The organism is Shinella sp. HY16, assembly GCF_028534175.1.
In the GTDB taxonomy this organism is placed as follows: Bacteria; Pseudomonadota; Alphaproteobacteria; order Rhizobiales; family Rhizobiaceae; genus Shinella.
Genome location: NZ_JAHYXL010000001.1, coordinates 3,115,872 through 3,335,000, shown reverse-complemented (window position 1 = coordinate 3,335,000; position 219,129 = coordinate 3,115,872). Strand labels below are relative to the sequence as shown.

The 219,129-nt window shown below is 64.4% G+C and carries 204 protein-coding genes, 1 tRNA gene, 2 rRNA genes and 1 riboswitch (2 of these 208 running past the window's edge); of the genes, 113 read left to right on the top strand and 94 right to left on the bottom strand.

Going from position 1 to position 219,129, the window contains the following annotated elements; translation table 11 throughout:
- The 5 genes from K0P03_RS16425 to K0P03_RS16405 all read left to right on the top strand — a co-directional run.
- A 23S ribosomal RNA gene (locus K0P03_RS16425) occupies positions 1–1,467 on the top strand; it begins 1,332 nt to the left of the window's first position.
- A 238-nt stretch (positions 1,468–1,705) separates the two neighbouring features.
- Positions 1,706–1,820: ribosomal RNA gene (rrf, locus tag K0P03_RS16420) — 5S ribosomal RNA — on the top strand.
- A gap of 269 nt (positions 1,821–2,089) precedes the next feature.
- Positions 2,090–2,166: transfer RNA gene (locus K0P03_RS16415), tRNA-Met, on the top strand.
- Between the two features lie 123 nt (positions 2,167–2,289).
- Positions 2,290–2,703, top strand: coding sequence for a DUF2793 domain-containing protein (locus K0P03_RS16410; RefSeq protein ID WP_272790123.1), 414 nt, complete (start codon positions 2,290–2,292; stop codon positions 2,701–2,703).
- A 164-nt stretch (positions 2,704–2,867) separates the two neighbouring features.
- Positions 2,868–3,077, top strand: coding sequence for a hypothetical protein (locus tag K0P03_RS16405; protein WP_023514307.1), 210 nt, complete (start codon positions 2,868–2,870; stop codon positions 3,075–3,077).
- Between the two features lie 220 nt (positions 3,078–3,297).
- Here the strand turns inward: K0P03_RS16405 and K0P03_RS16400 are convergent, their stop codons facing one another.
- The 8 genes from K0P03_RS16400 to K0P03_RS16365 are packed head-to-tail and all read right to left on the bottom strand — an operon-like array spanning position 3,298 to position 12,630.
- Complete coding sequence (locus K0P03_RS16400) at positions 3,298–4,197, bottom strand: ABC transporter ATP-binding protein (protein ID WP_272790122.1); 900 nt, start codon at positions 4,195–4,197, stop codon at positions 3,298–3,300.
- Positions 4,194–4,997, bottom strand: a complete 804-nt coding sequence (locus K0P03_RS16395; protein ID WP_023514309.1) for an ABC transporter ATP-binding protein — start codon at positions 4,995–4,997, stop codon at positions 4,194–4,196. The genes K0P03_RS16400 and K0P03_RS16395 overlap by 4 nt, the downstream gene beginning before the upstream one ends.
- A complete protein-coding gene (locus K0P03_RS16390; protein WP_443020560.1) occupies positions 4,994–5,884 on the bottom strand; it encodes an ABC transporter permease in 891 nt (296 codons plus the stop codon). Before K0P03_RS16390 ends, K0P03_RS16395 begins: the two co-directional genes overlap by 4 nt.
- A 1-nt stretch (position 5,885) precedes the next feature.
- Positions 5,886–6,866 (bottom strand): ABC transporter permease, encoded by a 981-nt coding sequence (locus tag K0P03_RS16385; RefSeq protein WP_050746964.1) that lies wholly within the window; start codon positions 6,864–6,866, stop codon positions 5,886–5,888.
- A 51-nt stretch (positions 6,867–6,917) separates the two neighbouring features.
- Positions 6,918–8,567 (bottom strand): ABC transporter substrate-binding protein, encoded by a 1,650-nt coding sequence (locus K0P03_RS16380; protein WP_272790121.1) that lies wholly within the window; start codon positions 8,565–8,567, stop codon positions 6,918–6,920.
- A gap of 5 nt (positions 8,568–8,572) precedes the next feature.
- A complete protein-coding gene (locus tag K0P03_RS16375; protein ID WP_050746966.1) occupies positions 8,573–9,070 on the bottom strand; it encodes a GNAT family N-acetyltransferase in 498 nt (165 codons plus the stop codon).
- A gap of 15 nt (positions 9,071–9,085) precedes the next feature.
- On the bottom strand, positions 9,086–11,107 hold the full coding sequence (locus tag K0P03_RS16370) for a beta-N-acetylhexosaminidase (RefSeq protein WP_272790120.1): 2,022 nt from the start codon (positions 11,105–11,107) through the stop codon (positions 9,086–9,088).
- Between the two features lie 29 nt (positions 11,108–11,136).
- Entirely contained in the window at positions 11,137–12,630 is a 1,494-nt protein-coding gene (locus K0P03_RS16365) for a M81 family metallopeptidase (RefSeq protein ID WP_272790119.1), read from the bottom strand.
- Positions 12,631–13,372: 742 nt separating this feature from the next.
- Here K0P03_RS16365 and K0P03_RS16360 point away from each other — a divergent pair.
- On the top strand, positions 13,373–13,750 hold the full coding sequence (locus tag K0P03_RS16360) for a hypothetical protein (RefSeq protein ID WP_023516767.1): 378 nt from the start codon (positions 13,373–13,375) through the stop codon (positions 13,748–13,750).
- A gap of 34 nt (positions 13,751–13,784) precedes the next feature.
- On the opposite strand, the gene K0P03_RS16355 is transcribed toward K0P03_RS16360, so the two are convergent.
- Positions 13,785–14,675: a LysR family transcriptional regulator gene (locus tag K0P03_RS16355; RefSeq protein ID WP_272790118.1), complete on the bottom strand. Its 891-nt coding sequence runs from the start codon at positions 14,673–14,675 to the stop codon at positions 13,785–13,787.
- A gap of 96 nt (positions 14,676–14,771) precedes the next feature.
- Between K0P03_RS16355 and K0P03_RS16350 the strand changes: the two genes are divergently transcribed.
- From K0P03_RS16350 to K0P03_RS16335, 4 genes are all read left to right on the top strand, one after another.
- The gene (locus K0P03_RS16350; protein WP_272790117.1) at positions 14,772–15,794 is read left to right on the top strand and encodes an agmatine deiminase family protein; all 1,023 of its coding nucleotides are present in this window, start codon (positions 14,772–14,774) and stop codon (positions 15,792–15,794) included.
- A complete protein-coding gene (locus tag K0P03_RS16345; protein ID WP_272790116.1) occupies positions 15,791–16,885 on the top strand; it encodes an agmatine deiminase family protein in 1,095 nt (364 codons plus the stop codon). Before K0P03_RS16350 ends, K0P03_RS16345 begins: the two co-directional genes overlap by 4 nt.
- Positions 16,886–16,966: 81 nt before the next feature.
- Positions 16,967–18,052 carry an extracellular solute-binding protein gene (locus tag K0P03_RS16340; RefSeq protein ID WP_272790115.1) on the top strand — a complete coding sequence of 362 codons (1,086 nt, stop codon included), beginning with the start codon at positions 16,967–16,969 and terminating at the stop codon, positions 18,050–18,052.
- Positions 18,053–18,216: 164 nt separating this feature from the next.
- Complete coding sequence (locus K0P03_RS16335) at positions 18,217–20,217, top strand: amidase (RefSeq protein ID WP_272790114.1); 2,001 nt, start codon at positions 18,217–18,219, stop codon at positions 20,215–20,217.
- A 24-nt stretch (positions 20,218–20,241) separates the two neighbouring features.
- On the opposite strand, the gene K0P03_RS16330 is transcribed toward K0P03_RS16335, so the two are convergent.
- A complete protein-coding gene (locus tag K0P03_RS16330) occupies positions 20,242–21,294 on the bottom strand; it encodes a DUF1176 domain-containing protein (RefSeq protein ID WP_272790113.1) in 1,053 nt (350 codons plus the stop codon).
- A gap of 252 nt (positions 21,295–21,546) precedes the next feature.
- On the opposite strand from K0P03_RS16330, the gene K0P03_RS16325 reads away from it, so the two are divergent.
- From K0P03_RS16325 to K0P03_RS16310, 4 genes are all read left to right on the top strand, one after another.
- The gene (locus tag K0P03_RS16325; RefSeq protein WP_272790497.1) at positions 21,547–22,218 is read left to right on the top strand and encodes a B3/B4 domain-containing protein; all 672 of its coding nucleotides are present in this window, start codon (positions 21,547–21,549) and stop codon (positions 22,216–22,218) included.
- Between the two features lie 158 nt (positions 22,219–22,376).
- Positions 22,377–24,149 (top strand): patatin-like phospholipase family protein, encoded by a 1,773-nt coding sequence (locus K0P03_RS16320; protein ID WP_272790112.1) that lies wholly within the window; start codon positions 22,377–22,379, stop codon positions 24,147–24,149.
- 18 nt (positions 24,150–24,167) lie between these two features.
- Positions 24,168–26,516 carry an AAA family ATPase gene (locus K0P03_RS16315; RefSeq protein ID WP_272790111.1) on the top strand — a complete coding sequence of 783 codons (2,349 nt, stop codon included), beginning with the start codon at positions 24,168–24,170 and terminating at the stop codon, positions 26,514–26,516.
- On the top strand, positions 26,513–27,577 hold the full coding sequence (locus K0P03_RS16310) for a hypothetical protein (RefSeq protein WP_272790110.1): 1,065 nt from the start codon (positions 26,513–26,515) through the stop codon (positions 27,575–27,577). The genes K0P03_RS16315 and K0P03_RS16310 overlap by 4 nt, the downstream gene beginning before the upstream one ends.
- Before the next feature lie 280 nt (positions 27,578–27,857).
- Here K0P03_RS16310 and K0P03_RS16305 read toward each other — a convergent pair whose 3' ends face one another.
- The 7 genes from K0P03_RS16305 to K0P03_RS16275 form a co-directional block, all read right to left on the bottom strand.
- Positions 27,858–28,919 (bottom strand): ABC transporter ATP-binding protein, encoded by a 1,062-nt coding sequence (locus tag K0P03_RS16305; RefSeq protein WP_050743612.1) that lies wholly within the window; start codon positions 28,917–28,919, stop codon positions 27,858–27,860.
- Positions 28,912–30,447, bottom strand: coding sequence for a sulfatase (locus tag K0P03_RS16300; protein WP_272790109.1), 1,536 nt, complete (start codon positions 30,445–30,447; stop codon positions 28,912–28,914). Before K0P03_RS16300 ends, K0P03_RS16305 begins: the two co-directional genes overlap by 8 nt.
- A gap of 1 nt (position 30,448) precedes the next feature.
- On the bottom strand, positions 30,449–31,276 hold the full coding sequence (locus K0P03_RS16295) for a carbohydrate ABC transporter permease (RefSeq protein WP_130513928.1): 828 nt from the start codon (positions 31,274–31,276) through the stop codon (positions 30,449–30,451).
- Complete coding sequence (locus K0P03_RS16290; protein WP_272790108.1) at positions 31,273–32,208, bottom strand: carbohydrate ABC transporter permease; 936 nt, start codon at positions 32,206–32,208, stop codon at positions 31,273–31,275. Before K0P03_RS16290 ends, K0P03_RS16295 begins: the two co-directional genes overlap by 4 nt.
- A 10-nt stretch (positions 32,209–32,218) precedes the next feature.
- Positions 32,219–33,574 (bottom strand): extracellular solute-binding protein, encoded by a 1,356-nt coding sequence (locus K0P03_RS16285; protein ID WP_272790107.1) that lies wholly within the window; start codon positions 33,572–33,574, stop codon positions 32,219–32,221.
- Between the two features lie 78 nt (positions 33,575–33,652).
- The gene (locus K0P03_RS16280) at positions 33,653–35,203 is read right to left on the bottom strand and encodes a hypothetical protein (protein ID WP_272790106.1); all 1,551 of its coding nucleotides are present in this window, start codon (positions 35,201–35,203) and stop codon (positions 33,653–33,655) included.
- Positions 35,204–35,358: 155 nt separating this feature from the next.
- The gene (locus tag K0P03_RS16275) at positions 35,359–36,462 is read right to left on the bottom strand and encodes a GntR family transcriptional regulator (protein WP_272790105.1); all 1,104 of its coding nucleotides are present in this window, start codon (positions 36,460–36,462) and stop codon (positions 35,359–35,361) included.
- 240 nt (positions 36,463–36,702) lie between these two features.
- On the opposite strand from K0P03_RS16275, the gene K0P03_RS16270 reads away from it, so the two are divergent.
- The 12 genes from K0P03_RS16270 to K0P03_RS16215 all read left to right on the top strand — a co-directional run bounded on the left by K0P03_RS16270 (position 36,703) and on the right by K0P03_RS16215 (position 48,737).
- Positions 36,703–37,518: an ABC transporter ATP-binding protein gene (locus K0P03_RS16270; protein WP_272790104.1), complete on the top strand. Its 816-nt coding sequence runs from the start codon at positions 36,703–36,705 to the stop codon at positions 37,516–37,518.
- On the top strand, positions 37,515–38,306 hold the full coding sequence (locus tag K0P03_RS16265) for an ABC transporter permease (RefSeq protein WP_272790103.1): 792 nt from the start codon (positions 37,515–37,517) through the stop codon (positions 38,304–38,306). The genes K0P03_RS16270 and K0P03_RS16265 overlap by 4 nt, the downstream gene beginning before the upstream one ends.
- Positions 38,303–39,082, top strand: a complete 780-nt coding sequence (locus tag K0P03_RS16260; RefSeq protein ID WP_272790102.1) for an ABC transporter permease — start codon at positions 38,303–38,305, stop codon at positions 39,080–39,082. The genes K0P03_RS16265 and K0P03_RS16260 overlap by 4 nt, the downstream gene beginning before the upstream one ends.
- 37 nt (positions 39,083–39,119) lie before the next feature.
- Complete coding sequence (locus K0P03_RS16255) at positions 39,120–40,163, top strand: ABC transporter substrate-binding protein (RefSeq protein WP_272790101.1); 1,044 nt, start codon at positions 39,120–39,122, stop codon at positions 40,161–40,163.
- Positions 40,164–40,229: 66 nt separating this feature from the next.
- A complete protein-coding gene (locus tag K0P03_RS16250; RefSeq protein WP_272790100.1) occupies positions 40,230–41,372 on the top strand; it encodes a Gfo/Idh/MocA family protein in 1,143 nt (380 codons plus the stop codon).
- Entirely contained in the window at positions 41,288–42,313 is a 1,026-nt protein-coding gene (locus K0P03_RS16245; protein ID WP_272790099.1) for a Gfo/Idh/MocA family protein, read from the top strand. The genes K0P03_RS16250 and K0P03_RS16245 overlap by 85 nt, the downstream gene beginning before the upstream one ends.
- A 10-nt stretch (positions 42,314–42,323) precedes the next feature.
- Positions 42,324–43,289, top strand: a complete 966-nt coding sequence (locus K0P03_RS16240) for a glucokinase (protein ID WP_272790098.1) — start codon at positions 42,324–42,326, stop codon at positions 43,287–43,289.
- A gap of 222 nt (positions 43,290–43,511) precedes the next feature.
- Positions 43,512–45,161 (top strand): ABC transporter substrate-binding protein, encoded by a 1,650-nt coding sequence (locus K0P03_RS16235; protein ID WP_024271297.1) that lies wholly within the window; start codon positions 43,512–43,514, stop codon positions 45,159–45,161.
- A 39-nt stretch (positions 45,162–45,200) separates the two neighbouring features.
- Positions 45,201–46,247, top strand: coding sequence for an ABC transporter permease (locus K0P03_RS16230; RefSeq protein ID WP_272790496.1), 1,047 nt, complete (start codon positions 45,201–45,203; stop codon positions 46,245–46,247).
- Positions 46,244–47,161 carry a nickel transporter permease gene (nikC, locus tag K0P03_RS16225; protein WP_023517214.1) on the top strand — a complete coding sequence of 306 codons (918 nt, stop codon included), beginning with the start codon at positions 46,244–46,246 and terminating at the stop codon, positions 47,159–47,161. The genes K0P03_RS16230 and nikC overlap by 4 nt, the downstream gene beginning before the upstream one ends.
- Positions 47,158–47,991, top strand: a complete 834-nt coding sequence (locus K0P03_RS16220) for an ABC transporter ATP-binding protein (RefSeq protein ID WP_050743624.1) — start codon at positions 47,158–47,160, stop codon at positions 47,989–47,991. The genes nikC and K0P03_RS16220 overlap by 4 nt, the downstream gene beginning before the upstream one ends.
- Positions 47,988–48,737 (top strand): ABC transporter ATP-binding protein, encoded by a 750-nt coding sequence (locus K0P03_RS16215; RefSeq protein WP_272790097.1) that lies wholly within the window; start codon positions 47,988–47,990, stop codon positions 48,735–48,737. The genes K0P03_RS16220 and K0P03_RS16215 overlap by 4 nt, the downstream gene beginning before the upstream one ends.
- 6 nt (positions 48,738–48,743) lie before the next feature.
- On the opposite strand, the gene K0P03_RS16210 is transcribed toward K0P03_RS16215, so the two are convergent.
- Entirely contained in the window at positions 48,744–49,217 is a 474-nt protein-coding gene (locus K0P03_RS16210) for an Lrp/AsnC family transcriptional regulator (RefSeq protein WP_024271299.1), read from the bottom strand.
- 176 nt (positions 49,218–49,393) lie between these two features.
- Here K0P03_RS16210 and putA point away from each other — a divergent pair, with 176 nt between their 5' ends.
- Entirely contained in the window at positions 49,394–53,080 is a 3,687-nt protein-coding gene (gene putA, locus K0P03_RS16205) for a trifunctional transcriptional regulator/proline dehydrogenase/L-glutamate gamma-semialdehyde dehydrogenase (protein WP_272790096.1), read from the top strand.
- 58 nt (positions 53,081–53,138) lie between these two features.
- Here putA and K0P03_RS16200 read toward each other — a convergent pair whose 3' ends face one another.
- On the bottom strand, positions 53,139–53,726 hold the full coding sequence (locus K0P03_RS16200; RefSeq protein ID WP_272790095.1) for a UbiX family flavin prenyltransferase: 588 nt from the start codon (positions 53,724–53,726) through the stop codon (positions 53,139–53,141).
- Positions 53,723–55,234 carry a UbiD family decarboxylase gene (locus tag K0P03_RS16195; RefSeq protein WP_272790094.1) on the bottom strand — a complete coding sequence of 504 codons (1,512 nt, stop codon included), beginning with the start codon at positions 55,232–55,234 and terminating at the stop codon, positions 53,723–53,725. Before K0P03_RS16195 ends, K0P03_RS16200 begins: the two co-directional genes overlap by 4 nt.
- A gap of 104 nt (positions 55,235–55,338) precedes the next feature.
- On the opposite strand from K0P03_RS16195, the gene ubiT reads away from it, so the two are divergent.
- The 3 genes from ubiT to ubiV are packed head-to-tail and all read left to right on the top strand — an operon-like array spanning position 55,339 to position 57,758.
- On the top strand, positions 55,339–55,845 hold the full coding sequence (gene ubiT / locus K0P03_RS16190) for a ubiquinone anaerobic biosynthesis accessory factor UbiT (RefSeq protein ID WP_272790093.1): 507 nt from the start codon (positions 55,339–55,341) through the stop codon (positions 55,843–55,845).
- Complete coding sequence (gene ubiU, locus K0P03_RS16185; protein WP_272790092.1) at positions 55,836–56,813, top strand: ubiquinone anaerobic biosynthesis protein UbiU; 978 nt, start codon at positions 55,836–55,838, stop codon at positions 56,811–56,813. Before ubiT ends, ubiU begins: the two co-directional genes overlap by 10 nt.
- A 9-nt stretch (positions 56,814–56,822) precedes the next feature.
- Positions 56,823–57,758 (top strand): ubiquinone anaerobic biosynthesis protein UbiV, encoded by a 936-nt coding sequence (gene ubiV, locus K0P03_RS16180; protein ID WP_272790495.1) that lies wholly within the window; start codon positions 56,823–56,825, stop codon positions 57,756–57,758.
- Between the two features lie 6 nt (positions 57,759–57,764).
- Here the strand turns inward: ubiV and K0P03_RS16175 are convergent, their stop codons facing one another.
- Positions 57,765–58,226, bottom strand: a complete 462-nt coding sequence (locus tag K0P03_RS16175; protein WP_272790091.1) for a hemerythrin domain-containing protein — start codon at positions 58,224–58,226, stop codon at positions 57,765–57,767.
- A 9-nt stretch (positions 58,227–58,235) separates the two neighbouring features.
- Complete coding sequence (locus tag K0P03_RS16170; protein ID WP_088016419.1) at positions 58,236–58,391, bottom strand: hypothetical protein; 156 nt, start codon at positions 58,389–58,391, stop codon at positions 58,236–58,238.
- Between the two features lie 109 nt (positions 58,392–58,500).
- On the opposite strand from K0P03_RS16170, the gene K0P03_RS16165 reads away from it, so the two are divergent.
- The 6 genes from K0P03_RS16165 (at position 58,501) to K0P03_RS16140 (ending at position 64,102) form a co-directional block, all read left to right on the top strand.
- Positions 58,501–59,052, top strand: coding sequence for a cytochrome c oxidase subunit 3 (locus K0P03_RS16165; protein ID WP_272790494.1), 552 nt, complete (start codon positions 58,501–58,503; stop codon positions 59,050–59,052).
- 7 nt (positions 59,053–59,059) lie between these two features.
- Positions 59,060–59,335 carry a cytochrome C oxidase subunit IV family protein gene (locus tag K0P03_RS16160; RefSeq protein WP_023514991.1) on the top strand — a complete coding sequence of 92 codons (276 nt, stop codon included), beginning with the start codon at positions 59,060–59,062 and terminating at the stop codon, positions 59,333–59,335.
- 155 nt (positions 59,336–59,490) lie between these two features.
- A complete protein-coding gene (locus tag K0P03_RS16155) occupies positions 59,491–59,943 on the top strand; it encodes a c-type cytochrome (RefSeq protein WP_023514992.1) in 453 nt (150 codons plus the stop codon).
- A 26-nt stretch (positions 59,944–59,969) separates the two neighbouring features.
- Positions 59,970–61,316 carry a nitric-oxide reductase large subunit gene (locus K0P03_RS16150; RefSeq protein WP_272790090.1) on the top strand — a complete coding sequence of 449 codons (1,347 nt, stop codon included), beginning with the start codon at positions 59,970–59,972 and terminating at the stop codon, positions 61,314–61,316.
- Between the two features lie 65 nt (positions 61,317–61,381).
- Positions 61,382–62,194 (top strand): CbbQ/NirQ/NorQ/GpvN family protein, encoded by an 813-nt coding sequence (locus K0P03_RS16145; protein ID WP_272790089.1) that lies wholly within the window; start codon positions 61,382–61,384, stop codon positions 62,192–62,194.
- Between the two features lie 9 nt (positions 62,195–62,203).
- Positions 62,204–64,102, top strand: a complete 1,899-nt coding sequence (locus tag K0P03_RS16140; RefSeq protein ID WP_272790088.1) for a nitric oxide reductase activation protein NorD — start codon at positions 62,204–62,206, stop codon at positions 64,100–64,102.
- A 59-nt stretch (positions 64,103–64,161) separates the two neighbouring features.
- On the opposite strand, the gene hemN is transcribed toward K0P03_RS16140, so the two are convergent.
- Entirely contained in the window at positions 64,162–65,514 is a 1,353-nt protein-coding gene (gene hemN, locus K0P03_RS16135; RefSeq protein ID WP_272790087.1) for an oxygen-independent coproporphyrinogen III oxidase, read from the bottom strand.
- A 228-nt stretch (positions 65,515–65,742) separates the two neighbouring features.
- On the opposite strand from hemN, the gene K0P03_RS16130 reads away from it, so the two are divergent.
- The 4 genes from K0P03_RS16130 to K0P03_RS16115 are packed head-to-tail and all read left to right on the top strand — an operon-like array spanning position 65,743 to position 68,251.
- On the top strand, positions 65,743–66,024 hold the full coding sequence (locus K0P03_RS16130; RefSeq protein ID WP_272790086.1) for a DUF2249 domain-containing protein: 282 nt from the start codon (positions 65,743–65,745) through the stop codon (positions 66,022–66,024).
- Between the two features lie 33 nt (positions 66,025–66,057).
- Complete coding sequence (locus K0P03_RS16125; protein WP_272790085.1) at positions 66,058–67,410, top strand: hypothetical protein; 1,353 nt, start codon at positions 66,058–66,060, stop codon at positions 67,408–67,410.
- 3 nt (positions 67,411–67,413) lie between these two features.
- A complete protein-coding gene (locus tag K0P03_RS16120) occupies positions 67,414–67,947 on the top strand; it encodes a DUF2249 domain-containing protein (RefSeq protein WP_272790084.1) in 534 nt (177 codons plus the stop codon).
- A gap of 4 nt (positions 67,948–67,951) precedes the next feature.
- Entirely contained in the window at positions 67,952–68,251 is a 300-nt protein-coding gene (locus tag K0P03_RS16115) for a metal-sulfur cluster assembly factor (RefSeq protein WP_272790083.1), read from the top strand.
- 42 nt (positions 68,252–68,293) lie between these two features.
- On the opposite strand, the gene K0P03_RS16110 is transcribed toward K0P03_RS16115, so the two are convergent.
- Positions 68,294–69,508 carry an NnrS family protein gene (locus tag K0P03_RS16110; protein ID WP_272790082.1) on the bottom strand — a complete coding sequence of 405 codons (1,215 nt, stop codon included), beginning with the start codon at positions 69,506–69,508 and terminating at the stop codon, positions 68,294–68,296.
- 214 nt (positions 69,509–69,722) lie between these two features.
- On the opposite strand from K0P03_RS16110, the gene nirK reads away from it, so the two are divergent.
- The 3 genes from nirK to K0P03_RS16095 all read left to right on the top strand — a co-directional run bounded on the left by nirK (position 69,723) and on the right by K0P03_RS16095 (position 72,683).
- Positions 69,723–70,865, top strand: coding sequence for a copper-containing nitrite reductase (gene nirK, locus K0P03_RS16105; protein ID WP_023512034.1), 1,143 nt, complete (start codon positions 69,723–69,725; stop codon positions 70,863–70,865).
- A 132-nt stretch (positions 70,866–70,997) separates the two neighbouring features.
- Complete coding sequence (locus tag K0P03_RS16100; protein ID WP_272790081.1) at positions 70,998–71,912, top strand: formylglycine-generating enzyme family protein; 915 nt, start codon at positions 70,998–71,000, stop codon at positions 71,910–71,912.
- 75 nt (positions 71,913–71,987) lie between these two features.
- On the top strand, positions 71,988–72,683 hold the full coding sequence (locus K0P03_RS16095; protein ID WP_050743810.1) for a Crp/Fnr family transcriptional regulator: 696 nt from the start codon (positions 71,988–71,990) through the stop codon (positions 72,681–72,683).
- Between the two features lie 44 nt (positions 72,684–72,727).
- On the opposite strand, the gene K0P03_RS16090 is transcribed toward K0P03_RS16095, so the two are convergent.
- Entirely contained in the window at positions 72,728–73,738 is a 1,011-nt protein-coding gene (locus K0P03_RS16090) for an amino acid ABC transporter substrate-binding protein (RefSeq protein WP_272790080.1), read from the bottom strand.
- Between the two features lie 95 nt (positions 73,739–73,833).
- The gene (locus tag K0P03_RS16085; RefSeq protein ID WP_272790493.1) at positions 73,834–76,884 is read right to left on the bottom strand and encodes an aminotransferase class III-fold pyridoxal phosphate-dependent enzyme; all 3,051 of its coding nucleotides are present in this window, start codon (positions 76,882–76,884) and stop codon (positions 73,834–73,836) included.
- Between the two features lie 126 nt (positions 76,885–77,010).
- Between K0P03_RS16085 and K0P03_RS16080 the strand changes: the two genes are divergently transcribed.
- Positions 77,011–77,445, top strand: a complete 435-nt coding sequence (locus tag K0P03_RS16080) for an Lrp/AsnC family transcriptional regulator (RefSeq protein ID WP_064331380.1) — start codon at positions 77,011–77,013, stop codon at positions 77,443–77,445.
- 127 nt (positions 77,446–77,572) lie between these two features.
- Positions 77,573–78,196 (top strand): hypothetical protein, encoded by a 624-nt coding sequence (locus K0P03_RS16075; RefSeq protein ID WP_272790079.1) that lies wholly within the window; start codon positions 77,573–77,575, stop codon positions 78,194–78,196.
- An 87-nt stretch (positions 78,197–78,283) separates the two neighbouring features.
- Here the strand turns inward: K0P03_RS16075 and K0P03_RS16070 are convergent, their stop codons facing one another.
- Positions 78,284–78,991, bottom strand: coding sequence for a GntR family transcriptional regulator (locus K0P03_RS16070; RefSeq protein WP_024271306.1), 708 nt, complete (start codon positions 78,989–78,991; stop codon positions 78,284–78,286).
- 226 nt (positions 78,992–79,217) lie between these two features.
- On the opposite strand from K0P03_RS16070, the gene K0P03_RS16065 reads away from it, so the two are divergent.
- From K0P03_RS16065 to K0P03_RS16040, 6 genes are all read left to right on the top strand, one after another.
- Complete coding sequence (locus K0P03_RS16065) at positions 79,218–80,405, top strand: ABC transporter substrate-binding protein (protein ID WP_024271307.1); 1,188 nt, start codon at positions 79,218–79,220, stop codon at positions 80,403–80,405.
- 96 nt (positions 80,406–80,501) lie between these two features.
- Entirely contained in the window at positions 80,502–81,371 is an 870-nt protein-coding gene (locus K0P03_RS16060; protein WP_050743645.1) for a branched-chain amino acid ABC transporter permease, read from the top strand.
- A 4-nt stretch (positions 81,372–81,375) separates the two neighbouring features.
- Positions 81,376–82,347, top strand: coding sequence for a branched-chain amino acid ABC transporter permease (locus K0P03_RS16055; RefSeq protein WP_272790078.1), 972 nt, complete (start codon positions 81,376–81,378; stop codon positions 82,345–82,347).
- Positions 82,344–83,126 (top strand): ABC transporter ATP-binding protein, encoded by a 783-nt coding sequence (locus K0P03_RS16050; RefSeq protein ID WP_130513960.1) that lies wholly within the window; start codon positions 82,344–82,346, stop codon positions 83,124–83,126. Before K0P03_RS16055 ends, K0P03_RS16050 begins: the two co-directional genes overlap by 4 nt.
- 3 nt (positions 83,127–83,129) lie before the next feature.
- Positions 83,130–83,852: an ABC transporter ATP-binding protein gene (locus tag K0P03_RS16045; RefSeq protein WP_272790077.1), complete on the top strand. Its 723-nt coding sequence runs from the start codon at positions 83,130–83,132 to the stop codon at positions 83,850–83,852.
- Between the two features lies 1 nt (position 83,853).
- Positions 83,854–84,570, top strand: coding sequence for an aspartate/glutamate racemase family protein (locus tag K0P03_RS16040; RefSeq protein WP_023516407.1), 717 nt, complete (start codon positions 83,854–83,856; stop codon positions 84,568–84,570).
- A gap of 53 nt (positions 84,571–84,623) precedes the next feature.
- On the opposite strand, the gene derI is transcribed toward K0P03_RS16040, so the two are convergent.
- The 7 genes from derI to K0P03_RS16005 all read right to left on the bottom strand — a co-directional run bounded on the left by derI (position 84,624) and on the right by K0P03_RS16005 (position 91,750).
- Entirely contained in the window at positions 84,624–85,082 is a 459-nt protein-coding gene (gene derI, locus K0P03_RS16035; protein WP_023516408.1) for a D-erythrulose-4-phosphate isomerase, read from the bottom strand.
- Between the two features lie 14 nt (positions 85,083–85,096).
- Positions 85,097–85,861: a triose-phosphate isomerase gene (locus K0P03_RS16030; RefSeq protein WP_272790076.1), complete on the bottom strand. Its 765-nt coding sequence runs from the start codon at positions 85,859–85,861 to the stop codon at positions 85,097–85,099.
- A complete protein-coding gene (locus tag K0P03_RS16025) occupies positions 85,858–86,631 on the bottom strand; it encodes a DeoR/GlpR family DNA-binding transcription regulator (RefSeq protein WP_272790075.1) in 774 nt (257 codons plus the stop codon). Before K0P03_RS16025 ends, K0P03_RS16030 begins: the two co-directional genes overlap by 4 nt.
- Positions 86,632–86,710: 79 nt before the next feature.
- Positions 86,711–87,655 (bottom strand): sugar-binding transcriptional regulator, encoded by a 945-nt coding sequence (locus K0P03_RS16020; protein ID WP_023516466.1) that lies wholly within the window; start codon positions 87,653–87,655, stop codon positions 86,711–86,713.
- Between the two features lie 73 nt (positions 87,656–87,728).
- Positions 87,729–88,664, bottom strand: a complete 936-nt coding sequence (locus K0P03_RS16015) for a sugar phosphate isomerase/epimerase family protein (protein ID WP_272790074.1) — start codon at positions 88,662–88,664, stop codon at positions 87,729–87,731.
- A gap of 8 nt (positions 88,665–88,672) precedes the next feature.
- On the bottom strand, positions 88,673–90,184 hold the full coding sequence (locus K0P03_RS16010; RefSeq protein ID WP_272790073.1) for a glycerol-3-phosphate dehydrogenase: 1,512 nt from the start codon (positions 90,182–90,184) through the stop codon (positions 88,673–88,675).
- A 15-nt stretch (positions 90,185–90,199) separates the two neighbouring features.
- Entirely contained in the window at positions 90,200–91,750 is a 1,551-nt protein-coding gene (locus K0P03_RS16005) for an FGGY-family carbohydrate kinase (protein ID WP_272790072.1), read from the bottom strand.
- Between the two features lie 771 nt (positions 91,751–92,521).
- Between K0P03_RS16005 and K0P03_RS16000 the strand changes: the two genes are divergently transcribed.
- From K0P03_RS16000 to apnL, 13 genes are all read left to right on the top strand, one after another.
- Positions 92,522–93,172 carry a DUF2291 family protein gene (locus K0P03_RS16000; protein WP_023517504.1) on the top strand — a complete coding sequence of 217 codons (651 nt, stop codon included), beginning with the start codon at positions 92,522–92,524 and terminating at the stop codon, positions 93,170–93,172.
- Positions 93,169–94,710 (top strand): sugar ABC transporter ATP-binding protein, encoded by a 1,542-nt coding sequence (locus K0P03_RS15995; RefSeq protein WP_024271311.1) that lies wholly within the window; start codon positions 93,169–93,171, stop codon positions 94,708–94,710. Before K0P03_RS16000 ends, K0P03_RS15995 begins: the two co-directional genes overlap by 4 nt.
- A gap of 98 nt (positions 94,711–94,808) precedes the next feature.
- Positions 94,809–95,849: an ABC transporter permease gene (locus K0P03_RS15990; RefSeq protein WP_272790071.1), complete on the top strand. Its 1,041-nt coding sequence runs from the start codon at positions 94,809–94,811 to the stop codon at positions 95,847–95,849.
- 117 nt (positions 95,850–95,966) lie between these two features.
- Positions 95,967–96,914: a D-ribose ABC transporter substrate-binding protein gene (locus tag K0P03_RS15985; RefSeq protein WP_024271312.1), complete on the top strand. Its 948-nt coding sequence runs from the start codon at positions 95,967–95,969 to the stop codon at positions 96,912–96,914.
- A 91-nt stretch (positions 96,915–97,005) separates the two neighbouring features.
- A complete protein-coding gene (locus K0P03_RS15980; protein WP_443020559.1) occupies positions 97,006–97,860 on the top strand; it encodes a DeoR/GlpR family DNA-binding transcription regulator in 855 nt (284 codons plus the stop codon).
- Positions 97,861–97,926: 66 nt separating this feature from the next.
- Positions 97,927–99,627: a dihydroxyacetone kinase family protein gene (locus K0P03_RS15975; protein WP_272790069.1), complete on the top strand. Its 1,701-nt coding sequence runs from the start codon at positions 97,927–97,929 to the stop codon at positions 99,625–99,627.
- A gap of 324 nt (positions 99,628–99,951) precedes the next feature.
- The gene (locus K0P03_RS15970; RefSeq protein ID WP_272790068.1) at positions 99,952–100,779 is read left to right on the top strand and encodes a phosphogluconate dehydrogenase C-terminal domain-containing protein; all 828 of its coding nucleotides are present in this window, start codon (positions 99,952–99,954) and stop codon (positions 100,777–100,779) included.
- 104 nt (positions 100,780–100,883) lie between these two features.
- Complete coding sequence (locus K0P03_RS15965) at positions 100,884–101,825, top strand: D-ribose ABC transporter substrate-binding protein (RefSeq protein ID WP_050743658.1); 942 nt, start codon at positions 100,884–100,886, stop codon at positions 101,823–101,825.
- 69 nt (positions 101,826–101,894) lie between these two features.
- Positions 101,895–102,533, top strand: a complete 639-nt coding sequence (locus K0P03_RS15960; RefSeq protein ID WP_272790067.1) for a DUF2291 family protein — start codon at positions 101,895–101,897, stop codon at positions 102,531–102,533.
- A 1-nt stretch (position 102,534) separates the two neighbouring features.
- Positions 102,535–104,079, top strand: a complete 1,545-nt coding sequence (locus K0P03_RS15955) for a sugar ABC transporter ATP-binding protein (RefSeq protein WP_272790066.1) — start codon at positions 102,535–102,537, stop codon at positions 104,077–104,079.
- On the top strand, positions 104,079–105,146 hold the full coding sequence (locus K0P03_RS15950; protein ID WP_130514214.1) for an ABC transporter permease: 1,068 nt from the start codon (positions 104,079–104,081) through the stop codon (positions 105,144–105,146). The genes K0P03_RS15955 and K0P03_RS15950 overlap by 1 nt, the downstream gene beginning before the upstream one ends.
- A 2-nt stretch (positions 105,147–105,148) precedes the next feature.
- On the top strand, positions 105,149–106,183 hold the full coding sequence (locus K0P03_RS15945) for a Gfo/Idh/MocA family protein (protein ID WP_272790065.1): 1,035 nt from the start codon (positions 105,149–105,151) through the stop codon (positions 106,181–106,183).
- A complete protein-coding gene (gene apnL / locus K0P03_RS15940; protein ID WP_272790064.1) occupies positions 106,180–108,048 on the top strand; it encodes a D-apionate lactonase in 1,869 nt (622 codons plus the stop codon). Before K0P03_RS15945 ends, apnL begins: the two co-directional genes overlap by 4 nt.
- Before the next feature lie 3 nt (positions 108,049–108,051).
- On the opposite strand, the gene K0P03_RS15935 is transcribed toward apnL, so the two are convergent.
- Positions 108,052–108,768: a transcriptional regulator NanR gene (locus K0P03_RS15935; RefSeq protein WP_023513982.1), complete on the bottom strand. Its 717-nt coding sequence runs from the start codon at positions 108,766–108,768 to the stop codon at positions 108,052–108,054.
- A gap of 142 nt (positions 108,769–108,910) precedes the next feature.
- On the opposite strand from K0P03_RS15935, the gene oiaX reads away from it, so the two are divergent.
- Positions 108,911–110,167, top strand: a complete 1,257-nt coding sequence (gene oiaX / locus K0P03_RS15930) for a 3-oxo-isoapionate-4-phosphate decarboxylase OiaX (protein WP_130513973.1) — start codon at positions 108,911–108,913, stop codon at positions 110,165–110,167.
- Positions 110,168–110,170: 3 nt separating this feature from the next.
- Complete coding sequence (locus tag K0P03_RS15925; RefSeq protein ID WP_272790063.1) at positions 110,171–111,472, top strand: four-carbon acid sugar kinase family protein; 1,302 nt, start codon at positions 110,171–110,173, stop codon at positions 111,470–111,472.
- Positions 111,473–111,479: 7 nt separating this feature from the next.
- Here K0P03_RS15925 and K0P03_RS15920 read toward each other — a convergent pair whose 3' ends face one another.
- Positions 111,480–112,268, bottom strand: a complete 789-nt coding sequence (locus K0P03_RS15920; protein WP_272790062.1) for an AraC family transcriptional regulator — start codon at positions 112,266–112,268, stop codon at positions 111,480–111,482.
- A 15-nt stretch (positions 112,269–112,283) separates the two neighbouring features.
- On the opposite strand from K0P03_RS15920, the gene K0P03_RS15915 reads away from it, so the two are divergent.
- Positions 112,284–113,078: a TSUP family transporter gene (locus tag K0P03_RS15915; protein WP_272790061.1), complete on the top strand. Its 795-nt coding sequence runs from the start codon at positions 112,284–112,286 to the stop codon at positions 113,076–113,078.
- A gap of 33 nt (positions 113,079–113,111) precedes the next feature.
- On the opposite strand, the gene K0P03_RS15910 is transcribed toward K0P03_RS15915, so the two are convergent.
- Genes K0P03_RS15910 through K0P03_RS15900 form a run of 3 tightly spaced genes read right to left on the bottom strand, consistent with a single transcriptional unit; the run spans position 113,112 to position 114,812 of the window.
- A complete protein-coding gene (locus tag K0P03_RS15910) occupies positions 113,112–113,891 on the bottom strand; it encodes an anti-sigma factor family protein (protein WP_272790060.1) in 780 nt (259 codons plus the stop codon).
- Complete coding sequence (locus K0P03_RS15905) at positions 113,888–114,454, bottom strand: RNA polymerase sigma factor (RefSeq protein ID WP_272790059.1); 567 nt, start codon at positions 114,452–114,454, stop codon at positions 113,888–113,890. Before K0P03_RS15905 ends, K0P03_RS15910 begins: the two co-directional genes overlap by 4 nt.
- Complete coding sequence (locus tag K0P03_RS15900; protein WP_272790058.1) at positions 114,438–114,812, bottom strand: COG4315 family predicted lipoprotein; 375 nt, start codon at positions 114,810–114,812, stop codon at positions 114,438–114,440. Before K0P03_RS15900 ends, K0P03_RS15905 begins: the two co-directional genes overlap by 17 nt.
- A 266-nt stretch (positions 114,813–115,078) precedes the next feature.
- Between K0P03_RS15900 and kdpF the strand changes: the two genes are divergently transcribed.
- The 6 genes from kdpF to K0P03_RS15870 are packed head-to-tail and all read left to right on the top strand — an operon-like array spanning position 115,079 to position 122,931.
- Positions 115,079–115,201: a K(+)-transporting ATPase subunit F gene (gene kdpF, locus K0P03_RS15895; RefSeq protein WP_081870726.1), complete on the top strand. Its 123-nt coding sequence runs from the start codon at positions 115,079–115,081 to the stop codon at positions 115,199–115,201.
- Between the two features lie 18 nt (positions 115,202–115,219).
- On the top strand, positions 115,220–116,929 hold the full coding sequence (kdpA, locus tag K0P03_RS15890; RefSeq protein WP_272790057.1) for a potassium-transporting ATPase subunit KdpA: 1,710 nt from the start codon (positions 115,220–115,222) through the stop codon (positions 116,927–116,929).
- Between the two features lie 11 nt (positions 116,930–116,940).
- Positions 116,941–118,977: a potassium-transporting ATPase subunit KdpB gene (gene kdpB, locus K0P03_RS15885; protein WP_023513924.1), complete on the top strand. Its 2,037-nt coding sequence runs from the start codon at positions 116,941–116,943 to the stop codon at positions 118,975–118,977.
- Between the two features lie 2 nt (positions 118,978–118,979).
- Positions 118,980–119,549, top strand: coding sequence for a potassium-transporting ATPase subunit KdpC (gene kdpC / locus K0P03_RS15880; RefSeq protein WP_272790056.1), 570 nt, complete (start codon positions 118,980–118,982; stop codon positions 119,547–119,549).
- An 8-nt stretch (positions 119,550–119,557) separates the two neighbouring features.
- Positions 119,558–122,242, top strand: coding sequence for a sensor histidine kinase (locus tag K0P03_RS15875; RefSeq protein ID WP_272790055.1), 2,685 nt, complete (start codon positions 119,558–119,560; stop codon positions 122,240–122,242).
- A complete protein-coding gene (locus tag K0P03_RS15870) occupies positions 122,239–122,931 on the top strand; it encodes a response regulator (protein WP_050743669.1) in 693 nt (230 codons plus the stop codon). Before K0P03_RS15875 ends, K0P03_RS15870 begins: the two co-directional genes overlap by 4 nt.
- A gap of 13 nt (positions 122,932–122,944) precedes the next feature.
- On the opposite strand, the gene K0P03_RS15865 is transcribed toward K0P03_RS15870, so the two are convergent.
- On the bottom strand, positions 122,945–123,964 hold the full coding sequence (locus K0P03_RS15865) for a LacI family DNA-binding transcriptional regulator (protein WP_050743670.1): 1,020 nt from the start codon (positions 123,962–123,964) through the stop codon (positions 122,945–122,947).
- A 272-nt stretch (positions 123,965–124,236) separates the two neighbouring features.
- Here K0P03_RS15865 and K0P03_RS15860 point away from each other — a divergent pair, with 272 nt between their 5' ends.
- The 5 genes from K0P03_RS15860 to K0P03_RS15840 all read left to right on the top strand — a co-directional run bounded on the left by K0P03_RS15860 (position 124,237) and on the right by K0P03_RS15840 (position 129,868).
- Positions 124,237–125,283 carry an ABC transporter substrate-binding protein gene (locus tag K0P03_RS15860; protein ID WP_272790054.1) on the top strand — a complete coding sequence of 349 codons (1,047 nt, stop codon included), beginning with the start codon at positions 124,237–124,239 and terminating at the stop codon, positions 125,281–125,283.
- Between the two features lie 79 nt (positions 125,284–125,362).
- Positions 125,363–126,181 (top strand): ATP-binding cassette domain-containing protein, encoded by an 819-nt coding sequence (locus K0P03_RS15855; RefSeq protein WP_023512744.1) that lies wholly within the window; start codon positions 125,363–125,365, stop codon positions 126,179–126,181.
- Complete coding sequence (locus tag K0P03_RS15850) at positions 126,178–127,422, top strand: sugar ABC transporter permease (protein ID WP_023512743.1); 1,245 nt, start codon at positions 126,178–126,180, stop codon at positions 127,420–127,422. The genes K0P03_RS15855 and K0P03_RS15850 overlap by 4 nt, the downstream gene beginning before the upstream one ends.
- Positions 127,423–127,442: 20 nt before the next feature.
- Positions 127,443–128,171 (top strand): SDR family oxidoreductase, encoded by a 729-nt coding sequence (locus tag K0P03_RS15845; protein WP_272790053.1) that lies wholly within the window; start codon positions 127,443–127,445, stop codon positions 128,169–128,171.
- Between the two features lie 65 nt (positions 128,172–128,236).
- Positions 128,237–129,868, top strand: coding sequence for an FGGY-family carbohydrate kinase (locus K0P03_RS15840; RefSeq protein WP_272790052.1), 1,632 nt, complete (start codon positions 128,237–128,239; stop codon positions 129,866–129,868).
- A gap of 138 nt (positions 129,869–130,006) precedes the next feature.
- On the opposite strand, the gene treY is transcribed toward K0P03_RS15840, so the two are convergent.
- Both treY and K0P03_RS15830 read right to left on the bottom strand, forming a co-directional pair.
- Positions 130,007–132,565 carry a malto-oligosyltrehalose synthase gene (gene treY, locus K0P03_RS15835; protein WP_272790051.1) on the bottom strand — a complete coding sequence of 853 codons (2,559 nt, stop codon included), beginning with the start codon at positions 132,563–132,565 and terminating at the stop codon, positions 130,007–130,009.
- Positions 132,566–132,705: 140 nt separating this feature from the next.
- Positions 132,706–133,569 (bottom strand): LysR family transcriptional regulator, encoded by an 864-nt coding sequence (locus K0P03_RS15830; RefSeq protein WP_050743675.1) that lies wholly within the window; start codon positions 133,567–133,569, stop codon positions 132,706–132,708.
- Positions 133,570–133,700: 131 nt separating this feature from the next.
- Between K0P03_RS15830 and K0P03_RS15825 the strand changes: the two genes are divergently transcribed.
- On the top strand, positions 133,701–134,888 hold the full coding sequence (locus K0P03_RS15825; protein WP_272790050.1) for a cyanate transporter: 1,188 nt from the start codon (positions 133,701–133,703) through the stop codon (positions 134,886–134,888).
- 54 nt (positions 134,889–134,942) lie between these two features.
- Here K0P03_RS15825 and K0P03_RS15820 read toward each other — a convergent pair whose 3' ends face one another.
- Together K0P03_RS15820 and K0P03_RS15815 are read right to left on the bottom strand one after the other, a co-directional pair.
- Complete coding sequence (locus K0P03_RS15820; protein ID WP_023514693.1) at positions 134,943–135,779, bottom strand: bifunctional allantoicase/(S)-ureidoglycine aminohydrolase; 837 nt, start codon at positions 135,777–135,779, stop codon at positions 134,943–134,945.
- Positions 135,780–135,836: 57 nt separating this feature from the next.
- Positions 135,837–136,508 (bottom strand): ankyrin repeat domain-containing protein, encoded by a 672-nt coding sequence (locus K0P03_RS15815; RefSeq protein WP_443020558.1) that lies wholly within the window; start codon positions 136,506–136,508, stop codon positions 135,837–135,839.
- A 151-nt stretch (positions 136,509–136,659) separates the two neighbouring features.
- Between K0P03_RS15815 and K0P03_RS15810 the strand changes: the two genes are divergently transcribed.
- On the top strand, positions 136,660–137,586 hold the full coding sequence (locus K0P03_RS15810) for a cation diffusion facilitator family transporter (RefSeq protein WP_272790049.1): 927 nt from the start codon (positions 136,660–136,662) through the stop codon (positions 137,584–137,586).
- A 69-nt stretch (positions 137,587–137,655) separates the two neighbouring features.
- On the opposite strand, the gene K0P03_RS15805 is transcribed toward K0P03_RS15810, so the two are convergent.
- Complete coding sequence (locus K0P03_RS15805; protein WP_088016417.1) at positions 137,656–138,093, bottom strand: pseudoazurin; 438 nt, start codon at positions 138,091–138,093, stop codon at positions 137,656–137,658.
- A 187-nt stretch (positions 138,094–138,280) separates the two neighbouring features.
- Entirely contained in the window at positions 138,281–138,976 is a 696-nt protein-coding gene (locus K0P03_RS15800) for a fumarylacetoacetate hydrolase family protein (protein ID WP_023514697.1), read from the bottom strand.
- A gap of 176 nt (positions 138,977–139,152) precedes the next feature.
- Here K0P03_RS15800 and hpaR point away from each other — a divergent pair, with 176 nt between their 5' ends.
- Positions 139,153–139,632, top strand: coding sequence for a homoprotocatechuate degradation operon regulator HpaR (hpaR, locus tag K0P03_RS15795; RefSeq protein ID WP_023514698.1), 480 nt, complete (start codon positions 139,153–139,155; stop codon positions 139,630–139,632).
- A gap of 12 nt (positions 139,633–139,644) precedes the next feature.
- Here hpaR and hpaI read toward each other — a convergent pair whose 3' ends face one another.
- The 8 genes from hpaI to K0P03_RS15755 all read right to left on the bottom strand — a co-directional run bounded on the left by hpaI (position 139,645) and on the right by K0P03_RS15755 (position 147,296).
- Positions 139,645–140,451 carry a 4-hydroxy-2-oxoheptanedioate aldolase gene (gene hpaI, locus K0P03_RS15790; protein WP_272790048.1) on the bottom strand — a complete coding sequence of 269 codons (807 nt, stop codon included), beginning with the start codon at positions 140,449–140,451 and terminating at the stop codon, positions 139,645–139,647.
- A 9-nt stretch (positions 140,452–140,460) separates the two neighbouring features.
- Positions 140,461–141,264, bottom strand: coding sequence for a 2-oxo-hept-4-ene-1,7-dioate hydratase (gene hpaH / locus K0P03_RS15785; protein ID WP_272790047.1), 804 nt, complete (start codon positions 141,262–141,264; stop codon positions 140,461–140,463).
- Entirely contained in the window at positions 141,261–142,136 is an 876-nt protein-coding gene (locus tag K0P03_RS15780) for a fumarylacetoacetate hydrolase family protein (RefSeq protein ID WP_272790046.1), read from the bottom strand. Before K0P03_RS15780 ends, hpaH begins: the two co-directional genes overlap by 4 nt.
- A gap of 35 nt (positions 142,137–142,171) precedes the next feature.
- Positions 142,172–143,152 carry a 3,4-dihydroxyphenylacetate 2,3-dioxygenase gene (gene hpaD / locus K0P03_RS15775; RefSeq protein WP_023514702.1) on the bottom strand — a complete coding sequence of 327 codons (981 nt, stop codon included), beginning with the start codon at positions 143,150–143,152 and terminating at the stop codon, positions 142,172–142,174.
- A gap of 60 nt (positions 143,153–143,212) precedes the next feature.
- Entirely contained in the window at positions 143,213–144,730 is a 1,518-nt protein-coding gene (gene hpaE, locus K0P03_RS15770; RefSeq protein WP_272790045.1) for a 5-carboxymethyl-2-hydroxymuconate semialdehyde dehydrogenase, read from the bottom strand.
- Positions 144,731–144,752: 22 nt separating this feature from the next.
- A complete protein-coding gene (locus tag K0P03_RS15765; protein ID WP_272790044.1) occupies positions 144,753–145,139 on the bottom strand; it encodes a 5-carboxymethyl-2-hydroxymuconate Delta-isomerase in 387 nt (128 codons plus the stop codon).
- Between the two features lie 74 nt (positions 145,140–145,213).
- Positions 145,214–145,726 (bottom strand): flavin reductase, encoded by a 513-nt coding sequence (locus tag K0P03_RS15760; RefSeq protein WP_023514705.1) that lies wholly within the window; start codon positions 145,724–145,726, stop codon positions 145,214–145,216.
- 10 nt (positions 145,727–145,736) lie between these two features.
- Positions 145,737–147,296, bottom strand: a complete 1,560-nt coding sequence (locus tag K0P03_RS15755) for a 4-hydroxyphenylacetate 3-hydroxylase N-terminal domain-containing protein (protein WP_272790043.1) — start codon at positions 147,294–147,296, stop codon at positions 145,737–145,739.
- Between the two features lie 95 nt (positions 147,297–147,391).
- On the opposite strand from K0P03_RS15755, the gene K0P03_RS15750 reads away from it, so the two are divergent.
- Positions 147,392–148,273, top strand: coding sequence for a helix-turn-helix domain-containing protein (locus tag K0P03_RS15750; protein WP_082342389.1), 882 nt, complete (start codon positions 147,392–147,394; stop codon positions 148,271–148,273).
- A 114-nt stretch (positions 148,274–148,387) separates the two neighbouring features.
- The gene (gene tsaA, locus K0P03_RS15745; RefSeq protein WP_024271317.1) at positions 148,388–148,909 is read left to right on the top strand and encodes a tRNA (N6-threonylcarbamoyladenosine(37)-N6)-methyltransferase TrmO; all 522 of its coding nucleotides are present in this window, start codon (positions 148,388–148,390) and stop codon (positions 148,907–148,909) included.
- Between the two features lie 55 nt (positions 148,910–148,964).
- Here tsaA and K0P03_RS15740 read toward each other — a convergent pair whose 3' ends face one another.
- The gene (locus tag K0P03_RS15740) at positions 148,965–149,174 is read right to left on the bottom strand and encodes a TOBE domain-containing protein (RefSeq protein ID WP_024271318.1); all 210 of its coding nucleotides are present in this window, start codon (positions 149,172–149,174) and stop codon (positions 148,965–148,967) included.
- 164 nt (positions 149,175–149,338) lie between these two features.
- Between K0P03_RS15740 and K0P03_RS15735 the strand changes: the two genes are divergently transcribed.
- Positions 149,339–150,184: an amidohydrolase family protein gene (locus tag K0P03_RS15735; RefSeq protein ID WP_272790042.1), complete on the top strand. Its 846-nt coding sequence runs from the start codon at positions 149,339–149,341 to the stop codon at positions 150,182–150,184.
- A gap of 2 nt (positions 150,185–150,186) precedes the next feature.
- On the opposite strand, the gene K0P03_RS15730 is transcribed toward K0P03_RS15735, so the two are convergent.
- From K0P03_RS15730 to K0P03_RS15610, 25 genes are all read right to left on the bottom strand, one after another.
- Positions 150,187–150,822 carry a thiamine phosphate synthase gene (locus K0P03_RS15730; protein WP_272790041.1) on the bottom strand — a complete coding sequence of 212 codons (636 nt, stop codon included), beginning with the start codon at positions 150,820–150,822 and terminating at the stop codon, positions 150,187–150,189.
- Positions 150,819–151,592, bottom strand: a complete 774-nt coding sequence (locus tag K0P03_RS15725; protein ID WP_023512877.1) for a thiazole synthase — start codon at positions 151,590–151,592, stop codon at positions 150,819–150,821. The genes K0P03_RS15730 and K0P03_RS15725 overlap by 4 nt, the downstream gene beginning before the upstream one ends.
- Position 151,593: 1 nt before the next feature.
- Positions 151,594–151,791, bottom strand: coding sequence for a sulfur carrier protein ThiS (gene thiS / locus K0P03_RS15720; RefSeq protein ID WP_272790040.1), 198 nt, complete (start codon positions 151,789–151,791; stop codon positions 151,594–151,596).
- Positions 151,788–152,768, bottom strand: coding sequence for a glycine oxidase ThiO (thiO, locus tag K0P03_RS15715; RefSeq protein WP_272790039.1), 981 nt, complete (start codon positions 152,766–152,768; stop codon positions 151,788–151,790). Before thiO ends, thiS begins: the two co-directional genes overlap by 4 nt.
- A 2-nt stretch (positions 152,769–152,770) precedes the next feature.
- A complete protein-coding gene (gene thiC / locus K0P03_RS15710) occupies positions 152,771–154,594 on the bottom strand; it encodes a phosphomethylpyrimidine synthase ThiC (protein ID WP_272790038.1) in 1,824 nt (607 codons plus the stop codon).
- A 93-nt stretch (positions 154,595–154,687) separates the two neighbouring features.
- A riboswitch (TPP riboswitch) is annotated at positions 154,688–154,804 on the bottom strand.
- Between the two features lie 134 nt (positions 154,805–154,938).
- Positions 154,939–155,655, bottom strand: coding sequence for a Bax inhibitor-1/YccA family protein (locus tag K0P03_RS15705; protein WP_023514834.1), 717 nt, complete (start codon positions 155,653–155,655; stop codon positions 154,939–154,941).
- Between the two features lie 31 nt (positions 155,656–155,686).
- A complete protein-coding gene (locus K0P03_RS15700) occupies positions 155,687–156,460 on the bottom strand; it encodes an anti-sigma factor family protein (RefSeq protein ID WP_023514835.1) in 774 nt (257 codons plus the stop codon).
- The gene (locus K0P03_RS15695) at positions 156,447–156,992 is read right to left on the bottom strand and encodes a sigma-70 family RNA polymerase sigma factor (RefSeq protein WP_023514836.1); all 546 of its coding nucleotides are present in this window, start codon (positions 156,990–156,992) and stop codon (positions 156,447–156,449) included. Before K0P03_RS15695 ends, K0P03_RS15700 begins: the two co-directional genes overlap by 14 nt.
- A gap of 53 nt (positions 156,993–157,045) precedes the next feature.
- Positions 157,046–157,483, bottom strand: a complete 438-nt coding sequence (locus K0P03_RS15690) for a YqaA family protein (RefSeq protein ID WP_023514837.1) — start codon at positions 157,481–157,483, stop codon at positions 157,046–157,048.
- Between the two features lie 4 nt (positions 157,484–157,487).
- On the bottom strand, positions 157,488–158,318 hold the full coding sequence (locus K0P03_RS15685; protein WP_272790037.1) for an alpha/beta hydrolase: 831 nt from the start codon (positions 158,316–158,318) through the stop codon (positions 157,488–157,490).
- Between the two features lie 14 nt (positions 158,319–158,332).
- Complete coding sequence (locus K0P03_RS15680) at positions 158,333–159,019, bottom strand: ABC transporter ATP-binding protein (RefSeq protein ID WP_050743691.1); 687 nt, start codon at positions 159,017–159,019, stop codon at positions 158,333–158,335.
- A complete protein-coding gene (locus tag K0P03_RS15675; RefSeq protein WP_272790036.1) occupies positions 159,016–159,765 on the bottom strand; it encodes an ABC transporter ATP-binding protein in 750 nt (249 codons plus the stop codon). The genes K0P03_RS15680 and K0P03_RS15675 overlap by 4 nt, the downstream gene beginning before the upstream one ends.
- The gene (locus tag K0P03_RS15670) at positions 159,758–160,732 is read right to left on the bottom strand and encodes a branched-chain amino acid ABC transporter permease (protein ID WP_272790035.1); all 975 of its coding nucleotides are present in this window, start codon (positions 160,730–160,732) and stop codon (positions 159,758–159,760) included. Before K0P03_RS15670 ends, K0P03_RS15675 begins: the two co-directional genes overlap by 8 nt.
- Positions 160,733–160,735: 3 nt before the next feature.
- Positions 160,736–161,656: a branched-chain amino acid ABC transporter permease gene (locus tag K0P03_RS15665; protein WP_023514842.1), complete on the bottom strand. Its 921-nt coding sequence runs from the start codon at positions 161,654–161,656 to the stop codon at positions 160,736–160,738.
- A gap of 61 nt (positions 161,657–161,717) precedes the next feature.
- On the bottom strand, positions 161,718–162,854 hold the full coding sequence (locus tag K0P03_RS15660; RefSeq protein WP_024271320.1) for an ABC transporter substrate-binding protein: 1,137 nt from the start codon (positions 162,852–162,854) through the stop codon (positions 161,718–161,720).
- 220 nt (positions 162,855–163,074) lie between these two features.
- Positions 163,075–163,299, bottom strand: coding sequence for a hypothetical protein (locus K0P03_RS15655; protein ID WP_024271321.1), 225 nt, complete (start codon positions 163,297–163,299; stop codon positions 163,075–163,077).
- 120 nt (positions 163,300–163,419) lie between these two features.
- Positions 163,420–164,133, bottom strand: coding sequence for a TfuA-like protein (locus tag K0P03_RS15650; RefSeq protein WP_272790034.1), 714 nt, complete (start codon positions 164,131–164,133; stop codon positions 163,420–163,422).
- Positions 164,130–165,314 (bottom strand): YcaO-like family protein, encoded by a 1,185-nt coding sequence (locus K0P03_RS15645; RefSeq protein WP_272790033.1) that lies wholly within the window; start codon positions 165,312–165,314, stop codon positions 164,130–164,132. The genes K0P03_RS15650 and K0P03_RS15645 overlap by 4 nt, the downstream gene beginning before the upstream one ends.
- A 17-nt stretch (positions 165,315–165,331) precedes the next feature.
- Positions 165,332–165,529, bottom strand: a complete 198-nt coding sequence (locus K0P03_RS15640; protein ID WP_050743695.1) for a hypothetical protein — start codon at positions 165,527–165,529, stop codon at positions 165,332–165,334.
- A gap of 215 nt (positions 165,530–165,744) precedes the next feature.
- Positions 165,745–165,975: a hypothetical protein gene (locus K0P03_RS15635; protein ID WP_024271324.1), complete on the bottom strand. Its 231-nt coding sequence runs from the start codon at positions 165,973–165,975 to the stop codon at positions 165,745–165,747.
- A gap of 25 nt (positions 165,976–166,000) precedes the next feature.
- Entirely contained in the window at positions 166,001–167,812 is a 1,812-nt protein-coding gene (locus K0P03_RS15630) for a hypothetical protein (RefSeq protein ID WP_272790032.1), read from the bottom strand.
- Between the two features lie 6 nt (positions 167,813–167,818).
- Entirely contained in the window at positions 167,819–168,262 is a 444-nt protein-coding gene (locus tag K0P03_RS15625) for a helix-turn-helix domain-containing protein (protein WP_023517059.1), read from the bottom strand.
- 135 nt (positions 168,263–168,397) lie between these two features.
- Entirely contained in the window at positions 168,398–169,159 is a 762-nt protein-coding gene (locus tag K0P03_RS15620) for an amino acid ABC transporter ATP-binding protein (protein ID WP_023517058.1), read from the bottom strand.
- Entirely contained in the window at positions 169,156–169,836 is a 681-nt protein-coding gene (locus tag K0P03_RS15615) for an amino acid ABC transporter permease (protein ID WP_023517057.1), read from the bottom strand. The genes K0P03_RS15620 and K0P03_RS15615 overlap by 4 nt, the downstream gene beginning before the upstream one ends.
- 106 nt (positions 169,837–169,942) lie before the next feature.
- Complete coding sequence (locus K0P03_RS15610) at positions 169,943–170,716, bottom strand: amino acid ABC transporter substrate-binding protein (RefSeq protein ID WP_023517056.1); 774 nt, start codon at positions 170,714–170,716, stop codon at positions 169,943–169,945.
- A gap of 279 nt (positions 170,717–170,995) precedes the next feature.
- Here K0P03_RS15610 and K0P03_RS15605 point away from each other — a divergent pair, with 279 nt between their 5' ends.
- The 5 genes from K0P03_RS15605 to K0P03_RS15585 all read left to right on the top strand — a co-directional run bounded on the left by K0P03_RS15605 (position 170,996) and on the right by K0P03_RS15585 (position 177,530).
- Positions 170,996–172,591: a peptide ABC transporter substrate-binding protein gene (locus K0P03_RS15605; RefSeq protein WP_050743698.1), complete on the top strand. Its 1,596-nt coding sequence runs from the start codon at positions 170,996–170,998 to the stop codon at positions 172,589–172,591.
- A gap of 60 nt (positions 172,592–172,651) precedes the next feature.
- Positions 172,652–173,575, top strand: a complete 924-nt coding sequence (gene oppB / locus K0P03_RS15600) for an oligopeptide ABC transporter permease OppB (protein WP_023515826.1) — start codon at positions 172,652–172,654, stop codon at positions 173,573–173,575.
- Positions 173,568–174,698 (top strand): ABC transporter permease, encoded by a 1,131-nt coding sequence (locus tag K0P03_RS15595; RefSeq protein ID WP_023515827.1) that lies wholly within the window; start codon positions 173,568–173,570, stop codon positions 174,696–174,698. Before oppB ends, K0P03_RS15595 begins: the two co-directional genes overlap by 8 nt.
- Positions 174,673–176,316 carry an ABC transporter ATP-binding protein gene (locus tag K0P03_RS15590; protein WP_272790031.1) on the top strand — a complete coding sequence of 548 codons (1,644 nt, stop codon included), beginning with the start codon at positions 174,673–174,675 and terminating at the stop codon, positions 176,314–176,316. Before K0P03_RS15595 ends, K0P03_RS15590 begins: the two co-directional genes overlap by 26 nt.
- A 71-nt stretch (positions 176,317–176,387) precedes the next feature.
- On the top strand, positions 176,388–177,530 hold the full coding sequence (locus K0P03_RS15585; RefSeq protein ID WP_050743701.1) for a gluconeogenesis factor YvcK family protein: 1,143 nt from the start codon (positions 176,388–176,390) through the stop codon (positions 177,528–177,530).
- Here K0P03_RS15585 and K0P03_RS15580 read toward each other — a convergent pair.
- A complete protein-coding gene (locus K0P03_RS15580; RefSeq protein WP_272790030.1) occupies positions 177,508–180,183 on the bottom strand; it encodes a bifunctional diguanylate cyclase/phosphodiesterase in 2,676 nt (891 codons plus the stop codon). The genes K0P03_RS15585 and K0P03_RS15580 overlap by 23 nt on opposite strands.
- Before the next feature lie 208 nt (positions 180,184–180,391).
- On the opposite strand from K0P03_RS15580, the gene paaX reads away from it, so the two are divergent.
- From paaX to K0P03_RS15530, 10 genes are all read left to right on the top strand, one after another.
- Positions 180,392–181,300 (top strand): phenylacetic acid degradation operon negative regulatory protein PaaX, encoded by a 909-nt coding sequence (gene paaX, locus K0P03_RS15575; protein ID WP_443020557.1) that lies wholly within the window; start codon positions 180,392–180,394, stop codon positions 181,298–181,300.
- 168 nt (positions 181,301–181,468) lie between these two features.
- Positions 181,469–182,674 (top strand): 3-oxoadipyl-CoA thiolase, encoded by a 1,206-nt coding sequence (gene pcaF / locus K0P03_RS15570; RefSeq protein ID WP_130514014.1) that lies wholly within the window; start codon positions 181,469–181,471, stop codon positions 182,672–182,674.
- 23 nt (positions 182,675–182,697) lie between these two features.
- The gene (gene paaA, locus K0P03_RS15565) at positions 182,698–183,702 is read left to right on the top strand and encodes a 1,2-phenylacetyl-CoA epoxidase subunit PaaA (protein ID WP_130514015.1); all 1,005 of its coding nucleotides are present in this window, start codon (positions 182,698–182,700) and stop codon (positions 183,700–183,702) included.
- Positions 183,703–183,715: 13 nt separating this feature from the next.
- Positions 183,716–184,000 carry a 1,2-phenylacetyl-CoA epoxidase subunit PaaB gene (gene paaB, locus K0P03_RS15560; RefSeq protein WP_272790028.1) on the top strand — a complete coding sequence of 95 codons (285 nt, stop codon included), beginning with the start codon at positions 183,716–183,718 and terminating at the stop codon, positions 183,998–184,000.
- A complete protein-coding gene (paaC, locus tag K0P03_RS15555) occupies positions 184,000–184,755 on the top strand; it encodes a 1,2-phenylacetyl-CoA epoxidase subunit PaaC (RefSeq protein ID WP_272790027.1) in 756 nt (251 codons plus the stop codon). Before paaB ends, paaC begins: the two co-directional genes overlap by 1 nt.
- Before the next feature lie 9 nt (positions 184,756–184,764).
- Positions 184,765–185,289: a 1,2-phenylacetyl-CoA epoxidase subunit PaaD gene (paaD, locus tag K0P03_RS15550; protein WP_272790026.1), complete on the top strand. Its 525-nt coding sequence runs from the start codon at positions 184,765–184,767 to the stop codon at positions 185,287–185,289.
- A gap of 123 nt (positions 185,290–185,412) precedes the next feature.
- Positions 185,413–186,489 (top strand): 1,2-phenylacetyl-CoA epoxidase subunit PaaE, encoded by a 1,077-nt coding sequence (paaE, locus tag K0P03_RS15545; RefSeq protein ID WP_272790025.1) that lies wholly within the window; start codon positions 185,413–185,415, stop codon positions 186,487–186,489.
- Between the two features lie 11 nt (positions 186,490–186,500).
- Positions 186,501–187,256: a Phenylacetic acid catabolic protein gene (locus K0P03_RS15540; RefSeq protein WP_272790024.1), complete on the top strand. Its 756-nt coding sequence runs from the start codon at positions 186,501–186,503 to the stop codon at positions 187,254–187,256.
- Between the two features lie 68 nt (positions 187,257–187,324).
- Positions 187,325–189,382: a phenylacetic acid degradation bifunctional protein PaaZ gene (paaZ, locus tag K0P03_RS15535; RefSeq protein ID WP_272790023.1), complete on the top strand. Its 2,058-nt coding sequence runs from the start codon at positions 187,325–187,327 to the stop codon at positions 189,380–189,382.
- 4 nt (positions 189,383–189,386) lie between these two features.
- Positions 189,387–189,890 carry an acyl-CoA thioesterase gene (locus tag K0P03_RS15530; RefSeq protein ID WP_130514020.1) on the top strand — a complete coding sequence of 168 codons (504 nt, stop codon included), beginning with the start codon at positions 189,387–189,389 and terminating at the stop codon, positions 189,888–189,890.
- A 7-nt stretch (positions 189,891–189,897) separates the two neighbouring features.
- Here K0P03_RS15530 and K0P03_RS15525 read toward each other — a convergent pair whose 3' ends face one another.
- The 4 genes from K0P03_RS15525 to paaG form a co-directional block, all read right to left on the bottom strand.
- Positions 189,898–190,494 (bottom strand): TetR/AcrR family transcriptional regulator, encoded by a 597-nt coding sequence (locus K0P03_RS15525; protein ID WP_024271329.1) that lies wholly within the window; start codon positions 190,492–190,494, stop codon positions 189,898–189,900.
- 193 nt (positions 190,495–190,687) lie between these two features.
- Complete coding sequence (paaK, locus tag K0P03_RS15520; RefSeq protein WP_023512771.1) at positions 190,688–191,998, bottom strand: phenylacetate--CoA ligase PaaK; 1,311 nt, start codon at positions 191,996–191,998, stop codon at positions 190,688–190,690.
- Positions 191,999–192,039: 41 nt separating this feature from the next.
- Positions 192,040–192,480, bottom strand: a complete 441-nt coding sequence (paaI, locus tag K0P03_RS15515; protein ID WP_050743711.1) for a hydroxyphenylacetyl-CoA thioesterase PaaI — start codon at positions 192,478–192,480, stop codon at positions 192,040–192,042.
- On the bottom strand, positions 192,477–193,265 hold the full coding sequence (paaG, locus tag K0P03_RS15510; protein WP_130514023.1) for a 2-(1,2-epoxy-1,2-dihydrophenyl)acetyl-CoA isomerase PaaG: 789 nt from the start codon (positions 193,263–193,265) through the stop codon (positions 192,477–192,479). Before paaG ends, paaI begins: the two co-directional genes overlap by 4 nt.
- 100 nt (positions 193,266–193,365) lie before the next feature.
- Here paaG and paaN point away from each other — a divergent pair, with 100 nt between their 5' ends.
- The 10 genes from paaN (at position 193,366) to K0P03_RS15460 (ending at position 206,265) form a co-directional block, all read left to right on the top strand.
- Positions 193,366–195,027 (top strand): phenylacetic acid degradation protein PaaN, encoded by a 1,662-nt coding sequence (gene paaN, locus K0P03_RS15505; protein WP_272790022.1) that lies wholly within the window; start codon positions 193,366–193,368, stop codon positions 195,025–195,027.
- A gap of 46 nt (positions 195,028–195,073) precedes the next feature.
- Positions 195,074–196,225, top strand: coding sequence for an ABC transporter substrate-binding protein (locus K0P03_RS15500; RefSeq protein WP_023512767.1), 1,152 nt, complete (start codon positions 195,074–195,076; stop codon positions 196,223–196,225).
- Between the two features lie 70 nt (positions 196,226–196,295).
- Positions 196,296–197,168 carry a branched-chain amino acid ABC transporter permease gene (locus K0P03_RS15495; protein ID WP_272790021.1) on the top strand — a complete coding sequence of 291 codons (873 nt, stop codon included), beginning with the start codon at positions 196,296–196,298 and terminating at the stop codon, positions 197,166–197,168.
- Positions 197,169–197,170: 2 nt separating this feature from the next.
- On the top strand, positions 197,171–198,127 hold the full coding sequence (locus tag K0P03_RS15490; RefSeq protein ID WP_023512765.1) for a branched-chain amino acid ABC transporter permease: 957 nt from the start codon (positions 197,171–197,173) through the stop codon (positions 198,125–198,127).
- The gene (locus K0P03_RS15485) at positions 198,124–198,909 is read left to right on the top strand and encodes an ABC transporter ATP-binding protein (RefSeq protein WP_130514027.1); all 786 of its coding nucleotides are present in this window, start codon (positions 198,124–198,126) and stop codon (positions 198,907–198,909) included. Before K0P03_RS15490 ends, K0P03_RS15485 begins: the two co-directional genes overlap by 4 nt.
- On the top strand, positions 198,896–199,597 hold the full coding sequence (locus tag K0P03_RS15480) for an ABC transporter ATP-binding protein (RefSeq protein ID WP_023512763.1): 702 nt from the start codon (positions 198,896–198,898) through the stop codon (positions 199,595–199,597). Before K0P03_RS15485 ends, K0P03_RS15480 begins: the two co-directional genes overlap by 14 nt.
- A 4-nt stretch (positions 199,598–199,601) precedes the next feature.
- Positions 199,602–201,662, top strand: a complete 2,061-nt coding sequence (locus K0P03_RS15475) for a 3-hydroxyacyl-CoA dehydrogenase NAD-binding domain-containing protein (RefSeq protein ID WP_272790020.1) — start codon at positions 199,602–199,604, stop codon at positions 201,660–201,662.
- 154 nt (positions 201,663–201,816) lie between these two features.
- A complete protein-coding gene (locus K0P03_RS15470) occupies positions 201,817–202,734 on the top strand; it encodes a helix-turn-helix domain-containing protein (RefSeq protein WP_130514029.1) in 918 nt (305 codons plus the stop codon).
- 116 nt (positions 202,735–202,850) lie between these two features.
- The gene (locus tag K0P03_RS15465; RefSeq protein WP_272790019.1) at positions 202,851–204,257 is read left to right on the top strand and encodes an aldehyde dehydrogenase family protein; all 1,407 of its coding nucleotides are present in this window, start codon (positions 202,851–202,853) and stop codon (positions 204,255–204,257) included.
- A 28-nt stretch (positions 204,258–204,285) separates the two neighbouring features.
- Positions 204,286–206,265 carry a copper amine oxidase gene (locus tag K0P03_RS15460; RefSeq protein ID WP_024271330.1) on the top strand — a complete coding sequence of 660 codons (1,980 nt, stop codon included), beginning with the start codon at positions 204,286–204,288 and terminating at the stop codon, positions 206,263–206,265.
- Between the two features lie 196 nt (positions 206,266–206,461).
- Here the strand turns inward: K0P03_RS15460 and K0P03_RS15455 are convergent, their stop codons facing one another.
- Both K0P03_RS15455 and K0P03_RS15450 read right to left on the bottom strand, forming a co-directional pair.
- Positions 206,462–207,838, bottom strand: a complete 1,377-nt coding sequence (locus tag K0P03_RS15455; protein WP_272790491.1) for an FAD-containing oxidoreductase — start codon at positions 207,836–207,838, stop codon at positions 206,462–206,464.
- Positions 207,835–208,302, bottom strand: coding sequence for a DUF4126 domain-containing protein (locus K0P03_RS15450; protein ID WP_272790018.1), 468 nt, complete (start codon positions 208,300–208,302; stop codon positions 207,835–207,837). Before K0P03_RS15450 ends, K0P03_RS15455 begins: the two co-directional genes overlap by 4 nt.
- Before the next feature lie 323 nt (positions 208,303–208,625).
- On the opposite strand from K0P03_RS15450, the gene osmF reads away from it, so the two are divergent.
- Genes osmF through K0P03_RS15430 form a run of 4 tightly spaced genes read left to right on the top strand, consistent with a single transcriptional unit; the run spans position 208,626 to position 212,425 of the window.
- Positions 208,626–209,537 carry a glycine betaine ABC transporter substrate-binding protein OsmF gene (gene osmF, locus K0P03_RS15445; RefSeq protein WP_272790017.1) on the top strand — a complete coding sequence of 304 codons (912 nt, stop codon included), beginning with the start codon at positions 208,626–208,628 and terminating at the stop codon, positions 209,535–209,537.
- Positions 209,538–209,589: 52 nt separating this feature from the next.
- A complete protein-coding gene (locus tag K0P03_RS15440) occupies positions 209,590–210,750 on the top strand; it encodes an ABC transporter permease (protein WP_272790016.1) in 1,161 nt (386 codons plus the stop codon).
- Complete coding sequence (locus tag K0P03_RS15435; protein ID WP_050743719.1) at positions 210,747–211,685, top strand: ABC transporter ATP-binding protein; 939 nt, start codon at positions 210,747–210,749, stop codon at positions 211,683–211,685. The genes K0P03_RS15440 and K0P03_RS15435 overlap by 4 nt, the downstream gene beginning before the upstream one ends.
- Entirely contained in the window at positions 211,682–212,425 is a 744-nt protein-coding gene (locus K0P03_RS15430; RefSeq protein ID WP_023514101.1) for an ABC transporter permease, read from the top strand. The genes K0P03_RS15435 and K0P03_RS15430 overlap by 4 nt, the downstream gene beginning before the upstream one ends.
- A 138-nt stretch (positions 212,426–212,563) precedes the next feature.
- Here K0P03_RS15430 and K0P03_RS15425 read toward each other — a convergent pair whose 3' ends face one another.
- From K0P03_RS15425 to K0P03_RS15395, 7 genes are all read right to left on the bottom strand, one after another.
- Complete coding sequence (locus K0P03_RS15425) at positions 212,564–212,884, bottom strand: Dabb family protein (protein ID WP_023514100.1); 321 nt, start codon at positions 212,882–212,884, stop codon at positions 212,564–212,566.
- A gap of 9 nt (positions 212,885–212,893) precedes the next feature.
- Positions 212,894–214,549: a GMC family oxidoreductase gene (locus K0P03_RS15420; RefSeq protein ID WP_272790015.1), complete on the bottom strand. Its 1,656-nt coding sequence runs from the start codon at positions 214,547–214,549 to the stop codon at positions 212,894–212,896.
- Between the two features lie 170 nt (positions 214,550–214,719).
- Complete coding sequence (locus K0P03_RS15415) at positions 214,720–215,499, bottom strand: 3-ketoacyl-ACP reductase (protein ID WP_272790014.1); 780 nt, start codon at positions 215,497–215,499, stop codon at positions 214,720–214,722.
- Positions 215,496–217,004 carry a GMC oxidoreductase gene (locus K0P03_RS15410; RefSeq protein ID WP_272790013.1) on the bottom strand — a complete coding sequence of 503 codons (1,509 nt, stop codon included), beginning with the start codon at positions 217,002–217,004 and terminating at the stop codon, positions 215,496–215,498. The genes K0P03_RS15415 and K0P03_RS15410 overlap by 4 nt, the downstream gene beginning before the upstream one ends.
- A 9-nt stretch (positions 217,005–217,013) precedes the next feature.
- Positions 217,014–218,129 carry an ABC transporter ATP-binding protein gene (locus K0P03_RS15405; protein WP_272790012.1) on the bottom strand — a complete coding sequence of 372 codons (1,116 nt, stop codon included), beginning with the start codon at positions 218,127–218,129 and terminating at the stop codon, positions 217,014–217,016.
- A 4-nt stretch (positions 218,130–218,133) separates the two neighbouring features.
- Positions 218,134–219,015, bottom strand: coding sequence for a carbohydrate ABC transporter permease (locus tag K0P03_RS15400; RefSeq protein ID WP_272790011.1), 882 nt, complete (start codon positions 219,013–219,015; stop codon positions 218,134–218,136).
- Positions 219,012–219,129, bottom strand: partial view of a carbohydrate ABC transporter permease gene (locus K0P03_RS15395; RefSeq protein WP_244762550.1) — the end only. It continues 764 nt past the right edge of the window; the window shows 118 of its 882 coding nt (coding positions 765–882); its start codon lies off the right edge, out of view; it ends in the stop codon at positions 219,012–219,014. The genes K0P03_RS15400 and K0P03_RS15395 overlap by 4 nt, the downstream gene beginning before the upstream one ends.

The following is a 219,129-nucleotide window of genomic DNA, read 5'->3' as shown; positions in this document are numbered from 1 at the left end:
TCTCGCCGAAAGACCAAGGGTTCCTGCTTAAAGTTAATCTGAGCAGGGTTAGCCGGCCCCTAAGACGAGGCGGACACGCGTAGTCGATGGGAACCACGTTAATATTCGTGGGCCTGGTGGTAGTGACGGATTGCGTAACTTGTTCAGACTTATTGGATTGTCTGGGCGGGGAAGCGGTTCCAGGAAATAGCTCCACCGTATAGACCGTACCCGAAACCGACACAGGTGGTCAGGTAGAGCATACCAAGGCGCTTGAGAGAACTCTGCTGAAGGAACTCGGCAAATTGCACGCGTAACTTCGGAAGAAGCGTGACCCCAAGGTACGCAAGTATTTTGGGGTGGCACAGACCAGGGGGTAGCGACTGTTTATCAAAAACACAGGGCTCTGCGAAGTCGCAAGACGACGTATAGGGTCTGACGCCTGCCCGGTGCTGGAAGGTTAAGAGGAGAGGTGCAAGCTTTGAATCGAAGCCCCAGTAAACGGCGGCCGTAACTATAACGGTCCTAAGGTAGCGAAATTCCTTGTCGGGTAAGTTCCGACCTGCACGAATGGCGTAACGACTTCCCCGCTGTCTCCAGCAGAGACTCAGTGAAATTGAATTCCCCGTGAAGATGCGGGGTTCCTGCGGTTAGACGGAAAGACCCCGTGCACCTTTACTATAGCTTTACACTGGCATTCGTGTCGGCATGTGTAGGATAGGTGGTAGGCTTTGAAGCGCGGACGCCAGTTTGCGTGGAGCCATCCTTGAAATACCACCCTTATCGTCATGGATGTCTAACCGCGGCCCGTCATCCGGGTCCGGGACAGTGTATGGTGGGTAGTTTGACTGGGGCGGTCGCCTCCGAAAGAGTAACGGAGGCGCGCGATGGTGGGCTCAGACCGGTCGGAAATCGGTCGTCGAGTGCAATGGCATAAGCCCGCCTGACTGCGAGACTGACAAGTCGAGCAGAGACGAAAGTCGGTCATAGTGATCCGGTGGTCCCGCGTGGAAGGGCCATCGCTCAACGGATAAAAGGTACGCCGGGGATAACAGGCTGATGACCCCCAAGAGTCCATATCGACGGGGTTGTTTGGCACCTCGATGTCGGCTCATCGCATCCTGGGGCTGGAGCAGGTCCCAAGGGTTTGGCTGTTCGCCAATTAAAGCGGTACGTGAGCTGGGTTCAGAACGTCGTGAGACAGTTCGGTCCCTATCTGCCGTGGGTGTAGGAATATTGACAGGATCTGTCCCTAGTACGAGAGGACCGGGATGGACATATCTCTGGTGGACCTGTTGTCCTGCCAAGGGCATAGCAGGGTAGCTATATATGGAATGGATAACCGCTGAAGGCATCTAAGCGGGAAACCAACCTGAAAACGAGTATTCCCTTGAGAGCCGTGGAAGACGACCACGTTGATAGGCCGGGTGTGGAAGCGCAGCAATGTGTGAAGCTTACCGGTACTAATAGCTCGATTGGCTTGATCGTTCTCATTGTTCATGCTCATCGAATAAATTCGATGAGCCATCTCTTCTGTCCTGACGCACGCAGTGCTCCGGACGGGCCGCGCCATACGGTATTTTGCTTTGCAAAAACCGGGGCGCGACGGCCTCTGGTCTTGCGGAGCTACGCTCCGTTGCCCACAGAAGAAAAAGACGTGTTCATAAAATAAGACAAATGAAGGCATCCCCTTCTACCAGCTTCTCATCACATTGCCCTTAGCCGACCTGGTGGTCATGGCGGGGTGGCCGCACCCGTTCCCATTCCGAACACGGCCGTGAAACGCCCCAGCGCCAATGGTACTTCGTCTTAAGACGCGGGAGAGTAGGTCGCTGCCAGGTCTGCTAAAGGCAATGTGAGCAGGTTTTGTCGAAAGACAAATACCGACAGGTTTTTACCGCAAGGTAAAATACCGACAACGATCTTCTCGACACGCATTCGGCCCTGCCGAAACCAAAGGGCCGCTTCAAGCGGCCTTTGTGCTTTCCAGACCTCGGTGCGAGGCCACAGAAATACAACGGTGTTTTGCCTCCGGCAAAAACCGGACCGGGAAAAAGCGTTCAGGACGAGACAATCGTCGCGGTATTTTGCCTCCGGCAAAACCGGGTAACGCGGGGTGGAGCAGCCCGGTAGCTCGTCAGGCTCATAACCTGAAGGCCGCAGGTTCAAATCCTGCCCCCGCAACCAAATCTAAAAGCCCTCCCTTCGCGGAGGGCTTTTTGCGTTTGAAGCCCCAAAACAACCCCCCTTTTCCACCCCGCTAGCCGCAGCCCTATAATGCCAACGAAATCGGCAACGGAGACGGAAACCATGGACGCGTCCGAAAACCTCAATCTCCCCTACATCATCCCCGCACAGGCCCAGAAACATGTGACCCACAACGAGGCCATCAAGACCATCGATGCCCTCCTCCATCTCGCCGTCAAAAGCAGGAGCCTCGCAAGCCCGCCGGCAAACCCTGCCGCCGGCGATCGATACATCGTGCCCGCAGCCGCAACCGGCGCCTGGGCCGGCAGCCAAAACGCCATAGCCGCATGGCAGGACGCCGTCTGGACCTTCTATCAACCCAGAGAAGGCTGGATCGCCTATGCCACAGACGAAAACACCATGCTCGCCTTCCAGCACCGCGCCTGGACCAGCGCAACCGTCAATACAGCCAACCAAAACCGCCTCGGTATCAATACAGCCGCCGATCTAACAAACAGGTTCGCTGTCGCCCTTTGACACGCGCGACCCGCAATCTATGTCTCATTTCGGCACGTCAGCAGCCATTTGTTTACCTGTCGCAGAGTCGATCGCCACATACAATCAAGGGTAGCTAGGCCTCCGTGAATGGCCGGGTAAACGTGGCACCGCTCCATGATGGAGCCGATTCGAGGTGCCATTTCATGCCCATGCAGACCGTTCACCGTCTGACCAATGACCCTACCCCAGCGCAGCGTCTTGCCCGTGCCATCAAGGACATCGACAGCCGACTGGACTGGATCCATCGCCATAACCAGCCCGTTCCCCTGGATGCGTATCGCGCCCGGCGCATCCTGCATGCGGCGCTCGTCCGTTGTCGCGAGCGCAATGCCATTCTCCCGCCAGCTCGCTGACGGGGGACACTGCGCGAGCGGACGCGATGCCCAAGCCGCACCGATCGCGCAGGGACCCGGTCGAGCGATACGAGGCGCTCCCGGGTCTTCTCTTACAATCAGGTTCAAGCATGAAGCAGGGCGCGCAGACAATACCTATTCACAGAGGTGCGTCTGTGTCAGGCTACGCTTACTGAGTGGGCTAGGTGAAGCTAGTCGCCAACAAGCCCGAAGGCCTGCATCAGACGGCCAGGGCGAAGTGATTTTCGCCGACCGTCACCACCTCACTCTGCTCCTTCGCCGCAACGCGGCGAACGGCGTCCACTGCACCGGGATCGATCCGCGATACCGCATCGGAGAAGCGGCGCTCCGGATCGGGCACCGCCGACAGCAGCAGCTTCGTATAGGGATGCTGCGGATTGTCGATGACCGCGCCGCAATCGCCCCATTCGACGATCTGGCCGCTGTACATGACGGCGATGTCTTCCGCGACATAGCGGGCCGTGGCGATATCGTGGGTGATGTAGAGGAGGCCGAGATTGCGGGCCGTCTTCATCTCGTTGAGCAGGTTCAGCACGCCGAGGCGTACCGAGACATCGAGCATGGAGGTGGGCTCGTCGGCAACAAGGACCTGCGGGCGGGCCGAAAGCGCACGGGCAATGTTGACGCGCTGGCGCTGGCCGCCGGAAAGCTCATGCGGATATTTCGGGGCGACGATGGCAGGATCGAGCTTGACGCTGGCAAGCTGCTCGAGGACGGCAGCATCGAGATCGGCGGACCGGATGTCCGGGCGATGTAGGCGCAGCGTTCGCTTCAGATGGTAGGCGATGGTGTGCGCCGGGTTGAGCGAGGCGAAGGGATCCTGGAAGATCATCTGGACGGCCTGCCGGTAGGCGGCAAGGTCGCGGCCATGCCGCCCTGCCGTCGGCTCACCCCTGAACAGCATGCGGCCGCTCGTCGGCAGATATTCCAGCATGGCCATGCGCGCACAGGTCGTCTTGCCACTGCCCGATTCCCCGACGATAGCAAGCGCCCTCCCGCTGTGAAGCGTGAAATTGACCGAGCGTGCGGCGCGCACGCCGCCCGTGGGGCTGCCGAAGGTCTTGCTGACATTGTCAAAGCGCAGAAGCGGGTCGTTCATCCGAGCACACCTCCCTTGAGTGAGGGGAACGAGGCCCAGAGCCTCTTCGTATAATCGTGCTGCGGCGTGCGGAAGATCGCTTCCGAGGGCCCTTGCTCCACCATCCTGCCCGACAGCATGACACCGATGCGGTCGCAGAACTGCACCATGAGGCCGAGATCGTGGGTGATGAACAGCACGGAGAAACCGCGCTGGCGGCGCAGCTCGTCGATCCGCTGGAGGATCTCGCGCTGCACCACCACGTCGAGCGCCGTCGTCGGCTCGTCCATGACGACGAGCTTGGGATCGAGCGCCATGCAGATGGCGATCACGATGCGCTGGCGCATGCCGCCGGAGAACTGGTGTGGATAGTCACGCATGCGCTCCGGCTTGATGTCGACGAGCCGCAGCATCTCGGCGGTGCGGTCGCGTGCCTCGCTGCGCGCACAGCCGGTATGGGTGCGCAACACGTCGTAGAACTGTTCCTCGACGCGCAGCACGGGGTTCAGCGAATTCATCGCACTCTGGAACACCATGGCCACCTCGCGCCAACGGAAATCGGCGAGCGCGCGCTTGTCGAGGCCGAGCACGTCGCGATCGGCGAGGCGGATCTCGCTGCCCTTGCGGATCAGTGCCGGCGGGCCATGCAACCGGCTGACGGCGAAGGCGATGGTGCTCTTGCCGCAGCCCGATTCCCCGGCAAGCCCAAAGACTTCGCCCGGTGCGACATCGAAGGAGACGTCGTCCACCGCGCGGAAATCCGTCTCCGTGCCGATGTAGTCGATCGTGAGATTCTTGACGGAAAGCAGCGCGTCGCTCACAGGCGTCCCTCCCCGGATTTGACGAGGCTCGTCCAGCGGGCGAGGCGCCCGCCGGTGCGTAGCCGTGGGTTGGCGATCTCGTCCACCGCGAAGTTGAGCAGCGACAGGCCGATGCCGAGCAGCGCCAGCGCCAGGCAGGGCGCAAGGATGTCCCACCAGGCGCCCACCGAAAGGGCGGAGGCCTTCTGCGCGTTGTAGAGCATGGTGCCCCAGGAGATGACGTTGGGATCACCGAGCCCAAGGAACTCCAGCGTCGCCTCGGTGATGACGGCGAAGATGACGCTGCCGATGAAATTGATGCCGACGATGGAAAACACGTTCGGCAAGATCTCGAAGGCCATGATGCGCCATTGTGGCTCGCCCATCATCTCGGCGGCCTTCACGAAGTCCCGCTGCTTGACGGAGAGCGTTTCGGCCCTTGTGACGCGCGCGCCCCAGGCCCAGGAGGTGAGGCCGAGGATGAGCGCGATGACCATAGGGCCCGCCTGGCCGACGAAGGAGGCGATGACGAGCAGCAGCGGCAGGTTTGGCACGACCAGCACCATGTTGGTGAAGAAGCTGATCACCTCGTCCGTCTTGCCGCCGCGATAGCCGGCGATGATGCCGAGCGTGGTGCCGATGACGGTGATGAGCAGGCCTGCGGCGAAACCCACGGCAAGCGAGGTCTGTGCGCCGTAGATGAGCCGTGCCCAGACATCCTGTCCGAGGCGGGTCGTGCCGAGAATATGCTCCGCCGAGGGCGACTGGTGCGGCCGACCGGTGCGGCCGGCGGGATTGTATTCCGTTAGCAGCGGTGCTGCGACCGCGACCAGCACGATCAGGAGCACGATGGCAAGGCCGACGAGCGCCTTTCGGTTGCGGCGAAGGCCGATCAAGAGCTGGCCCATGTCAGCCACTCCCCTTCAGACGCGGGTCGAGCAGCACATAGCTGACATCGACGATGAAATTGGACACCAGCATGGCGGCAGTCATGACGAGGAGTTGGCCCTGGATGACCGGGTAGTCGCGGGCGAGGATCGCCTGGTAGAGCGTGTTGCCGAGGCCGGGATAGTTGAACACGACCTCGGTCACCAGCGAGCCGCCGAGCACGGTGCCAAGCGCGATGGCGAGGCTGGAAACCGTGGGCAGCAGCGCATTGCGCGCCGCATACCAGACCATGACGCGCCGGTCGGAAAGCCCCTTGGCGCGGGCCATCACCACATAATCCTGCCCGAGCAGGTTGATCATGTTGTTGCGCATGGTCACGGTGAAGCCGCCGGTCAGGACGAAGCAGAGCGTGATGAGCGGCAGGATGGCGTGGTGAGCGACGCTGGCGAAAAAGGCGAGGCTGAAGGACGGATCGAGCGCCGGGTCATGCGCATAGCCCGTCGGGAACCAGCCCAGCGTGAAGCCGAAGACGAAGAGCGCGACGAGCGAGGTGACGACCGCCGGAATGGAGGTGGCGAAGATCGCCGAGACCGACACCACCACATCGAGCCGGCTGCCGCGCCGCCAGGCGGCGACCATACCGAGGAAACTGCCAAGCACGAAGGAAATCAGCGTCGCCGTGCCGACGAGGCCGACGGTCCACAAGAGCGCCCGCCCGAGCAGGTCCGTCACCGGCAGCGGGAAGTATTTCACCGAAACACCGAGGTCGCCGGTGAAGATGCTGGAGAGATAGGTGAGGTACTGTTCCCAGAGCGGCCCGTCGACGAAGCCGAAGGTCAGCTTCAATGCCTCCAGGCTTTCCGGGGGCAGTTCCGAGGCCGCGGAGGAAAACATCAGCGCCACCGGATCGCCCGGCATCAGGCGTGGTAGGAAGAAGTTGATCGTCGCTGCGGCAATGAAAGCAGCGAGATAGAACAGGATTCGGCGAAGCAGGAAAGGCATGGCCTGGAACCGGCGGGGCCTGTTACGGTCCCCGCCTCCTCTATGGACGGATCACGGAACCGGCTGGAGAGCCAGGAGGTTCAGAAGACGCGCGCGGTTGTTCTTGGTGATCGACGGGTTGGCGAAGGGGGTCTCCTTCGTCGACCAGCCGGTGAACCGGCTCGTGTTGTACTGGTACCAGTTCGGGTTGTTGAACACCGGCATCAGCGGCAGGTTCTCCGCCACGATGCGCTGGGCCTTGTTCATGATCGCCTTCTGCTTTTCGAGATCGGCCGTATGGGTGAACTCCCCGATAAGCTTTTCGACATCCGCATTGAACCAGCGCTGCGAGGTAAACCGCGTCTTGCCCTTGTCGGCCTCGGTGAAGGCACGCTTGTAGGGGTAGTAGGGCGAGGCGGCGGCCGGCAGGCTGTTGATGGCGGCGTCGAACTTGCCCGAGATCAGGTTCTGGCTCCAGACGGCTTCTTCCGGCGTCTCGATCTTGGCATCGATACCGACCGCCTTCATATTGTCGATGGCGATGTTGACGGTGTCGATCCAGTCGGTCCAGCTGGCCGGGACGATGATCGAGAAGGCGATCTTCGTCCCGTCGGGGTTGTCGCGCATGCCGTCGCCATCCTTGTCGACATAGCCGGCCTCGTCGAGAAGCGCCGCGGCCGCCGCCTCGTCATAGGTTGCGAACTTGCCGAAATCGGCCGTGACGGACGGATCGGCCCAAGCCTTGTAGAGTTCGCCCATCAGGCCCGGATCCTGGTTGAGCGTCGGATAGCCGTAGCCGGCGATATCGACCATGCCCTGCCGGTCGAGCGCCATGGAAACGGCCTGGCGGAACTTCAGGTCGGAAAAGGCCTTGCGATTGTCCGCATTGGCGCTTTCCTGGTTGAAGACGAAGGCCACCATGCTGCTCGGCGAATACCAGTAGTGGAAATGCTCCGGGTTTTTGCCGACATAGACCTTCTCGATATCGGGGATGAAGGAGACGCCCCAGTCGAGCGTACCGTCCACCGTCGCGGTCAGGATCTGGTTGTTGTCGGCAAGCTGCGGGAAGCGCATGCAGTCGACCTTGAGGTGCTCGGCGTCCCAATAGTTCGGGTTGCGGCACTGGTCGTAGGTCTGGCCGGTGAAGCGGGCAATCTCCGTCATCGGGCCGCTGCCGACCGGCGTCTCGTTGGAGAAGGTGACGGGATCGGCGACGTCCTTCCAGGCATGCTGCGGCACGATCGGGATCTGCACCAGCGTTTCGGCGGCAAGCGAGGTCGGCGCCTTCATGGTGAAGCGCACGGTCTGGGCATCCGCCACCTCGACGCCGTCGATCTGCGTCCAGATGCTGACGAAATCCAGCGCCGGGAATGCCTTCACGAGATCGAAGCTGAACTTGACGTCCTCGGCGGTCAGCGGCTGGCCGTCGGACCATTTCAGACCGGCGCGCAGTTTGAACTCGATGCTCTTCAGGTCGTCGGAAAGCGTGAAGCTTTCGGCAAGGCGATAGACCGGCTTGTTGCTGTCGAACTGATTGAAGATGACCAGCGGTTCATAGATGAAATCGAGCGTGCTCTGGCGCGCGGACGTCTGGTTGAAGGGGTTGAAGTTACGCACCCACGTCGTCGCGGGCTCGATGTTCACGGTCAGCACGGTCTGGGCAACCGCAGGCGCGGCGCCGAGCATCAAGGCCGCAACGGCCGTCAGGGTATGGAACTTCATGTCGCTCACTCCTCTCTAGAACTGTCGGGTTTCGGGCGGCGCAGCATGCCCTCGTAGACGCCCTTGTCTTCCGCGGGGATCGGCATCGCGCCGACCGTGCCCGCATAAAAATCCACCGGCCCGGCATCGCCGATCACCGCATAGGCATAGCCGTCGGCCTTGAGCGCCGAGAGCGCGCCGGCAAGCAGCGCCACACCCACACCCCTCCCGCGCGCATCGGGATGTACGCCGGTTGGCCCAAAGAAGCCGCGCGCCACGATGTCGTAGCAGGCAAAGCCGAGAAGCCGCCCCTCCGACACCGCAACGAGGCAGGCGACAGGCCGGCGCGAAAAGGCGACCGTCACTTCGCTCGCCCAGTTGTCGGAAAAGTGCGCACGCACCCAATCGACGACCAACGCCATTTCCGGCGCCAGCGCCGGACGGATCGCGACGCCCTCCACCGGCGGCCGGGCGGCGAGCGCCGCGAACTTTTGCGAATGGAGATTGACCAGGAGGTCGGGCATCGGTTCCGCTCTCCGTCAGGCCCAGTGGCCATAGAGGTTGGGCATCAGCGCCGCGTTGACGATGAAGCGGTCCCAGTCCTTCTGCCCCCAGGGTGTCCAGGCCGTTTCGGCAATGGCCGACAGGCGCGGGAAGACGAGACGATCGAAGATCGCGCGGTCGGCCATGGATTCGTTCCAGATGCAGGCCTGAATGCCCTTGAAGCGGGTCAACTGCTCTACGGTCCAGCCTTCGACGGGGTCGAAATCATAGGTGTCGCGCGGGGACGGGGAGCCTGCCCAGCCGGCACCGGGCTCGTTCCAGTCGGTGGATTGGCCCATGTCGAGATAGTAGGCTTGGCCCGGTGCCACGACGATGTCGTAGCCTTCTCCCGCAAGACGCGCACTGACCGGCACATCGCGCCAGCCGATGAGATAGGACGAGGCCTTGTCGAGCACGTCGCCATGCGCTGCCTCCTGCCAGCCGCCGGTGACGCAGCCGAGCGCCTTGACGCTCGCATGCACCTGCCGCAGGAAGGCGGCCTGCAGCACGGCGGTCGTCGCGCCCTCGATATCGTCGGCGCCGTCATGGTTGGTCTCGACATTGTTGTGTCGCGCATGGGAACGGGCCGCATCCCCGCCGGCAAGATCGGCAAGCATGGCGAGCGCCATTGGCGAGCCGGACCAGGCCCCGAGCGGTACCTCGTCCGCCCCGACATGCAGGATGCCGGCAGGAAAGAGGCCGGCAAGCTCGCGCATCACCGTTTCCATGAAGGCGATGGCTTTCGGCTGGGCGGGGTTGAGGCAATTGTTCGGCATGCCCTGCACGGAGGCATATTCGCCGGTCTCGTCCGGATCACGCAGTTCCGGCAGCGCCTGCAGCAGGGCGAAGCTGTGACCGGGCACGTCGATTTCCGGAATGACGTCAATGCCATAGCGGCAGGCATGCGCCACGATCTCGCGCACCTCGTCCTGGGTGTAGTAGCCGCCCGTCGCGAAGGGGCCAGAGCCGAAGAGCGGCGGCACGGAGAGGGCATGGCCCCGCCAGGCGGCCTTTTCCGTCAGCTGCGGGTAGGCGGTGATCTCGATGCGCCAGGCCTCGTCGTCGGTGAGATGCCAGTGGAAGCGGTTGAGTTTGTTCCAGGCGAGGATCGCAAGGAACTGCTTGACCTCCGCGCCGGCATAGAACTGCCGCGCCACGTCGAGATGGCAGCCGCGGAAGCCCATGCGCGGCGAATCCTCGATGCTGCCCGCCACCGGAAACAGAAAGGTGGCCGGGTGGCGCCGGGCACCACGGAAAATCTGGCCGAGCGTGATCAGTCCGTAGAGGAAACCTGCAGGCGCAGCCGCCGTGACGAGCACACCATCGGCGGCGAAATCCAGGCGGTAGGCCTCCGCTTCGCCCGCCCGTTCGGCAAAACGTACCGGAAGGCCGCCCTGGTGGCTGTCCCGCACCAGCCCTTCACCCGGGAAAAGCCGTGCTGTGATATCGCGGAAGGCATCGCCCGCTTCGGCAGCCGCGGCCGAGCCCCTCGCAAGGGCGAGCCCGTGCGGCACCTGTCCGCCGGCAATGCCGGTGACCTCCTTCGGCCAGGGAACGATCGACAGCGGCTGCGGCGCGTTCAGCGGAACCGGCGCGCGGGCCGTGCCGCGGCGCGGCGCATTGTCTGCGACGTTGGAGACGGTGGGCAGCACGCGCGCCGGCAGGATCGTTCCCTCGGCCCCAACGACATAGGCGTTGCGCGCGCCGTCGCTCCAGTGGCGCAGCGGATAGGAAAGCTGGCGGCTGCTCGCCTCCCAGGTCGCACCCGGGGCCAGCACGAAGCCGTCGGGCGGTGCGATGGTGCTGTGGTTGGAAAAGCGCCGCACCAGCCGGCCGTTCTCGATCGCCGCGCCTGCCTGCAGCCGGGCCGGGCCGCTGAAGCACAGCACGAAGCCGGTCAGCGGCGTCGCGCCGAGATTGGTGAGGCGTATCGTATAGATGGGCGCTTCCGTGCCGGCCGCCGGCGTCCAGAGCGTTTCGAAGAGCAGGGAATGGGTGGGATCGACGGGGCCGGTCATCAGAAAAATCCTTGGTTATGAAAAGGGGATCAGGCCGCGGCGCCTGGCTCAAGCCCGAGCGGATCGTTGACGCGTGGCCAGATATTTAGGCTGGCTTTTTTGTAGGGTGTCGTTGCGGGATCGGTCGGGTAGGAGGTGGGTGCGGCGACATAGACGATCTGGGAGGAGACCGGCTGGAAGCCTGCGTGGAAATGGTTGGTGGACTTGACCAGGAGGAAGGCTTTCTGGGTGAAGTCGATGCCCTGGTTGGCGAAGATGTCGGGCTCGTAGGTCTGGGTGCGGCTGGTGATCAGCACGATGTCGATCGTCGAGCCGCGCGGGCGCACGACGGCGGCAGGGCCGAGCGTCACCCGGCTGTTGCGAAAGCTCTGCCAGCCGGCGTCGAACACGGCCTGGACGGTGACGGTGAGGTCGAGCGGCTCGCCGCCCTCCGGCCCCGACTTGCCGCCGAGGCGCAGCGCAAGCTCGGCGCCTTCCCCCGCCGCATGGCAGAAGGAGACGGCGATGGGATCCCAGATCGTCGCCACGGCGACATTGTCCAAGCCCCGCGCCATCATGCGGCGCAGGATATAGGTGGCATCGCCCGCCACCCCGCCGCCCGGATTGTCCCAGACGTCGGCGATGACGACGGGCACGTCCGGCCGTTCGGCGCGCACGGCAAGCGCCCGGTCGAGCCCGGCCTCCGTGTCGAACATCGGCATCGCCGTCTTGTGGCGCAGGCCGTAGAGTTCGTGGCCGAGGCTTTGCGCCAGCGCCGCGCCCTTCGCCCTGTCGCCGTCGGTGACGACGACGATGCGCGTGCCCATGTCCGGCACGTCGCCGGCCATGAAGCCATGGATGACGGAGATGGAGAGGATGCCGTCCTTGCCCTCCATCGCCTTCAAGCGGTCGACGAAGGAGCGCATCGGCTCGCGGCTCGTCGGATAGATGGTGATCATGCGGCAGTCGAAGGTGGAGATGACGGGGCGGATCTCGCCGCGCAGCGTGCGCAGGGCGAGCTCGACGACATGTTCGCCGCGCTCCTCGAAGTCGGTGTGCGGGAATTCGAGGAAGGTCGCCATCAGGTCGAGATGAGCGACGCGCCGGGCGGTGAGATGGCTGTGCGGGTCGAACTCGGCGGCAACCAGCACGTCGGGCCCGACGATCGCGCGGACCCGCTCGAGCAGGTCGCCCTCCGGGTCGTCGTAGCCCTGGGCGACCATGGCGCCATGCAGGCCGAGCACGACGGCATCGACCGGCAGGGCGGCCTGCAACTCGCCGAGGATCCGGTCGCGCAGGGTCTCGAAGGTGCGGCGCTGGATGAGGCCGGCGGGCTCGGCCCAGCAGGCGGTGCCCTCGATGACGGTAAAGCCTTCGGCCCGGCCGCGCCGGCGCAGGATCGGCACGACGGAGGAGCAGAGCGTGGGCGTGTCGGGATGCTCGCCCGGACCGGCATAGAAGGCGGCCTTGAAGGCGTTCATGTCCGTGGGGACGGGGGAGAAGGTGTTGGTCTCGGTGGCAAGCGAGGCCGTGAAGATGCGCATGGGCGTCCGTTCCGCAGGCGTCCAGGCCGGCCGATGCCCGGCCGTCATCGCCCGGCGCGTGCCGCGCCGGTGTGCCTGGCCGAACGGCAGGAAGCCGTGTTCTGGATCGCAAAGTTCCCGTCAGTGATCATCGCAGAGGCGATGTAATTTGTTTTCTCGATAATGCGGCAATTTCTTCGGAAGTCAATGGATTCACCCAGTTGACTCCGCAATCGTGTAATCTGTTTTCTTTTTGCCGTGCGGGCGGGAAAAATTTCACGGCGGCAATCGCAGCAGAAAATTTGCAAGGACCTTCGCGGCATTCGAATCCCGCTTGAATATCAAGCCATTCCCGGACGCCTGCCGAAGTTGCAACCGATCGGAGCCGTCGGGAGGTGTCTGATGAAGGGTGAAAATCGGTGCCGGAAAAGGCCTGCGGGTTTCATCGCAATGCAAGGGTTGTCGTCGTAATACGGGAAAAGGACGTGAAAGGGCGTGAAATTTTTTTCTGAAATATCCATGCGGCGGGACAGGGTTTTTGTCAGACTGCCCATCGCCACGCCCCCAGCAAAAACAGCGTTACCACCCTCGTCGCTATGGATCGGCGGATACGCCTCGGGTCGGCAAGATTTGGCTTGGCGGCCCTCCCTGTCCCGGTCTTTCCACGGTATTGTCGCCCCGCCGCTGTTGAAGTCCGACCCCGTTTCTGAGGTTTCCCGACCGGGCCGGATCGGTTAGAAGGGGCTCGAAGAAGGAGAGACGGATGGCGGACGTACCCGACATGACGAAACATCGCGGCTTCCCGTCCGGCATGCCGGGCACGGGGGTCCAGTTCACCATCAGGCGCGCCAATCCACGAGGCGTGACGCCGATCAAGGCCCTTCCTCGTCGAGCGCGGCCGGGCACGGCCGAGCACCGCATCGACGCGGCCTTCCTCCATGCCCTCTGGCATCATTTCGGTGCGGAGCCCTTCGAGCGCGGCAATCTCGATGCTGCGCGCCTCAACCTTCTCTTCGGCCGCGAAGTCCTGCCTGCCGAAAAGGACTTCGATCCGCTCTCCTATGAGGCCCTGCTCGTCATCAACGAGAAGACCGCCCGCCAGACTTTCCCGGAATCCTTCGACGACGTTTTCGAAGTCTGAGGGCCGTCGCCCGAACGTCCAGGCCAGCGAGGCCTCATCGGGGATCGGCGGCGACCTGCGTCGATAACCACCGCCAGGCATCCCGTACGTCGTCGTCCGCCAGCTTCCGGGGGATGGAAAGGGCGTACCAGGAAAGGCCGGAAGAGACGGTCTCGCCAAAGGGACGCGCCAGCGCACCGGATGAGAGTGCGGTGTCAGCAAGAAGCAGGCTGGCAAGGGCGACCCCCTGGCCGAGTTCGGCTGCGGCAAGGGCAATGTCGCGATCACTGAAATTCGTGCCCTTCCAGGCGGACCCCGCATCGATGCCCACATGACCGAGCCAGTCGGGCCAACCCACAGGGCCCTCTTCGTGAATGAGCGGCGCCGACAGGAGATCGGCAGGTTTTCGAAGTTCCCGGGCAAGGGCGGGTAGAGCGGTGGGCGACAGATGGTCGTGCCCGATCAGAAGGCTTTCGCAGCCGGCCGGTGGCTCGGGCGCGTGGATGATGGCGATGTCCGCCTCCATCGTCTCGAAATCGACGGCCGCGCCGCTGCTGTCGAGCCACGGCTCGCAGGCCGGCGCGGCCGCCTTCAGCGATGGAAGACGCGGCAGGAGCCAGCGCCGCGTGAAATCCCGCGGTGCATAGATGACGACGCTGCCGGGCTTGCGGTAGGGCTCCAGGCGCCGGTAACCTTCCTCCATCATCTCCAGGCTGCGTCGCACCGTGCGGTGATAATCCCGACCCGCGTCCGTGAGGCGCACCTCCCGGCCGATACGCAGGAACAGCGGCTGGCCGATCTGGGCTTCAAGCAGGCGCATCTGGTGGCTGATGGCCGATTGCGTCAGGCCGACCTCCTCGGCGGCCCGGCTGAAGCTCTCAAGCCGCGCCGCGGCCTCGAACCCCTTCAGGAACTGCGTCGGGGGAATGTGTCGGAATTTGATCATACATGAAATCCATTCATCATAAGCAGGAATGCTTCTCGTTTGTATCGGCACTCCATTGGGCAGATAATGAGCGCCATACATGAATAGGAGTCAATCATGGACACGACGATACGGCCGCAACCGCAGGTGAAGCTGCGCCGTCCGGGCGAATTCGAGCCCCATGCCAAGACATGGATGGCCTGGCCGCATCGGCAGGACCTCTACGGCACGCGCCTGGCGGACATGCAGCGTGCCTATGCCGACGTCGCAAAAGCCATCGCCCAGTTCGAGCCGGTCAGCATGGTGGCCCATCCTGAGCACACGAAAAGTGCGCGCACGCTCCTTGGTGACGGTATCGAGATCGTGGCGCTGCCGATCGACGACTGCTGGATCCGTGATTCCGGTCCGACCTTCCTGAAGCGGGCCGATGGTGGGCTTGCCGGGGTTTCCTGGCGGTTCAATGCCTGGGGCCGCAAACATGAACCCTTCGACGCTGACGATGCGCTGGCCGGCCGCGTGCTTGCCTATGAAGAGGCGGAGATGTTCCGCTCGTTCCTCCACTGCGAAGGCGGTTCGCTGGCTTGCGACGGTGACGGGACCTTGATCGTCACCGAGACGAGCCTGCTCCATCCCAACCGAAATCCGGGCCTCTCGAAGGCCTGGGTGGAACTGGAACTCCTGCGCATGCTTAATGTCGAAAAGGTCGTCTGGCTGCCCGGTGATCCGCTCGATCTCGAAACGGACGGCCATGTCGACGGCATGTGTTGCTTCGTGCGCCCGGGTGTCGTCATGTTCGAATACAATCCCGATCCGGCCGACCTGCACGGTCGCATCCTCGCCGACAATCTGGCGACGCTCAAAAGCCAGACGGATGCGCGCGGCCGCAGCTTCGAGGTCATCCCCATCCCGGAAGCCTATGACGTGGAGGCGGCCAGCGAGGTCTTCGCGCGCTCCTACATCAACTTCGCGCTCGCCAATGGCGGCGTCGTGATGCCGACCTTCGGCCGCCCCTCGGGCGAGGAAGCCAAGGCTGCCGTTGCCAAGGCCTTCCCCGACCGGCGTATCGTGACCGTCGATGTCGGCGCCGTCGTTCCCGCCGGCGGGGCGATCCATTGCATTACGCAGGAGCAGCCGCTGTGACCGCCTGGACACGCCGCCGCTTCGTTCAGGCAAGCGCCGGCCTGGCGCTGCTGCCGGCAATGCCGAGCCGTGCCCAAGAGGAGAAGACCTGGATGCCGACCGTTCCCGCCGAAGCCGAACCGCATGCAAGAACCTGGATGGCCTGGCCGAGCACGCCGGCTTTCTACGGTGGCCCCGGCGCCTATTTCGAGAGCGTGCAGGAAACGCTCGGCCGGCTGGCCGCGGCGATTGCCGAAAACGAACCTGTCACCATGGCGGCCCCGGCGAAGCAACACGCGCTGGCCGCGCGCCTTTGCGGCCCCCGGGTCGAGCTCGTCGACATCCCGACCGACGACATGTGGGCGCGCGACAGTGCCCCGGTCTTCGTGCACACGGGCGACGGGCGTGTCGCCGCCGTCGATTTCGGCTTCAACGCGTGGGGCGGCAAGCAGGCGCACGCCAGCGACAGCAAGCTTGCCGCGAAGATCGCGGCCTTGGCCGGCGTCGAACACCACGATGCCGCACTTTGCGGCGAGGGTGGCGGCTTCGAGTATGACGGAGACGGCACGCTTCTCCTCACCGAGAGCTGCTGGGTAAACGACAACCGCAATCCCGGACTGGACCGAGCCGAGATCGAGCGGCGCCTCAAGGCCGCGCTCGGCGTCGAAACCGTGCTGTGGGTGCTTGGCGTGCGCGGGCTCGATATCACCGACGGGCATATCGACGGTTCGTTCCGCTTCGTGGAGCCCGGCCTTGTCATTGCCAGCAGCTATCCCGGCGACAGGTCGGAATGGGGGCGTGCCCACAAGGAGGCCCTCGCTATCCTCGCCAAGGCCCGCGATGCGCGCGGCCGTGCGCTTGAAGTCGTCTCCATTCCCGCGGCGACCGAGGTTCGCTCGGAAAGCGAGGATTTCCTGAGCAGCTATGCGAACTACTATGTCGGCAACGGTGCGCTCTACACGCCGCAATTCGGCGACCGAAAGGCCGATACGCTGGCCAAGGATGTTCTCGGCCGGCTGCATCCGGGTCGCCGCATCGTCCAGCTCGACGTTGACCGCATCTATGAAAACGGCGGCGGCATCCACTGCGTCACGCAGCAGCAGCCCGAATAGAGCATGTCCCGCTGCAGCGGCGCGCTTCGGCGTTGGACAATGCGGTGGAAATTGAACCGACACCAGAAACGGAGAATGACCATGAAACGCTGGCTCACGCTTGCGACGGCATGCCTTTTCACGACTGCGGCACAGGCGGAAGAGAAGGTTCTCTACCTCTACTCCTGGGAATCCTACTTCAGCGCCCAATCGATCGCCGCCTTCGAGAAGGAGACGGGCATCAAGGTGTCCTACGACCTGTTCGATTCCAACGACATTGTCGAGACCAAGATGCTGACGGGAAAGTCGGGTTACGACCTCGTTACCGTCAACCTCTCCCCGCATTTCCTGCGCCAGCTTCCCGTCGGCATATGGGCGCCGCTGGATCGCGCGCGCCTAGCCAATCTCGGCAATCTCGATCCTGCTGTCCTTGCACGTGGGGCAAGCGTCGACGCGGACAACGCCCACAACGTTCCCTGGATGTGGGGCACGACCGGTGTCGGGTACAATGTGGAGAAGATCAAGGCGATCATGCCTGACGCGCCGGTCGATTCCCTGCGCATGGTCTTCGATCCCGCCGTCGTCGAGAAGTTCGCCTCGTGCGGCGTCGGCATGCTCGATGATGCCGAGCAGGTGCTGGGCCTTGCCCTCATCTATCTCGGGCTGAACCCCGACACGACCGACAAGGAGGAGCTGGAGAAAGCGGTGGAAGTGGTCGCCAAGGTCCGCCCCTATGTGCGCAAGTTCCACAGCTCCAGTTATGTCAACGATCTCGCCGACGGCGGCCTTTGCCTTGCCATCGGCTTTTCCGGCGACATGCTGATCGCCAGCAGCCGGGCGAAGGAGGCGGGCAAGCCGTTTACCGTCACCTATCGTCTTGCAAAGGAAGGTAATCTTGTCTGGGCCGATGTGCTTGCCATACCTGCCGATGCGGCCCATCCGGATGCGGCTCACACCTTCATCGATTTCTTTCTGCGCCCGGAAATCGCTGCAGTCGCAGCCACCGAGACGGGCTTTTCCACTGCCAACAAGGCCGCGCTCGCGCTTCTCGATGAAACGCTCAGGACGAACCCCGATCTCTACCCTTCCGAAGCGGATCAGAAGCGCCTGCACCTGCCGAAGGCATTGAGCCAGAAGGCTCTAAAAATATGGTCGCAGGCCTGGGATCGGGCGAAAGGCTTGCGGTAGCCGACCCGGGCGGCGCCGCGCCGGTGGGAGATTGCCCGGACGATATGCGAGGGCTAGAAACGTCTAGCAACATCTGCCGGAGATCTGTGTCGCCGGCCTTGCGGATAAAAACAGGCGGTGGGGACACCATCAGCCGGGAACCAGACATCAAGGGGAGGGCATCGATGAAGGTCGTCGAAGCTTCGATTGGTACATTGCGCGAAGCGCTTCAGGCGGGTGAGACAACCAGCGTCGGGCTGGTCGCGGCCTATCTCAACCGCATCGCCTGTTACGATCGGCACGGCATCAGCCTCAATGCGGTGCCGGTGCTCAATCCCGAGATGTTTACCGAGGCGCGGGCTTCGGACCTTCGGCGCGCCCGCGGCGAAAGCCTCGGTCCGCTTGACGGAATCCCATACACCGCCAAGGACAGCTACAAGGTGAAGGGGTTGAGCGTCGCATCCGGTTCGCCGGCCTTCGCCGACCTGATCGCGACGGAGGATGCTTTTGCGATCTCCCGCCTGCGGGCCGCCGGGGCCGTGCTGATCGGGCTTACCAACATGCCGCCGATGGCCAATGGTGGCATGCAGCGCGGTGTCTACGGGCGTGCGGAATCGCCCTACAATGCCGACTGGTTGACGGCCGCCTTCGGCTCGGGCTCCTCGAACGGGTCCGGCACCGCGACCGCTGCGAGCTTCGCCGCCTTCGGGCTTGGCGAGGAAACCTGGTCGAGCGGCCGCGCGCCTGCGGCCAACAACGGGCTCTGTGCCTATACGCCGAGCCGCGGCGTCATCTCCGTACGCGGCAACTGGCCGCTTGTGCCGACCATGGATGTCGTGGTGCCGCACTGCCGTTCGATGGCGGATCTGCTGGATCTCCTCGACATCATCGTCGCTGACGATCCGGACACCCGTGGTGACCTCTGGCGTCGCCAGACCTGGGTGGACATTCCGAAAGCCTCCGATGTCCGCCCTGCCTCCTATGCGGCAGTCGCCCGGACCGCGAGCCTTGCAGGCAAGCGTTTCGGTCTGCCGGCAATGTATATCAACGCCGATGCCGAGGCGGGAACCGGCGGCAAGGTCGGGATCGGCGGCGCCACCGGTCAGCGCATCGAAACCCGCGCTTCGATGATCGCGCTGTGCGCGGCGGCGCGCGCCGCCCTCGAAGCGGCCGGTGCCGAGGTCGTGGTCACCGATTTCCCGGTCGTCAGCAACTATGAGGGAGACCGGCCAGGCGCGCCGACCATTGCGACGCGCGGCCTCGTCAGCCCGGACTATCTTCATCACGAGATTGTCGACCTGTCCGCTTGGGCCTGGCATGACTTTCTGGCAGCCAATGCCGATCCAGCCCTGCGGCGGCTGGGTGATATCGACGGTGCGCGTATCTTTCCCGCACCGCAAGGCAGCTTGCCGGACCGTTACCATGGGTTCGATGACCATATCGCCGACTATCCCGCCCATATGCGTGCGCATCCCATCGCCTCCCTTGACGAGATACCGGGCCTTGCCGAGGGGTTCCGCGGACTGGAAGAGACCCGGCGCATCGATCTCGAAGTCTGGATGGACCGGCTGGGGCTCGACGCGGTGATCTTCCCGGCCGTTGCCGATATCGGCCCGGCCGATGCCGACGTGAATCCCGCCTCGGCCGACCTTGCCTGGCGCAACGGCACCTGGGTCGCCAATGGCAACCTCGCGATCCGCCATCTCGGCATTCCGACGGTGACCGTACCGATGGGCATGCTGGCCGATATCGGCATGCCGGCAGGCCTGACCTTCGCCGGCCGGGCTTTCGACGATACCGCACTGCTCACTTACGCCGCGGCCTTCGAAAAGACCGGCGACTACCGTATGGCACCGCCGCGAACGCCCGAGCTTGCGGAGCTGCCGGGTCCTGGCGGTATCGGGCTGCCTGAAGCGGAGGAGCTGCGACTGACCGTTTCGATTGCACCCGACGGTCACGGGCTCCAGCGTCTGTCGATCGAGGTGCAAAGCCAGGCCCCCTTGCTCTGGCTGACGGTGAACGGCCAGTCCGTTGCCTTCCACCAGGATGGTCTGCGGGCAAGCGCCGTTCTCGACCTCAGCGAGAACAGCCATGTCCACAGCGAATGGCGCGCGCCCTATGGTCATACCGTGATCGCAGGCACACAGGGCGCGGCCGCCTACGTCATCGTCGGTGGCACGGCCTGATCAGAGCGCGGCCTGTCGGAGCGCCTACTTTGCCGTGCTGCGATAGAGCGCAATCCAGTCGTCCGGGGCAATGCCCCGGCACTCGCCCATCATGCTGAAATGGGTTCGAACAAAGCCGTCCCGGGTCCAGGCATAGCCGCCAATGGCCCCGCAATCGCCGATGCCGCGCCCACGGGAGAAGAAATCGAGCCGTCCGGTTTTCGGGTCGAATTGCGCGTTGACCAGCATGTTCTCCATCATCTCCCCTGCGCCGGAGGGGAAGAGGGCGGGTTGTGCCGTCGCGGCATCGTCGCCCTCCACCGTCCAGAAGCCCGTGGTGACATTGTAGGCGCCGCGTGAACATGCCAAGCCGACAAGGCGGCGTGTACCATCGAGCAGCCACGCCTCGTCGAGGGCGGCAAGCGTCTCCTCGTCCTCGCACAGATCAGAATCGCGCCGCAGCATCTCCTGGCGCACCGCCTCGGCGAGCGCCTTGCCGGCATCGTCTGCAAGCACGCCATCCGGCACCTTGGCGGTGATGACCGGCAAAGCGAGAGCCGCAGGAACATGGCTGCCGCTCCCCTTGCGAATCAGGGCCGATGGGGTGTCGAGCCGACCCTGCTGCTCGTCGATCCACAGCATGGCGGCGACGGATCCGGAAAGCGAAACGTGCGCTGTCATGTCGGGAGTGCTGATCGAAAGCTGTGTTGCCTTGCGGGCCGCCGCGACAAAGGCCGACGCTTCGGCAGGCTGGAAGGTCAGTGAGATGGTGCCGCTATCGGTTCCGACCTGCGCCGCCTCGGCGGTAGCCGGAAAAGCGGTACCATCAAGTGTGAGCCGGAGGGGCACTGATACCGTTTTCCAGTCGCCGAGCACGCGGAGGACGAGCCGAACCGGCGCATCCGCCCCAGCAGCCCGATCGAGACGCAGATAGGCAATCGCATTGTCCTCGTCGTCGGGCAGAGACAGCGCCGTGCAGTGCCCGACATTGTCGCAGCCGGCCCTCCAGTCCCGAAACTCCCGTATCTCCGGCCCGCTCGCCATCGTTGCCGTCGACAGAAGGGAAAAACCTGCCGCCAGCGCGAATGGCACGAACACACCTGGCATCCCATTTCCAGTTCCGCACCGCATCGGCATCTCCCTTTCGCGGGGGCGACGCGAGAGGGCCTTTCGCCCGCGTGCCCGATTTCAGTGTCGCGGTTTCCGGCGACAAGATCAGCACGCGCGGCGACGACCGTCTATTCGGCACAAGAAAAGGATTTAGCGGCAGACCTGCCGCAATTTCGTTCAAGACCGAAGTGGATTCGAGTTGCGATCTGCAAGGTCAGCTCAATGAAAGGAATGCCTTTGATCACCTTCGGTTACTCCGCCGCCCTCAGACAGCAGTTCGGCGACCTTTCCTCACAGGTCATGCTTTTCACCGGTGTCACGGCCGTGGCCGATGTGTCCCGGCCGCAGCAGATGTTCACCCGCATCGCACAGCAACGCCTCGCCGAAGGACCCGAAGGCGAGTTCCCCGAGATTCAGGCATGGCGGCGGACCTTCGCGAAGATGGGCCTGAAGCCGACACAATACAGGTGCGCTTCGGAAGCCCTGCTTCGCCGGCTGCGAAAGGAAGAGGGGCTTCCATCCATCCATCCCCTCGTCGATCTCTGCAACGCGGTTTCCGTCGCCTTCGCCATCCCCATTGCGCTCTTCGACACCGAGAAGGTTCAAGGGCATCTCGAAGTGCGGCATGCCGTGGGAACAGAAATCTACGAGACCTTCTCTGGTGCCATCGAGACGCCGGATGCGGGGGAGGTGATTTTTGCGGACCGTACCGGACATGCCCATGCACGCCGTTGGTCCAACCGTCAGAGCGGCCGTTCCGTCATAAGGCCGCAAACGCGGTCCGTCCTTGTCGTCGCCGAAGCCTTTCACGATACTGCCGACGATGACCTCGCACGCTTGAAGGTGGCTCTCAGGCAAGCCTTGTCCGAAGCCTGGCCTCTCGGTGATCTCGTCGAGATATCCATGGCATGAATTTCGATTTCCACCGTTCTGCCCGTTGCAGGCACGCCCCGCTTTCGGGGGAGCGGAACGAAGGCTCTGTACGATGGGCGGCAACTGGGTTAGCAATCTTGAATTGATCTCTTTCAGTCCGAGCACACCGAAGCGGGTTTGCATTGAACGGAGGCGTCATGCGCGAATGCGACCTGGTCATGAAAGGCGGGATCACGTCAGGGGTGGTCTACCCGCACGCGATCGTGGAAATCGCCCGTGCCTACCGGCTGCGCAGCATCGGCGGGACTTCGGCCGGTGCCATCGCCGCAGCGGTGGCCGCCGCTGCGGAGTACCGCCGCGAGCGCTCGGCCGGCAAGAATGATTTTACCGGCTATGACGGCATTGTCGCCATTGCCGACGAGATCGGCCGTGACATGGCCTCGCTGTTCCAGCCCGCGCCGAAGTTGAAGCCCCTGTTCGACATCCTGATGGCCGCATCGGCCGCCGGCATTGCCGGCAAACCGATGGCAGTGATGAAGGCGATGCTTGCAGCCTATCGCGGCCGGGCGTTGACCGCAGCGGTCCTCGGCCTTGTCGTGGTGGTGGTTGGCATCTGCCGTTCGGACGTATCTCTTGCTGTCCTGGGGATCGTTGCCGGGATCGTCCTGCTGGTGACCGCCATGGGCTTGGCCCTGTGGCGTGCAGTCAAGGCCGACCTGCCGGCGCACGATTTCGGGATCTGCCCCGGCCTGACCCAGAAGGGCAATGGCAAGCCCGCGCTGACCGACTGGCTTGCGGACCGCATCGACAGGGTGGCCGGCAATCTCGACCCTGACGGCATTGCTGGCGACCCGCTTACTATCGGCCAGCTTGCCGATCACGGCATCGAGGTCGCAACCATGACGACCGACCTGTCGTCGGGCCGGCCCTACCAGCTGCCGCTGAAAAGCGACCACCACTATTTCTCCCGGCGCGAATTCGAGGCGCTTTTTCCAAAGCGCGTGGTTGATTATCTGGTCCGCGGCAGGGCGCCGCTGGCTGATGTCGGCCCGCAGCTCCCAGCCGATCTCTATCTGCTTGCCAGTGGCAGGGATTTCCCGGTCCTGCTGGTCGCGCGCATGAGCCTGAGCTTCCCGGGGCTGATCAGTGCGGTGCCGCTTTACCGTTTCGACGACCTGCTTCCCGAAGGGCCGGGCCGGTCAAAGGTGCGGCGCTGCCTGTTCTCGGATGGCGGCATCTCCAGCAACTTCCCCATCCATTTCTTCGATTCCTTCCTGCCGTCGCGGCCGACATTCGGCATTACGCTTTCCGCTTGGGAGGAGGCCCGTCACGGCGACGTGCGCGTCGAGCTCCCCAGTCATCCGCGCCAGAGCACGCACCTTCCTGTTCGGACCATCACCGGGATCGGTAATGCCTTGAGCTCGATCCTCAACACTGCGAAGGACTGGCAGGACACGCTGCAGTCGCTGCTGCCCGGCTACGCGGACCGTATCGTCGAGATCCGCCTCGACGAAAGCCGGGAGGGCGGCATGAACCTTGCGATGGACGAGAGCACCATCCGCCAGCTCGGTGACTATGGTCGTCAGGCGGGACGGGCCTTGGTCGAACGCTTCGATTTTGACGAACATCGCTGGCTGCGTGCGGTGTCGCTGATGCCCAAGCTGGAAGGCGCGCTGGACGGCATGGCGACCGCCTATCGCGCCCCACCTGCCGGTGGCGGGCCGATCTACGAAACGCTGCTGACCGACCACACCCCCCGCGCCTACAGGAATACCCAGAAATGGCGCGAGGAGGTGCTGGTGCCGTTTGTCACCGCTTTGGCCGGGATCGGCGAAAAGGCAGCCGACGCCCAGGCTGCGGACGGGGCTGGCTCTGTGCGCAAGGGTGCGGTGCCGAGCGCCGACAGCAATCTGCGCCTTGTCGCCGGTGCCGACCGTGCGCCGGTGCGCAAGACGTCGTCCTCCAACTAGGCGAAGGAGGAGCGGACGGTGTTCTTCTTCGATCATGGGAGCCGGGACCGGGTATTCCCCGGCAGCCTGCAAGGGCGAGACAGCGGGCTGCACGACATGACCGCCTATTATGCGCTCGATCGGAGGGAGCGCCTGCAGACCGATGTGCCCTGGGTCTGGAAGTCTCCGCTCGGGCGCGACGTTCTCGACGCGTTGGCAGCGCTTTCCTACGGCAAGTGCCCCTTCTGTGAGCAGGCCGATCGGCGGCTGCAGCCATACCGGTTTCGCCCGCCGGCCTATGCGACCCCGATGAAGCGGCCGGAAGACAGGGAATGTTACCTGTGGCTCGCCTTTCAATGGGAAAACCTTTTCCCGATCTGCGAGGGATGCCTGCCGCAAGACAAGGCCTATTTCCCCGTCGATGGCCCGCGCGCCGCGCCTCCTCCTTCCTCCCTGGCACCCTTCGGCACGGTGGGGCTGCAGATCGACGAGACGCCGCGCCTCTACTTTCCCGGTGAAGTCACGAAACCGGCCGCCGCCTTCAACATGAAGCTTGATGGTTTTCTGCTCGGCAAGAACCGCCGTGCCGAACCGACGATCGTCCAGTTCAATCTCAACCGTGCCGATCTCGTCCGCCGCCGCGCGGCAGCCTTGACGGGGTGGATCGGCGAGATACGCCGCGCTCCGCTCGCGTTCTTCGACCTTGCACGGTGGATGGAAGAGAACCGCTCCTACAAGGAAGTCGAATTCGGCGGAGCGCTCTACCTGCTTCTGCGCCGGATTGCGGACAAATTTTCCGGACGCTTCCAAGCATCCGGTCCGTTGTCCACCGAACGCATCGGCGCGACCCTCAGCAGCTGGTCTCGGCGGAGTGATTTTGCGGCGGCGGTGCGCGAAACCCTTCGCGAATTGCGCCGTGAAGACAAGGACATGGCACGGGGGCTGCAAGACACCAACGAACAGAAGGCAGTTTCCCAACCGCGCTCGGCACGCTCGCAACTCCGCGCCGCAACCATCAAGAACTACAAATCGTTGGAGGCGATCTCCTTCGCCTTGCCGGACCCGCCGCATGACCCGGCCATGGGCAGCAACCCCGACGAACTGCCGCCGACCCCATGCCTGCTCATCCTTGGAGAAAACTCGACCGGCAAGAGCTCGATCCTCGAAGCGATCGTGCTTGCCGCAATCCCGGAAGACATGCGTGACGAACTCGATCTGAACGGCCGCAACATGATGCTCAATCCGGAATACATGGGCGAAACCGGAACGAGCGCCACGCGTGACTGCCGTATCGAACTGGAGTTTCGCGACGGTGGCGGCACGAGCCTGACGATCGGTGCGAAGGATGGCCGCATGCGTACCCGATCGAAGCTGAAGAGCCTGCGGCCGCCGATCTTCGCCTATGGCGCACACCGGCTTTTCGGCAGGGCACGGCAGAAAAGCCATGCCCGCCGAATCGAGACGCTGTTCCGAAACGACCGCCAGATCTCCAACCCCGAGCCATGGCTTGCCGGATTGGCAAAGCGGCGGCCGGAGGCACTCGGCGAGGTGGTCAGCGCGCTGCGCCATATCATCCGCATCGACGGTGATTTCCGTGACATCGAGGTGAAGCCGGGCAAGGAAAGCGAAACCGGCCGTTGCATCATCAATGTGCGCAAGAAGAAGCAGGATGGCAGCGACTATATCGTGCCGCAGCGGCTCGACATCGTCTCGTCCGGTTATCGGGCCGTTCTGGCGCTGGTCTGCGACGTGCTCGAAGGGCTGATGGATGCCGCGCCGCATCTTTCCCCGCGTGACGCGCGCCATGGCGAGGCGATCGTGCTTGTCGACGAGATCGAAGCGCATCTGCATCCGCGCTGGAAATTGCAGATCGTTGCGGGCCTGCGCAAGGCGCTGCCGCGCGTTACCTTCATCTTCACGTCGCATGATCCGCTCTGTGTCAGGGGCATGCGCGACGGTGAGGTGATGATGCTGCACCGTTACCAGAACACCGGTGACGGCCCGAGTTCGATGCCCGAAGTGGTCGAGCGCGTTGCCGATTTCGATCATATCGAAACGATGACCGTCGAGCAGCTTCTGACCTCGGACATGTTCCAGCTCTTCTCGGCCGACGACCGGCGGACCGATCATACCTTTGCCGCGGTGGCCGACCTTCTGGCCCGCGACAGGAGCATCCTCGACGAAAGGGAGCGGGCCGTTCTGGCCGATTTCAACGCCGCCATCGCCGACGGATTGCTCTATGGCCGCACCGAGGTGACGCGCGTCGTTCAAGAGGCGGTCGCCGAGTACCTTGCGATGCGGCGCACCGCCGCCAGCACGCGCGTCAGTGCGGCCCGCGAGGCTGCGAAGACGGAAGTCAAAAAATTCCTTCAAGGATTGCTGGAATGAGGCGCGCCAACCGCTCGCTGGCAACGGAACCGGCGATCCTGCGCAAGCCGCGCCCGTCGGACGGCAAGTCCGAACTTCAGCTCGTCACGGAGCATATGGAAAGGATCGCGGCCGGGGAGAAACTGGAGGCGTTCGATTTCGCCCGATACAAGGAAGCGTCCGTCAAGACCGCCCTCGAGACGCTGTTCCATGGCAAATGTGCCTACTGCGAGAGCGTTTATGCCGGCCTCCAGCCGGTGGATGTCGAACACTACCGGCCCAAAGGCGAGGTCGAGGGCGCTCCCGGCCATCCCGGCTACTGGTGGCTGGCGATGGAGTGGAGCAACCTCCTGCCGAGCTGCATCGACTGCAACCGGCGCCGCAGTCAGAAGACGCCGAAGCCGGGCGAGGACCGGCTGGTCGCCTTGCGTGCCGAAGGTGATTTCGACCGCTCCCGCAGCATCCTGACCGGAAAGCAGAGCGCGTTCCCGCTCGAGGAGGGGAGTGTGCATGTAGCCCGCCCCGGCGACGACATCGAGGCCGAGAAGCGTCTCCTGCTCGACCCAACGCGTGACGACCCTGACCTGCACCTCGCCTTCCACGTTGATCGCGTGCACCTGATCAGCCTCATCCATCCAAAATCCCTCGATCCCGGCGGAGCCGCAGGTCTCCCCGATGCCTTGGCCGATCCTGCCGCGATCGCGAGCGCAGCCGTTGCGTCAAGGGTCAGCGCTGCGGGCGCGGTGTCGATCCAGGTCTACGGGCTGAACCGGCTTGGCTTGGTGCAGGCGCGCACGCGCGTGCTGCGCGACCTCGAGTTCCTTCTGGCAATGAGCCTGAACCTCCATGAGATCGCTGCGGACCTGGCCGAAAGGGTGGCAGCCCGATCGACCGAACTTGCCACCCTGCATGGCGCAGCAAGAGAGCGCCTTTCCGACGATATCGCCATGGATGAGCGAATTGCCGGCAAGATCGGCCGCTACGCGGAGGAGGCGCAGGCACGTATCCGCGAGATGGCCCAGCCGCAGGCCCCTTATTCAAGCCTGGTCCGCGCCTGGATAAGGGCCTACCTGGCGGAATAGGAAAGCCGAGGTCTGCCGGTTCTCTTTTCGGAAGAGAAACAACAGAAGCTATGCGGTGCTGTGACCCAAGGCTTTAAGTGGTCTGGCGGCTTTCAGAGACCAGGACAAGGCATTTCGACGGCTGGAGTGGGTCCGTTGCCGACGCTTCGGTGAACAGGAGCGAGGCACCGTTTCGAATACAAATCCTGAACCCAGGCATGTTGCGTAAACGGCAATACCTCCCCGGGATCGGGGAGGTGTACGCCTCCGGACGTCGTTGCGGCAGCCGTGTGCGGGATGCTCACGTCGCCGAAGTGGCGCCCAATCGATGGCCGCCTTGCGGGTCGAAGAGATGCAAGTGCGCGCTGTCGGGTAGGATGTGCACGGTTTCGCCGGGCCGGATATGCAGGCGGTCGCGGCCGAGATAGGTGAGCTTCTGCCCGGCCATGTCGAGTAGGAGCAGGGTTTCCGAACCGGTCTGCTCGACCACCACGACGGTTGCCGCCGTGCCCGCGGGATCGAGCGTCAGGTGCTCGGGTCGGATGCCGAGTACGGCCCGGGCGGTGTCTACAGCGGTGCCGGTTGGAGCCGACAGGCCGCAGCCGGCGACGAAATGCCCCCTTTCGATGCGCCCCTCGACGAAATTCATCGCCGGTGAGCCGATGAAGCCGGCGACGAACATGTTGGCGGGGCTGTCGTAGAGCTCGAGCGGCGATCCCACCTGCTCGACGATGCCCGCCCGCATGACGACGATCTTGTCTGCCATGGTCATCGCCTCGACCTGGTCATGGGTGACATAGACCGTCGTGGTGCCGAGGCGCTGGTGCAGCGCTTTGATTTCCGCACGCATCTGCACGCGCAGCTTGGCGTCGAGATTAGACAGGGGCTCGTCGAACAGGAAGACGCGCGGATCGCGCACGATGGCGCGGCCCATTGCGACACGCTGGCGCTGCCCGCCGGAGAGCTGGCGCGGCAGGCGGTCGAGCAGGGCCGAGAGGTCGAGGATCTCGGCGGCCGCCGCCACACGCCTCTCGATCTCCTCCTTCGGCTTGCCGGCAAGTTTCAGCGAGAAGCCCATGTTCTTCGCGACGGTCATGTGCGGATAGAGCGCGTAGTTCTGGAACACCATGGCGACGTCGCGCTGTTTCGGCGGGATGTCGTTGACGACACGCGCACCGATGCGGATCTCGCCGCCGGAAATGCCCTCCAGCCCGGCGATCATGCGCAAGAGGGTGGACTTGCCGCAGCCGGACGGGCCGACCAGCGCAACGAATTCGCCGTCCCTGACCTCGACATCGACGCCGCGCAGGACTTCTACGGCGCCATAGGACTTGCGGGCATCCCGGATCTGGACTTCAGCCACGGTCGCCTCCCGAGACGGTGTTGAATGCGAGGCGCGAAAAGGCTTCGGGCGGTGCCCCGTTTGCCTGCATCAGGCGGGTCATCAGGTCGGTGAGGCGCTTTTCTTCGTCGGGATCGGCGAGCGGCTTTTCCTGGCCGGGATCGCTCGCAAGGTCGTAGAGGCGCGTTTCGGATTCGAGCAGTGCCCCGGGGCCGTAATTGTTGTACATCGGCGAGCGCTCGATCACCGGCACCTTCAGCAGCGTCGCGCCCTTGGTGAAATCGAGCGGCGGCGAGAGTTCGACATTGGCCAGCTCGTCCGGTGAGAACGGCGAGAAGATATGTGTCGGCATCAGCGTGTACTGGTAGAGCTCCTGCTGTGACAGATCCTCCGGGAAGCGGTGATAGGTGTAGCGGCCGTCGGCGACATTCACCGCACCGCCGAAATAGCCGAACAGGGCGCCCTGGCGCGGCGATGTGCCGTCGGCCATTGCGCACAGGGAGAAGCCTTCGTTCTCGGCCGGTGGCGTGGCGCCGAAAAGGTCGAGGAAGGTGGCTGCCAGGTCGATCGACTGGCTGAGCGCCTCCGTGCGGCTTCCGGCGCGCTCGGCATGGCGGGGGTCGTGCAGGAAGAGCGGGATATGCGCCACTTCCTCATAGAGGTTCATGCGGTTCTTCGCCCAGAAATCGTGCTCGCCGAGCAGGAAGCCATGGTCGGTGGTGACGACGAGGGCGGTGTCCTTCCACAGGTCGTGACGGTCGAAGTAGTCGAGCAGTTCGCCAAGCAGGTGATCGCACATGGCCACCACCGCATAGTAGTTGGCGCGCAGCTCCTCGCATTCCTCGGGCAGCTCGTCGACACGGCCGTAGCGCGGCCAGTCGCGGATCGGGCCTTCCCAGCCGGTGTCGAACTGCGCCTTGAAGCGCTCCGGTGCCGTGAAGGGCTCGTGCGGATCGAAGGTCTCGATCTGCAGCATCCAGTTGTCGGCATCCCGGTTGCGGTCGAGGAAGTCGAAACCCTCGGCAAAGCAGCGCACGGACGGGAAATCCTTCTCTTCCTTGATGAACTCGCGGTTGATGATGTTCTGGCCGAAATAGGAGCGCCGCTGGTCGCTGAACTGGCGGGCATGGTATTTCTCGCGCAGGCGCTCCCAGTGCGGCTGCACCATCGCCTTCCAGCGATCGCCTTCCTGGCCGCGCACGAATTCATAGGAATCGTAGCGGTTGTGATAGGTCGCGCCGCCATCCTCCCAATAGTGGAAGTGGTCGGTCACCAGATGGCTGTAGGTACCGCATTCCCGATGCAGGATTTCGGGAAAGGCATTGTCGAAGGGCTCCAGCGGTCCCCAGCTCCGGTGCAGGAAGGTGAGGCGGCCGGTCAGCATGTCGCGCCTTGCCGGCATGCAGGGCAGGCTGCCGACATAGTGCTTGTCGTAGGTCACGCTGCGGGCGGCGAGCCGATCGAAATTCGGCGTGGGGATACGTGTTCCGCCATAGGGCCCCAGCAGGTGCCGGTTGAGGGAATCGAACAGGACAAAAACCGCCTTCATGCTATTTCACCGCTCCTTGCGTGAGGCCCTTGACGATGTAGCGCTGCGCAACGAGCAGCACGAGAATGGCCGGAACCATTGCCAGCGCGGCGCTGGCCGCCATCTGGGTGTATTGAATCTCGAAATCCTGGGCGAACTTGGCGATGGCGACTGGTACGGTGGCCGTCTGTTTCATCGTCAGCGTCAGGGCGACGGCGAATTCGTTCCAGGAGAAGATGAAGGTGAGGATCGACGTGGCCGCGAGGCCCGGCGTGATCAGCGGCAGGATGACATGCCACAGGATATGCGGCGTATCGGCTCCATCCATGATCGCGGCTTCCTCCAGCTCCTTCGGCACGTCGCGCACGAAGACAGCCATCAGCCAGATCGCCATCGGCAGGTTGAGCGTTGCATGGGCAAGGATCAGGCCGGTGAAGGTGTTTTCCAGCCCCACCGCTCGCGCCATGGAGAACCAGGCGCTTGCCAGCGCCACCGGCGGGATCATGTGGAAGATCATCGTCCAGGCGAGGAAGAGATGCACAGTCCAGGTCGGCCAGCGCATCCGGTTCAGCGAGAAGGCGGCAAGCGTGGCGACGACAACGCAAAGGACGGTGCTGACGACCCCGACGATGATCGAGTTGCGATAGTTGAGCAGGAAGTCGGAGGTCTTCGACCAGAGCACCTCGGCAAAGTTGCTGCCGATCGGTGTGAAGAGCACGTCCCCCATCAGAAGCGAGATCTGCGTGCGGAAACCGGCGGCGACGGTCCAGAAGATCGGCACGAGGACGAGGGCGGCGGTGACCGCCAGCACGATATGGACGGGAAGGGCGGAGTTGGTGCGCCGGCTCATGAGGCGGCTCCCGTGCGGCGGCGTGCCGAAAGGGCGACGACGAGAAGCAACGAGACGAGGAAGATGACGGCGACCGACATCGCCGAGCCGTAGCCCGCCTTGTCCTCGGTGAAGAAGCGCTGGTAGAGCGTGAAGCTGATCACCTCCGTCGAGGTGCCGGGGCCGCCGCTGGTGAGCAGGTAGACCTCGTCGAAGACCTTGAAGGCGAGCACGAGGCGGAAGGCGAAGGTGACGATGATCGTCGGGATCATCAATGGCAGCGTGACGTAGACCAGCTCCTGCCAGGCGCCTGCACCGTCCATCTTGGCGGCTTCGAAGACATCCTGCGGCAGGGATTCGAGCCCTGCGAGAAACAGGAGGAAGCAGAACGGCGTCCAGTGCCAGATATCGACGGCGATGACCGAGAGCAGCGCAGTCTCGGGACTGCCCAGCCAGTCGTGCGGCAAGATGCCAAGGAGGCCGAAGGCCTTGTTGACGAGGCCGAAATCGAAATTGAGCATCAGCTTCCAGATGGCGCCGATGACGATGCCGGGGATGAGGATCGGCAGGATGAAGATCGCCCTGTAAAGCACGCGGCCGCGCACGATCTTGGTGCAGAGCAGAGCCATGGCGAAGCCGAGGATCATCTGGCCAGCGACGGCGCCGAAGGCGAAGATCAGCGTATTGGAAATGCCGGCGCCGAAAAGGCTGTCGGAGAACAGCGCCTGGTAATGGGTAAGGCCCACCCAGCTGCGCACCTGCTGCCCGTCCGCCCAGGTGATGTTCTGGAAGCTGGTGAGGAACAGGTTCGCGATGGGAAGGACACTGAGGGCGAGCATCATAACGAGGGCAGGCCCGAAGGTCAGCCAGCGCCAGAGACGCTGGCCGCGGTCTTCGGAGACCTTTGCCGGCCGCCGCGGGGACGATGGTATCTGTGCTTGCGCGGCGGCCATGGTCCGGTCCTTACTTCAGCGGATCGAGCTTGCCGGTCTTGTAGGAATGGCCGGCCATGATCTTCTCGATCTCGTCAGACATGCCGTTCAGGGCGTCGATGGTCGTGATTTCGCCGGCGACGGCCCGGTTGAGCCCGAGCTCCAGCACCGAGATGACCTCGCTTGCCTCCGGGAACTGGTAGATGCCGACTGCATGCGGCAGGGCTTCGGCGAGCGGCTTCATCCAGCGATAGCGGCGCTCGTCGGCGATCGGTTCCTTGTAAACCGCCGCATTGACGGGAATGCCGCCGGCCTTGGCCGTCTCGAGCTGCGCGGCCTTTGTCTGGAACCAGCGCAGGAACTCCACGGCGGCGCGCTTGCGGTCGTCGGGCACGTTCCTGGAAATGCCGGCCAGCCAGTGGCCGAGGCCCGGCGAGGTGGGGATGCCTTCCACGGAAGGCGTCGGCGCCCACTCGACCTTGTCGACGATGGCCGACTTGTTCGGGTCGTCCATCTGAGACCAGGCGGCGATGACCATCATGATATGGGCGGAATGGCCGGTGACCATGGCCTGGATGACCTCGGCCTGGTCGGCGGCCGCCGTCTTCGGATGACCGGCCTCCTTGGCGAGTCGCACATAGTAGTCGAGCGCTTCGCGGCCGTGATCGGAGTTCAGCGTGACGGAGTAGTCGCCCGCCGACTGGTCCTTGAAGATGCCGCCGCCGAAACCGTAGAGATAGGGGTAGAAGTCGTAGGCGACGGTATGTGGCCCGCGCGCGCCGCGCTGCACGATGCCGTACATGCCCGGCGGGTTGTGGAACTTCTTCGCGTTGGCTTCAAGTTCCGCAAAGGTCTTCGGTGCCGAAAGGCCGGCCTCCTGATAGAGGTCGCCGCGATAGTAGAGCATCGGGATCAACGGCGAGACCGGCATCGACATCAGCTTGCCGACCTTGGTCATCGTCTTGTTGGCGGCGTCGTAATAGATCGTGTCGCCGAGTGTGTAAACGTCAGGGTCGAGCTTGAAGCCGGGGTCGATATCGGTGATGGCCTCCACGAAGCCGCCGGCATACATTTCGGCGAACCAGCCGGAATTCATGATCAGGATGTCGTACTGGCCCTCGCTTGCGCGCACGGAGTTGCGCTGCTTTTCAAGCGAGCCAGCGAAAGGGTTGACGTCAAGTTCCACCTTGTTGCCGGTCTCGGCCTCATAGGCCTCCACCGTCTTGCGGAAGCTTTCGAACCAGGGCGACTGGTTGATCACGATGGTGATCGGCGCGACGCTGGCGGCGTAGAGCGGTCGGAATGCGCTCGGCACAAGGCTGGCGCCTGCGGCCAGCCCCATGCCCTTGAGGACGTTGCGTCTTGGAATGCGGGTCGTAGAGGTCATCGATGAGTCTCCCATTGCCTCATGAATGTTCACTGCTTGCTTTCAACGTCGCGGAAAACGGAGGGCTTCTCCGCCTTCCTATTCGCAAAAGATCGGACTTGCCCAGTTCCACTGGCCATTGGCCTGGCGCATGCGGGCGTAGATCCAGTCGCCCTTGCGCAAGGGGTCGATGGCGAGCTTTCCGCGCCACTGCCATTGATGCGGGCGCGGCAGCGGATGCAGGCGGAAGGCGGGGCTGTCGATCGGGCCGAGATTGCCCGAAAGCGCGCCCTGGAGCAGACGCTCGGCGCTTACCTCGAAATTCTGGCCGTCGAGCACCAGTCGGACCTTCGCATCCGGTGTGATGCGGATGCGCGCCGCGATCGCCTGCATCGAGGCTGTGGTGTTGTTGGGGTTGGCGATCGAGCGGATCGCAAAGTCGATGCGGTTGCCGGAAAGGCGGATATCGTTTTCGTCCTTCGCGTCGCCGTCGCCCTCGAGCGGCGAGACCACTTCGGAACCGCGCAGGCGCGGCTCGACGGAGAGGATGTCGCCGCCGGCAAGTTCCAAAGAACCTTGCCAGTCGTGGAATTTTCCGCGCGCGCCCCAGCCGAGTTCCAGCACGAGCAGGGTTTCCATGCCGCTCCCGGCATTGTCGATCGGGTTTTGCTGCAGGTCCGGGGTCACCCGGCCGATGACATCGCCGTTGCGGATGAGGTCGATATAGTCGATGGCGCCGCCTGCGACCGCTTCGAGTTCAAGCGCAGCTTGGCCGCCGGCCGCAACGCTGCCGCCCTGCATGGTGTCGCCGATCGCAAAGAAGAGGTGGCTCGCATCGCCGGTAAGGGCATTGGTGCGGCGCCGGTGGATGCCGTTCCAGAGGGCCGTGCGGGAATTCTCCGGTGCATAGACGGCCGAGCGGCCATGGCCGTAGGAGCCGGGATAGCCGCTGTGATGGTCGGTATTGCCGAGAAAGCCGAAGCGTATGCCACGGTTGAGGCCATGGCGGGCGGTAGACTGGCCGTCGCTCGGGCCCATGGAGTGCAGGAACGGCCGGTCCATGACCGATGTCTCGGAACAGCCGTGCATGGAGATGATCTCCATGACCGGGGACAGGTCTTCGACGACCGTGTCCCAGTTCACGCCGCGCGCGCCAAGGCGGTAGCCGATATGGTGCGGAAAGGCGAAAACGCCGTCGCCATAGGTGGCGCGCAGCTTGGCATGCAGCTCGGCCGGCGTATCGGCCTTGATGACCTCCTGGCGGGCGATGTCGCGATAGACGATCGTGTAGTCGCCATGGGCGAAGGAATGGATTTCGTAACCTGGAAAGACGGTGAAGGCGCCGGGTTCGTCGGCTGCCGCCAGTGTATCGAAATGGGCATCCCACAGCTTTTCGAGCTTGGCGAAACCCTTGACGTGGAAATCGACGATATGGGCGACACGCGGGTCGTCGACCGGCATGTCGGGCCAGTAGGCGTGCCCCGTGACGGAGACGAAATCCAGCTGGCGGCGGGCGCGGCGCAAAGCCTGCTCGAGGCTGCCGTGGCCATAGGAAATGTCGCAGTGATTGTGGATGTCGCCATAGAACGGCCGGACGCCAAAGCGCGAGGCAAGTGGCTGTAGCCGTTCCGGCAGACGCTCACCCAACATATCGCACTCCTCCCCATTGCGAATGGCCAGGAAGCGTCGTGCTCCAGGCAAATTCGGCTGATACAATATGTATTGTACCGTAGCAGATGCATTTCTTGATGCAAGCGTGTTTTTGGGCTGATGATGCGTGTCGTCGTCCGGCTGGCGTGTGTCTGTCAGCGGGACGGTGCGCCGGTGCTTTCGCGGAACTCGGCAACGCAGTCGAGATAGACGATCTGGGGCGCCTCGCGCGGCGCTTCGATACGGTTGTGGATGACCTCGATCAGGCTCCTTGCGGCCGCCAGATACGAACTGCCGGCCATGCTCATGAAGCCGAAATGTTCGGTCGGAACGTCGTGGTGGCCGAGTACGACGAGGCTGAGGTCCTGCGGGCAGGAGATACCCATTTCGGTGAGGCATTGCCGGATGCCGAGCGAGTCGGAAATGCCGAGCGTTGCCATCGCCGTGAAAGGAAGCCGGCCGTGCCGGTCGACAAGTGCGCCGAGCGCTGTTTTCAAGGCGTCACCGACCCGCTGCGTGGGGTGCAGCACACCGCCGAGCGCGATGCTTTCGGTGTGCTCCCAGCCCGTCTTGTGGCGGCGGGCAATACGGTCGAAGGCGCGCCGCACGGAGAGGATCGGCTGCGCCATTGAATCCAGCGAAACCAGGGCGATGGAGCGGTGTCCCAGCTCCGAAAGATGCTCGAGCGCCAGGTCCAGCGCCTCCTCCCAGTCGGTGCCGACCCGGTCGATATCGACGCCTGCGACGGAGTTGCCGTCGACGACGAGGGCGCGCGTCTTGCCCTGGAGCAGATTGAGCAGCCGGATCGGGATGTTCTCGTAGTGGGACTGGAGGATCGCGGCGTCGAAATCCGGAACCGATGTCAGGATGTCCAGCAGATGGCCCGTATTGTGATAGGAGATCTGCACCACCTTGCTGCCGGTGCGCGACAGGTGCCCGACGATGTGGTTCTGCACCAGCACGCAGCGCTCGTTGAGGCTGGCATTCGACAGGATCAGAAGGCTGTCGAGGTGTCTGGCGGGGCCGGCGCCATCCGGCGTGGCCGCGTCGCCGTCCTTGACAACATAGGTTCCGCGGCCGACCTGCGAGGTGAGAAGCCCTTCTTCGCGCAGACGCGTCAGCGCCTCCTGCACGGTCGCCTGGCTGACCTGATGGCTGCGCATCAGCTCACGCACCGTCGGCAGCCGCGCGCCGTCGTCGAGTCGGGCAATCTGGTCCCTGAGGGACGCAAGGACCGCATGTGAAGAGGCTGCGCGCAAGGGTCTGCCCCGTTCGTCGATTCGTGTGTGTTTCTTGTTGCTTCTAACCGGATACATTTTGAATCCCGCCCCGGCAATCCCGCCGTTCCCGCGGATGGTCGGGGGAGGTGGGCCTCCTGTTCGTGTTTGATTGTATTATAGCGGATACAAATTGCACTTTACAATTTGATTTTCACGTATACGCTTGGCTTCCGGATCGGCAAAGACCGTCCGTCGCAGCGATCGGAAGGGGAGTCCGTCGTGTCGCAAAGCCAAGTCATCGAACGACGCAGCCCGGTCGGCCGGGCGGAAGGCCAGAATCCTGCCGGAACGGACTTCATCCGCATCGACAGTGCGCGCAAGGTGTTCACGCAGCGCAGCGGCGGCGCCGTTCCGGTGCTCGACAGCATCGATCTTTCCATCGCAGAGAACGAATTCGTTTCGTTCATCGGCCGCAGCGGCTGCGGCAAGACGACCCTCCTCAACATGATCGCCGGACTTGAGGACGTTTCGGCCGGCCGGATCACCATTGCCGGCAAGGTCGTCACCGGGCCGGGGCAGGGGCAGGGCGTCGTCTTCCAGCAGCATGCGCTGTTTCCCTGGCTGACGGCGATGGACAATGTCGCCTTCGGTTTCCGTAAATCCGGCCTTGCCAAGGCCGAGCGCCGGCGGCGCGCCCTGGAACTCCTGGCGCTCGTCGGCCTTGAAGCGGCGGCGGGGCGCTATCCGCGGGAAATGTCGGGCGGCATGCAGCAGCGCGTCTCCATTGCCCGCGCGCTGGCGCTCGATCCGCAGATCCTCCTGATGGACGAGCCCTTCGGTGCGCTCGACGAGCTGACGCGCATCGAACTGCAGCAGGAGCTGCTGCGTATCTGGGAGGCGCGGCGCAAAACGATCGTCTTCGTCACCCATTCGATCAGCGAGGCCTTGATGCTGTCGGACCGGATCGTGCTTCTGGCGCCCAATCCGGGACGTATCAAGCGCATCTTCCCTGTCGACCTGCCGCGTCCGCGCCTGCGCACCGATCCGACCTTCAATGCGCTCTATCAGGCCATCTGGAACGAGCTTTCGACATGACGCGCAAACTCGTCCGGACACTTCCGCCGCTTGCCGCCTTTGCGGCGCTCCTCCTCCTCTGGGAGGCTGGCGTGCGCTACGGTGTCCTCAAGCCCTACCAGTTCCCGCCCGTCAGCCGTATCGCGCAGGGTTTCGTCGAGTTGTCGACGACGGGCTTTCCGACCGGCGTCTCGATCTGGTCGCATGCACTGACCACCATCCTGCGTGTGCTGCAGGGCTACGGCGCGGCGCTGGTCCTTGCGATCCCGCTCGGTCTCGTCGTCGGCGCCCTGCCCGTCGTGGACAAGCTGACGGCACCGCTGATCGTCTTCTGCCGCTCGGTCGCGACGCTCAGCCTCCTGCCGCTGGTCATCGTCTGGTTCGGCGCGGGCGAGCTGACCAAGGTTTTTCTCATCGGCTACGGCTGCTTCTGGGTCATGCTGTCCAACGTGATTGCCGGCGTGCGCTATGTCGATCCGATGCTTGTCCGCGCGGCGCGTACTTTCGGGCTGAAGGGGCTGGAGCTCTATCGCAGCGTCGTGCTGCCCGCCGCCCTGCCGCGCGTCTTCGCCGGCGCGCGCATGGCGCTCGGCGTCGGCTTCATGGTCATCGTCGGGGCCGAGATGATCGGCACCATCGAGGGGCTCGGTGCGCTGATCATGGAGGCCCGTACCTTCTACCGCAGCGAGATCACCATCATCGGCATGCTGGTCATCGGCCTCATCGGCTTTGTCATCTCCGCCGGCCTGATGGCGCTGGAGCGCGCCATGCTGCCCTGGGCGGCTGAGCTCGAACGGGTGCGCCGATGAAGTCGTTTTCCTGCCTTTCCGCAGCAAGCGACCTGACCCTCGGCGTCATCGGCGCGGTCCTTGCCGTCGCCGCCTGGGAAATCAGCGCCCGCACCGGGCTGATCGATCCGGCGATCTTCCCGAGCCCGTCGCTCGCGATCCGCGCCGCGGCCGAGCGCCTGACGGCTGAAACTGTCGCCGACAACCTGTTCTGGAGCCTGCTGCGCGTCTTTTCCGGCTTCCTGCTCGGTGCGCTGGCGGGTGCGGCAGTCGGCATCGCGGCGGGCTGGTATCGTGGCTTCGGCGCCATCGCGCGGCCGCTGATCGAGCTGCTGCGCCCGATCCCGCCGCTCGCCTGGATCCCGCTTGCGATCATCTGGTTCGGTCTCGGCGAGCCATCGAAGTTCTTCATCATCTTCCTCGGCGCCTTCTTCCCGGTCGTCACGGCCGCTTATCAGGGTATGCGCAGCATCGATCCTATGCTGCTGAAGGCGGCGCAGACCTTCGGTCTCAGCGGCGTGCCGCTTCTCCTGCGTGTCGCCGTACCGGCCGCCGCGCCCGATCTGGCAACGGGCGTGCGTATCGGCTGGGGGCTGAGCTTCGGGGTGCTGGTCGCCGCCGAGCTGATCGCCGCCGACCGGGGGCTTGGCTACATGATCATCAACGAGCGCAACACCGGTGGTTCCGTTGGCGTCATCGTCGTCGGCATCCTGCTCATCGGCGCGCTCAACCTTATCACCGATGCGGCGATCGGCGCTGCGATCAAACGCTGGATCGGGCGCTGGCGCGGCGCCTGAACGCAGACCTCATTCACACAACAAGAGGGAGAACCACATGCGCATCGTCTTGAAATCCCTGATATCCGCCGCCATGGCCGGCCTGCTCCTTGCAGCCGGCCCGTCCGCCGCCGCGGGGGTTGAAACTGACACGCTGTCCATCAGCATCGGTCCAGACCTGCCGTTCCTCGTCCATATCGTTGCCAAGGAGAAAGGCTGGTTTGACGAGGCCGGCTTCAAGACCGTCGAGTTCAAGACCTTCGCGTCCGGCAATCTCGCCGGTGAGGCGCTGCTCGCCGACGAGATCCAGCTCTGGACGCCCGGCAACCTGCCGCCGGTCTCGATGGCGCACAATGGCGTACCCGTCGTGATCCTCGGCACGAATGCCGTCAGCCACGGGTTGGAAAAGATCGTGGTCCGCAAGGATGCCGGCGTCGAGAATCCGGAGGACCTCGCAAAGGTGAAGTTCGGCCTGCTGGTCTCCTCCACCTCGGGCGCCCTGCTTGCCAATGTCGCCAAGCACTACGGCCTCGATGCCGCAAAGCTCCAGACAGTGAACCTTGCGCCGCCGGAGGCCATGGCCGCCATGGCCAACAACGAGATCCAGGGCATCATCTTCTGGGAGCCCTTCCCTTATCGTGCGGTGCAGGAGCAGGGCGCCAAGATCGTGCATACGGGCACGAAGAGCTTCTTTGCCAAGAACAGCGGCGAGGATGTCGCCGTCTCCAACAACCGAACCGTCTGGGTCGCCTCGCAGGATTGGGTGCGCGCCCATCCCGTCGCGACGGAGGCGCTGGTGAAGGTTCTCACCAAGGCACAAGCCTATGTCGCCAACCCCGCCAACAAGGACGAGGTCCTGAAGATCTTCTCCGACTTCCAGAAGCAGCCGGTCGAGATGAACACTACGCTTCTCGGCGACTACACCTTCAAGCCGGATATCGATACGTCCTATGTCGAGGACATGGCGGCAATTGCCGACTACCTCAAGGCGACGAACCGTATTCCAGGCGAGGCGAAGGACGTGCTCACGTACACCTACACCGCCCCACTGAAGGCGGCGAACGCCGCAGCTGTGTCGGTTGAGGGCCAATGGGCGCCCTGACCTCCTGAAGAAACCGGGCGCCTGCCATGGCGGGCGTTCCCTTGTCACCCAAGCGGATTGATCATCATGTCCCGTTCGGCTGCCGATCGGATCGCCGTCGCTGTCATCGGCGCGGGTTTCATCGCCGACTACCACATCAACGGTCTTCGTGCCGCCGGCGGGGCCGATATCGCCGTTCTTGCCGGAAGGCGAGCGGAGGCAACAGAGGCGAAGGCTGCGGCGCTCGGCATCGGCCGGGCCGAGACCGATTATCGCCGCGTGCTGGACGACGGCGCAATTGACGCCGTCGTCATCGCGACGCCCGACGACACGCATGAGCGTATCGCGATCGATGCGCTGGGGGCTGGCAAGCGGGTGCTCCTGCAGAAGCCGATGGCGCTCTCCAGCGAACAATGCCGTGCCATCCTCGCCGCAGATGAGCGGGCGGGACGGCACCTTACCGTCAGTTTCATGCATCGTTATTTTCCCGAGGTGCGCTGGCTGCGCAGCCAGATCGAGGCCGGTATGCTTGGCGCCATCCACTCCGTGCGCCTTCGCAACGCCACGCCGGGAGCGGACTGGAACGACTGGTTCTTCAAGCCCGGCAACGTTTCGGGCGGCGTCGTCATGCAGCTCGGGGTGCATGGCATCGACCTCACGCAACATCTCCTCGGCCCGATTGAGTCTGTTGCCGCCGACATGATGACGGCGCGGCCTGAGCGCCGGCTGGCCGACGGGAGAACGGTGCGGACGGAGCTCGAAGACAATGTACTCGCTACCTACAGGGTAGCCGGCGGCACACGGGTGAGCCATGAGATGAGCTACACCGAACTTGCCGGATGTGACCGTTTCCGCCTGGAGCTCTATGCCGAGCATGGCACGGTCTGGCTGCGCACCGAGCGTGGCGGAGCAGCCATCAACGCGCCATCCGTTACCGGCATGGCGGGCTGGTCGGGGCCCGACCTGCCGGATGAGCCGCTTGGTGCGGCCCATCATCGCCACTGGTTGTCGACTGTGCGTGGCGAGGCGCCGGCCGACGACACGGCCGCCGCCGGGCTGCGCTCGATCGAGGTGGCGGAAACACTTTATGCAGCAGCGCAGGCCGGCACGCGAATGCCGGTCGGCGGGGAAGGGGAGAAGGCCGGATGCGCCTTAAGATCGCGATACTCGGCGTCGAGCACTACCACGCCAACTTCTGGACCCGTGCCTTTCTGGAGCGGCCCGAGGTGAAGGTCGTCGGCGTCTGGGATGCGTCCGAAACGGCGGCTGCGGACTTTGCCGCCCGTCACGGCCTTGAGGTTGCACACGATCTTGCGACCCTCATCCGCAAGAGCCACGCGGTCGCCATCTGCTCGGCGACGGATGCGCATTTGCCACTGGTGGAGGCCGCCGCCGCGGCCGGCCGGCCGGTGCTTTGCGAAAAGCCGCTCGGCATCGATCAGGCGCAGTGCGATGCCATCGCCGACGTGGTGGCGCGCACGGGCATCCGCTTCATGCAGAGTTTCCCGAAGCGCTTCGATCCCGCCAACCATGAGATCGCGCGCCTCCTGAAAGAGAAGACGCTTGGCCGGATAACGCTGTGCCGTGTGCGACACGGCCACAGTCACGGCCTGACGGAGAACTTCCGCTCTGCCTGGTTCGTCGATCCGGCGCGCTCGGGCGGCGGCACGCTGCTCGACGAAGGCGTGCACGCTGCTGATTTCCTGCGCTGGATGTTCGGCGAGCCGGAAACCGCCTATGCCACCCTCTCCTCCACGCTCGGCCTGCTGGTGGAGGATACGGCAGTCGCCACCTTCCGCTATGCGGATGGCATGATTGCCGAGGTGACGACGAGCTGGTGTTTTGCCGGCGCCGATACATCGATCGAGATCTACGGCACGGAAGGATCGATCCTGCTTTCCGGCGTGGACATTGCCTCGCGTCCGACACGCGAGACCGATTTTTTGCGTGTTTTCCGGCGCGGCGAGGAGGGGGGATGGTCGGCCTCGCCGATCGTGCCTTCGTTCAAGACGGGCGTGTTTCACGAGCATGTCGCCTGGGCTTTCGTCGATGCCCTGAAGCACGGTGGTCCGATGCCCGTCACCGTGGAAGACGGTCGCAGGGCCTTCGCGATGATCGATGCGGCCTATCGGGCCGCTGCCGCTGGCACGGCCCAGCCGATTGCACGATAGGCGGATCCCCATGCTTGCACTTGCCTGCGATATCGGCGGAACCAATACCCGCCTTGGCCTCGTTCGTGACGGCGTCCTGCTCTCCGAGAGCACGGGCAGTTATGCCAATGATGATTTCGAGGACTTTTATGCCGTGGCGGCGGCGTTCCTGCGCGAGCGCGGGGAAAGCCGCGTCGACCGTGTCTGCATCGCACTTGCGGCCGTGGCGACGGCCGAAGGGGCCACGCTGACGAACCGGGACTGGACCATCAGACGAGATCGCGTGGCGTTGACCTCCGGTGCTGACCGGGTCGATTTCATCAACGATTTCGAGGCGCTCGGCTACGCGATGGGTCAGGTGGAAAGGCTGGAGACGCAATGCCTGACGCCGGGCAGGGCATCCGGGCAGCCGGGGCCACGGCTGGTGCTCGGTGCCGGTACGGGCTTCAATGCTTCGGCCTGGTGCCCCTCCCGTTTTGGTGGAGCGCCCCATGTCGTGGCGGCGGAATGCGGGCACATGACGCTGCCGCTCGCCGGCGAAGTGGAGTTTTCGCTGCAGGGCGCGCTTTCGGTGGGGCGCGGGCGGGCGTCGGTGGAGCGTGCCCTGTCGGGCCGCGGCCTCTTCGAGATCTATCAATGGCAATGCGCCCAAGCCAGGCGCGGGCCCCTTGCAACGACTGCGGTTGAGGTGTCGCGGCTTGCGGTCGCGAAGGCGGACAGGGACTGTGAAGAGGCAGGTCATGTGTTCATGCGCCTGCTCGGGCGGGTCTGCGGTGATCTTGCGCTCGCCTATCTGCCCTTTTCGGGCGTCTATCTCTCGGGCGGCGTCTCCCGCGCCTTTGCCGGGCCTCTCGCGCAAGATCAGACGTTCCTCGAAGCCTTCCTGGCGAAGGGCCGTCAGGCGGATTTCATGGAAAGCTTCCCCGTTCACCTGCTTCTTGACGACCGCACGGCACTTCAGGGTTGCGCGGAATGGTTGCGTCTTTCGGCCGTGTGATGCGAGCGGTGCCGCACCGCTTTCGTTAGCAAAGGCTTTCATATTGCTTGGCAATCGTCATTCCTGTCGTTCCCGCAGGAGTGGCGCCGGGTGATTTCCCCTGTATCGTCCTGAAGGGGGATTGTCTTTGCCGTCGATATCGTGATTGAATTTTAAAAATGGCATCGGGTGCACGCGCGTGCATGGGCGCCAAGGGAAAATCGTGTGAAACGGGGAACTGGAATGATCAGGGAAAACATCACCGTACGCGTTCGTCCGCTGCTTGCCGGCGTAGCCTTTTCGTTGTTGTTAGCGTCCGGCGGCGTGGCGCCGGCCTTTGCCGAGACGCCGGCCGATACGCTGGTGCAGGCCTGGGCGATCGATGACACGATCACGCTCGACCCGGCCGAATCCTTCGAGCTGAGCCCTGCCGAATTCCTCGGCAACGGTTATGACATGCTGGTGCGCCTTGATGTTGCGGATACGACCAAGGTCAAGGGTGGCATCGCCGAGAGCTGGGAGGTCTCCGAGGACGGCCTGACCTATACGTTCAAGCTGAAGCCCGGCATCAAATTCGCGTCCGGCAACCCGGTCACCGCCGAGGACGTCGCCTGGTCGTTCGAGCGTGTCGTCAAGCTCGACAAAAGCCCGGCCTTCATCCTCACCCAGTTCGGCCTGACCGGCGACAATGTCGCCGAAAAAGCCAAGGCAGTGGACGCGGGCACATTCGTCTTCACCGTCGACAAGGCCTATGCGCCGAGCTTCGTGCTCAACTGCCTCACCGCGACGGTGGGCGCGGTGCTCGACAAGAAGCTTGTCATGGAGCATGCCGAAGCCAAGACGCCGAGCGACGAATACAAGTACGATACCGATTTCGGCTATGCATGGCTGAAGACCAACTATGCCGGCTCCGGCCCGTTCAAGATTCGCGACTGGCGCGCCAACGAAATCCTCGTGATGGAGCGCAACGACAACTACTACGGTGACAAGCCGGCGCTCACCCGCGTCATTTACCGCCACGTCAAGGAAAGCGCGACCCAGCGCCTGATGCTCGAGGCCGGCGATATTGACGTCGCGCGTAACCTCGAGCCGGGCGATTTCGAGGCCGTTTCCAAGAATGCCGATCTTGCCACCACCAGCGCGGCAAAGGGCACGGTCTACTATATCAGCCTCAACCAGAAGAACGAGAACCTCTCCAAGCCGGAAGTGCGCGAGGCGCTCAAATATCTCGTCGATTATGATGCGATCGGTGCCACGCTGATCAAGGGTATCGGCGAGATTCGCCAGACCTATCAGGCCAAGGGCGTGCTCGGTGCGCTCGATGCGAGCCCTTACAAGTTCGACGTTGCCAAGGCGAAGGAGCTTCTGGAAAAGGCGGGCCTGAAGGACGGCTTCTCCGTCACCTTCGACGTGCGCAACACGCAGCCCGTGACCGGCATTGCCGAATCCTTCCAGCAGACCGCCGGCCAGGCCGGTGTGAAGGTCGAGATTATTCCTGGAGATGGTAAGCAGACGCTGACCAAGTACCGCGCCCGCAACCACGATATGTATATCGGCCAGTGGGGCATGGATTACTGGGATCCGAACTCGAACGCGGAAGCCTTCACGTCGAACCCCGACAATGGCGACGAGGCCTCGGTCAAGACGCTGGCCTGGCGTAACGCATGGGATATCCCTGAGCTGACCGCAGAGGCGAAAGCTGCGCTTCTGGAGCGCGACAACGACAAGCGCGCCGAGATGTACAAGAAGCTGCAGCAGCAGGCGCTGGATACAAGCCCCTTCGTCATGATCTTCCAGCAGACCGAAGTGGCCGGTGTGCGCGGCGCGGTGAAGAACTACAAGCTCGGCCCGACCATGGACACGAACTTCCTCGCCACCGTGTCCAAGGAATGACCCGGAAGGATCGGTTCCTTGAGCACTGCTGAAAGACAAATGCCGGCAAGGCGCGCCAACCGGCGCGCCTTTGCGACCCTCAAGTCGATCGCCGGCTTCGTCGTGGTCGTCGCCACCACCTATCTCGGCCTTCTCGCCGTCACCTTCTTCATCGGCCGTGTCGTGCCGATCGATCCGGTGTTGGCGATCGTCGGTGACCGGGCGCCCGCCCATGTCGTTGAACGCGTGCGGCAGGAAATGGGCTTTAACCTGCCCTACTACCAGCAGTTCTTCCTCTATGTGAAAGGCGTGCTGCAGGGCGACTTCGGCACCTCGGTGCTTACCACCAATCCGGTGATGACCGATATTCGCCGCGTTTTCCCGGCGACCATGGAACTTGCCACCGTCGGTACGCTCATCGGGGCGTTCTTCGGCATTCCGCTCGGAGTGCTCGCGGCCGTCCGGCGCGGCAGTCTTGCCGACCAGATCGTGCGCATCGTCGGCCTCGTTGGCTACTCGGTGCCGATCTTCTGGCTCGGCCTCCTTGCCCTCCTGGTGTTCTATGCCCGTCTTGGCTGGACGTCCGGTCCCGGCCGCATCGATGTGGTGTTCGAATATACCTTCACGCCGATCACCGGCTTTTTCCTGCTCGACGCGATCCTCAACCGCGACTGGGCGGCTTTCCGCGACATCGTCTCGCATATCGTGCTGCCGGGGTCGCTGCTCGGCTATTTCTCGCTTGCCTATATCAGCCGCATGACGCGGTCCTTCATGCTGAATGAACTCGGCCAGGAGTACATCGTCGCGGCGCGCGCCAAGGGCCTGTCGGAAACCCGCATTATCTGGGGCCATGCGCTGCGCAACGCGGCCGTGCCGCTCGTTACGGTGATCGCGCTCTCCTATGCCGGCCTGCTGGAGGGCTCGGTGCTGACGGAGACCGTCTTCGCCTGGCCGGGCCTCGGCCTCTACATCACCAATTCGCTGCAGAATGCCGACATGAACGCGGTTCTCGGCGGTACCATCGTCATCGGTTCCGTCTTCATCGCCATCAACCTGTTATCCGACGTGCTCTACCGCATGCTCGATCCGCGGACGAGGACACGATGAACGAGACTGCCATGACCCGCCGCGAATGGCTTTTGACCGACCGGCCGCAATCGCGCCTGCAGGCCCGGCTCGGCCGCGCCTATGTCACCTGGCGGCGGTTTGCCGCCAACCGGCTTGCCGTTATCGGCTTACTGATTATCCTCGCACTGATCGTGCTTGCGGTTTTCGCGCCGCTGCTTGCGCCGCATTCGCCCTATGTCGGGGATCTTGCCAAGTCTCGCCTGCTGTCGCCGGACGCCACCCATTGGCTCGGCACGGACGACCAGGGCCGCGATATCCTTTCGCGCCTCATCTACGGCTCGCGCCTGACGCTTCAGGTCGTGCTGCTGGTTGCCATCATCGCCGCGCCGCTCGGCCTTCTGGTCGGCACCGTCGCCGGTTATGCCGGCGGCTGGGTGGATGCCGTGCTGATGCGCATCACCGACATCTTCCTCGCCTTCCCGAAGCTCGTGCTGGCGCTCGCCTTCGTCGCGGCGCTCGGGCCCGGCATCGGCAATGCCATCATCGCCATTGCCATCACCTCCTGGCCGCCCTATGCGCGCATTGCCCGCGCCGAGACGCTGACGGTGCGAAACTCCGACTATATCTCGGCCGTGCGGCTGATGGGCGCCTCGCCCTGGCGCATCGTGCTGCGCCACATCATGCCGCTCTGCATCTCCTCGCTTATCGTGCGCGTGACGCTCGACATGGCGGGCATCATCCTGACGGCGGCAGGCCTCGGCTTCCTCGGTCTCGGCGCGCAGCCGCCGCTGCCGGAATGGGGCGCGATGATCGCCTCTGGCCGCCGCTTCATCCTCGACCAGTGGTGGGTGGCCGCCATGCCGGGTTTTGCCATCCTCGTCGTCAGCCTCGGCTTCAACCTCTTGGGCGATGGCCTGCGCGATGCGCTGGATCCCCGCGGGAGCAGCCAATGAGCGCGCTTCTCGACGTCAAGGAGCTGCGCGTCACGTTCCCCACCCGCACCGGCGTAGTCGAGGCGGTGCGTGGCGTGTCCTTCACGCTCGGCCGAGAACGGCTCGGCATTGTCGGCGAAAGCGGCTCGGGCAAGTCGCAGACCGGCCGCGCCATCATGGGGCTGACGCCGGAGCACGGCCGGATCTCGGCGGAAAAGCTGGATTTCAACGGCATCGATCTCACCGCGGCCTCGAAGGCGGAGCGGCGCGCCCTGCGCGGCAAACGCATCGCCATGATCCTGCAGGATCCGAAATATTCGCTCAATCCGGTCATGAGCATCGGCCGCCAGATCATCGAGACGCTGCGCACACACGAGCCGGTCGGCAAGGCGGAAGCGCGCAGGCGAGCGCTCGACATGCTGGCCGCCGTGCAGATTCGCGACCCCGAACGTGTCTTCGACCTTTATCCGCACGAGGTCTCCGGCGGTATGGGCCAGCGCGCGATGATCGCCATGATGCTGGTGGCGGGACCGGAGCTTTTGATCGCCGACGAACCGACCTCGGCGCTCGACGTGACCGTCCAGCTCGAAGTACTCGGCATCCTCCACCGGCTGGTCGCCGATCGCGGTATGGGGCTGATCTTCATCTCGCACGATCTCAGGCTGGTGTCGTCTTTCTGCGACCGGGTCATCGTCATGTATGCCGGGCGCATCGTCGAGGAATTGCCGGCCTCCCGGCTTTCCGAGGCCGAGCACCCCTATACGCGGGGCCTGCTCAACTGCATGCCGAAGATCGGTGTCGACCGGCATCCCTTGCCGGTTCTCGACCGCAAGCCGGAGTGGGCGCTATGACCGCGGCTCTTGCCATCGACGGCCTCAGCGTCGTCTTCGACGATTTCGTCGCCCTTGAGAATGTCAGCCTCGTGGTGGCGCCGGGCGAATCTTTCGGGCTGGTCGGCGAATCCGGCTCCGGCAAGTCGACGCTGCTGCGGGCGGTTGCCGGGCTCGCGCCGGTTTCCGGTGGCACGATCAGCGTCGACGGCAAGGTGCTTGGCGACAAGCGCGACAAAGCTTTTTATCGACAGGTGCAGATGGTGTTTCAGGATCCCTATGGATCGCTGCACCCGCGCCAGACGGTCGACCGGCTGTTGCTGGAACCGCTCGCCATCCACGGCTTCGACAATTCTGAAAGCCGCATCGTGCGGGCGCTGGACGAGGTGGGGCTCGGCGCGAGCTTCCGCTTCCGCTATTCGCACCAGCTTTCCGGCGGCCAGCGCCAGCGCGTGGCGATCGCCCGGGCCCTGATCCTCGAACCGTCCATCCTGCTGCTCGACGAGCCGACCTCCGCACTCGATGCCTCGGTGCAGGCCGAGGTGCTGAACCTGCTCGAACAGGTGCGCGCGGCGCGCAAGCTCACTTTCGTCATGGTCAGCCACGACCTTGCCGTCGTCACCCATATGTGCGACCGGCTGATGGTCATGCAGCACGGGCAGGCGGTGGAACAACTCGCCTCCACGGACCTTGCGGCGCACCGGGTGACGAAGGACTATACGCGCAGCCTGCTCACGGCCAGCGAAGGCTTCCGCCGCAACGGCTGACCGGGTTCATCGCCCGCCTTCCTTGATGGATTCCATGGCGACGGAGGTCGAGGTGCTGGCGACATTCGGCAGGCTCGAGATCTTCTCGCCCAGCACCTCCCGGTAGCGGCGGATATCGGCGGTGCGGATCTTGATTAGATAGTCGAAGCGGCCGGCGATCATGTGGCACTCCTCGACCTCCTTGATCTTGCGCACCGCGCTGTTGAAGGCGTTGAGCGCCGCTTCCTTGGTGTCCGAAAGCTTCACCTCGGCGAAGGCGACATGGTCGAGCCCGAGTTTCTTCGGGTTGAGCACGGCGCGGAAGCCGTCGATATAGCCGTCATTGATCAGGCGTTGCAGACGCAGCGTGCAGGGTGTCTTCGAAAGCCCGACGATTTCGGACATTTCTGTGATGGAAATCCGTGCATTTTCAACGAGAAGATCGAGGATCTTGCGGTCGATTGCGTCTATTTCACTATGTATAGGCTTTATCTTGGACATTAATCTCACTTCTGGCGCGAATATATGGAGATAGATCCTGTCTATGCTCCTATAATGGTGAGAAAGTCGCAAGGCAATCGACTATCTTCCGCGCCAGTGCCATGAGGCTGGAATGCATCGGCAAGCGGTGTATCCTCTCCTCGCATCCAGTGGCCGAACCCGAGATGGTGATGGAAATGGTCCAGTCTGCAAACGAACAACAAATCTCCGCTTTCGCTGATTTTGCGCCGCCGATCCGGCCGCAGAGCGAGCTGCGCCAGCGCATCACCGCCGCCTATCGTACGCCGGAAGAGGACGCGGTTCGCCCTCTGCTCGAAAAGGCCACCCTTCCGGCAGATGCTGTCGCGCGCATCCGGGAGACCGCCCGCACACTGATCGTCGCGCTGCGTGCCAAGCACAAGGGCACCGGCGTCGAGGGGCTGGTGCACGAATATTCGCTCTCCAGCCAGGAGGGCGTCGCGCTGATGTGCCTTGCCGAGGCGCTGCTGCGCATTCCCGACAACGCGACCCGCGACGCGCTGATCCGCGACAAGATTTCGGAAGGCGACTGGAAGTCGCATATGGGGGGCGGTCGTTCGCTCTTCGTCAATGCCGCCACCTGGGGCCTCGTGGTTACGGGTAAGCTCACCTCCACCGTCAATGATCGCGGCCTTTCCGCTGCCCTCACGCGCCTCATCGCCCGCTGCGGCGAGCCTGTCATCCGCCGCGGTGTCGATATGGCCATGCGCATGATGGGCGAGCAGTTCGTCACTGGCGAGACGATCGACGAGGCGCTGCGCAATTCGCGTGCCATGGAGCGCAAGGGCTTCCGCTATTCCTACGACATGCTCGGCGAGGCGGCGACGACGGCCGCGGATGCGGAGCGCTATTATCGCGACTACGAAAACGCCATCCACGCCATCGGCAAGGCCTCGGCCGGCCGCGGCATCTATGAAGGCCCCGGCATCTCGATCAAGCTGTCTGCTCTGCATCCGCGCTATGTACGCGCCCAGGCAGAGCGGGTGATGGGCGAGCTGTTGCCCAAGGTGAAGGCGCTGGCCGCCATCGCGAAGTCCTACAATATCGGCCTCAACATCGATGCCGAGGAGGCCGACCGGCTGGAGCTTTCGCTCGATCTGCTGGAGGAACTTTGCCACGATCCGGCCCTCGCAGGCTGGGATGGCGTCGGCTTCGTGGTGCAGGCCTATGGCAAGCGCTGCCCCTTCGTGCTCGATTTCATCATCGATCTTGCCCGACGTTCCAACCGGCGCATCATGGTGCGCCTCGTCAAGGGCGCCTATTGGGACGCCGAGATCAAGCGCGCGCAGCTCGACGGGCTGGAAGAGTTCCCCGTATTCACGCGGAAAATCCACACGGACATCTCCTACATCGCCTGCGCCCAGAAGCTGCTGGCGGCGAAGGACGTGGTCTTCCCGCAGTTTGCCACGCACAACGCCCAGTCGCTCGCCACGATCTACCAGCTTGCCGGTCCGGAGTTCCGCGTCGGCGACTACGAGTTCCAGTGCCTGCACGGCATGGGCGAACCGCTCTATGACGAGGTCGTCGGCCAGGAGAAGCTGAACCGCCCGTGCCGTATCTATGCACCTGTCGGCACGCATGAGACGCTGCTCGCCTATCTCGTCCGCCGCCTGCTGGAAAACGGTGCGAATTCCTCCTTCGTCAACCGCATTGCCGATCCGGCCATCTCGGTCGACGAGCTCATCGCCGATCCGGCGGCCGTGGTGCGCGCCATGCCAGTGCCGGGCGGCAAGCATGACAAGATCGCGCTTCCCGCAGACCTCTACGGCAAGGGCCGCCTGAATTCCGCCGGCCTCGATCTTTCCAACGAGACTGTGCTGGCGAGGCTGGCGCAGGACCTTGCGAAGACGGCTGCCGTCGAATGGCAGGCCGTGCCTGTCATCGCCGACGGTTCCAGCGAGGGCGAGCGGCGGGCGGTGCTCAATCCGGCCGATCACAGGGACATGGTCGGTACCATCATCGAGACCACGGATGCAGGCGTCGCGAAGGCCGCGAGGCTTGCACTGGAAGCGGCCCCGGCCTGGGCGGCGGTGCCGCCGCGCGAGCGCGGCGACCGGCTCGATCGCGCCGCCGACCTGATGCAGGCGGAGATCGCGACCCTGATCGGCCTTGCCATCCGCGAGGCGGGCAAGTCCGCCGCCAATGCCATTGCCGAAGTGCGCGAGGCGATCGACTTCCTGCGCTACTATGCCGAACAGGCGCGGCGCACGCTGGGTGCCGGCCATCCGCCGCTCGGCCCCATTGTCTGCATCAGCCCGTGGAACTTCCCGCTGGCGATCTTCTCCGGTCAGATCGCGGCCGCGCTCGTCGCCGGCAACCCGGTGCTGGCAAAGCCGGCGGAGGAAACGCCGCTGATCGCCGCCGAGGCCGTGCGCATTCTGCATGAAGCCGGCATTCCGGTCGGTGCGCTGCAACTGCTGCCGGGCGACGGCCGCGTCGGCGCCGCGCTTGTCGGTGCGCCGGAAACGGCAGGCGTGATGTTCACCGGCTCGACGGAAGTCGCCCGCCTCATCCAGAAGGAACTCTCCGGCCGCCTGTCGGCTGTGGGCAAGCCGATTCCGCTGATCGCCGAGACCGGCGGACAGAATGCGATGATCGTCGATTCCTCGGCGCTCGCCGAACAGGTGGTGTTCGACGTCATCGCCTCGGCCTTCGACAGTGCCGGCCAGCGCTGCTCGGCGCTACGCGTGCTGTGCCTGCAGGAGGACGTCGCCGATCGTACGCTCACCATGTTGAAGGGCGCGCTTGCCGAACTGAAGATCGGCCGCACAGACAAGCTCAGTGTCGACACCGGCCCGGTCATCACCGCGGAGGCCAAGCAGACGATCGAGGCGCATATCGAGAAAATGCGTGCGCGCGGTCGCAAGATCGAGCAGGTGGCGCTTCCCGCGGAGGCCGCCCTTGGCACCTTCGTTTCGCCCACCATCATCGAGCTGCAGTCGCTTGCCGATCTGGAGCGCGAAGTGTTCGGCCCGGTCCTGCATGTCATCCGCTACAAGCGCGAAGACGTCGACCGCCTGATCGACGACATCAATGCGACGGGTTACGGCCTGACTTTCGGCCTGCACACGCGCCTCGACGAGACGATTGCCCATGTCACCGGCCGTGTGAAGGCTGGCAATATCTACGTCAACCGCAACATCATCGGCGCCATTGTCGGCGTGCAGCCGTTCGGCGGCCGGGGGCTCTCGGGCACCGGGCCCAAGGCCGGCGGCCCTCTCTATATCGGCCGTCTCGTGCAGGTCCCGCCGGTTCCCCCGCAACACAGCTCCGTCCATATCCAGCCGGCAGTGCTCGATTTTGCGCAGTGGCTGCGCGGAAATGGTAAGTCGGAACTTTCGGATCGAGTGCGGGATCTCGGCAGCAATTCGGCGCTCGGACTGGACCTTGAACTTCCCGGTCCCGTCGGCGAGAAGAACCTTTACGCGCTCCATCCGCGCGGCCGGATCCTTCTCGCGCCGATGACGGAAGAAGGGTTGCTCGCCCAGCTCGGCGCGGTGTTCGCCACGGGCAACAGGGCGGTGATCGATGCCGCTTCCGGGCTCCAGTCCACACTTGCCGGCCTTCCGGCGAGCCTTGCGGCCCTGATTTCCTGGTCGACCGATTGGGCGGCGGATGGTCCCTATGCGGGTGCGCTCATCGAAGGGGACGGGGAGAGGGTGGTCGAGGCCGCCCGCCGCATCGCGGCGCTGCCCGGCCCGCTTGTCCTGACGCAGGCCGCCACCACGGCGGAAATCCGGGCGGGCGCGGAAGCCTATTGCCTCAACTGGCTGCTCGAGGAGGTCTCGACCTCCATCAACACGGCCGCCGCCGGTGGCAATGCGAGCCTGATGAGCATCGGCTAAGGCCTCAAAAACCGGGCTACTCCTTCGAGCGGCCCGGTTTCATACCTTGCCTTTTCCGTTATCCCGCGCCCTCGGCTCCCTCCCAGGGGCGCGTAAGAGACGGGTGCGGCATAGCCAGAAGATCGATGGCGCGGGCGGCGAGGTGGTCGATGATATCGGCCACGGATTGCGGGCAATGGTAGAAGGCCGGCACCGGGGGCATGACGATGGCACCCATCTCCGTCACGGCGCACATGTTGCGCAGATGGCCGAGATGCAACGGCGTCTCGCGCGCGAGAAGAACGAGCCGGCGGCGTTCCTTCAGTTGCACATCGGCAGCACGGCCGATCAGCGTGTCCGTCCGGCCGGTGGCGATGGCCGAGAGCGTCTGCATGGAGCAGGGCGCGACGATCATGCCGCGGACGGGGAACGAGCCGCTGGCAATCGACGCGCCGATATCGTTTGTCGGATGGTGGCGATGGACGAGCGGCAGCAGGCGTTCCAGCGCGTCCGTGCCGCATTCGAGATCCAGCGTGCGGTGCGCGGCATCGGAGACCACGAGATGGATCTCGACGTCGCCGAGCGCGGCGAGCTGCTCGACGATGCGCACGGCAAGTCCTGCACCGGAGGCGCCGGTTACGCCGACGATCACCCGTTCGAAGCTCATGCAGACGGCTCCGAAAGGCCGAGAGAGGCCCAGAGGTGGTCTACCCTCGCGATGACGTCGGGTGTCATAGTGAGGACCCGCCCCCATTCCCGCTCGCTCTCCGTGCCGATCTTCCGCGTCGCATCCAGCCCGAGCTTGCCGCCGAGACCGGATTTGGGGGAGGCGAAGTCGAGATAGTCGATCGGCGTGTTTTCCACGAGCATCAGGTCGCGGCCGGCATCGAAGCGGGTGGAGAGCGCCCAGATCACGTCCGGCCAGCTTTTCACGTCGATATCGCCGTCGACGGCGATGATCAGCTTGGTGTAGTTGAATTGCGGCAGCATGGACCAGAGGCCCATCATCACCCGCCGAGCCTGGCCGGGATAGCGCTTGTCGATGGAAACCACCATGGCACGGTAGGAGCAGGCCTCGGGCGGTAGCCACAGGTCGAGGATTTCCGGGAACTGGCGTTTGACCAGCGGCACGAAGAGTTCGTTCATCGCCTCGCCGAGTCTTGACGGCTCGTCCGGCGGCCGGCCGGTATAGGTGGAAAGATAGAGCGGGTCCTTGCGCAGGGTGATCGCCGAAAGCGTCATGACCGGGAAGGGCTCGACGGCATTGTAGTAGCCGGTGTGGTCGCCATAGGGGCCTTCCTCCGCCGTCTCGTCGGCCGAGACCGTGCCTTCGAGCACGATCTCCGCGCTGGCGGGAATGGGCAGCGGCACGGTAAGGCCGCAGGCCGTCTCCTGTCGGCGGCCGCTGAGCGCGCCGGCAAAGCTGAGCTCGCTCATGCCGTCGGGCAGCGGCATGACGGCGGAGAGGATCGTCGCCGGGTCGGCGCCGATGACGACCGCAACCGGCATGTCGCGCCCTGCCGCCTGCCAGAGGCGATGGTGACGCGCGCCGCCGCGATGGGCGAGCCAGCGCAGGATGAGCCGGTTCTTGCCGAGCTTCTGCATGCGGTAGATGCCGACATTGATGTCTGCCGGATCGTCCGGTGCCTGCGTGATGACGAGCGGCCAGCTGACGAGGGGGGCGGGTTCGCCCGGCCAGCAGGTCTGGATCGGCAGGCGGTCGAGATCGGCGTCTTGGCCTTGCCAGACGGTCGCCTGACAGGGGGCGCGACGGACCGTGCGCGGGTTCATCGACAGGGCGGCCTTCAGATGCGGCAACTTCTGCCAGGCATCGCGCAGGGAGCGTGGCGGCCTGGGGTCGCGCAGGTCGGCGAGGAAGGCGGCAAGGTGCGGCAGGTCGCCGGCCTCAAGGCCGAAACCCCATTCGATGCGTTCGCGTGTACCGAAGAGATTGGCGAGAAGCGGAATGGGCTGAATGCGGCCCGCGGCATCCACCGGCCGCTCGAAGAGCAGCGCCGGCCCGCCCTCGGCCAAAACGCGGCGATGGATTTCTGTCACCTCGTGGACGAGCGAGACCGGCTCGCGGATGCGCGTCAACCGCGTCCGCCGCTCCAGGAGGGCGACGAAATCCTGAAGACTGTCGAAACGGCGCGGAACGGGTGAATCGGCTTTCATGGTGCTCCCTTGCCGGGGAAAAACGTCACGGTCTTTGTGCTGGCGCAAACTCTTGGCGCCCGAGGCTGCCTAGGGTCCGGCCGTTCGTTTCTGGAAAGTCCTGCATGCCATCGCTTCCGCCTCTTCTCGTCAAACCGGTCGATCTTGCGCCTCTCTGGCTCGTAGAACGGGTGGCGCGCCACCTGTTTTCCGGTGTGCTGAAGGCCCATCCCGATCTCTTCGAGCGACTTGGTGAGTATCGCCAGACCCGCTACGGATTCTCGCCGGTCGATCTGCCGCTGCATTTCACCGTCGTGCCTGCCATGAAGGCGCTGGCCGTCTCGCGCGGCGCGGCTCCGCTGGTCGATGCGCGCATCGAGGGGCCGCTGGTGCTGCTTCTCGGCCTGCTCGAAGGCCGCTGCGATGCCGATGCGCTGTTCTTCTCGCGCGACCTTTCGGTCACCGGAGACATGGAGGCGATGCTGGCGATGCGCAACGCACTCGACGACAGCGCCATCGACCTGCCGCGCGAACTCGGTGCGCTGGCCGGCCCACTGTCGCCGCTCATTGCCGGCACGGCGCGCTACATTCGCAGCAAGGCGCTCGAAGGAAGGGACGCGACATGGAACTGATCTGCCCCGCCGGCACCCCCGCCGCCTTCCGTGAGGCGGTGGAGGCCGGTGCCGATGCCGTCTATTGCGGCTTTCGCGACGAGACCAATGCCCGCAACTTCCCGGGCCTCAATTTCAGCCGCGAGGAGTTGCGCCAGTCGATCACGCTCGCCCGCCGCAAGCATGTTGAGACCTTCGTCGCGCTCAACACCTTCATGCGCGCGGGTGACGAGGCGCTGTGGTACTCGGCCGCCGATGACGCGGTGGCGATGGGAGCCGATGCGCTGATCCTCGCCGATTTCGGTCTGATGGCCTATGTGGCGGAAAAATATCCGAACCAGCGGCTGCACGTTTCCGTACAGGCCTCCGCCTCGAACCCGGAGGCGATCCGCTTTCTTGTCGAGGCCTTCGGGGCAAAGCGTGTCGTGCTGCCGCGCGTTTTGACCGTGCAGGACATCGCTCGGCTGACGCGCCAGATCGACTGCGAGGTCGAGGTCTTCGCCTTCGGTGGGCTCTGCGTCATGGCGGAGGGGCGCTGCTCGCTTTCCTCCTATGCGACGGGAAAATCACCCAACATGAACGGCGTCTGCTCGCCGGCGAGCCATGTGCGCTACCGGCAGGACGGCGCGGACCTCGTCTCCGAGCTCGGCGCCTACACAATCAACCGCTTCGGCCCCGACGAAGCGTCGGGCTATCCGACGCTCTGCAAGGGGCGCTTCGAGATCGGTGACGTCGAGGGCTACGCCTTCGAAGATCCTGTCTCGCTCGATGTCATCGACGAGATCGACGCGCTGCGGGAGGCCGGCGTCTCGGCGCTGAAGATCGAGGGGCGCCAGCGCGGCAAGGCCTATGTCGCCGAGGTGGTGTCGTCGCTCAAGAAGGCGCTCGGTGCATCGTCCGGCGAGCGCGCTGTGCTTGTTGCCCGGCTGCGTGCGATGAGCGAGGGCCAGCGCACGACGACGGGCGCTTATGACAAACGCTGGCGATAGGAGACGATGATGGCGACGACAGGCAAACCGGCGCTGAGCCTAGGGCCGGTCTATTTCCTCTGGGACGGGCCGAAATGGCGGGATTTCTACCTCCGCATCGCCGACGAGGCGGCGGTGGAACATGTCACGCTCGGCGAGACGGTCTGTTCCAAGCGCCAGCATTTCAGCGAGCCGCATGTCGCCGAGGTCGTCGAGCGGCTGGAGGCGGCGGGCAAGCGCGTGACGCTCTCGACGCTCGCCATGGTGACGCTGCCGCGTGAAAGCCGGCATGTGCGCGACCTGATCGCTGATAGCCTGCATCCGGTGGAGGCGAACGACCTTTCCGCGCTCGGCCTTCTCAAGGACCGGCCGCATTCGATCGGCCCGCTGGTCAATGTCTACAATGCGGCGACGGCCCGCACGCTTGCCGCCCGCGGTGCGCAGAACATCTGTCTGCCGCCGGAGCTGCCCGCCGGCTCCATCCGGCAGATGCTGGAGGCCATGCCGGATTTCTCCTTCGAGGTCTTCGCCTTCGGCCGCATGCCGCTTGCCATTTCCGCACGCTGCGCCCATGCCCGCTCCAAGGGGTTGACCAAGGACAACTGCCAGTTCGTCTGCGGCGAGGAGCCCGACGGCCTGCCGCTGCGCACGCTCGATCGTCAGTCCTTCCTTGTGCTGAACGGTGTGCAGACCCTGTCGAACAGCTGTGTCGTGCTTGTCGACGATATTGCGCCGCTCGTCGAGGCGGGCCTGTCGCGCGTGCGGCTCTCGCCGCAGGATTGCGACATGGTGAAGGTTGCGAGCCTTTACCGCGCGGTACTCGACGGCAGGCTCGATGGCGAGGAGGCGATTGCAGACCTGGCAAAAATCTATCCCGGCGTGCGCTTTTCGAACGGTTTCCTGCACCGGCAGGAGGGCGCGGCCTGGGTGTCGCGCGGGCGCAACGCGGCGATGGGGCGGGACTGACGGCCGTCAGGCGAAGACGTCGCGTGCTTCCGCCTTGGCGGCGAGGAGCGTTTCGAGGATCATCTGTTCGGAGAAGACATGTCTGCGCAGGCTTTCCTGGAAGCCGCCTATCATGCGCGACACGGTCTCGGGCGACAGTCCGCAACGACCGTTGGCCACGGCCTTCAGCGTCAGCGCAAGTTCCTCGGCCGCAAGCCGGTCGCAGCGGTGCTCCGCCTTCAGGCGCTCGATCGCCATGGCGGCGAAGCAGGACCCGGCATGGCGATCGAAATCCGGAAAGAGCAGGCGCTCCTCCAGCTCGTGCACGGCCTTGAGCGCGGGTGGAATGGCTTCGGCGAGCGCCTGAAGTTCACTGGCGGTGCCCGGCTCGCTTGCGGCCTCTTCAAGGCGCAGGCAGATACCGAGCAGGGCCTGATGAAGCGTTTCCAGCCGGCCGATGTCGGCGGCGTTGAGCGTCGGTTCGTCCATCGCCGCCTCCTACTGGCCGAAGAAGAGCACGGCTGCGATGACCACTGAGGCGCTGACGGCAGAGAGCGTTCCCGCGCCCTGCAGCACGCCCATGCGGTAGAGCATCAGGGCGAAGCCGGCGATAATCGGAGCGGCGATGAGGAGACCGAACTGTGCATCCGTCATGGGAAGGTCCTTTCTGTTGCCGCCATCATGCGGCGCCCGGCATCGCCGCTCTTTGCGCCGGCGCAAAGAAGCCCGCGGCTTCATGAGCTAGGGCTGGCTCATGGCGACAATGGACGATATGCGCACGGCGATTGCGGAGACGGAGAGCGGGGAGGGCGATTGCCTTCTTCTCTGGATCCTGGTGTGGAGCGAACTTGCGGCCTTCGGCGCGCTGCTCGTCGCTTTCATGGTGCTGACGCTGGTGGATGTCGGAAATGCGTCACTCCTGCGGGCGCATCTCCATCCCGGCCTTGCCGCGCTCAACACGGTTCTCCTCGTCCTCAGCGGCTGGCAGGCGGCGCTGGCAGTGCGCGGCGGCGCGGACCTTTCGGGCGTTCGCCGCTCTCTCGTCCTTGCAGGCCTCCTTGGCCTCGTCTTCGCGGCGGTGAAACTCACTGAATATGGGATCGAGGTCCGCTCCGGCATCGGCGCGGCCGGCACGCTGGCCGAACTCTATTTCCTCGTCACCGGCTTCCACCTGCTGCATGTCGTCTTCGGCGCGGCCATCCTCTTCCTCGTCGCCTGGCGCCCGTCGCGCGGCAATGTCGTGATGATCGCGACGCTGTGGCATGCGATCGACCTGGTCTGGCTCGTGATGTTCCCGATCGTCTACCTGACCTGAGACAACCATGACCCGACAGGCCCGCGAACAGTTCATCGCCACCCTTGCCATGCTGCTGACGCTCGCCGTCGGTGGCGCCCTTGTGGGCGGCCTCAGCGGCGGCCTTCTCGTGCCGATTGCCGCTGTGCTGGTCATGGCCTATGCCAAGGGCCGTTTCGTCATCCTCGATTTCATGGAATTGCGCACCAGCCGCAGCGCCCTGCGGCCGGCCCTCCTCGCCTGGCCGGCGCTGCTGTTGTCGCTGGCGCTCGCCCGTTCCATCTTCGTCGCGTTTATCGGCTGACGAACCGCCTGGCTCTTTGCCAATGCGCAAAGAAGGCTTTTTTCCTCCCGCTAGAACGAAGACGTCCCGCAGTGTCGGCGAGGGGATCGCCGGCAGAAAGTCGGCGGGGGTTTTCGCCGGGGCCATGGGGTTTCCGGCAAGGAAAGGACCATGGGATGGCAGAGCGCCTTACCAAGACCGGGGCCCGCAACGTCTTCTATGGCGGGTCCATCTTCTTCTTCGCGATCTTCGTGGGGCTGACGGCCCACTCGCACTATTTCATACGAACGACCTCCACCGACGAGACGACGCTGACCGACAGCGTGGCGCGCGGCAAGCACGTCTGGGAGAAGAACGCCTGTATCAACTGCCACACGCTGCTGGGTGAAGGCGCCTATTTCGCGCCCGAACTCGGCAATGTGTGGAAACGCTACGGCGGCGTCGACGACCCTGAAGGTGCGCGTGAAGCGCTGAAAGCCTGGATGGCCGCGCAGCCGAGCGGGGCGGAAGGCCGGCGGCAGATGCCGCAGTTCAACCTCACCGAACAGGAACTCAACGATCTGGCCGACTTCCTCGAATGGACGAGCCGCATCTTGACCCAGAACTGGCCGCCGAACGACGCCGGTTGAGCGACACGCGTTTCAGGAGAAAAAAGATGAAATATCAAACGCAAAAGGTCGCGATGCTGTACTTCTACGGCGCGCTTGGCCTCTTCCTCGCCCAGGTTCTCTTCGGCGTCGTGGCCGGCACGATCTACGTGCTGCCGAACGTGCTGTCCGAGCTTCTGCCCTTCAACATCGTGCGCATGATCCACACCAATGCGCTTGTCGTCTGGTTGCTCATGGGCTTCATGGGTGCGACCTACTACATGATCCCGGAGGAGACCGAGACGGAGCTTTACAGCCCCAAACTCGCCGTCCTCCAGTTCTGGATGTTCTTCGTGGCGGCAGGGCTGACGGTCGTCGGCTACATGTTCCGCATCCATGAGGGCCGCGAATTCCTCGAGCAGACCTTCATCGCCAAGGTCGGTATCGTCGTCGTCGTGCTGATGTTCCTCTTCAATATCACCATGACGGCGCTGAAGGGGCGCAAGACCACGGTCATCAACATTCTGCTGTTCGGCCTATGGGGCCTTGCCCTCTTCTTCCTCTTCGCTTTCTACAACCCGATCAACCTCGCGCTCGACAAGATGTACTGGTGGTACGTCATCCACCTGTGGGTCGAGGGTGTCTGGGAGCTGATCATGGCCTCCGTGCTCGCCTTTCTGATGATCAAGCTCAACGGCATCGACCGCGAGGTCGTGGAAAAGTGGCTCTATGTCATCGTCGGCCTCGCCCTCTTCTCGGGTATTCTCGGCACGGGTCACCACTACTACTGGATCGGCGCGCCAGGCTACTGGCAGTGGATCGGCTCGCTGTTCTCGACGCTGGAAGTGGCGCCCTTCTTCACCATGGTCATCTTCACCTTCGTGATGACCTGGAAGGCCGGCCGCAACCATCCGAACAAGGCGGCGCTGCTGTGGTCGATCGGCTGCTCGGTCATGGCCTTCTTCGGCGCGGGTGTCTGGGGCTTCCTGCACACGCTGTCGTCGGTGAACTACTACACCCACGGCACGCAGGTCACCGCCGCACACGGGCACCTCGCCTTCTTCGGTGCCTATGTCATGCTGAACCTTTCCATGATGGCCTATGCGATCCCGGAAATCCGCGGCCGGGCGCCGTTCAACCAGTGGCTCTCGATCGCCAGCTTCTGGATCATGTGCACGGCCATGTCGGTGATGACCTTCGCGCTCACCTTCGCCGGCGTCGTGCAGGTACACCTGCAGCGCGTGCTCGGCGAGGGCTTCATGGACGTCCAGGACCAGCTTGCGCTGTTCTACTGGGTCCGCCTCGGCTCGGGCGTCGTCGTGCTCGTCTCTGCGCTGATGTTCATCTGGGCGGTGCTCGTGCCCGGCCGGGAGCGTAGCGACAGCCTCACCCGCATGGTCCAACCGGCCGAGTGAGTGCTGGCCGGTCCCGTCATCCCACGGGGCCGGCACCTTTTCCCGACAGTTTCTTGGAGATCAGAATGAACGTCCTGCTCAAGGATACGCCCCGTCCCGTTTCGGAGATCCCGGCCTACAGCCCCTCCGGCAATGAATGCGCCCTGTTCGAGATGGCCTGGACGCGTCAGCTTCCGCTGCTCCTGAAGGGGCCGACCGGCTGCGGCAAGACCCGCTTCGTCAGCCATATGGCGGCAAGGCTTGGCCTGCCGCTCTCCACCGTCTCCTGCCATGACGACCTTTCGGCCGCCGACCTCACTGGCCGCTACCTGCTGAAGGGTGGCGATACGGTCTGGGTGGATGGGCCCCTGACCCGGGCGGTGCGCCAGGGTGGCGTGTGTTATCTCGACGAGATCGTCGAGGCGCGCAAGGACGTTGCCGTCGTGCTGCATCCGCTTACCGACGACCGGCGCATCCTGCCGCTGGAGCGCACCGGCGAGGTGCTGGAGGCGCTGTCCGGCTTCATGCTCGTCGTCTCCTACAATCCCGGCTACCAGAATCTCCTGAAGGCGCTGAAGCCCTCCACGCGCCAGCGCTTCGTCGCCATCGAGTTCGATTTCCTGCCGAAGCCCCAGGAAATCGCCGTCGTCGCCACGGAAAGCGGGCTGGACGAAGCGCAGGTCGCGCCGCTCGTCGAACTGGCGCATCGGCTGCGGGCTCTCAAGGGTCACGACCTGGAAGAGGGCGTTTCCACCCGTCTCCTCGTCTACTGCGCCTGCCTCATCGACAGCGGCATGACCATGCGCGAGGCGGTGCGAGCGGCGATGGTCGAGCCGCTGACCGACGATCCGGATGTCCGCGCCGCCCTTCTTGAAATCGCCGATGCGATGATCCGCTGAGGAACTGCCATGCTGGATTTCCTGGAGCTTGAGGAAACGGTCGGCCGGGCCTGGCACCGGCTCGTCGGCAAGACCGGCACCTGGCCGCGCTATCCGGAGCATGCCGTGCAGCTGGAGGATGTCCGGCCGGTGCTCGCCGTCTGCTTCCGCGGTTTCGGCGGCGAGGGGGCGGTGCAGATCGCGCCCGCCCGGGGGCGCACCTCGGCGCATCGCCTCCGGTTGCGCCAGCGCATGGGGCTCGGCGAGGAAAAGCTGGTGCAGCCCGGCCGCGACCATGCGGCCTTGATGCTGCCCGGCGCGATCGACCTCTTCGCCGATCGGGGCCTCAACCGGGACCTCTATGTCTGGCTCGCTGCGGCGATGGCGGTGATGCCGCTGGATCCGGTCACGGAGAGTGATCCGCTCCAGCGCGACCTTGCTGTTCTCCAGCGAGCGGATGCGACGGTGAAGGCGGTGCTCTTGGCCTTTCCGGGTCTTGCGCGGCGCTACCGGCGGCTTTCGGCCGCCGTGCTGGACGCGCGTCGCAGCCGGCCGCTACCCTCCATCGAGCGGCATGTGGAGAGCCGCATCCTCAGTCTCCTGAGGAAGGGCGCCGGTCTTGCGGACGATACGCTGCCGGTCATCTTCCCGCACCGCGCGCCGGCCGGCTACCTGCCGATGCTGCCGGTTCCGCTGTGGCCGGATGCGCTTCTGCGCGAAGAGGGCGAGGGGCGTGGCGAGGAGGATCAGCCGGCGACGGGCGGCACGCCCGAGACGCCGGAGACCGGTCGCCATGTCGCGCTGCGCGAAAAGGCCGAGAACCGCAAGAACGAGCGCAGCCCCTTCATCCTCAACCGCTTCGAGAAGATCCTCGCCATGGCGGAGATGGTCAATGTCGACCGTCCCGGCGACGACAGCGACGACCACGATTCGAGTGCTGCCGACGAGCTGGACGACATGACGCTCGGCGAGCGCAAGGGCCGACCTTCCGCCCGCTTCCATTTCGATCTCGATCTGCCGCCGGAAGCGCTCGACCGTACGCGCCTGACCGGCGAACACACCTATCCCGAATGGGATTTCCGCACGGGCACCTATCTGCCGGATCATTGCCGTGTGGTCGCCTCTCCGGCGCCGGATATGGCCGTCGTGCCCGAGGCCGATGCGGACACGAAGAGCCTGATCCGCCGCGTGCGCCGGCAGTTCGAGGTGCTGCGGCCGCGCCATGAAATGCTGCGCGCGCAGCTCGACGGGGTGGAACTCGACCTTGACGCCGTGGTGCGCGCCCGGTGCGACCTTGCCGCCGGCGGACAGGGCAGCGACCGCATCCACCTGATGAGCCGGCCGCAGGCGCATGATCTTGCCGTCACCATCCTCGTCGATGTCTCGCTTTCGACGGACGCCTGGTTCGACAACCGCCGGGTGCTCGACGTGGAGAAGGAGGCGCTGCTGGTTCTCGCACATGGTCTTGCGGCCTGTGGCGACAGCCATTCGATCCTCACCTTCACCTCGCGCCGCCGCTCCTGGGTGCGGGTCGAGACGGTCAAGGATTTCGGCGAGACGATGAACCACGCCGTGGAGGCGCGCATCGCGGCGCTGAAGCCGGGCTTCTATACCCGGATCGGCCCGGCGATCCGCCATGCGGCGGCAAAGCTGCGCGAGCAGCCGAACCGCCGAAAGCTCCTCCTGCTGCTCACCGACGGCAAGCCGAACGACGTCGATCACTATGAGGGCCGCTTCGCGCTGGAGGACAGCCGCCGGGCGGTGAACGAGGCGCGACGCACCGGCGTCAGCGTGTTCGGGGTGACGGTCGACCGGGAGGCACAGGCCTATGTGCCGGCGATCTTCGGCCGCAACGGCTATGCCATCGTCAGCAATATCGCCCGGCTGCCTGCGGCGCTGCCGGCGATTTATCGCGGTCTTGTCGGATAGAGGCGCAAGATCGGCGAGGAAGGGCCCGGCATGCCGCACCATGCCGGGCCCTTTTTGTCTCAAGCTGCTTTGCTGTGCGTGCGGGCCGACTGGTCGATATAGGCGTCGAAGGCGGCGGCGACCGCGCGGACGATGAAGCGGTGGTCCTGTCGCACGGTGACGGTGCCGCCGCGGATATCGATCGCGCCATCCTCCTTCAGCGCCGCCAGCCGGGCATTGCCGTCGAGAAGCGGGGCTGCGTCGAAACCGTGCCGCGCGGCGATGCCCGTCACGTCGACGCGGAAATCGCACATCAGGCGCTCGATGATCTCGGCGCGCAGCCGGTCCTCCGCCGTCAGCCGGTACCCCTTGGCGGTGGCGAGGCGGCCGGAGGCGATGCGCTGGGCATAGAGGCCGGGCGGCACCTCGTTCTGCACATAACCGTCCGCCGTGCGACCGATCGACGAGGCGCCGAAGCCGATGAGGGTGGTGCAGGCATCCGTCGTATAGCCCTGGAAATTGCGGCGTAGCCGGCCGCGCTTGGCGGCAAGGGCGAGGCTGTCGTCCGGCAGGGCATAGTGGTCGAGGCCGATTCGGACATAACCGGCGCCGGCAAGCGTTTCGGCGATCGCCTCGGCCTGCTCGCTGCGCATGGCGGCGTCGGGCAGTGCCCGTTCGTCGATCAGCCGCTGGTGTTTCTTGAAGGAGGGGATATGGGCATAGCCGAAGACGGCGAAACGCTCCGGCCGCATACGGATCGCCGCTTGGGCCGTCTCGATGCAGGAAGCGACCGTCTGGTGCGGCAGGCCGTAGATGAGGTCGAAATTGATGCCGGTAATGCCGGCCTTGCGCAGCCTTGTCGCGGCTTCGGCCGTCTGCGCCTCGCTCTGGATGCGGTTGATCGCCTTCTGCACGACGGGGTCGAAGCTCTGCACGCCGAGGCTCGCACGGGTGACGCCCGCCTCGCCGAGCGCCGTCGCCATCTCGGCGGTGAGGGTGCGCGGGTCGATCTCGACGGCGATTTCCGCGCCGGCGGCGAAGGCGAAGCGGGCGCGCAGAAGGCCGATCAGGTCGCGGAATTCCTCCGGCTGCATGATGGTGGGCGTGCCGCCGCCGAAATGGACGTGGCGGATGTTCGGCCGGCCACCGACCGTCCTGGAGACGAGGTCGATCTCCTTGCGGAGCATGTCGATGTAGTCGAGAATCGGTTCGTCGCGCTGGGTGATCGTCGTGTGACAGCCGCAGTACCAGCACATGGAACGGCAGAACGGGATGTGCAGGTAGAGCGAGGCATCGGTGCCGGGCTTGATGGCGGCAAGCCAGTCGCTGTGGGTGCCGGCACCGACCGTAGGCGAAAAGCCCGGAGCCGTCGGATAGCTCGTATAGCGCGGTAGCCGCGCTTCGCCGTATTTTTCGATCAGGGCCTGTTGCATGGCACTTTCCTTTGTCCGGAATGGATGGTGGCAGGAGCCTAGGGGCCGGACGGGAGTGCTTCTTTGCGAAAAGCCAAGCAGCAGGGCATCGCGGTCGCGTATTTCCGGAATTGTTTGCGCAACGTCAAAGTGGTGGGCCGGCCGCGGGGTTAGCGTCGGCTGGTTCCGGTCGGTCGAGCCGTGCCTTCCGGAACGGGATTCGGAACGGCCGGGACGGAACAGAAAACCATGTCAGACGACGACCAGGCCAAGCCCTCCATCGATGTCCGCACCATTGCCCCGCGCGAGCGTCATCCGCGGATCTTTGGCATGCTCGGTGCGCTGCTTCCGGGCAAATCGATGTTGATCACCAGCGATCATGACCCGCGGCCGCTGCACTACCAGTTGGAGACGAGTTTTCCGGGGCAGTTCGGCTGGGACTATCTCGAACAGGGGCCGGAGGTCTGGCGCGTCGAGATCGACCGGATTGAGGACCGTGGCTGCGATTGCTGCTGCGGCTCGGACCACTAGGCGGCAGACGGTGTACGGCGAAAGGGAAACCACATGCAGGGTGCAACGCTCTCCCGCTGGACCATGTCCTATTTCGCCCTGGCCTGCCTGATGCTCGTTGCGGGACAGGGCCTGATGCTGGCGGGCTACGGTTATCCGGGCGCTGCCGTCAGTGCGCCGGAAACCCTGGTGCTCGTGCATGTCCTCGCCATCGGCTGGCTGAGCCTTCTGATGGCGGGGGCGCTCCTGCAATTCGTGCCGGTGCTGATCGCCCGTCCGCTGGTCGGCGGGCGGTTTGCGGCGCCCGCTCTGCTGCTGCTTGTCGCCGGGCTCTGCGCGCTGGTTGGCGGTTTCGTGGCGCTGTCCGGCGCCATCGACCTGCCGCTTGCCCTCCTGCCGCTGGGGGGCGGATTGCTGCTGGCCGGTTTCGTCCTTTTCGCCGCCATCCTGGCCGCCACGCTTCTTGCGGCGCGGCCCTTGCCGCTACCTGCGCGCTTTGTCGCCGTCGCGCTGGCGGCGCTCATTGGGGCGGCGCTTGCCGGCTTCGCCTTCACATTGGCTCTTTCCGGCACCAGTGACAATCTCTTGCTTGTCCGGCTCGTCGCCGATGGCGTGGATCTGCATGCGGCGCTTGGCCTTGGCGGCTGGCTGAGCGTTACCGCGGTCGGCGTCAGCTACCGACTGCTTGCCATGTTCCTTTTGGCGCCAGAGACGGAACGGCCGACGAGCCGCATCGTCTGGTGGGCGGCAAGCCTTGCCATCGGGCTTGTCGCGGCCGGCATTCCCGTCGCCCTTGTTGTCGCCCCCGGCGCGACGGTGCTCTTTGCCGTCGCCCTCCTCCTGACGCTTGCCGCGGTGCTGCTCTATGGCGGCGATGTCGTGCATCTCTACCGGACGCGCAAGCGCAGGCAGGCGGAGCTGAACATCCGGGCGACGTTCGCGGCCTTTGGTGCACTTGTGCTGTCCGTCGCCCTCATCAACCTGCCGGCCGTCCGGGCGGGCGGGGGGCTTGCAGCGGCCGTCTACCTCTTCGTCTTCGGCTGGCTGACGGGGCTGGGGCTTGCCCAGCTCTACAAGATCGTCGCCTTCCTGACATGGTTGGAGGCCTATGGGCCGGTGCTGGGGCGTGCCCCGGTGCCGCGCGTGCAGGATCTTGTCGATGAACGGCGCGGGCGTGTCCTGTTCTGGTTCTACTACGGCGCGGTTGCAGCGGCCACGCTCGCACTTTTCGCGGAGGCTTCCGGTGCTTTCCGATGGGCGGTCCTCGTGCAACTGGCAGCGACGCTGGGGCTGATCGGAGAATTCATTCGCGCGCGCCGGCTTTGTGTCGTGCCGCAGGCGCTGCGAGCGCCGGCCGGCATGGTGCGCCCCCATCTCTTCCTGCCTTTACCTGTTTCAAGGAGATAACCGATGTCCGACGTTTCAAACGCCACTGCCCCCAAGACCCTCGATGTGCGGCCGATCCTGGAAAGCGGCGGGGAGCCGTTCCAGGCGATCATGGAGGCGGTGCAGTCGCTCGGCCCCGGGCAGGGGCTCCGGCTCTTCGCCACCTTCCGCCCGCAACCGCTGTTCCGCGTCATGGCAAGCCGCGGTTTCGACCACGAGGCCCATGAGATCGAGGGTGGCGATTGGGAAGTCCTCTTTACGCCGCAACAGGTGGCAGCGCCCGTCGAAACCTCCGGCGATGCGGACCGCCCGGAAGCCTGGCCCGATCCCTCCCTCCATCTCGACCTCAGCGACCTCGACCCGCCCGAGCCCATGGTTCGCATCCTTGCGGCGGCCGAGACGCTGGAGCCGGGGGAGGTTCTCTTCGCGCTCCTGTCCCGCGAGCCGCTGTTCCTGTTCCCCGAACTGACGAAGCGTGGCCACCAGTGGGCCGGCAATTTCGACGAGACGGGTTCGGCCTACCGCATTCTCGTGCGGACCGGCCGGGCGAGGGGGTGATCCGATGGACGAGGACGAGAAGGCCGCATTGACCGAGGCCATCCGCAATGCCCTGCGCATGATCATCGACCCGGAGATCGGCCGCAACATCGTCGATCTCGGCCTGATCTACGAGATTGCGGTGGAAGAGGGTGGCATTGCGCGCATCGCCATGACGACGACGACACGCGGTTGCCCGGCGAGCGATTACCTCAAGGATGCAGTGGGCAATTGCGTGTGGTACGTGCCGGGTGTCGAATATGCCGAGGTGCGGCTGACCTATGAGCCGCCCTGGACGCCGGAGATGGTGGCGGCGGAACTCTAGGTAAGGAAAACGGCCCGGAAATGCTTCCGGGCCGCTTCGCGTTCAAAGCGGTGCGCGGCGCTTGCAGGCAAGGATCGGCGCATATTCCAGGCAGAAGAGCCCGAAGGCTGCGATCCAGAGAAGTCCTGAGCCGGCGTAGACGAGGTGGCTCGCTTCCGGGAAAACCTCGCCGAGCGGGCGGATGAGCGCGCAGAGGATAAGCGCGCCATAGGCTGCGACGGTGAGACGCGAGGCCCGCAGCGGCCGGCCGGTATGGCCGAGGCTCGCCCGCGTCATGACGGCAAGCATCATGCTGGCGATGGCACCGACCGAGAGGAGATGCAGGACGGAGCGCTCCTCCAGGAAACCGAGTGCGCTGAGGGCGATGGAGGCGAAGCCGATCGGCACGAAGGCATAGGCAATGTGCAGGACGACGAGCAGCTTTTCCGGCCGCGTCGTCCAGCCCCGCCAGCGGTGAAGACGGATGCACTGCAGCACGGCTGCACCCAGGCCGAGGCCGGCGGTGCCGGGGTGTTCGGGCACGAGCGTCCAGGCGGCAAGCGCGCCGACGCCGGAAAGGATCGCGACCATGTCGAAGCGGTTGTAAGGCACGGGAAAATCCGTGCGGCCGGACTTGTTGAGCCAGTTGCGGGTGAAGCTCGGCAGGATGCGGCCGCCGACGATCATCACCAGCACGACATAGGCGGCGACGGCCAGGCGGATCGCCATGCGGTCATGTTCGCCGTCGATCGCCGCCACATGGAAGATGCCGTTGGCGATCGACAAGGCGAGGAGGCCGCCGAGCACCTTCAGGTCTTTCCACTTGCGCCCTGCCACGACCTCGCGCGTGCAGATGGCAAGCAGCACCGGCAGGAAGAGCGCGTCGATAATAGCGGCCGTGGTCACGCCGACCGCATCCGGCACGAGCAGCACGGCGCGTCCGGCGCACCAGAGCGCAAAGAGCGCGAAGAGCGGCCAGCCGGAGACGGGCAGGCGGCCCGTCCAGTTCGGCACCGCGGTCAGCAGGAAACCGGCGAGCACGGCGGAGGCAAAGCCGAACAGCATTTCATGCGCGTGCCAGTTGGGCGCGCCATAGCCGCCGCCGATTTCGACATGCCCGGTGATCGCCGCGATCCACAAGGACATCGCCGCGATGGCCCAGAGGCCGGCGCCGAGGAAGAATGGCCGGAAGCCGTAGGAGAACAGCACCGGGCCGGTGCGGGAAAGGCCGCGGGGAACGGCGCGGCTGACGCGCGCTGCGGGTTGGCTTGCGCTCATTTTGGGTCTGCTCCTTTGCATTTGTCAGCTCTTTCTAGGGCAGCCGGGCAGGGGCTTCTTTGCGAGATGGCAAAGAGCAAATCAGCACCTGCCAAAATGCCGCAGCGGCCGGAAAGGCCTGTTTGTCCCATCTCAAAGAGGTTGGCGCGAATGCTCCTAGAACAGAGAGGACCGGGCGATACACCGCTCCGTCCTTTCAAAAAGGAGAGACACAATGACCGAGCAGCTTCAGATGACACGCCGCACCATTCTGGGCGGAGCCGCCTTTGCCGGCGTCCTGACGCCGATCATTGCGGCGTCGATGGCGCGAGCGGAAGGCGGCGCCATCGAGACAAATGCAGCCGCGACGGCGGCCGACATCGCCAAGCTGGAACGCGTGAAGGTCGAGCTGGTCAAGCCGCCCTTCGTTCACGCCCACACCCAGAAGGCCGAAGGCGGACCGAAAGTCTACGAATTCACCATGACGATCGAGGAAAAGAAGATGATCCTCGACGACAAGGGCACGGAGGTCCATGCGATGACCTTCGACGGCTCGGTCCCGGGCCCGCTGATGGTGGTGCACCAGAACGACTATGTCGAACTGACGCTGATCAACCCCGAAACCAACGAGTTGCAGCACAATATCGACTTCCACTCGGCGACGGGTGCGCTTGGCGGCGGCGCGCTGACCGTGGTCAACCCGGGTGAACGCACGGTGCTGCGCTTCAAGGCCACCAAGGCCGGCGTCTTCGTCTACCATTGCGCACCTCCCGGAATGGTGCCCTGGCACGTCACCTCGGGCATGAACGGCGCCATCATGGTGCTGCCGCGCGAAGGCCTGACGGACGGGCACGGCAAGGAGCTGACCTATGACCGCGTCTACTATGTCGGCGAGCAGGACTTCTACGTGCCGAAGGATGCGGCAGGGAACTACAAGAAGTATCCGAGCGTCGGGGAATCGTATGCCGATACGCTCGAAGTCATGCGCACGCTGACCCCGAGCCACATCGTCTTCAACGGTGCCGTCGGCGCGCTGACCGGCGACAGCGCCCTGCAGGCGAAGGTGGGCGAGAAGGTGCTGATCGTGCATTCGCAGGCCAACCGCGATACCCGGCCGCACCTCATCGGCGGGCATGGCGACTATGTCTGGGCGACCGGCAAGTTCCGCAACGTGCCTGATGTCGATCAGGAGACCTGGTTCATTCCGGGCGGCACGGCGGGCGCGGCCTTCTACACCTTCGAGCAGCCCGGCATCTACGCCTATGTCAACCACAACCTGATCGAGGCCTTCGAGCTGGGTGCGGCAGCCCACTTCACGGTCACCGGCGAGTGGAACGACGACCTGATGACCTCGGTCATGCCGCCAAGCGGCGCCTGACACCCCTGCTGCCGGCAGGCCTGCCCCTGGAGGTGGGCCTGCCAATGCGGGCCGCCACCGGCGGCCCGATCCGAATGTGGCGCCCGTCCCGGACGTCGAAGGATCGTCCGGGCGATGCGCAAGGAGGCCGTCATGGCTGCATTGATTTCGAAGCCCGCCATTTCCTGGACATCGCTCGCCCTTCCCGCGCTGCTCCTCGCCGCGCTAGCCGGCGGGATCGCGGTGAAGGCCGATCTCATCGGTGCAGCGCCCGCCGGTCCCGTGCTGGACGAGCCAATCACCGTGGAAATCGCACCGCGCCGCTTCGAATACCGTGAGAGCGGGGAATTCTTCCGCAACGGCTTTGCCGTCGACGGGCCGGTCAAGACCGTTACCGTTCGAAGCCCGCTCACCATCATGAAATACCAGGTCACCGCGGCCGACTACCGGCGCTGCGTTGCGGATGGCGTTTGCGCGCGGGCCGAGCCCGGCTTCGTGCCGGCCGAACCGGCCGAGACGCCGGTGACGGGTGTCAGCTATGACGATGCGATGGCCTATGCCGGCTGGCTGGGCGCCCGCACCGGCGAGATCTGGACCCTGCCGAGCGACGAGGAACTCGCCTTCGCCGCCGGCACGCGCTTTCCCGACGACGCGCTCGGTGTCGACATCAACAGCACCAATCCGGCCGAGCGCTGGCTTGCGGACTATCGCCGCGAAGCGGCGCGCAAGGCCTCGCGCGATCCCGTTCCCCAGCCGCTCGGACGCTTCGGCGAAAACGAATTCGGCCTTGCCGATTTCGCCGGCAACGTCTGGGAGTGGACCGCGACCTGCCACCGCCGCGTCAATCTCGACAAGGCTGGCAAGGTGCTGAACGACGTGTCGTCGTGCGGCATCTACATTGCCAGCGGCAAGCACCGGGCGGCGATGAGCTCGTTCGTGCGCAACCCGAAGGGCGGCGGCTGTGCCGTCGGCGTGCCGCCGGACAATGTCGGCTTCCGCCTCGTCAAGGACACGCGCTGGTATGCGCCCCTGCTCGTGGTCTTGAAGGAAAAGGGGGTTTCTTTCTGACGGGGATGTTCAAACTTTCAGGTGACGGGATGGCGTGATAGAAGCCGGTAGCTTTCACGCGAGAGGGATTTGGCTGTGAAGATCGACCGGACCGTCGTCCGATCGCTCGCCCTGTTCGACAGGATGAGCGACGAGGACCTCGACAGGCTGCTGACCCATGCGACGGCGCGTCGCGTGGCGCAGGGCGATGCCGTTTTCGAGCAGGGCCAGCAGGCGGCGAGCTTCTTTCTTCTGCTGCATGGCCGGCTGAAAGTGACGCAGGTGACGGAAGACGGCCAGCAGATCATCGTTCGGGTCGTGCATCCGGGCGATCTCTTCGGCTTCGCCAAGGCGCTGCAGCGCACGGACTATCCGGGCACCGCGCGGGCGGCGACGGAAAGCGTCATCCTCGGCTGGCCGACGGATCTCTGGCCGCATTTCGTCGAGCAGAATCCTCGCCTTGCCGTCACGGCCATGCAGACGATCGGCCAGCGGCTGGAGGAGGCTCATACCCGCATCCGGGAGATGTCGACGCAGGAGGTCGAGCGCCGGGTGGCGCATGCCGTGCTTCGCCTGTCCCAGCAGGCTGGGCGGAAGGAAGAGGCCGGCATCCGTATCGATTTCCCCATTTCGCGGCAGGATATTGCGGAGATGACCGGCACGACGCTGCACACGGTCTCGCGCATTCTCAGCGCTTGGGAGGCGCGCGGCCTCGTCGAGGGCGGGCGGCAGAAGCTTTTGATCCGCGACATGGCGGGGCTCTCGGCGCTTGCCGACGGCGCGCGCGAATAGAATGCGGAACGCCGCAGGAGCGATCCTGCGGCGTTCCCTGATTTTTAGCGGGCGGGCGGGGCGTACATCAGGCCGCCGTCGCTCCACAGCCGGTTGAGGCCGCGGTCGATTTTCAGCGGGCTGTCCTTGCCGAGGTGGCGCTCGAAGATCTCGCCGTAGTTACCGACAGCGGAGACGGCCTGATAGGCCCATTTCGGATCGAGGCCCATCGCCTTGCCGGCCTCGTTCTCGATGCCGAGAAAGCGCTTCTGCGCGATGGTGCCGCTTTCGACGAGTGTCGCCGCGTTGTCCTTGCCGATGCCCATCTCTTCTGCTTCGATCAGCGCGTACAGCGTCCAGCGCACGATCTTGAACCACTGGTCGTCGCCCTGGCGCACGGCCGGGCCGAGCGGCTCCTTGGAGATGACTTCCGGCAGCACCTCGAAGCGTTGGGGGTCGTTGAGCGTCAGGCGCTGGGCGTAGAGCGCGGAGGCGTCGGTCGAATAGACGTCGCAGCGGCCGGTGTTGAAAGCCTGCACCGTCTGGTCCGGTTTTTCGAAGGCGATGACCTGGTATTCGATCTTGTTGGCGCTGAAGTAGTCGGCCATGTTCTGCTCGGTCGTCGTGCCGGTTTCCGTGCAGACGGACGCGCCGGAGATGTCCTTGACGCTCTTCACGCCGATCTCCTTGCTGACCATGAAGGCCTGGCCGTCATAGTAGTTGACGCCGACGAAGCTCATGCCGAGGTCGGTGTCGCGCGACAGGGTCCAGGTCGTCTGGCGCGAGAGCAGGTCCACTTCACCGGATTGCAGCGCCGTGAAACGGTCCTTCGTGGAGAGCGGCACATAGGCCACCTTGTCCGGATTGTCGAGCGTGGCGGCGGCGACGGCGCGGCAGAAATCGACGTCAAAGCCGCCCCAGACGCCGTTCTTGTCCGGCACGGAAAAGCCGAGCACGCCCTGGCTGACGCCGCAGCGCACCTCGCCGCGTTGTTTGATGATATCGAGTGTGCCCGCATGGGCGGGCGTGCCGGCGGCGAGCGTGGCGGCTGCCATGGCCAAAGTTGCGATCTTCATTGGTTCTCCTCCTTGTTGATTTTGGGCATGCGTCATCCTGGCCGGGAAAGCGATCCTTCCCGGCGGCAAGTTGTTGCGTGGTGGTGGCGTTTGCCTTAGCCGAGCGTCTTGGCGACGTCGGCGAAGGTTTCCTCGAGCAAGGCGATCAGGTGGTCGGCGTCCCGCTTCGAGAAGATCATCGGCGGGCGCATCTTCAGGACATTGTCATGCGGCCCTTCCGTTCCCATCAGAACGCCGCGGCGGCGGGCACCGTTGGAGACGGCACGGGCGAACTCGGTGGCGGGTGCCTTCGTCCTGCGGTCGGTGACGAGCTCGATGCCGAGGAAGAGGCCGAGGCCGCGCACGTCGCCGATCACGTCGTAGCGTGTCTGCATGGCGCGGAAGGCGTCCATCAGATAGTTGCCGATGGTCAGTGCATTGCCGCGCAGGTCCTGGCTTTCGATGACGTCGAGCACGGCAAGGCCGACGGCGCAGGAAACCGGGTTTCCGCCGAAGGTGTTGAAATATTCCATGCCGTTGTTGAAGCTGTCGGTCACCTCGCGGGTCGTCACCACGGCGGCCATGGGGTGGCCGTCGCCGATCGGCTTGCCCATGGTGACGATATCGGGCACGACACCCTGCGTCTCGAAGGCCCACCAATGGCTGCCGACGCGGCCGAAGCCGACCTGCACCTCGTCGGCGATGCACACGCCGCCTGCCTCGCGCACCAGCCGGTAGACCTCCTTCAGGTAGCCTTCCGGCAGGAAGACCTGGCCGGCGACGCTCGGAATGGATTCGGCGATGAAGAAGCCCGGACCTTCGCCCTTCGCCTGCATGCCGGCGATCAGTTCCGCGACGCTTTCGGCAAAGCGCTTGCCGTGCTCTTCGACCGGCCAGTTATCGGGCGCGCGATAGCTGTCGGGTACGGTCGCGACATGGACATGGGGCTTCGGTCCCTTGCCGCCCTTGCGGCGGAACTTGTAGGGGCTGATGTCGATCAGCTCCTGTGTCGTGCCGTGATAGGACCAGTCGAGCGTGATGGCATTCTCGCGGCCGGTATGCGCCCGCATCAGTCTCAGCGCCAGGCTGTTGGCCTCCGAGCCGCTGTTGACGAAGCCGGCGACCGTCAGCTCCTTCGGCAGCGTTGCCGTCAGACGCTCGGCATAGGCGACGATGTTGTCATGCAGGTAGCGGGTGTTGGTGTTGAGCGTTTCCGCCTGCTTCGCCATCGCCTCCACCACGACCGGATGGGTATGGCCGATGTGGCAGACATTGTTGAAGCAGTCGAGATAGGCCCGGCCGCTGTCGTCGATCAGGAAGACGCCTTCGCCGCGTACGAACTTGATCGGCTTGTCATAGGAGATGGACAGGTTCGGCAGCAGCAATTCGCGCCTGAGCTTGACGATCTCCTCATGCGAGCGGCCGTGGCGTTCGTAGAATTCCCCGGCGATGCCGGCAAAGGTGCTGGCATCGGGGAAAAGCTCCGCCCAAACGTCGAGATAGCGCGGCTCGCCGACGCCGAGGATTTCGGTGGCGGAGAGGTTGGTGTCGGCGGAGAGCTGGAGATGGAGATGCGGCGCCCAGCCGCCGTTTTCCGTCGGTGCGCCCATTTCGCCGACGAGCGCGCCGGCTTCCAGCCGCTCCCCTGCCTTGAGCCGCCCCAGGGCTTCATGTGCGAGGTGACCCCAGAGGCTGACGAAGGGCGGGCAATCCTCCGGCTCGTGACGAAGCGCGATCAGGCAGCCGTAACCGAGCGGGTCCTTCTCGATCTCGACGCTGACGACAGTCGCCGGCAGGGGTGTGTAGAGCTTCGTGCCGGCGGCCATGAAGAGGTCAAGGCCGAGATGGCGGGTGCGACGCGTCTTTTCGATGAAGCGCGAGACGAACATATCGCCGGCATAGACGGTGCGCTCCTCGCCGAACGGGCCGATGCCGAGCTCGATGCCGTTCTCGCGGCAATGCGCTTCCCAGATCGCTTGCGCCTCGTCCGGCTGCTCGGCGGCGGACTTGACGGTCATCGGGTGGGCTGGGTCGCCGTAGGGGACAAGGGCTGCCGGATAGGTCGCGGCCGGGCGCTCCAGCAGGGGGGCGAACGTCTTGCAGTTCTTCGCGATCCAGCCGGCGACGGTGCGGGCGCCCGGTGCGGCCTCGAAACCACAGGCCTTGCGCAGGATGGCGGTGGCGAAACGCGGGTTCATACGGTCGAGCTTGCGCAGCAGCGTCCAGGCAGGACGCTCGCTGATCGCGAGATAGGGGTTGTCCTCCGCATGGCTGCGGCGGGAGGCGGAGATGGTCACCGAGGTGACGAGGCGGATGGCGATGAGGTCGTAGAGCAAATCGACCTCTTCTTCCTGCAGCGGATATTCGGCATGAAAACCGCTGACAATGGCGGCAGCCGCGCCGATCGGGTCGCCGTGGTCGAGGCCGGCATAGGCGGCTGCGATGGCAACTTCGGCGATGACGGGTGCATGCAGCGCATCGCCGAAATCGATCAGGCCGGAAATGCGGTCGGCATCGGCTGCGTCGACGAGCACGTTCCAGTCGTTGGCGTCATTGTGGATCACCGCGGCGCGCAGCGTTGCAAGGCGCGGGGCGATGGCGGCGAAGCGCCTGAGGAAGCGCTCGATCAATGCCCGGTCCTCGGCGGCGGCGACATGCTGCAGGCGTGCGGCGGAGCGGCCGGCATGGCGGATGTCCCAGTCGAGATCGCGCAGGGCACCCGGATGCATGAAGCCCTTCAGCGCGGCATCGAAGCGGCCAAGCATCCGGCCGAGGGACTGAAGCGCGGCATCGCTGCGCTCCGTCTCGGCGAGTGGCCTGCCTTCGACCCAGCTCACCAGCCGGATACGATGCTGGACGCCGTGCGGGCTGGTGGTGGAGGCAAGGCTTCCGCCCGATGGTGTCGGACGGATATGGGGTACCGGCAGGTCGCCGGCATGGGTGCCGAGATGGGCGAGCAGCGCCGTCTGGAAGTCGCTCTCGACCTCCGGCTCCGCGGCGTTGATGATCTTCAGGATGAAGGTGCCTTCCGTCGTCTCCACCTTGAAGTTCTGGTCCCGTTCGCTGGCCAGCGGCGAAAGCGTGCCGGAGAGACCGTAATGCTCTGCAAGCAGCGCTGCGGCGGCGTCGATGGAGAAATCCGGGGTCGTCTTCAGCATGTCGTTCATGGTCATCCTCGTTCCTGCCGAAAGAGTTGCATGGACGACGCGGCGGCGCATCCGGCATTATGCCGGTTGTGCCGGCACTCTGTTTATAATAACCGTCATCTTGTCGGCGCGAATTGGGAAGGGGCCATGCAGGATACGGACGCCATCGACCGCACGATCCTCAGCATTCTCTCCCGCGAGGCGCGCATTCCAATGAAGTCGCTGGCGGGGCGGATCGGCCTGTCGCGCAGCGCCACCACCGAGCGTGTCAGCCGGCTGGAAAAGGCCGGCATCATCCGCGGCTACCGGGCGGACATCGGCCAGCTCGATGACGGGCAGATCCAGGCCTTTCTGCTCGTCACCCTCAAGCGCACGCCCTCGATCGGCGTGCTCGATCGCCTTGCCGGCTTTTCCGCGGTGCGCAAGGTCTCCTCCGTTAGCGGCCAGCTTGATCTCGTGGTGGAGGTGGAGGTCGGCTCGATCAACGCGCTCAACGAGCTGCGAAACGAGGTCTCGACCATGGACAATGTCGAAGACCTGACGACCTCCATCGTGCTCAGGCGGGATATCGAGCGCAGCTGAGCCAAAGGAGCCTCTCTTCGCAGGTACCCGCGTGCCGCGGGAAGACGCGGGGGCAACGGTGAATAGGCGGGGCGGCTGATGCGTTCCCTTTCGGGGAAGCAGCGTGCTCGGGGCGGGGGAGAGGCAGTTGAACATCAGGATCGCTTTTCTGGCGGGGGGCCTTCTGGTTTCGACAGGGCAGGATGGCTGGGCCGACTGCCTTTCGGATTTCACCGGAATCAACCGTCACCGTCCGGATGCGGTGCGCTACGGGGTCGAAGTGGTGGCCGACGTGCTGGCATCGGATGGAGCGGTGGTGCGGCGCATGGCTTCGTCCTCGCTTTTCGACATGACGCAAGGCCTGCGCATGAAGACGTCGGGGCTCAATACCCAGGCAGATTTCATCATTATCGGCGAGGAGGGGTGGACCCTGGCGAAGGGGGCCTGGGTTCCGATGCCGGTGGAGCAGTTGCAGCAGTCGCTCGAGAGCGTGGTGGCCGATCGTTATGTTTACGATCAAAATGCACGGGAATTCGAGTGCCCCGGCGAGGTGACCTTCGAGGGCAAGTCCTACCGTGGTTTCGTCTTCCGTCAGAAGATCGGCACGCTGGATACGCGTGTCACGGCCTATTTCGACCCTGCCAGCTACCGTCCGGTGGCGACCGTCTCGGATGCCGATGTCAACGGCTACCGGCTCGCCATAACGACGCGCTACCGGTTCGATCCGGCCATCCGCATCGAGCGGCCGGAGGAAAAGGCATCATCGCCCTGACGTTTCGTCTGTGTCCTCCCTGCGCATCGCCGGCAGGCACGGCCGAGGACTGACGCGGGCCATGCTACCTGCTGGAGACCCGGCGGATCACGCCTTACCGAACAGGGCCATGAGATCGACGCTGTCGGAGGTCTTTGCGCCCGCTTCCAGGTGCTCCTGGATGTGGCGCAGATGCAGGGTCATCATCCAGGCTGCCTTTTCCGCATCGCGCGTGTGGAAGGCGCCAACGATGGCGGCGTGGTCGTCGTCGCGACAATTGCTGACGCCGGGTGCCCCGAACAGGCCGATGATCAGCGAAGTACGGGTCACCAGTTCCTTCATCGTGCGGATGAGGATGGCATTGCCGGCGATCTGCGCCAGCAGCGTGTGAAACTGGCCGGACAGGCGGATCGCGTCGTGGCGGTGGCGCTCCTTGTGCGCCACATATTCCATTTCAAGATGGCGGGTCAGTGCGGCAATGTCCGCCTCGTTTGCGCGCTGGACGGCAAGACGGGCGATGTTCGGCTCCAGCGCGAGGCGGGCTTCGAAGACTTCGCGGGCCTGCTCGGGCGTCGGCGAGGCGACGAAGGCGCCGCGATTGGCATGCAGTTCCACGACTTCGCGGCTCGCCAGCAGGAGCAGGCTGCGGCGGATGCGCATGCGCCCGACGCCGAAAGCGTCGCACAGGGCCGATTCCGAAAGCTTCGTGCCCGGCGGCAATCGCTGCTCGATGACCGCTTCGAAAATGCGATCGACGATATCGCTCTCGTCGATCTCTTCCGCCTCAACCAGGTTTTCCCTGCCTACATCAACCACCGAATTCACCCTGACATGCGCAGTCTGTTGCACAGCCCCTAAATAAGACCGATTTGGTTGACCAACAAGCGCCGATTTCGTTGACACGGAATAGTATCGCGTGTTCACAACCACTTGACAAGATCGTTAACAATGCGCTCAATGCCTCTGCCAAGGCCGATTGGGGCCGCCGCTTGCGACCCATGCGCCTATCAAAAACAGATCAATGGCCCAGAGGAAGAACATCATGCACAAGCGCACATTTCTGAAGATCTCCGCCCTTGCCGCCGCGACCATGCTGTCGATGCCGATGATGGCTTATGCCGAGAACGCCACGCTGAAGGTCGGTTTCGTCGGCGTCACCTCCGGCCCGGCCGCGTCCTGGGGTGTTTCGAACCAGCGCTCGATGGAAGCGCGTGCGGCCTGGCTGAACGAGCTTGGCGGCGTCAAGATCGGTGACAAGACCTACAATATCGAGATCGTGCCCTTCGACGACCAGAAGGACCCCAAGCGTGCCATTGCAGGCATGGAGAAGATGGCGCAGGACGGCGTGCACTATGTCGTCGGCCCGAACGTCGATGACGGCGCCGCCGCCGTGCGCCCGGTCGCCGAGCAGAACGGCATCATGTATTTCCCCTATGCCTTCCCGAAGGAACTCTTCACCGCGCCGGCATCGAACGCGATCCTTGGCATGGTGGCGAACTACCAGTCCGGTCCTGCCATCTACAAGTTCCTGAAGGAAACCAAGGGCGTGAAGAAGGTGGCCTTCGTTGCCGCCAACGAATCCGATCCGCTGAGCCAGCGGGAATCCGGTATTGCCGCCGCCGAGGCGCTCGGGCTTGAAGTCGTGTCGGGCAACGTGACCTATCAGGTGGACACCACCGATTTCACCCCGGTGCTGCTGCCCGTTATTCAGGCTTCGCCAGACCTGCTGGTGCTCTCCGGTGTTTCGCCGGCCAATGCCCCGCAGCTGATCCGCTCGGCACGCGAACTCGGCTATACCGGCCTCATCTCGACGGAAACCGGGCAGGATGCCAGCGTTCTGCAGGAAGGTGCGGGAGAACTCGCGGACGGCTTCATTTCCGTTGGTGGCGCGTCCACGCCGGAGCTTGCGAGCGACGCGATGCGGGAATTCGTCGAGCGCTATACGAAGATGTTCGGTGAGTATAACGATGAGTCGAACACCAAGGTCTATGCGCTCGAATACATCATCGAGACGCTCAAGGCGAACCCCGCTGCGATCGACAATGTCGATGAATTCAAGAAGACGATGGACACGTTCGAAGCCGCCAACCCCTTCATGAAGGGCGACGCCAAGCTGAAATATGTCGGCATGACGTCCTTTGGCCAGAAGCGGCAGATCTCCGTCCCGCTCGTCGTGAACGAGTACAAGGGCGGCAAGTTCGAGACGTTGTTCGTCGGTCAGGTCGACTGATCGGAGCCTAGGCATTGATAAGATGGGGGATCCGGACGGCGCGTCGTCCGGCCGGGTCCCTTTTTGCCTGAACCTTCTTTCCATTGGAGGCTCACGATGGAACAGATAATTGCCAACGGTCTCTACCTTGGTGCGCAATATGCGTTGATCGCCCTCGGGCTGACGCTGATCTTCTCGCTGATGAACGTGCTGAACTTCGCCCACGGGCAGATGTACGTCTTCGGCGGCTTCGTCACCTACACCGTCGTCGTTCAGCTCGGCCTGCCTTTCATTGTCGGCCTTTTCGCCTCGGCGATCGTACTGGCGGTCATGGGCGCGGCCATCGAGAAGTTCCTCTTCGCGCCGGTCGTGCGCCGCTCGAAGCGGGATGAATCGACCATGCTGCTTGCAGCGGGCGTCGCCTTCTTCCTCGATGCCGTCATCCTGCTGCTCTTCGGGGAAAAGCAGCGCGGCGTGCCGAAGATCGTCAACGGCGTGCTCAACCTCGATATGCGCATCATCATGCCCTACGACCGCATCCTGATCGGCGTGCTCGCCATCCTGCTCATCGTGGCCTTCATCGGCTTCATGAACTACTCCAAGACCGGCCGCGCCATGCGGGCGCTGGCGCAGGACAAGATGGCCGCCCAGCTCATGGGCGTGAACGTCTCGCGCTATTCGATGATCGGCTTTGCGCTCGGCGCGATGCTGGCTGGCCTCGTCGGGGGCCTCCTCGTCACCATCACCGGCGTCAATCTCGGCATGGGCGGCCCGACCTCGGTCAAGGCCTTCCTGATGATCATGATCGGCGGCGCGGGCGTGATCTCCGGAGCGATCGCCGGCGGTTTCATCCTCGGCATGATGGAGAGCGTCGGCCTGACCGTGCTCTCGGCCTATGGCGACGTCACCTATCTCGTGATCTTCGCCTCGCTGATGGTGTTCCTGGCCATCCGCCCGCAGGGGCTGATGGGCAAGCCGTGGGGTTGAGATCATGAACACGAAAAACCTTGTCGGCTTCGCCGTCTTCCTTCTCGCCGTCTTAGTGCTCGTGCCGCTGTTCATCAGCGCCACCGGACGCGTGGATTTCTTCTACACGCTGACCTCGGTCGCGCTGCTCTCCGTCGGTGCTGCCGGCGTCTGGCTCACCTTCTACATCGGCCGCATCAATATCGGTCAGGGCGCCTACGCGCTGGTCGGCGGCTATGTCTCGGCGATCCTGGTCACCCAGGCCGGCGTCTCCTTCTGGCTGACGCTGCCGCTGGCGGGCCTGTTCTGCGCCGTCATCTCCGTGCTGATCGGCTTTCCGATCCTCAGGCTCCGCGGCGTCTACTTCGCCATGGTGACGCTCGTCCTGACCGAGGTCGCACGCCTTTCCGCGCTTGCCTTGCCCGTCACCAACGGCGCCAAGGGCATCACCTCGATCCCGCTGCCCGGCGAGCTCTCCATCTTCGGCCTGACGATCATCCCGGCCTTCGGCACGCTCTCCAACCCGCGCTTCGGTTTCTACCTCATGGCCGTGGTGCTGATGGTCATCACCTACCTGGTGCTGTGGCGCATCGTGAATTCGCGGCTTGGGCATCTCTGCCGCAGCCTCCAGCAGAACGAGGAGCTTTCGGCCTCGATCGGCGTCAACACCGCCTATCTCCGGGTGCTCGCCTATGCGATTTCCTCGTTCTTCGGCGGTATTGCGGGCGCCATGTTCGCCTCCATCGCCCAGTCGATCTATCCGTCCTCCTTCGTGGTCGCCGACAGCGTGAACTTCATGCTCTACTGCTTTCTCGGCGGCCTCGGTTATGTCTTCGGCCCGATGCTCGGCACGCTCCTGCTCTATTTCGGCTGGGACCTCCTGTCTATCGCCCGGGAATATCAGCTCCTCATCTATTCCGGCGTCATGATCCTGCTCATGCTGGTCCTGCCGAACGGGGTTTTGAGCCTTCTCGACAAGAAGGAGGGACGCGCATGAGCACCATCCTGCAAATCCGCAACATCACCAAGCGCTACGGCGGCCTGACGGCGGTGAACGATGTCTCCTTCGACGTCAACAAGGGCGAGATCCTCTCGGTGATCGGCCCGAACGGCGCTGGAAAATCGACGCTGTTCAAGCTGATCTCCTCCTTCGTGCCGGCGACCAGCGGGGAGGTGCTGTTCAACGGGACCCGCATCTCCAGCCTCGCACCGCACAAGGTCGCCCGCATGGGCGTCGTGCGCACCTTCCAGGAAACGACGATCTTCCGCTCCATGACGGTGCGCGAAAACATCATCGTCTCCCATCACCTGCGCTCCAAGGCGAGCCTCTTCGGCTTCTTCCTCGGCACGAAGCAGGCGAAGGACGACGAGGCTGCCTTCGCGGCCTCGGCGGACGACATCGTCGACTTCCTCGGCCTGCAGGCGATCCGCAACGAACTCGCCTCCAACCTGCCGCAGGGGCATCTGCGCGCCCTCGGCATGGCGATCGGTCTTGCCACCGATCCGAAGGTCATCCTGCTCGACGAGCCCTTCGCCGGCATGAACCATGACGAGACGATGAAGATGGTCGGCCTCGTGCGGCGCCTGCGCGACGAGCGCGGCGTCACCGTGCTTCTGGTCGAGCACGACATGCCCGCTGTCATGAAGATCAGCGACCGCATCGTGTGCATCAACTTCGGCCAGAAGCTGGCCGAGGGCACCCCCCAGGAAATCCGCGAGAACGAGAAGGTCATCGAGGCCTATCTCGGCTCCGAAGATGCGGCGATCGGGATGTAAGCCATGACGAAGATATTGAGCGTTGAGAATATCCAACTCTACTACGACCACATCTATGCGCTGAAGGGCGTTTCCATCGATGTGGACGAAGGCGAAACCGTCGCGCTGATCGGCGCGAACGGGGCGGGCAAGTCCTCGATCCTCCGGGCGATCACGGGCCTGCGTCCCGTCAAGTCCGGCCAGATCTTCTACCAGGGCCAGCGCCTCGACGGCACTTCCGCTGCCGATGTGGTGCGCAAGGGCATCTCCATGGTGCCCGAGGGACGCCGCGCCTTTCCGCTGATGTCGGTAAAGGACAACCTCCTGATGGGGGCGTTCACCCGCACCGACAAGGCGGAGATCGAGCAGACGCTGGAAAACGTGCTGACGCGTTTCCCGCGCCTGCGCGAACGCTACCACCAGCAGGCCAACACCATGTCGGGCGGCGAGCAGCAGATGATGGTGATCGGCCGCGCGCTGATGGCCCGTCCGAAACTGTTGCTCCTCGACGAACCGTCGCTCGGCATCGCGCCGAAACTGGTGCAGGACATCGCCCGCGCCATCGTCGCCATCAGCCGCGACGAGAAGGTTTCGATCCTCCTCGTCGAGCAGAACAGCCGCATGGCGCTGTCCATCTCCAACCGCGCTTACGCGCTTTCCACCGGGTCGATCGCGCTGTCAGGCAATTCCAAGGATCTGATGAACGACGACCGCATCAAGGCTGCCTACCTCGGAGGCGAACTCTAAAATGAAGATCCTCGTCATCAACCCCAACACGACAGCATCGATGACGGACCATATCGGCAAGGCGGCGCTTGGCGCCGCCTCTGCCGGGACCGAGATCGTCGCGGTCAATCCGGCGAATGGTCCGGTTTCCATCGAAGGCTATTTCGACGAGGCGATGAGCCTCGCCGGTCTGCTCGGCGTCATCAAGGACAATCCGGATTGCGACGCTGTCGTCATCGCCTGTTTCGACGACACGGGGCTCGATGCTGCGCGTTGCCTGACAGACAAGCCCGTCATCGGCATCGGCGAGGCGGCCTATCATTTTGCCTCGATGATCTCGAACAAGTTCTCCGTCGTCACGACGCTGGCCCGTTCCGTGCCGGCGCTGGAGCACAATCTTGCGCGTTACGGCCTTGCGGCGCGTTGCGCGCGGGTGCGCTCCTCGGAAGTTGCAGTGCTGGAACTGGAGCAGCCCGGTTCCAATGCGCGTCAGAAGATCAGCGCGGAGATCGGGATCGCCGTCGCCGAGGACCGGGCGGAGGCGATCGTGCTCGGCTGCGCCGGCATGGCCGGCCTTGCCAATGATCTCGCACAGGAACACGGCCTGCCCGTGCTCGATGGCGTGACCTGTGCCGTGAAACTCGCCGAGGCCATGGGCGCCCTAAACATGCGCACCTCGCGCCTTGGCGGCTATGCCCCGCCGCCGGCCAGCAAGCTCGCGACGGCATTCGGTTCGTAAGCTCTTACGAAAAGCGGAATGCTGGAGATCGCATTCCGCTTTCGCGACCGGGTTTATTTGCCCGCGTTGTATTTGGCGTCGACGTCGTTGATCGCCTGAACGTTACCGGCCGAGCGGCCGTTTTCGTCAAAGGTCTGGGCGAGGAAGGCGTCGGCGATGGCCTTTGCCAGTTCCGAGCCGATGACGCGCGCGCCCATCGTGATGATCTGCGCGTTGTTGGACAGCGCGGCGCGTTCGGCCGAATAGGTGTCGTGCGTCAGCGCGGCGCGGATGCCCGGCACCTTGTTTGCCGAGATGCACACGCCGATGCCGGTGCCGCAAACAAGGATCGCGCGATCGTATTCGCCGGCGATGACGGCGGAGCCGACCCTGTCGGAAAGATTGGCGTAGAAGGCGTCCGGGCCGGCATCGGTGCGCGAGACTTCATGCACCTCATGGCGGTCCTTCAGATGATCGGCGAGAACCTTTGCGAGGCCTTCGCCCGCGCTGTCACCGGCAATGGCGAGTTTCATGGGAGATCTCCTTTTCAGATCGTGGCGGCGCAGCGCGCCAGAATGTCGAGATAGCCTTCAACCTTCCAGGCTGAGCGGCCGATGAAGAGCCCGTCGATATCGGGGCAGGCGATCAGTTCCTCGCAGTTCTGCGGATTGACCGAACCGCCATAGAGGCAGGGAATGCGCCGACCGAGCATGTTTTCCGCAACTTCGGCGATCTCGGCGTGGCGTGCATTGGCGTAGTCGGCGGTGGCCGGGATGCCCTTTTCGCCGATCGCCCAGACGGGCTCGTAGGCGAGCAGGATTGTTGTCTGCTTCTGCGTAGCGTCGAGCCGCGAGAGCGCGCCGCGCACCTGTTGGGCGAGCACTTCGGTCGCATGGCCGCCCTCGCGATCGGCGAGTGTTTCGCCGATGCAGATCAGCGGCACGAGGCCATGGCGCACCGCCGCCTCGGTCTTGAGGCCGACCGTCTCGTCGGTCTCGCCGAAATGCTCGCGGCGCTCGGAATGGCCGAGTTCGACGAGGTCGAGATTGCAGTCCCTCAGCATGACGGGCGAGATTTCGCCGGTCCAGGCGCCGTCGTTCGCCCAGTGCATGTTCTGTGCGCCGACCTTCACGGAGGTGTCGGCAAGCAGTGATTTGACCTCGCGCACGGCAGTGAAGGGCGGGATGACGAAGCGCTGGATGCGGGCATCGCGGTTGCCGTCAGCCGCCTTGAGGCCTTCGGCAAAGAGCTTTGCCTCGGCCAGCGTCTTGTTCATCTTCCAACTCGTGCCGACCCAGAATTTCCGGTTCATGGCGTTTTCTCCTGTGTGATCCTGACCGTCGTTTTTCCGCCGATGAGTTCCGCGGCTGTGTCGTGTGGCAGGGGTTTGTCTGAAACGACCGTGTCGAATTCGGAAAGATCGGCGAGCACATGCAGCGCCGTATGGCCGAAGCGGCGGCTGTTGATCATCAGGCATTTCTGGCGGCTCGCCGCCATCATCGCCCGCTTGGTGCGCACCACCGCCTCGTCCATGTGATAGGCAAGGCGCCCCGACGCCGCCGGCGCGGAGATGAAGGCGATGTCGGCCCTGAGGCGCGATAGTGCCTCCTCTGTCACGATGCCGGAATAGGCGTTGAATTTTGCGGAATAGACGCCGCCGAGACCGATCAACGTCACGCCGGACAGGCCCTTGGCACGCTCCAGGATAGCGGCGTTGTTGGTGATGAGGGTGATCGGCTTCTTCTCGCACAACACGTCGCCGAGCACGGAGGCCATGGAGCCGTCGTTGATCATGACGGTCATGCCGGGCTCGACCAGTTCGGCGGCTGTTTCGGCGAGTTCCCGCTTGACGTCGGCCTCCTGCAATTCACGGAACCGGAAATCGCTTTCGAACTGGGTGCCCGCGTCGATCGTTGCGCCGCCGCGCACTTTTCGAAGCACGCCGGCCTTCTCGAGATCGTCGAGGTCGCGGTGGATGGTCATCTTGGAGACGCCGAAGCGCGCCGCGATGTCGTCGAGTTCGACGGCCCGACTTTCGACCAGCAGATTGATGATTTCCTGCCTGCGCTCTTCCCGTTTCAAGGCGTCCTCCGTCGCATGGCGGCTTATAACATCGCTTCTTCCGGATTATAACATTAAAAATGTGATTTTGAGATTTTTCTCATGTTGAGTTTTGCAGGAGCTGCCGGGCCGTCCGCTCGTCCGTGATGAGCCCATACAGCTTGTGGCTGTAGAGCACGGCGCGGATGGCCTCGGTTTTGACAGGACCGCCGGCGATGGCGACGATCCGGTCGCCGCCCGCCTCGGAGAAGGAAGCGGCCAGCGTGCGCGCTGTCACGGCTGTCTCAAGGATGCGGCCCTTGGCGTCGAAGAAATGGCCTAAAAGTTCGCCGACGCCGCCGAGCGCCGCGATCTCCTCCAGCTCATCCGGCTGCAACATGCCGGATTTGACGAGATGGGCCTGGTTGTCGACCGTTCCGATGCCGACGATTTTCAGATCGGCGCTGCGAGCGAGGTCGAACACCTCGCTGACGCCGCGCTGGGAGAGCAGCACCTCGCGGTCCTCTTCCGTGTTGGCGAAGAAGGGCACGGGCATCACATAGGCCTGCGTGCCGGTTTTTTCCGCGAGGCGATGCATCACGTCATAGGGATTGGCGGCGTAGTTGCGGGTGAGGCCGCCGAGCAGCGAGACGAAGCGGGTGCCGCTCGCGCCGATCCGCGGCAGGTGACGGACGGCGGCGGAGAGCGTGCGGCCATGGCCAAGGCCGATGACGGCGGCTTCGCCTCGTTCGATCTCGCGGCGCAGGAAATTCGCGCCGGCATGGCCGAGCGTCGTCAGCGCCAGTGGATCGTCGTCGATATCGGGCGATACTTCGCAGTAATCGAGCCCGTAGCGGGTCGAAAGCTCCATCTCCAGATTGGCGCATTCGGCGATGTCGCCGTCGATGCTGACCTTCACCACGCCCTCGGCGACCGCGCGCGCGATCAGCCGGTGCGCCTTGACCGAGGGGATGCCCAGCCGTTTGGCGACGGCGGACTGGGTGAAGCCGCCGACATAGTGCAGCCAGGCGGCGCGGACGGCGAGGGAATCTTCATTGTCGGTCATCAGCGATGTCCTGTCGTGCCTTGCAACCGGAAGCGGTCTTCAGGCCCAGTCTTAGCAAGCACTTACAAAATGGTCAGCCCAGCTTGAGGTCCGACGCACCGGTATCGATGTGCGGGGCCCAGAAGGCGATGCTTTCGGCGATCTGCGCAATGACCTCGCGATCGTTCGGCTCGCGCTCCTTGAAGGAGAGTTCGAGGCAGATTTCGTTATCGACTGCTCCGCCCTCGGCGAAGGCTTGCAGCAGGGGCTCCGGCTGGATGCGTCCCCGGGCGTTGAATTCGGCGGTGAAGGGCCTGTGACCACCCTTGTCCATCAGGCTCTGCTTGATGTGGATGATCGGCGACACTTTCGGTACCGCGCGTGCCCAGGCGTAGGGATTGAAGTCGTCGGGGTTTTCCGAGGTGACGTCGCCGTGGTCGATGTCGGCCATCATCCACATGGGGATCGCCATGTTCGCGGCGGTCAGCCGGTCCTGCAGCGACAGGCAGGCGTCGATCGTCTCGCCGAATTCGCGGCCGATGCTCATCGGCTCCCAGAAGACGTAGGAAAGGCCGGCGCCCTTGGCGTGCTCGGCCACATCAGCCCAACAGTCGATGGCGATCCGGATCAGGTCCTCGCGGCGGACTGGATCGTCGTAATCCTTGTAGGTGAAGATGGCGAACTGGGTGCCGACGGAGGTTCCTCCGAGATCGCCGATGATATCGGCGAAGGTCTTGAACCAGTCGACATAGTAGCGGCGCACATCCGCATCCGGATGGCCGAAATGATTGAGGCGGCCATAGGGGCCGGTCATGCCCGAGGTGACGCGCACGCCGGTTCGTTCCAGTGCCCGGTCCATCTGCCGCGTCAGCCGGCGGATGGTCGCGGCGTTCCAGCTTGGATTGATGAATTCATGGGTCAACTGCAGATCGCGCAGCTTGAGATCGCGCGCGACAGTGTCGACCAGGTCGTCGGGATCGGCAAAACGGTTGACCAGCGGATTGGTGTTGAGCGAGAGCGTCAGCGGCATAACAATCCTCAGGCCGCGGCGAGACGGGCGGCGTTGAACCAGTCGGCGAAGGCCGCGCGCTCGGCTTCCGTTAGGTGCAGGTAGTGTTTCGTGCGGCGGTAGAGGATGTCCTCCGGCGTCTCCGCCCATTCGCTGGCGACGAGATAGCGCGCCTCTGCCTCATAAAATTGCCCGCCGAAATGCCGGCCGAGACCGTCGAGGCCGCTCGCGCCGGCGACGACGGCTTTCGTGCGCGTGCCATAGAGGCGGCCGTAGTGGTGCACCAGCTTGCGCGGCATCCAGGGATAGGTGTCGCGCAGGCTGTTGGCGAAGGTTTCGTAGTCGGCGTTCGGCATGTCGCCGCCGGGAAGAGGCGCCTTTTCGGTCCAGTCGCCTCCCATGTTCGGGAAAACATGCTTGAGCCGCTGCATGCCGCGTTCGGCAAGCTCGCGGAAGGTGGTGATCTTGCCGCCGAAGACATTGAGCAGCGGTGCGCCGCCGGTCTCGTCGAGGTCGAAGACATAATCGCGCGTGACGGCAGACGGGTTGCCTTTGCCGTCGTCGAACAGCGGGCGCACGCCGGAGAAGGAATGCAGCACATCCTGCCGGCGCAGCTTCTCCTTGAAGTAGCGGTTCACGGCCTTCAGCAGGTAGTCGATCTCGCCCTCGTCGGTAGAGACATCCTCTGCGCGGCCTTCGTAGGCGATGTCGGTGGTGCCGATCAGCGCCTTGTCGCCCTCGTAGGGGTTGATGAAAATGACGCGCTTGTCGTGGTTCTGCACGAGATAGGCATTCGATCCCGCCCAGAATTTGGGCACGATGATGTGGCTGCCCTTGACGAGGCGCACGTTGCGCGTCGAGTTGGAGCCAGCAACGCGGTTGATGACGTCTGAAACCCAGGGACCGGCACAATTCACGAGGCATCTGGCGCGGAAGCTGCGGCTTTCGCCGGTCAGGTCGTTCTTCGTCGTGACGATCCAGGCGCCATTTTCGCGGCGGGCCGAGACGGCGGGCGAGCGGGTCAAGACAACCGCTCCCTTTTCCGCGGCGCCGATGGCGTTGAGCGTGACGAGGCGGGCGTCGTCCACCCAGCAGTCGGAATATTCGAAGCCGCGGGTGTACTGGTCGAGGATCGGCGTGCCCTCGGGATCGCGTGCGAGGTCGAGCGTGCGTGTTCCCGGCAGTTTCTTGCGGCCGCCGAGATGATCATAGAGGAAGAGGCCGAGGCGGACGAGCCAGGCGGGGCGATCCTGCGGGCTGTGCGGCAGCACGAAGCGCATCGGCCAGATGATATGCGGCGCGGCGTTGAGCAGCACCTCACGCTCGATCAGCGCCTCGCGCACCAGGCGGAACTCGTAATATTCGAGATAGCGCAGGCCACCGTGTACCAGCTTTCCCGAGCGGGAAGAGGTGCCTTCCGCCAGGTCGTCCTTTTCGCAGAGCACGACCTTCAAGCCTCGGCCGGCCGCATCGCGCGCAATGCCCGCGCCGTTGATACCGCCGCCGATCACGAAGAGGTCAATAAGCTCAGGCTCGTTCATCTCAATCTCCTTGCTTCAGCGCGCCGCCAGAATGTCCCAGGCGGGCGCGATGCCTCGACGCACGTCCGAATAGGCGGCGAAGAGGCGCGTCATGCGTTCGGTGTCTTCAGGCTTCGGGGGCTCGGCCGCGCCGAGCTCAGGCGTCACCCAATCGGCGATGCAGTCGTCCATCGTGCGATACGCGCCGATGGCAACGGCCGCCATCATCGATGCGCCCGCGGCGCCCGCCTCCTCGCGCGTCGAGACGCGCACCGGCGCGCCCAGCGCTGCGCCGAGCGTGCCGCGCAGCGAGGCCGACCGGGCGGCGCCACCGGAAACGCGAAGCTCCGAGGGAAGCGTGCCCATGGCGGCGTAACAATCGCGTGTCGCCATGCCGAGGCCCTCGACGACGGCGCGTACGAGGTCGGGATAGCGGTGGCGGCTGGAAAGCCCGGTGAAATTCGCGCGGGCACGGGCGTTGACGAAGGGGCCACGCTCGCCCGCCTCGGAAATATAGGGATGGTAAAGGATATTGCCGGGTTTGCTTGCCGCGAACCATTGGTCGACGCGGCCGATCATCTCGTTGAGGCTGGCGGTGACGCCGAATTCGCCCAGGAGATCGGCACCAAGCTGGAGCAGCCAGTCGAGGTTGATCGTCGCGCCCATGTTGGTCTGGACCTGGGTGACGACGCCGGGGATCGGCAGGGCGATGACATAGCCGGTGTGCTCGGCATTCAGCACGACCTCGGAAACCGGTTTTGCGAGCAGGTGCACACCCGTGGAGCCGATGGCGGAGCAGGCGGCGTTGCGGCCCTCGCTGCGCACGCCCGCGCCAAGCGCCGTCATGCACATGTCGACATAACCGAGGCAGACGGGCGTTCCAGGTTTCAGGCCGGCTGCCGCGGCAGCTTCCGCCGTCAACGGATGAACGGTTTCCGTGCCCTCGATTACCTCCGGCAGCAGGTTGCGGCGATGGGTAAGGCCGAGGGCGGCGAGCACGTCGCTGTCATAGGCGCGGGTGCGGAAATTGCCGAAGGTGAAGCTCACTTCCGACGGGTCGGTGGCGCGCACACCGGTCAAGTTCAGGTAGAGCCAGTCCTTGCAGTGCATTGCCGTTTCGGCGCCGGCCAGCAGGTCCGGAAAATACCGGTCCATATGGGCGAGTTGCGCGCCCTGCTGGCAGGTGTTGAGGCCGGTGCCGGTCGCCGCAAAACGCGCATGGTCGGCATCAGAGGCGGCAAGGCGCTCGACGGTCGGCGCGGCGCGGGCGTCGAGCCACAACCAGGCGTCGCCGGCCGGGCGGTTTCCGGCGCCGACGAGCCAGGTGCCGTCACCCTGGCCGGTCACGGCGATGGCGGCGGTGCGGTCTGCAAGGTTTTCGACCTTCTCCGCAAGGCCGCGCAGCGCGCGGGTGCAGTCGAGCCAGGTCTGGTCGAGTGATTGGGTCACGGCGCCGTCATCGGCGGTCGTGTAGGTGTTGCGCACGGAGGCGCTGGCGATCTGGCGTCCGGAGAGTGTGAAGGCGACGGCCTTCATGACGGATGTGCCGGCATCGACGCCGATGATCAGATCCGCCGCGTCAGCCATGGGAAAGGCCCGCAGCGCCCGCGGTTGCCCGCGTCGTCTCGCCTGATCCGATTGAGAGCATTCGATCCTCCCGACAGTCTCTCTGGAAATGTGTGTGGGTTCCCAAATCGAATTCTTTCGACTTGCCTCAAGAACCTACCACGGGCCGCCCGAATTTCACACAGGAACATAACACAAAGTTATCATGTGTCTCGTAAAATTTTTCGAACAACGAATTTTTTTTCAGTTATGATGGGTAGCTATCGGGGAATTCGTTGCGGCTCGCTTTTTATGGGGCGGCGCCGTCGCGTAGCGTGCTTTTGTTGCCCGAAGGCTGTCGATCGAGCTTCCTTGCTATTCGATAAGTTCCATTTTTCTCGTTTAATATCAATATTTTAGTTTATTTTCCGATATGCACTGGCGGTGACGGTGATCTGCGATCGTGTGGGTGAGAAGGACGCGTCGATGCCCATTCCTTTGCCGCCGAACTATCGCTCAGGACCAGGGCTGTACACGATGTTGTTAAAAAACGCCGATTGACAGCCTGTGTTAATTTAACATATATACTGCGACATATAACACGCATATATCGCAAGTGCGAAATTGTGTGCACTGCAGCGCAAGGCAGGTGAGGAGGCCGGGCCGGCGCCGTTCATGGGGAGGACATCGTGACATGTTCTGTTCGAAAGAATTCGACCTGCGGCCGCAACGCTTTGGGCTTGTCCCTTTTGCCGTCGCCCTATCGACGTGTCCGCCCGGAAAATCCCTCGTTCAACTGCAAGGCCAACCGACATGACTGACGCTGCGCTCGCAAAATCGCCCCAGCCTGCGAAAAGCTATCGCTGGATCGGTGTCGCCGCCGCCGTCGTGCTGCTCGGCGCCATGGTCTTCGACACGACGATCGTGCGCATCGGCTCGGAGGCCGACGTGCAGGTCCAGAAGTTTTCGCCGGAAGCGTATGGCGCGGAACAGTTCCCGCTGATCAAGCAGAGCGTCGAGACGCGGGCTGTCGGCGCCGTCGAGCTGTCGCAGGCGGTCGCCGCGGACAAGAAGGCGGCGGGTGAGAAATACGGCGTCGCCACCTCCGTCGGTCCGGTCATTCCGGTGAAATTCACCGGCGTCGTCGGCGAGCGCAAGGCGAATTACAACGTCGTCGCGGTCGAGGGGCTGCCCGCCGAGCTGACCGTGCGTGTGCAGACCGGCCCGGCGCTCAACGGCACGGATCTGCGCGATGCCACCGGCCAGATCGAATTCGGCCAGTTCAAGAACCAGATCGAATACCAGGATGCCGGTTCGGCCATCAACAACGAGGTCAAGAAGGTCGTGCTGTCGGGCATCGATCCGGCGGCGCTCAGCGGCAAGACGGTCTCGGTGATCGGCGTCATCAAGCTCGTCAACCCGAAGAGCTGGATCGTCACCCCGGTGAGGCTCGACGTCCAATGAGCGCGCTTGCGGAAACCGGCCGGAAGGGTGAAGTCGTGCTTGCCGCGCGCAACGTGGCGAAATCCTACGGTAGTGTGCATGCCCTCAAGGGCGTCAACTTCGACATCCATCGCGGCCAGGTGACGACGCTGTTCGGCGAAAACGGCGCCGGCAAGTCGACGCTGATGAAAATCCTCTCCGGCGTGGTGCAGCCCACATCGGGTGAAATCATTCTCGATGGAGAACCTATCGTTTTCGCGTCATCCTCCCAAGCACGTGACCGCGGTATCTCCATCATCCATCAGGAGCTCAGCCTCGCGCCGAACATGAACGTTCGCGACAACATCTTCATGGGTCGCGAAATCATGACGGCGACGGGTGTCGACTTCGCCGAAGAAGAGCGCCAGACGCGGCTCCTGATGGAAGAACTCGAAGAGGATATCGATCCTCTGACCCCGGTCGAGGACCTGCGTCTCGGCCAGCAGCAGATCGTCGAGATCGCACGCGCACTTTCGGTCAATTCACGCATCCTGATCATGGACGAGCCGACCTCGGCGCTCTCGGCCTCGGAAGTCGACGTCCTGTTCAAGGTCATCCGCGACCTGATGAACCGCGGCGTCTCGATCGTCTACATCTCGCACCATCTCGAAGAGGCGCTGCAGATCACCAACCATGCGGTGGTGCTGCGCGACGGGGCGATGACCGCCTATGCCGAGCGCAAGGACATCGATCTCGAATGGATCGTGCGGCATATGGTCGGCGACAATTTCGACCTCGGCTCGCCGCCGTCAGGCTACGACAAGGGCGACGTCGCGCTCTCCATCGAGGGGCTGACCGTGCCGGATCCGGGCGGCGCGGGCTATTCCGTCGTTGACGGCATGTCGCTTGCCGTGCGTGCGGGGGAGATCGTCTGCATCTACGGCCTGATGGGTGCGGGACGCACCGAGCTGCTCGAAACCGTTGCCGGCCGCCTGAAGGCGACGGCCGGCAAGGTCAAGCTGAAGGGCCGGGACGTCACCGGCCAGTCGATTGCCGCCTGCATTCGCGACGGCCTCGTGCTCGTGCCGGAGGACCGGCAGCGCGACGGCCTGGTGCAGACCATGACGGTCGGCCGCAACCTGTCGCTCGCCAGCCTCGGCGCGTTCACGCGCGGCCTCTTCACCTCGACCGCGCGCGAGGCCGGCCTTATCGGCGAGGCGATCCGCAAGGTGCATATCAAGACCGATGGCGGTGATGCTGCGATCGGCTCGCTCTCCGGCGGCAACCAGCAGAAGGTGGTGATCGGCAAGATGCTGGCGACCGATCCGGAGGTGATCCTGCTCGACGAGCCGAGCCGCGGCATCGACATCGGCGCAAAGGCCGAGGTGTTCAAGCTGCTCGCCGAGCGTGCGAAGCAGGGCCTTGCCGTTGTCTACACCACGTCGGAGGTCGGCGAATGCCTCAGCATCGCCCACCGCATCATCGTCATGCGGCGCGGCCGCATTTCGGCGGAATTCGGTCCTGACGTGACCAAGGAACAGATCATGGCCGCCTCGGGCGAAGCCGTGCACGCCCACTAGAACGAACCCAGCCGGGTTCATTCTAGATACTTGTTTTACCGCATTCTCCGACGCCGAGGCGATGTTCCGGCTGGAAATGCTCTAGGAGCGCTGAAGCAATGTCAGTCACACCTGCAATCCAGACGAAGGCGGCGGCGAGCGGCGGCAAGCGCAAGAAGAGCTTTATCGAGCTCCTGTTCGAGGGCCGCGCCTTCTTCGCGCTCATTGCCATCATCGTCGTCTTCTCGTTGATGTCGCCGAACTATTTCACGGTCAGCAATTTCCTGATCATGGCCTCGCATGTCGCGATTTTCGGCCTGCTCGCCATCGGTATGCTGCTCGTCATCCTCAATGGCGGTATCGACCTTTCCGTCGGCTCGACGCTGGGGCTTGCCGGCGTCGTCGCGGGCTTCCTCATGCAGGGCGTAACGCTGCCGCAGCTCGGCATCATCCTCTATCCCTCGGTCTGGGTCGTGGTCGTGCTGACCTGCCTGCTCGGCGCCGTCGTCGGCGCGGTCAACGGCGTGCTCATCGCCTATCTGCGGGTGCCGGCCTTCGTTGCGACGCTCGGCGTGCTCTATGTCGCCCGCGGCGTTGCGCTTCTGATGACCAACGGCCTCACCTACAACAATCTCGGCGGGCGCCCGGAACTCGGCAATACCGGCTTCGACTGGCTCGGCTTCAACCGTCTCGCCGGCGTGCCGATCGGCGTCATCGTGCTCCTCGTCTTCGCCGTCGTCTGCCACATCCTGCTTGCCCGCACGGCGTTCGGCCGCTGGCTCTATTCCTCCGGCGGCAACGAGCGTGCGGCGGAACTGTCGGGCGTGCCGGTCAAGCGCGTGAAAATCACCGTCTATGTGCTGTCGGGCGTCTGCGCCGCCGTTGCCGGCCTGGTGCTGTCCTCGCAGCTCACATCCGCAGGTCCGACGGCCGGCACGACCTACGAACTGACGGCGATCGCCGCTGTCGTGATCGGCGGGGCGGCGCTGACGGGCGGTCGCGGCACGGTCATCGGCACCATGCTCGGCGCTTTCGTGATCGGCTTCCTGTCGGATGGTCTCGTGATCATCGGCGTCTCGGCCTACTGGCAGACGGTTTTCACCGGCGCCGTCATCGTCACCGCCGTTCTGTTGAACAGCATCAAATACGGCCGCCGCTGAGGAAAGCGGCGACTGACAGGAACTGACTGCGGCTGGGGGAGGCGGACCATCGAAGCCCCGGCAGTGGAAAGTATTGCCGAAAATCGGCGCAACCGGACTCAACAAGGGAGTGAGACCATGTTCAAAAAAGGAATGCGTGTACTTTTCGCTGCGACCGCCGCACTGCCGCTGCTGTTCAGCACCGCCTGGGCCGAAGGCCTGATCACCGTCATCGTCAACGATCCGTCCAACCCCTACTGGTTCACGGAAGGCGAAGTGGCGAAGAAGACGGCGGAAGGCCTCGGCTACACGGCCAATGTCGGTGCGCACAAGGGCGATACCAACACCGAGAGCAACCTGATCGACACGGCCATCACCAACAAGTCCGTCGCCATCATCCTCGACCCGGCAAACGCCGATGGCTCGGTGGGCGCGGTCAAGAAGGCGGTTGCCGCCGGCATCCCGGTCATCCTCGTCAATGCCGAGATCAACCAGGAAGGCCTCGCCAAGGCGCAGCTCGTTTCGAACAACGCCCAGGGCGCCGCTCTCGGCGCCCAGCAGTGGGTCGAAGCGGTCGGCGACAAGGGCAAGTATGTCGAACTCTTCGGTGCACCCTCCGACAACAACGCTGCAACCCGTTCGAACGGTTACGAAACCGTCCTGACGCAGTATCCCGATCTCGAAAAGTCCGGCAAGGAAGTGGCCGATTGGGATCGCACCAAGGGCCACGCCAAGATGCAGTCCCTGCTTCAGGCGAACCCCGACATCATCGGCGTGATCAGCGGCAATGACGAAATGGCGCTCGGCGCCATCGCGGCCCTCAAGGAAGCCGGCAAGCTGGAACAGGTGAAGGTCGGCGGCTTCGACGGCTCGCCGGATGCCGTCGCCGCCATCAAGGCGGGCGAGTTGCAGTACACCGTCCTCCAGCCGGTCGCCGTCTTCTCGGAAGCGGCCGTCAAGCAGGCCGACAATGTGATCAAGACCGGCTCCACCGGTGTCGATACCGAAAAGCAGCTCTTCGATTGCCTGCTGATCACCAAGGACAATGTCGACAAGTACACCGCTCCCTTCGTTCTGAGCGAGTAATCGACACGGGGGGCGCCCGTCGCGGGCGCCCCTTTCCGCTTGGCATTTCCCTTGCCGCCCGAAACGAGATACGACACGTTATCCTCGAAGCATGGCAGGGCCTACGGTGAACAAGAAAGTCGACGTCAAGGATTTGCTTTCGGAAGAGCTGCCGAGCGACAGCCGGCATGCACGCCAGCTCGTGCGCCGCCAGATGATCGCCGAGACGGTCATCGCCGAAGGCTCCATCCGCATCGAGGATCTCACCGAACGCTTCGGCATCAGCCTGATGACGGCGCATCGCGACGTCGATGAGCTCGTCAGCCGCGGCCTTTTCCGCAAGACGCGCGGTATCGTCTCCGCCGCGCCCACCAGCCTGATCGAATCCTCCGACGTCTACCGCGCGACGAAGCAGGCGAAGGAAAAGAAGGCGATCGCCAGGGCGGCGATGCGCTTCGTGGAGCCGGGCCAGGCGATCTTCCTCGACGACGCCACCACCGTGCACGAGATGACCAACTTCCTGCCGGCCAAGGTGCCGCTGACGGTCATCACCAATTCGCTCGTGCTCATCAACGAATTGAAGGACGTCAACGACGTCAACCTGATCTGTCTCGGCGGCCAGTTCTACAATTGGTGCAACGCCTTCATGGGCCACATCACCACCAACGAGATCCGCCGCCTGCGGGCCGATACGGTGTTCATGTCGCTCTCGGCCATCGTCGGTGATGCGGTCTATCACCAGTCGCCAGAGACGGTGGAAACAAAACGGGCGATGTTCGAAAGCTCCGCCAAGCGGGTGCTTCTTGCAGATCACACCAAGTTCGAGCGGCGCGCGCTGCATCACTTTGCGACGCTTCAGGAATTCGATGCCGTCGTTGTCGACGAGGACATTCCGATCTCGCATCTGTCGCGCATGCGCTCGGCGGGCATCAACGTCATCGTGGCGGATGCCGAACGGGTGGCCTGAGACCTCTTTCTTCTCTCCGGTCGATGTTGCATCCTCGCGGCCCGATTACCTGCGGAGAGGAAACCCATGACAAAAATTGTCGATGATCCGGAACGGTTTGCGTCTTCGGCGCTGGCGGGCTTTTCCAGGGTCTATGGGCGATATGTGCGGCTGGTGAAAGGCGGCGTCATTCGCGCCACGGCCGTGCCGCGCGGAAAAGTCTCCGTTATCGTCGGTGGTGGATCGGGACACTATCCGGCCTTTGCCGGCTATGTCGGGCCTGGCATGGCGGATGCGGCGGTGGCGGGCGAGATCTTCGCTTCCCCCTCGACGGCGGCGGTCGCCCGCGTCTGCCGTAATGCCAGCCACGGCGGCGGGATTCTCCTCGGCTTCGGCAATTATGCCGGCGACGTCCTGAATTTCGGCGTGGCGGCGGAGCGGTTGAGGGCTGAGGGCATCGATGTGCGCATCGTCACCGTGACGGATGACGTGGCGAGCGCACCGGCGGACCGTCACTTGCAACGGCGCGGCATCGCCGGCGACTTCCTCGTCTTCAAGGTGGCGGGCGCGGCGGCAGAGGCGGGGCTTTCCCTCGACGAGGTCGAGCGCGTGACGCGGCTTGCCAATGCCCGCACCTTCTCCTTTGGCGTCGCCTTCGGCGGTTGCACGCTGCCGGGCGCGACGGAGCCGCTTTTCACGGTGCCCGAGGGCGTGATGGTGCTCGGCCTCGGCATCCATGGCGAGCCGGGTATCCGTGATGCGAAAATCGTGCCGGCGGGCGATCTTGCAACCTTGCTGGTGGAGACCGTGCTCGCCGAGCGCCCGGCGGGCGGGCGCCGCGCCGCCGTGCTGCTCAACGGTCTCGGCGCAACCAAGTATGAGGAGCTGTTCGTACTCTGGGGCGAGGTCGAGAACCGTCTTCAGGCGGCCGGCGTCGAGCTTGTCGCACCGGAGGCCGGCGAGTATGTCACCAGCCTCGACATGCAGGGATGTTCGCTGACGGTAATGTGGCTCGACGCGGAGCTGGAGCGCTTCTGGCTTGCGCCCTGCGATACACCGGTCTTCCGGCGCGGCGCGGGGTTCGAGACACAGCCGGCCGACTTTGCGGAAAATGCCGAGGACGCGACGCCGGTCTTCGGGCCGGCCTCCGGCACTGCGCGGGAAAGTGCGCGCTGCCTCGCCGGTGTCCTCGATGCCATGGTGGCGGCTCTGACCGAGGCGGAGGCCGAGCTTGGGCGCATCGATGCCTTTGCCGGCGACGGCGACCACGGCCAGGGCATGCGCCGCGGCGCGACTGCGGCCCGCGACGCCCTCCATCAGGCCGTGGCGGATGGTGCCGGTGCGAAAAGCGCGCTTGCCGCGGCCGGCGATGCCTGGGCGGATCGGGCCGGCGGAACCTCCGGCGCCATCTGGGGCCTGCTGCTGCGCTCCTGGAGCTCGGCTTTTTCCGACGAGGCGGCCTTGCAGGATACGGATATCGTGCGCGGCGCCCGCCTCGCGCTGGAGGACGTGATGCGCCTCGGCGGGGCGAAGCCGGGCGACAAGACCCTTGTCGATGCCTTCGTGCCCTTCGTTGCCGCGCTCGAAACGGCGAAAGCGGATGGCCTTTCGCGGAAAGAGGCCTGGCAGAAGGCCGCCGTTACTTGCGCGGAGGCGGCTGAGGCCACCGCGCCGCTGTCGCCGCGGCTCGGGCGCGCACGCCCGCTCGCCGCGCGCAGCATCGGCCATCCGGATGCCGGCGCAGTGTCGCTGGCGTTGATCGCAAGGACGATCGCCGGCCGCCTCTGACGGCTTTTAACGGGTTTTCTTTGGATCGGTAGCGGTCTGCCTCCCATCGCCTGCGTGATTTTGAGTCGAACCTCGTGTGACGTTCGGCTTTTTCGCGTGTCCGGCTTCGTCAAGAACCGACGGTTTTTCAAATGGTTGGAGTGGGGAGTCGTTCTCTGTCGCCCTCAAGGCACGATGTTATGTTCATCGTGCGATCACATATTCTAAGATAGAGTTGTTGACATGTTATACCAGTTGAGGAATATAGGCTCACGCCGGACGCCCGGTGGAGGAAATTCCGGCTGGAGCCCAAATGTCCGGCCGTTGCATTCAGGGAGGTCTTCGATGACATCGATCGCGTTGTTCGGCGCCGGTGGCAAAATGGGCTATCGGCTCGCCAAGAATCTCAAGGGTTCGCGCTTCGATGTCCGTCATATCGAGGTGAGCGAGGCCGGAAAGGCGCGCCTTTCCGATGAATTGGGCCTCGCCTGCGTTTCCGCCGACGAAGGCCTCGATGGTGCCGACGTCGTCATCCTCGCGGTTCCGGATACGGCGATCGGCAAGGTCGCAGCCGGCATCGCCGACAAGCTGAAGCCGGACACGATGGTCGTCGCGCTCGACGCCGCCGCCCCCTTCGCCGGCCATCTGCCGGATCGTGCGGACCTTACCTATTTCGTCACGCATCCCTGCCATCCGCCGATCTTCAACGACGAGACGGATCCGGCCGCCAAGCGTGATTTCTTCGGCGGCATCGCGGCCAAGCAGCATATCGTTTCCGCCCTGATGCAGGGGCCGGAGGAAGCGTATGCGCTCGGTGAGGAGATCGCGAAGGTTATCTGGGCGCCGGTCATGCGCTCGCACCGTGTCACCGTCGAGCAGATGGCGCTGCTGGAGCCCGGGCTTTCCGAGACCGTTTGCGCTTCGTTGCTCGTCGTCATGCGGGAAGCGATGGAAGAATGCGTCAGGCGGGGCGTTGCCAAGGAGGCGGCGCGCGATTTCCTGCTCGGTCACATGAACGTGCTCGGCGCGGTCATCTTCGAAGAGACGCCCGGCGTCTTCTCCGATGCCTGCAACAAGGCGATCGAGTTCGGCAAGCCCGTGCTGATGAAGGACGACTGGAAGCGCGTGTTCGAGCCCGAGGAAATCGCGGCCAGCATCCACCGCATCACCTGATATCCGGCGGGTTCGCCCGCCGATGAAGCGACTTGCACCGGGGCGGCCCTTTTCAATGGAGGAATGGCCGCTGGAGAGACCGGTGCCTAACCGGGAGGAAAAATATGAACATTACCCGTAGACTGATCACCGTCGGTTTCGCTGCTGTCATGGCCGCCGGCGTCGCCATGCCGTCCTTTGCGGCGGATCTCATCGCCATCATCACGCCGAGCCACGACAATCCGTTCTTCAAGGCGGAAGCCGTCGGTGCCGAGGCGAAGGCCAAGGAACTCGGCTACGAGACGCTGGTGCTCGTGCACGATGACGACGCCAACAAGCAGTCGCAGCTCATCGACACCGCGATCGGCCGCGGCGCGAAGGCGATCATCCTCGACAATGCCGGCTCGGAAGCCTCGATCGCTGCCGTGCAGAAGGCGAAGGATGCGGGTGTTCCGTCCTTCCTGATCGACCGCGAAATCAACGCCACCGGCGTTGCCGTCTCGCAGATCGTCTCGAACAACTATCAGGGCGCGCAGCTCGGCGCGGAAGAGTTCGTCAAGCTGATGGGCGAGAAGGGCAATTATGTCGAGCTGCTCGGCCGCGAAGCCGATCTCAATGCCGGCATTCGCTCCAAGGGCTATCACGACGTCATCGACGAGTACCCCGACATGAAGATGGTCGCCCAGCAGTCGGCCAACTGGAGCCAGACCGAAGGCTACTCCAAGATGGAGACGATCCTTCAGGCCAACCCGGACATCCAGGGCGTGATCGCCGGCAACGACACGATGGCCATGGGCGCGATCGCGGCGCTTCAGGCGGCCGGCCGCAAGGACGTCATCGTCGTCGGATTCGACGGTTCGAACGACGTGCGCGACTCGATCAAGGCAGGCGGCATCAAGGCCACCGTCATGCAGCCGGCCTATGCCCAGGCCCAGCTCGCCGTCACCCAGGCGCATGAATACATCACGACCGGCAAGGCGCCGGCCGAGGAAAAGCAGCTCATGGACTGCGTGCTGATCACCGCTGACAACGCCAGCAAGCTCGAAACCTTCGCGCTCGCGGAATAATCCTCCCCCGCGACGGTGCGAGGCGGGGTACGGTCCCGCCTCGCATTTCATTCATGACGGAGAATGGGAATGCTGAGGTTTCAGGCTGCCTTTCCGGTTCTGCTGGCCGGCGCGCTGGCGCTTGGCGGCTGCAAGTTCGTCAAGACGGAAGACGAGCAGAAGCAGGCGGCGGCCGGGGCCTTCAATCCGGACAAGCTGGTCGCCGATATCTGGGACGCCAAGGTCGTGCCCTATCTCGACGAGCGTGCCGGTGCATTTCAGGCGGTTTCCGCTCTCGCGGCAAGCGACCTGAATGCCGCCGCCGAAAAATACGGTCATAAGGAAAAGCAGGGCAATGCGCCCTGGACGTTCGCGGCCAAGGTCGACGGTGTGATCGTTGCTGAAGAAACGAAATCGCGCGCAGCCTATGTCGATGTGGACGTCGACGGCGACCAGAAGGCGGATGTGCGCGTCTCGATCGGCCCGGCCATCCGCGGTACGGCCATCCGTGACAGCCTGAAATTCGTGAACTTCAACGAGTTCAAGAACCAGATCGAGTGGGCGCAATACGGCAAGTCGTTCAACACCCATGTGAACGGCCTGTTGCTGGAAAAGCTGCCCCGCGAAAGCCTGACCGGCAAGACGATCAAGGCGACGGGCGCCTATCCGCTGCCAGCCAAGGGGCAGTTGCCGCAATTCGTGCCCGTTACGATCACCGTCGGAGGCTGAGATGAGCGGCATCGATGACGGCGACGTCATTCTCGAATTGAAGGACATCACGAAAGCCTATTCCGGCATCGTGGCGCTGAAGAAGGCGGACCTGAAGCTCAGGCGCGGCGCGGTCAATGTGCTGGTCGGCGAAAACGGCGCCGGCAAGTCGACGATGATGCGCATCATCGCCGGCGTGGAGCGGCCGACGCTCGGCGAAATCTGGATGGACGGCGAGCGCATTCATCTGAACAGCCCCGCCGATGCGGTGCGCCACGGCATCGGCATCGTCTTCCAGGAGCTGAACCTCTTCGGCAACCTCTCCGTTGCCGAAAACATCTTTGCGACGCGTGAGATCACGCGCGGTCTTCGCGGCATCGACCACAAGGCGCAGGTCGAAAAGGCGAACGAATTCCTCAACCGCCTGGAAGCGGGCATTTCCGCCGACACGCTGGCGGAAGACCTGCCGATCGGTCAGCAACAGCTCGTCGAGATCGCCCGTGCCGTCTCGCTCGACACGCGCATCCTCATCATGGACGAACCGACGTCCGCCCTCAGTGCCGCGGAAGTCGATGTGCTTTTCCGCGTCATCGCCGACCTCAAGGCGCGGGGCGTCGCCATCGTCTATATCTCGCACCGGCTGGAAGAGCTGATGCGCATCGGAGACTACATCACCGTCTTGAAGGACGGCCAGATCACCGGTCACGCCATGGTCAAGGACATCGACACGCGCTGGATCGTGCGTTCGATGATCGGCTCGGACGCCAAGGATTTTGCCAAGCAGGTCGATCACGAGCCGGGCGCGGAAATGTTTCGCACCGAAGACATCTGCCTGCCGCGCGCGCAGGGTGGCTATGCCGTCGATCATGTCTCGATCGGCGTGCGCAAGGGCGAAATCCTCGGCATTTATGGCTTGATGGGCGCGGGGCGTTCGGAGCTTTTCGAATGCATCATGGGCCGGCACGAGCATTATACGGGAAAAATCTTCGTCGAGGGCGAGGAGCTGAAGGGTCGCGATACGACCCGGCGCATCCGCGAGGGCCTGGCGTTGATCCCGGAGGACCGGCAGCGCGAGGGGCTTGTGCAGTCCATGTCGATTGCCGACAACCTCTCGATGGCAAGCCTCGGCCAGTTCCTGAAGGGCGGCTTCCATATCGATCTGAAGCTTGAGAAGGCGGCGATCCTTGAGGCGATCCGCAGCCTTTCGATCAAGGCGAAGAACCCCGAATTCGACGTTACCTCGATGTCCGGCGGCAACCAGCAGAAGGTCGTCATCGGCAAGGCGCTGATGACCGGCCCAAAAGTGCTTTTGATGGACGAGCCGAGCCGCGGAATCGATGTCGGGGCCAAGGCGGACGTCTTCCGCACCATGCGGCGGCTGGCGGGCGAGGGGCTCGCCATCCTCTTCTCCACTTCCGACCTCGAAGAGGTCATGGCGTTGTCCGATCGTATCGCCGTGATGAGCAACGGCCGGCTGGTGACGGTGGTGGATCGAAAGGACGCCACCGAGGAGATGATCGTTTCGGCCTCCGCGGAGGGACACAAAACCAAAAGGATGCACGCGTGATGACGACAGCAACGCAAACTGCCGCCGCCGGCAACCACCTTTCCACGGGCGCTGCCCTGCTCACGATCATGAAGCTGAGGACCTTCATCGCGCTCTTCGCGGTGATCATCTTCTTCTCGATCTTCGCGCCGAACTTTTTGTCGACTGCGAACATGATCCTGATGTCGAAGCATGCGACGCAGAATGCGTTCCTTGCCATCGGCATGACCTTCGTCATCATCACCGGCGGCATCGACCTTTCGGTCGGCTCGATCGTCGGCCTGTGCGGCATGATCGCCGGCGGGCTCATCATGTATGGCGTGGCGCTGCCGCTCGGCTACACGGTCTATTTCAACATCGTCGAGGTCGCCGTCATCGTCATGGCGGTCGGTATTCTGATCGGTGCGATCAACGGCCTGCTCATCACCCGCCTCAACGTCGCGCCCTTCATCGCGACGCTCGGCACGCTCTATGTGGCGCGCGGCATGGCGCTGCTCTATTCCGATGGCCAGACGCTGCCCAATCTCACGGGCCGCGAAGACCTCGGCAACCAGGGCTTTTCCTATCTCGGCTCCGGCTCGATCCTTGGCCTGCCGGTTTCCGTCTGGATCCTGATCGTCGTCGCGCTGGGGGCCGCCTACTTCGCCCGCTTCGTGCCCCTCGGCCGGCACATCTTCGCGGTCGGTGGCAATGAACGTGCCTCCCGCATGTCCGGCATCCGTGTCAACCGCGTCAAGATGTTCGTCTACATGTTCTCCGGCTTCTGCGCGGCGATCGTCGGCCTCATCATCTCCTCCGAACTGATGGCGTCGCACCCCGCGACCGGCACCAATTTGGAGCTTAACGCCATTGCGGCGGCCGTTCTCGGTGGTACATCCATGTCGGGCGGACGCGGCACGATCGGCGGCACGATCATCGGCGCCTTCGTGATCGGCATTCTCTCGGACGGGTTGGTGATGATGGGTGTCAGTTCCTTCTGGCAGATGGTGATCAAGGGGCTCGTGATCATCGTCGCCGTCGTCGTGGACCAGGCGCAGCGCCGGCTCCAGCAGCGCGTCACCCTGATGCAGATGGCAAAGGCGGGTTGAGCATGGCGCGGTTCAAGGGTGCGTTGATCGGTTGCGGATTCTTCGCCGTCAACCAGATGCATGGCTGGCGGGACTTGGCCGACGTGGACATCGTGGCCATCTGCGACCGCGATCCGGAGCGGCTGCGTATCGTCGGTGACGACTTCGGCGTCGAAAGGCGCTATCAGTCGGCGGGAGCGATGTTTGCCGATGGCGGCTTCGATTTCGTTGATATCGCCACGACGGTCGGCAGCCATCGCGCACTGGTCGAGCTTGCCGCAAGCCACACGATCCCGGCGATCTGCCAGAAACCGTTCGCACCGACGCTCGGGGACGCCAAGGCCATGGTCGCGGCTGCGCAGGCGGCCGGCATCCCCCTGATGATCCACGAGAATTTTCGCTGGCAGACGCCTATCTTAGCCGTAAAGGCGGTGCTCGACAGTGGCGCGATCGGTGATCCCTTCTGGGGGCGCGTCTCCTTCCGTTCCGGCTTCGATGTGTTCTCCGGCCAGCCCTATCTCGCCAAGGGCAATCGCTTCATCATCGAGGACCTCGGTATCCACGCGCTCGACATCGCCCGCTTCCTCTTCGGCGATGCCAGCCGCATGACCGCCCGCACCCGCCGCATCAACCCTGATATCGCCGGCGAGGACGTGGCGACGATGCTGCTCGACCACGACAACGGCGTCACCTCGATTGTCGATGTCAGCTATGCGACGAAGCTGCCGCAGGAACCCTTTCCGGAAACCTTCGTCGAGATCGACGGCAGCAAGGGCACGCTGCGGCTCGGCAAGGACTACAAGCTCATCGTTCATGGTCCAGATGGCACGACGGAAACGGTCGTCGCGCCGAACCTGCTGCCCTGGGCCTCGCGGCCCTGGCACAACATCCAGGAGAGTGTTGCGCTCATCCAGAAACACTGGATCGAGCGGCTGGTGACGGGACACGAACCGGACACCTCCGGCCACGACAACCTGAAAACCTTTGCCTTGGTGGAGGCTGCCTATCTCAGTGCCGAGCGCGGCGAGACCATCGCGCTGGGAGATCTTTTGGGATGAGCGGGGACCTGCTCCGGCTCTACGGCACAAGCGAGCGCGAGCCGGAAAGCCGAACGCTTTCGGCCGGCGACCTGAGTGTGGGCCTTCAGGACGGCAACCTGCGCACACTGCGGTTTCGTGGCCATGAGGTGCTGCGCGCCATTGCCTTCCTTGTGCGCGATAAGGATTGGGGCACCTGCGGTGCCGCCATCGCCAATCTTGCGCTCGAAGAAACGGCAACGGGTTTCTCCGTTCGCTATGATGCCCGTTTCAGCGCGCCTTCCGGCGCCAACCTCGACTGCGCCATCACGATCACCGGCAACGCCGAAAGCGTGACCTTCTCTGCCGGTTGCGTCAGCGATGCGGATTTTGAAACTGCGCGTGCGGGCTTCGTCGTGCTGCATCCGGTTGTCGGCGTTGCGGGCGAACCGGTCGAGGTGCAGCACAGTGACGGCAGAGTCGAACAGGCGCGTTGGCCGGACCGGATAGAGCCCTGGCAGCCCTTCAAGGATATCGCTGCCATTACCCATCACGTTGCCCCCGGTATCGCGGCAACGACGGAATTCTTCGGCGATGTCTTCGAGATGGAGGACCAGCGCAACTGGACCGACGGCTCCTACAAAACCTATGTGCGGCCCCTGGCGCTGCCCTGGCCCTATCGCGTGCCGAAGAGCAAACCGTTCAGCCAGCGGGTTTCTGTTGCGATCGAGTCGGATGGGGATGCGGCGCCTGCGGCCGGTGCCGGGGATGCCGTTTCGCTGCTGATGGTGCCGACGACATACCGGCTTCCCGAGATCGGCGTCGGACTGAGGCCGGAATGCCTTGCTGGCGAGCGGGCCGCACTCGATGCCTTGAGCGTTGTGGGCGCCCGGCATTTGATCGCCCATTTCGATCCTGCCGCCGGCCATGGCATCGAAGCGCTGGCTGGCTATGCTGAGATCGCAGCACGGTCCGGCCTGAAGGTGACGCTGGAACTTGCCGTGCCGTGCCAACGTCCGCTCGATGATGAAATGTCTGATATCGCGTCACTCGTCGGTAAGGCAGGGCTGGTGCTCGATACGCTGTTCGTCTGTCCTGCGGTGGACCGGCAGTCGACGCCGCCCGGCAGCGTCTGGCCGGAGTGTCCGCCGCTGGAGGCGGTGTATGCCGCAGCGCGGGCAGCCTTTCCGGGCGTGCGGCTCGGTGGCGGCATGATGAGTTATTTCACCGAGCTCAACCGTAAGCGTGTGCCGGGCGCGTTGCTGGATTATGTCAGTCATTGCACCAATCCGATCGTGCACGCGGCCGATGACCTCTCAGTCATGCAGACCTTCGAGGCGCTGCGTTTTGTCACGCGTTCGGTTCGCACGCTCTACGGTGACAAGCCGTACCGTATCGGCCCTTCGACAATCGCCATGCGGCAAAATCCCTATGGCAGCGCGACGAAGGCCAATCCAGCGGGCGGCCGCATTCCGATGGCCAATGTGGATCTTCGTCATAACGGGGCGTTCGGTGCAGCCTGGACGCTGGCCTATGCTGCTACGGTTGCCTCGGCCGGGCTTGAGGTCCTGACGCTGTCGACGCTGGCGGGGCCGTTCGGGCTTGTGGCAGGCGAGGGGGAGGCAACGCCCGAAGGGGCGCTTCGGCCGCTCGCCCATGTGCTGGCGCGGCTCGGCAGCCTTTCCGGTGCGGCGCTGGTCGCCGTCGAGACGTCCCGCCCGGATGCGGTGCTGGGCCTTGCTTCGGAAAGCCGGTTGTTTTTGGCGAACATCACGCGGGAAGCGCAGGTTGTGGTTCTTCCGGCAATGCCGCGCACGGTTTCGCTGATCGGTGGCGGCGGCGTGGAGATGCCGGCGGCCCAAAGAATCAGCCTGCCGCCCTACGGCACGGTCGAGGTCCTGCTGTGAACCTTATTTCTGCCCCTTGAGCGCATAGAGCGCGCGGGAGCGTTCGAGGTGCTTGATCATCGCCTTTTCGGAAAGGTCGGCGTCACCCTTCTCGATGGCGCGGATGATTTCCTCGTGTTCGGCCAGCGTGAAATTCTCGCGGCCCGTCCAGATGAGCATTTCCGTATGATAGGACTTCAACCATCCCAGCATCGCACCGCTGACGGCCGCGAAGATCGGATTGCCGGAGATCCGCGCAATGCATTGGTGGAACTCCATATCCGCTTCGATGAAGGCATCCGCATCGCCGAGGCTTTGTTTCTGCGTGTCGAGCAGGGCGCGTAGTTCGGCAATCTGGGTGGGGCTCGCCTTGGTGGCGGCCTCGCGGATCATGCCGCGCTCGAAGAAGATGCGGGCGCTTTTCAGATGCTCCAGCGTGTCGGAGGAGCCGGAGAGCATGAGTTTTGCCGGCAGGTCGACCTGGCGGATGATGGATTCGGCGGTGATGCGCAGCACCTTGGCGCGCTCGCCCTGCGAAATCTCCACCAGCCCCTTGCCGGCGAGCGCCTGCATTGCCTCGCGGATGGCCGGGCGGCCGACACCGTAGCGCTCCATCAGCTCGCGTTCGGAGGGCATGTCGTCGCCGGCTTTCAGTTCGCCGGTCTCGATCATGTGCTTCAGCCGGGCGAAGACTTCGTCGGAGAGTTTCTTGCGGACGATCGGTTCGGAAACGACGTTCATGGGGCACCTGGTTTCGACAGGTTTGAATATGCATCAAGTTTCATTGCCGCAACAGCTTTCACGAGAAAGTCGGCTTGCAATAACATAAATACTCATTATACCAGTGGATGGATTTTCACAAGCGCGCGCGGGAGGAGAAAACGTGATCCGTCTGACCTATCGGATAGAGACGGCGGGTTCGCCCGAGGCCATGGCGGCGAAGATCGCCAGCGACCAGTCGACCGGCACCTTCGTGGCCCTTCCCGGGGAGACGGAGGAGCTGAAGGCCCGTGTTGCAGCGCGCGTTGCCGCCATTCGCCCCCTGCCGCCCGCCGAGCGGGCCTCCTTTCCGGATGAAGCCGTTGGGGCGCACCTCTTTCACCGGGCGGATGTCGATATCGATTTTCCGCTGGATGCTGTCGGGACCGATCTTTCGGCGCTGATGACCATCGCGATCGGCGGTGTGTTCTCCATCAAGGGTATGACGGGCATCCGCGTCGTCGGCATGAAGCTGCCGCCGGAGTTCGCTGACGCGCATCCCGGCCCGCAATTTGGCGTTTCCGGAAGCTTCGCGCTGACGGGTGTGAAAGACAGGCCGATCATCGGCACCATCGTCAAGCCGGCACTCGGCCTTCGGCCGCACGAGACGGCCGAGATGGTCGGAGAACTGATCGCTGCGGGCGTCGACTTCATCAAGGACGACGAGAAGCTGATGAGCCCGGCCTATTCGCCGCTGAAGGACCGCGTGGCGACGATCATGCCGAGGATCCTCGACCACGAGCAGAAGACCGGCAAGAAGGTCATGTATGCGTTCGGCATCAGCCACGCCGATCCCGACGAGATGATGCGCAATCATGATCTGGTACTGGCAGCCGGCGGCAACTGCGCGGTCGTCAACATCAACTCCATCGGCTTCGGCGGCCTTTCCTTTCTGCGCAAGCGCTCGGGTCTCGTGCTGCATGCCCACCGCAACGGGTGGGATATCCTGACCCGCCATGCCGGTCTCGGCTTCGAGTTTTCCGTCTGGCAGCAGTTCTGGCGGCTGCTCGGTGTCGACCAGTTCCAGATCAACGGCATCCGCGTGAAATACTGGGAGCCCGACGAGAGTTTCGTGCGCTCCTACAAGGCCGTCAGCACGCCGCTGTTTTCGACGAAGGACGTGGCGCTCCCGGTCATCGGCTCCGGCCAGTGGGGCGGGCAGGCGCCGGAAACGATCGCGGCGACGGAGGGTTCGACGGATTTGCTGTACTTGTGCGGCGGTGGCATCGTCAGTCATCCGGGCGGGCCGGGGGCGGGCGTCAAGGCCGTACGGCAGGCCTGGGAAGCGGCCGTCGCGGGCGTGCCGCTCGAAGCCTATGCGAAGGACCACGCGGAACTTGCGCAGTCCATCGAAAAGTTTGCCGATGGCAAGGGAGCCTAGACTATGACACGTCCCCTGATCAGCTACTACGGCGACGATTTCACCGGCTCGACGGACGTCATGGAGGCCCTCGCGTCCAATGGCGTGGAGACCGTGCTTTTCCTCGATGTGCCGGATGCGGACCTCCTGTCACGGTTTGCCGGTGCGCGGGCCTTCGGCCTGGCCGGCACCAGCCGCAGCGAGACACCGGGCTGGATGGACGTGCATCTTCGTGCGGCCTTCGGCTGGCTGAAGACGCTCGATGCCGAGCTTTGCCACTACAAGATCTGCTCGACCTTCGATTCCGCCCCCCATGTCGGCAACATCGGCCGCGCAATAGAGATCGGCCGTGCCGTCTTCGGCGAGGCGACGGTGCCGCTCATCGTCGGTGCGCCGCAGATCCGGCGCTACACGGCCTTTGGCGACCTTTTTGCGGCCTATCAGGGGCGTAACTACCGCATTGATCGCCATCCGGTCATGGCACGTCACCCGGTGACGCCGATGAACGAGGCCAATCTCCTGTTGCATCTCTCGCGGCAGACAACGCTCTCCTCCACCCTCATCGACATGGTTGCGCTGCTGGCCGATCCGCAGCCGGAAAACGCCGATATCCTTCTCGTCGACGTGCTCGATGCGGCGACGCAGGTTGCGGCCGGTGCCCTGCTCTGGAACCGGCTGCGGGAGAAGAGCCGCTTTGTCTGTGGCTCCTCCGGTCTGGAATATGCCCTGATCCCGACATGGCGGGACCGGGGCCTGGTTGGCGAGAAGCCCGCCTTTCCCGCAGCCGGGCCGGTGGATCGCATCGCTGTCGTTTCGGGCAGCGTCTCGCCCACCACCGAACGGCAGATCCGCCATGCGCTGGAAAACGGCTTTGGTGGCGTCACGCTCGATCCACTTGTGCTGTCGGGCGAGAGCAACGCGACGGCGGTTGCTGCGGCCGTCGAGGCTGGTCTCAGGATCTTGCAGGAAGGGCGCAGCGTCGTGCTCTATACCGCGCTCGGGCCTGCGGCGGACCGCGGCGGTGAACTCGATTCTGCGGCAGGTGCCCGTCATCGTCTCGGGCGTGCCTTGGGGCGTATCCAGTCGGAGATCGTCGCACGTGCCGGTCTTGTTCGCGCGGTCGTGGCCGGTGGCGACACATCAAGCCATGCGCTTGGTGAAATGGGGATCGCGGCACTCACGCTGAAAATGCCCTTGCCGCAGACGCCGGGTTCGCCGCTCTGCATTGCCCATGGCGGGGCGGCGGATGGCCTCGAGATCGCGCTGAAGGGCGGGCAGGTTGGCGGCGACGACTATTTCTCGATGATCCGCGCCGGCCGGGCCTGAGCGGTTTTCACCGGCCCGGATGCTCTGTCGCGCCCTTCTCGGCAAGGGCGCCCGGCGTTACACCGAAAGCCTTGCGGAAGGCGGAAACGAAGGCACTGGCCGAGCCATAGCCGGCATCGGCCGCCACCACTTTGACCGGTAGGCCACGCATCAGCGGATCGAAACCCGCAGCCAGCACCACCCGTTGCCGCCAGGCACGGAAGGAGAGGCCGGTGGTGGTGGTAATGCGCCTTTGCAGGCTGCGCGGCGACAGTGCCAGCCTGTTGGCCCAATCGGAAAGCTCCAGCAGGCGTTCTTCGCCGGCATGCCATTGGCGCTGCATGGCGGCGAGTGCGGGATCGGCGGGAATTGCCAGCGTCGCGACAGGTCGGGCCGGGCGTAGCCGGTCGAAGAACACGTCGATGAGACGCTCATGCGCCGGTTGGCCGGAAGCCGTGCGATCGCTGGAGGCGAGTGTGTGCACGAGCTCCCGTTCCAGTCCACCGATCCGGAAAAGCATCGGCCGGTCGCCGAGAAGCACCGTTGCGCCCGGCTCGACATAGAGATTGTGCGCCGTGCGGGCGCTGCGCGCGCTCAGAGCATGCGGCAGGCCGCCGGGTATCCAGACCGCCTCGCCGGGACCAAGCACGACGAAACGCTCTGCGGCCTGCACCAGGAGAGGCGCATCCGGGCAATAGGCGAACTGTCCGCGACGGTGTTGGTGTGGCGGCGGCTGGCGCGCCGTCTCGAAGCGGGTGGAAAGGCCGATGAGCCGTGCTGCGCCGTCCTCGTATCCCGCGACCGGATCGACCTGCATTCTGGCACCTCCGTGATGGCACTTGGCATCTTCGCGACACTGCCCGCCGGCTGCAAGTCTATTCTTGCCGCAGAGGTGACGATGATCCTGACAGATTTCCTTCTTCTCGCAGGGGCCGGCCTGATCGGCGGCCTCTGCAATGCCATCGCTGGCGGTGGCACCTTCTTCACGCTGCCTGCCCTCATCGCAGTGGGTGTGCCGCCCGTTTCGGCCGCGGCGACGAGCGCGGTCGCTATCTGGCCGGGCCACGCGCTGGCAGTCGTCGGGGCACCGGAGCGGCTGCCGGCAGAAGAGAGCGACAGCATGCCCTGGGTGGCAGGAGGTGCACTTGCGGGTGCGGCCTTGCTGCTCCTTGGCGGAAACGATGTGTTTCGCGTGCTCGTGCCCTGGCTCATCCTGACGGCGACGCTGCTCTTTACCTTTGCCGCACCGTTGCATCGGCTCGTGGGGCGCCTTGCCGGAGGGAAAGGGCCGCGGCGCCGGTTCCTCGATTTTGCTGCGGCGCTGTATGGCGGCTATTTCGGCGCCGGGCTCGGTGTCGTGCTGATGGCGCTGATCATGCTGGAGGGGGAGGCGGCGCTCCGGCGTGCCAATCTGCGCAAGAATTTTCGGGCGGCGGTGGTGACCTCGCTTGCGGCTGCGGTGTTCATCGCAAGCGGCAGCATTGCCTGGCGGCAGGGGTTGCCTGTCTTTGCCGGTGCCTTGGCCGGCGGGTTCCTCGGCGGACGGCTTGCGGCCCATGTGCCAGCCATCGCCCTCCGGCTCGCCGTCATTGCAACGGGGATCGTGCTGTTCCTGTCCTATCTCTAGAACCGCCGGGTCCTGGCCCGACCTGTGACGGCCTTATGCCGGGAACTGCCGGTAGCATTCCTCCGCGATCTGTTGGAGCCGTTCGCGGGAAATGTCGCCGGTCACCGCATAGCCGAGATCGCCATCGATCCAGTAGAAGGTTTCCACGCCGCTGGTAGAAGCAAAGCGGAAGCTGGTCGTCCGGTTTTCCTCGTTGCGGGCAACGAGGACCGTGACGCGGCGCCCGGTTTCGTCCTCGTACATGAACAGGGCGCCGGGCTTGTCGGTGACGGGTAAGAGGCGACCGCCCACCAGTTTGAAGCCGAGCGTCGTGAGGTCCGGGACCTTCAGGTCGTCGATGGCAAGGCGTTTTCCGAGCCATCGTGCCAGATGCGCCTCCTGGTCGGCAAAGACCTCGACGGGATGGCGCACCTCGCTCGCATAGATGAGATAGGCATTGCGCGCCTCGTGCGGGAGGGCATCCATGGCCGTCATCGTCGGCGCCCTTTCAAGGAGCATCGGGCCGAAATGGCCGGCAAGGCCGCCGAGCATGAAGACGAGCATTGCCGCGGCGGCCATTGCAAGGTGCGGCGTTGCGACCCTTTTAGCGGCACGATGTCCGGTGATGAGCTGGAGATCGGAGGGGCGGGCGGTGGCATAGGCGGCAAAGGCGTCTCTCAGGCCATCGTTCTGCGCCTGCCAGTCGGCCACCAGTCGTGCGGCTTCCGGGTTGTCGGCGAGATGGGCTTCCACACGTTCGTGTTCAGCTCCCTCCAGAAAGCCGTCGGCAAAGGCGTGCAGGTCCGTTTCGGTCACGGGGCGGCTCTCGCTCATCGGGGGCTCCGCAGGTGAATGACGTTTTCGGCTGCCAGTTTCTCCCGCAGCATCTGCCGGGCGCGGGAGAGGCGCGACATGACGGTGCCGGCCGGGACATCCAGGATTTCGGCAACTTCCTGATAGGTGTGGCCTTCGACCGCAACCAGCATCAGCACGGCCCGCGCCTCCTTCGGCAGGGTGTCGAGCGCCTGAACGAGCCGGTTCCGCGCCAGCGGATCGGAGGGCGGGGCGCCTTCGGCGATGCTCTCGGCCGCCTCGATGCCGACGGACGGGCGGCGCGCGACGGCGCGGCGGGCGTTGAGATGCAGGTTGGTCATGATCCGGTAGGCCCAGGCGCGAATGTTTGCGCCGCGCCATTGCCCCCGGTGGCTCAGTGCCTTTTCGACACAGTCCTGCAGCAGGTCCTCGCTTTCCGCATCCGATCGTGTCAGGCTGCGGGAGTAGCGCCGGAGCTGTGGCAAGAGGGCCAGGATCTCGGCGTCGAAAGAGACGGGCGAGGAGGATGCGCCCTCCCGCCCGCTGCCCATCCCGACGCCGTGCGGGTCAGGGCTTTGCGACATCCCAGACGCCGTTCACACCGTCGCCAGTCGTATCGCCTTCCTTCTTGTCCTTGACCCAGTAGTAGAGCGGCATGCCGTCCTTGGCCCATTGTTTCGCCCCGTCCTTGCGGGTGACGAGGGAGTATGCACCCTCTGTGGCCGCATCGGAAGCGGCGATGGCCGGCGGCCAGTTCGTCGCGCATTTGTCGTAGCAGTTCGAGGTGCCGGGCTTGTCTTTCTTGAAGGTGTAGAGGGTCATGCCCTTCTCGCCGGCAAGCACCTCGCCCTTGTCGGTCTTGACGGCCGTGAACGGTTCGGCAGCGAAAGCCGTGCCCGCAAGGACCGCGACGGCGAATGGTACGAGGACTAGGAACTTCATGGTCGTCTCCCATCGTTACGGCGACTTTCCTGAGCCGCCCCTGCCAAGACACCGATGCCTGCCGGATTATTCCCTGCCGCTTTGAAAAAATACGCGGCGGACTGGAAAACGCATCTTTATCTTTTCCTTACGTCGCTTCCCTGCCTTCCCAATCGAAACCTGACCCCGTCCGCTCCTAGTGTGCCGCCAGCATAAACAGGAGACGGACATGTCCGATTTCATATTCCTCGCGCTCGGCTGCGCCACGTTCGTCGTGTTCGCAGCCTATGCCCGCGCGCTCGACCGGCTTTGAGGAGACGACAGTGCTTGAACCCCTTTTCGGCCTTTTCGTCGCGCTTGCCCTTGGCGCCTATCTCGTGGTCACGCTGCTGCGGCCCGAACGCTTCTGAGTTTTTTGGAGAATTTTGATGACCACGATCGGGTGGCTGCAAATCGCCCTCTTCTTCCTCGCGGTGCTCGTCACGATCAAGCCGCTCGGATTGTACATGGCCCGCGTCTTTGCCGGCGAGCGCACTGTGCTGTCGCCGGTTCTCGGACGTCTGGAAACGGACCTCTATCGCGTTTCCGGCATAAACCCCGGCAAAGAGCAGGGCTGGCTCGCCTATACGGCCTCGATGCTGGCCTTCTCCATCGCCGGCTTTGTCGCGCTCTATGCGATCCTGCGCCTGCAGGCGTATTTGCCGCTCAACCCGCAGGGTTTTGCCGGCATGGCACCGGACCTCGCCTTCAACACGACGGTGTCCTTCGTCACCAACACCAACTGGCAGAACTATGGCGGCGAAACCACGCTCAGCCATTTCAGCCAGATGGCCGGCCTGACGGTGCAGAACTTCTTGTCCGCCGCAACGGGCATCGCGCTCGCCATGGCGCTGACGCGGGCTTTCGTCCGTTCGAAGGTCGCAACGCTCGGCAATTTCTGGGTGGATATGACGCGGGCGGTGCTCTATGTGCTGCTGCCGATGGCGATCGTCGTCGCGCTTGCTTTCGTCGCCATGGGCTTGCCGCAGACGCTGGACGGTGCCGTGACGGCGACCACGCTCGAGGGCGCGAGCCAGACGATCTCGCTCGGCCCGGTCGCCTCGCAGGAGGCGATCAAGCAGCTCGGCACCAATGGTGGCGGCTTCTTCAACGTCAACGCCGCCCATCCCTTCGAGAACCCCACGACGTTCTCCAACTATCTCAACATCTTCGCCATGCTGTCGATCTCGGCCGCGCTGGTCTACACGTTCGGCCAGCTCGTCGGTAACCGCCGCCAGGGCTGGGCGATCATCAGCGCCATGGCGATCCTGCTGATATCAGGCGTCGCCGTCGTCTACTGGGCGGAGGCCGCGGGCAATCCGATCCTGACCGCTCTTGGCGTCGATGCTTCCGCCGGCAATATGGAAGGCAAGGAAGTGCGCTTCGGCCAGGCGATGACCGCGCTCTATGCCGCCGTCACGACCGGCCTTTCAGACGGTGGCGTCAACGGCATGCACGGCTCCTTCACCGGTCTCGGCGGTCTTGTGCCGATGTTCCTGATGCAGCTCGGTGAGGTTTTGCCGGGTGGTGTCGGGTCCGGTCTGTACGGCATGCTCGTCTTCGCGCTGCTTTCCGTCTTCGTGTCCGGCCTGATGGTCGGCCGCACGCCGGAATTCCTCGGCAAGAAGATCGAGGGCCGCGAGATGAAATATGCCATGCTCGCCGTGCTCGTCCTGCCGCTCACCATCCTCGGCTTCACCGCAGTTTCCGCCATGCTGCCCTTCGCCGTCGCCAGCATCGGCACGGCCGGCCCGCATGGCCTGTCGGAAATCCTCTATGCCTATACGTCCGCGGCCGGCAACAACGGCTCGGCCTTCGGCGGGCTGACGGGCAACACCGTCTGGTACAACACGACGCTCGGCATCGCCATGCTGCTCGGCCGCTTCGCCTATATGATACCCGTCATGGCGATCGCCGGTTCGCTGGCGGCCAAGGTGAAGGTGCCCCCGTCCTCCGGCACCTTCCCGACGGACGGGCCGCTCTTCGTCGGCCTCCTCATCGGCATCATCCTCATTCTCGGCGGCCTGCAGTTCTTCCCTGCGCTTGCCCTCGGCCCCATCGTCGAACATCTAGCGATGCTTGCCGGCCAGACCTTCTGAAGGAACAGATCATGTCAAAGGACCACCACGCGCCGGGCCTTCTCGACCCAGCCATCCTCCTGCCGGCCGCGCGCGATGCTTTCGTCAAGCTCGACCCGCGCCAGCTGGTGCGCAATCCGGTGATCTTCGTCACCGAGGCTGTCGCCGCCGTCGTCACCGTGCTTTTCCTGCGCGATCTTTTTACCGGCAGCGCGCAGGCGGGCTTTTCCGGCCAGATTGCGGCCTGGCTCTGGTTTACCGTGCTCTTTGCGACCTTTGCAGAGGCCGTCGCCGAAGGGCGCGGCCGCGCCCAGGCCGACAGCCTGAAGCGGACCAAGTCGGAACTCGTCGCAAGGCGGCGGTCGGCCTCCGGCGCCGTCGAAACGATCCCGGCAACCAGCCTTGCCATCGGCGATGTCGTGCTTGTTGCCGCCGGCGAACTCATTCCCGGCGACGGCGAGGTGATCGAAGGGGTCGCTTCGGTCAATGAAAGCGCAATCACCGGCGAATCCGCTCCCGTCATCCGCGAATCCGGCGGCGACCGCTCTGCCGTTACCGGCGGCACGCAGGTGCTTTCCGACGAGATCACGGTGAAGATCACCGTTGCGCCCGGCTCCTCCTTCGTCGATCGCATGATCGCGCTCATCGAGGGCGCGCAGCGGCAGAAAACGCCGAACGAGATCGCGCTGTCGATCCTGCTTTCGGGCCTGACGCTGATCTTCCTCTTCGTCTGCGTCGCCATCTGGGGCCTGGCCGGCTATTCCGGCACGATCCTGACGGTCACGGTGCTTGCCGCGCTTCTCGTCACGCTCATCCCGACGACCATCGGCGGCCTTCTCTCGGCCATCGGCATTGCCGGCATGGATCGCCTCGTCCGCTTCAACGTCATTGCCACCTCCGGCCGGGCGGTGGAGGCGGCCGGCGACGTCGATACGCTGCTGCTCGACAAGACGGGCACCATCACCTTCGGCAACCGCATGGCGAGTGATTTCCTGCCGGCGCCGGGCGTGAGCCCCTCGGAACTCGCGGAAGCCGCGCTTCTCGCCAGCCTGTCCGACGAGACGCCCGAAGGCCGTTCGATCGTGGCTCTTGCAACGGGTGAGTTTTCGGTAGCGATGCCGCAGGTGCGCTTCGATGCCGTGATCGAGTTCACCGCCGAGACCCGCCTTTCCGGCGTCGATCTCGGTGACCGCCGGCTGCGCAAAGGCGCGGTCGATGCCGTGCTGCGTTTTGCCGGCGTTCAGGAGGGTGATGCGCCCGCCGAATTCCGTCGTGCCGTCGAGACGATCGCGCGCAGCGGCGGCACGCCGCTCGCCGTTGCCGACGGTTCGCGCCTGCTCGGCGTCATCCACCTCAAGGACATCGTCAAGCCGGGTATCAAGGAGCGCTTTGCGGCACTGCGCGCCATGGGCATCCGCACCGTCATGGTGACAGGCGACAATCCGGTGACGGCCGCAGCCATCGCCTCGGAAGCCGGCGTCGACGATTTCCTTGCCCAGGCGACGCCGGAGGACAAGCTGGCCTATATCCGCCGCGAACAGCAGGGCGGCCGCCTGATCGCCATGTGCGGCGACGGCACCAACGACGCTCCTGCACTCGCCCAGGCAGATGTCGGCGTTGCCATGCAGACGGGCACGCAGGCGGCCCGCGAGGCGGCCAACATGGTGGACCTCGATTCGAGCCCGACCAAGCTCATCGAGATTGTCGAGATCGGCAAGCAATTGCTGATGACGCGCGGTTCGCTGACCACCTTCTCGATCGCCAACGATGTCGCCAAATATTTCGCGATCATCCCGGCCCTCTTCGTCGCGACCTATCCGGCGCTGGATGCACTCAACATCATGCAACTCGCCTCGCCGCAATCGGCCATCCTTTCGGCCGTCATCTTCAATGCGCTGATCATCGTGGCGCTCATTCCGCTGGCGCTGCGCGGTGTCGCCTATCGTCCGGCGGGAGCGGCCGCCCTGTTGCGCCGTAACCTTCTCGTCTACGGTCTCGGTGGTCTCGTCCTGCCTTTTGCAGGCATCAAGGCTATCGATCTTGCCGTCAGCGCCCTAAATCTGGTGTGATCATGCTGAAACAACTTCGCCCGGCCCTCACTCTCGTCTTCGCCCTGACGGCGCTTCTCGGCCTTGCCTATCCGCTCACCGTGACCGGCATCGCGCAGGTCGTGATGCCGTCCGCCGCCAATGGTTCTCTCATCGAAAGGAACGGAGCCGTCGTCGGCTCCGACCTCATCGGGCAGGCCTTTGCCTCGGACAAGTATTTCTGGCCGCGTCCTTCGGCCACCGGACCGGACGCCTACAACGCGGCCGCCTCGTCCGGCTCGAACCTGGGCACGACCTCCGTCAAGCTTCGGGATCGTGTCGAGGCGGATGTCGCCCGGCTGACGGCGACGGGCATGGCGACGCCGATCCCGGCCGACGCGGTGACGACCTCCGGTTCCGGCCTCGATCCGCATATCTCGCCCGCTTTCGCGCGGGCGCAGGTCGCGCGGGTTGCAAAGGCGCGTGGTATGGAGGAAACGACGGTCGAGGCCCTTGTCGGGCGGCAGGTCGAAGGCCGGCTCCTCGGCGTGTTCGGCGAACCGCAAGTGAACGTGCTACAGCTCAACATGGCGCTCGACACGCTCGGATCATGAGAGGACGAATGGCGGACGACGACAGCCGCAGACCGGATCCCGACACATTGCTTGCCCTGGCGGAGAAAGACCGCCGGGGCAAATTGACTGTTTTTCTGGGCGCAGCTCCCGGCGTCGGAAAGACCTATGCCATGCTGTCGCGTGCCGGCCGTCTCAAGGCAGAGGGCGTGGATGTCGTCGTCGGCCTCGTCGAGACCCACGGGCGCGGGGAAACCGCCGCGCTGCTTGCCGGTCTGGAGGTTTTGCCGCGCAAACAGATCACCCATCGCGGCCGTGCACTGGAGGAGTTCGACCTCGATGGTGCGCTCGCCCGCCGTCCGCGCATCGTGCTCGTCGACGAACTGGCCCATTCCAATCCCGAAGGTAGCCGGCATCCCAAGCGCTACCAGGATATCGAGGAGCTGATCGCGGCCGGCATCGATGTCTGGACGGCGCTGAACATCCAGCATCTCGAAAGCCTCGCCGATCTCGTCGCCGAGATCACCGGTGTCACGGTGCGCGAGCGCGTGCCCGATGTCATGCTGAAGAAGGCGGACGAGGTCCTGCTCGTCGATCTGCCGCCGACGGAGCTGATCGAGCGGCTGAAGGAGGGCAAGGTCTATCTGCCGGACAGCGCCAGCCGCGCGATTGACCGCTTCTTCCGGCTCGGCAACCTGACGGCGCTGCGCGAGCTTGCGCTGCGGCGCACGGCAGACCGGGTCGACGACCAGATGGTCGACTATCTCAAGCAGCATGCGATTGAAGGGCCCTGGGCGGCCGGCGAACGCCTGCTTGTCTGTGTCGGGCCGGACGAATTGTCGGAAAAGGTGGTTCGTGTGGCGAGCCGGCTCGCCTCCGGCCTCAACGCGCCGTGGATCGTCGTGTCGATAGAGCGGGCGGACCGGGAGGTCGGCACGACCGAACATCTGCACCGCATAGAGGCGCTGTTCCGGCTCGCCGAGCAGCTGGGCGCGGAAACGCGCCGGGTGGTCGGCAACGATTTCGTCGAGGAAATCCTGAAGCTGGCGCGCCGCGAGCACGCGACGCAGATCGTCATCGGCGCCCGGCGCAACCGCGGCTGGCGACGGCTCGTCTCGCCGTCGCTGCCCGATGCGCTCTCGCGTAACGCGGCAGGCCTTGGTGTCTATTTCGTTACGCCCGACAGGAAGGAAAAGTCGGTCGCCCCCGCACGCCCCGCCATGCCGGCGATCGCCTCCTACCGGCAGTCGGCGCTTGTCGCGCTCGCGCTCGTGGCCGCCACGGCGGCGTTGGGCAAGCTTGTCTATCTCTTTGCCGAATTGCCGAACATCTCGCTGCTCTTCCTGCTTGCGGTTCTCGGTGCCGCGGTGCTGGGCGGTTATGCCTCCGCCTTCATTGCCGCCTTCCTTTCGGCGCTCGCCTACAATTTTCTCTTCATCGATCCGGTGCACACCTTCACGATCACCGCGCCGCACGAGGTTTTCGCGCTCTTCGTCTTCCTGACGGTGGCAATCATCGCCGGCGGTTTCGCCTCGCGCATCAAGGAGCAGGCGAAAGTTGCCCGTGTGCGCGCCACGGCTTTGCAATCGCTCTACGATTTTTCGCGAAAGCTCTCGACGGCAGGCAAGGCCGACGATGCGAACTGGGTGGCGGTGTCGCATCTGCAGGCAAGCCTCAAGCGCAACATCGTGTTGCTTCTGCCCGACAAGAACGATCTCAAGGTCGCCGCGGTCTGGCCGCCGGATACCGAGCTCGACGTCACCGATTTCACGGCGGCACGCTGGACCTGCGACAAGCAGGAGAAGGCCGGCTTGGGCACGGGCACGCTGCCCAATAGCCGCTTCGAGTTCCGCCCGTTGATGGGGCCGCACGGCCTGGTCGGCGTGTGCGGCATTCAGCTGGGAGACGAACGCCTCGACCTCAATGCGGAGCGTGCGCTGTCCGCCATCCTCGATCAGACGGCGATTGCGCTCGACAGGGCGCGGCTTTCGGAAGAAAGCGTGATGCAGGCGGCCAAGCTCGAGGGCGAGCGCTACCGGGAGGCTCTGCTCTCCTCGATCTCGCACGACCTCAGGACGCCGCTCGCCACCATCATGGGGGCTGTCACAAGCCTGCGCCAGCTCGGCGGGCGCATGACTGCGGAAAGCCGCGACGATCTTCTCCAGTCGATCGAGGAGGAGGGCAGCCGCATGAGCCGCTTCGTCGCCAACCTGCTCGACATGACGCGCATCGAATCCGGCACGTTGAAGCCCAAGGGTGACTGGGTGGACGTTTCCGATGTCGTGCAGTCCGCCGTCGAGCGGGCGCGCAAGTACTTCCCGGGCAAGGCGATCGAGACCGGCATCGCGGCCGACCTGCCGCTCATCGAGGGTGACAGCGTGCTGCTCGGCCAGGTGCTGTTCAACCTGCTCGACAACGCGGTGAAACATGGTGGCGAGGAACCGGTCAATGTCTATGCGCGGCGGGATGGACAGGATGTCCTCATCTCCGTCACCGACCTCGGCAGGGGCATTCCGCCCTCGGAGATCGACCGCGTCTTCGAAAAATTCTATCGTCGCGGCAAGCCGGACGGCCGCTCGCCCGGAACAGGTCTCGGCCTATCCATCGCCCGTGGTTTCATCGAGGCGATGGGCGGCAAGATCCATGCGGAGAGCCCGGCAGTGAAGAAGAAGGGCACCCGCATCGTCATCCGCTTCCCGGTGGGTGAAAAGGCAAGGACTGGCAAGGCGACATGATGAACGAGCGCATTCTGGTGGTGGACGACGAGCCGCAGATCCAGCGGTTCCTCAAGCCTGCCCTCAAGGCGGCGGGGTATGACGTGGTGGAGGCGGCAACCGGCGGCGAGGCACTGAAGGCCGTGGCAACGGCAGCACCCGACCTCGTCATTCTCGATCTCGGCCTGCCGGACATGGACGGCAAGGACGTCGTTACCAGTCTTCGCGGCTGGACGCAGATTCCGATCATCATCCTCTCCGCCCGCGAGCGGGAGAGCGAGAAGATCGCGGCCCTCGACCTCGGCGCCGACGACTATATCGAAAAACCCTTCGGCATCGGCGAGCTTACCGCCCGCATCCGCAATGCGCTGCGTCACCGCGAGCGGTCTGAGGCGCCTCCGGCAACGCTCGTCACCGACGGCCTCGTCATCGACACGGTGCGCCGGCTGGTATCGCGAGACGAGGAAGCGATCCGCCTGACGCCGAAGGAATACGATCTCCTGACGTTGCTGGCGCGCCACGCCGGGCGGGTCGTCACACACAAGACGCTGCTTACCTCCGTCTGGGGCCCGGCCCATGGCGAGGACCTGCATTACCTCCGGGTCTTCATCGGCCAGCTTCGCCAGAAGATCGAGCGCGACCCGACCCATCCGGCCGTCGTGCGCACGGAGCCGGGTGTCGGATACCGGCTCGTCGTCGAGGCGGATTGAGCTTTTCGCTGCCTCAGCCGATCTTTTCGACGATGGGAGGGATTTGCACCACGGTGCGGTCCGTTGCGCCGGAATCGATGATGCCGAACACGGCTTCCAGCATTTTGGGGACGTCCTGGCGGACCATCTCGATATGGTCACCCAGCATGGCGACGAAGGGGTCCCAGTCGAAGCAGCCGAGCTGCGGCACCCGGTCGGCATAGCGGCCGGAGCGGCGGATCCAGCGCATGACGCCTTCCAGCGAGATGGTGGAGTTGACGAACATGCCGCGTGGCAGCGGCTCTTTGCGCTCGGCGAGTTGCTTCATGGCGTTTTCCGCCTTTTCGGGCGCATAGCCGCAGGTCATCACCAGTGTCTCATCCACCGTCACGCCCGCCTCGGCATGCGCATCGCGAAAACCGCGTACGCGCTCCATCGTGTTGTGGTCGCTGCCGCGGCCGCCGACGAAGAGCAGGGGGCTTTTTTCACCGAATTCCCGCTCGCAGTTGGCGAGCACCCGGCGTGTGAGTTCCAAGGCGCCGCCGTAATTGTCGGAGATGACGGAGGGCGCGCGCGTGCCTGGAAGATCGAGATTGATGGTGCGTACGCCCGCGGCAGCGCAGAGGTCGACGATATGGTCCGGGTCGGTGGCGCCCGTCGCGATCAGGCAGTCGACCTGGTAGGAGAGCATGGCACGCGCCGCCTCCACCTCCAGCGCCGGATCGCGCTGCGTGCAGGTGATGATGGGAAAGAGGCCGCGCGCGCGGGCCAGCATCTCGAATTGCTCGACGATCGAGGCGAAGTAGCGGTTGTCGTATTTCGGCACGATCATGCCGATGATTTTGGACCGCTCGCGGCGCAGCACGCTCGCCTGCATGTTGAGCGCATAGCCCTGTTCCTCGGCGAGTTTCGTGATCTTTTCGGCGAGCTTCGCGCTGATGCGCCGCTTCTTCCAGTTGCCGTTCAAAACCGCGCTGACGGCGCTTGCCGAGGTGCCTGCCAGCTCCGCCAGATCGTAGATCGTCGTCCTTTTCGTCTGCGTCGTTCTATTCACACGTCATCTCCGTTTCGTGAGCCACCTTGACACCAATGGCGTTTGGTGGCAATTCTTGCTTCATCGATTGAGCAAGTATGCGCCATCGATGAAGTTGCCTGAACAGCAAGACTGACCCAAGGGAGGAGTCAGACGGAGCATCGACGAACCGGACGTTGTGGCCTCGCCGCAGCGAACGATGATCTGTGCCCATTCGGTGCGCGGAGATTGTCGGTCCTGTCGCCCTGGACGGCTTGAGGGAACTGGCGAAATATCAACCGTGGAGGAACCCAATGAAGACGCTTACCCATTTGCTCGCCTCGACCGGCCTCGTCCTGTCGCTCGGCAGCGCCGCCTTTGCCCAGGAGGGCGCGACCGTTGCCTTCCTGATGCCCGACCAGGCTTCGACCCGTTACGAGCAGCATGACTATCCCGGCTTCAAGACCGAGATGGAAAAGCTGTGCCCGAGCTGCACGGTGATCTACCAGAACGCCAATGCCGACGTCGCGCTCCAGCAGCAGCAATTCAACTCGGTGATCGCGCAGGGTGCCAAGGTCATCGTGCTCGACCCTGTTGATTCCGCCGCTGCCGCTGCCCTCGTCGAGATCGCCCAGTCGCAGGACGTCAAGGTCATCGCCTATGACCGCCCGATCCCGGACAAGCCGGCCGACTATTACGTCTCCTTCGACAATGAAGGCATCGGCAAGGCCATTGCGCAGTCGCTTGTCGATCACCTGAAGGCGAAGGGTGTTCCCGATGGTGCCGGCGTGCTGCAGATCAACGGCTCGCCGACCGATGCGGCCGCCGGGCTCATCCGCGACGGCATCGATTCCGCCCTCGACGCCTCGCCCTACAAGACGCTCGCCGAATTCGACACGCCGGACTGGGCGCCGCCGAAGGCGCAGGAATGGGCGGCTGGCCAGATCACTCGCTTCGGCGAGGAGATCAAGGGCATCGTCGCGGCCAATGACGGCACGGGCGGCGGCGCGATCGCGGCGCTGAAGGCGGCCGGCGTCAAGGAAATGCCGCCGGTGACGGGCAACGACGCGACCATCGCGGCGCTCCAGCTCATCATCTCCGGCGACCAGTACAACACGATCTCCAAGCCGTCGGAAATCGTCGCGGCAGCGGCGGCGAATGTCGCCGTCAAGCTCCTCAAGGGCGAGACGCCGGAAGCGACGCACAAGCTCTACGAAACGCCCTCACAGCTTTTCGTTCCGGCGGTCGTGACGGCGGAGAACATCAAGGCCGAGATCTTCGACAAGGGCATCAACAAGCCGGAAGAGGTCTGCACTGGCGAGTATGTTGAAGGTTGCCGCAAACTGGGCATCATCCAGTAAGCGCCGCCATCTGTGTCCGGCCGCACAAGGCGGCCGGACATTTCCTGCCGTCGAAAGGTCAGTCTGAAGGTTCCGGGCCATGACAGCCACGCTTCAAAATGCTCCCTCCAAGGGAGAATCCGTGCTGCGTCTCAGCGGCGTATCGAAGAATTTCGGGGCCGTTTCCGCATTGACGGACATCGAGCTCGACGTGAAGGCCGGCGAAGTGGTCGCGCTGGTTGGCGACAATGGCGCCGGCAAGTCGACACTGGTCAAGGTGCTTGCCGGTGTGCATCAGCCGTCCTCGGGCACGATCGAATTCTGTGGCCGACAGGTGACGCTCGACAGCCCGGCCAAGGCGCTGGACCTGGGTATCGCCACCGTCTTCCAGGACCTCGCACTGTGCGAAAACCTCGATGTCGTCGCCAATCTCTATCTCGGCCACGAGCTGTCGCCCTGGGCGCTCGACGAAGTGGCGATGGAAGTGCGCGCCTGGACGCTGCTGCGCGAGCTTGCCGCGCGCATCCCCTCGGTGCGCGAGCCGATCGCCTCGCTTTCCGGCGGCCAGCGCCAGACGGTCGCCATTGCCCGTTCACTGCTGCTCAATCCGAAACTCATCATGCTGGACGAGCCGACCGCCGCGCTCGGCGTCGCGCAGACGGCGGAGGTGCTGAACCTCATCGAGCGCGTGCGCGACCGCGGACTCGGCGTCATCATCATCAGCCACAACATGGAGGACGTGCGCGCCGTCGCCGACCGCATCGTCGTGCTCCGGCTCGGGCGTAACAACGGTGTCTTCACGCCCGACTCCTCCAATCAGGAGCTCGTTTCCGCCATCACAGGCGCGACCGACAATTCCGTCTCGCGCCGCGCCGAACGCAAGTCTCACGTCCAGGAAAATCACGGGGGCGCCGCATGAGCCAGAATTCCTCCCAGCCGACGCTCGACCGCAGCGACGAGCGCGTGCGCCACGACGACAGCCTGTCCGCCATGGCGCGCGGTTTCATCGACCGCGTACGCTCCGGCGATCTCGGCATGTTGCCGGTTGCCGTCGGCCTCGTCGTCATCTCCGTCGTCTTTTCCGCCCTGAATCCGATTTTCCTCGCGCCGAACAATCTCGTGAACCTGTTGTTCGATTGCGCCACCGTCGGCGTCATCTCACTCGGCATCGTCTGCGTGCTCGTTCTTGGCGAGATCGATCTTTCGGTGGGCTCGATGAGCGGTCTTGCTTCCGCCATGGTGGGCGTCCTCTGGGTCAATCAGGGCTGGCCGATCGTCGGGGCCATCCTCGCCGCACTTGTCGTCGGTGCGGGCGTCGGCCTTCTTTATGCGACGCTCTACAACCGGCTGGGCATGCCGAGCTTCGTCGCCACGCTCGCAGGTCTGCTGGCGCTGCTCGGCCTGCAGCTCTTCATTCTCGGCCCGACCGGCTCGATCAATCTGCCCTATGCGTCCTCGCTGGTGCGTTTCGGCCAGATCCTGATCATGCCCGACTGGCTGTCCTACACCCTGGCGCTGGTTCCCGGCCTGGTGATGATCGGCCGCGGCCTTCGCACCCGCACGCAGCGTCTTGCGGCGAACCTCTCCGCCCAGCCGATGCGGGCGCTGATCCTCAAGGCCGTCGTGCTGACGGCAGCGCTGGAGATCGCCGTCTTCTATCTCAATCTCGGCCGCGGCATCCCGTGGATGTTCGCGCTCTTCATCGCGCTCGCCGTTGTCCTCAACTATGCGCTGACGCGCACCAAATGGGGCCGCTCGATGTTCGCCGTCGGCGGCAACAAGGAGGCGGCGCGCCGCTCGGGCATCAACGTGCGCCGCATCTATATGAGCGCCTTCATGCTCTGCTCGACGCTGGCCGCGCTCGGCGGCATCCTCTCGGCTTCGCGGCTTGCCTCCTCCAGCCAGCAGGCCGGCACGGGCGACGTCAACCTCAACGCGATCGCCGCGGCGGTTATCGGCGGTACCAGCCTCTTCGGTGGTCGCGGCAGCGCCTATTCGGCCCTGCTCGGCATCATCGTCATCCAGGCGATCTCGAACGGCCTGACGCTGCTCAATCTCTCGTCATCGCTGCGCTACATGATCACCGGGGGCGTTCTCGCCATCGCCGTCATCGTCGATTCGCTCGCCCGACGCTCACGCGTCAGCCACGGCCGTGCATAATTTTGAATGGAGTTTTCGATATGGCTGACCTCATGAAGGGCAAGATTGCCGCCATCACCGGTGCCGCCTCCGGCATCGGCCTGGAATGCGCCAGGACCCTCCTTACCGAAGGCGCGAAGGTGGTGCTCGTCGACCGCGCGAAGGACAAGCTGGAACAGCTCTGCAAGGAGCTCGGCCCCAATGCCCTGCCGCTCGTCGTCGATCTCCTGGATCCCGCCGACGTTTCGGGCATGATGCCTCGTATCCTGGAGATTGCCGGCGGGCTCGACATCTTCCACGCCAATGCCGGTGCCTATATCGGCGGGCCGGTGGTAGAGGGTGACCCCGACGCCTGGGACCGCATGCTGAACCTCAACATCAACGCGGCCTTCCGCTCGGTCCACGCAGTTCTGCCCTACATGATCGGGAAGAAGACCGGTGATATCCTCTTCACCTCGTCGATTGCAGGTGTCGTGCCCGTCGTCTGGGAGCCGATCTACACGGCCTCGAAATTCGCGGTACAGGCCTTCGTGCATTCGACGCGCCGGCAGGTGGCACAACATGGCGTGCGTGTCGGCGCGGTGCTGCCGGGACCGGTCGTGACGGCGCTGCTCGACGACTGGCCGAAGGAGAAGATGGACGAAGCGCTCGCCAATGGCAGCCTGATGCAGCCGAAGGAGGTGGCCGATGCCGTGCTCTTCATGCTGACCCGGCCGCGCAATGTCACGATCCGTGACCTGGTGATCCTGCCGAACAGCGTCGATCTCTGAAGCAAAACCCGCAGGCGGCTTGTGGCCGCCTGCCCGAAGAATTTCCGATTGCAGGCGGTAGACCCATGAACACTCCTTCCTCCGCACGTCCCGCGGGCGGCGAACGCTACCTTGTCGGCGTCGATGTCGGCACCGGAAGCGCCCGAGCCGGCCTCTTCGACATGACCGGGCGCATGCTGGCCTCGGGAAAACGCGACATTTCGCTGTTCCGCGAGCCGGGCGCGATGGTCGAGCAGTCGAGCACGGAGATCTGGGCCGCCGTCTGTGCTTCGGTGCGTGAAGCCGTCGCCAAGGCCGGCGTTGCGCCCGAGCAGATCATCAGCCTCGGCTTCGACGCGACGTGTTCGCTGGTCGTGCTTGGAGATGGGGGCAAGCCGCTACCCGTCGGCCCTTCGGAGGACCCGCAGCGCGACATCATCGTCTGGATGGACCACAGGGCGGTCGAACAGGTCGAGCGCATCAACGCCAAGGGGCACGAGGTGTTGCGCTATGTCGGCGGCATCATCTCACCGGAGATGGAAACGCCGAAGCTGCTGTGGCTCAAGGAAAATCGTCCGCAGGTCTTCGATGCTGCCTGGCAGTTTTTCGACCTTGCAGACTTCCTGACCTGGCGCGCGACGGACGACCTTGCGCGTTCTACCTGCACTGTGACCTGCAAATGGACCTATCTTGCGCACGAAAAGCGGTGGGATCCGAGCTATTTCCATGACATCGGCCTCGGTCTGCTCGCAGATGAGGATTTTGTCCGTATCGGCCAACGTGTCGTCGAGCCGGGCACGCCGCTTGGCAGCGGCCTGACGGCAAAGGCGGCGGCAGAGCTCGGTCTTGCCGCGGGTACGCCGGTCGGTGCCGGCATGATCGATGCCCATGCGGGCGGCATCGGCACGGTTGGGGTCGAGGGCCCGCCGGAAAACAATCTCGGCTATGTCTTCGGCACGTCCTCTTGCACCATGACCTCGACCCGAGAGCCGGTCTTCGTGCCGGGTGTCTGGGGGCCATATTATTCTGCCATGGTGCCGGGCATGTGGTTGAACGAGGGCGGGCAATCGGCGGCCGGCGCTGCCATCGAGCAGCTTCTCTCCTTCCACCCGGCGGCGGGCGAAGCCGCTGCGCTGGCGAAGGCACAGGGCCTTTCCTTGCCGGCCTTCCTGGCGGGGCTTGCTGCAGAGAACGTGCCGACGCTTTCAGCCGCGGCAGAGCTGGCGGATGGCGTACATGTCGTGCCCGAATTTCTCGGCAATCGCGCGCCCTTCGCCGATCCGCATGCCCGCGCGGCGATCGTCGGCCTCGGCATGGAGCGTGACCTTGCCAATCTCGTCTCGCTCTACATCGCCGGGCTTTGCGGCATTGGCTATGGCTTGCGCCAGATCATCGACGCGCAGGCGGCGGCCGGTGCGCCCATTGACAGGATCGTGATCAGCGGTGGTGCGGGCCAGCTCGATCTCGTTCGCCAGCTCCTGTCCGATGCAACCGGCAAGGCCTTGCTTGCGACACGGGCGGAGGAGCCGGTGCTGCTCGGTGCCGCCATTCTCGGAAGCGTCGCCGCAGGCGCCTTCCCGGATGTGCGAGCGGCAATGGCAGCCCTTTCGGCGACCGACCGCACCTACCAGCCGGCCGGTGCCGATATCGCGGCTCTGCACACGAAGCGCTACGATGCCTTCACGCGGCTTCAGACGCTGGCGCGGGAGATCCGCTAGGGTTTGTCAGGGAAAAATGGAGCCCGGTTTTCCCGAAAGGACAAACGAAAACAAAGAATCCTAGGGTCCTTCATACTCAGTATAAAGCTGACGGACTCCAAGCCTCTGTTCGCCCCTGGCCGCCTTGGCGAGAGTGCTTTAGGCGCTGACGAAGAGAGCGACTGGCTCCCCCGCAAGGGCTTCGGTGAGTGGCATGTCGCCACCCAGAACCAATTTTCGGCCATCGAGTACGGATTGCACGGTGCGCCCGTAGAAGCGGTCGGGAATGGTGATGGAAATGCCGCGCATCGCGTCCTCCGTCAGGTGCAGGCTGCCGGGATGCGTCTTGCCGAAAGTGTGGCGCGGCGCCACGGTGATGGCAAACGCCTGTGGGGCGCCACGCAGGAAGGCGAGAGCTTGTGCGCCGCCATCCGAAAGGTCGAGTGGAAGGTAAGGGCCGGCGAACGGACCTTCGGGATGTTTCATTCGTGTGGCGAGCACGGTTGCCACCAGCCATTGCTTGTAGGAGGCGAAGGCAGTCCTTGTCGCGGGCGGCTTTTCCGACAGGATGCCGGATGGCAGCATGAACACGCGGTGCCCAGCCTTCCGCAAGGAAAAGTCGCCGCGCTCGCTGCCCTGCCTTATATCCGGAACGCCCGGCATGGTCAGTTTGATCAGCGTCTGTGCAAGGGCGTTCATCAGCCCGGCATCGATAAAGGGCGGCAGTGTCGCGTCTAGATCGCGCAGGAAAGCGTCATTGCCGAACAGGCCTTCGATGAGACCGGCAAGCGCCCGCTCTGGATGTGTGCCCGGCAGCCGGCCTTGCGGGCTGACATGCCTCTGGCTTTGCACGAAAACCTTTAGATCGGCGGCAAGGGACCGGATGGCCGCGCTGTCCTCAAGCCCCGCGACCGGCCAGATGGCTGCGATTGCATTGTAAAGCAGCCGTTCCGTATCCGGCTCCGGTGCGGTCCCGCCGGCCGGGTCGCGGATCACGGCGGCGCCGAGGGCAGACCAGCGCCCCGTCGCTGTGTGCCAGAGGTCCGGCGCCTCTGCGAGGGCGTGGAGCCGGGCTCTGGTGTCTCCGCCACAGGCAGCGCCGAACGGGGCGACAGCGGACAGGCCGTGCGGCATGGCTTCTGCGCGGGCCCGCATGGATGCGTGAAACGCCGCGGGGCCGTCCGGCAATCCGCCGCGCGCAGTGCTGCCGGTGTCCGTTGAGAGAAGCGCGTCGTCAGGCACTCTTGCCGCAACGCAGCCGCTCAATTGTTGGAAACGCGCGCGAAACTCGGTGCAGCCTGCAAGAGTAACCGCGATCCGGTCGTCGGCCAGCAGTTCCCAGATGAAGTCGATCGCCTCGCGGACCTCCGGTCGGTTTCCCTCCTGGGCCTGCTGTCGGGCCGTTGCGATGATCTCGCGGTCGCGTTCGCTGATATGCGTAGCGGTTGCGTATGTCCGTGCGACGGGGAGGGCGATGATCAAGGCGCGGATCGCCTCGGCAAGCGAGCTGCGGGAGAGGTCGGCATGGGATCGGTCGGCGAGAGCCTTTGCAAGGAGGGTCAGCTGTGCCGTCTCGCTCTCCAGGTCCCTCGTGAGGATCTGCCGCTTGCAGGCCTCCCGGACCGTTTCCGTTCGCAGGCCATCGTTGCCGGGGCCGGATGCCTCGCCGGGACGGCAGGCCATCATGCCGGTGAGTGCGGTGATGATTTCGCCGCCGGTCGTGCCGTGAACCGGCCATTCCGCCGCCAGCCGCTCGCTTCCTGCAAGGCGCTTGTCGACGATCAGATAGGCCGAACCGACGGCGGCGCGCAGCCGTTCCAGATAGGCACGCGGATCGCTGAACCCGTCGATGTGAAGGATCGCCAGCCCGTCCACCGTGCCTTCGCGCACGAGGTCGATGATCAGCCGGTGGCTGTCGTCAAAGACCCTGGTGTCGTCGAGGCGCAGTCCGACAAGGTCTGCGGATCGGGACAGTCGTCGGTAGCCGGCCTGTCGGCGCGCCGTCTTTCGTTCCACCAGCCGCCAGGGCTGCGCCTCGTGGATGGCCGTGATTCGCCCCGGATCGTGCGAGATTTCGGCAAGTATGCGCGCCACGACCTCCTTCTCGTCGATGACGGCACGCGTGCTGGCAGCTGCACCCTCGAAGGCTGCTGTCGGGGCGGCGATCAGCAAGAGGTCGTCGCCGCGTGCTGCGAGAGCTTGCGGGCCTGTCTCGGGATGCAGGGGATAGAAGTCGCCGCGGTAGCACAGCGACAGGACGCCCCGCTCCGGATCCAGCGCGAGGCGGATCCTGCCGCTCGCGGCTTCCGCCGCGAAATCCCTGTCGAGTATGGGCAGGGTCAGTTTTTCCGACCAGTCGATATCGAAATGCCCGGAAAACGGACTTTCCTTTCCCCAGGTGAGGACGCTGTGCCACCAGGGGTTTTCAAGGCTTGCGGCCACGTGGTTCGGTGCGATGTCGAGGATGAGGCCTAGGCCTTTCGCCTTCAGATCGCCGGCAAGCTGGCGAAGGCCATCGAGGCCGCCGAGGGCAGGATCGACAGCATTGGGATCGATGACATCGCGGCCATGGGGCGATCCCTTCACCACCGTCATCACCGGCGAAGCGTGCAGATGACTGATGCCCAGATGCTGGAGATAGGGCACCAACTGACGTGCCCTCGCGAAGTCCATGCCGTTTCGGAACTGCAGGCGGTAGGTGGAGGAAGGGCGGGTCATGGGGTCCTGAAATGTGCGTTTTCTCGCCCAGAAAACGCAGATACCCCCGAATTGTTCCAACGCAATTTTCAGAGTTTGCCGGATGCCCGATCCGTTCTCCGCAGCAGATAAAAAACAGGCCGGGCAGCGAGCGCTTTCTGCTAGGCGATGGAGTTCCTTTCACGGGCAAAATGCCGCTTGAGGATGTCGAGAACCTCGCTTGCGAGTTCACCGACGATGCCGTTCCGCTCCCAGGAATAAAGCGAGGCGACGACCGGTGGCTCAGGCGGGAAATCGGCAAAGCGTTTTACCCGCCAACCCTTCGCCGCATCGACGGGCAGCAGCGAGAGGCCGAGGCCGGCCTCGATAGCCATAAGCACGTTGCGCAGGCTGGCAGAGGTGAAGGCGACATACCAGCGCTGCCGCTCTCGCTCCAGCCTGTCGAACATGGCATCGCGATAAAGCCCGCCGGGCGGGAAGGTGACGAGCGGCACGGGATCGGGCAAGTCCGCTGGTGCGTCCAGCGCGGCGAACCAGGCGATCGGCTCTTCGAAACTCGCCCAGCTGTCGGCGCTCGGCGTGTCCTCCTTGAGCACGACGATATCGAGTTCACCGGAACGATAGCGCCGCGTGAGGTCCGCACGCAGTCCCGTGGTGACGTCGAGACGCGCCTCCTTGTGGCGCTTGGCGAAGGCCGCGAAGGCGTGGGCCATTTCGGGCGTTGCGATGTCGTCGGGCATGCCGATACGCACCGAAGTGGTGCCGGAGGTCTCGGCGACCAGTGCCAGCACCTCGGTCTGCAGCGCGAGGATGCGCCGGGCGTGGCCGAGCAGGCGCTCGCCGGTCACCGTCAGGCGCACCGGTCGCGCGGCGCGATCAACCAGCTCCCGGCCGATCGCCTCCTCGAGACGGGCGATCTGCTGGCTCATCGTCGATTGAGTCATGTGCAGACGGTCGGCCGCGGCAGTGAAGCTGCCGGCATCGGCAATTGCCACGAAAGCCCGGAGCAGGCGCGGATCGAGCACGGGGTCTCCATCGAAAATCGGAATGGCAGCTATCTAAACATCTAATTTGCGCATGATTCAAGCCAGTGATAGCGATAGGCGAGGGTTGGTGCCTGTGCCTCGGCCTGTCTTTTCAGCACGAAAGTCGAACCATGACGGATACGCGCTCCGGCCGCGATTGGGCAATGCTTGCACTGGTGGTCCTGATCGGCCTCAATCTCAGGCCCTTCCTGGCGGCTCCGGCCCCGATCCTTGCGGAGATCGGTGCGGATACCGGCCTCGGTCTTGGCGGCATCGCTATGCTGACGCTTCTCCCCATGCTTCTGATGGGCCTCGGCGCCTTTGCCGCACCGGGTCTTCTGGTGCGGCTGGGTGCCCGGCGTGGCTTGCTGATTGCGCTGACCGTGCTTTTCGCTGGCTCGGCGCTGCGCCTCGTTGCAGGGGATGGCCCGTCGCTGATCGTGACGGCGGCGCTCTGTGGCGTCGGCGTCGCTTTCATCCAGGCTGCCTTTCCCGGCATCATCAAGGCACGCTTTCCGACGAGCGTGCCTGTCGTGACAGGGCTCTATTCGGCGATGATCATGGCTGGCGGCGCTTTCGGGGCGCGGATGATGCCGGTGCTCGTGCATGCCGGCTATAGCTGGCGGGCGGCGCTTGCCTGGCTGGCGTTGCCGGTTGCCGTCGCGCTCGCCGCATCCTGGCGCATCCTGTCCGACGTGAAAGCGAGCCGGCCCGATGGGACGCTGACGCGTCGGCTCCTGTGCCGGCCGCGGACCTGGGTGCTGATGGGCGCCTTCGGGCTGATCAATGCCGGCTATTCCTCGCTGATCGCCTGGCTTGCACCCTATTACCAGGCACAGGGCTGGACGAGCGCCGACAGCAGCAATCTCGTCGCGGTCATGGCGGTCTGCCAGGCCGTCGCGGCGCTTGGCCTTCCCATCCTGGCGCGCCGCAATGTCGACCGTCGCCGCTGGCTTTGGCTGACGATCTTTTTCCAGGCTGTCGGCTTCTTCGGCCTTGCCTGTCTTCCCGGCATGGCGCCGGCTATGTGGGCCGGGCTGTGTGGCGCGGGCCTTGGTGGCAGCTTCGCGCTTGCCATCGTCACGGCGCTCGACCACCTGCCGCGGCCCGAACAGGCCGGTGCGCTTGCCGCGCTGATGCAGGGCGGGGGCTTTCTCATCGCCGCGCTCGGCCCCTATGCGATGGCGTTGCTGCATGACTGGACGGGTGGCTTTGCGGCGGGCTGGGTGCTGCATCTCGGCTGTGTGCTTGTAACGGCACTGCTCTATCTGCGCTTCGATCCTCGGCACTATCCGGCGGCGATGCCGTTCATGCCGTGAACGAGAAAACCCGCGCCGGATGCAGCGCGGGTTTTTCGTCGCGGGGCGTCGGACCTAACGGCGGCTGCCGAACGGGCGCAGGTTCATGTGGCGGTTGACGTCCTTGTAGAGCAGGTAGCGGAATGGCTCGGGGCCGCCGGCATAGCAGGCCTGCGGGCAGAAGGCGCGCAGCCACATGAAGTCACCGGCTTCCACTTCCACCCAGTCCTGGTTGAGGCGGTAGACGGCCTTGCCCTGCAGCACATAGAGGCCGTGCTCCATGACATGGGTTTCCGCAAAAGGAATGACGGCGCCGGGCATCAGCGTGACGATCGTCACATGCATGTCGTGGCGCAGGTCGTTCGGATCGACGAAGCGCGTTGTCGCCCATCCCCCGTTTGTGCCGGGCATCGCGTTCGGGGTGATGTCCCTTTCGTTGAGGATCAGCGGCTCGGGATGAGCAAGACCATCGACGGCCTCATAGGCCTTGCGGACCCAGTGGAAGCGGGCATGGGCGCCAGAGCGGTTGTGCAGCGACCATTTCAGGGCTGGCGGCAGGAAGGCGTAACCGCCTGGCTGCAGCGTGTGCTTGCCGGTCGGCAGCGTCAGCTCCACCTCGCCATCGACGACGAAGAGCACGCCCTCTGCCTCGGGATCCTGTTCCGGTCGGTCGCTGCCGCCACCCGGCGCCACTTCCATGACATATTGTGAGAAGGTCTCGGCAAAGCCGGAAAGCGGGCGAGCGATGACCCAGCAGCGCGTGTCGTTCCAGAAGGGCAGGAAGCTGGTGACGATGTCCTGCATCACCCCCTTGGGGATCACAGCATAGGCCTCGGTGAAGACGGCGCGGCCGGTCAGGAGGTCGCTCTGCGGGGGGTGGCCGCCGAGGGAGGAGTAATAGCTTCGTTGCATCGTCTCAGGCCCTTTGGTTGAGTGTTTCCGGTGGTCTCAGCGGGCGTTGGCCGCCCTTTATTTCTTCGCGCCGGCCTTTTCCAGCAGCGCGGCGATCTCGTCATAGCCGCGGCCGCGGGCGTGCTGCAGCGGGCTGACGCCGTCATTGTCGGCAAGCTCGATCTTGGCGCCGGCGGCGATCAGCAATGCGACGATCTTGACGTGGCGTGGGCCGCCATCGCCGAGGATGATTGCTTCCAGGAGCGCCGTCCAGCCGAGATGGTTGACGTGGTCGACGTCGGTGCCGGCCTTGATCAGCGTCTCGACGGTCTCGACATGGCCGCGTTCGGCAGCCGGAATGATGGCGGTGCCGCCATAGCGGTTGATGCTCTTGAGATCAGCGCCGTGGGCGAGCGTCAGCTTGAGAATTTCGAGATGGCCGCGTGCCCCGGCATAGAGATAGGGGCTGTCGCTGATGTCGTCCTTGGCGTTGACGTCGGCGCCGGCCTCGATCAGCGCGCGTGCGGCGTTCACCTTGTTGCCATGCGTGGCGACGAGCAGTGCCGTCGCACCGCTGGTGTCGCGCGCGTCGATGTCCGCACCCTTGGCGAGCAGTGTCTTGATGGCGGCGACGTCGTCTGCCGCGGCGGCCTTGTGCAGTTGCGTATCCATGGTGTTTTCAGCGGCAAGAAGGGGAGGGCAGAGGGCCGCAAGGAAGAGCCAGGCCGACAGCAGGGCAAGTTTCAGCATGCGCGTTCCCGTTGGTTCATGGCGGCAAACTAGCAGGGGCCGGGGGCATTAGAAAATTAAATGTGTAAATCCGGATCATGCAGAAGATGGAATTTGTCCGAGGTGCCGGCTATAAGCCGAAGGCGCCCTCGAACAACGGAAAGGACCGGCCATGAAGACGGAACAGGGGCTTCTGCGCATTTCCATCCTGGTCACCATCCTCCTGGCCGGCGTCGGCATCCTTTTCGGCATTCTCTCAGGCTCCTTCGCCATCATTTTCGATGGTGTCTATGCGTTGACGGATGCTGTCATGACGGTGATCGCCCTGCTCGTCTCGAACCTGATCGCTGCCTCGGCGGCCGGTGGGGCGGGCAAGGGCCGGCTGGTCAAGCATTTCACCATGGGCTTCTGGCACCTCGAACCCATGGTGCTCGGCCTCAACGGCATCCTGCTGACGGGCGCGGCGATCTACGCACTGATCAATGCCGTCAGCAGCCTTCTGGACGGTGGCCGGCCGCTCGACTTCGACCAGGCGATCCTCTATGCCGTCGTCACGCTTGCCGTCACCACCGCGATGGCGATCATCGCCAGTCGGGCCAACCGCACGATCCAGTCCGATTTCGTCGCCCTCGACGCCAAGGCCTGGATGATGTCGGCGGGACTGACCGGCGCTCTGCTCATCGCCTTCGTCTTCGGTTTTCTCATCCAGGGCTCGGCCTATGAGTGGCTATCGCCCTATATCGACCCCTTGGCGCTGGCGCTCGTCTGCCTCGTCATCATCCCCATTCCGGCCGCCACGATCCGCCAGGCGCTGGCCGATATCCTGCTGGTGACCCCGTCCGACCTGAAGAGCCACGTCGATACGGTCGCGAAGACCATCGTCGAGCGGTATGGCTTTCTCTCCCATCGGGCCTATGTCGCAAGGGTCGGCCGCGGCCGGCAGATCGAGCTCTTTTTCATCGTTCCGGAGGATTTTCCGGCCAAGAAGCTGCAGGAATGGGATGATATCCGCGACGAGGTCGGCGCGGCGATCGGCGACGAGGGGCCGGATCGCTGGTTGACCATCGCCTTCACCACCGATCCGGAATGGGCCGATTGACGGGTGAAAAGAAAACCCGGTGCGGATCGCTCCGCCCCGGGTTCCGCCCCCGCCCCGAAGGGAGAGCCGTTACAGGCCTGCTGCCGCGATGGCGGCGTCCATGCGCTCGCGGGCCTTTTTCGGCAGCTTGCCCGTCTTGACCGCATCGAGATTGGCCGGCGCGTCGCCGACGACCACCACGCCCACCATGCCCATGCCGACATGCGGCGTGCATTTGACGCCATAGGCGCCGGCCTTGTCGAAGGTGACCTTGAAGTTCTCGTTGATCTTGCTCTTGAAGGCTTCGGCGCCCTCGGGAATCATGCCCTTGATCGTCTCGACATTGTGGCCCTTGTCGGTGGGGATGAAGGTGATGGTATCGCCGGGTGCGACCTTCACGAAGGCGGGCTCGAACACCATGGCGCCCTCGGCGCCCTTGTTCAGCATATGCACTTCGAAATCTGCCGCTGCTGCCGGAAGCGCAAGCGCCAGAATGACTGCTGCCGCGCCGACGATGCTCTTTGCCATGGTACGCACTGGAATTCTCCTTGCTGACGAACGTCTTTCGTTCATGAGCAAGGAAGTAGACCCGTCGGAGGTCTCGCTCTTTGACTTTAATCAAACAACGCGGCGATGGTGCGTGGCGTCCTGTCGCAGGCCCAGAGGGCTCCCTGAACCAGGGAGCCGCGCCATCCTCCGGCTTGCGGTCCGTTGATCAGGCTACGGTGAAGCGCACCTCGTCCAACCCGTCGATATGCGCGATCATCGTGTCGCCCTTTGCCACCGCGCCGACGCCGGCCGGCGTGCCCGCGAAGATCAGGTCGCCGGGCTTCAAGGTGAAGAGGCGCGAGAGATAGGCGATCATCTCCGGCACTTTCCAGATCATCTGATTGAGGTTGCCGTCCTGGCGGATCGTGCCGTTGATCGTAAGCCGGATTGTGCCTTCTCCGGGATGGCCGATCTCGGCGGCCGTGTGAACCGGGCCGCACGGTGCGGATTGCTCGAAGGCCTTTGCGACTTCCCAGGGCCGGCCGTGTTTCTTGGCCTCCGCTTGCAGGTCGCGGCGCGTCATGTCGAGGCCGACGGCATAGCCGTAGACGCAGTCGAGCGCCCGCTCGACGGGAATGTCCGTGCCGCCGCCCTGGAGGGCGACGACCAGCTCGACCTCGTGGTGGACATCGCGGCTGGCAGCAGGATAGGGGAAGGGGTTGCCGGGCAATACCACGGTGTCGGGGTTCTTCTGGAAGAAGAAGGGCGGCTCCTTGTCGGGGTCATGACCCATCTCGATCGCATGGTCCGCGAAATTGCGCCCGACACAATAGATGCGATGGATGGGAAAGAGCGCGGTGCTGCCCCGGATCGGCAGGGTCGGAACCGGCGACGGCGGGAAGATATAGTTTGTCTCTGGCATGGATGTTTCAGGCGTCATGGGCTGTTGCACTTTCGCTGGGCTGGCTTCACCGGCGACGCTAGCATGCCGGACAGCTGCAATCGATCCGTTGATCTTGTTCTATACTGTTCCCCGCGCATTGCGCAGGCCGGAAAAATCGCGGATAGAGGCAGGAAGACGAACGGTGCCCTCTCGACATGACCAATCCCGACGAAACGAAGGATTCCCTGCCGCGTGAGCGGCGGCGGTCGCTCGCCATCGGCCTCCTGAAGGCCCGCGAAGCGGTGATGAGCCATTTCCGGCCGATCCTTGCCGATCACGACGTGACCGAGCAGCAGTGGCGGGTCATCCGGGTGCTCTCGCAGGCCGGCACGCTCGATGCGACGGAAGTGGCCGAGAAGGCCTTCATCCTGGCGCCGAGCCTGACGCGCATGCTGCGCTCGCTTGAGGAGCGCGGTCTGATCACCCGACACAAGGACAAGGAAGACGGCCGCCGCGTTCTGCTGCGGCTCGCGCCGGCCGGCCAGGCGGTCATCGACGAGGTCATGCCGGATTCCCGCCGTGTCTATGCGGATATCGATGCCCGTTTCGGTGCCGAGCGTGTCGAAGCGCTGCTCGACATGCTGGAGGAGCTCGCCGCCCTCAAGCTCGACGGCAAGGCAGGCGGCGAAGAATAGCGTTTTATCGGCTCAGTAGACCTTGGCGCCGGCCGGAGCTTTTGCCGGCTCGGCAGCTCTGAAATCGGCAAGGAGCTTGGTCGTGGCATTGGCGAGCAGCGTCACGTCGTTGCCGATGGCGACGAAGGTGGCGCCGAGCTCCAGATAGCGCTTGGCGAGCCCGAGGTCGCCGATCAGGATGCCGGCTGCCTTGCCGTGCCCCTGGATCTTCTTCAGTGCCTTTTCCACCTCCGCCTGCACTTCGGGCGCACCCGGCTTGCCGAGGAAACCCATGTCGGCGGCAAGGTCGGCCGGGCCGATGAAGACGCCGTCAACCCCCTCGGTTCCGGCGATGTCATCGAGCGCCTCCAGCCCGGCGCGGCTTTCGACCTGCAGCAGCAGGCAGATCTCCGCGTTTGCCGTCTGCAGATAGTCCGTTGTGCGGTTGAAGGCGGAGGCTCTGGCGAGTGCCGCACCGACGCCCCGTACGCCATGCGGCGGGTAGCGCACGGCCTTCACCATCGTCTTTGCCATCGCCTTGCTGTCGACCATCGGGATCAGCAGCGTTTGCGCGCCGATGTCGAGCAGTTGCTTGACGATCCAGGTCTCGCCGATCGGTGGGCGGATGACGGCGTGGCTTGGGGTCCCCTTCATCGCCTGGAGCTGCGAGACGAGCAGGGGCACGTCGTTCGGCGCGTGTTCGGCATCGAGCAGCAGCCAGTCGTAGCCGGCTTCGGCGCAGATTTCGACCGTGTAGGGATTGGCGAGCGCCTGCCAGAGGCCGATCTGCGCCCGGCCTTCCTGGAGCGCCTGCTTGAAGCGGTTTTTCGGGGCGGGCATCGAAAACTCCTATGCGAAGAACAGGCTGACGGTGCCGTAGGGGCCGAAATCGCCTGATATCGTATCGCCGTGGCGGGCTTCCACCGGGCGGATGAACGAGCCGGCGAGCACGATCTGCCCGGCCTCGATGCCGTCACCATATTGCGCCAGCCGGTTGGCGAGCCAGGCGACGCCACGGGCGGGCTGGTTGAGCACGCCGGCGCCGAGGCCGGTTTCCTCCACGTCCGCATTGCGGCTGACGATGGCGCCCATCCAGCGCATGTCGATCTGATCAGGACGCACGGCGCGCCCGCCCGTGACGATGCCGGCATTGGCGGCATTGTCGGAGATCGTGTCGAAGATGGTGCGCGCCTTCTTCGTCTCGGGATCGACGCGCAGGATGCGTGTATCGAGGATTTCCAGCGCCGGGGTTACATAGTCCGTGGCGTTCAGCACGTCGAAGACGGTGACGCCCGGTCCCTTCAGCGGCGCCTTCATGACGAAGGCAATCTCCGCCTCGACGCGCGGCTGGATGAAGCGGCCGGCCGGCACGGTCGCGCCGTCCTCGAAGACCATGTCGTCGAACAGCACGCCGGAATCGGGAATGTCGATGTTCAGCGCATATTGCATGGCCTTGGAGGTGAGGCCGATCTTCCAGCCGACGACCCGGCGGCCGTCGGCGATCTTCTTCTTCACCCAGGCGCCCTGGACTGCATAGGCATCGCCCATGGTGATCGCGGGGTGCTTTAGCGAGAGAAGGCCGGTCTGGATGCGGGTGCGCTCGGCCTCGTCGAGGCTTGCCGCTGCAGCATGGATCTCCTCGGGCGTCATCATGGGGTGGCCTCGTCGGCGATGGTGTTGCGGAGCGTGCCGATACCCTCTGCCTCCACTTCGACCACATCGCCCGGCTTCAGCCAGATCGGCGGATCGAAGCGTGCGCCGGCGCCGGTCGGGGTGCCTGTCACGATGACGTCACCCGGCACCAGCGTGGTGAAGGTGGAGATATAGGCGATGATCTTGCGGAAGGAAAAGATCATGCGGCTGGTGCGGTCGCTCTGGCGCACCTCGCCGTTGACGCGTGTTTCGAGCCTGATGTCGGCGAGCTGGCGTTCGTTCGCATAGGGTACGAGCCAGGGGCCGATCGAGCCGGTCCGGTCGAAGTTCTTGCCCTGGGTGACGTTGAACTTGGCATGGCGCACCCAGTCGCGGATGGTGCCCTCGTTGCAGAGCGAGAGTGCCGCGATGTGGGCCAGCGCGTCGGTCTCCGAAATCCGCCGCCCGCCCTTGCCGATGACGATGACGATCTCGCCCTCATAGTCGAGCTGCGGGCTTTCCGGCGGGCGGATCAACGGCCGGTCGTGGCCGGTGAAAGAGCGCGGGAAGCGGATGAACAGCGACGGATTTGCCGGCGCAGCTTGGCCGTCCTTGTACTCCTCGTTGCGATCAGGAAAATTCACGCCGACGCAGATGATCTTCTCCGGCGCAGGGATCGGGATCTCGTAGCTGATCGCATCCAGCGCATGATCCGGCTTTTGCCCGGCGGCCGCGGTTAGCAGTTCACCGAAGGCACCGGCTTCCACCACCTCCTTCAGGGTCGGGAAACGGTCGGCAAACCGGGTGGAAAGGTCGATCACGCCGTCCGCGACGATCAGGCCGTAGCCCTTGCGCTGGCCGATGCTGAAGCTGGCAAATCTCGGGTGGTTCATCCTGTCGTCCTTCATCTCTGCGGCCGGTTTGCGCCTTACGGTGCAATGATGGGCTGGGCCTTGAGCTGCGGTTCCATGACCTCTGTGCCGGCGAAGAGGCTGCCGTGTTCGAACCAGGATTTTGGTGCCGGAGCGCCCCAGAGGGTCTGGCGCTGCGGGTCCTTCAGATCCCACTTGATCGGTTCGAGATCGGGGTCGACGGTCTGGTAGTCCGAGCAGTAGATCTCGATGCGGTGCCCGTCGGGGTCGAGGATGTACAGGAAGAAGGCATTGGAAATGCCATGGCGGCCGGGGCCGCGCTCGATGTTGGAAACCCAGCCGGTCGTCGCCATCAGGTCGAGCAGGTCGATGATGTTGAGCGGCGTCGGCACCCAGAAGGCGGTGTGGTGCAGGCGGGGTCCGCGGCCGTTGGTGAAGGCGATGTCGTGCACGCCGCCCTTGCGATGGGTCCAAGCGGCCCAGAGCTTCCCGGTCTCTTCGTCTTCCGTATATTCCGTCACGCGGAAGCCGAGTTCGTTGTAGAAGGCGACGGAGGCGTCGACATCGGGCGAGAAGCAGTTGAAGTGGTCGATGCGCAGCGGCTTGACGCCGCGATAGAGCGCATATTTCTGGTGGATCGGCGGCAGGCGGTCCATCTTGGTGTAGAATTCCAGGGGGATGCCGTGCGGATCGCGTGTGCGGAAGGTGCGGCCCTGGTAAGGGCGTTCGACCCATTCCACCGGCAGGCCCTTGCCCTTGAAGAAGTGCACCGCCTTTTCGAGGTCCTCCTCGTCGAAGACCTTGAAGCCGAGGTCGCGGGCTTCCGATTTTCCGGATTTCTTCAGCACGATGCAATGGTGGCCGCGCTCTTCCATGGCGCGCAGATAGATCGTGTCTGCGGTCTCGTCCGTCACCTGCAGGCCGAGCGTATCGACATAGAAGGCGCGGGACTTTGCAAGGTCGGTGACGCCGAACTCGACATGGCTGAGGCGCACGATGTTGAAGGGCGGGTAGAGGTTTGGCTGGGGTACGGGCATGGGGTCCTCCTCAAGCCCGCCTCGACGGGCGAGAGCGGGTGCAATCTGGTTTTCCGGCGATCAGCCGGCGAGCTTCGGGATGGCGTGGGCGCCGGTGGCAAAGGCGATGTTCTTCGTCTCCATATAGAAGTCGAAGGACCAGTCGCCGCCATCGCGGCCGATGCCGGAATTCTTGACGCCACCGAAAGGCGTCGGCAGGTGGCGCACATTCTCCGAATTTACCCAGATCATGCCGGCATCGAGATGATCGGTGAAGCGGAACGCGCGCGTGACATCCGATGTCCAGAGATAGCCGGTGAGGCCGTACTGGACGTCGTTGGCGAGGGTGAGCGCCTCGGCTTCGTCCTTGAAGGGAATGGCGGTCAGCACCGGCCCGAAAATCTCCTCCTGGGCGATGCGCATACCGTTGTTCGCGCCGGTGAAGAGCGTCGGCGCGACATAGCAGCCGCCACCCGGTCCGTCGAATTTTTCTCCGCCAGCGGCGACCGTCGCGCCCTCGGACCGGCCGATCGCGATGTATTCGAGAACCTTCTTCTCGTGCACGGGATGGATGAGCGGGCCGACGACGGTTTCCGGATCGAGCGGATGGCCGACCTTGATGCGTTTCGCCTTCTCCGCAACAAGGGCGGTGAAGCGCTCGTAGATGCTCTCCTCCACCAGCAGGCGGGAGGAGGAGGTGCAGCGCTCGCCATTCAGCGAATAGATCATGAAGACGACGGCGTCCGCCGCGCGTTCGAGATCGGCATCGGCGAAGACGATGACCGGGTTCTTGCCGCCGAGCTCGAAATGCACGCGCTTCAGCGTGTCGGCGCCCTGTTTCATGATCATCGATCCGGTGCGACTTTCACCGACGAAGCCGATGGCCTTGATCAGGGGATGTTCGGTCAGCGCCTTGCCGGCATCTTCGCCAAAACCGTTGACGAGGTTCCACACCCCCTTTGGCAGGCCCGCATCCTCGGCTATCTCCACCAGCAGGCGCGCCGTCAGCGGCGAGAATTCGGCCGGCTTGTGCACGATGGTGCAGCCGGCAGCGAGCGCCGGGGCGATCTTCCAGGTGGACAGCATGAAGGGCGTGTTCCACGGTGTGATAATGCCGACGGGGCCGATCGGCACGCGGGTCGTCATGTTGACCTGGCCCTCAGTGCGCAGCGTCTTGCCGTCGCGGGCCTCAGGAGCGCGGTCGGCGAAGAAGCGGAAGTTCTCTGCGCCGCGTAGCGCGGCCTTGGCCATGAAGCGCAGCGACTGCCCGGTGTCCATGCATTCGACGAAGGCGATTTCCTCCGCCCGTGCCACGATGGCGTCGGCAATCTTGTGCAGCAGTTTTTTACGCGTTCCGCCCGACATGGCGGCCCAGTCTGCGAAGGCGGCCCTGGCGGCCTTTGCCGCACGGTCGATGTCTGCGGCGGTGCCCTTTGCCACCACCGCGAGCGGCGCCAGGTCGACGGGGGAGATTGTCTCGAAGGTCGCGCCGCCTTCGGCCGGCAGATCCTCACCGGCGATGCGGTTCTGAACGCCCTTTTCCTTGAAGCGGGCGAGATAGGCCGCCGCCTTCGCCATGTTTTCCTGGTATTTCGACATGAGATCTTCCTGGGAATGTCCGTTATTTGGCGCGCAGGCGCGGATGGATGGCGTTCTTCTTCCAGCTCAGTTCCGCATCGATCTCGCGGATTTCCAGCGAAAGCGCGAAGTGCGGCGTCTCGAGGAGCGGGGCGAGGAGCCTGCTTGCGGTGGCAAACAGCGCTTCGCCCGTGCGCTTCTTTTCTTCCGCGCTGCGGCCCTTGCCGATGCGCAGGTTGAGATCGACGAAGGCATTTTCCGGCAGAAGGTCGGCAATGGCATAGTGCTCGGCCCTGAACGCCCGCACGCGCACCGCGCCGATCTCGAAAAGCCCGGTTTCCAGCATTGTCTGGAGCAGCGCCGCGCAGAGGGCGTCAGGATCCGCGCGGCCTTCCAGATTGGCCGAATACTCCACTGTCAGATGCGGCATGGTTCCTCCCGCGTATGGCAATTTTATTTAACATGTTAAATAGAGGGGCGCTTGTCAAGAGGCTACCGCCGCCTTTAGCCGCCGAAGCTGCCGGTCTGGGTCGGCACATGCACGTAGTTGCGGTCGAAATAGAGCAGTGCATGCCCGTCGCGCCGGCTACGGATGTCCACGACCTCGCCGATCAGGATGTTGTGTGTGCCCACCAGCCGGGCCTCCGTCAGCCGGCAGTCGAAGGAAACGATCGCGTCGGTGAGTGCCTGGTTACCGGAGGGAAGATCGGTCCAGGCCGCATCGGCATAGCGCGCCTCCATATCGGCCTCGCGCCCGGCGAAGGAGGCGGCGAGTGTTTTGTGCTCCTGCGTGAGCACGTTGACGCAGAAGCGGCGGTTCTCGATGAAGAGGCCGCTTTGTGCCGAGCGGCTGTTCATGCAGACGAGCAGCGTTGGCGGTTCGTCGGTCACCGAGCACATGGCGGTGGCGGTGAAGCCGCCGCGCCCGGCACCCCCCTTGGTGGTGATCACGTTGACCGGGGCGCAGACCCGGGCCATCGCATTGCGGAACTCGGTTCTGGAAATGCCGGTGTCCATGGCGTGCTCCTCATTCGGCCGCGTCGCGGACGGCATCGCTGCTAAGCGGCGGCAGCCAGGTGTCGCCGGTCCAGCCACTTTCGTCGTAGTCGGCCATGCACTGGTCGACCAGCGCCTCCATCTCCTTCAGCCGCCCGCCGCGCTCGGCGCCCTTCAGCACCTGCAGGCGCACTTCTTCCGGCGCGCCGGCATAATTCAGCTCGTAGAGCGCGTGGCGGCCGCCGAATTCCGTGCCGGTCGCATCCCACAACAGCTTCATGATCTTGATGCGCTCGACATGGCCCATGTCGTTCGAGCCGCGCACATATTGCGCGAGATAGCGGTCGATCTCCGGGTTCGAGAAGTCTTTTGCCGAGGAGGGCAGGTAGATGAGGCCGGAGGCCACCGTGCGGCGAACGATGTCGATGACCTTCGGATAAGCCTCCGACATGAAGGTGCGGTAGCAGAGCGCCGCCTCGAGGTTCGGCAGCACCGCGCCGTTCGCCCAGGGAATCGGGTTGTAGGCCATGGCGTTGGAGAAGGACCAGAACTGGTGGCGGATGGCGATCACCTCGCCGAGCATCGCCTGGTTGCCGCGGAACGCATCGCCGCCGGTGGCGCGCAGGGCCTTCGCGAGCAGGCCGGCGAGAAAGTCCATCTTCACCGCAAGCCGCGTGCAACCCTGGAAGCAGTAGCCGTGCATGAAGCCCGAGGCCGGGTGGAAGGACAGGATCTTGGCCGCGTCGCGCAGCACCAGCACGTCTTCCCAGGGCACGAAGACATTGTCGAGCACCAGGATCGCATCGTTCTCGTCGAAACGCGAGGAGAGCGGGTAGTCGAAGGGGTGGGCCGCGGTTGCCGCTGTCTGTTCGTAGGAGGTGCGGCAGAACATCTTCACGCCGGGCGCATTCATCGGCAGGATGAACATGACCGACAGCGACGGGTCCTCGGTGACGGTCGCCGAACTCTGGGCGAGGAAATTGTAGTGCGTCAGCGCCGAGGAGGTGGCGACGACCTTGGCGCCCGAGACATAGATGCCGGCATCTGTTTCCTTCGTGATGTGCACGAAGACGTCCTTCACCGCATCGGCCGGCTTGTGGCGGTCGATCGGCGGGTTGACGATGGCGTGGTTCATGAAGAGCACGCTTTCCTGCGCTCGGCTGTGCCAGGAAAGTGCATTGTCCTTGAACGGACCGTACCAGTCGGCATTGGCGCCGAGCGTGTTCATCAGTGCCGCCTTGTAGTCGGCCGTGCGACCCATCCAGCCGTAGGACATGCGCGCCCAGTCGGCGATGGCGCCCTGCTGGGCGACGAGATCGGCTGAAGAATGGGCGACGCGGAAATATTTGTGCGTATAACCGCCGGAACCGGTGTCGGTCGGCGATGTCAGGCGCTCTTTGCGTGCCGGATCGTGCAGCGCATCGTACATGCGGGCGATGGAGCGGGCTGAGTTGCGCATGGCCGGGTGTCTGGTGACATCGGCGATGCGCTCGCCATTGATATAGACCTCGCGCCCGTCGCGCAGGCTTGCGAGATATTCGGCGCCGGTGAACGGCCGGGTCTTGTCGCTGCGATGGTCTTCCGCGCGCATGGTGATCTCCTCCTTGAAAATCCTGACAAACGCTAAGTCGGGAGCGTCTGGAGTGCCATGGACAAACACGGCAATTCGCTGGTACTTTTTCCGGCATGATCGCTCGCAAAGATGTTCCCGCCTTCTTCGTTTATGGTGAACCGAGCCGTGTGCTCGACGTCGGGTTCCTGCATGTCGAGACGGTGATGGAGCGGAAAAGCCTGCATTTCGGCCGAGTCGCGCCGCACAAACATCCGCTGATGGGGCAGGTCACCTACTGGTTCAAGGGCGAGGGCCGCTACAGGATCGAGGATCGGACTTGGAGTTTTTCCGCTCCGGCGATCAGCTTCGTGCCGAGCAACGTCGTGCACGGCTTCGATGTCGACGACCGGTCAGATGCGATCGTCGTCTCCATCTCGGACGACCAGCTGAGGGCGATGGCGCCGCAGGTGGATCTGGCGCTCGATGCGCCGGTGCTGCTTTCTGGTGCGGCGGATGCCCCCGGCTGGATGCGGATCGATACGCTGCTCGCCATGGTGATGGAGGAATATCGCGGCGGCGCGGGAGCGAGCGAACGGGTGCTCGCCGGGCTGATCGCGGTCGTCCTCTCGCTGATGGCGCGACTTGGCGGCCCGGGCGGCTTTGCGGCGGCCTCGCCTGCGGTTGCGCTGGGGCTGGAGCTGCGCCGTGCCATCGACCGGCACTACCGGGAGGATTGGCCGGTCGGGCACTATGTCGAACGGCTGGCGACGACGCCGCACCTGCTCGACAAGGCGGCGCGCACGGTCTTTGGCCAGACGGTGAAGGATATGGTGCTGGAGCGGCGCTTGCTGGAGGCCAAGCGTCTGCTGCGTTTCACCATTCGCCCGGTGGAGGACATTGGCCGGGAGATCGGCTTCGAGGACCCCGCCTATTTCTCGCGTTTTTTCCGCAAGCGGGCCGGGCTTTCCCCGACAGACTGGCGTTTGCGCAATGCCGAGGCGTCCGGTGCCGGCTGAGGCTGCTTGTGTCCGGTGTCAATCTGTCGCCGTCTTTGAGCCTGCTGGCCTCTTTCCCTCGCGGCGCCAGCCGGCTATCGTCGTATCCTTATAAATATAGCGATGGAGCGTTGCATGGTCCGGCTGAATGAAATCCGCGAGAATGAAGTGGCCATCACTCTGCCGGAGGCAGCGGATGCGCAGATTGTTTTCATCGGCCGGATTTCGACGCCCTGGACCTCGCGCATGGAAACGCCGCGTCAGGGGCGCCCAGATGGTCCGGTCTGCACCATCGAGGTCTTCGAGCCCTGGGTGCAGGCACTGAAGGGGGCAGAGCGTTTTGAACGGCTGGAGGTGCTCTACTGGCTTCACCAGTCGCGCCGCGACCTCGTGTTGCAGAGCCCCGCTTCGAACGGCGAAGTGCATGGCACCTTCTCGCTGCGCTCGCCTGTCCGGCCCAATCCGATCGGCACGTCGATCGTCGTGCTGGAGAAGATCGAAGGCAGCCGGCTCTTCGTGCGCGGTCTCGACTGCCTCGATGGCACGCCGCTGATCGACCTGAAGCCGGATCGCAGCCTGTTCAAACCGATTGCGCCGCCCCAGAAGGGCGATTTTGCGACCGAGCCCGTGTCTATGTGCGCGAAGATCGGCGATTAACGGAATTCTCATAAGGCGCGATTTGGTTTTGCGCCCGGAACCATGCCGAAACACACTAGTCGTCGATCGCCACCATCACGTCCGATGCCTTGATCAGCGCATAGGCCTCATGGCCGGCAGCAAGGCCGAGTTCGTTCACCGCATCATTGGTGATGGCGGCGGTGATGATCGAGCCGCCGACATCGATGCGGACATGAGCCGTTGTCGCGCCGAGGACGACTTCGACGATCTTGCCCTTGAGGCGGTTGCGCGCGCTGACCTTCATGCGGTTCCTCCTGTTGCTGGAAGGGAGGTAGGAGAACCGGGCCGGATTGGTAGTCCTCGCGGTGCTTTTTTGCTGGATGGAATGGGCTGCTATAGGCGTATAAATTCGTATTTGAATAGAGAATTCTTCTATGGCAGTGTTCGCCCTGCTTGGAGGAGGCCGGCATGATCGTCGATACGCACCTGCATCTCATCTATCGGGACCGGCTGTCCTATCCCTGGCTTGCCGGCGCGCCGTCGCTCGATGCCGATTTCACGCAGGAGATTTATGCGCGGGAGGCGTGCCGCCTCGGTATCGTCGCGGCGCTGCATATGGAAGTGGACGTCGCGGAGGGTGATATCGCGCGCGAGACGGCCATGGTTGAAGGGCTTGCGGGGGAGGCGGGCAGCCTTCTCGTCGGTGCCATCGCCGCTTGCCGGCCGGAATCGCCGGATTTCCCAACCTATCTCGAGACGGTCCTTGCCAATCCCTTCGTTCGCGGTTTCCGTCGCGTGCTGCATGTCGTGCCGGATGATATCTCCGAAGGCACTCTCTTCCGCGAAAACATAGGACGGCTGGCGGGCACCGGCCTCAGTTTCGACCTTTGCGTTCTGCCGCACCAGATCGAGAAGGCGATTGCGCTCGCCGACCTTGCCCCCGATGTTTCCTTCGTGCTCGACCATTGCGGCGTACCCGACATCAAGAGTGGCGGCTTCGATACCTGGAAGGGGCCGGTCGCAGAGATCGCGCGCCGGCCGAATGTCACGGTAAAGCTGTCCGGCATCCCCGCCTATGGTGGGGAAGACTGGACCCTGGAGGACCTGAAACCCTATTTCGCCCATGTGGCGGAAAGCTTCGGCTTCCAGCGCATGGTTTGGGGCAGTGACTGGCCGGTCTGCACGCTCGGCGGTGGGCTTTCCACCTGGATCGGCGCGACGCAGGCGCTGCTGTCCGGCGTCAGTCTGGAAGACAAGTGCCGCGTGCTCTCGGAAAATGCCCGGCGGCTCTGGAAAATTGCGCCGGGAGCCTGACGTCAGGCGGTACCGCCCTTCTGCAAGCTCCGTTCACGCCAGCGCGCCGTGCGCGCGATCCATTCGCGTGTGCGCGCCTCCGGATCTGCGCTCAGCGTGATGTCGGTCACCACCGCGGCACTGTCGGCGCCGTTTTTGAAGACGGCTTCCAGGCGATCCGGGTTGAGGCCGCCGATCGCGACGAGGGGAACGGGCGCGATGCGCGCCTTCCAGTCGCTGAGCCGCTCGACACCCTGCGGCGCCCATTTCATCTTCTTGAGGATCGTCGGCCAGACCGGGCCGAGCGCGATGTAGTCAGGCCTTTCCGCGAGGGCGATGTCGAGCTCTGCTTCGTCATGGGTGGAAAGGCCGAGCTTCATGCCGGCCGCACGAATGGCGCTGACATCGGCGGTCGCCAGATCCTCCTGACCGAGATGCACGTAGTCGCAGCCCTCCTCGATGGCGATCTGCCAATAATCGTTGACGATGAGCTGGCAACCATGCTTCGCGCAGGTGGCTTTCGCCCGGCGGATTTCGTCGCGCAGCTGATGGTCCGGGGTGTTCTTCATGCGCAGCTGCACGAGTTTCACGCCGATGGGCACCAGCCGGTCGATCCAGTCGGCACTGTCGACGATGAGGTAGAAGGGATCGAGTGTCATGAGAAGACCGCCTTTCCGATGACGGGGGTGGAGGGGACGGCCATGTCGCGCGGCTCCAGCGGTACGGCGGCGTGGGCAAGGCGGCCGGCATCGATGGCGAGCGCGAAGGCTTCGGCCATCGCAGCCGGATCGCCGGCGCCGGCGACGGCGGTGTTGAGCAGCACGGCGTCATAGCCGAATTCCATGACGCCGGCGGCGTGCGAGGGGCGGCCGATGCCGGCATCGACAATCAGTGGCACATCAGGGAAATGCGCCCGGAAAGTGCGCAGCGCCATCGGGTTGACCGGCCCCATGGCCGAGCCAATCGGCGCGCACCAGGGCATCAGCACGCGGCAGCCGGCCTCGATCAGCTTTTCTGCGACGACGAGGTCGTCCGTCGTATAGGGGAAGACTTGAAAACCTTCGCCCGTCAGGATGCGTGCGGCTTCCACGAGGCCGAAGACATCGGGCTGCAGCGTGTCGTGATGGCCGATTACTTCGAGCTTGATCCAGTCCGTGCGGAAGACCTCGCGCGCCATCTTCGCCGTCAGCACGGCCTCCTGCACGCTGTGGCAGCCGGCGGTGTTGGGCAGGACATGCACACCGAGCGCATGGATCAGCTCGAAGAATGCGCCGCCCGCCTTGCCGCCGGCAGTTTCCCGCCGCAGCGACACGGTAACGATCTCCGCTTTCGCGCGCCGCACGGCCTCGGCGAGGATTGCGGGGGAGGGATAGCGCGCGGTTCCGAGCAGCAGGCGGGATTGAACCTCGATGTCGTAGAGTTTCAGCATGTCAGCCTCCCTGCATGGGCGAGAGGATTTCGATGCGGTCGCGTGTGCCGAGCGTGAAGTCGGCGCGATCCTCGCGGTGCACCAGCTCGCCGTTGACGGCCGTCGCCAGCCACTCGCCCTCGTAATCGAGGGCGGAGAGAAGATCGGCGAGCGTGGTTGCCGCGATCTCCTGTTCCTCGCCGTTGATGATGAGGGTCATGATGCCCTCCTTTCCGATGGGGCCTGTTCTGCAAGAAGTCGCCGCGCGACCTCCGCCGCCATTGCGGGAGCCAGCAGGAAGCCGTGGCGATAAAGGCCGTTCACATGGAGCGTGCCGTCGTGTTCGCTCACGCGCGGCAGGTTGTCGGGAAAGGCCGGGCGGATGCCTGCGCCGGTATCCGTAAGCCGTGCCTCACCGAAAGCCGGGTGCAGCGTGTAGGCGGCGTTCAGCAGTTCCATGAGCGAGCGGGCGGTGATGCCGCCGTCGTCGGCGCTCTCGATCATGGTCGCGCCCACCATGAAGCGGTTCCTTCCGCGTGGCACGATGTAGATCGGGTGGCGCGGATGCAGCAGGCGGACGGGGCGGGAGAGGTTGATTTCCGGGGTTTCCACATAGAGCATTTCGCCGCGCACGCCCCGAAGGCCCGGCAGCTGGCCGATCCGGGCTGCACCGGTGCAGTCGATCACGCGGTCGTAGCGATCGGCATCCGGGTTGGCGCAGAACAGGAAGCGCATGCGTGCCTCCTCGAGCCCGGCGGTGAGCGCCGAAAGCGCCCGCTGCGGGTCGAGATGGGCTTCCTGCCGAAAGAACAGGGCCTTGGGGAAGCGACCGGCGAGATCCGGCTCCAGCTCGGCAATGGCCGCGCCGTCGAGCCATTCCCAGCCGCTTGTGCGGCGGGCGAAGCGGTCGAGCTCCGCGGCATCGCGGCCGGCGGCAACGACCAGCGTTCCCCGGCGCTTGACATGACCGGGCACGGCCGCTTCCCACCAGTCTGCGGCCGAGCGGCCGAGCGCCAGAACGGGCTCTTCCGCGCTTTCCCGCTCGCACCAGGGGGCCAGCATGCCGCCGGCGAAGCCGGAGGCACCAAGGCCGACCTTTTCGGCGCGTTCGGTGATGGTGACGTCGAAGCCGTGGCGATAGAGCTGCCAGGCGACGGTGAGGCCGGCAACGCCGGCCCCCTTGACGAGGACGCGCATGGTCATTCTCCGGCGGGGGCTTCGGCAAGCGGCATGTAGAGGTCGCCGCCGTCGCGATACTTCGCGGCCATGGCCTCCAGCCCCTCCTTCTGGGCCTCGGCACGGATATCGTGCGAGATGCGCATGGAGCAGAATTTTGGGCCGCACATGGAGCAGAAATGCGCCACCTTGTGTGCCTCCTTCGGCAGCGTCTCGTCGTGGAAGGCGCGGGCGGTTTCCGGGTCGAGCGAGAGGTTGAACTGGTCCTCCCAACGGAACTCGAAACGGGCACGCGACAGCGCGTCGTCGCGGATCTTCGCCGCTGGATGGCCCTTGGCGAGATCGGCGGCGTGGGCGGCGATCTTGTAGGTGATGACGCCGACCTTCACGTCGTCGCGGTCCGGTAGGCCGAGATGTTCCTTCGGCGTGACGTAGCAGAGCATGGCGGTGCCGAACCAGCCGATCATTGCCGCACCGATGCCCGAGGTGATGTGGTCGTAGCCGGGGGCGATGTCGGTCGTCAGCGGCCCGAGCGTGTAGAAGGGCGCCTCGCCACAGACCTTCAGTTGCTTGTCCATGTTCTCCTTGATCTTGTGCATCGGCACATGGCCGGGGCCTTCGATCATGACCTGGCAGTCCTTTGCCCAGGCGATCTGCGTCAGCTCGCCGAGCGTTTCGAGTTCGGCGAACTGCGCGGCGTCGTTGGCGTCAGCGATCGAGCCGGGGCGCAGGCCGTCACCGAGCGAGAAGGAGACGTCATAGGCGCGGCAGATGTCGCAGATTTCCTCGAAATGTTCGTACAGGAAGCTTTCCCGGTGGTGATGAAGACACCACTTGGCCATGATCGAGCCGCCACGCGAGACGATGCCGGTGACGCGGTTGACGGTGAGCGGAATATAGGCGAGCCGCACGCCGGCATGGATGGTGAAATAATCGACGCCCTGTTCGGCCTGCTCGATCAGTGTGTCGCGGAAAACCTCCCAGGTGAGGTCCTCGGCAATGCCGTTGACCTTTTCCAGCGCCTGGTAGAGCGGCACGGTGCCGATCGGGACCGGTGAATTGCGGATGATCCATTCGCGGATGTTGTGGATGTTTCGGCCGGTGGAGAGGTCCATGACCGTATCGCCGCCCCAGCGGATCGCCCAGACCATCTTCTCGACCTCTTCCGCCATGGAGGAGGTGACGGCGGAATTGCCGATGTTGGCGTTGATCTTCACCAGGAAATTCCGGCCGATGATCATCGGCTCGGCTTCTGGATGGTTGATGTTGGCGGGAATGATCGCCCGGCCGCTTGCGACTTCCTGGCGGACGAATTCCGGCGTGACGAAGTCGGGGATGTGGGCGCCGAAACTCTCGCCGTCGCGGATGAGCGCCTCTTTCGCGGCCTTGCGGCCGAGGTTTTCGCGGATGGCGATGAATTCCATCTCGGGCGTAACGATGCCGGCGCGCGCATAGGCGAGCTGGGTGACGGCCTTGCCGTCCTTCGCCCGGCGCGGACGGTTGCGAATGGGGAATTCCGGTGTCAGCCGCTCCCCGGTGGCAAAGCCGTTGTCCTCCGGACGGATGTGGCGGCCGTCATAGTCCTCGGTATCCCCGCGTGCGGCGACCCAGGCCTCGCGAAGCCGCGGCAGGCCGCTTTCGATCGAGACGACATGGGTGGGGTCGGTATAGGGGCCGGAGGCGTCGTAGACGATGACTGGCGGTTCGCCCGAGGTCGGGTGCAGGGCGATCTCGCGCATCGGCACGCGGATCTGCGGGTGCTGCTCGCCGGCGATGTGGATCTTTCGCGAGGCGGGCGGGGCGCCTGTCGTGACGGTGGGAGTGAGCTTCTGGGCGGCAATATTCATTCGTGAGGCTCCAAGTTTGCGATTGGAGACCCAGTCCTAGAGCCGGAATGATGGAAGGACGCGTAGGCGGAATCCGGGTTGCGGATTTCGGGTTCTACAGCGCTTGCACCGTCCCTACGCCAGTATGAACTGGATCAGGTTCAACGGGTCACTGCGCTGCGAATGCCAGCAGTATCTCAGCCCCTTGTCGGGACCCCCCTGGTGAATGCTCTAAGCAAAGACGCTGCCGGCTGATTTGTCAACCGGGTAAAATTCGTAAGAAATTACTTACGTATATTGCGGTGCGAGAAGCAAAAAACGGCGGGGTTTTGCCCCGCCGTTTCCTCTTGAATCATTTGCGAAAACTACTCGCGCTCGCCAGTGAAATTCAGCAGAAGCTGGAAGATGTTGACGAAGTTCAGGTACAGCGAAAGCGCACCGAACACGGCCATCTTCTGCTGCGATTCCTGGTCGATGTTTTCAGCATACTGCTGCTTGATGTTCTGCGTGTCCCAGGCGGTGAGGCCGACGAAGACGACGATGCCGATCACTGAAATTGCGAACTGCAGCGCGCTCGAACCGAGGAAGATGTTGACGACCGAGGCGATCACGACGCCGATAAGGCCCATGATCAGGAACGAGCCGAACTTCGCGAGGTCACGCTTCGTCACGTAGCCATAGAGGCTCGTCGCGCCGAACATCGAGGCGGCGATGAAGAAGGTGCGGGCGATGCTCGTGCCGGTGAAGACGAGGAACACCGAGGCGAGCGACAGGCCCATGACGGCGCAGAAAGCCCAGAAGGTCATCTGCGCGGTGCTGGCCGACATCGTCTGGATCTTGAACGAGAAAAAGAAGACGAAGGCGAGCGGCGCCAGCATCACCACCCACTTCAGCGGTGAGGAGAAGATCGGCACGTAGAGGGCCGGCGTCGAGCCGACGATGAAGGCGATGAGGCCGGTGATCACAAGGCCGGCGCCCATGTAGTTGTAGACGCGCAGCATGTGCTGGCGCAGGCCCTCGTCGAAGAGGGCGGCCGACTGCGCCTGCGCGCCGTAGCCAAATCGCTGTTGTACGGGATCCATCGAATAACTCCTTCGGTTTGGACGCGGTTGATCAGTAGAGCGTGCGCGAAAGATCGCGCGCGGTTTCCGCCAGGTCGTCGGCCTTGCGGCTTTCCGAAACCAGCGCATAGGCGACATCGCCGATCTGCCAGTAGGCGGCACGGGCATTGTCGGCGTGGAAGAGCAGGACGTGCTGCACGCCGAACGAGCCGGGGCGCACCGCAAAGAGCGACAGGCGCTCGCCCTTGCGTGGTTCCAGCACCAGTTCGACGCTCGGACCATAGGCCGAGGGGAAGACCTGCGTGTCGATCACGCCCCAGCCCTTCGGCAGGTCCGGCAGCACGATCGCGGTTGCAGAGCGGATCTCGGCCGGATCGAAGGTCTCGGTTTCCGGCTGGGATGCCATAGTATCGCGCAGCAGCGTCGTCTTGTGCGCGCGCACCGCCTCCTCCACGAAGGCAGGCGGGGGCGTGGAGGCCACGACCTCGGTGGCGCCGAAGGGGCCGAGCACGGCATGGGCCGTCCAGCCGGCGGCCACGAAGAGGGCGATGGCTGCAGCACGGCGGAAGACGGAGAAGATGCGGCGACGCGACAGCGCGCGTTCCAGGAGCCGGGCGGCCTCGCGCGTTTCCTGCCGGGTCACCGTGCGGTGGTCGGCAAGTGCCAGGCGCAGCTCGTCGCGCACGCGCAGATCCTTCATGATCTGCGCCGCGACCTCCGGCCGTTCCGAAAGATAGGCCTCGACCTCGATGCGCCGGCCGACGGCGAGCTGCTCGTCGACATAGGCGTTGAGATCGGATTCGAGAATGGGGTCATTGCTTGTCATCGCCAGTGCCTCCGACGATTCTGAGATGCGTGACGGGAGCGGCGCTGCCGCTCTGTTCAAAGGCGCGCAGCCGCTGGCGCGCGCGGGCGACACGCGACATCAGCGTGCCGACCGGGATGCCGAGCGTTTCGGCTGCTTCCTGGTAGGAAAGTTCCTCGATCGCGACGAGGTGCAACGCTTCGCGCTGTTCTTCCGGCAGGGCGAAGAACGCGTTGCGCAGCTGCGTCAGGCGCACCGAATGGTCCTGGTTTGCCGGGATGGAGACCTCTGCCAGCTCCGCGGCGGCGTCGTGGCGGCGCTCCTGCGAGCGGCGCTGGCGCAGGCGGTCGATATGCGCATTGTGCAGGATCGACATCAGCCAGTTGCGTACGCTGGCGCCGGTGCGGAAGGTGGACTGCCGCTCATAGGCCTTGACCAGCGCATCGTGCACCAGGTCCTCGGCCTCGTCCGGATTGCGGACGAGCGAGAGCGCATAGCGCCTCAGCGCTGCGAGCTGTCCGATCACGTTGAAGCCGGGTGTCTTTCCGTTCATACCCCAATATACGAAAGCCGGGCGACGCCCATTCCATCCCCTCCAGAAAAATTTCAGAGCCAGTGGAGCACGAGAGCGGCAAGCACGATATAGCGGCCGAACTTGGCAATCGAAACGACAGCAAGGAAGCGCAGGAACGGTTCACGCATGATGCCGGCCGCCACCGTCAGCGGATCGCCGATGATCGGCATCCAGCTCAGCAGCAGGCTCCACCAGCCGTATTTGCGATACCATCGGCCGGCTCGGTCAAGGCTTTTGTCGCTGACGGGAAACCACCGCGCGCCGCGAAACCGCTCGACGCCGCGCCCGAGAAGCCAGTTGACGACGGAACCCAGCACGTTGCCGATGCCGGCGACGAGGATCAGCAGCACAGGGGAATGGGTGCCGGTGGCCAGCAAGCCGCCGAGCACCGCTTCCGACTGGGCCGGCAGGATGGTGGCGGCGACGAGCGCGGCGAGGAAAAGCCCGCCATAGGCGGCAAGCGTGCTCATCGGATCAGGGTGACAGCAGGGTTCGAGTGAGGGGATGCTCGGGATCGGCAAGGCCGTCGACGACGTCGAAATGATGCCGGTTCGGCTCGACGACCGTCGCCGTCGTGGCGCCGAGGCCGGTCCAGACATTGGCAAGCAGGGCGTTCTGGCGCAGGAATTCCGCGCGCTCCATGGCGCCGACCCAGCAGGTGAGCCGCGTGCCTTCGACGGGGCGCAGCAGGGCCGGGCTCTCGGCGATAGCCTCCGCTTCGTCGATCTGTAGTCGTTCGTTCATGGCGGCAGGCATGAGCGGGCGTAGGTCGTGCAGGCCGGAGAGGGAGAGGACGTGCCGGATGCGAGCGAGCGTTCCGACGGAAAGCGGCGAGGCTTCCGACACCATGCGGCTGACGAGCTGGCCGCCCGCCGAATGGCCGATCAGATGGAGCTCACCTGCCACCAGTCCTGCAGCCGTTTCGATCGCCGCTGCGATCTCCCGCACGATGCCGCGGATGCGGATGTCCGGGCAGAGCGTGTAGGAGGGCATGGCGACGGCATAGCCGTGGGCGAGGGGGCCTGCGGCAAGGTGCGACCAGAAATTCCGGTCGAGCCGCAGCCAGAAGCCGCCATGCACGTAGACGACGAGGCCCCGCGGCGCGCGCTCGGGCAGGAAAAGGTCGAGGCGGTTGCGCTCGCCCGCGCCATAGGCGAGATCGAGCCTTGCCCGGCCGAGGCTGAGGAGCGTTTCGCGCATCCTTTGCGCCGGCTCCACCCAGGCGGTAGGCCAGCGCATTCCGCCCGGAATGTTGCCGCCATTCTCGTAGGCGTCGTCCCAGTCGGTGATCCTGTAGCCGAACATGCCGTCCTCCGTTCTTAAACGCCGAGATAGCGGTCCTGCAGGTCGCGGGTAAAGGTCGTTGGCGGGCCGGAGAACACGGTCCGGCCCTTCTCCAGCACGCAGCAGCTGTCGGTGAGCGGCAGGAGCTCGGAGAGCGTCTTGTCGACGACGAGGATCGACTGGCCCCCCGCCTTCAGCTGTCGGATCGCCGCCCAGATATCCTGCCGGATCACCGGTGCCAGCCCCTCGGTCGCCTCGTCGAGGATAAGGAGTTTCGGATTGGTCATCAGGGCGCGGCCGATCGCCAGCATCTGCTGCTCGCCGCCGGATAGGGTGTCGGCATATTGCCCAAGCCGCTCGCCGAGCCTGGGAAAGAGATCGATCACCTTCGCCAGTGTCCAGGCACCGCGCCGGGCGGAGGCGAGGAGGTTTTCCTCGACCGTCAGGTTGGCGAAGCAGCGTCGCCCCTCCGGCACCAGGCCGATGCCGAGGCGGGCGATGCGGTGCGGGAGGAGTGCGGTAACGGTCTTGCCGTCGAAGGCGATGCGGCCGGCGCGAGCAGGCGTCAGGCCGAGGATCGAGCGGATGGTCGTCGTCTTGCCCATGCCGTTGCGGCCCATCAGTGCGACGACCTCGCCCTCTCGGACGGACAGCGACACGCCGAACAGCGCCTGCGAGGCGCCGTAGCAGGTCTCGATCTCCTCAAGGACCAACAGGCTCATGCGGGCTCCCCAAGATAGGCCCGGCGCACCTCGGGGTCGTTGCGGATCTCGCTGACGCTGCCCGTCGCGATGATGCGGCCGTAGACCAGCACGGACACACGGTCGGCGAGCGCGAAGACGGCATCCATGTCATGTTCCACCAGCAGGACCGGTGCTTCCCGGCGCAACCCGTCGAGGAAGCCGGTCAGTGCTTTCGAGCCTTCCGGCCCCATGCCGGCCATCGGCTCGTCGAGCAGGAAGGCCCTGGGTTCCATGGCCAGTGCCACGGCGATTTCGAGCTGCCGGCGTTCGCCGTGGGACAGCGCCGCAGCGGGCACGCCTGCTCGGTCCGCCAGTCCGACGCGCGACAGCATCCGCATTGCCGGTTCGATGAGAGAGATGTCGCTTGCCACGGAGCGGAAGAAGCGCAGGCTCGTTCCCTGCCGCGCCTGCACCGCAAGCATGACGTTGCGAAGCGCGGAAAACTCCTGCGCGAGCGAGGAGATCTGGAAGGTGCGGGCAAGGCCCATGCGGGCGCGCCGCGCCGTATCGAGGGCAGTGACATCCGTACCGAGGAAGCGGATGCTGCCGGCATCGGGTGCGAGCGCGCCGGAGATCTGGTTGATCAGCGTGCTCTTGCCCGCCCCGTTCGGGCCGATCAGCGCGTGAATTTCTCCCGGGCGAAGGTCGAGGCTCGCGCCATTCGTCGCTTTCAATGCGCCGAAGGACTTTTCGAGGTTCCTGATTTCGAGGACCGGTTCAACCATGGCGAGGCCTCCCGGCCAGGATGCCGATCAATCCGCCGCGTGCGAAGAAGACGACGGCGAGGAGAACGAGGCCGAGGAAGAGCTGCCAGCGCTCCGTGAGGCCGCCCAGCACATGTTCGAAAAGGACATAGAGCGTCGCCCCGGCCAGCGGCCCGAACAGGCGGCTTTTGCCGCCGAGGATGATCAGCACGATCAGTTCTCCCGACATGTGCCAGGAGAGCATGGAGGGGCTGACGAAGCGGTTGAGATCGGCAAACAGCGTCCCGGCAAGGCCGGTGATCATGGCCGAGAGCACGAAGGCGACGAGGCGGATCGTAAAGGGCGAGATGCCCGTCGCGGCAAGTCTTGCCGGGTTCTGTCGTGCGGCCTCCAGCGCCGCGCCGAAGCGGGAGGCCTGCAGGCGGTGGAAGAGAAAAAGCCCTGCAAGCAAGAGCACGAAGACCACGACGAAATAGGGGAAGGGTTTTGCCGTGTTGAGGCCGGGAAAACCGTTGCGCATGGAGAGCGACAGGCCGTCCTCGCCGCCATAGGCCGGCCAGGAGATCGCGAAATAGTAGATCATCTGCGCGAAGGCGAGCGTGATCATGATGAAATAGACGCCTGACGTGCGCAGGCTGATGAGGCCGATTGGCAGTGCCACGAGGCCGCAAAGGAGGATCGCAACAAACCAGATGATGGGCATGGAGGTCGTGCCCGGCAGACCGAAGGCGATGGGCTCCATGTTGAAGGCATGGGTGGCCAGCACGCCTGTGACGTAGCCGCCAAGGCCGAAGAAGGCGGCATGGCCGAAGGAGACAAGGCCGCCGAGCCCGAGGGCGATGTTGAGCCCGACTGCTGCCAGCGCCAGGATCGCAATGCGGGTGGCAAGCGTGATGTAGAAGGCTTCGCCCAGGAGCAGCGCTGTCAGCGCGGCGGCCGGGAGCAGAAGGGCGAGGAGGATGTTGATCGTCGTTTCGCGGGAAGTCACGCCTCAGGTCCTCGCAGAAAAGAGGCCGCTCGGCCGGAAGGCGAGGATCAGCGCCATGACGATGTAGATGAGCATGGAGGCGAGTGCGGCGCCGACGGGACCGGCCTCCGTCGCCGGCATCATCAGGGCGAGCGCCTTGGGCAGCAGGAAACGGCCCATCGTATCAACGAGGCCGACGAGGACCGCGCCGATCAGCGCACCCTTGATCGAGCCGATGCCACCGATGACGATGACGACGAAGGCGAGAATCAGCGCCGGTTCGCCCATGCCGACCTGTACTGACTGCAGCGCGCCGACCAGTGCGCCGGCAAGGCCGGCAAGCGCTGCACCGAAGGCGAAGACGATCGTATAGAGCGAGCGGATGTCGATGCCGAGCGCGGCGATCATCTCGCGGTCGGATTCGCCGGCGCGGATGCGCATGCCGAGACGCGTGCGACCGATCAGGAGGTAGAGACCGATGGCGACACCGACGCCCACGCCGATGATGGCGAGGCGGTAGAGTGGATATTGTCCGCCGCCCGGCAGTGCCACGGCACCCTGCAAGAGAGGCGGGATGTCGAGATAGAGCGGAAACGAGCCGAAGAGCCAGCGCGTGCCCTCGGAAAAGATGAGGATCAGCGCGAAGGTGGCGAGTACCTGATCGAGATGGTCGCGGGCATAGAGCCGGCGGATGATGACAACCTCCATCAAGGCCCCCGCGGCCGCGGCGGCGGCAAGGCTGGCGACAAGGCCGAGCCAGAAGGAACCCGTCGCGGCCGCGACCGCGGCGCAGGCGAAGGCGCCGACCATGTACAGCGAGCCGTGAGCAAGGTTGATCAGCCCCATCACGCCGAAGATCAGCGTCAGGCCGGCGGCGATAAGGAACAGCATGACACCGAGCTGGAGCCCGTTCAGAAACTGCTCGATGAGGAGGGCGAGGGACAAGGTGGCTGGTCCGGAAGGTCATGCGGGGACATCCGCCCGGGGGCGGATGTCCGGTCGCGGATTACATCGAGCACTTGTCGGCGTAGGCGTCGCCGTGATCGGTGAAGGCGGTGGCGATGATCTTGTTGGTCAGGACGTCGCCTTCCTTCACGACCTCGGTGACATAGATGTCCTGGATCGGATGGTTGTTCGTGTTGAACTTGAACTTTCCGCGCACGGAAGCGAAGTCCGCAGCCTTCAGCGCGGCGCGGAAGGCGTCCTTGTCCTTCACGCTTGCCTTTCCGATGGCCGAGAGGATGAGGTTGGCGGTGTCCCAGCTCTGCGCGGCATAGATCGAGGGCAGGCGGTTGTATTCCTTCTGGAACGCCTCGACGAAGGCTTTGTTGGCGGGGTTGTCGAGGTCTTTCGCCCAGGTGCCAGAGTTCTTCACGCCGAGTGCGGCATCGCCGATCGCCGGCAGCACGTCCTGGCTGAAGGAGAAGCCGGGCCCGGTGACGGGAATGGTGACGCCCGACTGGGCATATTGCTTCATGAAGGCGATGCCCATGCCGCCGGGCAGGAAGAAGTAGACCGAATCGGCGCCGGAAGCGCGAATTTCCGCGATCTCGGCGGCATAGTCCGTCTGGCCGACCTGGGTATAGACCTCGCCGGCGAGCTCGCCCTTGTAATAGCGCTTGAAGCCGGTCAGCGCATCCTTGCCGGCCGGATAGTTCGGAGCGAGGATGAAGGTCTTCTTGTAGTCCTTGTTATCGTATTCGCCCATCGCCTCATGGAAATTGTCGTTCTGGTAGGCGACGTTAAAATAGTTGGGGTGGCAGTTCGCGCCGGCGAGCGCCGACGGGCCGGCATTGGGCGAGAGATAGATGACGTCCTGTGCCACCGTGTTCGGCACCACGGCCATGGCGAGGTTCGACCAGATGATGCCGGTCATCAGGTCGACCTTGTCGCTCTGGATCATCTTCTCGGCGATCTGGACGGCGAGTTCCGGCTTCTGCGCATCGTCTTCCACGACGAGCTCGATCTCGCTGTTGCCGGATTGCTTGATCGCCAACTGGAAGGCGTCGCGCATGTCGATGCCGAGGCCTGCGCCACCGCCGGACAGCGTGGTGATGACGCCGATCTTCACCGGTTCCGCCTGGGCGATGCCCGCCGTCATGAGCGCGAGTGCGGCCACGCCACCTGCCAGAATTCTCCGCATGCTGTTCTCCCTCTGTCCGTCGGCCCCGGTTTCGGGGCGTTTTTTCGAGAAGAGAACCTTTCAGAGTTCCGCGATCAGCGCAACCGTGTGTTTTCGTTTCGCAATTGGAGAATTTTAAGAAGATCGGCGGCGGCCCGCAGGTTCGGGCCGTCCGCACGATCAGCGCCGCGGAGGAGGACGGCGGCTATCCCCCGGCCGGCTAGCCGGCCCGTTCCTCCGGTCAGCAGAGCGCTGACCGGTTCATCAGTATAATGTCGTTTGACGTGAGTGCCATACGCGAAGGTTCGTCGATCTGGTCCAGCACGGCGCGCAGCGCCTTGTCCAGGCAGAACTCGACAACCTCTGCGTCCAGCGACTTGGCGGATTCGAGCGCAAACGCGACAAGCCGCGCCAGCGCCATCAATTCCGTGCCCCTGTCTTCGGTCTCGATGGTTTCGATTTTCATGTCCTATGCCCCCGGGAGCAATGCTCACTTTCAGCCCCTGGGACGAAGTATAGGCGTGACTCGGAGGTTGTGCGCGTGACTTAAGCGTGACACACGCGGAATGGGAAACTGCGTGTTTTTTTACGCTCCGGGTTGATCGGCCACCGAGCGCCAGAGCGATGTTGCTCTAAACGTCCAGTTTCCTTGTTTTTTCGCGGTTTTTTCGTTGAAAGTGTCGAGGATGTGCAGAAGGGTAAGTGCATCTGTACGCTTCTGATCGACCGTTGTTGCGAGGAGAAGTTGCAGAAGCGCCGTGCGATCCAATGCCGTTTGGGCTCGGTCGACGATCGCAGACCAGGTCCGCTCCTTGTAGAAGAGCGTCGCCGCGGCAATACGCAGCGTTAATATGTCATGCTTTTCAACGGTTTTTTCTCTCTCCAACCGGTCGAGCGTCGCCTCGACATTGACGAGTGGGAGTGAAAGGGCGGGGTAACCGAGTTCGGCGGGGCCATGCAGCAGGGCGACATCGGCATCGTCCATGCGCCGGCCGCTGGCATAGTCCTGGTAGATACGGCCGATGCCGACCATGCCGAAGGCGTCGCATTCCGCCGCCCGCAGCGCCCCCATGCTGGCCGCGCCGAAGACGGCGATACCCTGATCCAGAGCATGGAGGATTTCCTTGTGCCAGATGGGGGCGACATGTTCGAAGTTTCCGTCGACGATGCCGATCGCCTTCGCGCCTTCGCGCGTGGCGGCGAGCACGTCTCCATGGGCAGCCGGCGGCCGGACATCGATATTTTTCCCGCACAGTGCGGCAGCATCGGGCAGGCTCGGGCCTGCGAACAGGATCTTCATGACATTCCAAACAACATGCGCGACAGGGCGCGGTGGCCGACAGCGTGGCGACGCTTGCCTTCAGGGTTTTCGAGCGACGGCACGACGACCTTTGCGACAGCGATGGGAAGGGACGGGTCGGTGAGCGGGACCGCCAGAATGGGGGCTATGCCGCCTGTGGCGAGCCGCTCCAGGCAGTGGGAAAGCAGCGTGGCGGCGTCACCTTCGGGAGCGTCGTAGGACTTCGCCACGCCCGGCGACGCTTCGAAGAGGGCAAGCGTTTCGGTGGCGAGCGGGCGGGTGAAGGTTTCGGCAAAAAGATCGTCACGTGCCCCGCTGATATAGGTGAGGCGTGATTGCGCGACTTCGGTCAGGGCCCGGATGAGGGCACGGGTGGCCACGGGATGTGTGCCGTAGCCGATGGTCGCATCGTGGAAGAGAGGGGTCTTCTTTGCAAGAAGCCCGGTATTGCCGAGGACGGCGGCATAGGTTGGCACTGCGAGGTCGCTGGTGATGTCGAAGACGCGCAGTTCCAGCTTTGCAGTCCGGAATCGAGCGAGCAGATCCTCGATGATGGGATCGGCAAAGCCAGTGGGGTCGATCGCGGTTGCAAGGCGCTTGCTGCGAGGCAGCAGCCGCCACAACCGGTCTGCGTCGCGCTCTATCCGCTCGAGAAGGCCGTGAAGGGTCGCCTCGATCGGTGCATTGCCCGAGGCAAGGCCATCGGAGGACTGCCAGAACCGCGGCGTGGGGTCAGTCCTGTCGAGGCAGACCGCTGCGCGTGGAACCCAGACCGTTTCGCCCGTCGTGACGTCGCTGCCGGCAAGCCAGTCGATGCTTTCTGTCTCCGACAGGAAGGGCTGGTCGCTTGCCACAAAGATATCGAGCGGCAGGCAGGCCTGCCCCGCCTTCGCAAAATCATGCCGCGAGGCATGTCGGACCGGAACGAGCGGGTCGCCGGCTATCGCCCGCTCGAGCGCCTCCATGGCGGCTGAAACTTTCGCGTCTAGATCGGTGATGCCCTTGCCCTGATTGATGACGATCGAACGGGCATTGGGGCTGACTGCGTTCCAGACAGGAATGCCGATCGAATCGAGGCCTGTCAGGCGGGAAAGCCGCGTGACACCGAAGCGAGGCAAAAGCGCCTCGATCCGGCTCCAGGTCTCATCCGGACTGCAGAGGCGATCCGAATAGCTGGTCACGGAGGGGCTGCTGGGGGTCACTTGCCGTAAAAGCCGCCAGAAAATGGCCCGGCTGTTTCGGCCACCATCGGGACGCTCACGCCACGCGTGTTGAACCTGCCGGTTATGTGGGGATCGTCAGCCGAACCGGAGGAGACCGATGTGATGGCGCCCGTTTCGAGATCCGCCGTCCAAAGGCCAGTTTCTCCTTCAAGCCCAAGCACGCCATTCGACATTTTCGCTCCTCCTGATTTTGGTTGAAACTGAGGATGCAGATTTCCCGGGCTTGCGCGCAGAGCGCGGAATGCTGCCGGCCTGCCTCTTCGAACAACACGAGGCTGTGGCGCCTGGTTGCAGGGCCCGAGCGACGTTTGTAGCTCGGGCCCTGCATGTGGTCTTTTGTCTCTTGGGCAAACACCGGCTTGGATGTCTGCCTCAAAGCGTGCAACGGTTACTTATCGTAAATGCCGCTGGAGGGTTCCGGCAAACTGCCGACGCCGTCGGGAACGAGGGCGGCGAGGTCAACACCCGAGGTGATTGTTGCGCCCGCTTTGCGCAGATCATCGGCAGCCTTCAAGGTCCCGCCTGTGGGCGACCCGATTTGCGTCGCAGTGCCTGCGTCGAGATCGACGGACCAAAGACCAGCTTCACCTTTAATCCCCAAAATAACTATTCTTGCCATGCCTGCTCTCCCTTGTGAATCCTAATTAAAATCCGGCTTTCTTTAACCCGTCATAATAATGTTTTCGCTGCCATTCCTCCTTAAATGGTATAATCGCTGTCCAGGATTCGAAATCGAAATCCGGATTGCTTTCGTATGTTCGCCGCACGAACAGCCTGGCCTTCTTGCGGTCTCCGAGCATTGCCCAGCTTGCGGCAGATAGACGATGGGCCGGCTGCTTGTCGTTCATCCGGTTTATGTAGGCGAGAGCGTCTTCATATCTGTCGAGCGCATACGAGGCACTCGCCGCGATCCAGAAATATTCGTCCGGCGGCAATGGATTGAGTTCGATTGCATGCTCAATCTTCTGCAAGCCGATATCTGGTCGAGAGCCCTGTACAAGTGTATCCGCGTAGCTCGCGATGACGTTGGCATAGTTGGGGCTTAGCTCCTCGGCGCGATCAAGATAGGCTGCGCTCTCGTCGAACTGGCGTGTATAGAGCTTGACGATGCCGAGTTCCCGGTAGCCCGAGGGCAGGCGCTCATCGACCTCGATCGCTTTTTGGGCATGAAGTTCTGCTTGCTTGAGCAGTTCATGGTCGCCGCGTGCGGTCAGAACCCATTCGAGGAAGTAATTGTGTGCCAAGCCCCCCAAAGCAGGCGCATAGTTGCTGTTTTCCTTCAATGCCTCGCGAAAACTCTTGCGTGCACGACGGATGTCGCGCAGGTCGAGATTTTTCGACTGGCCTTGCGCGGTGAGGAAGCTGCGGTAGGCCTTCGCATCGATTTCGTAGTCGCCGCGCACGAGCTCGTTGCGCTCGATTTCCGTCGCGATCGAACCCGCTATCTGGTGGGAGATCATCTGTCGTGAACGGGCGAGGCCTTCAGCCGAGAGCGGGAATCGTTCGGCCCAGACGACCTCATCGCTGCCGAAGAAGATGAGCTGGGTGAAGAGCGAATGGTGGTCGCCCTCGTCGCGCAGCCGTGTTTCCAGGATGTAGCTGATCTTGTGGCGCTCGTAGGTGGCCGCCCTGTCGGCCTGGAGCGAGATCTGCGCGGCGGTATGCGGTGCAATGATCGAAATGGAGCGCAGTGCGCAGAGGCCGATCGTCACGTCCTCGATCAACGCTTCGCTGAAGCGCGTGGCTGCCCGGGCGGCCAGCGTGGTGACCGGTGGCAGCAGCACGACGCGCGGCGGATTCGGCCGGGCAAACCCGATATCCGCGTCTTGCAGCGTCAGTACGCGGGCAGGCGGCTGCGCGGTCATGAGGATTGGGGACGCGGCCGGCCGGCCCGTCAGCATGGCGCGCACTTCCTCGTCGTCCGGGTTGCTCTCCAGGAGACGCAGGGCTGCCGCGGCGCGCGCCTGTCGCAAGCCGGTGCCCCCCTGTCCATTGTTATCGAGCAATGCGCCGCGCAGAATGGCCATATGGGCGGCCCGCTGCAGCATGATCCAGCTCGAAAGGGCGCGGTTGCCGGGCTTTACATGTTTGAGGAAGTCGTCGATCAGCGTGGCGGCAAGCACCGGGAGGCATGCGCCATCGTGAACCCCGTCGATATCGCTTTCGACGGCATCCGGCCCGAGCCCGATCGCGGTGTCGGTGAAGGTGAGATAGATCCGGTCCAGCTCCCGCTGGCGCTTCTGGGTTCGTGAAACGGTCTGCCGGAGATTGGCGAAGGCGGCGGCGCTGTTGCTGTCGTCCCAGAAGAGGCTCGCCGCATCCGCCCGCGGCATGTCGCTCACGCCGCGCGTCTGGAGATAGCAAAGGATCAGGAGCGCCTTTTCGGGAAAGACGATGTCATTGCCGCCCTCGTCGAGCAGGCGCAGATGACCGAGCGTCTGCAGCCGTGCTGGCATGTGGGGTCAGATCCGCAGTTCCGGTGCGTTTTCTGCGCGTTCGCCGGCCTCTGTAGCGGCGCTCGCCTTGGACAGCGCCGTTGCCAGTGCGATGATCGACTTGCGCACACCCGCATCATCGATCTTCAGGAAGGCGCGGTTGAGGTCGAGGCCTTCCTTGGAGGAGACGAAGGTGGAGACGTCGCCCGTCTCATGCCCGACGCCGGCGGCCGGCGTGGCGCTGTCTTCATCCTGGAAGAAGAAGCTCGGCGGGACGCGGAACACTTCGGCGATGGCCTGCAGGCGGCTGGCGCTGATGCGGTTTGTGCCCTTTTCGTATTTCTGTACCTGCTGGAAGGTGACGCCGAGACGGTCGGCAAGCGCTTCCTGGCTCATGCCCACCATCAGCCGCCGCAAGCGGACGCGGGACCCGACGAAGACGTCGATCGGATTCGGTGTTTTCTTGATCATGAGGCTTTCTCCCCTGTTGGACATGCCGGGGCATGGCGAGGTACGCATATCCCGTCACTCTGCTTGAATCGCCTGTCCGATGCAACTGCCGCGAACCGGATTTCCTTGCTACCGTAACGTGAGGCGACGTGTATTTTAGATATCGTAACTTTGCGGCGCACTGAGGGAGGCGATGAATTTTTTCGTGCGCTCGCGCTCGGGCGTCGAGAAGATCGCGCGCGGCGGCCCCTCTTCGACGATGACGCCGCCATCGAGGAAAACGACCGTGTCGGCAACGCGTGAGGCAAGGCGCAGATCGTGCGTTGCCATGACCATGGTCGTGCCCTCGCGGGCGAGCCGGCTCAGCACCTCGACCACCTCTTCCGCGAGCTCCGGATCGAGCGCGGAGGTCGGCTCGTCGCAGAGCAGGACGCGCGGCGAGGGGGCAAGCGCGCGGGCAATGGCGACACGTTGCTGCTGGCCGCCCGACAGCGTTGCCGGCCAGGCGTCGGCCTTGTGTGCCATGCCGACCTTTTCGAGCAGTTCCACGGCGCGGGCGCGTGCCTTTTCCGCGGGCCATTTGAGGACGGTGACGAGGCCTTCCATCACGTTGGCGATCGCCGTCTGATGCGGGAAGAGCTGGAAGTTCTGGAAGACCATTCCGGTCTGGCGGCGCAGCTTCTGTACCGCGTCCCAGCCGACCTTGCGGCCGGGCGCGAAGTCGATCGTCTCGCTGCCGAGCTTGATGGAGCCCGAGGTCGGCGTCTCCAGCAGGTTGATGCAGCGCAGCAGCGTGCTCTTGCCGCCGCCCGAAGGGCCGACCAGTGCCGTGACCGTGCCCTCCGGCAGGCTGAGGCTGATGTCGCGCAGCACGAGGTTGTCGCCGAAGCGTTTTTCGATATGGCTGAGTTCGATCATGTGCGAGCCTCCAGGAAGCCGCCATAGCGGGCAAAGCGCCGTTCCAGCCGGACCTGCAGGGCCGAAAGAACAGAGCTGAGCGCCAGATAGATCAGCGCCGCCTCGATATAGAGGATCAGCGGCTCGTAGGTCGTGGCGACGATGCGCTGGGCCGTTTGGAACAGCTCCGGTACGGTGACGGCGGCCGCAAGCGACGTGTCCTTCACCAGCGATATGAAGGTGTTGGAGAGCGGCGGCACGGCGACGCGCGTCGCCTGCGGCAGAATGGTGCGGCGCATCGCCTGCGACCAGCTCATGCCGATTGAATAGGCCGCCTCCCACTGGCCGCGCGGCACGGAGGCGATGACGGCGCGGATGATTTCCGACGTATAGGCCCCGACATTCAACGTGAAGCCGATGAGGGCGGCCGGAAAGGCATCGAGCAGGATGCCGATGCTCGGCAGGCCGTAGAAGATGACGAAAAGCTGCACCAGCAGCGGCGTGCCGCGGATCACCCAGACATAGAAGCGGGCAATGGCGACGAGCGGACGCGGCCCGAACAGTCGGGCGATGGCCGTGACGAGGCCGAGGGTAAGTCCGAGCGCGAAGGAAAGCAGGGTGAGCGGAATGGTGAAGACGAGCGCGGCCCACAGCAGGGGGACCAGCGAATCCAGCATCAGTTGAAGCCACGGCGGCACGGGAAAAACCTCCGGAAATGCGGCTGGCCGGGGTTATCCCCGGCCAGGTCATGGTTTTATCTATAGTCGAGGACGGAGCCGCCGCGAAGCGGTTCTCGGCCAGGAATTACTTCGAGACGTCCTGCCCGAAATACTTGTCCGAGATCGCCTGGTAGGTGCCGTCCGCCTTGATGTCGACGAGTGCCTTGTTGATCGCTTCCAGAAGCTCCGGCTCGCCCTTGCGGATGATCACGCCGGAATAGTCGGCGTTTTCCTGCTCGGCGGCGATCTTCACATTCGCGTCCGGCTTGTGTTTCTTGAAGTCGAGGAAGGACAGGCTGTCGTTGATCGTCGCATCGGCGCGGCCGGTCAGGACAAGCTGGATCGACTGATCGAAACCGTCGGTGCCGACGAGCTCGGCGCCGGCTTCCTGAGCAAGCTTTCCGAAGTTGGAGGTCAGCGACTGGGCGGACTTCTTGCCCTTGAGGTCAGCGAAACCCTTGATGCTGTCGTCGTCGGCGCGCACGATCAGCACGGCCTTGGAAGCGATATAGGGCTCGGAGAAGTCGTACTTCTGCTTGCGTGCCTCGGTGATGCCGACCTGGTTGATCACGGCGTCGTAGCGGTTGGCGTCGAGGCCGGCGATCAGGCCGTCCCATTTGCCTTCCAGGAACTCGGCCTTGACGCCGAGCTTCTTGGCTATGGCCTCGCCGATCTCGACATCGAAGCCGACCAGCTTGCCGTCGGTGTCATGGTAGGTGAAGGGCGCATAGGTGCCTTCGGTACCGATCTTCAGCGCGCCGGCGGCCTGTACGGCTGCGAGGTTTTCACCGGCATGGGCCGGGGCGAGGATGGCGGCCTGGAGCGCTGCGGCGGCGGCGAGGGTCTTCAACCAGTTCATCTTGGGACTCCGTTTCTGGCTCAAGTGTTCGATGGGCGATAGATCGCAGAAATCGGTGCAAAACGATGGGCAGAAAACTGCGAATAAAATCGGCAAATGCAAATATTTTTCTCATTTTTCGCGGTGTAGCGGCGGAGAAGGGCGCGTTTCACTTGAAAAATCGGGCGTTGCGAGAGGTCTGCGACCTTTGTGCATTTCGTGTTTTTAGGGGCTTGCCAAGTTCGCAAACAGGGACAATTGATGTCGCACCCAAAATAACAACCGGGGAAGGAAAACAAAATGGCAAACAGACTGATTGGCTTTCGTGCGGCTCTTCTTGCAGGTGCAATCCTGCTGGGCGCCAGCCCTGTATTGGCAGAAACGGTGCTTCACCGTGGCAATGCGGGTGAACCGCAGACCCTCGACCAGGCACATACCTCCATCAACATCGAAGAATTCATCCTCAAGGACCTTTACGAAGGCCTGACCATCTATGACGCCTCGGGCAAGATCGTTCCCGGCGCTGCGGAAAGCTGGACCGTCTCCGACGACGGCGCGGTCTACACGTTCAAGCTGCGCGGCAACGCGAAGTGGTCGGACGGTTCGCCGGTGACGGCGGAAGACTTTGTCTTCTCCTTCACCCGCGTTGAGGATCCGAAGACGGCGGCCGGCTACGCGAACATCCTCTATCCGATCAAGAACGCGGAAAAGGTCAACAAGGGCGAGCTTGGCCTCGACCAGCTTGGCGTCAAGGCTGTCGATGCCACGACGCTGGAAGTGACGCTGGAGCGTCCGACGCCCTTCTTCCTCGAATTGCTCGCGCACCAGACGGCGCTGCCGGTCTCCAAGGCCAGCGTCGAAAAGAACGGCGCGGATTTCGTGAAGCCCGGCACGATGGTTTCCAACGGTGCCTTCAAGCTCGTCAGCCATGTGCCGAACGACAATCTTGTCGTCGAGAAGAACGCGAACTACTGGGACGCTGCCAACGTCAAGCTCGACAAGGTGATCTTCTACCCGATCGACGATCAGGCCGCCTCGGTCCGTCGCTTCGAGGCGAAGGAAATGGACCTCGTCTACAACTTCTCTGCCGACCAGATCGAGCGCCTGAAGAAGAGCTATGGCGAGCAGGTCCACGTTTCGCCGACGCTGGCGACCTACTACTACCCTTTCGACACCCGCACCGAGCCCTATAGCGACGTTCGCGTGCGCCGCGCGCTCTCCATGGCCATCGACCGCGACTTCCTGGCCAAGGAAATCTATTCCGGCTCGCAGCTTCCGGCCTATTCCATGGTGCCCCCGGGCATGCAGGGCTATGAGCCGGCCTATGCCGATTTCGGCGCGCTCTCGCAGCTCGACCGCGAGGACGAGGCGCTCAAGCTGATGAAGGAAGCCGGTTACGGCGAAGGCGGCAAGCCGCTGAAGATCGAGCTGCGCTACAACACCAACCCGAACCACGAGCGCGTGGCGACGGCTGTTGCCGACATGTGGAAGAACACCTTCGGCGCCGATGTGTCGCTGGTGAACCTCGACGTGTCCTCGCACTACGCCTACCTTCAGGAAGGCGGCGCGTTCAACGTGGCGCGTGCCGGCTGGGTCGCAGACTATGCGGATGCGGAAAACTTCCTGGCCCTCAGCGTCAGCACCAACAAGACCTTCAACTACGGCAAGTTCACGAATGCCGAGTTCGATGACCTCATGAAGAAGTCGTACGAAGAGCGTGACCCGGCGGCGCGCGCCAAGGTCCTGCATGACGCAGAAGCCGTGCTGATGCGCGAACAGCCGATCGCCCCGCTCCTGACGCAGGCCGACCTGTGGCTCGTCTCCAGCAAGGTTCAGGGTTGGCAGGACAATGCCGCCAACCAGCACCTGAGCCGCTTCCTCAGCGTTTCGGAATGATCCGACGAAAGTGCGCGGCCTCCTGAGGCCGCGCACTTTCGTATCTGGGGAGACCTAGTCATGTTTGCATTCGTTCTGCGGCGCCTAGCAAGCGCCGTGCCGACGCTATTCATCGTCGTCACAATCTCGTTCTTTCTCATGCGCTTTGCGCCCGGCGGCCCGTTCAACCTCGAACGCCCTCTACCGCCTGCCACGATGGAAAATCTGATGCGAGCCTACCAGCTCGATCAGCCCCTCTGGCGCCAATACCTCACCTACATGGGCAATGCCGTCAGCGGCGATTTCGGACCGAGCTACATCTACAAGGACAACACCGTTGCCGAACTCATCGGCAAGGGTCTGCCCTACTCGATGGAACTTGGTTTCTATGCGCTGCTCCTGGCGCTTATCGGCGGCGTCATCGTCGGTACGATTGCGGCCTTGCGTCAGAACAGTGCGCTGGATTTCGCGGTCATGTCGGTCGCGACGGTCGGCGTCACGGTGCCGAACTTCGTCGTCGGGCCGGTCCTGACGCTGATCTTTGCCATCGTGCTCGCCTGGCTTCCGGCGGGTGGCTGGGGCGACGGTTCACTGCGCTTCCTCATCCTGCCGATGATCGCGCTCGCCCTGCCGCAGCTTGCGGTTTTCGCGCGCCTGACCCGCGGCTCGATGATCGAGGCCTTGCGCACCGACCACATCCGCACCGCGCGGGCCTATGGCCTGCCGGCAAAATCGGTGGTCGTGGTGCACGCCATGCGCGGCGCCATGCTGCCCATCGTGTCCTATCTCGCGCCCTGCGCTGCCGCTCTTTTGACCGGCTCCGCCGTGGTCGAGACCATCTTCACCATCCCCGGCGTCGGGCGCTATTTCGTGCTCGGGGCGATCAACCGCGACTATACGCTCGTCATGGGCACGGTCGTCCTGATCGCCATCTTCGTCATCGTCTTCAATCTGCTGGTCGACATTCTCTATGGCCTGCTCGATCCGAGGGTTCGCCATGACTGACGCCGTCGTTTCCCCCGTACCCGGGAGCGAGGTGAAGGGGCGCAGCCTCTTCCAGCTCGCCGTCATGCGCTTCCGCCGCAACCGCCCGGCCATGGCCGGTTCGGTGATGCTGGTGCTGATCGCGTGCTTCGCCTTCTTCGGTCCGTTCTTCATCAGCCACAGCTACGATCAGGTCTTCTCTTCCTATGTCACCATCCCGCCGAGCCTCGAGCCGCGGCCGGGCGAGGATTCACTGGAAGAGGCGATGAAGGGCGTCGCCACCCGCGCCCGCGTCGAGCTGCAGTCCTTTTCCGTCGAGGGCGAAGCCTTCACGGCGGTCATCACCGCCAAGGACCCGATCGATCCACGCGCCACGCGCTACTTCGACCGGGCCAACGAGTTCGACAAGACCGAGGTCACGGCGACCGAGGACGAGGGGCGTAAGCTCACGCTGAAGGGTGTGGTCGACCGGGAATACTTCCTGTTCGGCACCGACACAAACGGGCGCGACCTGATGGCGCGCGTCATGCTCGGCGGGCAGATCTCCATCGCGGTCGGCCTTCTCGCCAGCCTCGTCTCGCTCGGTATCGGCGTCGTCTACGGCGCGATCTCGGGTTACATGGGCGGGCGCGTCGACAACGTGATGATGCGTTTCGTCGAAATTTTGTACTCGCTGCCCTTCGTCTTCCTGGTTGTTGTGCTCGTCGTCTTCTTCGGCCGCAGCTTCGTCTTGATCTTCATCGTCATCGGTGCGGTGGAGTGGCTCGACATGGCCCGCATCGTGCGCGGCCAGACGCTGTCTTTGAAGCGACGGGAATTCATCGGCGCGGCGGAGGCTCTGGGCTTGACGGACTGGCAGATCATCCGCCGGCACGTCATCCCCAACACGATCGGCCCGGTCGTCATCTTCGTTACGGTCATCGTGCCCAAGGTGATCCTGCTCGAAAGCTTCCTCTCCTTCCTCGGCCTCGGCGTTCAGGCGCCGCTGACGAGCTGGGGTTCGCTGATCGCCGAAGGCGCCAACAACATCCAGTCCGCGCCCTGGCTGCTCATCTTTCCCGCCATCTTCTTCGTCGTCACGCTCTTCTCGCTGAATTTCGTCGGCGACGGGCTGCGCGATGCATTCGACCCGAAGGATCGCTGACATGGCAGAGACACAGAAAACCATGGAGCCGATCCTTGCCGTGCGCGACCTGAAGGTGTCCTTCACGACGCCGGACGGGGACGTCAATGCGGTGAAGGGCATCAACCTCGATGTCCGCCCCGGCGAGACCCTGGCGGTGGTCGGCGAGAGCGGCTCCGGCAAGAGCCAGACCATGATGGGCATCATGGGACTGCTCGCGAGCAACGGCCGGGTCACGGGCTCTGCGAAATATCGCGGGCAGGAAATGGTCGGGTTGCCGCCGAAGGCGCTCAACGAGATCCGTGGTGCAAAAATCACCATGATCTTCCAGGAGCCGATGACCTCGCTCGATCCGCTCTATCCTGTCGGCAAGCAGATCGCCGAGGTGATCGTGCATCACCGCGGCGGCACGCGGAAGGAAGCCCGGCCGCGTGTGTTGGAGCTCTTGAAGCTGGTCGGTATTCCGGAGCCCGAGCGCCGTATCGACAGCTATCCGCATGAAATGTCCGGCGGCCAGCGCCAGCGCGTGATGATCGCCATGGCGCTTGCCAACGAGCCGGACATCCTGATCGCCGACGAACCGACGACGGCGCTCGACGTGACGATCCAGGCACAGATCCTGAAACTGCTGCGCGATCTGCAAAAGCGCTTCGACATGGCGATCGTGCTGATCACGCACGACCTCGGCATCGTCCGGCATTTTGCCGAACGCGTCGTCGTCATGCGGCGCGGCGAGATCGTCGAACAGGGCAGGACGGCCGACATCTTCGACAATCCGCAGGCCGACTACACCCGCATGCTGATCGAGGCCGAGCCGCATGGCCGCAAGGCGGCCCCGGCGGATGACGCGCCGATCATCCTCGAGGGCCGCAATGTCATCGTCGACTACAAGATCGACGGCGGCTTCCTGAAGAAACGCGCCAACACCTTCCGGGCTGTCGACAATGTCAGCATCAGCCTGCACGAAGGGCAGACGATCGGCGTGGTCGGCGAATCCGGTTCGGGAAAATCGACGCTCGGGCGGGCGCTGTTGCGGCTCATCTCCAGCAAGGGCGCCTATCGCTTCGGCAAGACGGATATTTCCGGCCTCGACCGGACCGGAATGCGGCCGCTCCGGCGCAGCATGCAGGTCGTCTTCCAGGATCCCTACGGTTCGCTTTCGCCGCGCCAGACGGTCGGCGAGATCATCACCGAGGGGCTTTATGTGCATGAGCCGCAGCTTTCGCGAGCCGACCGCGACCAGCGGGCAATCGCGGCGCTGAAGGAGGTGGGGCTCGACCCCGCGGCGCGCAACCGCTATCCGCACGAGTTTTCGGGCGGCCAGCGGCAGCGTATCGCGATCGCACGGGCGATGATCCTCAAACCCCAGGCGGTGATCCTCGACGAGCCGACCTCGGCACTCGATCGTTCGGTGCAGGGGCAGGTAATCGAGCTCTTGCGTGATCTCCAGTCCCGCTACGGCCTTTCCTATGTCTTCATCAGCCACGACCTGTCGGTGGTGCGTGCGATGAGCGACTATGTGGTGGTCATGAAGGACGGCAAGATCGTGGAGGAAGGTCCCACGGACGCCATTTTCAGCGCCCCGCGGGAGGATTATACAAAGACCCTCATCGGGGCTGCGTATAATATCGGGCCGTAAGCTGGAGCAATTCCAGCAAAGGTGTGCAGCGGTTTTGCGCCCGAAATTGCGTGAAACCAAGAGGAGATCGGATGGCTGAAAGCCGTTTGCCGCATATCGTGCTCTTTTCGGGCGGCACTGCGTGCCGCACGACCAATCTGGCGCTGCTTTCCAAGCCGGTGCGACTGACGCGCATCGTGCCGGCCTGGGACAGCGGCGGCAGTTCCAAGATCATCCGCGAGAACCTCGGCGTGCTCGCCGTCGGTGACATCCGCCAGGCGCTGATGACCATGGCGCATGGCGAAGGCCGGGCGGGCGATGTCGTCAAGGTCTGCAATGCGCGCATGACCAGCGGCACGCAAGATGATGCCCGCACGGAATTCGCGCTCTACGCGGAGGGCGTGCACCCGCTGCTGGAGCGCATGGAGCCGGGCCTGCGCGGCGCTATCCTCAACTACCTGCGCACCTTTCGCGCGGCGATCGGGGCGGATTTCGATTTCCGCAATGGCAGCATCGGCAACTTCATTTTGACGGGCGCGCATCTCGCCCACAACAGCGACATCAACACCGCCATCTTCGTCTTCCGCAAGCTCTGCGACATTGCCGGCCATGTCTGGCCGTCCACGGCCGCTGATGGTGTTGACCTCTCCGCCGTTTTGAATGATGGCACCCGGGTTGAGGGGCAGCACAGGGTGACGGCGCTCGACGATGCGGCGAGTGCGACGGGCATCCGCGACATTGCGCTGTCCGGCCGGGGCGGCGCGGCTGTGCCGGCCAACGAGGCCGTGCTGGAAAGTCTCGAAAGCGCCGATGCCATCGTTTTCGGGCCGGGCAGCTTCTTCACCAGCGTCCTGCCGCATTTTCTGGTCGAGGGCATCGTTCCGGCCATAGCGCGCAATGCGCATGCCCGGCGCATCTTCATCGGCAACATGCTGCAATGCCGGGAGACCCGCGGGCTGGATGTGGCGCGCATGCTGGAGATTGCCACCGCGCTCTGGCGGCGGCAGGCGGGGGCGGATGGGCGTCCCTTCACCCACGTCCTGGCAAACCACCAGCTGCTGCCCTTCGAAAAGACCGTCGGCCGCTTTGCCTATCTCGGCAATGGCGCGCTGGAAGAGGTGGGCATGCGGCTCGGCATCGAACGGGTGATCGGCGAGTTCGAGGATCCCTGGCAGCGCGGCCAGCATGACGGCCGGGCGGTTGCGGATACGCTCAGCTCGCTCTTGCCGTCGTAAGGCCGGTCTTCGCCGCCGGCATCCAGCCGCGAGCCTTGGCGAAGGCGAGGAAATCATCCGCGCCCATGGGCCGGGCAAAGGCATAGCCCTGCAGGATATGGCAGCCGAGGCCGCGCAGCAGCTCGGCATGGGCCAATGTTTCGACACCCTCCGCAACCGTCTCAATATCGCGCACCTTGCCGATGTCGATGATCGAGCGGACGAGGCTCTGCTGTGCCGTGGATTCGAGCAGCGGCTGCACCAGCCGGCGGTCGATCTTCAGCCGCGCCGGAGACAGCTCCAGGAGGCTCACGATGGAGGCGTGGCCGGTGCCGAAATCGTCGATCTCGATTTCGATGCCGAGGGATTTTATGCCGTCGATGGCCTGCTTCAGCCCGTCGTCGAGCGTATCGAAGGATATCGATTCCAGCAGTTCGAAGGTCAGCGAACCCGGGCGAATGTTCATCGCGCGCAGCTTTTCGAGAAGGTTGTCGTCGCGCAGGCGCTGACAGGAGACATTGACGGAGACGCGGGCGATGCCGAGATCCTGTCCCTCCCAGCGCATGGATTGGAACAGGGCCTGTTCGAGGATGGCCTCGTCGATCCGGGCGACAACATTGAGGGTCTCGGCCACGGGCAGGAACACATCGGGCATGATGATGCCGCGTGTTGGGTGCTGCCAGCGTGCCAGCGCCTCGACGCCGACGATCTCCAGCGTTTCGGCATCGAATTGCGGTTGGAAGTAGGGGTGGAATTCTCCGCGTTCGAGACCGCGCAGAATGTCGTCGCCGAGCCGCTTGACCTCCACGGTGCGCAGGCGGAGCTCGTCGTTGAAGGCTTCCACGCGGTTGCGCCCACGGCGCTTGGCTTCGTAGAGCGCGATATCGGCATTGACGAGCAACTGCTCGGCGGATTCTTCCGCATCGTTGCGCGTTGCAATGCCGATGCTCGCACCGATACGACAGTCATGGCCTTCGATCGCCATCGGCTCGCTGATCGCCTCGATGAGGCGGGCGGAGAGGGTGCCGAAATCGGCCTCTGTCGGCTCACGGCGCGACAGGAGCACGAATTCGTCCCCGCCGATGCGGGCGATGAAGTCCGCTGCCGGAATATGGGCACGCAGTACACCGGCCGCCTGTTTCAGCACCTCGTCGCCGGCGGCGTGGCCGAGCGTGTCGTTGATGTCCTTGAAGCGGTCGAGGTCGATATGCAGCAGGGTGAGGGGACGGGTGTCCTCGCCGATACCGGCCAGCGCGAGCTGCTGGTCGAGGAAACGCCGGTTGGGAAGCCGGGTGAGGGCATCGTGCAGTGAATTGTGCTCCAGAACGAGGCGAGCGTCTTCCAGGGCGCGGTTCTGCGCCTCCGCCGTCAGCTTGGCCTCAAGCAGTTCGGCCTGGAGGCGGATGTCCTCCGTCACATCCCAGTTTGCGCCGACGATACGCTTTGCGCCTGACGAGGCGCGATAGGTCATGCCGTGCGCGCGGATATGGCGGATGTCGCCGTCGACGGTCAGGACGCGGAATTCCGTGAGATAGGGCCTCTCGGCCTCGATGGCGTCCGAAAAAACGCGTTCGGCTTCTTCCAGATCGTCGGGATGAAGCGCGGTGCGCCAGTCCTCGTAGCGGCAGATCGGCTGGTCGGGCGGCACGTTGTAGAGGGCGCGCATGCGGGCGTCCCAGGTGAGTGTCGCCAATTCCGTGTCGAATTCCCAAACGCCGACGCGCGAGGCGTCGAGCGCGAGCTGCAGGCGTTGCGAGACGGTTTCCAGCTGATCCTCCCGGTCCTGAAGCGCCAGGATATGCCGATGGCGGTCCTTCATCAGGTAACCGACCCAGAACATGGGGGCGACGATGATGATGGCCAGCAGCGCGAGGCCGGTGCGAAACAGGGTGAGATCGGCGGACGGCTGGCGCCAGCCACCCAATGGCGCTGCAGACATGGTCCAGGCTTCGTGGCCGATGTCGATCGTCATGACGACGGGGTCGGCATCGACGGGGGTGGCCGTGCTGAAGAAGGTTCGTGCCTCGCCGCCGACATGCGGCCGGCTGGAAAGCGAAACGGCGACCTTGAGGTCTTTTCCGAAGCCACTGTTGGCCAGGAGCCTGTCGAGGTCGATCACGGCGGAGGCGATGCCGATGAAGGCGTTGTTCCGCCCGGCATGGATCGGGTAGCGCGCGATCACGCCGCGCCCGCCCTGCACCAGATCGACCGGGCCGGTGACGATGAGCCGGTCGAGCGCCTTCACCTGCATGGCCGCGGCGCGCTGGCGCTCGTTCTTGCGGTAGTCGAGGCCGATGCTGCGCTCGTTCCCCTTGACCGGATAGACGAGCGAGACGACGAAGTCCGGCGCGATGGCAAGATTGCGCAGCTGCGTGTCCTTGCGGAAGATGCGACCGGCAAGGTCGGCAAAGCGGCTCGGTGACATGTCGGGCTCTGTCGAGAGCGCCGCGACGAGGCCCTGTACGAGATTGATGTCACCCTGGATATTGCCTTCGAGGCGCGAGCGCAGCACGCCGAGCTGTTCCGTGGTGAAGGAGCGCAGGTACTCCTCTTCCAGCCGCTGCTTCTGGGAATCGGCAAGGAAAATGGCGATCAGCGCGGCAAATGCGACGACGATGGCGGGGATGTAACATCCCAGCCCGTGAAGGGAGAGCTGCGTATTCCGGTCGTTCATCGCGGTTCGTCTGTCCCCACGCGCCCTGTCTGCTCGGGAAGGGTTCTGCCCGGCCTCCGACGATCGACGGACGATGGCAGATGCAACTTAATATTTGCTGACGAGAATATGCCTTTATCTGCGGATTTCCGGGCGGGGCTTCCCGCCACGGCCTATTCTGGGCTAGTCCTCGGCCACTATCGAAATGGAACGAGGGCAGGGGGCTGGTTTGCCGGCGGACAAGGACAGGATGGAGAGCATGTTTGGCGCGATGCTCAGGACCATCATCGAGGAGAGCCCGCTGAAGGCCGCCAGCTTCATCGTCACCATCTATGGCGATGTCGTGGAGCCGCGGGGCGGCGTGGTGTGGACCGGCAATCTCATCGAGACCTGCGCTGCCATCGGCATCAGCGAGACGTTGGTGCGCACCGCCGTCTCACGCCTTGTCGCGGCCGGGCAATTGTCCGGAGAGCGGGAGGGGCGGCGAAGCTTCTACCGCCTTGCCGCGCCCGCTCGGGCGGAGTTTGCCGCCGCTGCCCGCCTGCTCTTCGGTCCACCGGAAGCGGCCGAGTGGCATTTTGTGCAGTTGACCGGAACGGCGCCAGACGAGGCGATGCAGACCCTTGAGCGGGCAGGCCATGCCCGGCTGGGGCCGCGGTTAGCGGTGGGTGCGCGCGCCCTCCCGCTTCTCAAGCAACCGGCCGTCGTGTTCCGGGGTGACGTGGTGAGCGGCGAGGGGGACCTTGGCGCCTTTGCGGCCGACCATTGGGACCTTGCGCTGCATGCCGAGGCCTATGACGGCTTCCTCCGGCGCTTCGGGCGCCTCGCCGATCTCCTTGCCGGCGGGGTGCGGCTCGGCGCAGCGGAAAGCCTCGTCGCCCGGCTGGTGCTCGTGCACCAGTTCCGTCTCGTCGTACTGCGCGATCCGCGTCTGCCGCAGACGGCCCTGCCCGTGGACTGGCCGGGAGAGGCGGCCAGGGCGCTCTTTGCCGACCTTTACCTCGGCCTCTCCCCCGAGGCGGATCTGCATGTCGCCCGCCATTTCGTCACGGCGGCCGGTGCCTTGCCGGAAGCGAGCGAGGCAACGCTGCGTCGTCTTTCCCTGTTGCGCGAGGCACGCCGGGTCGACTTTTCATAGGGAAAAGCATGGTTTGTGGTATGATGCTTGCTGCTGCGATGAGACATCACAGAATTCAGGAAAAATTCCATTGATTTGTGATGTTTCGAATGCTAAATATATAACCGATCGGTCGGTCAATGTTTCTGGAGGAACGGATCGACCCTTGGATATCAGGGAGGAAGCCGCGTGTCCGAAGCCTTTATCTGCGACGCCGTTCGTACACCCATCGGCCGTTATGGCGGGCTGCTGTCGTCGGTGCGTGCTGATGATCTGGCCGCCGTGCCGCTCAGCGGGCTGATGGCGCGCAATCAAGGCGTCGACTGGTCGAAAGTAGACGATCTCATCTACGGCTGCGCCAACCAGGCCGGCGAGGACAACCGCAATGTCGGCCGCATGGCCGTGCTGCTCTCCGGCCTTCCCGTCTCCATTCCCGCCACCACCGTCAACCGCCTCTGTGGCTCCGGCATGGACGCCGTCGGCATGGCCGCCCGCGCCATCCGCGCCGGCGACTGCGATTTCGTCATCGCCGGCGGCGTCGAGAGCATGAGCCGCGCGCCCTTCGTCATGCCCAAGGCCGACAGCGCCTTTTCGCGTGCCAATGCCGTCTATGACACGACGATCGGCTGGCGCTTCGTCAATCCGAAGATGAAGAAGGCCTTCGGCGTCGATTCCATGCCGCAGACGGCCGACAACGTTGCCGCCGACTTTGCCGTCAGCCGCGAGGACCAGGACGCTTTTGCTGCGTTGAGCCAGGCCCGTTGGGCGGCGGCGCATGAGGCCGGCCTTTTTGCCGATGAGATAGTGTCCGTTTCCGTGCCGCAGAAGAAGGGCGATCCGCTGGTCGTCGACACCGACGAACATCCCCGTCCCGGCACGACGGCCGAGCAGCTTGCCAAGCTGAAGGGCGTCAACGGCCCGGACCTCTCTGTCACCGCGGGTAACGCCTCGGGTGTCAATGACGGCGCGGCCGCCTTGCTCATCGCCAATGAGGCGACCGCCAAGGCGCAGGGCCTGACGCCGAAGGCGCGCGTCGTCGCCATGGCGGCGGCGGGGCTTGAGCCGCGCATCATGGGGTTCGGCCCGGCTCCGGCGGCGCGCCGGGTGCTGGAACGCGCCGGCCTGACGCTCGGCCAGATGGACGTCATCGAACTCAACGAAGCCTTCGCCTCGCAGGCGCTCGCGGTTCTGCGCGATCTCGGCCTGCCGGATGATGCGCCGCATGTGAACCCGAACGGTGGCGCCATCGCCATCGGCCACCCGCTCGGCATGAGCGGCGCGCGGCTCGTCACGACAGCCACCTATCAGCTCCACCGCCAGGGCGGGCGCTATGCACTGTGCACCATGTGCATCGGCGTCGGTCAGGGCATCGCAATCATTCTCGAGCGCGTCTGACGCGCCAGCAAGGAGGAAAGACCATGTATGCCCAGATGGTGAAGACCGATGCCGCTCGCGTCCGGTCCCTCGACGAGATGGACCCCGTGGAGCGCGCCTTTCAGGAGCGCGTCGACGCCGGCCAGAAGATCGAGCCGAAGGAATGGATGCCCGAGGGTTATCGCAAGACGCTTGTGCGCCAGATCAGCCAGCACGCCCATTCGGAAATCGTCGGCCAATTGCCGGAAGGCAACTGGATCACCCGCGCACCCACCTTGGAAAGAAAGGCGATCCTGCTCGCCAAGGTGCAGGACGAGGCCGGCCACGGCCTCTACCTCTATTGCGCCGCCGAAACGCTCGGCATCAGCCGCGACCAGATGTACGAGCAGTTGCATTCCGGCAAGGCGAAATATTCCTCGATCTTCAACTATCCGACGCTGACCTGGGCCGATATCGGCGCAATCGGCTGGCTGGTCGATGGCGCGGCCATCATGAACCAGGTGCCGTTGCAGCGCTGTTCCTACGGCCCCTATGCGCGGGCCATGGTGCGCATCTGCAAGGAAGAAAGCTTTCACCAGCGCCAGGGGTATGACGCCCTGATGAAGATGGTGAAGGGCACGCCGGCCCAGAAGGCCATGGTGCAGGACGCGCTGAACCGCTGGTGGTGGCCGTCCCTCATGATGTTCGGCCCCTCGGACGATGCCTCCGTGCATTCGGCGCAGTCGATGGCCTGGAAGATCAAGCAGAACTCCAACGACGAGCTGCGCCAGAAATTCGTCGACCAGACCGTGCCGCAGGCAAAATATCTCGGCCTCACCGTGCCGGATCCGGACCTCAAGTGGAACGAGGAAAAGGGCGGCCACGATTTCGGCGAGCCGGATTGGGAGGAATTCTTCAACGTGATCGCCGGCAACGGCCCGTGCAATGCGGAGCGCCTCAACGCCCGCAAGAAGGCCTGGAATGACGGCGCCTGGTTCCGTGACGGCCTGACGGCGCATGCCGAAAAGGCCGCCGACCGCCGCGCTGCGGCAAAAATCGCCGCTGAATAAGGGAGAGAGCACGATGTCCAGCGAATGGCCGCTTTGGGAAGTTTTCATCCGGGGCCAGCACGGCCTCAACCATCGCCATGTCGGGAGCCTGCATGCGCCCGACGCCGAGATGGCGATCAACAACGCCCGCGACGTCTATACGCGCCGCAACGAGGGCGTCAGCATCTGGGTGGTGAAATCCTCTGACATCACCGCCAGCGCGCCCTCGGAAAAGGGCCCGCTGTTCGATCCGTCGAACTCCAAGGTCTATCGTCACCCGACCTTCTTCGACATTCCGGACGAAGTGGGGCACATGTGATGTCGGGCGCGGCGCTTCTCGAATTCCTGCTGCGCATCGGCGACAACACGCTGATCCTCGGCCATCGCGTTTCCGAATGGTGCGGGCACTCGCCCGCGCTGGAGGAGGATATCGCGCTCGCCAACACCGCGCTCGACCTGATCGGCCAGACGCAGCTCTGGCTCGGCCTTGCCGGCGAGGTGGAAGGCAAGGGCCGTTCCGCCGACGATCTCGCCTATCTGCGCGACGGTTACGAATTCCGCAACATCCTCATCGTCGAGCGCCCGAACGGCGATTTCGGCAAGACGCTGATGCGGCAGTTCCTGTTTGACGCCTGGCACTATCTGCTCCTCAAGGCGCTGAAGGGGTCTTCCGACACCCGCATCGCCGAGATCGCGGAAAAGGCGGTCAAGGAAGTATCCTACCATCTCGACCGCAGCCGCGATCTCGTCATCCGCCTCGGCGACGGCACGGCGGAAAGCCACCGCCGCATGCAGGAGGCGCTGGATGAACTCTGGCCCTTCACCGGCGAGATGTTCATGAGCGATGCGTTCGACGCCGAACTGGCCGAGGCCGGCATCATCCCGGCCCCCGCAAGCCTCAAGGCGGGCTGGGACGAGATCGTCGCGGAGACGCTCTCCGAGGGCACGCTGAAGAAGCCGGCCGACGGCTACATGCACAAGGGCGGCCGGCGCGGCGTTCACACCGAGCATCTCGGCTTCATCCTCACCGAGATGCAGTTCCTGCAACGCGCCTATCCGGGCGCGACCTGGTAGGAGGCGGCGATGGACCCGGCGCTTCGTCCCTCGGTCAAGGAGGTCTGGCACTGGCTTTCCGAAGTGCCGGACCCGGAAATCCCGGTCATCTCGCTCACCGATCTCGGCATTATCCGCGATGTCGAATGGCGGGACGATACACTTGTCGTGACGGTGACGCCGACCTATTCGGGCTGTCCCGCCACCACGGTGATCAATCTCGATATCGAGACGGCGCTCACCGGAAAGGGCCTTACCAAGGTGAAGCTGGAGCGCCGTCTCTCGCCCGCCTGGACGACGGACTGGATCAGCGCCGAAGGCCGGGAGAAGCTACGCGACTACGGCATCGCCCCGCCGATCGACGGCACGGCCGCCGACGGCGTCTTGATGAAACGCATCGACCGGCTCTCCGGCCGGTCGAACCTGACCATCGCCTGTCCGCGCTGCGGCTCGGCGAACACGGAAAAGATCAGCCAGTTCGGCTCGACGCCCTGCAAGGCGAGCTATCGCTGCACGGACTGCCTGGAACCGTTCGACTATTTCAAGTGCATCTGACCGGAAGCGATTCCGGCGAACCGGAATTCGCCTGACACGCTCTGGTTTCCTGTTTTTACCGCATGATCCGACGCCGAAGCGATGCCGCTCCGGCTGGAAATGCTCTAGGGAGAAGGCCCGCACATGGCACGTTTTCATTCCCTGACCGTGACCGACGTTCGCCGCGAGACGCGCGATGCGGTCGTGGTCACGCTCCGGCCGTCCGACGAGGACCGCGCCGTCTTCGATTTCACGCAAGGGCAGTACCTGACCTTCCGCCGCAAGTTCGAGGACGAGGAGCTGCGCCGCTCCTATTCGATCTGCGCCGGCAAGGACGAGGGTGTCCTGAAGGTCGGCATCAAGCGCGTCGACGGCGGCTGTTTCTCCACCTGGGTCAACGAAAGCCTGAAGGCCGGCGACACGCTGGAGGCCATGCCCCCGATGGGCGCGTTCTTTACCGCGCTGGAGCCGGACGCCGCAAAACACTATCTCGGCTTTGCTGGCGGCAGCGGCATCACGCCGGTGCTCTCGATTATCAAGACGGTGCTGTCGCGTGAACCGCGCGCGCGCTTCACGCTGGTCTACGCCAACCGTCAGATCAGCTCGATCATGTTCCGCGAGGAACTGGAGGACCTGAAAAACCTTTATCTTGGCCGCTTCTCGGTGCTGCATATCCTCGAAAGCGAGGCGCAGGATATCGACCTCTTCACCGGCCGCATCGACGGTGAAAAGTGCGCGGCGCTGTTCAGGAACTGGATCGACCCGAAATCTGTGACGACCGCCTTCATCTGCGGCCCGGAGCCGATGATGCTGGCGATCGCTGCCGCCCTTCGTGAGCATGGCCTGCGTGACGACCAGATCAAGTTCGAACTCTTCGCCTCCTCGCAGCCCGGCCGGGCGCGCGCCAGGGTGGAGAAGGCGAACGGTGCGGACCAGGGCGCGGCCTGCGAGGCCACCGTTACGCTCGACGGCGCGACCCGCACCTTCAAGTTCCCGAAACAGGGCCAGAGCCTGCTCGACGCCGCGCTCGAAAACGCCATGGACGTGCCCTATGCCTGCAAGGCCGGCGTCTGTTCAACCTGCCGAGCCAAGATCATTGAGGGCGAGGCCGAGATGGAGGTCAACCACGCGCTGGAAGATTACGAGGTGCGCCAGGGCTATGTGCTGACCTGCCAGTGCTTCCCGCTCACCGACCGCATCGTCGTCAGCTACGACCAGTAAGGGGAATTTTCATGTCCGATACGATGCCGATCGAAGACTATCTGGCTGAGGGTGGTGTGCTCTCCTCGCCCGCCAATGTGCCGCCGCGCTATCGCGGCGAACTCTTGCGCCTCATGGCGAGCTTTGTCGACAGCGAACTGGCCGGTTCCGCCGGCTTCGCCGATACGATCAACGATGCGCCGGGCATTCAGGAGCGCATCTCCGCCGCCCGCATCGTGCTGGAAAAGGCCGATCACGCCGGCAAGGTCTTGCAGGTCATGGAAACCTTCGGCGCAAATGGCGGGCGCTACGCCGTGCACCATCCCTGGGCCGAGCGGCTTTCCCGCGAGGCCGATATCGGCGCGGCACGGCAGGGCGGCGACATGCGCCTCTCCGTCTTCCACTATCCGCTGCAAGGCTGGGTGGATGCCGTCGTCATGAACGTGCTGATGGGCCGGGCGAGCGTCGTGCAGTTGAAGGAACTGTCGCGCGTCTCCTACCAGCCGCTCGCCGAGATTTTCCGTGCCATCCTGCCGCGCGAGACGCGCCATGCGGAGCTTGGCCTTGCCGGCCTCGTGTGCATCGCCGGTGACGAGGAGGGCCGCGCCAAAGCGCAGGCTTCCGTCGCCTACTGGTATCCGCGCGTCGCCGCCAGTTTTGGCCATTCCGGCTCCGCCCGCTTCGAAACGCTGTCGCGTTTCGGCCTGCGGCATACGCAGAACGAGACCCTGCTGGCCGAATGGCGAGCCGAGGTCGATGCGCAGCTCGCTGCGCTTGGATTGAACTGAGCAATCCCAGGAAAAGTGTGAAGCGGTTTTCCGTCCGTGATTGCGAAAAAAACAGGAAGGACATTGAGATGAACGTCATGGCAAACCGGCCGCGCCGGCTCGAAAGCTATGTCGGCGGCGCTTGGGTCGTCGGTGCGAAGGAGGGCGTGCCCCTGCTCGACGCCGCGACGGGCGATCCGGTCGCCTTCATCGATTCCTCCGGCATCGATTTCAAGGCGATCCTCGCCCACGGCCGCGACAAGGGCGGCCCGGCGCTGCGGCGCATGTCCTTTCACGGGCGCGCCGCCATGCTGAAGGCACTCGGCCAGGCGCTGATGGAGAAGAAGGAAGAGTTTTACGCTCTCTCGACCGCCACCGGCGCGACGCGCGCCGATAGCTGGGTCGATATCGAGGGCGGCATCGGCACGCTACTCTCCTATGCCTCCAAGGGCCGGCGCGAATTGCCGAACACCCGCGTCCTGCTCGATGGCGACGTGGAACCGCTTTCCAAGGACAACACGTTTGCCGCTCAGCATATCCTGACCCCGTTGCAGGGCGTCGCGGTGCATATCAACGCCTTCAACTTCCCCTGCTGGGGCATGCTGGAAAAGCTTGCGCCGACGCTGATCGCCGGCGTTCCAGCCATCATCAAGCCGGCGAGCCAGACGGCCTATCTCACTGAACTGATGGTCCGCCGTATCGTCGAGACCGGCATCCTGCCGGAAGGCGCGTTGCAGCTCGTCTGCGGCTCGGTCGGCGACCTGCTCGATCATGTCGAAGGGCAGGACGCCGTCACCTTCACCGGTTCGGCCGCCACCGGCCAGCGCCTCAAGACGCACAAGGCGATCATCGAAAACTCGGTGCGCTTCACCATGGAGGCCGACAGCCTCAACGCCGCCGTGCTCGGCCTCGACGCCGCGCCCGGTACGGAGGAATTCGACCTCTTCGTCAAGGAAGTCGCCCGCGAGATGACGGTGAAAGCCGGCCAGAAATGCACGGCGATCCGCCGCGTCATCGCCCCGCGCGCCTATAGCGAGGCCCTCATCGAAACTCTTGGCGCGCGTCTTGCGAAGACGGCGATCGGCAATCCCGCCGACGAAGCCGTACGCATGGGCCCGCTCGCCAGCCTCGACCAGCGCGAAGAAGTTCGCGCCCGTATCCGCGATCTCTCCGCCGACGCCGAGATCGTCGCTGGCGATCCTGATAATCCCAGCGTCCAGTCCGGCGACGCCGTGGCCGGGGCCTTCCTCAATCCGGTGCTGCTCTATTGCGACAAGCCGGGCTCGGCCCGCGCCGTGCACGATGTCGAGGCCTTCGGCCCGGTCAGCACCGTCATGCCCTATGACACGGCGGAAGAGGCGGTCGATCTCGCCCGGCGCGGCAAGGGCAGCCTCGTCGCCTCGGTCTTCACCAACGATCCGGGTTTTGCCCAAGAGGTGGTACTCGGCCTTGCCCCCTTCCATGGTCGCGTGATGATCGGCAACCGCGTCAGCGCCAAATCCTCCACCGGCCACGGTTCGCCGCTGCCGGGCCTCGTGCATGGCGGCCCCGGCCGCGCGGGCGGCGGCGAGGAGCTGGGCGGCATGCGCGGCGTCAAGCACTACATGCAGCGTACCGCCATCCAGGGCGCGCCGACCATGCTCTCCGCCGTCACCGGCCGCTGGCTGCCGGGCGCGACAGCGCGGGCGGGCGGCGAGCATCCGTTCCGCAAGTCATTGGCGGAACTGAAGATCGGCGACCAGCTCATCACCGCCACCCGCACGGTGACGCTCGACGATATCGAGCATTTCGCCCATTTCACCGGCGACACTTTTTATGCCCACATGGACGAGCAAGCGGCCAGGGCGAACCCGTTCTTCGACGGGCGCGTTGCGCACGGCTATCTCATCGTCTCCTTCGCCGCCGGCCTGTTCGTCGATCCGGCTCCGGGCCCGGTGCTGGCCAATTACGGCGTCGACAACCTGCGCTTCCTGACACCGGTCAATCCGGGTGATACGCTGCAAGTGCAGCTCACCTGCAAGGAGATCAGCCCGCGCGCCAATGCCGAGCATGGCGAAGTGCGCTGGGATTGCAACGTGACCAACCAAACCGGCGCCACCGTCGCGCAGTACGACGTGCTGACCATGGTGGCCAAAACGAGAGACTGACCGCATGGACCCGCGCCGCCTGGAAATGACCGTTTTGATGACGCCGGACATGGCGAATTTTTCCGGAAAGGTTCACGGTGGCGCGCTTCTGAACCTGCTTGATCGTGTCGCCTTCTCCTGCGCCTCGCGTTATTCGCAGCAATATGCGGTGACGCTTTCGGTCGATCAGGTGATGTTCAAGGAGCCGATCCATGTCGGCGAACTCGTCACCTTTCGCGCTTCGGTGAACCATACCGGCCGAACCTCCATGGAGATCGGCATTCGCGTCGAGGCGGAGAACATCCGCTCCGGCCACCGCCGGCACACCAATTCCTGCTATTTTACGATGGTCGCCGTGGATGATGCGGGAAAGCCGGTGCGTGTGCCGGAGTTGCAGCCGACGGATCCGGTGGATACCAGGCGCTACAAGGCGGCAGAGTTGCGCCGCACGCTGCGGCGTGAATTTGCCGAGCGGCTGGAATCGGTCGCGGCGACGGGCAAGGACGTGGAACGGTCGGACGACGGTTAGTTTTTGCTTACGTAACGGCTTTGACGCCCTCAAGGATCAGCGTCGTCGCGATATCCGCATACTCATCCCGCGTCACTGGCCCGTTCGGGCGGAACCACATATAGACCCAGTTCATCATGCCGAAGAGCGACATGGTGACGGGCATCAGCAACGGGCGGTCCTTGTTGAGATCCGGGTTGATGTCGCGGATGACGCCGGAGAAGCGCTTGACGATCTGCCGCTCGATCGCCTGCAGTTCGGAAAGCTGTTCGGGGGAAAGTGCGCTGGTGCCGTTGAGCTGCACCTTGTGCTCGTTGTCCCGACCCTCGTAGTTCGCCAGCACGGCCTTCACGAGAAGCCGCAGGCGATCCTGCGGGGCGACGTCTGGTCGGTCGGCGGCTTCGATGGCGTTTGCCAGCTCCGTCAGGTGCGTGCGTACGATGTCGAAGATCAGCGCATCCTTGCTCGGATAATAGTGATAGAGCAGCGCCTTGGAGACATTGCTGTGCGAGGCGATCATAGACATGGAGGCTTTCTCCATGCCCATCTCGGCAAAGACCGCGGCGGCACTCGAGAGAATGCCGCGCTGTTTTTCCTCGAAATCAACTGCGCGCGTGCGTGCCATTTTATCCTGCTTTGCTTTGCCCGGCTGCTTCCGGGAAGGTGGCTGCCCTCCCTATACACAGTCAACCCGGTTCCGGGATAGGGGACCTTCATCCTTCTTCTAACGGCGAAGATTCCCCATCTCTTTGTTTCTACACAACTCCGGACGCAAAATCATTCCTCGCGCGATTGCTGGAATTGTTCAGCCCGGCCTTTCATTCCTTCGGACGGTTGTCGACCACCCGTTTTGCCTTGCCTTCCGAGCGGGCGACGCCGCCGGGCTCGTGCACCGTGATCTTCGTCGAGACCCCGACCACGCTCTTGATGTGATGGGCGAGTTCCTTGGCCGAACCCGTGCGAGAACCCTCGTCGGCTGCCTCGAGCGTGCACTCCACATGCACGGTCATGTTGTCCATGCGGCCCGAGCGTGTCAGCTCGATCTGGAAATGCGGCGCGAGGCCGCGACATTTCAGGATCTGTTCCTCGATCTGTGTCGGGAAGACGTTGACGCCGCGCAGGATCATCATGTCGTCGGAGCGGCCGGTGACCTTTTCCATGCGGCGCATCGAGCGGGCGGTGCCGGGCAGCAGCCGCGTCAGATCGCGCGTGCGATAGCGGATGATCGGCAGGCCTTCCTTGGTGAGCGTGGTGAAGACCAGCTCGCCGATCTCGCCGTCCGGCAGCACCGCACCTGTGACCGGATCGATGATTTCGGGGTAGAAATGGTCTTCCCAGATGTGCAGGCCGTCCTTCGTTTCGACGCATTCATTGGCGACGCCCGGGCCCATGACCTCCGACAGGCCGTAGATGTCGACGGCGTGCATGTCGAAGGACTGCTCGATCTCCTCCCGCATGGCGTTTGTCCAGGGCTCGGCGCCGAAGATACCGACGGCGAGCGAGCTTTCCCGCGGATCGACGCCCTGGCGGCGGAATTCGTCGAGGATGGAGAGCATGTAGGAGGGCGTGACCATGATGATGCGCGGCTTGAAATCCTGCATCAGGGTGACCTGGCGTTCCGTCATGCCGCCGGAGATCGGCACCACGGTGCAGCCCGCCCGTTCCGCGCCGTAATGCGCGCCGAGGCCGCCGGTGAAGAGGCCGTAGCCATAGGCGACATGCACGACATCGCCGGCCCGGCCGCCCGAGGCGCGGATCGAGCGGGCGACGACGTTCGCCCAGGTGTCGATGTCGTTCTTCGTGTAACCGACAACGGTGGGCTTGCCGGTCGTGCCCGACGAGGCGTGGATGCGCGCCAGCTTCTCACGGGGTACGGCGAACATGCCGAACGGGTAGGTGTCGCGCAGGTCCTTCTTGGTGGTGAAGGGGAATTTTGAAAGGTCGGCAAGCGTCTTGAGGTCGGAGGGGTGCACGCCTGCCGCGTCGAAGCGCTGACGATAGAAGGGCGAATTCTCGTAGGCGTGGGTCAGTGACCATTTCATGCGCTCAAGCTGCAGCGCGGAAATCTCATCGCGGGAGGCAGTCTCGATCGCTTCGAGGTCTCCGGGGCGGGGGGACAGGTCTTCCATGAAAATCTCCTCCGAGAATGCGGGATGGTGTGCCCTCTGCCTCACTCCGGCAGATGGGTGCCCTTGACTGTTCGCGAGTGGCCGCGGAATTCCGCGACATGCTCGCCCTCCTGGTTGGTGATGCGGATGTCGTAGATGCCGCCACGACCGCGGCGCGACACCTCCTTCGCCGTCGCGGTCAGCCTGTCGCCCCGGAAGGCCGGCGCGATGAAGGTCACCGAACAGTGCTGGGCGACGGTGCGCTGGTTGTAGGTGTTGCAGGCGAAGGCGAAGGCCGAATCCGCCAGCGTGAAGATGTAGCCGCCGTGACAGGTGCCGTGGCCATTGGTCATGGTCTCGGCGATGGTCATGACAATGGCCGCTTCGCCGGGTGCGATGGCAACGAGCTCCATGCCGAGATGACGGGTGGCGTTGTCGTCATCCCACATCGCCTTGGCGCAGGCTTCGGCGAGCGCTTGCGGAGAAAGCTCGGCGGCGCTCATTTGCCGGAGAACTCCGGCTTGCGCTTTTCGAGGAAGGCGGAAACGCCCTCGGCGTAGTCGGCGCTGCGACCGGCCGCGCGCTGTAGGTCACGCTCGAGGTCGAGCTGCTGGTCGAGAGAATTGGTGGCGGCGGCCTGGATGGCGCGTTTCGTCATGCCGAGGCCCTTGGTCGGGCCGGCGGCAAGGCGTGCGGCGAGAGCGCTCGCCTCTTCCATCAGCGTGTCGTCGTCGACGGCGCGCCAGATGAGTCCCCAGTCGGCGGCGGTTTCCGCGCCGAGCGGTTCTGCGGTGAGCGCAAGCGCCTTGGCGCGCGCCTCGCCGATCAGGCGGGGCAGGCTCCAGGTGCCGCCGGAATCGGGCACCAGGCCGATCTTGGCGAAGGCCTGGATGAAGCGGGCGGAGCGGGCGGCGAGCGTGATATCGCAGGCAAAGGCGATATTGGCACCCGCGCCGGCGGCGACGCCGTTGACCGCGCAGATGACAGGTTTTTCGAGGCTGCGGATGAGGCGCAGCAGCGGATTGTAATAGGTCTCGATCGTGTGGCCGAGGTCCGGCACGCCTTTCTTGGGATCGCGGTCGCCGAGATCCTGGCCGGCGCAGAAGCCGCGGCCGGCACCGGTCAGCAGTACGGCGCGTACCGCGTCATCCGCATGGGCACGCTCGAAGCCGGCGCGTAGCGCAAGGTGCATCTCGTCGTTAAAGGCGTTAAGCTTGTCCGGGCGGTTCAGCGTGAGGCTCAGAACGCCATCGGCGAGCGCCGACAGAATGGTGTCGGAAGTGGTCATGGTTCCTCCCTGTCGCCCTTCCCAGCGGCGACCGTAAAAAAACTCTTGCATAAACCGACCGGTCAGTCAATTATAAAAGCACTGACTGGAGGAGCCAGAGATGACCGGACTTTTCGAGCGCCATCGCCCGACGCTGGCCGCCGCAATCGAAGCGGCCGCCAAGCGTGATTTCTGGACCGTCTATCCCGAAGTGCCGAGTGGCAAGATATACGGTGAAACGGCAAAGGACGATGGCCTTGCCGCCTATACGGCACGGCTCGATGCGGCGTTCGATCTCGTCGATCATCCGGCCGAAGGGCGCGTCGGTGCCGAGGTTTCGCCGTATGGGCCGGCCCTTGGCATCACGTATCCCGCCGCCTCTGCCGACATGCTGGTCATGGCCTCGCGCGCGGTCGCCCCGCAATGGGCCGCGGCCTCGCCGGACATACGCGCCGGCATCTGTCTCGAAATCCTTGCCCGCCTCAATGCCCGCAGCTTCGAGATGGCGAATGCCGTCATGCACACAACGGGCCAGGCCTTCGCCATGGCCTTCCAGGCCGGTGGCCCACATGCGCAGGATCGTGGCCTCGAGGCCGTCGCCTATGCCCATGCCGAGATGAGCCGCATACCGGCGCAGGCGACCTGGACCAAGCCGCAGGGCAAGGGCGCGCCGATCGTCATGGAAAAGCACTGGCGCATCGTGCCGCGCGGTATTTCCCTCGTCATCGGCTGCAATACGTTCCCGACCTGGAACAGCTATCCGGGCCTTTTCGCCAGCCTCGTCACGGGCAATACCATCATCGTCAAGCCGCATCCGGCGGCGATCCTGCCGCTTGCCATCACCGTCGAAGTCGCGCGGCAGGTGCTCGTGGAAGAGGGGTTTGCGGCCGATATCGTGCTGCTCGCCGCCGATGCGCCCGGTGCCGAGATCACCAGGGATCTCGTGCAGCATCCTGCCGTCGCCATCATCGACTATACCGGTTCCAATACGTTCGGTGCCTGGGTGCGCGAAAACGCCGGTCATGCCGATGTCTACACCGAAGAGGCCGGCGTCAACTCGATCGTCATCGGTGCGACGGATGATTTTGCCGGCATGTGCAGCAATATCGCCTTCTCGCTCTCGCTCTATTCCGGCCAGATGTGCACGGCGCCGCAGGATATTTTTGTCCCACGCGGCGGCATTGCGACGAATGAAGGCCACAAGAGTTTCGACGAGGTTGCGGCTGGCATCGCGGCTGCCATCGATGGTCTGCTTGCCGATCCGGCGCGTGCGGCCGGTGTCTGTGGGGCCATCGCCAATCCGGCGACGCTCGCCCGCATTGCGACGGCCCGGTCGCTTGGCCGCATCGTCCGTGACTCGGCGCCCGTCGAAGGCCTCGATGGCGCTCGCACTGCAACGCCTTTGATCCTCGTCGTCGATGCAGCGGATGCGGATTCTTACGCGGAGGAACGCTTCGGTCCCATCGCTTTCGTCGTTGCGGTTGATGACGTCGAGGACGGCATCGACCATGCTGCCAGGCTTGCCGAGCGCAAGGGGGCGATCACGGCGGCGCTCTACGCGGCGGATGAAACCCAGATTCTTGCCGCGGCCGATCGTTTCGCCACGGCGGGCGTCAATCTTTCCGTCAACCTGACCGGCGGCATCTATGTCAACCAGAGCGCCGCCTTCAGCGATTTCCACGTTACCGGTGCCAATCCGGCGGGCAATGCCAGCCTGACGGATGCGGCCTTCGTCGCGAACCGGTTCCGCGTGGTGATGTGGCGCCGCCCCGCGGCGGCGTGAGGAGTTTTCGCTTTAACCTTTGTCTTTGTTGGGAGGAGAAACCGACATGAAATTTTCGCTCACCACCACCGCGCTCGCCGGCACGCTGGCCTTCGTCCTCGGCTTTGCCGCGCCGGCCCTTGCCGATATCAAGATCGGCGCGACCCTTTCGGAGACCGGTCCTGCCTCCTTCCTTGGCGATCCGGAAGCCAAGACGCTGAAGATGCTGGTTGAGGAGATCAATGCGGCCGGCGGCGTCAATGGCGAGAAGATCGACCTAATCGTCTATGACGACGGTGGCGACCCGAACAAGGCGCGCACCTTCGCCACCCGCCTGGTTGAGGATGACGAGGTCGTCGCCGTGATCGGCGGCACGACGACGGGCACCTCCATGGCCATCATCCCGGTCTTCGAGGATGCCGAAGTCCCGTTCATCTCGCTTGCGGGCGCGATCGAGATCATCGATCCCGTCCGTCCCTTCACCTTCAAGACCCCGCACACGGACCGTATGGCCTGCGCGAAGATCTTCGAGGACATGAAGAAGAACGGCATCACCAAGATCGGCATGATCTCCGGCTCCGACGGTTTCGGCGCATCCATGCACAAGCAGTGCCTGTCCATCGTCGGGGAATACGGTATCGAGGTGCTGGCCGACGAGACCTACGGCCCGACCGATGCCGACATGACGCCGCAGCTTACCAACATCAAGGGCAAGGACGGCGTGCAGGCCGTGCTGAACCCCGGTTTCGGCCAGGGGCCGGCGATCGTCACACGCAACTATGCGCAGCTCGCCGTCGGCCTGCCGCTCTACCAGTCGCACGGCGTCGCCTCGGATGGTTTCATCGAGCTTGCCGGCGCGGAGGCTGCCGAAGGCGTGCGCCTGCCGGGCACGGCGCTTCTCGTCGCGGGTCTGCTGCCGGAGAACGACCCGCAGCGCGCCGTCGTCGTCGCCTACAAGGAGGCCTATGAAAAGGCGACCGGCAAGCCGGTCTCGACCTTCGGCGGCTACGCCCACGATGCGCTGCGCATTCTCGTCGATGCGATCAAGCGGGCAGGCAGCACCGAGCCTTCGGCGATTCGCGATGCGATCGAAGGTACGGCGGGCCTTGTCGGTACGACCGGCACGGTAACCATGACGGCGGAGGATCATCTCGGCCTCGACCTGTCGGCCTTCCGCATGCTGCAGATCGAAAAGGGCGGCTGGAAGATCGTCGAGTAATCGAGCCTGCCGGCCCGCGCCACAGGGCTGTGGGCCGGCGGAAACCGTCGTGCGCGAAGCGGAGGCATTCATGCCCGAACTCCTGCAATTCCTACTCTCCGGGATCACGGTCGGCGCGGTCTATGCGCTGGTCGCGCTCGGCTTCACGATCATCTACAACGCTTCCGACGTCGTGAACTTCGCCCAGGGCGAGTTCGTCATGCTCGGAGGCATGATCACCTTCTTCGCGCATGCCGCCGGATTGCCGCTGCCGCTTGCCGCGCTCATCGCCATCATCGTCACGGCGGGTGTCGGCGTTGCGCTCAACAAGCTGGCGATCGAGCCGGCACGGGGCGCACCCGTCGTCTCGCTGATCATCATCACCATCGGCGCCTCGATCTTCATCCGCGGCGCGACACAGCTCGTTTTCGACAAGCAGCTCCATCGCTTCCCGGCCTTTTCGGGCGACCAGCCGATCGTCATCGGCGGAGCGACCATCCTGCCGCAGAGCCTCTGGGTGATTGCCGGTGCGCTTGCCGTCTTCTTCTGTCTCTGGCTGTTCTTCACACGCACCCTCATCGGTCGCGCGGTACTGGCGACGGCGAACAACCGCATCGCTGCCCAGCTCGTCGGCATCAACACCAATTATGTGATGACTCTCTCCTTCGCCATGTCGGCCGCCATCGGCGCTCTCGCCGGCGTGCTGGTGACGCCGATCACGCTGACGAGCTATGATGTCGGCCTCGCGCTGGCATTGAAGGGATTTGCTGCCGCCATGCTCGGGGGCATGGGCAATCCCAAGGGCGCGCTCGTGGGCGGCCTGATGCTCGGTGTCCTGGAGGCGATGACGGCCGGCTATGTCAGCTCGCAATACAAGGACGCAGCCGCCTTCGTCGTCATCCTCGCGGTGCTCTTCGCCATGCCGCAGGGCCTGTTCGGCCGCAAGTCGACGGATCGGGTGTGATCATGCGGCTCTCCAGCAAGGCAACCACGCTCCTCATCCTCGCCGCGGTCATCGCGATCGCGCCGGTCTTCTTCCCGTCCTCCTATTATTTCCGCGTCGGCTCGCTGATCTTCGTCAACGGGCTTGCGGTGACGGGTCTTGTCATCCTCATCGGCTATGCAGGCCAGATCAGCCTTGGCCATGCGGGTTTTGCCGGCATCGGCGCCTATGCCTGCGCGCTGGCGCCGGTGCATCTCGGCCTGCATCCGGCGCTTGCCGCTCTGCTCGGTGCGGCGCTCTCGGCGGCCATCGCCTTCCTCGTCGGCCGGCCGATCCTGCGGCTCAAGGGCTACTATCTCGCCGTCGCCAGCCTCGGCTTCGGCATTCTTGTCTCGATGGTGCTCTCCAACGAGGCGCAGCTCACCGGCGGGCCGGACGGCATGGCGGTGCCGGAACTGGGACTTCGCGCTGTCCTGAAGGCCATCGGCATCGATCTTTCCAACACCGAATTCTGGTATGCCTTCTCCGGCTTCGTCCTTGTCATCGGGGCCTGGCTGGCGCTCAACCTCTACCACAGCCCGACCGGTCGGGCGCTGCGGGCGCTGCACGGGTCGGAGGTCGCGGCCCGCACGGTCGGCGTCGATGTCGCGCATTACAAGCTTGTCGCCTTCATCCTCTCGGCGGTCTATGCCTCCGTGTCGGGCTCGCTTCTGGCGCTGCAGAACAAGTTCATCACGCCTGACGTCGCAGGCTTCATGCACTCGATCGAGATGGTCACCATGACGGTGCTGGGCGGTGCGGGGTCGGTGCTCGGCGCCATTCTCGGTGCCGCGATCCTCACCACGCTGCCGCAGGTGCTGACGGTCTTCCAGGAATACGAACAGCTCATGCTCGGCCTCGTCATGATGCTGGTCATGATCTTCATGCGCGAGGGGCTGCTGCCCTCCATCGCGCGCCGCATCCGGGGGAGGGCAGAATGAGCCTGCTTCAGATCGAAGGTTTGGGGATCGATTTCGGCGGCGTGCGTGCCGTCAACGATGTCGGCTTCTCCCTGAAACCCGGCGAGATCGTTTCCGTCATCGGCCCGAACGGCGCCGGCAAGACGACGCTGTTCAACATGATCTCGGGGGTCTACGCCCCGGCCCGCGGCCGTGTCGCGCTTGACGGAGAGGATGTCACGCGCATGCCGCCGCACCTTCTGGCGCGGCGTGGCCTGTCGCGCACCTTCCAGAATCTGCAGATCTTCCAGTCGATGAGCGTGCTTGAGAACGCCGTCGCTGGGCATCACCTGCACGAGCGTGGCTCGGTCTTTGCCGATCTCCTCTCGCTGCCCGCCGCGCGCCGCCGCAGCAGGGCGTCGGAGGAGAGTGCGCGTGCGCTGCTCGACCGCGTCGGCCTCGGCCGTGCCGCCGAACAGGAGGCGGGCTCGCTCTCCTATGGCGCGCTGAAGCGGCTGGAGATCGCCCGCGCGCTGGCGCTGAAACCCCGCGTCTTGCTGCTCGACGAGCCGGCCGCCGGCTGCAACGCCGTCGAGACGGAGGAGATCGACCATCTGATCGCTAAGGTCGCGGCCGAGGGCGTGTCGATCCTGCTGGTGGAGCACGACATGAAGATGGTCATGCGTATTTCCAACCATATCGTGGTGCTCGACCATGGCGAGAAGATCGCCGAAGGCGAGCCGGCGGCGATCGCGCGCGACCCGCGCGTCATCGAGGCCTATCTGGGTGCCCAGGCGACGGAGGCGCAAAATGCTGACGGTTGAAGGACTGCGTTCGCGCTATGGCCGTATCGAGGTGCTGCACGGCATCGACCTCGATGTTGCCTCGGGCGAGATCGTCACGGTGGTCGGCGCGAACGGCGCCGGCAAGACCACGCTGCTCAAGTGCCTCTCCGGCATCCAGCCGGTCTCGGCCGGGTCCATCGTCTTTCGCGGTGAGGCGCTGACGGCGGTGCCGGCGCATGCCCGCGTGCGGCGCGGCCTTGCCCAGTCGCCCGAAGGGCGCCAGATCTTCACCAACCTGACGGTGGAGGAGAACCTGCGCCTCGGTGCATATCTCTTTTCCGATGACAAGGTGGAGCGGGACCGGGAGGACGCCTTCGCCATGTTCCCGATCCTCAGGGAGAAGCGCAATCTTGCGGCCGGCGGCCTTTCCGGCGGCCAGCAGCAGATGCTGGCGATCGCCCGCGCGCTGATGGGCCGCCCTTCCTGCCTGCTGCTCGACGAACCGAGCATGGGCCTTGCCCCCATCCTCGTCGCGCAGATCTTCGATGTGGTGAAGAGCCTGAAGGCGCTCGGTGTCACCGTGCTGCTCGTCGAGCAGAACGCATTCGGCGCACTCTCGGTCGCCGATCGCGGTTATGTCATGGAGACGGGCCGCATCACCATGTCCGGCCCCGCTGCCGACCTCATCGCCGACGAACGCATCCGCGCCGCTTACCTGGGAATATGACACCATGACCGTCAGCATCATCAGCGAAAACGGCATTGCCGTCGTCACCATCGACAACCCGCCCGTCAACGCGTTGTCGCAGGCGCTGCGCCAGGCCCTCGTCGAGGCCGTCGCCAAGCTCGATGCGGACGCCGCGGTGAAAGCCGTCGTGCTGATCTGCGCCGGCCGCACCTTCATCGCCGGGGCCGATGTCAGCGAATTCGGTAAACCACCGCAGCCGCCGCATCTGCCGGACGTGGTGGCGACCATCGAGGGCGCCAGGAAGCCCTGGGTCGCGGCGATCCATGGCAGCGCGCTCGGTGGCGGGCTCGAAGTGGCGCTCGGCTGCGCCTGGCGGGTGGCCGTTGCTTCTGCCAGCCTCGGCCTGCCGGAAGTCAAGCTCGGCATCATTCCCGGTGCCGGTGGCACGGTTCGCCTGCCGCGGCTGATCGGTCCGGCGGCTGCCGTCGAGCTCGTGACAAGCGGCAGCCCCGTTGACGCGAAGAAGGCGGAAGGTCTCGGCCTCGTGGATGCTGTCATCGAGGGCGACCTTCTGGCCGGCGCGATTGCCTTTGCGAATGCTGCTGCCGGCAAAACCCGGCCGGAGCCGATCTCCAGCCGTGCCGTAGTGCCCGTTGAAGCCGGTTTCTGGGAGGGTGCCGAAAAGGCGGTGGCCGCCAAGGCGAAGCGGGAGGCCGCTCCGCTCCGGGCGCTTGCCTCGGTGCGCCGGGCCAGCGAGACGGACTTCGCCAGTGCCATGGCTTTCGAGCGGGAAACCTTCCTCGACCTGCGTGGCTCGCAACAGGCGTCTGCGCTGCGCCATGTTTTCTTTGCCGAGCGCGCTGCGCCACGCCCGCCGGAGCTTGCCGGGATCACGCCGCGCGATATCCGCTCGGCGGCCGTCATCGGCGGCGGCACGATGGGCGCGGGCATTGCCGCGGCGTTGCGCGATGCCGGTCTGCCGGTCATTCTTATTGAGCGCGATGCGGCGGCGGTCGAGCGTGGGCTCGCCAATATCAGGGCCATCTACGACGGTTCGGTGAAGCGCGGGCGCATGACGCAGGCCATCGCCGATGCGCGCATGGCCGGCGTCACCGGCAGCGGCGATTACGGCTTGCTGGCTGATACGGACCTCATCATCGAGGCGGTGTTCGAGGACCTGTCGGTCAAGCGCGCCGTCTTCGAAAAATTGTCTGCGGTTTGCCGGTCGGATGCGGTGCTGGCCACCAACACCTCCTATCTCGATCCGGACGCGATAGGCGAAGGCATCGCCCATCCGGAACGGTTCCTCGGCCTGCATTTCTTCAGCCCGGCGCACATCATGAAGCTGCTTGAAATTGTGCCAACCGGGACGACCGCGCCAGACGTGCTGGCGACGGGTTTTGCGCTCGCCCGTCTGCTCGGCAAGATCCCGGTGCGCGCCGGTATCTGCGACGGCTTCATTGGCAACCGTATCCTGAAGGTGACACGTGCGCAGGCCGAGCGGCTGCTGCTGTCGGGCGCGACGCCTGCGGCGGTTGATGCAGCCATGCGCGCCTTCGGCCTGCCGATGGGGCCGTTCGAGGCGCAGGATCTCGGCGGCCTCGACATCGCGGCCTTCCAGCGCAAGGCGGCGCGTGAACGCGGCGAAACGCCTTTTGCGCCCGTTGCTGACCGGCTCTGTGCCCTCGAGCGCTACGGCCAGAAGACCGGCGGCGGCTGGTACGACTACCAGCCGGGCGACCGTGCGCCGAAACCCTCTGACACCGTGGCGGCGATCATCGCCGAGGCAGCGGAAAGCCGGGCACAGCGCGCATGGGACGAGGCAGGCATCGTTGATGCCATTCTCCTGCCCATGGTCAACGAGGCGACGTGCATCCTGGAAGAGCATGTTGCACTCCGCGCCGCCGATGTCGATCTCGTGAAGATCCATGGTTATGGCTTCCCACGCTGGCGCGGCGGGCCGATGCACTATGCCGAGGGACGCGGGCTTTCGGAGGTGGTGGCGGTGCTGGGCCGCCTTGCAGCGGATGGCCTTGCCGAACCGCCTAGCGACGGCCTGCGCCGGGCGGCAAAGGCCGGTGGTTTTTCGGTGCTTGCCGGGTGAGACAATTCCGGCAAGACTGCCTGCCGGCTTGCGGCAGGGCGGAAAGATTGCGCGTTTGCGGACGGGAAGGGCTCTCGGCGATAGGCAAGCGTTGCGGACTGTGGTGAGATAGTTTTGGGAGAACAGGCTTTCTGCTAGAGCCGGGGAGGGCACGATGCAGTCGCTGATGACGCCGGGACACAAGCCGGTGCCGGTAGAAATTCTCGAGGCGGAGATCAGGAGGGTCTGCGGTTCGTTCGATCTGGAGCCGATGGGGCGGACGGGCGTCGTCAATGGCGACGTCACGACGCGGCGTGTCGGTCCCTTCGATACGGCCATCGTCGCACTCGATGCCTCCGAAGTCGCGCGCAACACCCGCTCCATCCGGCAGGATCCCGGCGAATACTTCTTCCTGCTGGTGCAGGATGCGGGCCACTGTCGCGTCGAGCAGGGCGATCAGGTCGCGGAGCTTTCGCCCGGCGACATGTTCCTTGTCGATTCCCTCAAGCCCTCGTCCTTTCTCTATCGCGGTGAGCGCTCGAACCAGGTGTCGCTGCATATCCCGCGCGACGAGATGCTCCACCGTTTCGGTACGCCATGCACCGGTGGCCTTTCGATCTCGCGCGATGATCCTCTCTGGCTCGCCATGCGCGCGGTCATCGCGAAAATGCTGCTGGAGGAAGGGGCGCAGGCGCAACTCGGCGAAGCTTTCCTGTGCCTTCTCGGCGCCTACCTGCATTCGACCCGCGTGACCGGTGCCGCTGAGACGCTGCTGTCGCGTGCGCTCGCGATGATCGATCGCCACCGCGCGGATCCGGGCTTCGGGCCACGTGAGCTGGCCGTCCGCCTCAACGTTTCGGAGCGCATGCTGCAGCGGCATTTTCGGCCGCTCGGGGAAACACCCGGTCACCGGTTGCTCAATCGGCGGCTGGAGCTTGCCCATGCGCGGCTCTCCGCCCGCAAGGGAGAGCAGGCGGCGGAGGGCGTTACGGCCGTTGCCTTCGATTGCGGCTTCAACGACCTTTCCTATTTCTATCGCGAGTTCCGCAAGAAGTACGGCACGACGCCGGGTGCGGTCGCGCGCTGCCATTGACGCTTTTGTCCAAAAGGCGGGACGGTGCCGTCCAAGTCCGGTGTGCTGCCCCTCTCTAATCTCTGCCACCATATGTGCCCGCCGGAGGAGGCGGGCCGCTCGTGGAGGAGGCGGATATGATGGAATTCAAGGCTACCATCGGCGGCAAGCCGGCGCCCGTCGGCGCGGACTTCGCCGTTCTCAACCCGGCGACGGGTCAGGAGGTCGGCCGCGCGCCGAACATGGGTGGGGCGGAGCTGGATGCGGCCGTCTCGGTCGCCAAGGCGGCGTTCGTCTCATGGTCGGCGCAGAGCGATGCGGCCCTGCAGGCCGCCTGCGCGGCGGTGACGGCCAAGATCGAGGAACATGCCGGCGAACTCGCCGAGATCATCACGCTGGAGCAGGGCAAGCCGCTCAACGGTCTCGGCTCGCGCTGGGAGGTCGGCGGCGCCGTCGCCTGGGCGGGGTACACGACCGGGCTTTCGCTGCCGGTGCGCGTACTGCAGGACAACGAGCAGGGCCGGGTGGAGCTCACCCGCAAGCCGCTCGGCGTTGTCGGCTCCATCACGCCGTGGAATTTTCCGGTCATGATCGCCGTCTGGCACATCCTTCCGGCGCTGCGCACGGGCAATACCGTCGTCGTCAAGCCCTCGCCCTATACCCCGCTTTCCACCCTGCGGCTGGTCGAGATCATGAATGAGGTGCTGCCGCCGGGCGTCGTCAACGTGGTGACGGGTGACGACCAGGCCTTCAATCTTGGCGCAGCCATGTCGGCGCATCCGGACATCCGCAAGATCGTTTTCACCGGCTCCTGCGCCACCGGCCAGCGGGTCATGCAGTCCGCTGCCGAGACGATGAAGCGCCTGACGCTGGAACTTGGCGGCAACGACGCCGGTATCGTCCTGCCCGATGTGGACCCGGTGGCGATTGCTGAAGGCCTCTTCTGGGGCGCCTTCATCAACAACGGCCAAACCTGCGCGGCGATGAAGCGGCTCTATGTGCACGACACCATCCACGATGCGGTCTGCGAGGCGCTGGTCGCCTATGCGCGAGGCATCAAGGTCGGCGACGGCATGGAGGAGGCGAGCATCCTCGGCCCCATCCAGAATCGCATGCAGTTCGACAAGGTCTCGCGCCTCGTCGCGGATGCGAAGGGGCGAGGCAAGGTGCTGCTCGGGGGAGAGCCCGGTGAGGGCCTGTTTTTCCCGCCGACCCTCATCGCAGGCCTTCGCAACGGCGATGCGCTGGTCGACGAGGAGCAGTTCGGGCCAGCTTTGCCGATCATCCGCTATTCCGACGTCGAAGAGGCGATCCGGCTCGCCAACGATAGCCCGAACGGTCTCGGCGGCTCGGTCTGGTCGTCGGATGTCGCGGCCGCCAAGAAGGTTGCGAGCCGGCTCGCCTGCGGCTCCGTCTGGATCAACAAACACGGTGCCATCCAGCCGAATGTGCCCTTCGGCGGCGTGAAAGCCTCGGGCATCGGTGTCGAGTTCGCCGAGGAAGGGCTTGCCGAATACACCGATATCCAGGTGGTCTTTGCCTGAGAGAAACAAACGAAAAGAGGGAACGATCATGAAACTGACGAAACATCTCGCCACGACGGCCCTTGCGTTCGGCCTTGCCGCCGGGGCGGCAGCCGCCCACCCGCTCGACGGGCTGACGGCCGAGGAATACCAGAAGATCAACCAGATCCTGCGCGAGCAGAAGGTGGCGGATGACAATACGCTCTATCCGCTGATCGAACTGAAGGAGCCGGCCAAGGCCGAGGTGCTGGCCTGGAAGGAAGGCGTGGCGCTCGACCGCAAGGCGACGGTCTATTTCACCAGCGCCGACGGGTTCAATGAGGCGGTCGTCAACATCTCGAAGGGCACGGTCGAGAGCAACGGCAAGACCGCGGGCCAGCCGATGGTGCTGTTCACCGAGTTCATGAACGCGCTGGAAGGCGCGCTCGGCCATCCGGACATGATCGCAGGCCTTGCCAAGCGGGGCCTCAAGCCGGAGCAGGCCTTCTGCCTGCCGCTGACGGGCGGCAACTTCTTCACCGAGGAATACAAGAACTCCCGCCTGATGAAGGTGCCGTGCTACCAGGTGCCGGAAGGCTCGAACTTCTATGCGAAGCCGATCGAAGGGCTCTTCGCCATCTACGACATCGGCAAGAAAGAGGTGCAGCGCGTCATCGACACCGGTGTCGTGGAACAGGCGCCGAAGGACAGCTGGGGCTACACGGAGGAGGAGGTCGCCAAGCGCCTGCCGCTCCGCCCGGAAATGAAGCCCGTCACGCTCGTGCAGGAAGGCGGTCCGAACTACAAGATCGATGGCAGTCACCTCGAATGGGATATCTGGCGCTTCAACTTCCGCGTCGACAAGCGCCCGGGCCTCGTTCTCTCCAATCTCGACGTCAACGACGACGGCACCTGGCGCTCGGTCATCTACCAGGCGCACCTTTCCGAGGTTTTCGTGCCCTACATGGATCCGACGGAGGGCTGGTACTGGCGCACCTACATGGACAGCGGGGAATATGGTTTCGGCCTCTTCCTCAGCCCGCTGCGCGCCGGTATCGACTGCCCGTCGCACGCTACTTTCCTGCCGGCGACGATCGCCGACGACAAGGGCGCGCCGCTCGTCATTCCGGATGCGATCTGCGTCTTCGAGCGCAACATCGGCGATCCGGCCTGGCGCCATTTCGAGGTTTTCGCGCAGACGCCGGAAAACCCGGTGCCGGCGGAAGGCCGTCCGGCGACGGAACTTGTCGTGCGCACGGCCTCCGAGGTCGGCAACTACGACTATCTCATCGATTATCGCCTGCAGCAGAACGGCCAGGTCAACATCTATGTCGGCGCGACGGGTCTCGATGCGGTGAAGGGCGTTGCCGCGACCTCCATGAAGGACCCGACGGCGAAGGCGGACACCGCCTATGGTACGCTGATCGCGCCGAATCTCGTTGCCGCCAACCATGACCACTACTTCAACTTCCGCATCGATTTCGACGTCGACCAGCCGGTGAACCATTTCTCGACCATGGACATCGTGCCGGCCAAGCTGGATGCGTCGAGCCCGCGCAAGTCGATGTGGACGGTCGAGCACAATATGCCGAAGACCGAAATGGAGGCGCGCTACAAGCTCTCGGCCATGCAGCCGCGCTACTTCCACATCTCCAACCCGTCGCGCGAAGGGTATCTCGGCCATGAGCCCGGCTGGATGATCCATCACGGCAGTGTCGCCTATGGTCCCTACGACTATGCCAACGACCCGCCGATGAAGCGCAACGCCTATATCGAATACTCGGTCTGGAACACGGTCTACGACCCGGAACAGCGCTATGCCGGCGGCAAGTTCGCCATGCAGAGCGATGGCTCGGACACGCTCGCCGAATGGGTCAAGAAGGACCAGAACCTGATGGGCAAGGACATCGTCACCTGGTTCTCCGCCGGCTTCCATCACATTCCGCGCATGGAAGACTGGCCGGTCATGTCGACGGAGTGGAAGACCGTGCACATCATGCCGCACAACTTCTTCGCCCATAATCCGGCACTGACGTTGCGCAAGAAGTAAGGACCGATGCCGGCGGGCGATGCCCCTCATCCGCCTGCCGGCACCCTCTCCCCGCAAGCGGGGCGAAGGGGAATGCCGCGCCGGTTTCCCGCGACAGAGGCGTTGTCGGGGAGGGAAACCGTTACCTCCTGCCCCTTCTCCCCGCTTGCGGGGAGAAGGTCGCGGCAGCGGGATGAGGGGGCGCTCTCCGCCACTTTCACTCCACCGGTCGCATGTCCCCGAAAACCGTCGGGATCAGCTCCGAGACGGTCGGGTGGATGTGCACGGCATGGGTGATGGCTGTATAGGGCTTGCTGGCATACATCACGTCGAGAATGCTCTGCACCGCCTCGTCGCCGCCGGTGCCAAGGATGGAGGCACCGAGGATTTCCTTCGTTTCGGCATCGGCGATCACCTTCATGAAGCCGAGGGTCTCGCCCTTTTCCTTGGCGCGGCCGACGCGGGTCATCGGCCGCGTGCCGATCAGCAGCTTACGGCCGGTCTTGCGTGCTTCCGTCTCACTCATGCCGGCGCGGCCGAGCGGCGGGTCGATGTAGAGCGCATAGGTCTGGATGCGGTCGCTCACCTTGCGCGGTTCGTTGTCGAGGAGGTTTGCCGCGACGATCTCGAAGTCGTTGTAGGCGGTGTGGGTGAAGGCGCCGCGGCCGTTGCAGTCGCCCATCGCGAAGATGCCGTGCGCACTGGTTTCCAATCGCTCGTCGACGGTGATGTAGCCGCGTTTGTCCGCCGCCACGCCCGCCTTGTCGAGGCCGAGGTCGTCCGTGTTCGGCCGCCTGCCGGTGGCGAGGAGGATATGGGAGCCCAGGATCTCGGGGGTGCCTGCCGTACAATTGACGCCGGCCCCGACGTTGTCGCCGGTTTTGAAGAAGCGGATGCACTCCGCCCCCGTGCGGATGGCGATGCCCTCGCGTTCGAGGATGTCGCGCACGGCGGCGCTGATATCCTCGTCCTCCCGGGCGATCAGCCGCGGCCCCTTCTCGATGACCGTCACGTCCGAGCCGAAGCGGCGGAACATCTGGGCGAATTCCAGCCCGATATAGCTGCCGCCGACGACGATGAGGTGTTTCGGCACCTCGCCGAGCTCCATCATCGAGACATTGTCGAGATAGGGCACGTCCCGGATACCGGGGAAGTCGGGTACGACAGCCCGTCCGCCGACATTGAGGAAGATCTGTCCGGCGGACAGTAACTCCTCGCCGACGCGAATCTCCGTCGGGCTTTCGAAACGCGCGTGGCCGCGGATGAAGGTGAGGCCCTGCATGCCCGCCAGCCAGTCCTCGTTGCCCTTGCGGGCGTCGAAGCGCACCTTGTCCTTGCGGGCCATCACCCGGGCGAAATCGATGGAGACCTTGCCCGTCACCACGCCGTAATCAGCGCCGCGGCGGGCGAGGTGGGCGGCATAGGCGCTGGCGACCATGGCCTTGGTCGGCATGCAGCCGGTGTTGACGCAGGTGCCGCCCACCAGCTTGCGCTCGATGAGCGCGACCTTCTTGCCAGCGGCCGTCAGCCGGCCGGCGAGCGACGGACCGGCTTGCCCGGCGCCGATGATGATGGCGTCGAACGTGCGCATCAGGCGACCGATGAGACGACAAAGAGGCCGAGCAGCACGGCGACGGCGTCTTCCAGCAGCGCGATGGGAAGGTCCTTGCCGCCGGTGGCTGCGACGAGACGCTTGCGGGCTTCATAGCCGCCGAGCGTACCGATGATCGCACCAAGTATGCCGGCGACGAGGCCGCCGATCATCGATCCGCCAACGGTGCCAAGGGCTGCGCCGCAGAAGCCGCCACTGACGATGCGCGCGCCGAACTGCTGCGGCACCTTGCGGCTCGGTGTGCCCGGCAACTGGTCGGTGACGAATTCGACGACGGCGAGGGCGCCGAAAATGTAGGGCGTGAAACGATAGGCCAGAAAACCGGCCCAGGTGCCGGAGACGGGAAGCCAGCCGAGCGCGGCCCCGATGCTGACGGCGGCCGGCGCCGTCATTGCACGCAGCCCCGCCACGATACCGATCAGCAATGCAAGAATGTAAATGCTCATTGTCCCTCACAGATCTGCGCCGGACATCGGCCCGGGATGGTTTCCCGGCAAGGGTGAAATGCAGTATCGGAAAATGAGGCGGGCCAAGGGGAGAGTGTCGGATGCGACCGGGAATTGCAATGCGTTTCTGTTGCAAAAGGCTGTCGCTTCGCGCAATCTTGAAAGCGCTTTGAGCGCGGCAACAAACGGCATGTCCCGCCGGTGTTGCGCAGTCTATTTTTCGCGATTGTCTGCCATATATGAAATGCTTTGCCGGGACTGGCTTTCCCAAACGTGGTGAAAATGCCGCCATGGCTTCCCGCACAGAACGAAAGGGTTATCTCATGCGTCCAGTCGTCAAATTCCTCGGAGCAGCTCTGGCCCTCGGGCTTGCAACCGGCGCTGCTCAGGCCCAGGTCGTCGTCTCCTCGAAGATCGACACCGAAGGCGGCGTGCTTGGCAACATCATCCTCTCGGTGCTGAATGCCAACGGCATTGAGACGACGGACCGTGTGCAGCTCGGCGCGACGCCGGTCGTGCGCCAGGCGATCATCGCGGGCGAGATCGACATCTATCCGGAATATACCGGCAACGCCGCCTTCTTCTTCGAAAAGGCCGAGGATCCGGCCTGGAAGGATGCGGCCAAGGCCTATGAGCTGGCCAAGACGCTTGATTTCGATGCCAACAAGATCGTCTGGCTGACGCCGTCCCCGGCCAACAACACCTGGGCGATCGCCCTGCGCAAGGATGTCGCCGAGCCGAACAAACTGGTGACGCTGAGCGATTTCGGCAAATATGTCGCTGGCGGCGGTGAGGTGGTGCTTGCGGCTTCGTCTGAATTCGTGAACTCGGCCGCGGCGCTGCCGGCTTTCCAGACGACCTACAGCTTCACCCTGAAGCCGGAACAGCTCATCACGCTTTCCGGCGGCGATACGGCCGCGACGATCGCGGCAGCGGCCAACCAGACGAACGGTGCAAATGCCGCCATGGTCTATGGCACGGACGGCGGCATCGCGCCGTCGGGCCTTGTGGTTCTTGCGGACGAAAAGGGCGTGCAGCCGGTCTACCAGCCGGCGCCGATCATCCGCGAGGCGGTGCTGAAGGCCAATCCGCAGATCGAGGAAATCCTGAAACCCGTCTTCGAAAAGCTCGATCTCGTCACGCTGCAGGATCTCAATGGTCGCGTCCAGGTCGGCGGCGAGCCGGCCAAGGCCGTTGCCGAGGACTTCCTGAAGAAGAACGGCTTCATCAAGTAAGGCGCGTTTGTCCTCCGCTCCCAGGGCGGAGGACCTTCCTCGAAAGGTGTTCATGACGTTCCGGATCGACAAGCTCGGCGTGGTGATCGCCGCATTGCTGGCCTATGGCGCCTTTCTGGCGCCCTTCGCCAGTTTCCGGGCCAACCGCATCGTGCCCGGCGAGGCAAAGGGCATTCTGGAGGCGCTTCCCGAGGCACTCGGCGCGACGCTGCTCGGTTTTATCGCCAGTGCGATCGTTGTCGTCGCGCTGAAGACGCCGACGGTCTTCCGGCTGCTGCTGGGACTTGTCGCCCTGCTGGTGCTCGCCATCCTCGTCGGCCTTTCCGCCGGTCATCTCACGCCGCCGGAAAACACCTATGCCCGCGTCTCGCCGGCCTCCGGCTTCTGGCTGCTGAGCTTTGCCTTTGCGCTTTTGACGGCCGATGCGCTGGCCCGGCTCCGGCTGTCGCCGCTCGCCCGGGTGGCGCTGCTTGCCGCCGTCGCCGCGGCTGCAGCGGGACTTCTGATTTCAGGCGTATGGGACGGGCTGTCGATCCTCAAGGAATACGGCAGCCGGGCCGACAGCTTCTGGCTGGAGGCGGGCCGCCATGTTGTCCTGGCGCTCGGCTCGCTCGTCGCGGCAACGCTCGTCGGTCTGCCGCTCGGCATTCTCTGCCACCGGGTGGAGGCGTTGCGCGCCGGCGTTCTCAACGTGCTCAACATCATCCAGACGATTCCCTCGATCGCGCTTTTCGGTCTTCTGATCGCGCCGCTGGGTTGGGTCGCCCTTCATGTGCCGGGGGCAGCGGCGCTCGGCATTCGCGGCATCGGGGCCGCGCCGGCCTTCATCGCGCTCTTCCTTTATTCACTGCTGCCGGTCGTTGCCAACACGGTGGTCGGGCTTGCCGGCGTGCCGCGTGACGCGAACGATGCCGCCCGCGGCATCGGTATGACGGACGGCCAGCGCCTCTTCCGCATCGAGCTGCCGCTCGCCTTCCCGGTCATCCTGACCGGCATCCGCATCGTTCTGGTGCAGAATATCGGTCTTGCGACCATCGCGGCGCTCATCGGCGGGGGCGGCTTCGGCGTCTTCGTCTTCCAGGGGATCGGCCAGACGGCGATGGATCTCGTGCTGCTCGGCGCGGTGCCGACCGTGGCCCTCGCCTTCGCCGCGGCGATCGTCCTCGACGCCGCAACGGAACTTTCCAGCAGACAATTCGGCAGGACCGCATGATCGAGATCGACAGCATCACCAAGCGCTATGGCGAAACCGCGGTCGTCGACAATGTTTCCATGACGATAGCGCCGCATACGATCACCGTCATCGTCGGCACATCCGGTTCCGGCAAGACGACGCTGATGCGCATGATCAACCGTCTCGTCGAGCCGACCTCCGGCACGATCCTGATCGACGGCGCCGACAACCGCTCCATTCCCGGCCACGAGTTGCGCCGCCGCATCGGCTACGCCATCCAGGGGCACGGCCTCTTCCCGCACCGCACCGTTGCAGAGAACATCGCCACCGTGCCGACCCTGCTCGGCTGGGAGAAACCGCGCATCGCTGCGAAGGTGAAGGAACTGCTGTCGCTGTTCCAGCTCGATCCCGCCGCCTTCGGCCCGCGTTATCCACATGAACTGTCCGGCGGCCAGCAGCAGCGCGTCGGCGTCGCCCGGGCGCTCGCCGCCGAGCCGAACATCCTCCTGATGGACGAGCCGTTTGGCGCGCTCGACCCCGTTATCCGGGCCAAGGCGCAGGATGATCTCTTGGCGATCCAGAAGCATTTCGGCACGACCATCGTGCTTGTCACCCACGATATGGAGGAAGCCTTCCATCTCGCCGACCGCATTGCCGTCATGGACAAGGGCAGGATCGCGCAATATGCGGCGCCGGAGGAGATGCTGGTGAACCCGGCGACGGAATTTGTCGAGACGTTGATCGGCGCCGGCGAGCGGCCATTCCGGCTCCTGTCGATCGGGGCTGTCGCAGACGCGGCCGAGGCCGGCGAGGCGGAGGGCGAGCCGATTTCCGCTGCAGCCAGCCAGCGCGACGCGCTGTCTGCCCTGCTCTGGTCCGGTCGACCGGCCCTGCCGGTCGTTGGCGCTGATGGTGTCCGGCTTGGCCGCGTCACACTTGCCGGCCTTGCCCGCCGTGCGGCGAGGCCGCAATGAAGGGGTATCTTCCCAATCTCCTGCGGCTGGCGGCGCTTGTCGTTCTCATCGCCTTTCTCGTGCATCCGCTGCTTTTCGATCCGTTGCTGAAGCCGCTGGTGCAGACCAATGCGCCGGCCATCTACAATCAGGGCAGTCTGCTGTCGCTGACGCTGTCGCACCTCGCCACGGTCTTCATCGCGACGCTTGCCGCGACCGTCGTTGCCGTTGGGCTTGCCATCCTCGTCACAAGGCCGATCGGCGCGGAATTCCTGCCCCTGTCGCGCAGCCTCGTGAATATCGGCCAGACCTTCCCGCCCGTCGCCGTGCTGGCGCTCGCCGTGCCTGCCGTTGGCTTTGGGGAAAAACCAACGCTGATCGCGCTCTTTCTTTACGGCCTGTTGCCGATCTTCGAAAATGCCATGACCGGCCTTTCGACCCTGCCACCCGCCATCATGGAGGCGGCGCGCGGTACGGGTATGACCGCCTGGCAACGTCTCACCCGGGTTGAGCTGCCGCTGGCACTGCCGGTCATCCTCGCTGGCATCCGCCTTTCCGTCGTCATCAGCCTCGCCACCGCGACCATCGGCTCCACGGTCGCGGCGAAGACGCTCGGCGAGGTCATTATCGCCGGGCTGCAATCCAACAACCTTGCCTTCGTGCTGCAGGGTGGTCTCGTCGTCGCCGTGCTGGCGGTGCTGATCTACGATGCCTTTTCGGCCATCGAACGTGTGCTGTCGCGCCGGGCGGGGCGCGCCTGACGCAAGGCCGGCAAAGGTAGGAGGACGCGCCGACAGGATCGTGCGGTGCGGCGCCATCTCTTAAGCTGGCTCCCCGCGATTCAGCTCACGGATTTCTCACATCCATCGCAGAACGCGGCACAGGCGGGCAGAAACGCCCTAGCGATCGCCGGTTTCGAGATCGTAGACGAGGATACCCTTGATGCCGCCTTCCGCGGCCGCGACGAGGCGGGCGCCGGTCTCCTTGTGCTCCGTGTCTTCCAGATAGGCATCGCGGGAAAAACTGTCGGCGAAGTCGACGATGAAACCATCGGCAAAGCCCTTGTCCATGCCCTCTTCCGGGCTGACATTCGTGCCGATATGCACGGCGAGCATGCCGGGCAGACGGTCCTTCAGCGCGTCGATCTCGTTGAAGAGTTCGGCCTTGTAGGCGGCGGAGATGGTCGGCTTGAAGTGGATGAAGACGCAGTGGCGGATCATGGCTGCCCCCTATCGGATGTTGCTGCGGGCGCGCGGACGCGCGTCGTTGCGTTCATATTGAAAAACCTGGGCCGGCAGCGCCGGCAGGCCGCGGATGATGTCGGCGCCCTTCTCCCCCACCATGATCGTCGGCGCATTGGTGTTGCAAGAGGGAACGCGCGGCATGACGGAACTGTCGCAGACGCGCAGACCTTCAAGACCATGCACCTTCAAATCGAGCCCGACGACCGCATCCGCCCCCGTACCCATCTTGCAGGTGCCGACGGGGTGGTGGTCCGTCTTGGCATTGGCGCAGCCGTAGTTGAAGAGGTCCTCGTCGGTCATGACCTTCGGCCCCGGCAGGCGCTCGGCCATCACATAGGGCTTCAGCGCGGCCTGCTGCATGATCTCGCGGGCGATCTTCAGCCCCTCGATCGACATTTTCCGGTCGTGCGGGTCGTCCCAGTAGTTCGGGTCGATCAGCGGCGCGGCCGAGGGATCGGCGGCGGCAAGACGCACAGTGCCCTTGGAGCGGGGGTGCAGATAGGCCGAATTCAGCGTCACGCCGGCATTCTTCAGCCTTTCGACGCCCGCCTCGATGCCGGAGCCGAGGCCGAGGTGGAACTGGATGTCCGGCGAGCGCGCATCGGGATCGGCATACCAGAAGCCGCCCGTCTCGAAGAGTGAGGAGGCGACGGGGCCGGAGCGGAAGAGCACATATTGCAGGCCGGCCCAGAGCGTGCGGTGCAGTTTCGCGACGCCGTCATAGGTGTGATCTCCGGTGCATTCGGAGATGACGAAGAGGTCGAGATGGTCCTGCAGGTTCGAGCCGACACCCGGCAGGTCGTGCTTGACCGCAACACCGACGGATTTCAGGTGATCCGCCGGGCCGATGCCCGATTGCTGGAGCAGTTTCGGCGAGCCGATGGCGCCGGAGGAGACCAGCACCTCGCGCTCCGCCCGGATCGTTTCGACGCCGCTTGTCGTCACCACTTCGACGCCGACGGCGCGGGACCCTTCCAGCACGATACGGGCGACACGGGCGCCGGTGCGGATGGTGAGGTTTTTGCGGTCCTTGATCGGCGAGAGATAGGAGAGCGAGGCGGAAGAGCGACGGCGGTTCCGCTGGGTCAACTGATAAAAACCGACGCCGGCCTGCTGGCGGCCGTTGAAATCGTGGTTGTAGGGAATGCCGAGTTCCTGGCCGGCGCGGATATAGGCGTCGCAGATCGGCAGCGCCGAGACCGGCATGGAGACGCCGAGCGGGCCGCCGTAGGAATGGTAGTCGTCGGCAAAACGCTGGTTGTCCTCGGCGCGCTTGAAATAGGGCAGGATTTCCCGGTAGCTCCAGCCCTCGCAGCCGTCCTCGCTTGCCCAGAGGTCGTAATCGGCCGCATTGCCGCGGGTGTAGAGCTGCGCGTTGATCGAGGAGCCGCCGCCGATGACCTTGGCCTGCGTGTAGCGCAGCACGCGGCCCTTCATGTGTTTCTGCGGCACGGTCTCCCAGCCCCAGCTTGCGACGCCCTTGGTCATCTTGGCGAAACCGGCGGGCATGTGGAACAGCGGGTTCCAGTCGCCGCCGCCGGCCTCCAGCAGCAGCACGCGCACGCCGGGATCTTCCGAAAGCCGGTTCGCCAGCACGCAACCGGCCGGTCCCGCACCGGTGATGATATAGTCGTAGGTCATGCCTTGGTCCTCAGAATGGTTCGGTGCCGCTACGGGTGAAGTTGCCCCTCATCCGCCTGCCGGCACCTTCTCCCCGCAGGCGGGGCGAAGGGATTTGCCGCGCCCTCTCGTCTCCCTCGCCCCGCTTGCGGGGAGAGGGCGGGGTGAGGGGCAACCCCGCGGGGTGACGTTCACAGCCGGCCGATCGAGAGCCCGCCGTCGAGATTGATCACCGAGCCGGTGGCGAAGGCGAACTTTCCGGTCGCCAGCGCCGCCGCGACGGCGCCGATGTCGTCGGGCTCGCCCCAGCGTTTCATTGGCACGAGGCCGCCCGCGATGAGGGCGTCGTATTTCGCCGAGACGCCGGCCGTCATGTCGGAGCGGATGATGCCGGGGCGGATCTCGAAGACGGAAATGTCGGTTTCCGCCAGCCTGAGCGCCAGCCCCTGGCTGAAGGCGGCAAGACCCGCCTTGGTCATGCAATAGTCGAGCCGTTCGGGCGAGGTGAGGCCGGCGGAGACGGAGGTGATGTTGATGATTGCGCGCGGGCCGGCGGCCTGTCTGGAGTGCAGCATCGCCTTCAGCACGGCCTGGGTGAAGAACACGGTGCCGCGCAGGTTGGTGGCGACGATCGTGTCGAAATGTTCGGGGGCGAGGTCGAGGAAATCGCCGCGCACGACGGAGGCGATGCCGGCATTGTTGACGAGGCAGCCGATGGCGCCGAGCTGGTTCTCGATGTCGGCGACGGTGGCCGTATGGCGCGTAAGGTCGGCGAGATCGGCCTTGAGGTAAATGGCCTGCGCGCCGAGGGTGGAAAAATCGGCGAGCATGGCGTCGGTCGCGGCGTCGCTATCCCCGATGCCTGTTATGGCTATGTTGAAACCATCGGCCGCGAGCGCCCTGGCGATGCCGAGGCCGATGCCGCGGCGGCCGCCGGTGACGATGGCGACGGGACGTGCTGAGGTCGTCATGCGGCAAGATCCCTCGATTGGATGTGATCGGCGACGCGCAGCGCCTGGGCGGCGACGGACAGGGCCGGGTTCACCGCGGCGGATGTCGGCAGGTAGGAGGCGTCGACCACGAAGAGGTTCGGATGGTCATGGGCGCGGCACCAGATATCGAGGGGCGCGGCCGCCGGGTCGTTGCCGATGCGCACGGTGCCGCATTGGTGCGAGGGCGTGCGCTTGTCGAAGGCGCGGGCGAGCACGACCGGGAAGCCGGCCTTCTTCAGGGCGGTTTTCAGCTTGGCGACGAGATCGAGATGGGCCTGCCAGTTGGTGCGCGTCCATTTCATGACGATCCGGTCGCGATCGACCAGGATGCGGCTTTCGGGATGTGGCAGGTCCTCGCTCATGGCGTAGAAATCGATGGCGCGGGCCGCCACCTGGTCCAGCAGCCATTCCGGTACGGAGGGCATGTTGGCCTTCAGGATCTTTCCCGAGACGCGGCCGAGAAGCTGCACATTGCCGAGCGGCGGACCGCCGTTGCCGTCCGAGAGATAGTAGTCGTTGAAACCAAAGCTCTTCTGGTAGACGGAGGTGTTCCTGTAGAACGGCGAGAGGCCGATCACGGCGCTCGAATTGTGGTTCATGAAGTTGCGGCCGACCTGGTCGGATGTGTTGGCGAGCCCCTTCGGGAAGGCTTCCGAGGCCGAGCGCAGCAAAAGCACCGCGGATTGCACCGCGCCGGCCGAGAGGATGACCAGTCTCGGCGAAACGCTCTCCGCCTCGCCGCCGCGCTGATAGTGCACGGTGGAAATGGTGCGACCGTGCGGGGCGGTGGCGAGCCGCGTCACCCGGCAATTGGTGCGCAGTTCGACATTTTTATGTTTCAGCGCCTCGGCGAGCGCCGCGCTTTCGGCATCCATCTTGCCGTCGTTGCTGTTGGGGTGCGCATCCCAGGGTGTCTTCGCCTTGGCGAGCCAGCGGTCGATATCGACACCGAGCGGCAGCGAATAGGGATGCAGGCCGTTCGCCTTCATTTTCGCGCGCACCCTGGCGATGGCGGGCTCGTCCGGTACGGGCGGGAAGGGGTAGGGTGCGGAATGGTGTGGCTCTGTCGGGTCGTCGCCGAGCGTGCCGCGGACATTGTAGAGTTTTTCCGCGGCCGAATACCACGGCTCCAGCGTCTCATAGGGGAAGGGCCAGGCGGGGGAGACGCCGTCGCGGTGGCGCATCTCTTCGAAATCCTCACGGCGGTAGCGCACCAGCACCGCACCGTAGAATTTCGAATTGCCGCCGACATTGTAGTAGTTGCCGGGGTTGAAGGCGGTGCCGTCAGCCTCGTACCACATCTCCTTCGGGCGGAAATGGCCGCGCTGGAAGATGGCGCGCTGGTCGCGGTTTTCCGGGCGGTCGGGCAGGTGATCGCCCGCTTCGAGGATGACGATCCTTGCACCCGTCGGGGCAAGCGCGGCGGCCATGGTGGAGCCGCCGATGCCCGATCCGATGATGACGATGTCCGGCTGCGTGGTCATTGAAAAATCTCAGGCGATGCGAAGCTGGCTGGCGGGGTCGAAGAACACGGCCTTGTCGAGGTTGAAGGCGAGGCGCGCCATCTGGCCGGCGGCGATGCGCACGTCGGCGCGCAGGCGCGCGACGATCTCCTTGCCGCCGAGATGGGTGACGGCGAAGGTGTCGGCACCGGCGGGCTCCACCACCTCGATCAGGCAATCGCCTTCCGCGACGGTGCGGGCGTTGCGGTCCGCGCCGTCGGGGTCGGTCAGCGCCTCCGGGCGGATGCCGAAGATGACGTCCTTGCCGTTATAGGCCGCAAGGCTGCCGGGGGCGTTGGGGACGGAAAGCACCAGCGGTTCCGCCTGATGGCGGGCGAGCGAGACGGCCATGCCCGAACCGTTGGTCTCGACCTTGGCCTTGAGCAGGTTCATGGCGGGCGAGCCCATGAAATCGGCAACGAAGGTGTTGGCCGGGTTGTTGTAGATTTCCGCGGGCGAGCCGAATTGCTGGAGCACGCCGTCCTTCAGCACGGCGATCTTGGTGGCGAGCGTCATCGCCTCGATCTGGTCGTGCGTCACGTAGACGATGGTGGTCTTCATGCGCTGGTGCAGGCGCTTGATTTCCGTGCGCATGTCGACGCGCAGCTTGGCGTCGAGGTTCGACAGCGGCTCGTCGAACAGGAAGAGTTTCGGGTCGCGCACCAGCGCGCGGCCCATGGCGACGCGCTGGCGCTGGCCGCCGGAGAGCTGGCCGGGCTTGCGCTCCAGGAGATGACCGATCTGCAGCATGTCGGCGACCTGCTTGATCGCCTTGTCACGCTCCTCCTTCGGCACGCCGCGGATTTCCATGCCGAAGGCGATGTTGCCGGCGACCGTCATGTTCGGGTAGAGCGCGTAGGACTGGAATACCATGGCGATGTCGCGCTTGGACGGGTGCAGGCCTGAAACCGAGCGGCCGTCGATGGCAATATCACCAGAGGTGATCGGTTCGAGCCCGGCGATGGTGTTGAGCAGCGTGGACTTGCCGCAGCCGGAGGGGCCGACGAGCACGAGGAAACCGCCCTGTTCGATCTCGATGTTGATATCCTTCAGGATTTCGAGCGAACCGTAGGATTTGCGCAGGCTGCTGATTTTCAAGAAAGACATGGCGTTATCCTTTCACGGCGCCGGACATCAGGCCGCGCACGAAGTACCGTCCGGAGACGATGTAGACGATGAGGGTGGGGAGCGCGGCGAGGATCGCGCCGGCAAAGTGTACGTTGTATTCCTTCACGCCCGTCGAGGACTGGACGAGGTTGTTGAGCGCCACGGTCATCGGAGTCGTCGAGGCCCCGGAGAAGGACGCGCCGAACAGGAAGTCGTTCCAGATGTTGGTGAACTGCCAGATGACGGAAACGACGATGATCGGGCCCGAGGACGGCAGCAGGATGCGGTAGAAGATCTGGAAGAAGCTTGCGCCGTCGATCTGCGCCGCGCGCACCAGCTCGGTCGGGAAGTTTTCGTAGTAGTTGCGGAAATAGAGCGTCGTGAAGCCGATACCGTAGACGACATGGACGAGGATCAGCCCCCAGAGCGAGCCGGCAAGCCCGAGCGCGCCGAGAATGCGCGCCATCGGGATCAGCACGATCTGGAACGGGATGAAGCAGGAGAGCAGCAGCAGGCCGAAGAAGACGTTCGAGCCCTTGAACTGCCACTTGGTCAAGACATAGCCGTTCAGCGCGCCGATGATGGTGGAGATGGCGACGGCCGGCACGACCATCAGGATCGAGTTGATGAAGAAGGGACGAAGGCCTGTCGGCTGCACGCCGATCTGCGCCGTCGACCAGGCCTGCAGCCAGGGCTCGATGGTCCAGACCTGCGGCAGGTTCAGCATGCCGCCCTGGCGGATTTCCTCCAGCGGCTTCAGCGAGTTGACCAGCATCACATAGAGCGGCAGCAAGTAGTAGATCGCGAAGAGGATGAGCGCGGAATAGATGAGGGCGCGCGTCAGCTTGTTGTGCGAGATGACGTTGTCGGGGTTTTGCGCGCTCATCGGCCTTTGCCTCCGCGGATTTCGGAATAGAGGTAGGGGATGATGATCGAGAAGATCATGACCAGCATGATGATCGCCGAGGATGCGCCGATGCCCATCTGGTTGCGGGTGAAG

Coding starts and splice junctions, on each gene's coding strand:
- K0P03_RS15740 (WP_024271318.1), bottom strand. CDS start 149,174: ATGAAGGTCAGCGCGCGCAACCGCCTCAAGGGCAAGATCGTCGAAGTC.
- K0P03_RS15990 (WP_272790071.1), top strand. CDS start 94,809: ATGTCAGTCACACCTGCAATCCAGACGAAGGCGGCGGCGAGCGGCGGC.
- K0P03_RS15985 (WP_024271312.1), top strand. CDS start 95,967: ATGTTCAAAAAAGGAATGCGTGTACTTTTCGCTGCGACCGCCGCACTG.
- K0P03_RS16200 (WP_272790095.1), bottom strand. CDS start 53,726: ATGAGCTTCGAACGGGTGATCGTCGGCGTAACCGGCGCCTCCGGTGCA.
- K0P03_RS15435 (WP_050743719.1), top strand. CDS start 210,747: ATGATCGAGATCGACAGCATCACCAAGCGCTATGGCGAAACCGCGGTC.
- K0P03_RS16335 (WP_272790114.1), top strand. CDS start 18,217: ATGAAGGTCGTCGAAGCTTCGATTGGTACATTGCGCGAAGCGCTTCAG.
- K0P03_RS15580 (WP_272790030.1), bottom strand. CDS start 180,183: ATGAACGACCGGAATACGCAGCTCTCCCTTCACGGGCTGGGATGTTAC.
- K0P03_RS16255 (WP_272790101.1), top strand. CDS start 39,120: ATGCGCATCGTCTTGAAATCCCTGATATCCGCCGCCATGGCCGGCCTG.
- K0P03_RS15975 (WP_272790069.1), top strand. CDS start 97,927: ATGACAAAAATTGTCGATGATCCGGAACGGTTTGCGTCTTCGGCGCTG.
- K0P03_RS15765 (WP_272790044.1), bottom strand. CDS start 145,139: ATGCCGCATCTGACAGTGGAGTATTCGGCCAATCTGGAAGGCCGCGCG.
- ubiU (WP_272790092.1), top strand. CDS start 55,836: ATGGAACTGATCTGCCCCGCCGGCACCCCCGCCGCCTTCCGTGAGGCG.
- K0P03_RS15640 (WP_050743695.1), bottom strand. CDS start 165,529: ATGTCGAATGGCGTGCTTGGGCTTGAAGGAGAAACTGGCCTTTGGACG.
- K0P03_RS16160 (WP_023514991.1), top strand. CDS start 59,060: ATGACCCGACAGGCCCGCGAACAGTTCATCGCCACCCTTGCCATGCTG.
- tsaA (WP_024271317.1), top strand. CDS start 148,388: ATGGTCCGGCTGAATGAAATCCGCGAGAATGAAGTGGCCATCACTCTG.
- K0P03_RS15410 (WP_272790013.1), bottom strand. CDS start 217,004: ATGACCACGCAGCCGGACATCGTCATCATCGGATCGGGCATCGGCGGC.
- K0P03_RS15945 (WP_272790065.1), top strand. CDS start 105,149: ATGGCGCGGTTCAAGGGTGCGTTGATCGGTTGCGGATTCTTCGCCGTC.
- K0P03_RS15540 (WP_272790024.1), top strand. CDS start 186,501: ATGTCCGATACGATGCCGATCGAAGACTATCTGGCTGAGGGTGGTGTG.
- paaE (WP_272790025.1), top strand. CDS start 185,413: ATGGCACGTTTTCATTCCCTGACCGTGACCGACGTTCGCCGCGAGACG.
- kdpA (WP_272790057.1), top strand. CDS start 115,220: ATGACCACGATCGGGTGGCTGCAAATCGCCCTCTTCTTCCTCGCGGTG.
- K0P03_RS16170 (WP_088016419.1), bottom strand. CDS start 58,391: ATGACGGATGCACAGTTCGGTCTCCTCATCGCCGCTCCGATTATCGCC.
- K0P03_RS16300 (WP_272790109.1), bottom strand. CDS start 30,447: ATGAAGGCGGTTTTTGTCCTGTTCGATTCCCTCAACCGGCACCTGCTG.
- K0P03_RS15845 (WP_272790053.1), top strand. CDS start 127,443: ATGGCTGACCTCATGAAGGGCAAGATTGCCGCCATCACCGGTGCCGCC.
- K0P03_RS15690 (WP_023514837.1), bottom strand. CDS start 157,483: ATGAGCACGCTTGCCGCCTATGGCGGGCTTTTCCTCGCCGCGCTCGTC.
- K0P03_RS15825 (WP_272790050.1), top strand. CDS start 133,701: ATGACGGATACGCGCTCCGGCCGCGATTGGGCAATGCTTGCACTGGTG.
- K0P03_RS15760 (WP_023514705.1), bottom strand. CDS start 145,726: ATGGACACCGGCATTTCCAGAACCGAGTTCCGCAATGCGATGGCCCGG.
- K0P03_RS16365 (WP_272790119.1), bottom strand. CDS start 12,630: ATGCGCATCTTCACGGCCTCGCTTGCCACCGAGACCAACACCTTCTCC.
- paaC (WP_272790027.1), top strand. CDS start 184,000: ATGTCGGGCGCGGCGCTTCTCGAATTCCTGCTGCGCATCGGCGACAAC.
- K0P03_RS15755 (WP_272790043.1), bottom strand. CDS start 147,296: ATGCGCGCGGAAGACCATCGCAGCGACAAGACCCGGCCGTTCACCGGC.
- K0P03_RS16085 (WP_272790493.1), bottom strand. CDS start 76,884: ATGAACGACATGCTGAAGACGACCCCGGATTTCTCCATCGACGCCGCC.
- K0P03_RS15935 (WP_023513982.1), bottom strand. CDS start 108,768: ATGAACGTCGTTTCCGAACCGATCGTCCGCAAGAAACTCTCCGACGAA.
- K0P03_RS15815 (WP_443020558.1), bottom strand. CDS start 136,508: ATGCTGAAACTTGCCCTGCTGTCGGCCTGGCTCTTCCTTGCGGCCCTC.
- K0P03_RS15650 (WP_272790034.1), bottom strand. CDS start 164,133: ATGAAGATCCTGTTCGCAGGCCCGAGCCTGCCCGATGCTGCCGCACTG.
- K0P03_RS15530 (WP_130514020.1), top strand. CDS start 189,387: ATGGACCCGCGCCGCCTGGAAATGACCGTTTTGATGACGCCGGACATG.
- derI (WP_023516408.1), bottom strand. CDS start 85,082: ATGAAACTCGCCATTGCCGGTGACAGCGCGGGCGAAGGCCTCGCAAAG.
- treY (WP_272790051.1), bottom strand. CDS start 132,565: ATGACCCGCCCTTCCTCCACCTACCGCCTGCAGTTCCGAAACGGCATG.
- K0P03_RS16030 (WP_272790076.1), bottom strand. CDS start 85,861: ATGAACCGGAAATTCTGGGTCGGCACGAGTTGGAAGATGAACAAGACG.
- K0P03_RS15860 (WP_272790054.1), top strand. CDS start 124,237: ATGAAGACGCTTACCCATTTGCTCGCCTCGACCGGCCTCGTCCTGTCG.
- K0P03_RS16385 (WP_050746964.1), bottom strand. CDS start 6,866: ATGCCTTTCCTGCTTCGCCGAATCCTGTTCTATCTCGCTGCTTTCATT.
- K0P03_RS15425 (WP_023514100.1), bottom strand. CDS start 212,884: ATGATCCGCCACTGCGTCTTCATCCACTTCAAGCCGACCATCTCCGCC.
- hpaI (WP_272790048.1), bottom strand. CDS start 140,451: ATGCCCGCCCCGAAAAACCGCTTCAAGCAGGCGCTCCAGGAAGGCCGG.
- paaN (WP_272790022.1), top strand. CDS start 193,366: ATGACCGGACTTTTCGAGCGCCATCGCCCGACGCTGGCCGCCGCAATC.
- K0P03_RS15980 (WP_443020559.1), top strand. CDS start 97,006: ATGGCAGGGCCTACGGTGAACAAGAAAGTCGACGTCAAGGATTTGCTT.
- K0P03_RS16375 (WP_050746966.1), bottom strand. CDS start 9,070: ATGCCCGACCTCCTGGTCAATCTCCATTCGCAAAAGTTCGCGGCGCTC.
- K0P03_RS15870 (WP_050743669.1), top strand. CDS start 122,239: ATGATGAACGAGCGCATTCTGGTGGTGGACGACGAGCCGCAGATCCAG.
- K0P03_RS15470 (WP_130514029.1), top strand. CDS start 201,817: ATGCAGTCGCTGATGACGCCGGGACACAAGCCGGTGCCGGTAGAAATT.
- kdpB (WP_023513924.1), top strand. CDS start 116,941: ATGTCAAAGGACCACCACGCGCCGGGCCTTCTCGACCCAGCCATCCTC.
- K0P03_RS15585 (WP_050743701.1), top strand. CDS start 176,388: ATGGCTGAAAGCCGTTTGCCGCATATCGTGCTCTTTTCGGGCGGCACT.
- thiC (WP_272790038.1), bottom strand. CDS start 154,594: ATGAATATTGCCGCCCAGAAGCTCACTCCCACCGTCACGACAGGCGCC.
- K0P03_RS15840 (WP_272790052.1), top strand. CDS start 128,237: ATGAACACTCCTTCCTCCGCACGTCCCGCGGGCGGCGAACGCTACCTT.
- K0P03_RS15485 (WP_130514027.1), top strand. CDS start 198,124: ATGAGCCTGCTTCAGATCGAAGGTTTGGGGATCGATTTCGGCGGCGTG.
- K0P03_RS15730 (WP_272790041.1), bottom strand. CDS start 150,822: ATGACACTCGATCCCTTCTACCTCATCGTCGACAGTGCCGACTGGATC.
- K0P03_RS16265 (WP_272790103.1), top strand. CDS start 37,515: ATGACGCGCAAACTCGTCCGGACACTTCCGCCGCTTGCCGCCTTTGCG.
- K0P03_RS16370 (WP_272790120.1), bottom strand. CDS start 11,107: ATGACCGGCCCCGTCGATCCCACCCATTCCCTGCTCTTCGAAACGCTC.
- K0P03_RS16140 (WP_272790088.1), top strand. CDS start 62,204: ATGCTGGATTTCCTGGAGCTTGAGGAAACGGTCGGCCGGGCCTGGCAC.
- K0P03_RS15905 (WP_272790059.1), bottom strand. CDS start 114,454: ATGTCGCAAAGCCCTGACCCGCACGGCGTCGGGATGGGCAGCGGGCGG.
- K0P03_RS15800 (WP_023514697.1), bottom strand. CDS start 138,976: ATGCCAGAGACAAACTATATCTTCCCGCCGTCGCCGGTTCCGACCCTG.
- K0P03_RS16230 (WP_272790496.1), top strand. CDS start 45,201: ATGCCGGCAAGGCGCGCCAACCGGCGCGCCTTTGCGACCCTCAAGTCG.
- apnL (WP_272790064.1), top strand. CDS start 106,180: ATGAGCGGGGACCTGCTCCGGCTCTACGGCACAAGCGAGCGCGAGCCG.
- K0P03_RS15405 (WP_272790012.1), bottom strand. CDS start 218,129: ATGTCTTTCTTGAAAATCAGCAGCCTGCGCAAATCCTACGGTTCGCTC.
- K0P03_RS15705 (WP_023514834.1), bottom strand. CDS start 155,655: ATGGATCCCGTACAACAGCGATTTGGCTACGGCGCGCAGGCGCAGTCG.
- K0P03_RS15695 (WP_023514836.1), bottom strand. CDS start 156,992: ATGAACGGAAAGACACCCGGCTTCAACGTGATCGGACAGCTCGCAGCG.
- K0P03_RS16125 (WP_272790085.1), top strand. CDS start 66,058: ATGCAGGGTGCAACGCTCTCCCGCTGGACCATGTCCTATTTCGCCCTG.
- K0P03_RS15415 (WP_272790014.1), bottom strand. CDS start 215,499: ATGACGACCTCAGCACGTCCCGTCGCCATCGTCACCGGCGGCCGCCGC.
- K0P03_RS15495 (WP_272790021.1), top strand. CDS start 196,296: ATGCCCGAACTCCTGCAATTCCTACTCTCCGGGATCACGGTCGGCGCG.
- K0P03_RS16285 (WP_272790107.1), bottom strand. CDS start 33,574: ATGACCTCTACGACCCGCATTCCAAGACGCAACGTCCTCAAGGGCATG.
- K0P03_RS15480 (WP_023512763.1), top strand. CDS start 198,896: ATGCTGACGGTTGAAGGACTGCGTTCGCGCTATGGCCGTATCGAGGTG.
- K0P03_RS15625 (WP_023517059.1), bottom strand. CDS start 168,262: ATGATCAAGAAAACACCGAATCCGATCGACGTCTTCGTCGGGTCCCGC.
- K0P03_RS16350 (WP_272790117.1), top strand. CDS start 14,772: ATGGACACGACGATACGGCCGCAACCGCAGGTGAAGCTGCGCCGTCCG.
- K0P03_RS15605 (WP_050743698.1), top strand. CDS start 170,996: ATGGCAAACAGACTGATTGGCTTTCGTGCGGCTCTTCTTGCAGGTGCA.
- kdpF (WP_081870726.1), top strand. CDS start 115,079: ATGCCCGCGCGCTCGACCGGCTTTGAGGAGACGACAGTGCTTGAACCC.
- K0P03_RS16405 (WP_023514307.1), top strand. CDS start 2,868: ATGCCCATGCAGACCGTTCACCGTCTGACCAATGACCCTACCCCAGCG.
- K0P03_RS15965 (WP_050743658.1), top strand. CDS start 100,884: ATGAACATTACCCGTAGACTGATCACCGTCGGTTTCGCTGCTGTCATG.
- paaB (WP_272790028.1), top strand. CDS start 183,716: ATGTCCAGCGAATGGCCGCTTTGGGAAGTTTTCATCCGGGGCCAGCAC.
- K0P03_RS16240 (WP_272790098.1), top strand. CDS start 42,324: ATGCTTGCACTTGCCTGCGATATCGGCGGAACCAATACCCGCCTTGGC.
- K0P03_RS15810 (WP_272790049.1), top strand. CDS start 136,660: ATGAAGACGGAACAGGGGCTTCTGCGCATTTCCATCCTGGTCACCATC.
- K0P03_RS16060 (WP_050743645.1), top strand. CDS start 80,502: ATGGAACAGATAATTGCCAACGGTCTCTACCTTGGTGCGCAATATGCG.
- hpaD (WP_023514702.1), bottom strand. CDS start 143,152: ATGCCCGTACCCCAGCCAAACCTCTACCCGCCCTTCAACATCGTGCGC.
- K0P03_RS16045 (WP_272790077.1), top strand. CDS start 83,130: ATGACGAAGATATTGAGCGTTGAGAATATCCAACTCTACTACGACCAC.
- K0P03_RS15850 (WP_023512743.1), top strand. CDS start 126,178: ATGAGCCAGAATTCCTCCCAGCCGACGCTCGACCGCAGCGACGAGCGC.
- K0P03_RS16015 (WP_272790074.1), bottom strand. CDS start 88,664: ATGCCGCTGACGCTCTCGCTCAACACCAATCCGCTGGTCAACCGTTTT.
- K0P03_RS15970 (WP_272790068.1), top strand. CDS start 99,952: ATGACATCGATCGCGTTGTTCGGCGCCGGTGGCAAAATGGGCTATCGG.
- K0P03_RS15450 (WP_272790018.1), bottom strand. CDS start 208,302: ATGAGCATTTACATTCTTGCATTGCTGATCGGTATCGTGGCGGGGCTG.
- K0P03_RS16055 (WP_272790078.1), top strand. CDS start 81,376: ATGAACACGAAAAACCTTGTCGGCTTCGCCGTCTTCCTTCTCGCCGTC.
- K0P03_RS15465 (WP_272790019.1), top strand. CDS start 202,851: ATGATGGAATTCAAGGCTACCATCGGCGGCAAGCCGGCGCCCGTCGGC.
- K0P03_RS15430 (WP_023514101.1), top strand. CDS start 211,682: ATGAAGGGGTATCTTCCCAATCTCCTGCGGCTGGCGGCGCTTGTCGTT.
- K0P03_RS16065 (WP_024271307.1), top strand. CDS start 79,218: ATGCACAAGCGCACATTTCTGAAGATCTCCGCCCTTGCCGCCGCGACC.
- K0P03_RS15960 (WP_272790067.1), top strand. CDS start 101,895: ATGCTGAGGTTTCAGGCTGCCTTTCCGGTTCTGCTGGCCGGCGCGCTG.
- K0P03_RS16235 (WP_024271297.1), top strand. CDS start 43,512: ATGATCAGGGAAAACATCACCGTACGCGTTCGTCCGCTGCTTGCCGGC.
- kdpC (WP_272790056.1), top strand. CDS start 118,980: ATGCTGAAACAACTTCGCCCGGCCCTCACTCTCGTCTTCGCCCTGACG.
- oppB (WP_023515826.1), top strand. CDS start 172,652: ATGTTTGCATTCGTTCTGCGGCGCCTAGCAAGCGCCGTGCCGACGCTA.
- K0P03_RS15595 (WP_023515827.1), top strand. CDS start 173,568: ATGACTGACGCCGTCGTTTCCCCCGTACCCGGGAGCGAGGTGAAGGGG.
- K0P03_RS15910 (WP_272790060.1), bottom strand. CDS start 113,891: ATGAGCGAGAGCCGCCCCGTGACCGAAACGGACCTGCACGCCTTTGCC.
- K0P03_RS15855 (WP_023512744.1), top strand. CDS start 125,363: ATGACAGCCACGCTTCAAAATGCTCCCTCCAAGGGAGAATCCGTGCTG.
- K0P03_RS15735 (WP_272790042.1), top strand. CDS start 149,339: ATGATCGTCGATACGCACCTGCATCTCATCTATCGGGACCGGCTGTCC.
- paaA (WP_130514015.1), top strand. CDS start 182,698: ATGTATGCCCAGATGGTGAAGACCGATGCCGCTCGCGTCCGGTCCCTC.
- K0P03_RS15655 (WP_024271321.1), bottom strand. CDS start 163,299: ATGAAAATCGAAACCATCGAGACCGAAGACAGGGGCACGGAATTGATG.
- K0P03_RS16260 (WP_272790102.1), top strand. CDS start 38,303: ATGAAGTCGTTTTCCTGCCTTTCCGCAGCAAGCGACCTGACCCTCGGC.
- K0P03_RS15725 (WP_023512877.1), bottom strand. CDS start 151,592: ATGCTGAAACTCTACGACATCGAGGTTCAATCCCGCCTGCTGCTCGGA.
- K0P03_RS16245 (WP_272790099.1), top strand. CDS start 41,288: ATGCGCCTTAAGATCGCGATACTCGGCGTCGAGCACTACCACGCCAAC.
- K0P03_RS16175 (WP_272790091.1), bottom strand. CDS start 58,226: ATGGACGAACCGACGCTCAACGCCGCCGACATCGGCCGGCTGGAAACG.
- ubiV (WP_272790495.1), top strand. CDS start 56,823: ATGGCGACGACAGGCAAACCGGCGCTGAGCCTAGGGCCGGTCTATTTC.
- K0P03_RS16080 (WP_064331380.1), top strand. CDS start 77,011: ATGCAGGATACGGACGCCATCGACCGCACGATCCTCAGCATTCTCTCC.
- K0P03_RS16320 (WP_272790112.1), top strand. CDS start 22,377: ATGCGCGAATGCGACCTGGTCATGAAAGGCGGGATCACGTCAGGGGTG.
- K0P03_RS15475 (WP_272790020.1), top strand. CDS start 199,602: ATGACCGTCAGCATCATCAGCGAAAACGGCATTGCCGTCGTCACCATC.
- K0P03_RS16145 (WP_272790089.1), top strand. CDS start 61,382: ATGAACGTCCTGCTCAAGGATACGCCCCGTCCCGTTTCGGAGATCCCG.
- K0P03_RS16115 (WP_272790083.1), top strand. CDS start 67,952: ATGGACGAGGACGAGAAGGCCGCATTGACCGAGGCCATCCGCAATGCC.
- K0P03_RS16005 (WP_272790072.1), bottom strand. CDS start 91,750: ATGGCTGACGCGGCGGATCTGATCATCGGCGTCGATGCCGGCACATCC.
- K0P03_RS15955 (WP_272790066.1), top strand. CDS start 102,535: ATGAGCGGCATCGATGACGGCGACGTCATTCTCGAATTGAAGGACATC.
- thiO (WP_272790039.1), bottom strand. CDS start 152,768: ATGCGCGTCCTCGTCAAGGGGGCCGGCGTTGCCGGCCTCACCGTCGCC.
- K0P03_RS15500 (WP_023512767.1), top strand. CDS start 195,074: ATGAAATTTTCGCTCACCACCACCGCGCTCGCCGGCACGCTGGCCTTC.
- K0P03_RS16360 (WP_023516767.1), top strand. CDS start 13,373: ATGGCGGACGTACCCGACATGACGAAACATCGCGGCTTCCCGTCCGGC.
- K0P03_RS15590 (WP_272790031.1), top strand. CDS start 174,673: ATGCATTCGACCCGAAGGATCGCTGACATGGCAGAGACACAGAAAACC.
- K0P03_RS16220 (WP_050743624.1), top strand. CDS start 47,158: ATGAGCGCGCTTCTCGACGTCAAGGAGCTGCGCGTCACGTTCCCCACC.
- K0P03_RS16250 (WP_272790100.1), top strand. CDS start 40,230: ATGTCCCGTTCGGCTGCCGATCGGATCGCCGTCGCTGTCATCGGCGCG.
- K0P03_RS15680 (WP_050743691.1), bottom strand. CDS start 159,019: ATGAGCCTGTTGGTCCTTGAGGAGATCGAGACCTGCTACGGCGCCTCG.
- K0P03_RS16290 (WP_272790108.1), bottom strand. CDS start 32,208: ATGGCCGCCGCGCAAGCACAGATACCATCGTCCCCGCGGCGGCCGGCA.
- K0P03_RS15660 (WP_024271320.1), bottom strand. CDS start 162,854: ATGCGGAGAATTCTGGCAGGTGGCGTGGCCGCACTCGCGCTCATGACG.
- ubiT (WP_272790093.1), top strand. CDS start 55,339: ATGCCATCGCTTCCGCCTCTTCTCGTCAAACCGGTCGATCTTGCGCCT.
- K0P03_RS15780 (WP_272790046.1), bottom strand. CDS start 142,136: ATGAACCACCCGAGATTTGCCAGCTTCAGCATCGGCCAGCGCAAGGGC.
- K0P03_RS15915 (WP_272790061.1), top strand. CDS start 112,284: ATGGCACTTGGCATCTTCGCGACACTGCCCGCCGGCTGCAAGTCTATT.
- hpaE (WP_272790045.1), bottom strand. CDS start 144,730: ATGTCGAAATACCAGGAAAACATGGCGAAGGCGGCGGCCTATCTCGCC.
- K0P03_RS16355 (WP_272790118.1), bottom strand. CDS start 14,675: ATGATCAAATTCCGACACATTCCCCCGACGCAGTTCCTGAAGGGGTTC.
- K0P03_RS16150 (WP_272790090.1), top strand. CDS start 59,970: ATGAAATATCAAACGCAAAAGGTCGCGATGCTGTACTTCTACGGCGCG.
- K0P03_RS16280 (WP_272790106.1), bottom strand. CDS start 35,203: ATGTTGGGTGAGCGTCTGCCGGAACGGCTACAGCCACTTGCCTCGCGC.
- K0P03_RS15805 (WP_088016417.1), bottom strand. CDS start 138,093: ATGGCAAAGAGCATCGTCGGCGCGGCAGCAGTCATTCTGGCGCTTGCG.
- K0P03_RS16340 (WP_272790115.1), top strand. CDS start 16,967: ATGAAACGCTGGCTCACGCTTGCGACGGCATGCCTTTTCACGACTGCG.
- osmF (WP_272790017.1), top strand. CDS start 208,626: ATGCGTCCAGTCGTCAAATTCCTCGGAGCAGCTCTGGCCCTCGGGCTT.
- K0P03_RS16310 (WP_272790110.1), top strand. CDS start 26,513: ATGAGGCGCGCCAACCGCTCGCTGGCAACGGAACCGGCGATCCTGCGC.
- K0P03_RS16050 (WP_130513960.1), top strand. CDS start 82,344: ATGAGCACCATCCTGCAAATCCGCAACATCACCAAGCGCTACGGCGGC.
- K0P03_RS15750 (WP_082342389.1), top strand. CDS start 147,392: ATGATCGCTCGCAAAGATGTTCCCGCCTTCTTCGTTTATGGTGAACCG.
- K0P03_RS15820 (WP_023514693.1), bottom strand. CDS start 135,779: ATGCAACGAAGCTATTACTCCTCCCTCGGCGGCCACCCCCCGCAGAGC.
- K0P03_RS16130 (WP_272790086.1), top strand. CDS start 65,743: ATGTCAGACGACGACCAGGCCAAGCCCTCCATCGATGTCCGCACCATT.
- K0P03_RS15925 (WP_272790063.1), top strand. CDS start 110,171: ATGACACGTCCCCTGATCAGCTACTACGGCGACGATTTCACCGGCTCG.
- paaK (WP_023512771.1), bottom strand. CDS start 191,998: ATGGAAGACCTGTCCCCCCGCCCCGGAGACCTCGAAGCGATCGAGACT.
- K0P03_RS15460 (WP_024271330.1), top strand. CDS start 204,286: ATGAAACTGACGAAACATCTCGCCACGACGGCCCTTGCGTTCGGCCTT.
- K0P03_RS15420 (WP_272790015.1), bottom strand. CDS start 214,549: ATGACCTACGACTATATCATCACCGGTGCGGGACCGGCCGGTTGCGTG.
- K0P03_RS15440 (WP_272790016.1), top strand. CDS start 209,590: ATGACGTTCCGGATCGACAAGCTCGGCGTGGTGATCGCCGCATTGCTG.
- K0P03_RS16020 (WP_023516466.1), bottom strand. CDS start 87,655: ATGACCGACAATGAAGATTCCCTCGCCGTCCGCGCCGCCTGGCTGCAC.
- K0P03_RS15995 (WP_024271311.1), top strand. CDS start 93,169: ATGAGCGCGCTTGCGGAAACCGGCCGGAAGGGTGAAGTCGTGCTTGCC.
- K0P03_RS16110 (WP_272790082.1), bottom strand. CDS start 69,508: ATGAGCGCAAGCCAACCCGCAGCGCGCGTCAGCCGCGCCGTTCCCCGC.
- K0P03_RS15920 (WP_272790062.1), bottom strand. CDS start 112,268: ATGCAGGTCGATCCGGTCGCGGGATACGAGGACGGCGCAGCACGGCTC.
- K0P03_RS15490 (WP_023512765.1), top strand. CDS start 197,171: ATGCGGCTCTCCAGCAAGGCAACCACGCTCCTCATCCTCGCCGCGGTC.
- K0P03_RS16010 (WP_272790073.1), bottom strand. CDS start 90,184: ATGAACGAGCCTGAGCTTATTGACCTCTTCGTGATCGGCGGCGGTATC.
- nirK (WP_023512034.1), top strand. CDS start 69,723: ATGACCGAGCAGCTTCAGATGACACGCCGCACCATTCTGGGCGGAGCC.
- K0P03_RS16155 (WP_023514992.1), top strand. CDS start 59,491: ATGGCAGAGCGCCTTACCAAGACCGGGGCCCGCAACGTCTTCTATGGC.
- K0P03_RS15950 (WP_130514214.1), top strand. CDS start 104,079: ATGACGACAGCAACGCAAACTGCCGCCGCCGGCAACCACCTTTCCACG.
- K0P03_RS15630 (WP_272790032.1), bottom strand. CDS start 167,812: ATGCCAGCACGGCTGCAGACGCTCGGTCATCTGCGCCTGCTCGACGAG.
- K0P03_RS16390 (WP_443020560.1), bottom strand. CDS start 5,884: ATGGGCCAGCTCTTGATCGGCCTTCGCCGCAACCGAAAGGCGCTCGTC.
- paaZ (WP_272790023.1), top strand. CDS start 187,325: ATGAACGTCATGGCAAACCGGCCGCGCCGGCTCGAAAGCTATGTCGGC.
- K0P03_RS16210 (WP_024271299.1), bottom strand. CDS start 49,217: ATGTCCAAGATAAAGCCTATACATAGTGAAATAGACGCAATCGACCGC.
- K0P03_RS15525 (WP_024271329.1), bottom strand. CDS start 190,494: ATGGCACGCACGCGCGCAGTTGATTTCGAGGAAAAACAGCGCGGCATT.
- K0P03_RS16120 (WP_272790084.1), top strand. CDS start 67,414: ATGTCCGACGTTTCAAACGCCACTGCCCCCAAGACCCTCGATGTGCGG.
- paaG (WP_130514023.1), bottom strand. CDS start 193,265: ATGACCACTTCCGACACCATTCTGTCGGCGCTCGCCGATGGCGTTCTG.
- K0P03_RS15875 (WP_272790055.1), top strand. CDS start 119,558: ATGGCGGACGACGACAGCCGCAGACCGGATCCCGACACATTGCTTGCC.
- hemN (WP_272790087.1), bottom strand. CDS start 65,514: ATGCAACAGGCCCTGATCGAAAAATACGGCGAAGCGCGGCTACCGCGC.
- K0P03_RS16195 (WP_272790094.1), bottom strand. CDS start 55,234: ATGAAAGCCGATTCACCCGTTCCGCGCCGTTTCGACAGTCTTCAGGAT.
- K0P03_RS16295 (WP_130513928.1), bottom strand. CDS start 31,276: ATGAGCCGGCGCACCAACTCCGCCCTTCCCGTCCATATCGTGCTGGCG.
- K0P03_RS15700 (WP_023514835.1), bottom strand. CDS start 156,460: ATGACAAGCAATGACCCCATTCTCGAATCCGATCTCAACGCCTATGTC.
- hpaH (WP_272790047.1), bottom strand. CDS start 141,264: ATGATGACGCCCGAGGAGATCCATGCTGCAGCGGCAAGCCTCGACGAG.
- K0P03_RS15900 (WP_272790058.1), bottom strand. CDS start 114,812: ATGAAGTTCCTAGTCCTCGTACCATTCGCCGTCGCGGTCCTTGCGGGC.
- K0P03_RS15610 (WP_023517056.1), bottom strand. CDS start 170,716: ATGAACTGGTTGAAGACCCTCGCCGCCGCCGCAGCGCTCCAGGCCGCC.
- K0P03_RS16215 (WP_272790097.1), top strand. CDS start 47,988: ATGACCGCGGCTCTTGCCATCGACGGCCTCAGCGTCGTCTTCGACGAT.
- K0P03_RS16090 (WP_272790080.1), bottom strand. CDS start 73,738: ATGAAGATCGCAACTTTGGCCATGGCAGCCGCCACGCTCGCCGCCGGC.
- K0P03_RS15400 (WP_272790011.1), bottom strand. CDS start 219,015: ATGAGCGCGCAAAACCCCGACAACGTCATCTCGCACAACAAGCTGACG.
- K0P03_RS15675 (WP_272790036.1), bottom strand. CDS start 159,765: ATGGTTGAACCGGTCCTCGAAATCAGGAACCTCGAAAAGTCCTTCGGC.
- putA (WP_272790096.1), top strand. CDS start 49,394: ATGGTCCAGTCTGCAAACGAACAACAAATCTCCGCTTTCGCTGATTTT.
- K0P03_RS16380 (WP_272790121.1), bottom strand. CDS start 8,567: ATGAAGTTCCATACCCTGACGGCCGTTGCGGCCTTGATGCTCGGCGCC.
- K0P03_RS16410 (WP_272790123.1), top strand. CDS start 2,290: ATGGACGCGTCCGAAAACCTCAATCTCCCCTACATCATCCCCGCACAG.
- K0P03_RS15685 (WP_272790037.1), bottom strand. CDS start 158,318: ATGTTCGGCTACAGGATCACCGACTGGGACGACGCCTACGAGAATGGC.
- K0P03_RS16400 (WP_272790122.1), bottom strand. CDS start 4,197: ATGAACGACCCGCTTCTGCGCTTTGACAATGTCAGCAAGACCTTCGGC.
- thiS (WP_272790040.1), bottom strand. CDS start 151,791: ATGACCCTCATCATCAACGGCGAGGAACAGGAGATCGCGGCAACCACG.
- K0P03_RS16165 (WP_272790494.1), top strand. CDS start 58,501: ATGGACGATATGCGCACGGCGATTGCGGAGACGGAGAGCGGGGAGGGC.
- hpaR (WP_023514698.1), top strand. CDS start 139,153: ATGACCAATCCCGACGAAACGAAGGATTCCCTGCCGCGTGAGCGGCGG.
- K0P03_RS16000 (WP_023517504.1), top strand. CDS start 92,522: ATGACTGACGCTGCGCTCGCAAAATCGCCCCAGCCTGCGAAAAGCTAT.
- K0P03_RS15620 (WP_023517058.1), bottom strand. CDS start 169,159: ATGATCGAACTCAGCCATATCGAAAAACGCTTCGGCGACAACCTCGTG.
- K0P03_RS16100 (WP_272790081.1), top strand. CDS start 70,998: ATGGCTGCATTGATTTCGAAGCCCGCCATTTCCTGGACATCGCTCGCC.
- paaI (WP_050743711.1), bottom strand. CDS start 192,480: ATGAGCGCCGCCGAGCTTTCTCCGCAAGCGCTCGCCGAAGCCTGCGCC.
- K0P03_RS16040 (WP_023516407.1), top strand. CDS start 83,854: ATGAAGATCCTCGTCATCAACCCCAACACGACAGCATCGATGACGGAC.
- paaD (WP_272790026.1), top strand. CDS start 184,765: ATGGACCCGGCGCTTCGTCCCTCGGTCAAGGAGGTCTGGCACTGGCTT.
- nikC (WP_023517214.1), top strand. CDS start 46,244: ATGAACGAGACTGCCATGACCCGCCGCGAATGGCTTTTGACCGACCGG.
- K0P03_RS15635 (WP_024271324.1), bottom strand. CDS start 165,975: ATGGCAAGAATAGTTATTTTGGGGATTAAAGGTGAAGCTGGTCTTTGG.